Raw genomic sequence first — 220191 nt, 5'->3', positions numbered from 1 at the left:
GCCCCCACCACCACACCCACGTCCACCAGCACGACCTCACCGCGACCGTCACCGCGGCCGGGGTCACCTGGCACACCAGATGACCCCGCCCCGCACCCCGCCCCGACCCCGGCGGGGTCAGTGGCCTGCGTGCACGCGCCACGCCCAGTCGACCGAGCGGCTCTTCACACCGCGCAGGGCCACCGACCTGCTGGCAGGATCGTGAGCCATGACCTCGACGGTGTGGCTCGTCCCGCATACCCACTGGGACCGTGAGTGGTACGAGCCCTTCCAGCGCTTCCGCCTCCGGCTCGTCGACCTCATGGACGATGTCGTCGAACGCGCCGCGCGCGAGCCGGACTTCCGCTTCACCATGGACGGCCAGATGGCCGCCATCGACGACTACCTCGAGGTCCGACCCGAGCAGACCGACGCCGTACGCAAGCTCGTCGCCAGCGGCCAGCTCGCCATCGGGCCGTGGCGCGTCCTCATGGACGAGTTCCTCTGCTCCGGCGAGACGATGATCCGCAACCTCGAGATGGGTTGGGCCGACGCCGACCGTCTCGGGGCGGTCATGCCGATCGGCTACCTGCCCGACATGTTCGGCCACTGCGCCCAGATGCCCCAGATCCTGCGCCACGCCGGCATCGAGCAGGCCGTCGTCTACCGCGGCGTCCCCGCCGAGGTCGACCGCCACGAGTTCTGGTGGCGTTCTCCCGACGGCACCGGCATCCGCACCGAGTTCCTCGCCAACAGCTACGGCAACGTCGCCGACGTCTTCGGCGGCGGCGCTGCCCGCGAGCGCCTTGCCGCGCGCCTCGCCACCCAGACCGCGGCGTACGACGAGGACTTCCTCGCGATGTATGGCACCGACCACGCCGCCCCGCTGCCGACCCTCATGAGCGAGGTCGCCGGTCTCACCGCCGACCCGGACGGCCCGCGCATCAGGGTCGCGACCCTCACCGAGTACCTCGCCGACCCGCGTACGGCGGAAGGTGAGCTGCGCACGATCGACGGCGAGCTGCGCAGCCACGCGCGGTCCAACATCCTCCCCGGCGTGCTGTCGGTCCGCTGGCACCTCAAGGAGGCGATGGCCCGCACCGAGCGACTGCTCACGAGGTATGCCGAGCCGTTCGCCGCGCTATACCTGCCCACCCTGCCCGGCCACTACCTGTCGATGGCCTGGCGCCGCGTCATCGACTCCTCGTGTCACGACTCGGTGACCGGGTGCGGCGTCGACGAGACCGCGGTGCAGGTGCTCGCCCGACTGCAGGAGGGTGAGCACGCGGCGCAGGCCGTGCGCGACCGCGCCCTGGCCGTGGCCGCTTCGACGGCTCCGATCGGTTCGCTCGTCATCGCCAACCCGCTCGCATCGGCCCGTCACGACGTCGTCGAGCTCACGGTCCCGGTGGCCGCGTCGCTGGAGTGGGTGGGCTTCGAACTGCCGGACGGGAGTGTCGTTCCGGCGCAGGAGATCTCACGGCCCGTGGCCGAGCTCGCAACCGAGACGGTGCGGTCGGAGGACCTGCCGAAGCTGATGCACCGCGTGCACGACCGGGAGCTCTTCGGGCTCCAGGTGCGTGACATCGAGATCGACGAGGCGGCGCGGGCGCTGACGTTCCACCTTGCCGACCACGGCGACCCCGACTTCGACGCCATCGCGGCCGAGGCTCGTCTGCGCGCGGCGGCGGACGCGACGGGGCCCGGCGTCGAATGGCGGGTCGTCACGCAGGACGAGCCCCGGCGCCGCCTCGCGGCCTCGGTGCCCGTCCCGGCCCTGGGCTGGACCAGCGCCCGCGTCGTCGGGCTCGACGGTGGCGAAGGCCGCGACCAGGCGTCCGTCCGGGTCGACGACCGCGTGCTCGACAACGGGCTCGTGCGCGTCGAGGTCGACCAGCACGGGTCGCTCACGGTCAGCTCGGACGGCGTCACGCTGAGCGGTGTCGGACGGCTCGTCGACGGCGGCGACCCCGGTGACTCCTACAACTACGCCCCGCCCGCGGATGACGTGCTCGTCGACGCCCCGAGTTCCGTCCGGGTAGCAGCGATCGGCAGCGCGGGACCGGTCGTCGGCGCCCTGCGCGTCGACCGCTGGTACGACCTGCCGATGAGCAGCAACCTCGCGGGGCGCTCTGCCGACACGGAGTCGACGCCGGTGACGATGCACGTCGAGCTGCGCGCCGGCGAACCGTTCGTGCGGCTGCGACTCGACTGGCAGAACCGCACCCGTGACCACCGCCTCCGGCTGCACGTGCCGACCGCCGTCGCGGCCGACCACTCACACGCCCAGGGCCAGCTCGCCGTCGTCCGCCGCGGCCGCACCGCGGAGGCCGGGCCCGTGGGCGAGTACCCGCTCCCCACCTTCCCTGCCGAGACCTTCGTCGACGCCGGCGCCGCCGGCATCCTGCTCGGCCGCACCGTCGAGTACGAGGTCGTGGACGGGCAGGACTCGACGTCCACCGAGGTGGCGGTGACGCTGCTCCGGTCCATCGGCTACCTGAGCCGCAACGTCCACCCCTACCGCAGCGAGCCCGCCGGGCCGCAGCTGCCGACCCCCGAGGCGCAGGTGCTCGGCCCGTGCACGATGTCGCTCGCAGTGATGCCGCACCGCGGCTCCTGGTCCGACGTCGGTCTCGCTGAGGCAGCCGAGGCCTACCTGCAGCCCGTCGTCGTCAGCGCCGGCACCGCCCCGGCCGACACGGCACCAAGACAGATCGAGGGACTCACCGTCGGTGGCCCCGGCGTGCAGCTCGTCTCGCTGCGACGACGCGAGGACGACGACACCGCCGTCGAGGTGCGCCTGCTCAACTCGAGCGACGATGCCACCGAGGCCGCACTCGGGTCGTCGGCCGTCCCGGTCCGGTCGGCGTCGCAAGTCGACGGCGTGGGCCGGCCCGGCGACGAGCTCGACGTCGAGGACGGAATCCTGCGAATTCCCATGCGCCCGTGGGAGATCGCCACGCTGCGAGTCGACCTAGGAGTCCCCCTCCCAGGCTGACCCGACGTCACTGAACCGCCCCAAACTCGAGTGCTCAGTTTCCGACGACGATCCACGTCAGGAACTGAGCACTCGACGGCGGGATGAGGCACACCGGAAGGTCGAGTGCGCAGTTTCCGACGACGATCCACGTCAGGAAGTGAGCACTCGACTGAGGGATGGGGCACACCGGAAGGTCGAGTGCGCAGTTTCCGACGACGATCCACGTCGGGAAGTGAGCACTCGACTGGGGGTGGGGACGGAGTGTTCTTTCGATTGGCTTGGGGGGTGCGCGGGTCAGGCGGTGAGGGCGTGGACGTGTCTGTCGGCGTCCTCGAGCCAGCAGGGGCCGTCCCACCCGGTCGCGCGCACTCGGTCGTCGAGGAGGACCTGACGGCGCTGGCCGAAGCCGGTGAGGATCAGCCCCTCGGCACCGATCGCCACCACGCCGTCACCGTCCCGCAGCAGCAGCGGCCCGTCGACGCCGGCACTGACCGCCGTCCGGCCGGCGCTGACAGCCCCGAGCACGTCGTCACCCTCGGCCAGCACCCAGGTCGTCGGCGATCCGGGCAGGCCGTCGCTGCCGTGCAGGTGGAAGTCGCTGCCCCCGATCGGAGTCGTGCCGGGCGTCTGGAGCCACCACGCGAGCGGCGCTCCCCACGTCGGGACGAGGGCCCACGACGAGTGCCACACCTCCGCCACCTTCGGACGGTCCACGGGCAGCAGCCAGGCGCAGTCCGCGGCGAGGGGGTGGTTGATCGACAGCAGCCCGCCGCGGCTCTCGGCCTGCCCCGCCCACGTCTCGGGCGGTGACCGGAAGTCGACGAGACCGACGTCGCCGAAGACGTTGGCGTGCCCGACGTCGCGCGTGACCTCCTGCCCCGGCACGAGCGTGATCCCGTGCCGGCGGCCGACGGCAGGCAGCTCGGCGTGGTGGCTGGTCGTGTTGTGGTCGGTGACCGCGAGGAAGTCCAGACCGCGCGAGACCGCCAAAGCCGCAAGCCCGCCCACCGACAGCGACCCGTCGGAGTGCACCGTGTGGGAGTGGAAGTCGCCGGCCAGCCACTGCCTCCCGTCGACCGTCGGCAGGTCCCGCCGCCGAGCCGGGCGCTCACCACGAGCGGGCGGGTCCTCCGGCTCCGCCAGCCGGTGCTGCTCGACGACAGCCGCCCCCACCTCGCGCACCGTCAGCTCCATCTTCGCGCCCGCCGCCGGCACCCGGTGCAGCCCGATGAGCACGCACCACATCCCCGGCTCGACCGGCTGGGGCACGTAGCCCGGCGTCGCCCACCCCTGTGAGACGACGACACGGCTGCGTGCCCCACCCGACCACCCGACGTATCCCCCCGGCCCCTCGAGACCGAGGTCGAGCACGGCACCCGGCTCGGCGGCATACGTCATCTCGACCTCGATCGCGCCCGCCCCTGACCCGGGCACGTCGAAGGCGATGGAGCGGATCTGCGAGTCCGCCCGGTCCTCGGGCAGCCACGTGCGACTGACCCGCAGCAGCGTCGGGGACGTCATGGCACCGGACTGCTCGGCGACAGCAGCTCCCCCTCCGCGTCGTAGACGAGGACCCGCCCGGAGGCCGGGGCGACCCCCACGACCGCCCCGACCTCGGGCTCCTCCCCTTCCGGCACGACGACCTGCACCCGCTGGCCGTCGTCGGTGCGTGCCGTCACCAGCACGCTCGCCCCCAGGCTCTCGGTCGTCTCGACGGTCCCCTCGAAGACGAGCGGCCCCTTCCCGTCGACACGCGCGTACTCCGGCCGGAACGCCACCGTCACCTCGCCGTCAGGCGCCTCGCGGCCGGCCCACCCCGCCGCGACGGCGTCGACCCCCTCCAGGGCGCCGACCTGCAGCACGCCGCCGACGAGCTTGCCCGGCAGCATGTTCATCGGCGTCGAGCCGATGAAGTTCGCGACGAACGTGTTGGCCGGCCGACGGAAGATCTCCGACGGGGTGCCGAGCTGGCGGATGCGCCCCGCCTCCATGACGGCGATCTGGTCGGCCATCGCGAGCGCCTCACTCTGGTCGTGCGTGACGAAGACGGTGGTGACCCCGAGGTCCTTCTGCAGCCGCTTGAGGAAGGTGCGCGCCTCGAGCCGCAGGCGCGCGTCGAGGTTCGACAACGGCTCGTCGAGCAGGAACACGTCCGGCTGGCAGGCCATCGCCCGCGCGAGCGCCACGCGCTGCTGCTGCCCACCCGACAGCTCACCGGGCCGGCGCGCCATGAGCGCCGACAGCCCGAGACCCTCGCCCGTCTCGGCCGCCTTCGCCGCCCGCTCGCTGCGGCCGACCTTCTTGATGCGCAAGGGGTAGGCGATGTTGTCGGTCACCGTCATGTGCGGGAAGAGCGCGTAGTCCTGGAAGACCATCGCGACGTTGCGGTCACCGGGCGCCAGCCGCGTGACGTCGCGGTCGCCGATCGAGATGGAGCCGCCCGAGGCCTCCTCGAGCCCCGCGATGGTGCGCAGCAGCGTCGTCTTGCCGCAGCCCGAGGGGCCGAGCAGCGCGAAGAACGAGCCGTCCTCGACCGTCACGTCCAGACCGTCGATGGCGGTGACGTCACCCGGGTAGACCTTGGTGAGGCCGTCGATGCGAATGCTGGCCATCAGCTCTTGATGCCTCCGTGGAACCGGAACCCGTAGCGTCGGTTGACGAACAGGTAGAGCGCCACCACCGGCAGCGCGTAGACGAGCGAGAACGCCGAGATGAGAGGCAGATTCGCCTGCCCACCCTCGGAGTAGAACGTGTACATGACGACACCCGCCGGGATCTTCGCCGGGTCGCGCAGGAGGATGTAGGCCGTGAGGAAGTCGCTCCACACGTTGACCAGCGCCCAGACGGCGATCGTCGCGAGCCCCGGTCGCACGATCGGGAGCACGACGTGGCGCAGCACCTGGGTCGGGCTCGCACCGAAGACACGCGCACTCTCCTCGTAGGACTTCGGGGTCGCGTCCATGAAGTCCTTGAGGATGAAGATCGCTGCCGGCAGGAGGCCGCCCGTCAGCACGAGGATGACGCCGGAGCGGTCGTCGATGAGGTTGAGCTGGAACATCAGCTGGAAGATCGGCACCATCGCTGCCGTGCCCGTGACGATCGAGCTGAGCAGCAGCAGCCCGTAGAGGATGCCGTTGCGTCCGGGGATGCGCACCCGCGAGAGGGAGTATGCCGCCAGCGCCGCGAGCGCGGTCACGCCGAGCATCGTGCCGACCGCGAGGTAGACGGAGTTCTGGAGGGAGGAGAACGCGTACGGGTTCTCCGAGAGCTTCTGGAAGTTCGCGAGCGTCCAGTCGGGCCAGCTGACGTCGAGCCCCGGCTGCGAGTCGAAGGGCGCCGTGACGAGCCACAGCATCGGCAGCGCCCAGAACGCGAGCACCGCCGCGAGGAACGCGACGAGCGCGAGGCGACCGACGACCGACCGGGTTCTCATCGCGACCTCACCGCCGCTCCCGGAGCAGGCGCACGTAGAAGAGCGCGATGACGAGGTTGATGAGGAGCATGATGAACGAGATGGCCGAGCCGTAGCCGAGCTGGCCGCCGTAGAGGGCCTTGTTGTAGATGAAGACCGGCAGCGTCTCGCTCGCGTGGTTCGGGCCGCCGGCCGTCAGCAGGTAGGGCGAGAAGTCGTTGAACGTCCAGAGGCTGATGAGCAGCGTGTTGGTGAGCACGTGCCCGCGGATGTGCGGCAGCACGACGTCGCGCAGCTGGGCGAACGCGCCGGCACCGGCGAGCCGCGCCGACTCGAGCTGCGACGGCGGCACCGCCCCGAGCGCCGCCGAGAAGAGCAGCATCGAGAACGCGGTGCCGCGCCACGTGTTGAAGACGATGATCGAGGCCATCGGGTGCTCGAGCAGCCACTCGGTGCCACTGGTCTGGAGCATTGCGTTGAGCGTGCCGCCATCACCGGAGAGGTAGGCGACCCAGAGGAACGCGACGATCGAGCTCGGCAGGATCCACGCCAGCAGCACCAGCGTCTCGACCACCGACCGCACGAGCTTGGGCACCGTGCGCAGCGTCCACGCGAGCGCGAACCCGGCGACGGTCTGCCCGACGATCGCCGATCCGAGCACGAAGAGCAGCGTCAGCCACAGCGAGTTGCGGAAGTCGGGGTCGGCGAGCGCGGCCGTGAAGTTGTCGAGGCCGACGAACTCGGGGTTCGCCGCCTGGATGCCGGTGAGGCGGTAGTCGGTGACGCCGAGGTAGACCGTCCACGCGGCCGGCACCACGAGGAACGCGAGCACGAGGACGAGCGCCGGCGCGACGAGGCCCGCGGCGCGCGCCCGGCCGAGGCCGGCCGCGTCGATCGAGTCGACCGGGCCGCCGGCGCGGGCTCCCGCCTCGCGGTTGCTGCGGATCTTCCGGTCCGCGGTGGCGGTCATCGGGCACCCGCCTCCCCCTGAAGGGGCGGGTGCCCGATGACTGCCACAGGGACCATCAGGACGTCGCCACCTTGTCGGCACCCCCGACGGCCTTGACGACCGCTGCCGAGTACGCCTTCGCGGCCTCCTCGACGCTCTTGCCCGACACGATGTCGGCCGTCGCCTGCTGCAGCGCCTGCGAGACCTGCGGGTAGACGGCGAGACCGGGCCGGTAGTGCGTCAGCGGCAGCACCTTCTGCGAGACGAACGTCAGCATCGGGTCCTTGGCGAGCACCTTCTCGTTGACGTCCTGGCGCGCCGTGATGCGTGCCGAGCCGGCGAGCAGCGCGTTGATGGCGTCGGCCGACCCGAGGAACTGGAGCAGCTCCCAGGCCTGCTGAGGGTACTTCGTGTTCGGGTTGAGGAAGTAGCCGCCACCGCCCGACATCGACACGAAGTCCGTGCCGCCGACGCCCGCGCCGGGCTCACGTGCGGGGATGAAGGCCCAGCCCACGTCGGTGTCGCGGGACTTCATCGGGTTGGCGCCCTGGTCGGGGTTGACGACCGACCGCCAGAAGTAGTCGCCCTCGAGGAGGACGCCGACCTTGCCCGCGGCGAACGCGGCGAACGACTGGTCACGGCCCTTGGCGGCCTGCTGGAAGTTCTTGCTGGTCAGCCCCTGGTCGACGAGCTGCTTGTAGAAGGTCAGCACGTCGCGTACGGCCTTGGTGTCTCCCTGCCACTTGTTGTCGGCGTAGATCTCGGAGCCGGTGCCGACGAGCAGCGGCAGCACGCCCTGCATCGTCGTCGCCTCACCCATGGCGGTGCCGGCGTTGATCTGGATCGGCTCGACGCCCGAGATCGACTTGAGCTTCGTGCCGGCGTCGAGGATCTCCTGCCACGACTTCGGCTGCCAGTTCGCCGGCAGCCCGGCCTGCGCGAAGAGCTTCTTGTTGAAGTAGAGGACGCGCCCGTCGGTCCCCGCAGGTATGCCGTACGCCTTGTCCTCGAACGACGCGTTCGCCTGCACGGCCTTGGGGATCTGCGACCAGCCCTCCCACGACGTCACGCCCGACCCGGCGACGTCGGTGAGCGGCTTGAGGTAGCCGGCCTGCGCGAACTCGCCGACCCAGATGCCGTCGAGCGCCATGACGTCGGCGCCGGCCCGGCTCTTGAGGTCGAGCGCGACCTTCGTCTTGTACTGCTCGTCGTCGACACCCGACGGCTGGAAGGTGACCTTGACCGTGACGCCCTTGGCCTTCTGCTGCTCGGTGAACTTCGGGATGACGTACTTGGCGTACCAGTCGGCCTCCTCGGCGTTCTTGCCGCCCGCGATGGCGTTGGAGGTGATCGTCAGCGTGACGTCCTTGGCCCCGGCGTTCTGCGTCGGGTTGGCCCCGGTCGACGAGCCGCGGTCGCACGCGGCCCCGACGAGGGCGACTGACGCGGCGAGGCCGGCGATGACGGCGCGTCGGAGCGGGCGGGTGTGTGCCTGCCTCGGCGTGCCGTGGGTGGCGGAACGGACTTCCATGGTGTGGCTCCTTCTCCGATGGACGTGCTGGGGATGTCTGTGGCGAGCGGTGGTCGTCGCGGTCGCGAGGCCGGTGAGCCGGCCTGCCGGCACCGGCGGTCAAGGGGCGAGCAGGACCTCCGTCCCGGTGTCTCGGGCGCGGCCGAGGGTGCGCGGGTCTGCGAGCGAGGTCGTGATGAGCACCGACACGGACTCGAAGCCGAAGACGCGGATCGAGCCCTTGCCGGGGAACTTCGTGTGGTCGGCGAGCAGCACGACGCGCCCGCCGCTCTCGACGAGGCGCCGCTTGGTCGGCACCTCGACCGACGTCGTGTCGAGGATCCAGCCGTCGGAGTCGACGCCGCTCGTGCCGAGGAAGACGAGCGAGGCGCTCACGTGGCGCAGGGCGTCCTCGGTGAGCGGCCCGACGAGCGAGTGGTAGGCCCGTCGGAGGGCGCCGCCGAGGATGACGAGGTCGACGACGGGGTCGTGGCGCAGCTCGTCGAGGACGGCGAGGCTCGGCGTGATGACCGTGATGTTGCGGCCCCTCAGCTCACGGGCGAGGGCGCCGGTGGTCGTGCCGATGTCGAGCAGCACGGTGTCGCCGTCGCGCACGAGCTCGGCCGCACGGCGGGCGATGCGCTGCTTCTCCGAGGCTGCGTCGTCGGCGGCCTTCTCGTAGGGCTGGTCGATCTCGACCGGCAGTGCCGGCGCCGCACCGCCGTGGACGCGGCGCACGACGCCCGCGTCGGCGAGCTCGGCGAGGTCGCGGCGGATCGTGGCCGACGAGACGCCCAGTCGCAGAACGAGGTCCTGGACGGAGACCGCACCGTCTCGCACCTCGTCGGCGATGGCGCGTTGCCGCTGGTAGCGCACGATCGAACTGTTGCACAGAAATGAGCGAAAATGCGCGTTGGTGAGCGGTGGACTCGACAGCTCTGAGCATTCGCTCAGGAGGGTGCGCGATCTGACGCGTCGTCAGCCGCCGATCACGCCTGCCGTGCCGGTGTTGACGTACTCCTTGCCGCACCGGCTGCACGCCCGGTAGAGCTTGCCGTCGCTCGTGTGCCGCGTGACCCACACGTGGTGCAGGTTCATCCGACACATCACCGGATGGCGGGGCTGCGGCTCCGGCGCCGGGCCACCGTCCGTCAGCGCGGCGTGCATGGATGACGACGACATGGCGACACCGAGGGCATGGCGCCACGCGGCGACCCGGCCGAGCTCGTGCATCTCCGCCACGAGCTCGTCGTGGTAGCGGTTGCGCATCTCCGATGGGACCCCCTCGGTCGCGCGCTCCATCGCCGAGACCGCGAACCGGACCGATGCTCTCGTCTGCTTCTTCCTCACGACAGGCCCTCCTTCGGGACCGGTGCGAACGGGGTGCGCGGCCGGTGCGCAGCCGCACGGGCCCGGCCGGCTTCGGCCGCGCCGGACTCGGTGAGTCGGTAGTACCGACGCGCCGGTCGCCCCTCCCTGCTGGGATCGATGTCCTCCCACCGTGACTCCAACCAGCCGACGCGCTCGAGGCGGGCGAGGATCGGGTAGACCGTGCCGCCCGGCAGGCCCGCCGCGGTACCGATCTGGGAGCCGTACCACTCGGCACCCAGGTCGCTCATCAGGACCTCGAGGATCAACCGCGTTGCCATCGTCATCCGAGGAGGCATAGTCGTACTCTACCTAGGGTCGAGGACGGACGGAAGACCTCACAGCCAGTGGCCTGCAGGCGTCAGGAGGTGCGGCCGTCGCTGCTCATGGCGCCGGCGGGCGTCCCGGTGGCCGACGTCCCGATGGAGTCCGGCTCGATGGTCAACGCGTCCGGGCTCGACAGGGTGATCACCGCACGCGCGACGACCTGGTGCTCCTCGATGGCGTGCCCGAGCGCGGTCAGCCGGTCGGCGACCTTGGCCTCCGTCTCGTCACCGACGAGGTCGACGGCCGCGACGAGGAACACCTTGCCGGGGCCGACGAACTCGAGGTGCAGAAACGTCACCCGCTCGACCTCGGGGCTCTCGTTCAACTCGTCCAGCGCCCGGCGCCACACCTCGGCGCTCACCGCCTCGCCGACGAGGAAGTCGCGGTTGCGACGGATGAGGAAGATCGCGACGACACCGAGCAGCAGGCCGACGAGGATCGATCCAATGGCGTCCCACACGGCCTGGCCGGTCACCTGGTGCAGGAAGATGCCGAGCCCCGCGATGAGCAGGCCGACGAGCGCCGCGGCGTCCTCGGCGAAGACGGCCCGCAGGGTCGGGTTCGACGTGTTGGCGATGAACTTCAGCGGCCGGAGCCCGCGCCGCTTCGCCTCGGCCCGGGTCTGTCGCGTGGCCTGGACGAACGACACGCTCTCGAGCACGAAGGCGATGGCCAGCACGGCATACGCCCATGTGTACGACGTCTCCTCCTCCTCATGGCCGAGCACCGAGATGCCGTGCCACACCGACACGACCGCGCCGGCGCCGAAGAGACCGAAGGCCGCGAACATCGACCAGACGTACGCCTCGCGCCCGTAGCCGAACGGGTGCCGCGCGTCGCGTGGCTGGGCCGCCTTGCGCTCGGCGAGGATGAGGAAGACCTCGTTGCCGGCGTCGGCCCACGAGTGCGCCGCCTCGGCGACCATCGACGCCGACCCCGTGATGACCGCGACGACCGACTTCGCGAGCGCGATGAGCGCGTTCGCGACGAGCGCGATGATGACGGTCAGCAGGCTCTCGCCGCCACCGCCGCCGTGCTCGTCTGCCCGTCCGGCCTCGTGATCATCGCCGTGATCTTCATCGTGACTCGCCACGAGTGCCACCCTTCTCCTCATCGTTCTGAGCCCGCAAGCACCATCGCACGCTAGTGAGTCGTACCCGCGATCGCGGGGCGAGCGGACCAGTTCGCCTCAGGCCGTATGCCGTCAGGCCGAGTGGCGCACGACGTCGAAGCGCGTGCGGGCGTGGCCGGCATACCCAGGCCCCTCGGTGTCGTGCTCGACCCGCACGTCGCCGCCGGCCCGGCTGACGACGACCGTCGTCGTCAACCGCTGCGGCTCGCCGTCGACGACGGTGAGCCCGTCGTCCTCGACGAGCACCGACTCCCAGCTGCCGTTTGCCACCGGGTCGAAGACGTGCAGCTCGACGACCTCGGGGTGGTGGTCGTGCGTCGACGCGGGCGCCTCCGCCCACATCGGGATCGCCGCGCCCGCCCGGGCGAAGAGCGGGATGCGCTCGCGCGGGGTGTCGACGGTGATCCGCCGGCCGCCCTCGTGCAGCTCGCCGGTGTGCCAGTCGTACCAGCCGCCCTCGGGCAGGTAGACCGTGCGCGAGGTCATCCCCTGCTCCGTGACCGGGGCGACGAGCAGGTCGCGGCCGAAGAGGTACTGGTCGTCGAGGTCGACGACCTCGGGATCGTGCTGGTGGTCGAGCACGAGCGGTCGCTGCACCGGCTCGCCCGTCTCCGTCGACCGGACGAACGCCGAGTAGATGTAGGGGATCAGTCGGTAGCGCAGCCGCACGGCGTCGCGGGCCAGCCCGTGGATCTCCTCGCCGAACGACCACGGGTACTGGTCGACGTTGTTGGTCTCGGAGTGGTTGCGGCAGAAGGGAGTCAGGGCCCCCATCTGCATCCAGCGCAGGAACAGCTCGGGGTTGGTGTCGCCCTGGAAGCCGCCGATGTCGGCGCCGACGAACGGCTGGCCCGACAGGCCGAATCCGCACGCCATCGGCATGCTCACCCAGAGGTGGTCCCAGCGGGCCTGGTTGTCGCCCATCCAGTTCGCGGCGTACCGCTGGATGCCCGCGAAGCCGGCCCGCGACAGGATGAACGTGCGCGCGTCGGGCTGCGCAGCGCGAAGGCCGTCGATGGTGCCCATGGCCATGAGCAGCGCGTACTGGTTGTGGTAGCGCTCGTGCTTGGCCCGGCCCTTGTCGAAGAGCATCGCCTCCGCTGGGATCTCGCCCGTGGCCGGCTCGTTCATGTCGTTCCAGATGCCGGCGAGGCCCGACCCGACGTGACGGGCGTTGAGGTCGCCCCACCACGCGCGCGCCTCGGGCGTCACGAAGTCGGGGAAGACGGTGTTGCCCGGCCACACCTGCCCGACGTACGTGTCGCCGCCCTCGGTGCGGCAGAAGACGTCCTTCTCGAGGCCGTCGTCGTACACCTCGTAGCCGGGGTCGTGCTTGACACCCGGGTCGACGATCGTGATGGCCCGGTAGCCCTGGTTGGCCAGGCCCTTGAGCATGCCCGCCGGGTCGGGGTAGCGCTCCGAGTCCCAGGTGAAGACGCGGTAGCCGTCCATGTAGTCGATGTCGAGCCAGATTGCGTCGCAGGGGAACTCGTCGTCGCGGTAGCGCTTCGCGATGACCTCGATGTCCTGCTGCTTGTAGGCGTGCCAGCGGCAGTGGTGGTAGCCGAGCGACCAGATCGGCGGCAGCGACGCGCGGCCGGTCAGCCAGGTGTAGCGCTCGAGGATCGAGGCCATCGACGGTCCGGCGAAGACGTACTCGGTCCACTGGCCACCGTGGAATGTGATGCGGTACTCGTCGTCGCGGCTGAACTCGTACTCGCCGCGGTAGCCGTTGTCGACGAACGAGCCGACGGCCGTGCCCGACTCGGCCGAGCGCTGGTGGAAGAACGGCACGGTCACGTAGTACGGGTCGAACTCGGTGCTCGTCATGTCGGCCCGCGGGTCGTCCGCGTCGAGCCCGGCCCGGAACTCGGCCGTCGCGTGCTCGTTGAGCACGTCGGTGTTCCACATCGTGAAGTCACGGCCGCGGCGGTTGTGCCGGCCACCCTTCTCGCCGAGGCCGTAGATCGCGTCGTCGCGCCCGATCCGGCGCCGCGTCGTCCACGCGTCGTTGAGCGTCGCATAGGTCCAGTAGCGGCCCTCGGCGTCGGGCGCCGACTCGATGACGGCGGAGCCGTCCGTGCGGTGCACGTCGACCCGGAACGGGTCGAGCCACAGCGTCACCACGAGCTCGTCGGTCGTCAGCCGCCACGACCCGTCCGACTCCTCAGCGGTCCAGTCGACCGCCGCGCCACCGTCGGCGCCGAAGGGGTCGACGCACACGGCATACGTCGGCTTCTCGTCGAAGACGCCGCCGCGGCTCAGCTGGAGGCGCACGACGTCGGGGCGCACGGCCTCGACGCGCAGCTGCTCGCCGTGGAGGCGGGCGAGCAGGCCGCGCTCGGTCCGCTCGACGGAGTCGACGCGCTCGAATCGGATGAAGTGGTCGGTCCTCATGCGTCCACCCAACCAAAGACGCGCCGCCACGACGAGCCCCGTCCCCCTGGCGGCCCAGACGACGTATGCCGTCCTGCTCAGTCGGTGACCACGGGCCCGACGCGGGGGTGGAGCACCGGGGCACCCGTCACCACCGGTGACCGACCCGCCGCACGGAGGACCCTCGCGACCACGAAAGCGGGCGGGCGGGCCAGCTGGAGCACGTCGTTGAACGCGACCGCCACCGGGAGCGAGGCGTGCGCCGCAAGGACCACGCGCCGGATGTAGCCGTTCAGCTGGTCGGTGCCGAGGGGCTTGGGACCTCGAGTGGCCGGATGGCCGAAGTCGCCACCGACGGCGATCCGCCACGGCGCCTCGATGATGCGGGCAGCCCTGCGGTGGAATCGTCTCGGCAGGTCGGCGTCCCACACGCCCGTGCGCGCGACCAGCTGTCCGAGCGTTTCGGCCTGCAGGGCCGACGACGACATCCCCTGCCCGTAGATCGGGTCGAAGCTGCTCGACGCGTCACCGAGCACGACGAGGCCCGGGAGCAGATCGCGCACCTTCTCGTAGTGCCTGCGCTGGCTCGAGGGGAACCGGTAGGTGGTCACCTCCGAGACACGCTCGCACCGGTCGATGAGCTGGCCAACCGCCGGGGTCGGGAGGGTGGCCGCGAACTCGGCGATGCCGTCGTAGGACAGGGGCGGCACGTCGCCGTGGACGCCTCCCACCGTGACCTGCCAGCGCTCGCCCTCGATGGGGACCGCCGCTCCGAACCGGAAGGTGCCGGGGTTGTCGCTGCAGAAGACGAACTGCCCGTCGAGGTCACCGGCGGAGCGGCGCAGCGTGAAGGAGGTGTAGGCGATGTCGATGTCGACCCGAGTGACGGGCGGGTCGAGCAGGCCCCGGCTCGCGAGGTCGTGCGCGATGCGGGAGCTGCGTCCGGAGCAGTCGACGACGAGGTCGGCCGGTCGTTCCTGTCCGTCGACGAGGACCCCGGTGACCCGACGGCCGGACAGGGCGACACCCTCGACGGTGACGCCGTCCTCGATGGTCACGTTGGGCAGCGTCGCAACGCGGCCACGCACGACCGACTCGAGCAGTGGGCGCGACTGCGAGATCGCCGGCCTGCCCCAGTCGCCGCGCGCCCGGTAGGCGCCGCCCTGGAACACGAAACCGCCGGTGCCGTCGATGTGCACGGCGCCGCGGCCCAGGCACTCGTCCTCGATGCCGGGGAACCAGTCGCGGAGCCGGTCGAGTCCCGCCGAGAGCAGCAGGTGGATGTGGCGGCCCTGCGGCACTCTCCCGCGCGGCTCGACCGACTCGGGCAACCGCTCGCGCTCGAGGACCACGACCGACTCGGCGTGGTCCGACAGCGCCCGCGCAGCCAGCAGCCCGGCGATGCTCGCCCCGACGACGACCACCCGTCCCTGTCGCTGCCCCCGCACTGCCCGTCGCGCCTGACCGGCCACAGATCAAGGCTAGACGTGGTCAGGCGCCCCGGCCGGGAGTTTGATGGGGTCATGAGCGACTCCCACGACCCCGCCCAGCCGTGCAGCCGCGTCGGCGGCGACGCGCTCTCACCCGCCGACCCGACCCCGGGCATGACCCGGCACGTCGCGCTGCACACAGAGACGATGTGGTCGGGCACCGTCGACACCGAGGCGGGTGCCGTCTCCGGATGGCACCACCACGGTGACCACGACACGACGCTCTACATCGTGTCGGGCACCATGCGGCTCGAGTCCGGACCGAACGGCGAGCACGTCGTCGAGGCGGGTCCGGGTGACTTCCTGCGCGTACCCGCGGGAGCCGTCCACCGCGAGAGCAACCCGGGTGGCGCGACCTCGCGGGCCGTCGTCGTGCGCTGCGGCTCGGGCACGCCCACCGTCAACGTCGACGGCCCGGCCCGCGGCGACGCGGTCTGAGCGAGAGGAGATCCCGGCCGTGCGCGCCACCTTGAGCGAGACCGGCAAGGCCACGCCGGCCGACGCCTGGGCACGCTACGAGAACCTCGACCTGTGGGCGACGTGGTCACCCCAGGTGCAGGAGGTCATCGCCGCCACCCGGCGCCTCACGCCTGGGCTCACCGGGCTCGTCGTCGGGCCGCTCGGGGTGCGCCTGCCGTTCGAGGTGACCACCGTCGACGCCCCAGCGATGACGTGGAGCTGGCACGTGCGGTTCGGCCTGGTGCACGCGACGCTGGACCACTCGGTGCGCCCGGCTCCTGGCGGCGGCTGCACGAGCGACCTCGTCATCGATGCACCGGCGTATGCCGTCCTCGCCTACCGTCCCATCGCCGCCCTCGCCCTCCGCCGCCTCGTCGAGGCGTAGGAAGGTGAGCACTCGAGTGGGAGCTTGGCGTCGGGAACTGAGCACTCGACGAGAACCCCGGCTTCGCGTGCGCAGTTCCTGACGGGATCCGGGTCAGCCGGCGGGGTCGCGCAGCAGGGTGTCGAGCTTCTCGTCGGCCAGGGCCTCGGCGCACGCCCGGACCACCTCGACCACGTGCGAGTCGGGGTCGAGCGCGACGAGGTCGTGCGCCGACCCCTCGAACTGCATCTGGCAGACCGCCGAGCCGAGCAGCAGCGGCACCGGGTCGGCGAGCGACGGACGCAGCGTGACCGCCTCACGGCTGAGGCTCCCGACGTAGATCGGCTCGAGACCGTCGCCCTCGGCGGCGGGGCGCACGACGATGACGTGGACGTCGTCGGCAGCCACCGCGACGCTGATGGCTCGCCGCACGGTCGCGAGCGCGAAGGACGCGAGACCGCTGAGGTAGAGGGCGTTCCGCTCGGAACGCGTGCGGCGACGCATCATCCGCCGGCCGCTCGACGAGACGCCGGGCCCGCGCTCGCCGACGATGTCGAGGCCGGGGTAGCGGCCGACCACGGTCACGTAGCCGCGGGAGGTGGCGACGTCCCAGCCGGCGTCGACGCACGTGCACCCGCACTCCGCGGCCGCGAAGTGAGCGTCGAGCTCGGCGATGACCGTGGCCGGGTCGTGCTCCGAGAGCTCCCTCCACTGGTGCTCGACGGCGACGGTGCGGTGCTGGGCCACCACGGCGTGGGCGACGTCCAGGGCCGCGCCGAAGCCCTTCGCCTCGGCCTCGGCCGCCGCCTTGGCCTTGGTCCTCTCGGACCACTTGAACAGCGGCACCTGGGGCAGGGCGGCTCGGAACGCCTTGCGCTGCAGGGCAGCCCGGTCCTTGGCCGACAACGGCGCCGTGTCGGGCGGGTCGGGGCGGCGGCGCAGCGGGTGGTTGTCGAGGTGCAGCGAGCCCAGGGTCTCCTCGGCCGCGCCGAGGGCGACGACGTCCTCGACCGCGTGGGCGTCGTGGACGCGCTGCTCGAGCTGCGCCAGCGAAAGGTGCTCCCCGGCCGCGGTCGCCTCCGCCGGCACGCCCGTCCGCACGACCGGACCGGCGTCGAGCGACGCGCGCAGTCCGGACGCGGAGGAGCTGAGCCGCACCTCCGGCGCGACCCTGAGCAGCAGGTCCACGTCGGTCGACCTACCTGCCCGCAGAGGTCAGCAGGCCGTCGATCTCCCAGGAGGTGTCGACGACCGTCTTCGCGCCCGCGCGCGGAGCCGGCTTTGCGGCGGCCTCGGCCGCTGCGGCAGCAGCCGACGCGGTCGACTCGGCGGCTGCCCGCGCCCGCAGGCTCGCGAGCCAGCTGCCACGGTCGGTGCCGTACGTCGCAGCGGTGCTGCGCGGCGGCATACCGAAGCGGGGCGGACCCGCGACCACGGAAGCGTCAGCAGCCCGGGAGCCGGCGGCCTCGCGTGCCGCCAGGCCCGCACGAGCCTCGGCGCGCTGGTCGACGAGCGTCCAGAACTCCCAGTCCGCGGGCGGCGCGGGCCAGGACGGGTCGGGCATCCAGTCATCGGTCGGCGCCCACGACGCTGACGGAGCAGGCCATCCCGGAGGAGCGTTGAAGCGCACTGCCATGTCTACCCCCTTAGAACAACAACCCTCTGATGCGTTGACGGGCCGACCCTGACGACCCCCACATTCGGCACGGTACGACCTGTAGCAGGGCAAAGTCATTGAAATGGACAAAAACGCCATCCCGCGCGGATCGTCCATACCCCCCGGACCCGGCCCGGCTGCACTCAGGGACCGCTCCGGGGTCGCTCGGGGTCGACCCCGATGGGCGACGCCGCCCGTGGCGGTCACGCTGGACGCATGACGACGAGCACGCTGCCGGCACCGGTCACCAGCCCGACGGCTCCGGTCCGTCCGGCCGCGACGGGCCCGACGGGCACGACGGTCGAGGCCGCGAGCCGACCCGACCGGGTCGCCCTCCTGGCGCTCGTCGCGCCGCTGCTGCTCTTCGCCCACGGCATCGCCGACTGGGTCGACGGGCTCGGCGGTCCCGACGTCCTCGGCGGTCCCGACGTTCTCGACCCGGCCGGGACCCGTGGCCCGCTCGCCGTCGCCACCGGGGCACTGCTCGTGCTCGCCAGCGCGGGACTCGCGTGGCTCACGACGACCCTGGGTGCGCGGGCCGAGCACCTGCCGGTCGCGGTGCCCACGGCGCTGCTCGCCGCGTTCGGCGCGGGCGCGACCGGCGCCGTCTGGGTGGGCGGCCTCACCGGCTTCCTGCCCGCCACCGTGCCCACCGCGCTCGCCGCCGGAGGTCAGGTGCTCACGGCGCTCGCGCTGGCACTCGTGCTCGCCACGACGTGGCTCGAGGGGCGTATGCCGGCCGGCTCGCTCGCGCTCGCAGGAGTCGCTGCCGCCCTGCTCGCGCTTCCGTGGGGCCTCGAGCCGTTGGGTGCGCTCGTGCTGCTCATCGCCTTCGCGCCCCTCACCCGACCAGTGGGGAACAGCCCGCGGGTGGCCTGACGCCGCCCGATCTTCTCGACGAGCGGAGTCGCGGATTCGGTCGCAGGATGGGTCCCATGTGCCCGACATGGGCGCATCTGCACCATTCCCTCACCCAACGGGAGCCCAACACATGCGACACCCCAGCCTGACCAGACGTGGCGCGGTCGCCGTCGCGTCGCTCGCCCTCGCGTCGACGGCCGCCTTCGGCAGCATGGCCTCGGCGTCGACCACCGCCGAGCCCGCCTCGACCCCGGTCACCATCAACACCCCCGACGGCCGGCTCATGAGCTACGTCGTCAACGCGAAGGCCGCCAACCCCGGCCAGACCCGCCTCGTCGAGCGGGCCGTCGTCGCGGCCGGCGGCGTGGTGGTCCAGTCGTGGCCGCAGATCGGCGTCGTCATCGCGCACTCGAAGGTCTCGACGTTCCGGGCCGACGTCGTCGCCGTGGGCGGCAACGCCGTCGAGTCGGTCGGCGCCACGCGTACGGTCGCGGTGTCCGAGGGCACCCCCGAAGGTGCCGCCGCGGCCTGGGGCCGCGGCGCCTCGGGCTACAAGCAGGGCGCGAAGAAGGCGTGGAACGGCGACGTCGAGGCCGAGACCACCCCGGCCGGCGCGACCGACCCGCGAGAGGGCGAGCAGTGGGACCTCACGATGATCAAGGCCGACCAGGCCCACAGGATCACCGACGGCTCGCGCAACGTCCTCGTCGGCGTGCTCGACAGCGGCATCGACGCCGACCACCCCGACCTCGTGAAGAACCTCGACGTCGCCAACTCGGTCAGCTGCGTCGACGCCGGACGCCCGTCCACCACGGGCTGGGAGCCGACCACGAGCGACCACGGCACCCACGTGGCCGGCACCATCGCCGCCGCCCGCAACGGCGTCGGCATCGTCGGCGTCGCCCCGAACGTGCGGCTGGCCTCCGTCAAGGTCGTCAACGACGACGGCTTCATCTACCCGGAGTACGCCGTCTGCGGGTTCGTCGAGGCCGGCCTCAAGCACATGGACGTGACGAACAACAGCTACTACGTCGACCCGTTCGAGTTCTACTGCGAGGACCAGCCCGACCAGTACGCCGCAAAGGAAGCCGTGCGTCGCGCCGTCGCCTGGTCGACCGAGCAGGGTGTCGTCCACGCGGCCGCTGCCGGCAACTCGGCCCACGACCTTGCCGACAAGTCGTCGTTCAAGGACACGACGAGCCCCGACGACCAGCCTGCCGCGGGTCAGGTGAGCCGCACGCTCAACAGCGGCTGCAACGACATCCCCACGGAGCTCCCGGGTGTCGTCACGGTCTCCGCCGCCACGCGCACCGGCTCGCTGGCGTACTTCTCGAACCGCGGCCTCGGTGTCATCGACGTCGCGGCGCCCGGTCGCAGCATCCTCTCGACGGTCGTCGCCGGCAACGGTTACGGCCTGAAGAGCGGCACGTCGATGGCGTCCCCGCACGTCGCCGGTGTGCTCGCCCTCATGAAGTCGGTGCACCCGAGCTGGACCCCGGCCCAGATGGTCGAGAAGCTGCGCAGCCAGGCCGACGACCGTGCCTGCTCGGCGCAGGAGGTGCCGCCGCCCGGCCGCACCGGTGGCCCCGACTGCACCGGCCCGCTCGCGGACAACAGCTTCTACGGTGAGGGCATGGTCGACGCGCTCGACGCCGTGAGCTGACCAGTCCCACCCGTCTCACCTCACCGAACGCGGTGTTCGGTCTCGAACTCAGTGTTGGAACACGGTTTTCGAGACCGAACGCCGCGTTCGCGCGTTCAGGCGGGGGTGCGGAGGGAGCGGACGGTGCGGACGAGGAGCACCAGGGCGACGAGCTGGCTCGTCGCCACCACGACGACGAGAGCCGTCAGCGACCGGTCGTAGAGCCAGCCGGCCACGAGCCCCCCGACGATGGCGAACGCGCCCTGCACCCCCGCGAAGACGCCGTATGCCGTCGCCCTCCGCGGCGCCGCCACGACCTCCGCGACGAGCGCCTTCACCGTCGAGTCCTGCACCCCGTAGGCGAGCGCCCACACCGCGACGCCGAGCAGCGCCACCCACAGCCGCCCGGTGAGCGCCAAAGGCGGCACGAGCGCGACGAGCACCGGCACGAGGTAGAGCACCGCCCCTCCTCTGCGGTCGTAGACGAGCCCGACGCCCAGGGCGGCGAGCGCCTCGACGGCCATCGCGCCGGCATACACGAGGGGGACGGCGGCGACGGCGACGAGGCCCGCGACGGTGAGGTGGTAGCCGATGATCCCGAAGGTGACGAGCCCGCCCGTCGTGAGCCCGGCGGCGAGCGCGTAGCCGAAGAACTCGCGCGGCAGCCCCGTCCCGACGGCGTCGGCGAACCAGCCCCGAACTCCACGCAGGTCCGATGAGACCGGCTGCGCCACAGGGTCATCCGGGTCAGCAGACGTGACCGGCGCTGCGGTGTGGACCTCGTCGTAGACCGACGGGTCGGGCACCCGTGAGCGGATGACCGCGAGCAGCAGCATCGCTGCCACTCCCGGGACGGCGAGCACCGCCATGCCTGGCCAGATCGCCCCGGCCGCCCCGATGACGGCCGCGACGAGCAGCGGCCCCGCGAACGCCCCGACCTGGTCGAGAGCCTTGTGCACGCCGAAGCCCCGACCGCGGCCCACGGCCGACGCCACGTGCGCGAGGAGCGCCGACTTCGACGGGCTGCGCACGGCCTTGCCGGAGCGCTCGAGCAGGATGAGCACGGCCGCGAGCACCAGACCCGCTCCCCCGACGAACGGCGTCACGGCGAGCAGCGGCACGCAGACGGCGGTCAGGCCGTAGCCGAGGATCGTCAGACCCCAGTAGCGACCGGTGCGATCGGCGAGCGGGCCGAAGACGAGCCGCAGCACGAGGGCCATCGCCTCGCCGGCACCGGTCACGAGACCGACGACGACGGCGCTCGCCCCGAGCGAGGCGAGCAACGGCCCGTACATCGAGCGGGCGCCCTCGTAGACCATGTCGGCGGCGAGGCTGACGAAGCCGAACCACCACACGACCCGCCAAGCCGACCAGCGCCGGCCGACCCGTGCGCCCGTGGCGTCCGTGGCGTCCGTGGCGTCCGTGGCCTCCGTCATGCTGGGAAAGGTAGCAACGTCAGGCTTAGCCTGATCCGGTGAGCAACCCGGACCGCCACCCCGACGAGGTCGTCTGCGCCGCCCGCGAGGGTGGCCCGTCCAGCGCGGTCGTGCTCCCCTACCGCGAGGTGCCGCTGGGCGGTCCCCGCGCGATGCCCGTACGCCGCAGCCTCCCCCAGCGCGAGCGCTCGCTCATCGGGGCGTGGTGCTTCGTCGACCACTACGGCCCCGACGACGTGTCGCAGACCGGGGGGATGGCCGTGCCCGGCCACCCGCACACCGGGCTGCAGACCGTCTCGTGGCTCTTCACCGGCGAGGTCGAGCACCGCGACACCACCGGAGCCCACGCGTTCGTGCGTCCGGGCGAGCTCAACATCATGACCGCCGGCAAGGGCATTGCGCACTCCGAGTACTCCACGCCCGGCACGACCGTCCTCCACGGCGCGCAGCTGTGGGTGGCGCTGCCGGAGGCCGACCGTTTCGCCACCCCGGGTTTCGAGCACTACGCCCCGCCGGTCACCGAGGTGGACGGGGCGCGCGTCCTCGTCTTCCTCGGCACCCTCTTCGGCCAGACGTCGCCGGTGACGATGTTCTCCGACCTCGTCGGCGCAGAGGTGACGCTCGAGCCGGGGCGGTCGCTCACGATCACGGTCGATCCCGGCCACGAGCACGGGCTGCTCTGCGACACAGGGCTGCTCACCGTCGGCGACGCCACTGCCAAGCCCGGCGAGATCGTCTTCCAGGCGACCGGAGCCGAGCGGGTCACCGTCGAGTCCGGCCCCGACGAGGCGGCCCGCTTCCTCGTGCTCGGCGGCGCCCCGTTCGGCGAGCAGATCGTCATGTGGTGGAACTTCATCGGCCGCAGCCACGACGAGGTCGTCGGCTTCCGCGAGGAGTGGCAGCGCGCCCGCGAGGTGAGCGGCGACGAGAACGGCGACGAGAACGGCGGCGAGACGGCATACGGCGTCTTCCCGAAGGAGTGGGAGCACACCCTTCCCGCCCCCGGCCTGCCGAACCTGCGCCTGCGCTCGCGAGGCTGACACACGAAGCAGGCCGAGCACTCGACTCGCGGGCGCCGTCGGGTGCCCGTCTTCCGTTTGGAGGCCGGCGCCACGCAGGGGAAGGATGGCGACCATGCGCGCTACGACGATCCACGCTGCCGGCGACATCCGCCTCTCCGAGGTGCCCGACCCGACCATCGAGGCCCCGACCGACGCCATCGTGCGCGTCACGGCGGGCTGCATCTGCGGCTCCGACCTGTGGCCGTACCGCGGCGAGAACCCGATCCGTGAGGGCTCGACGATCGGCCACGAGGCCGTCGGCGTCGTCGAGGCGGTCGGCTCCGAGGTCAAGGACTTCCGCCCGGGCGACTTCGTCGTCATCCCGTTCTGCCACTGCGACAACACGTGCCCCGACTGCCTGGCGGGCGTGCAGTCCGCGTGCCCCAACGCCGACGGCACGTCGAGCGGGCAGGCCGAGCTGACTCGCGTCACCCAGGCCGACGGCAGCCTCGTCAAGACCGACGGCATGCCTGACGACGCGCTCGTGCCGTCGCTGCTCGCGCTCACCGACGTCATGGCCACCGGCTGGCACGCGGCCGTCGCGGCGGGCGTCCGCGAGGGCTCGACCGCGGTCGTCGTCGGCGACGGGGCAGTGGGTCTGTGCGGCGTCATCGCCGCCCAGCAGCTCGGCGCCGAGCGCATCGTCGCGATGTCGCGCCACGAGCCGCGCCAGGCTCTCGCTCGCGGCTTCGGTGCGACCCACGTCATCGCCGAACGCGGCGACGAGGCCGTCGCCGCCGTGATGGAGCTGACCGGCGGCATCGGCGCCGACGCGGTGCTCGAGTGCGTCGGCACGCACCAGTCGATGGACACCGCCTTCCACGTCGCCCGCGCCGGCTCGACCGTCGGCTTCGTCGGCGTGCCGCACGGCGTCGAGCTGCCCCTGCGCCGGATGTTCGTCCGCAACATCGGCCTCGCGGGCGGCATCGCGCCGGTGCGCCGCTACCTGCCCGACCTCATGGAGCGGGTCCTCGACGGCCGCATCGACCCGGGCCTCGTCTTCGACCTCGAGCTGCCGCTCGACGAGGTCGCCGAGGGCTACCGCGCCATGGACGAGCGCCTCGCCGTCAAGGTCCTCCTGCGCCCCTGACGCCAGCCGCCGACCGGGAGAGCAGTTCGTTGCGCTCTCCCGATCGGGTATGCCGTCCGAGTGACCCACGCCCGCCTCATCGACACCGCCGCGCCCAGCGCTCCCCGTGGTGTGGTGCTCGTGCTGCACGGTGGCGCCGCGCGCCGCAGGCCGATGCGGGTCAGCCCCACCCAGCTGTCGGTGCTGCGGATGGTGCCGATCGCGGCGCGCATCGCCCTCGCGGCCAAGGGCGAGCTGGCCGTGCTGCGGCTGCTCAACTCGACCCGCGGCTGGGACGCGCACCACACGCCGGTCGACGACGTGCGCTGGGCGCTGCGCGAGGTGGCCGAGCGCTTCGGCCGTGACCTGCCGGTCGGTCTCGTCGGCCACTCCCTCGGCGGCCGCGCGGCCCTGCTCGCCGCGGCCGAGCAGCCCGTCGTCAGCGCGGTCGCCCTCAACCCGTGGGTGTACCCGCACGAGGGGCACCTCGACCTCACCGGTCGGCAGGTGCTGCTCGTCCACGGCGACGACGACCGCGTGGCCCGCCCGACGAACTCGGCGGCGGTGGCCCGTGACCTGGCCCGCACCGCGCGGGTCGGCTACGTCACCGTCGAAGGCGGACGGCACGCGATGCTGCGCCGGCACCACGTCTTCGACGGCCTCGCAGCCGGCTTCACGACCGCGACCCTCCTCGGTCGCCGGCCCGAGGGGCCGGGCGCCGACGCCGTGGCCAAGGCGCTCGCGGGCGAGCAGTGGCTCGACGTCTGAGCCCGATTCATCACCATTCGTAGGTTGTTGACGAGTTCATGCCGTAACACGGTGCTTACTTTGCAGTCACCCCTTTCGCGCAATACAGTCGAGGCATCCCTCCGCGACCGGTCCGGAACTAGGTGAGGACCTGGATTGGCCCCGAGATTTGCGTCCGTCGATGACTACATCGCGTCCTATCCAGAGGAGACGCGCAGTCAGCTCGCCGGTGTGCGACGGACCATCCAGCAGGCGGCTCCCCACGCCGCGGAGAAGATCAGCTACGGCATGGCGACCTTCACCGTCGACGGCAAGCCGCTGATCTACTACGCCGGCTGGAAGAACCACGTCGGCCTCTACCCGGTGCCGACGGGCGACCCCGAGTTCGAGGACGCCATCGGTCCCTACCGGCGGGCCAAGGACACCGTCCGCTTCCCGATCAGCCGGCCGGTCCCCCTCGAGCTCGTCTCCGAGATCACCGAGCTCTGCCTCAAGCGCCGGGCCGCGATCGCCGAGGCCTCCGAGAGCTGACCTCACTCTGTCGCGTCAGCCGGGGCCGACCGGGTTGAAGCGCAGCGTCACGAGCTGGAACGGTCGCAGCTCGACCGTCACCTGCCGCTCGTCGGCCCGACCGGCGTCGCCCCGGCGCAGCGCCCGACGCCCGTCGAGCACCGCCGACTCCTCCTCGAGCAGGTCGACCTCGGTGACGGCAGACCACTCGAAGCCGGTGCGCACGCCGGAGCGCGCCCGGCCGCCGCGTGACTCGTAGAGCCGCACGACGACGTCGCCGCTGCCGTCCTCGGCGAGCTTGACCGCCTCGACGACGACGGCCGGGTCGTCCACCTCGACGACCGGGCCGACGGAACCACTTTGCCCCCCGGGCGAACCCAGCGCACCGACCAGCGGGAGGTGGACGGCATACCCGTGCTCGACGGCATCCGCGACGTCGGCCCCGGGCACGATGCCGAAGCGGATGACCTGCTCGCCGACCTCCTCCGAGCTGTCGGTCGTCGGGTCGGGGAAGGACGGCGAGCGCAGCAGTGTCAGCCGCATCGTCGTGACCGGCTCGCCGGCGTCGGTGACCGATCGGCGGACCGCGTGGCCGTAGGTCGCCTCGTTGACGAGGGCCACGCCCCAGCCCTCCTCGCCGACGTGCAGCCACCGGTGGGCGACCATCTCGTGGCGCGCGGACTCCCACGACGTGTTCTCGTGGGTGGGCCGCCGCAGGTGCCCGAACTGGATGTCGGCGCTGCTGTGCGGCGCGAGCACCGACACGGGGACGTATGCCGCCAGGGCGCGCTCACGCTCGCGCCAGTCGACCCGCACCTCGACGTCGACGCGCGGCGAGTCGGCGGTGACGGTCGTGCGCTGCACGAAGGTGGAGCGCCCCACCGTGCCGCGGGCCTCGACGACGGCGCGCAGCGGGCCGCTCTCAACGACCGAGACCTCGACGCCGATCGGCGACGTCCACGTGCGGCTGTGCGGCTTGTCGATGTCCCAGGCGTCCCACATCGCCGGCACGTCGGGGTGCAGCCGCAGCTCCGCGGCCCGGGCGCCCTCCGGCAGGACGGTGCGGTCGCCGTGGCGGTGGTCGACGAGCGACTCGATCGACCCGTCCGCCGAGATCGTCACGGAGACAAGGCCGTTCGTCAGGGTGCGCCCGTCCACCGCGACCGGGTGCGCGGGCTGCTCGACCACGACGCCACCGACCGACAGCGCGGGCACGTCGACGAGCACGGGACCGGGACCGGCGTCGACGACCTCACGCCGCGCGTACGGACCGGCGTTGAGCAGGCCGCTGCCCGGCGAGAGGAGCGTCAGCGCCTCGTCGACGAGAGCCCGCAGCTCGGCGGTGAGCCGCTCGAAGTCGTCGCGGGCCTCGCGGTGCACCCACGCGATGGCGCTTCCGGGGAGGATGTCGTGGAACTGCAGGAGCAACAGGCGCTCCCACACGAGACGCAGCCGCTCGGCCGGCCATTCCCCCAGCCCGCGCAGGGCGACGAGCGTCCACGCCAGCTCGGCCTGACGCAGCAGCGCCTCGCAGCCGCGGTTGCCGACCTTCATCGCGCGCTGGCTCGTCAGGGTGCCCCGGTGCAGCTCGAGGTAGAGCTCCCCCGTCCACGTGGGGGCTCGGTCGGCGTACTCCTCGCGCACGCCGTCGAAGAACGACTGGGCCGTGCCGACCTCGACCGCGGGCGAGCCCTCGAGCGAGCGGAGCCGCCGGGCCCGCTCGAGCATCTCGCGCTCGGGACCGCCGCCACCGTCGCCGAAGCCGAACGGGATGAGGGCCCGCCGCGAGCGTCCCTTGTCGAGGTGCTGCCGGGCGGACCGGTGCACGTCGGCGCCACCGAGCTTGCTCTCGTAGGTGTCGGCGGGAGGGAAGTGCGTGAGGATGCGGGTGCCGTCGATGCCCTCCCACCAGAACGTGTGGTGCGGGAAGGTGTTGGTGTCGTTCCAGCTGAGCTTCTGCGTCAGGAACCACTCGGCGCCGGCGAGCCGCGCGATCTGCGGGTAGGCCGCCGAGTAGCCGAACGAGTCGGGCAGCCAGACCCCGCGGCACCGGACGCCGAGCTCTCGCTCGAAGAAGCGCTGTCCGTGGAGCAGCTGGCGCACGAGCGACTCGCCGCTCGGCATGACGCCGTCGGCCTCGACCCACTGGCCCCCGACGGGCTCCCACACGCCCGCCGCGACGGCGTCCTTGATCCGCTGCCAGATCGCAGGCTGGTGCTCCTTCGTCCACGCGTACTGCTGGGCCGACGAGCAGGCGAAGACGAGCTCGGGGTAGTCGGCGGCGAGCGCCGTGACGTTGGCGAAGGTGCGCGCGCACTTGCGCACCGTCTCGCGCACGGGCCACAACCAGGCGGAGTCGATGTGCGCGTGGCCGACACCGGTGAGCCGCTGCGCGCTCGTGACCGCGGGCGCCGCGAGCACGTCGGCGAGGGCCGCTCGCGCCCCGGCGGCGGTCCCCCGCACGTCGTGGACGTCGAGGGCAGCCAGGGCGTCGTCGAGCGCGGCCGTCACCTCGAGCCGGCGGGCATCCCGCTCGGGCAGTTCGGTCGCGAGGTCGACGAGCACGTCGAGGTCCATCGCGAGCCCGAAGACCTCCGGCTCGAAGACGGCGACCTCGACGTCGCCGAGGACGTAGCGCGGCGCGGCACCGGCCGTCGCCACCTCGCCGAGCCTCGTGGGGCGGAACCCGTGCTCCATCACGGCCGGGTTGCCGGCGGCCTCGAGGAAGAGGTGGATCGGCTCGCCGCCGCGCGCCTCCGACGCGACGCGGTGCCACCGGTTCATCGGGTGGATGCCCTTGAGCGGTGTGCCCTCGGCGTCGTGGAGCAACCCCTCGGCCTGGAACCCCGGCCCCTCGCCATGGAAGCCGAGGTCGACGACGACCTCGACACACTCCCCGACGAACGCCTCGGGCACCGCCCCGGTGATCTCGAACCACCACGTCGACCACGGCTCACCCCATGGCGTGCCCGGCGCGACCGGCTCGAAACAGCCGCCCGCGGCTGAGGCCAGCGCGTCCGCGACGGGCACCGGCTCCCCCGGCACCGGCCACGCGGACGTCGCGAGCGGCACGCGGTCGCGGTGGACCGAAGGGGTCACGTGCTCGGCGAGCACGCGGCGGGTACGGCGCAGGACATGGGCGCTGTCGTCGAACACCCCCCGACCCTAGCCACGCGGCATACGGCCCCGGCGGCTCAGCGCCGGCGGGTCACGCCGGCGACGACTCGATGACGCTGAGGACGTTGCCGGCAGGATCGGTGAACCACGCGATGAGCGGGCCGCCCTTGCGGAAGACGCCCTTCTCGTCGGTCTCGGTGGGCGTCCCCTCGTACCGCTCGAACGTGACGCCCCGCGAGGTCAGCTCGTCGACAGCCGCCTCGACGTCGTCGACCGGGAAGTTGAGCACCGTGAACGTCGCGGGCTGGTGGTTCGGCTTCGGGTAGACGACGACCGGCCGGTCCCCGGCGAGATGCAGCGTGAGCATGCCGTTCTCCTCGGTCACCGAGAGGCCGAGCGTGTCGGCGTAGAACGCCTTCGCCGCAGGGATGTCGTCGACGGAGAACCCGCCGAACGCCTTGGAGCTCTCGAGCACGGCCCTTGTCCCTTCCTCCGCAGGGCACCGGTCGCGCCCCGTCCCTCCCAGTCAAGACCCAGAGAGGCGCATGCGTGGCCGGACCGGCGAAAAGGCCCGGCACCGATCCAATCCGGACGGCTCGCGACAGCGAACCCCACCCGGAGACGGTCGATGACGACCCCCCGTCTGAAGCAGAGCAGGTTGGACGGCTGTGTCTCCTCGTCAAGGAGGAAGAACAGATGCGCACCAGCACCACTCGCACCACCACTCGCACCACCACTCGGATCGCGGGCGCCGGCCTGGCCGCTGCTGCCGCGATGGCATTGTCCGTCGGCCCCGCCTTCGCGGCCGACGGCTGGGTCAGCGCGAAACTCGAGCCCGTGCCCGGCAGCGAGGTGTCCGGTTCCGGCACCGCCCAGGTGACGGTCACCGGCAACACGATCAAGGTCGAGATGGCCGCACGTGGCCTGCTGCCCGACCAGCCGCACGCCGCGCACATCCACTTCGCGGCGGCCGCGCGTCACGAGTGCCCGACCATCAAGGACGACACGAGCGGGGACGGCACCATCAACACGACCGAGGGCGGACCCGCCTACGGCGACATCGTCGTCTCGCTCACGAAGACCGGGGACACGAGCCCCAAGAGCGGCCTCGCGGTCGACCGCTTCAGCACCGCCCCTGGCGGCAACCTCAGCTACGAGCGCGGCAGCATCACCGTGTCCGACGGTGTGGCCGCCGCCATCGCCAAGGGCCAGTCCGTCGTCGTCGTGCACGGCGTGGACCACAACAAGGACGGCAAGTACTCGGGCGACACCAAGAGCGACCTCGACCCGAAGCTTCCGACCGAGGCGACCGACCCGGCCCTGTGCGGGGCGCTGCACGTTGCGCCCACCGGCGGCATGCACACGGGCGGCGGCCTGAGCGGCACGACCAACACGAACGGCATGCTCCTCGCCGTCGGAGGCGCCGCGCTCTTCGCTGCTGCCGGTTCCGGCGCCTTCGCCGCCCGCCGCTCCGCCCGGTCGCGCTCCTGACCGGCTGACCGACCGGAGACGAGCATCACGTGACAGAGCCGAAGGAGGCCACGTCGGGCCGCCGCGTCACCGCCGGTGTCGCGGCGGCTGCCACGGCGTCGGCGCTCCTGCTCGTCGTGGCCGTCGTCGCGCTCGTCCTCGGCCTGCGTGGCAGTCCGTCATCGCCCGGTGCGGCGGGCACCCCGCCCGCTGCACAGCCGGCAGGCAGCGCGCTGGCGACCGTCGGCGCGACAGCCTCCGACTCCCCCGCACCGTCGGTGTCCCCCGGTCAGGGTGGGACGCGGGCTGCGGGGAGACCGGGCACCTCGGGGGCCGCGCCTGCGGGCACTCTGCAGGGCGGCCCCTTGGCGGCCTCGGAGCCCACCCTGCTGGAGATCCCCTCCATCGGCGTCCGCTCGCGCACCTTCGTGCCGCTCGGGGTCCAGCCTGACGGCACGATCTCAGTGCCCGGCACCGCTCAGGAGGTCGGGCTCTACGACGGAGGCCCGACCCCCGGACAGCTCGGCCCCTCCGTGATCGCCGCCCACGTCGACACACCGTCCGGCGTTCCCGGAGTCTTCTACCGCCTCGGCGCGGTCAAGGCGGGCGACGTCGTCGAGGTCACGCGCCGCGACGGCTCGCACCTCGTCTTCACCGTCGACAAGGTCGCCGCCTACGAGAAGTCGCGCTTCCCGACCGACCTCGTCTACCGGAGCGATTTCCGACGTTCCGAGATCCGCCTCGTGACGTGCGGTGGGCCGACCGACAGCCGCAACGAGTACCGCGACAACGTCATCGTCTTCGGCCACCTCACGAGCGCTTCCTGAGCACGCCCGACCACCCGTGGCGACTCGCAGCCGAGGGGGTCGGCCGTCTCGAGCCGGTCAAGCGCGAGTCATGTGACTCGCGTCACAAGGCACGAAGGTATGTCGCAGGTAAAGATGCCCAAAACGGACCTTCAACGATCTTTCCGGCGAGTCCCCGTTACCTCAACGTGACTTTTGCCGGCAACGTCGTCTACTCTTCCGAGGGTCCGGCCACCTGGTCGGGCGCTCGCGAGGTGGACCGCCTAGTCCTGTCACCGCCTGACGAGCGAGAGCAAACCTTGTGACAGGAGCGGAGGAACCACACGTTTCTCCGGGCGTCCGGCGCCACGACTCCGGACGTCCTTGGGGTGAAGTACTCGCCCGGATCGCGACTCGTCGCGGGCCGGGGGAGCGCCGGGCACCTTTCCGCCCGAACCCGACAGCTAACTTCGTAGGCGCGGAGAGGTACACGTGTGAACAACGAGATCATCCGCGGCCGCCACCGTGCGCCCGGCCGACACAACCCCCTCAACGAGCTCAAGGTCCTCGCGCGCGAGACGGCTCAGCCGGCCATGAAGGGCGCGGCTTTCGTCGCGGCCACCGGTGGCCTTGTCGCCTCCTTCGCGAACCCGGCGAGCGCCGAGCCGCTGTCCGGCACGACCGCCGGTGCTGCCGCCGTCGGCCCGGCCACCGGCGCCGTCCCCGCCGCCTCGACCGCCCTGGCGAAGATCGGCTACGCGCCGGCTGCGCAGAAGGCCGTCACCCAGCGCGCCACGGCTCCCAAGCCGCGCGTCATCGAGGACATCCAGGTCAAGACGGAGCGCGCCGCCGCCAAGGCTGCCGCTGCCAAGGCCGCCGCGGAGCGCAAGGCTGCTGCCGCGCGCGCCTCGCGTGACCTCACCCGTCGCACGCTGACGTCGACGACGTCGACGACGAAGTCGGTCAGCAACGGCTCGGTCCCGAGCGCGTCCTCCGGCATGCGTTCCGCCTACAACTGGGCCACCAAGGGCCAGTGCACCTGGGGCGCGCTCGCCAAGTGGCACGCGTCCGAGGGCTACTACCCCGGTGGCTGGACCGGCAACGCCATGGAGTGGGCCTCCGGCGCCGCGAGCGCGGGCTACACGGTGACCGGCACGCCGCGCACCCGCTCGATCCTCGTGATGCAGCCCGGCGTGCACGGCTCCTCGAGCGTCGGCCACGTCGCCTGGGTCACCGCCGTCAACGGCAACGAGGTCACCATCATCGAGATGAACGCCCTCGCCGGCCCGTACAACTACAACACCCGCACCCTGACCGACGGTCCGGGCATGAAGTACATCTACGCGCCGTGACCCACACGCAGACCCACGCGGTCTGAGCGCTGGTCGCGAAGGGGAGGATGCCGACGGCATCCTCCCCTTCGTCGTGTCTGACGGGTCACACCCGCCGCACGCCGGGTCGGACTCGCTCCGCCCACCGGGAATGTGCGTCGCCCTGTCCGACTTGTCGCCTAGGTAGTTGAAGGCTCCACCGCATTGCGGCAGCGAGCCGCCGACCATCCCCGACAACGTGAGGAGCAGGCCTGTGTCCACGGCCTTCGAGACCATCCGCATCGGCCGCTGGGACCTCCCCCAGCGCTTCGTCATGGCGCCGCTGACGCGCAACCGTGCCGGCGCCGGGCAGGCACCGACCGAGCTGAACGCCGAGTACTACGGCCAGCGCGCGAGCGCGGGCCTCATCATCACCGAGGGCACCCAGCCGAGCGCCGTCGGCCAGGGCTACCTCGACACCCCCGGCATCCACTCCGACGAGCAGGTCGCCGGCTGGCGCCTCGTCGCCGACGCCGTGCACCAGGGCGGCGGCCACGTCGTCGTCCAGCTCATGCACGCCGGACGCGTCGCCCACCCCGACAACAAGGGCGGGCTCGAGAGCGTCGCCCCGAGCGCGATCGCGGCGCCGGGCTCCATCGTGACGCCTTCGGGCGAGCAGCCGTATGCCGTCCCGCGGGCCCTCGAGACCGACGAGATCCCCGCGCTCGTGGCCGAGTACGTGCACGCGGCCCGCCAGGCGATCGCGGCCGGACTCGACGGCGTCGAGGTGCACGCCGCCAACGGCTACCTCCCCCACCAGTTCCTCGCCCCGTCGAGCAACCAGCGCTCCGACGCGTACGGTGGCTCGCCGGAGAACCGGGCGCGCCTCGCGATCGAGATCACGACCGCGGTGGCCGAGGCCATCGGCGCCGACCGCGTCGGCATCCGCATCTCGCCCGCGCACAACATCCAGAGCGTGCTCGAGGAGGACGAGCTCGAGACGGCCGCGACCTACGAGACGCTCGTCGAGGGCATCGCGCCGCTCGGCCTCGCCTACCTCAGCATCCTCGGCGACCCGGAGTCCGACCTCGTGCGCAACCTGCGCAAGCGGTTCGGCGGCCCCGTCATCCTCAACACGGGCTTCGCCTCGGTGACGGGCCTCGCGGAGGTCGAGGACATCCTCGAGCGCGACCTCGGCGACGCCGTCGCCGTCGGGCGCGAGTTCCTCGCGAACCCGGACCTCGCCCGTCGCTGGCGCGAGGGTGCCCCGCTCAACGAGCCGAACCCGGCCACCTTCTACGGCGGCGGCGCCGAGGGCTACACGGACTACCCGGCCCTCCCCTGACACCCAAGGAAAGTGGGCACTCGACGCTGCTTCGTCGAGTGCCCGTTTCCTCGTGTCGGGAAGTGAGCACTCGACCGTCCTTCGTCGAGTTCTCACTTCCTGACGCTCAGGTCGGCTCAGGCGGCGTGGCTCCCGGCGGAAGTGGGTCGCCGAGCCGCCGCTGGACCCACGTGACGTCGTGCCAGACGCCGAACTTGTGGCCGATGTCGCGGTAGGTCCCGACCGACTCGAAACCCATCGCCGCGTGCAGCCGGGCGCTCGGCTCGTTCGGCTGGGTCATGCCGGCGGCAGCCATGCGGTAGCCGCGAGCGGCCAGGCGCCGCAGCAGCTCCTCGTAGAGCCGGCGGCCCCCGCCGCTGCCCCGCCGGTCCATCGCGAGGTAGACCGACACCTCGCACGACCAGCGGTAGGCCGCACGCTCCTTGAACGGCCCGCCGTACGCGTACCCGACGACCTCGCCGGCGTCCTCCAGCACGAGGAACGCGTGCGAGCGCTGTGCCGCGGCGATGCGCCGGCCCATCTCGTCGGCGCTCGGTGGGTCCGTCTCGAACGTGATCGACGTGCCCGTGACGTACGGCGCGTAGACGGCGGCGACCGCCGCGGCGTCATCGGCCGTCGCGTCTCGCACGATGGGGTGCTGCATGCGCCGATGCTAGGTCGCGTCTAGCGTGGAGCCGATGAGCACTGCCCCGACCCCGCCGAGCCGGCGCCCCAACATCGTCTTCGTGCTGAGCGACGACCACGCCGCCCACGCGATCGGCGCCTACGGCTCGGTCGTCAACCGCACACCGCACATCGACGCGGTCGCCACGTCGGGCGCGCGGCTCGACAACCTCTTCGCGACGAACTCGCTCTGTGCGCCCAGCCGGGCGACGATCCTCACCGGCACCTACAGCCACGTGAACGGCGTGACGACCCTCGACACCCCGATCGACGCATCGCAGCCGACGTTCGTCACGGCACTGCGCGAGGCCGGCTACCGCACGGCCTTCGTCGGCAAGTGGCACATGGGCGACGGGTCGACCGGTGGTGTGAGCCACGACCCGCAGGGCTTCGACCACTGGGAGGCCCTCATCGACCAGGGCGAGTACCACGACCCACGCTTCCTCACGGCCGACGGGCTGCGCGTCGAGCAGGGCTACGCCACCGACCTCATCACCGACCTCGCCCTGCGCTGGGTCGAGAGTCTGGAGGGCGACGAGCCGTGGTGCGTGCTCGTGTGGCACAAGGCACCGCACCGGTCGTGGGAGCCGGACGCCGAGCACGAGGGCATGTATGCCGTGGGCGCGCCCGGCGTGGACGGGCTGATCCCCGTGCCGGCGACGTTCACCGACGACCTGTCGGGCCGCTCCGACACGGCCCGCCGTGCCGCGATGCGGATCGCCGAGCACCTGACGGCCGAGGACCTCAAACAGCCTGTGCCGGAAGGCCTCTCCCACGACGAGGAAGCGTTGTGGAAGTACCAGCGATACATGGAGGACTACCTCGCGTGCGTCGCCTCCGTCGACGACAACGTCGGTCGGGTCACCGACTGGCTGCGTGAGCGCGGCGACCTCGACGACACGATCGTCATCTACTCCTCCGACCAGGGCTTCTTCCTCGGCGACCACGGCTGGTTCGACAAGCGGTTCATGTACGAGGAGTCGATCCGCATGCCGTTCGTCCTCTCCTACCCGGCGGCGATCCCGGCCGGCCGTCCGTTCGACCGCATCGTCACGAACGCCGACATCGCGCCCACGCTGCTTGACGCCGCGGGCGTGACCGTCCCGGCGCGCATGCAGGGCCGGTCGTTCTGGGGCGAGCTGACGGGATCATCTGAGCCCCAGCAGGATCCGGACGCCGAGGGCTTCTACTACCGCTACTGGATGCACGACGACAGCAGCCACCAGGTCGGCGCCCACTACGGCTACCGCACCCGCGAGCACACGCTCATCCACTTCTACAACGACGGACTCGGCCTGCCCGGCTGCTCCGACCGGCGCTTCCCCGCCGAGTGGGAGCTCTACGACAACGTGCGAGACCCGGAGCAGCTGCACAACGTCGCCGACGACCCGGCGCACGCCACGGTCCGCGAGCAGCTCGAGGCACGGATGTGGTTCGCGCAGAAGGCGGTCGGTGACGAGCCGCACCCGGAGCAGCCGGTCCCGCGACTCGTCGCCGAGGGAGTGGTCAGCGGCTAGGGTGCTCGCCCGGCCGGAGGGACCACGATGGTCCCGCAGGAGCCGCAGCGAAGGGCTCGGGCACTGTGGTTGAAGACCCCTCGGGTGACGGGCACCCCGGTGAGGTCGCCCAGCAGGCCGCCCCCCTGCTCCTTGAACTTCACACCCGGCGAACGACCGACGATCTCGCCGGGCGTCATCGCCGGTGCGGAGCAGATCGGGCAGGTGAGGTCCACGTCCATGCCGGTGGGACTCACGTGACGACCTCGGCGTTCCGGCAGACTCGATCCGGCGGCCCCGACGGCCCCTGGGCGGCGTCAGCCACGGTGCTTCGCCAGCTTCTCGAGCGCGTCGAGCGCATCCAGCGACCGTGACCTGAGGTCGCGCAGGACCCGCTGCTCGTCGGCGTCGAGGTGACCGAGGAGGAAGGCCGCGGCCTCGCCGCTGTCGACGTCGAGCGCAAGGTGCCGCAGCGTCGCGCGCGTCACGGTCGCGTCGTGGTGCAGGCCGATGACGTCCTGGGTGGCCTCGGCCACCTCCTCGATCTCGCGGATGCGCGACCCTGCGACGGGAGCGGCTGCCTCGGCCGCGTAGCGCAACCGCTTGGCGGCCTTGCGCACGTCGTGCAGCCGGGTCGCCTGCTCGTCCGCGTCGCCGGCGGCCCGCACGAGGGCGATCCGCTCGACGACACGGTCGAGGTCGTGCTCGACCCGCTTGCGGGCGAAACCCTTGCCGCCGCGATCCGAGGCAGCCGTGACCGGAGGGTCGCCTACGACTGCGTCGAGCAGACCGAGCACCGCGGCATACCTCGTCGAGGCCAGCGTCTCGTCGACGACGTCGCCGGCGGCCGTGAGGTCGAGGCGCAGGCGCGCGCGCAACCCGCTGACGGCGTCGTCGAGGCCCACCGGCTCGGCGTCGGCGAGCAGCGCCTCCGTGTGCTCGATGACGACCTCGACGTCGCGGGCGCGCCCCAGCAGCACCGACACCCACCGCAGCTCGTCGCGCAGCGGGTCGGTGGCCGAGCGCTCGAGCACCGGCCGGAAGGTCGCGAGCGCCGAACGGATGCGGCGGATGGCCACGCGGACGTCGTGCAGCCCCTCGGGCTCGCCGGCGCGCAGGGCCTCCTCGGCCACGGCCAGCGCCTCCCGCTGCCCCGCGAGGCGCTGACGCACCAGGGACGCGGCGGACGGCATACGCCATTCCTACCCGTGGCAGGGACCGCGAGCCACCCCTTCGGCGGAACCTGTGAACCTTCAACGGACCCCTGCCGCTCACGGCGATCGAAACGTACAGTCGAAAAGGTGGCACGGGTCACCGCTCCCCCTGCAGTCGACACCGCCGCCCCTGGCGCCGGGACACCCCTGCGCGCCCGCCTTCTCGCGCCACCCGGGGCAGGGCTCGAGGCTGCCGAGCCGCCACCACCAGACGGGCCGTGGCAGCGCACCCGCCGCCGGCTGGCGGCGGTCCCGCGCTGGGTGTGGGGGTGCGTGGCCGTCCTCGTCCTCGTCGCGGCGGCAGTGACCGCGTATGCCGTCACCCGCCCGCCGAGCCCCGCCCCCATCACGCAGCGCGACGTCGACCTGACCGTGCAGAAGGGGCTGGAACGCCAGGCGGAGGCCGACGCCGCGGCACCCGCCGACGCGAGCGTCGCGCACGCCGCGATCGCTCCCTCACTCGTCGTCATCAGCACCCGAGGCACGTCGGCCGGGCGGCAGTCGCAGGGCAGGGGCGCCGGTGTCGTCGTCAACGCCGACGGCACGGTGCTCACGGCGTTGCACGTCGTCGAGGGCGCCACCGCGATCACCGTCGCCTTCTCCGACGGCACCAGCACGCCGGCGACGATCGTGTCGCGCAAGCCCGAGAGCGACATCGCGACCCTCACCCCGGCGAAGCTGCCCGAGACGGTCGTGCCGGCGGTGCTCGGCGGCGGGGTGGCGGTCGGCGCACCCGTCTTCGCCGTCGGCCACCCGCTCGGGCTCACCGACTCGCTGTCGGCCGGCGTCGTCTCCGCGCTCGACCGGACCGTGCGGGTCGAGAGCAACCGCAGGCTCGAGCACCTCATCCAGTTCGACGCAGCCGTCAACCCCGGAAACTCCGGCGGCCCGCTGCTCAACCGGGCCGGGCAGGTCGTCGGCATCGTCACCGGCCTCGCCAACCCCACCGACCAGTCGCTCTTCGTCGGGATCGGCTTCGCGGTGCCCATCGCGACCGCGGGCGGCGGGGGCGGCGGCATCGCGCGCTAGGAACCAGGCCGCACACGTCACGGGCCGCACACGTCATCAGCACGACCCACCAGCAGCAGGGCAGCACGACCAGGCAGCAGCGACAGGAGGACGGCATGCAGGGCGAGGCAGGCAAGGGGCAGACGGGCTGGCAGGGTGGCGGGCAGGGTCGGCACGAGCTGGAGCAGGCGCTCTACGAGGTCAAGCGGACCATCGTCGGCCAGGACCTGCTGCTCGAACGCATGATGGTCGCCCTGCTCGCGCGCGGGCACCTGCTCGTCGAGGGCGTGCCGGGGCTGGCCAAGACGATGGCGATCAAGACCCTCGCGCACGCGATCGGCGGCGAGTTCCAGCGCATCCAGTTCACGCCCGACCTCGTGCCGGCCGACCTCATCGGAACCCGCATCTACAACCAGCGCGACGGCGAGTTCCAGGTCTCGCTCGGGCCCGTCTTCGCCAACCTCGTGCTCGCCGACGAGATCAACCGGGCACCGGCGAAGGTGCAGAGCGCCCTGCTCGAGGTCATGCAGGAGCGCCAGGTGACGATCGGGCGCGAGACCTTCCCGGCGCCCGACCCGTTCCTCGTCATGGCCACGCAGAACCCCATCGAGTCGGAGGGCACGTATGCCCTGCCCGAGGCCCAGGTCGACCGCTTCATGCTCAAGGTCCTCATCGGCTACCCCTCCGCCGCCGAGGAGTTCGTCGTCGTCGAGCGGCAGATCTCGGCCGCCGTCACCACGATCAGGGTGCTCGACCCGGAGATGCTGCGCGTCTTCCAGCGCGAGACCGACGCCGTCTACGTCGACCCTGCGGTCATCGAGTATGCCGTCCGGCTGGCCGCGGCGACTCGCGAGCCGGCGCTCGTGGGCCGGGACGACCTCTCTCGTCTGCTGACCTACGGAGCGAGCCCGCGCGCCTCCATCAACCTCGTGCTGGCCGCCCGGGCGCTGGCGTTCCTCCGCGGGCGCGACTACGTGCTGCCGGGCGACGTGGGCGACCTCGCGCGAGACGTGCTGCGGCACCGCATCGTGCCCTCCTACGAGGCGCTGGCCGAGGACCTCACGCCGGACGACCTGTTGACGCCGATCATCCACGCCGTCCCGGTGCCGACCGCCCCGCTGCGCGAGCAGCAGGTCCGCGAGCAGCAGGCGCGTGGCTCGGTGGCCGGGGCGTTCGGGGCGGAGTCCGGTGGGATCCCCGCAGGTGGCACCGCCGGCACTGCGGGCACGGTCGGTGACGCGACATGGGCGCGACCGACACGCTGACCGCCGAGCGGCTGCTCCGGCACCTCGAGTGGAGGGTGGTGCGGCGGCTCGACGGGCGGCTCCAAGGCGACTACCGCAGCCTCTTCCGAGGGTCGGGGCTCGACTTCACCGACCTGCGCGAGTACGAGCCCGGCGACGACCTGCGCCACATCGAGTGGAACGTCACGGCACGGCTCGACACGCCCTACGTCCGCGAGTTCGTCGAGGACCGGGAGCTGACGGCGTGGCTGCTGCTCGACCACTCGGCGTCGATGGGTTTCGGGCCCGTCGACCGGCAGAAGCACCTCGTGCTGGCGGAGGTCGCGACGACGTTGGCGCACGTGCTGACCCGCGGCGGCAGCCGGGTCGGGGCGATCGTCATGGACACCGGGGTCGACGCGATCGTCCCGCCGGCGTCGGGGCGCATCCAGGTGCTGCGTATCGCCAAGCTGCTGCTGGACCGGCGCGAGTCCCGCGCCGCCGAGGAGCCCTCCGCTGCCCCGTCCGGGTGGCGCGACCGGCTGCGGCCGAGGACGGGGCGGGCGGGCGGAGCCAGGCGGCCGGCATACGGCGGCGGCGCGCCCGACCGAGCCACCGAGGAGCGGACGGTCACCGACCTGGCGCTCCTGCTGACGGCGGCAGCGGGCATCGCCCGCAGACGTGGGCTCGTGCTGGTCGTGTCGGACTTCATCAGCGCCGAGGGGTGGGAGCGGCCGCTGGCCCGGCTCGCCCGGCGGCACGAGGTGGTCGCGATCCAGGTCGTCGACCCGCGCGAGAGCGAGCTGCCCGACGCAGGCGGCGTCTACGTCGAGGACGCCGAGACCGGCGAGCAGATCTTCGTCGACACGAGCGACACGGTGTTCCGGCAACGGCTGGCGGCGGCGGCCGACGCGCGGCAGGCCGACCTCGAGGCGCGCGCCCGCAAGGCGGGGGTGGACCTCTACACCGTGCGCACCGACGACGACCTCGTGCGGTCGCTCATGCGCATCTCCGAGCTGCGACGACGGAGACGGCGATGAGGAGACGGCGATGAGGAGACGGCGATGACGCTGACGTGGCCGTGGGCGCTCGCGGGACTGCTCGTCGTCCCGGTGCTCGTCGTCGGCTACCGGCGCGTGCTGCGGGTGCAGGAGCAGCGGCGCGCCGCCCTCGCCGAGCAGGGCCTCGTCATGCCGGCACCGCGCCGCGGCTGGCGGCGCCACGCCGGACCTGCCCTGCTCATCGGGGCGCTCACCGTGCTCGTGCTGTCGCTGACCCGGCCGGTGGCGTCGTTCGCCGAGCCGCACCGCGACGGGACGGTCGTGCTGGCCTTCGACGTGTCGAACAGCATGGCGGCCAAGGACGTCAAGCCCTCGCGGCTCGAGGCGGCCAAGGCCGCGGCCCGCGGGTTCGTCGAGAAGCAGCCGCCGTCGGTGCGCATCGCGGTCGTGGCCTTCGGCGGCACGGCGCTCGTGACGCAGCGGCCGACGGAGGACCGGGCCGCCGTGCTGGCAGCCGTCGCCCGCCTCAAGCCGTCGGGCGACACGTCCCTCGCGGACGGTGTCCTCACCGGGCTGAGCGCGATCGTCGGCAAGCCCGTCAAGGCGCCCGGCGACGCGGAGGCGGGAACGCAGGACGAGACGCCGATCGGCTTCCACGGCGGCACCGCGATCGTGCTGCTGAGCGACGGCGAGAACACGGCCTCGGCCGACCCGGTCAAAGCCGCCGAGCTGGCGTCCGCGGCCGGGGTGCGCGTCGAGCCGATCGGGCTCGGAACCCCGGGGGGCACCGTCATCGAGGTCGACGGGTTCAGCATCGCGACGGCGCTCGACGAGGCGTCGCTGCAGCAGATCGCCGAGACGACGGGCGGCACCTACCGCCGGGCCACGGACGCTGCGTCCCTCGCCGCGGTCTACGACTCGATCGAGCTCCAGTGGACGACACGCACCGTGCCGCACGAGGTGACGTCGTGGCTCGCTGCCGCGGCAGCCCTGCTGCTGCTCGGCGGCGCGACCATCTCAGTGCTGCGCCAGGGGCGGGTGATCTGAGTGTCCTTCGGGCTGCCCGTGCTGCTGCTGTCGCTCCTCTCCGTGCCGCTGCTGACCGGCGCCTACGTGTGGCAGCTGCGGCGCCGCCGGCGCCAGGCCGTGCGCTTCTCCAACGTGGCACTGCTGAGGTCGGTGGGCGCCGGGTCGCGCTCGTGGCGCCGGCACGTGCCGATCGCCCTGGTGCTCGCCGCGCTCGGACTGCTCGGCCTGGCCTCGGCGCGTCCGACCGTCAGGGCGCAGGTGCCCGTGTCGAGCTCGACGATCATCCTGGCGCTCGACGTCTCCGGGTCGATGTGCGCGACCGACGTCGACCCGAACCGGCTGGCCGCGGCCCAGGCTGCGGTGCGGTCGTTCATCGAGAACCAGGACGGCGAGACGAAGATCGGCTTCGTCGTCTTCTCCGGCTTCGCGCAGCTGGCGGTGGCCCCGACCCTCGACCGCGACGAGCTGCTCGCGGCGCTCGACGCGGTGACGACCGGGCGCGGCACGACGATCGGCGCGGCCATCCTGCGCTCCATCGACGCGATCGCCGAGCTCGACCCGAACGTCGCGCCGTCGGACGCCGTCGACGAGCCGACGACCGACGGGTCGGGCTCGGCCGACCCGACGCCCGCGCCGACACCGACGCCCGGCGCCGGGACCGGCCCGGGCACGGGCGACAAGCCGGCCGTCGCACCGGAGATCATCGTGCTGCTCACCGACGGGGCCAACACCCGCGGCGTCACGCCGGCCCAGGCGGCGGAGCAGGCCGCGGCCCGTGGTGTGCGGGTCTACCCGATCGGGTTCGGCACGACGAACCCCACCCAGATGGCGTGCACGCGAGAGCAGTACGGCGGGTTCTCGCAGCCCCGCACCCGTGACTTCGGGGGTGGTCCCGGCGGTGTCGGCGGCGCGGGCCGCAACTTCCTCGTCGTCGACGAGGCCGCGCTCAAGGGAGTCGCCCAGACGACCGGCGGCGAGTACTTCGCGGCGACCGACGCCGACGCCCTGACGAAGGTCCTCGCCGAACTGCCCAAGCACGTCACGGTGACCGAGCAGGACGTCGACCTGAGCGCGGCGTTCGCCGTCGTCGCCGCGACCGTCCTCCTCGCGGGCCTCGCCCTGTCGATCGGCCGCCCCCGGAGAGCCTGACCGCACGACCGACCGCACGACCGACACCCGAAGTCCGGTCGCGTGTCCGATTCGGACAGCTTTGTCCTCCCGCACGGCCTACCGGCCGGTCACTCCCTGCCCTGTGCCAGCCTCCATGGCGTCGCTCACCAGCCCGTTCCGGCTGCCGAGCGCGCTTCTCACCGACGAGACCACGGAGGCGTCCGCATGCCAACCCCGTCCCTCTTCCGCCGCACCGCCGTTCTGGCCACCGCGCTCATCGCGGCCGGTGCGATGGCGGCGGTCACAGCGCCGGCGTCCGGTGCCGGCGCGGCGCCGTCCGCCACGCCCACCGCGCGGTTCGCCGCCGACCCGACGACCCTCGTCAACACCTCGATCGGCAACAACGGCGACGGCACGACCTTCCCGGGCGCCGCGATGCCGTTCGGCATGGTGCAGAACAGCCCTGACACCCGACTCAAGCAGTACGCGTCCTACAACTACGCCGACACGACCACCGTCGGCTTCAGCCAGATCCACCTGTCCGGCGTGGGCTGCCAGACGACCGGTCTCGTACGCCTGATGCCGACGACCGGGGCGGTGACGAGCTCGGACCCGACGGCATACCGCTCGGCCTTCTCGCACGAGCGCGAGAGCGCGGCGCCCGGTGACTACCGGGTGAAGCTCGACCGCTACGGGATCGACGCCGAGCTGAGCGCGACCGACCGCACCGGGCAGCACCGCTACACCTATCCCGCGGGCCAGTCCCAGAACGTCGTCGTCGAGGTCGGCGAGGGCAACGGCTACACCTTCGGCGCCGACGTCAAGGTGGTCGGGACCGACACCATCGAGGGCCACGTCAGGGGCGGCGACTTCTGCTGGGAGACGGCGAAGGAGCGCTACGACGTCTTCTTCTCACTGAAGTTCGACCGACCGTTCACGGCGTACGGGGCCTGGGGCTCGACCGGCGCCCCGGTCGAGGGAGCACGCGAGCGCAGCACCACGGCGAACAACGGCCGCACCGGCGCCTACGCGACCTTCGACAGCGCCGCCGGCCACCAGGTGCGGGCCAGCGTCGGCATCTCCTACACCTCCGTCGACGGGGCGCGCGCCAACCGCGTCGCCGAGACCGAGACCGAGGCCGCCGGCGCCACGACCTCCTTCGACGCGCTGCGCACCCGGGCGCACGACGCCTGGAAGGGCGAGCTCGAGCGGATGCGCGTCGCCGGTGGGACCACGACCGACCAGCGCACGTACTACAGCGCGCTCTACCGGTCACTGCTGCACCCGTCGGTCGGATCCGACGTGGACGGGAAGTACCGCGGCCTGGACAACACGGTGCACACGTCGAGCACGCCGTACTACCAGATGTTCTCGCTGTGGGACACGTACCGTTCGCAGAACCAGCTCGTCGCGCTGCTGCACCCGCGGCGGGCGGCCGACATGGCGAAGTCGATCCTCCACGTCTACGAGGACGCCGGGTGGTTGCCCCGCTGGGCCCTGGCCGGCAGCGAGACGAACGTCATGAGCGGTGACCCCGTGACGCCGTTCATCGTCACCCTGTGGCAGCGCGGGATCCTCGACGACACGACGTCGCGCAAGCTCTTCGCGGCCCTGTGGCGCAATGCGAACGAGGTCCCGGCCGACCAGTCGACCTTCCGGGGCCGCGACGGCAACCCGACGTACACGAAGAACGGCTGGGTCGGCTACCAGGACCGCGGCGGCTACCAGTGGGGCGACTCACGCCAGGCCGGCTCGGCGACGCTCGAGTACGCGTACGGCGACTGCATGCTCTCGACGATGGCCACCGCGCTCGGCGAGGACGCCAAGGCGAAGGAGCTCGCCGGCCGGTGCACCAACATCGAGGAGCTCTGGGACGCCGGCGGCGAGTCGAAGGGCTTCACCGGCTTCCCCCGGCCGCGAGCCGCCGACGGCGCGTGGGTCGGCTCGTCCGACCCCACGACGAGCAACGCGTTCCACGAGGGCACGGCGTGGCAGTACCAGTGGCTCGCCCAGCAGGACCCGACCTCGCTCTTCCGCCTCATGGGCGGCGCGACAAAGGCCGAGCAGCGCCTCGACACGTTCTTCGACATGCCGAAGGTGCTGAGCAGCCCGCAGACCGTCGCCCGTGACTCGTGGGTCGTCGGCGCGTACGACTACCACAACAACTTCGCGTTCAACCCGAACAACGAGCCCGACCTGCACGTGCCGTGGATGTACGCGTGGACCGGGGCCCCGTGGAAGACGTCCGCCATCACCCGCGCTGCCCGTCCGCTGTTCACCGACACGGCATACGGGATGCCCGGCAACGACGACCTCGGCACCATCTCGTCGTGGCTCGTCTTCTCGATGGTCGGCATCTTCGAGGCCCAGCCGGGCAGCGGCAGCTTCGTCCTCAGCGCGCCGATGTTCGAGCGCACCGAGATCACGCCCGAGGGTGGCGAGCGCATCCGCATCAACGCCCCCGGCGCCAGCGCGAGCCGGCTGCAGTACATTGCCTCCGCCGCGAGGGGCAACCCCGCCCACCGCGCGCCGTGGACGAAGAGCTGGATGAGCAACCGCGACCTGCTCTCGGCGCACACGATCGACCTGACTCTCACCGAGGACCCGCACAGCACGACGTGGGGCACCCGCGAGCAGGACCGGCCGCCGACGTTCGGGCCCGGCCTGAGCAAGGACGTCTTCGTCAGTGCGTCGCCCAGCGAGGGCATCGCGACCCACGACGACCCGGCGACGGTGACCGTGAGCGCGTCGACGCTGAGGGACTCCACCCAGCACCTCGCGTATGCCGTCGAGGCACCTGACGGGTTCGTCGCCCAGCCCGCGACGGCGAGCCTCGACGTGCCCGCGAACGGCCGCGCGGCGACGTCGTTCACCGTCACCCCTCCCGTCGACGCTGCCTCCGGGTGGCACGACGTGCAGGTCACCGTCACTGACCGGGACAGCGGGCAGACGGTCGCCACGCAGGTGGCCCGGATCCGAACGCCCAACCGTCCCCACTCGGGGTCGTGGGCGTACTCGGCGCCGCAGGAGAACGGCATGACGGCGACGCTGACCCGCAGTGTCGACCTCACCGCGGTCAGTGGCCCGGTCACGTGGTCGACCTGGCTCAACCACGACACGGAGCGTGGCTTCGACTACGTCTACCTGCAGTCCTCGACCGACGGGGGCACGACGTGGACGACCCTCGGCGACCGGCTCGACGGCAACAGCGGCGGCTGGCGCCAGGTGACACGTGACCTGACGGCATACGCCGGGTCGACGGTGAAGGTGCGCGTCGCGTACGTGACGGACGGCGGTGTGCTCGGGGCGGGCGTCGTCGTCGACGACGTGTCGGTCACCGCCGGCGGCACGACCGTCTTCTCGGACGACGTCGAGACGGCCGACCCCGCCTGGACGGTGGCGAAGTTCGTCCGCACCCAGGACATCCCGCTCCCTTGACGGGCTGACGCGGGCTGACGACGGGCTAGGCGCGGTAGCCGGTCGGGCGGATGAGCCTGGCCGGCACGCCCGCGACAACGGCGTCGGCCGGTACGTCCTTCGTGACGACCGCGCCGGCGCCGACGATCGCCCCGTCGCCGATGGTCACCCCCGGCACGACGGTGACGCCCGCGCCGAGCCAGACCTTCCTGCCGATCACCACCGGGGCGGGCACCATGTCGGCGCGCCGGTCCGGGTCGACGGCGTGGTTGAGGGTCGTCAGGGTGCTCCCGTGCCCGATGAGCGTGCCCTCGCCGATGCGAATGCCGCCCGTGTCCTGGAAGCGGCAGCCCATGTTGACGAAGACGCCCTCACCCAGCTCGAGGTTCTTGCCGAACTCGCTGTAGAACGGCGGGAACACCGTGACCGACGCGGCCACGGCCCTCCCGGTGAGCTCCGCCAGCAGCGCCCGCACCTCGTCGGGCGTGCGGTAGGCGCCGTTCAGCTGCGCCACGACGCGCAGCGCGTCCTGCGCGGCGTCGTGCATGAACTCGTGCGCCGCCGAGCCGCCCTCGATGACGCGTCCGGCGTCGACGTGGTCGAGGAAGTCCTGAAGCTGCATCGCTGCTCCTCTGTCTTGTTGCGTGAGGTGACCCAGTTGGGGGGCCCGGGTCAGACGGTCAGCAGCACCTTGGTCGCGGTGCGCTCGTCCATGGCCTTGTAGCCCTGGGCTGCCTCCTCGAGCGGGAGGGTGAGGTCGAAGACCTTGCCCGGTGCGATCTTCCGGTCCCAGATGAGCTGGATGAGGTGTGGCAGGTACTCCCGCACCGGTGCCGGACCGCCGTGGAAGTGCACGCCGGCCATGAACAGCTCGTCGCCGGGGATCGCGACGTCGTGCGAGACGCCGACGAAGCCGACGTGGCCACCGGGTCGGGCCGAGCGGATGGCCTGCATCATCGCCTCCTGCGTGCCGACGGCCTCGATGACCGAGTGCGCGCCGAGGCCGCCGGTCAGCTCCTTGACGCGCGCGACACCCGCCTCGCCGCGTTCCTCCACGATGTCGGTCGCGCCGAACTCGCGGGCGAGCGCCTGCCGGTCGGCGTGCCGGCTGAAGGCGATGATCCGCTCCGCGCCGAGCTCACGGGCGGCGAGGATGCCGAGCAGACCCACGGCGCCGTCACCGACGACGGCCACGGTCTTGCCCGGCCCCGCCTCGGCTGCCACCGCGGCGAACCACCCGGTGCCGAGCACGTCGGAGGCCGCCATGAGCGACGGGATGAGGTCGGCGTCCGGCTGCCCCGGCGTCGCGACGAGGGTGCCGTCGGCGAGGGGGACGCGCGCCAGCTCGGACTGGGTGCCGATGGTGCCCATGAGGACGCGGTGCGTGCAGTACGCCTGGTAGCCGGCCTTGCAGATCTCGCACGTGTTGTCCGAGGCCCAGAACGACCCGACGACGAAGTCGCCGACCTTCACGGTGCGCACCTCGGAGCCGATCTCCTCGACGACGCCGACGTACTCGTGCCCCATGACCTGGTGGTCGACCGGCTCGGCGCCGCGGTAGGGCCACAGGTCGCTGCCGCAGATGCACGTCGCCCTGAGCCGGATGACCGCGTCGGTCGGCTCGATGATCTGAGGGTCCTCGCGGTCCTCCACCCGCACGTCGCCGGGTCCGTACATGACAACTCCACGCATCGCGTGAACTCCTTCGACTCGCTTCTCGCGGGCCGCTGCCCGCCGGGGCCGAACAGCCCCACCCACGAGTGAAGTCGCCGGCGCGATGTCGCGGGAGTCCCTGTCGAGGGACGTACTGACAGGGCACCTCTCGCGGCTCGGCGCACCGTTCCACGCGGCATACGCTCGAAGGCGTGGACAACCGCCAGGAGGTGCGCGAGTTCCTGATGACCCGCCGCGCCCGGATCACCCCAGAGCAGGTCGGTATGCCGGCCGGCCGAGGTCGTCGCGTTCCCGGCCTGCGTCGCAGCGAGGTCGCGACGCTCGCCGGCCTCAGCGTCGAGTACTACGCCCGCCTCGAGCGGGGGCAGATCGCCGGGGCGTCCGCGGGCGTCCTCGACGCACTCTCCCGGGCGCTGCAGCTCGACGACACCGAGCGCGCCCACCTGCTCGACCTCGCCCGCGCCGCCGACGGCGTTCCCACGTCGGGACGGCCACGGCGACGCGCAGCCGGCAAGCCGGCCTCGCGGCCTAGCCTGCAGTGGGCGCTCGAGTCGATCCGCGACGGCGTCGCGTTCGTGCGCGACCCGCACCAGAACCTGCTCGCCACCAACACGCTCGGCCGCGCCTTCTACTCGCCCGTCATCGGCGAGGGCGGGCGGATGCCCAACCTCGCCCGGTTCCAGTTCCTCGACCCCGCGTCGCGCGACTTCTACCCGGACTGGGAGCTCTTCGCCGAGATGTGCGTCGGCATCATGCGCGCGGAGGCCGGCCGCGACCCGCACGACCGCGGCCTGCAGGACCTCGTCGGCGAGCTGTCCACCCGGAGCGAGCTGTTCCGGCGCCTGTGGAGCGCGCACGACGTGCGCACCCACGGCACCGGCACCAAGCGGTTCAACCACCCCGCCGTCGGCGAGCTGACCCTCGCCTACGAGGAGCTCGCCATCACCGCCGAGCCCGGCCTCGTGCTCATGGTCTACACGGCCGAGCCCGGCTCACCCTCGGCCGAGCGGCTCCAGCTGCTCGCCTCCTGGGCTGCCTCGACACCAGCACCGACGGCCACCACGGACACCCCGATCACCAACGGCTAGAAGGAAACCCATGCAGATCACCCGCAGCTCCGTCGACACCGTCAAGGGTCCGAGCGACTGGTTCACCGGCGACGTCTACATCGACGCGGTCGCCGCGGCACCGTCGCCCTCGCGCGTCAGCGCCAACCTCGTCCACTTCATGCCCGGCGCCCGCACCCACTGGCACCGGCACCCGCTCAGCCAGACCGTCTTCGTCACCGAAGGCGTCGGCCTCTGCCAGCGACGGGGCGGCCCGATCGAGGTCATCCGCCCCGGAGACCGCGTCCTCTTCGAGGCCGACGAGGAGCACTGGCACGGCGCCGCGCCCAACCGGCTCATGGTGCACCTCGCCATCAACGAGGGCGACGCCCACCACGACGTCGTGCACTGGCTGACGCCCGTCACCGACGAGGAGTACGCCGCCGCCCCCTCGGCGACCGACTGACCTCTGCCAGAACGTCAGTAGCTGCGCGTGACAGGCGCGCCGCCGCGGATCGCCCGCGGGATCTCGGCGACCTCGTCGACGACGGACTGCAGGTGTGCGACCTCCTCGGTGGCGGCAGGCGAGTCGACCGTGACGGCGTACGTGATGCCGGTCGAGCGCCACTCGTCGTCGAAGGCACCGTCGGCCTCCACCGCGGCGCCGTCAACCTGTATGCCGAGACGTCGGGCCTCGCGGTAGGTGTCGTTGAGCACGCACAGCGCGACCGACAGGTGCAGCACCTGGGCACCATTCGTGACCGGGGCTGCGACGACACCCTCGTCGGTCCAGCTGTGCTGCAGGGCAACGCCCTCCGCGTCGCGGAGGTTTCCGGCAGAGGCGCGGACGCCGAAGGCAGAGAGATCCATCCACCGATTCTGCTCCCCAATCGCCTGCCGGCGGTGTGGGCACGAGAGGAAACTGGGGACATGGCGCGACCTCAACCTCTCTGCCTGCTGCTCGGCCACAAGTGGTCCCGGCAACGGCTGCCGAACCGGACGGTCCGGCTCACCTGCCAGCGCTGCGGCAAGGTCGACGTGGTCGACCGCGACTTCGACGTCCATCCCGGTGGGGGCGGGGGCTTCTGACGCTTGGCTGGACCTGAACCGTCCTGCCCGATCGAAAGAACACTCCGTCACCTGCTGACGGCTCTTTCGAGCGTGGGTGTCGGCAGCGCTGGTTAGGGTCTGGCCATGGCGGTGCACCGGCTGAGCCTCGACGACGCGCGGCGCATCGCCGTGCACGCTCAGCTGCTCGACGAGCCGCGACCCGCCGACCTCGTCGAGACGGTCGAACGACTGACCATGCTGCAGATCGACCCGACGGCGGCCATCGCCCCCAGTGCCGACCTCGTGCTGTGGAGCCGGCTCGGCGCCGGCTACCGGCCCGAGCAGCTCACCGCGGCCGTCGAGCACCACCGCACCCTCCACGAGACCGTCGCCTACATCCGGCCCGCCCGCGACGTGCCGACGGTCATCGCGGAGTGGGTCGGTCGGGAGTTCCACCCGGCGATCGTCGACTGGCTCGAGGCGAACGAGCAGTTCCGGCGCGACATCCTCGCCCGGCTCGCGGCCGAGGGGCCGCTGCTGTCCCGCGACATCCCCGACACCAGTGCCGTCCCGTGGCCCTCGAGCGGATGGACCAACAACCGCAACGTCACCAAGATGCTCGAGTCGATGGCGCGGCGCGGGCAGATCGCCGTCTCCGGCCGCAAGGGGCGCCAGCGCTACTGGGACCTCCCAGAGCGGGTCTACGGCGAGGGGTTCGAGCTGCCCTCCCACGAGGAGGCAACGCGGCTGCGCAACGAGCGCCGGCTCGAGTCCCTCGGCATCGCCAGGGCGAGCGGTCCGGAGCTGCCCGGCGAGCAGGCCTACGTCGGCGAGGCCGGCGAGCCCGCCGAGGTGGAGGGGGTGCCGGGCACCTGGCGTGTCCACCCGGCATACCTCGATGTCCCGAACACCTTCGAGGGCCGCGCCGCGCTCCTGTCGCCGTTCGACCAGCTCATCCACAACCGGGTCCGCGCCGAGCAGCTCTGGGGCTACGAGTACATCCTCGAGATGTACAAGCCCAAGGAGAAGCGCCGGTGGGGCTACTTCGCGCTGCCGATCCTCCACCACGACCGGCTCGTCGGGAAGCTCGACGCCCAGGCCGACCGCAAGGCCGGGCGACTCGTCGTCAACGCGGTCCACGAGGACGTCCGGTTCACCCAACGCGTACGCCGTGACGTCGATCGTGAGATCGCCTCTCTCGCAGAGTGGCTCGGCCTGGAGCTCGTCACCCCCTGACCCAGCCCGCTGAGCAAGGAGCACCATGCGCAAGGTCGTCCTCTACACGATCACCTCGCTCGACGGCGCCGTCGACGACCCCACCCGCGCCTTCCCGCCCGACGTCGACCCCGACAAGCCGCAGCCGCCCACCTTCGACGACGGCCTCATCGCCCGCGAGGCCGAACTGCTGGCCACGCAGGATGCCGTCCTGCTCGGGCGCCACATGTACGACGAGTGGGCCCGCTACTGGCCGACGTCCGACGAGCAGCCGTTCGCCGACTTCATCAACGGCGTGAAGAAGTACGTCGTCACCTCCTCGCCCCTCGGCGTCCAGTGGGGCGACGCCGAGGCCGTGACCGGACCGCTCGCCGACATCGTCCGCGACCTCAAGGGCACCGAAGGCGGCGACATCGGGGTGCACGGCAGCATCGAGCTCGCCCAGTCGCTGCTCGCCGAGGGGCTCGTCGACGAGCTCCACCTCGCCGTCGCGCCGGTCCTCGACCCCGAGGGCCGGCGGCTCTTCGAGACGGGCACCGACCTGCAGCGGCTCGCCCTCGTCAGCGCGACGCCGACCGTCAGCGGCGCCCTGTGGCTCGTCTACCGCCCGGCGTCCCGTTGACCCGGTAGCCGCGCGCGGCCCTGCGCCACTGCGCCGACGGGCACGCGTCCTTCGACCCGAGCGACCACGTGGCCTCGAGACGCTTCGGCAGCTCAGCCATGACCCCGGCCTAGGCACGCGTACCCAATCCCACCACGTATGCGGCCCGAAGCGTTCCCCGACGTATCACCCCACCCGCTCGCTCCTCCTCTCGTGCAACGGCGCCCGCCCACCCCGGGTGCGCAGCCCTCGACGCAGGTCCGTCGAACCACACGCCGCACGACGCACGGGGAGCACCGATGACCAGCCAAACCGACAGTCGCACCCACAGTCCCAGCACGTTCGCCTTCACGGTCCACCCGCGCGCCCGCCTCGGCGAGGACCTCGCCCGGGTGTGGGCGCCTCTCGGCCGCGTGCCCGACCCCGTCTACGACACCGCGCTCCGGCGTCTCCCGCTGCGCCCGGTCACCATGGCCGGCGTCCACATCGGCGGGCAGCGCGTCGGCCACGTCGTGCTCGTGCCCTACGGCGCGCGCCACCTGCTCACCTCACCCGGCGAGGGCCGGGCCCGCGTTCACCGTGCGGTCGACAAGGCCCGCGCCCTCGGCTGCGACGTCGTGGGGCTCGGCGCGCTGACCGCCACGGTGACCGCGGGCGGGGTGTCGCTGCGCAGCCGCACCGACATCGGCGTGACGAACGGCAACGCGTTCACCGCCGCCATCGTCGACGACCAGGCCCGCCGGCTGCTGCGCGACGCCGTCGACCACGCGTCCGACCCGCACGTCGCGGTCGTCGGCGCGACCGGCAGCGTCGGAGCCGCCGTGACGCGGTTGCTGGCCCGCGACCGGGCCGCGGCACGCCTCACCCTCGTGGCCCGCTCAGCCGGCCGGCTCGACGCGCTCGCCGCCGAGGTCGGCCGCCAGGTGCCGACGTCCACGGCGACCTCGATGGAGGCCGTCGCCGACGCCGACCTCGTCATCCTGCTCACCGCCAGCGCCGACGCGCTGCTCGGGCCGGAGCACCTGGGGCTCGGTGCCGTCGTGCTCGACGCCACCCAGCCACGCAACACCTCCCCGACGCTCGTCGCCGAGCGCCCCGACGTGCTCGTCGTCGACGGTGGCGTCGTGGACATCCCCAGCCTGCGACTCGTCGGCGGCAACATCGGGCTGCCCGACGGGCGCGCGTACGCGTGCTTCGCCGAGACCGCCTTGCTCGCCCTCTCCGGCCACCGGGGCCACTTCTCGATCGGGGTCCCGACGCTCGAGCTCGTCGACCGCACCCGCGAGCTCGCGACGGGCCTGTCGCACCTGGGCTTCCGGGCGGCGGAGCCGACGAGCTTCGGCCGGCCCGTCGCCGTCGGCCGGGCCTCGATGGGGATGGCGTCGTGACCACGCACCTGCGCTCCGGCCACCGCGCCCGGCACCGCGTCGTGCTGCTCGGCGGCGGCTACGTCACGCTCCACGCGTACGCCGGGCTCATGCGTCATGCGGGGCGCGCCGTCCGTGACGGCGCGGTGCAGGTCGTCGTCATCAGCGCCGACGCCGCCCACAGCTTCCACGGGTTCACCGGCGAGGTGCTCGCCGGCCTGCTCCCCTACGACCGCACCCGCACGCCGCTCGCCGAGGCGATGCCGCACGCCCACGTCGTCATCGGCCGCGCGGTCGACATCGACGCGGAGCGTCGGGTCGTGCGCTACGAGCAGGACGGCGAGACCGGTATCCGCGTCCTCGACTACGACGACCTCGTCGTCGGCACCGGCGGACGCGAACCGGCGACGGCCGTGCCGGGCCTGGCTGAGCACGGCTTCACGCTCAGGGCGCCCGGCGACATCGAAGTGCTCGCCGACCGGGTCCGGGAGGCCGCCGCCTCTCGCGGACCACGCCGCCACACCGTCGTCGTGGCCGGCGGCGGGCTGGCGGGGGTCGAGATGGCCGCCGCCGTCGCCGACCTCGGGGGTGCCCGCCTCCGGGTGGAGCTCGTGCACTCCGGGGCGCACCTGCTGCCCGAGCTGCGGGAGGCGCAGCCGGGGCTGGCGGCCCGGGCGGCCCGCGAGCTGAAGCGGCTCGGCGTCCGCGTGCGGCTCGGCGTCCGCCTCACCTCGGTGACCTCCGGCCACGCGTACCTCTCCGACGGCACCAGCCTGACGGCGACCACGGTGATCGCCACGATCGGCCAGCGACCCGTGCAGGTCCCTGGCCTGGACGGGCACCGCGACCCTCGCGGTCGTCTCGTCACCCGGCCCGACCTGTCGGTCGTCGACCACGTGTGGGCGGCCGGCGACGCCGCCTGCGTCGTGCACCCGAGGGGCGGCGAACCCGTCCCCGCGAACGCCCTCTGGGCGATCAAGGGCGGCGAGCACGTCGGACGCAACCTTGCTCGGACGGTGCGCGGTCGAGAGACCCGGCCGTTCGCGTACCGGGGGCTGGGCCAGGCCGCATCGTTCGGCCTCGGGCGCTCGATCTCCGAGCTCTACGGCATCCCGTTCACGGGCTGGGTCGCGTGGGTGCTGCGACTGACCTTCTTCCTGCGGTTCATGCCGTCGCGGCGCAAGGCGGTCCAGGTCGTCGGTGACCTCGCCCGGGTCGCCCGCCGGGGTCGGATGCCGGGTGCTGCGGTCGGGTCGGCGTCCCTCGCCGTTCCCGACGCCGCGGAGTCCCGGCCCGCCTGACGGCCGTTGCGCTCAGCGGGGGCTCTCCTCGACGTCGAGATCGACGACGTAGCCGTTGAACGACAGCCCTTCGACCTCGTCCGACCCGTCGGCGGAGGTCACGATCCTCGACTCGCCGGGCGCCCAGTCCCGCTCACGGACGAACCTTCCGTGGATCGCCCGGATCTCGCGGACGAGCCCATGGACGACCGGCGCGTCCTCGGGGACCGCGCCGTGGTGCTCCTCGGCGTGGGTGATGCGCTGTGCGATCTCGGCGCCTGCCACATCGTCGAAGAAGCGCCCGCGCGGGATGTCCCGCAAGGTCCACCCGACCCGTGACCCCACCGCGAACGGCTCGCCGCAGCACTGCTGCTGCCAGGCATCGACCCACACGACGTAGCGCATGTCCATACTCTGCCAAGCGGCGCGACGCCCCGCCCATCGGGCGGTGCGCGCCTCCCTCGCTTCCTGCGCACGCGCCGTACGGTGGACCCCCGAGGCGCAGCGGACGCGTACGCGGCGGACTCGTGTCCGGGCTGCGAACTCCGCCCGGGAGGCCGCGTCGACGAGCGTGTCGAGAACCGACCGGCTCGTTCGACGTCTGGGCATGACCACGACTGCAGGAGCACCGATGACCACACCGACCGCTGTCTCCAAGGGCCCGGCCTCCTACTTTCCGTCGATCGAGAAGACCTACGGTCAGCCGATCGACCACTGGATCGAGCAGGTCCGCAGGCAGCACGCCGCGGGCACGACCAGGCACGGTGAGCTGGTCTCGTGGCTCAAGGGCGAGCACGGTCTCGGGCACGGCCACGCCAACGCCGTCGTCGCCCACACCCTCGGGCTGGTCAAGGCCGAGGGGTGACGCCCCGCTCAGACGAGCCGGCATACGTCACCGAGACGCGGACGGCCTACGACACGGTGGCGGTCGACTACGCGAGCCTCCTCGAGGACGAGCTCGCCGGCAGCCCGCTCGACCGGGCGCTGCTCGCGCACTTCGCAGAGCTCGTGCTCGCCGAGGGCGGCGGTCCCGTGGTCGACGTCGGCTGTGGACCCGGGCGCATCACCGGCCACCTCGCGACGCTGGGTCTCGAGGTCGGCGGGGTGGACCTCTCGGCCGGCATGGTCGCCGAGGCGCGGCGGCGCCACCCCGACCTCGAGTTCCGGACCGGCGCGCTCGCGGCGCTCGAGGTCGCCGACGAGTCGCTCGCGGGCGTCGTGGCGTGGTACTCGGTCATCCACACCCCGCCCGACGACCTGCCCGCGGTCTTCGCCGAGCTGCACCGCGTCATCCGGCCGAACGGGCTCCTGCTGCTCGCGTTCCAGACCGGCGGCTTCAGCGTCCGCCGCGATCAGGCCTACGGGCACGCGGTCACCTTCGAGGCGCACCGGCACGACCCCGACCGCGTCACCGCCCAGCTCGCCGACGCCGGGCTGCGCGTGACGGTTCGCACCGAGCGCGCCCCACAGGACTACGAGACGACGCCGCAGGCCTTCCTGCTCGCCCGGCGGGGGTGACCGCCGACCCTCCCCGGTGCTGCCCGGTCGAGTCATTTATTTCCTGCGAATGCCCTTGCAGGAATGACCGATTCGCAGGACAGGGACGATTCGGGCGCCTACGGTGAACGGGTTGTCACAGGGGAGCAGGAGCACATGCGCAGCCGCAGGACCAAGGCACTGACCGTCGTCGCGGGCCTCGCCGCCATCGTCGCGATCGGCGGCAACGCGGCCCAGGGCTCCGACGACCCCAGCCTTGCGGGCCTCGAGCCCGCGGTCACGGTGACGACCACCCCGTATGCCGCTACGCCCACGACCCTGGGCACCACGGCGGCGTCGCGACCTGCCGCCCGCGCGTCTGTCCCCACGCCCTCCCCACCCGAGCCGGCGGCGCCCAAGACCTCACCCAGGGCCACGAGCCCGGCACCGGCCGCCTCCGCGACGTGGGTCGTGACGAAGGTCGTCGACGGTGACACCATCTGGGCATCGCGGGCAGGCGTCACCCACAAGGTCCGCGTCATCGGCATCGACACCCCCGAGATCGGCCAGTGCGGCTACTCCGAGGCGAGCCGCAACCTCCGCGGCATCATCGGCGGCCAGCAGGTCACGTTGACGGCCGGCGCCCGTGACGACGTCGACCGCTACGGCCGGCTGCTGCGCTACGTCGACGTCAACGGCGTCGACGCCGGCCTGCGCCAGATCAAGCAGGGCTTCGCCGTCGCCCGCTACGACTCGCGCGACGGCTACGGCCGGCACTCGCGCGAGGCCGCCTACGTGCGGGCCGACCGGTCGAGCCCGAAGGCCCCGTGCGCCATGCCCTCGACCGGCACGGGCATCAGCTCCACCGGATCGTGGCCGCTGCCCGGTGACAAGCACCCGTGCCCGCAGTCGCGCCCGGTCAAGGGCAACGAGGACTCGATGATCGCCCACGAGCCGGGCGACCGGTACTACGGCGTGACGAACCCCGAGCAGTGCTTCCCCACCATGAGCGCGGCCGAGGCAGCCGGCTTCCGCCCCGCCCGGGCCTGAAAGCCCAGGCTCGCCTCCCGCGTCAGTCGTCGAGCTCGAGGACGCAGGCGGTGCCGACGTCGACGAAACCGATCCGCCGGTAGATGTCCGCGGCGGCGTCCGACCCGGCCGAGAGGAAGACGAGGTCGACCCCCTGCTCGCGGCAGGCTGCGACGAGTGAGCGGGTGATCGCGGTGCCGTGGCCGCGGTGCCGATGTCCCGGAGGCACGGCGATGCCCATCAGCTCCGCGACGTCGCCGCGTGGTGCCGCCGACCCGGCGCCGCAGAGTCGGTGGCCCTCGAAGGAGGCCACGACGACGAGGTCGCCGCGCTCCATCAGCTCGGGCCGCCGCCCGGGGTCCTTCGGCTCCACGTCGTCGCGCCCGGCGAACCCGGCCGACACCGATCCCAGCGCGACCGACAGGTGCGGCTCGGCCGGTCTGAGCGGCCGGGCTCGCGGGTCCGCCTCCACGAGCACGTCACTCGGCATGACGAGCAGCGGGTAGCGGTGCGGCTCGTGCCCGGCACCGCGCACCGAGGGCAGGAGGGTCGGGGTCACCTCGTCGACCCACTCGATGGCGCGCGGCACGTCGAGCCGACCCTGGCGGTCGAGCACACGGCATACGTCGGTGGTCGTGAAGACTCCTCGACCGCCGAGGCGGGGTCTCGCGTAGAACTGCCAGCCCGTTCCCGGACCGGCGACGAAGAGCGTGAACGGGCCGACCTCCTCGGCCGACGCGACGGCGCGCGGCACGCAGTCGTAATAGCTCTCGATGCGGCCGAGCCGCTCGTCGCACCCGCGCGTCATGCGGTCACCATGACAGGCACGCACGACCCCGAGCGAGCGGATTTCCGGTCAGCCCGTCCGCACGGGGTAGACGAGGTGGGTGACGCGCTCGCCCTCGACGACGGTCGTCGGGTCGGCGAGCACGACCTGCCCGGCGACCTCAGTGAAGTAGGGGCGGCCGACGCCCAGGAAGCACGGCACGAGGTCGACCGCGACCTCGTCGAGCAGTCCCTCGGCGATGCACTGGCTCGCGATCTCCCCGGCGGCGACTCCCACGTCGGCTTCGCCGGCGATCTGTCTGGCCCGGGCCACGGCGTCGTGGATGCCCGTGGTGACGAACTCGACGGTGCCACCGGGGTATCCCCAGCCGTCCGGCGGGCTGTGCGTCAGCACGACGACGGGCACCCCCAGCGGGTGGGTGCCCTTCCAGCCGTCGGTGATGTCGAAGAGCCGGCGGCCGACGACGAGCGCCCCCAGCCGCGCCACCCAGCGGGTCCAGTAGTCGTGGTCGACCGCGCTCAGGTGGAACGTCATGTCGCCACCTGCCGCGGTCCACGGTCGATCGCCGGCCTCGTACCAGTCGAAGAGGGGGCCCACCTCGTCGTCGGGCCCGGCGACGAAACCGTCGAGAGACGTCGACGCCGACGAGATCACCCTGCCCATGCAGCCGTCCTCCTGTCGTGTGGTGGTGCCGGTCAGCGGCCTCCGCGGCGCGCTCGCAGGTAGTCGGCGACGACGTACTCCCCCAGCCGCGACACGTCGGGCGTGAAGACGCGGCCGCCGGCGCGGCGTGCGACCGCGTCGACGAAGCGGGCGAGGCCGGGGTCGTCCCCGAGCATGAAGACGTTGAGGGTGGCGCCGGAGCGCCGCAGCTCGTCGACCTGACGGATCGTGGCGCGTATCGTCTCCTGCGTTGCGGGCCAGTGGAACTCGGGCATCCCGTCGTCGGCGATGTGCGCGGTGGGCTCGCCGTCGGTGACCACGAGCACGACCGGCTCGGCCTCCGGGTGTCGCCGCAGGTGTCGAGAGGCGAGCATCAGCGCGTGCTGGAGGTTCGTGCCCTGCACCCACTCGGGCTCGGCCTCGGTGAGCTCGACGGGCGTGAGCCGTCGAGCGGCGAGGTTGAAGCCGATGATCTGCAGGGCGTCGTGGCGGAAACGCGTGGCCACGAGGTGCGACAGCGCGAGCGCCGTCTGCTTCATCGGCCCCCACCGTCCCTCGTGCAGCATCGAAAACGACATGTCGACGCACAGCGCGACCGCCGCCTGCGCCCGCCGCTCGGTCTCGATCACCTCGAAGTCCTCGACGAGAAGGTCGACTCCGCCGCCGTCGCCCGATGACGTATGCCGCCGGGTCGGGTTGCGCCGCAACGCGTTCGAGACCGTGCGCACCGTGTCGAGCGGCAGCTCGTCGCCGAAGCGCCACTCGCGGCTGAGCCCGGTGGGCTCGTCGGCCTGACCGGCGGAGTGGTCGTCGTGGTCTCCGCGACCGGCGGCGTCGACGTGCTCGAAGACGCGGCGCAGGGCGGTCTCACCGAGCCGTCGGACGGCACGAGGTGTCAGGCGCAGACCGTCGTCGCCGCGCGAGACGAAGCCCTGGCGCTCGAGCTCGCGCTCCAGCTGGCGCAGCGCCTGGAAGTCGCGGGTCGCGTCGGCGCCGAGGTACTGCTCGAGCCGCTCCACGTCGACGTCGTCGAGCGTCGCGCCGAAGTAGGCCTGGCCCAGCTGCTCGTCGAGCTGCTCGAGGTCGGCCACCTCGGCGACGGCCTCGACGGCCTGACCCCACGGCATCGGCTCGCCGCCGGGCTGGCCACCGCGCACCGGGGACGACCGGTCGAGCCCGGGCCGGAGCGCCCGGAGGTTGTCGGAGAGCTGCGCCATCTGCGAGGCCAGGTCGGGATCGCCGAGCGCGTCCGCCATCAGCTGGGCGAGCTGCTCGCGCTGCTCGCGGCTCAGTGACGAGAGCAGCCGCTCGGCCGCGGCCTGCCGCCTGGCGAGGGCGTCGATGAGCTCGTCGACGTTCTGTGGGTTCTCCGGGAACAGGTCGCCGTGCTTGTCCATGAAGTCGCGGAAGAGGTCCTCGGTGTCCTCTCCCCGAGCGTGCGCGGCGAGCAGCTGGTTGAGGTCGGCGAGCATGTCCTTGACCCGCTGCATCGCCTCGGGGTCGTTGCCCGAGAGAGCCTGCTTGAGGCCCTCGAACTGCGCGCCGACCACCTCGCGCTGCAGCATCTGGGCGATCTGCTCATAGGTCTGGCGTGCCTCGTCGGAGTGCCACTGGTAGTCGCTGAGCGCCCGCACGGCGCCGGCCACGTCGTCGGGCACGGTCGCGAGGTCCATCTCGGCGAGGCGGGCGTCGTCACCGTCCTCGGACGCGAGCTGGTCGCGCTCCTGCGCGAGGGCCTGGTCGAGAAGGCCGCGCACCTGGTCGAGCGTGCCGCCGAGGTCCCCGCGCCGCCGCGCTGCCTCCCGGAGCCGACGTACGCGGTCGGCGAGGTCGTCGAGGCCGCGCCGGCCGTCGGTGCCGCGCCGCAGCAGCTCGCGCAGCGACTCGCGCAGGCTTCCACCGGCGAGGACGTCCTGGCCGACCTCGTCGAGGGCGGCCCGCACGTCGAAGGGTGGCGCCAGCGGGTCGGGCTGTCCACCCGTCCACGGCGCGTAGCGGAACCGGCCGTGGGCGTTCGGGCCGTCGGCGCCGGAGTACGGGTCGCGGGGCTGGTCGGGACTCACCACCCCACGCTACGTCCGGCCCCTGCCGATCCGTCCAGACCTGCGGACGAGATCGCTGCGGCTACGCCTTCTTCGCCGCGATCTCGTCGAGCCGGCTCGCGATGGCGGCAAGCGCCTCGTCGAGTCCCTGCTGCATGCCGTCGAAGTCGTGCGGCGTCGTGAGGCTCAGCTCGATGCGGGTGCCGGAGCCGCCGTCGTCGTGGAGGCGCAGCGTGCCGTGGTAGTCGCTCTCGCCGGGCGATCCCCAGCTGATCGAGTGGTCGGCGTCGTCGGCCTTGAACCAGGCGTCCGACACGACCTTCTCGTCGGAGCCGTCCTGGTCGGCGTCGACGATCGCCGTGGTGCGCACCGTGCCGGACTCGACCTGGTGGGCCTCGGTCATGCGCGGGAAGTACTCGGGCAGGTGCTCGGGGTCGGAGATGTAGTCGAAGGCGTCGGTGACGTCGTGCGACACGGTCGTGGTTGCGGTGTAGTCACCCATGGGAGGCACCTACCCGACAACACCCCCCTGCAACCGGGCGTGCAACCGGGCGTGCAACCGGGCGTGCAACCGGGCGCCCAACCGGTCCGGGTGCCGCTCACGCCCCGTAGACGGTGCGTCCCGCGACGCTGTCCTTGTCGATGCGGCGGGTCAGGTGCAGGCCCTCGAGCACGAACTCGACCGCGGCAGCGACCTGCCCGGGCGTCGCGTCGTCGCCGTGGCCCAGCCGGTCGAGCACCTTGGACAGGCCCGAGACCGGACCGACTTGGGCCAGCAGCTCCGAACCCGGCACGAGCTCGCCGGTCTCGACGACGGCACCGTCGACGAAGAGGTTGGTGAAGCCGGTGAGGTCGAGACCCGCGAGCCGTGATCGGTAGGTCTCGGCGATCGCGAGCCGCAGCAGGTGGGTCAGCACGTCGCGCTCGCGCCCCTCCTCGCCCATCTCGAACTCGACCTTGCCGAGGAGGGTGGGCACGACGGTGGGCACGTCGCAGACGCGCGCGACGGCATACGGCTCCCCGACCCGGGCGGCCCGGCGGAGCGCCGAACCGGCCACGCCCTCGGCGCCCGCGATGGCGAAGCGCGCCGAGACGCCCGACCGCTGGTCGACGGCCGACGACTCGCGGAGCCCGCGGGTGAAGCGCGCCACCACCTCGAGCAGGTGCTCGGGCACGTCGGCGACGAGCGCCGACTCCTGGGCGATGAGGGCGACCTCGTCACTGACCTCGCTCGGGTAGTGGGTGCGGATCTCGGCCCCGAAGCGGTCCTTGAGCGGGGTGATGATGCGGCCGCGGTTCGTGTAGTCCTCGGGGTTGGCGGTCGCCACGAGGAGCAGGTCGAGCGGCAGCCGCAGCGAGTAGCCGCGGATCTGGATGTCGCGTTCCTCGAGCACGTTGAAGAGGGCGACCTGGATGCGCTCGGCGAGGTCGGGCAGCTCGTTGAGGCCGAAGATGCCGCGGTTGCTGCGCGGCACGAGGCCGTAGTGCACCGTCTCGGGGTCTCCGAGCGTGCGGCCCTGCGCGACCTTGACGGGGTCGACGTCGCCGACGAGGTCGCCGACGCTCGTGTCCGGCGTCGCGAGCTTCTCGGTGTAGCGCTCGCTGCGGTGCCGCCAGGTGACCGGCAGGTCGTCACCGAGCTCGGCGGCGAGCCGACGGCACCGCACGCACGACGGCTGGTGCGGGTCGTCACCGATCTCGCAGCCCTCGACGACGGGACTCCACTCGTCGAGCAGCCCGGCGAGGGTGCGCATGAGTCGGGTCTTGCCCTGGCCGCGCTCGCCGAGCAGCACGAGGTCGTGACCGGCCAGGAGCGCCGTCTCGAGCTCGGGCAGCACCGTGTCCTCGAAGCCGACCATGCCGGGGAAGGCGTCTTCGCCGGCGCGCAGCCGGGCGAGCAGGTTCTCGCGGATCTCGCTCTTGACGCTGCGGTGGACGTTGCCGGTGACCCGCAGCTCGCCGAGGGTGGCCGGGCGACCCGGCTCGGTGAGGCTCATTGCCTCACGCTACGTCCGAGTTGCGACGGTGTCGAAGGACCGTCCACCCCGCATGGATGGCAGGCGCCGCCTGCCGAGGCCGGCCGGCCGCGTGAACGGCTCACGGGACACTAGGGTGACCGGCATGACGCCGCGACGCCGACCGGTTGCCGGTCTGCCGTCCACCGGGCGCGTCGCGCTCGGCCTCCTCGGGGCCCTGCTCATCGGGTACGCCTACGGCTGGGCCACGTCGGCGATCCCCTCGCCGAGCGACCCCGAGGTCTTCTGGGTCGCAAACCTCGCCGCCCCCTTCGTCGTCCTGCCCTTCGCGGTGGCGTCGTGGGTCGAACGTCGTTGGGGGGCGGGGCCCGCCACCGCGGTGTCGTCGGGTGCCATCGTCGGCGCCGGCATGGTGGCCGGGTTCTACGGGCTGCACCGCGTCGGGAGGGATCCGTCGGCCGATCCCGGTCACGCGGAGACCGTGGCGGGCGCCTACGCGAGATGGCTCTCCACGTTCGTACTGGGCCGGCCGGGCGGCATACCGTGGCTGACGATCGGCATCACGGTTGGATGCGTCGCGGGGCTCCTCGCCTGGCTGTGGTCCCGGCGGGCTGCCCGGTGGGCCGGCCTTCTCGCCGTGTCACCCCTTCTCATCGAGCCGTTGGCACGAATCACCCTCGGGGCCCGCGGCATTCCGCTCGCGGGTGGCTATCCTCGCCTGCCCGGCAACGTGGCGATCTGGGCCCTCGAGGCGGCGGTCGGCGGGGTGGCGGTGTGGCTCACTGTGCGGGCCCACGCCGACGCACGCGCGAGCAGCAGGAGCCGGGGCGATCGCGAGGAGGCGGTCGGGGCCGCCTGAGCGGATCGGGGCCCGTCCTGGCGCGGTGGCTACGTCACCGTGGCACGGGGTGCAACAGTGCCGTGGCCAGCTCGCCGCGGCGGTGGCACCCTCAGGCTCGCCGGTTTGGTTGGGTGGGGGCATGGACATCGAGGCGTGGCGGCAGCGACTGCACGACTTCGCCGGGGAGCTGGCACGCGAGTCACGGACGGCAGCCGCGCGCGACACCGCGGTGCGGGAGGCGTACGCCGACGCCGGCCGGGCGCTGGCCCGCCTCGACGCCGCGCTGGCCGAGTCGCACACCACGACGACGGTCCCGCCGCCCCTCGAGGTCGCGGCACCGGTCCTCGGGGTGGACGGCTGCAAGGCCGGCTGGGTCGGCGCGGTGCTCGAGCCCGGCGCCCCGCGGCCGCGGGTCGTCGTCACGCCGACGATCAGCGAGCTCGTCGCGATGGTGCGCGAGTCGCTGGGCATCCGCGTCGTCGGCATCGACATCCCGATCGGCCTGCCCGACAGCTCGATCCGCCGCGCCGACCAGCTCGCGCGCAACGCCCTGCCCGGCAAGTCGTCGTCGATCTTCTCGACGCTGACGAGGGCGGCCTACCTCGCGGGCACACGGCTCGAGGCCGACGCCGTCAACCGTGGCCTCGTCGGTCAGGGCGTCGGCGCGCAGGCCTTCGCGCTGCGCGACAAGATCGTCGAGGTCGACGCCTGGGTGCGCACGCGCCCCACCGTCACCGTGCTCGAGGTGCATCCCGAGCTGTCGTTCGCGACGATGACCGGCGCCCCGATCAAGGCGAGCAAGAAGACCGACGAGGGTCGTGCCCAGCGCCTCGGCGCCCTCGCCGACGCGGGCCTCGCCCGCCCGTCCGTGCTCGAGGGCCAGGGGTATGCCGCCGACGACGTGCTCGACGCCTGCGCGGTCGCGTGGACCGCGGCGCGTCACGCGGCAGGTCTCGCGCGCCCGCTGCCCGATCCACCGGAGACCTTCTCGGACGGCATACCGGCCGCGATCTGGGCCTGAGCGCGGCACCCGCGACCGGTCGCCGCGCTCAGGACGTCGGCGGGCTCAGCCGGTGACGGCCGTCCGCAGCGCCCCGGCGGTGGCGTCCCAGCCGGGCTGGGTGGGGTGGACGAACTCGGCGACGTCGCGTCCCGGCGTACCGACGGGGACGAGCCACGCGTTCGAGTTGTCGGCGACGACGTGCGGGTCGAGCCCGTGCACGTGGCCACCCCACGTCTGCTTGACCGTGCCGACGAAGTGGTAGCGGTCGGCGCCCGGTTCGGCGTTGAGCTCGGCGATGCCGCGGGCCTGGAGCTCGTCGCCGTAGCGCTGCAGCTCGTTGAGCGCCGCGCCCGCGTCGTAGGTCGGCGCGGCCTCGGGGATGCCGTAGCTCTCGGTGTTCACCAGGTACGGGTAGCTGAGCAGGTAGATCTCGGCGCGTCCACCGGAGCGGGCCTCGACCGCGCGCAGGGCGTCCTTGGCACGGTCCATCATCGACGGCGCCTTGGCGCGCGCCGACTCGAGGGTGTCGCGGCAGCTCGAGGGGTCGCGCACGATGAGGCAGTTCGTGACGATCGTGGAGAACCCGAGGTCGTTGCCACCCATGGTGAGGAAGACGAGGTCGGTCGACGACGTGACCGCGTCGATCTGGGGCCGCACGACGAGCTGGCACGAGACGGTGCCCGTGTAGAGGCTGCCGACGCCGGCCCCCGCGACGAACGTGTAGCGGTAGGAGAAGTCGGGCTGCGCCGGAACCCCGCAGAGCCGCTCGGTCTGGGCGCGACGGAACCACTCGGCCTGCTGGTCGGGGTAGGTGGCCGGGTCGACGGAGTAGGTCGCGGACTTCGTGAACGCGTCACCGAGGTCGCGCGGGTTCAGGATGTCGGCGACCACGCCGCCGCTGCAGGCCCGGTCGACGTAGGCGGCCCCGATCGAGGCCGCGACCTGGCTGCCGTAGTTGCGGGGGGAGCGGTAGCAGCTGCGCTCCTCGTAGGAGCCGGTGCCGTTGCCCGCCGAGTACGAGTCGCCGAGCTGGACGACCTGCTTCTGCGTGGCGGCGCCGACCCCGGAAGGGCCGGCGAAGGCCGCTCCGGCCGGAGCGGCTGACGCCAGGGAAGCGGCCGTGGCGAGCGCCGCGACGAGGGCGGCGGCAAGGCGGGTCGAGCGTGGCACGTGGGACTCCTTCGTCCGGGACGGTGTCGTGGGGAAACGACACCGCCCCCGCGAAGGTCACGGAACCGTGCAGATCAGAGGCCGTCTGCCTTGCGGCGCAGGTGCTGTCGCTCGGGGGTGCTCGTCGTCAGCCGGGCCGCGAGCAGGTAGCTCTCCCGCGCGGCGTCGGTGTCGCCGAGCTGCTCGAGCAGGTGGGCGCGGACGGCGTGCAACCGGTGGTGCTTCGCCAGGCGCTTGTCGCCCTCGAGGTCGGCGAGCTGGGCGAGGGCCGCGGCCGGGCCCTGCACCATCGCGAGCGCCACCGCGCGGTTGAGGGAGACGACGGGTCCGGGTGCGAGCTGCTCGAGCACGTCGTAGAGCGCCAGCACCTGCTCCCAGTCCGTGTCGGCCGCGGTGGTCGCCTCGTCGTGGACAGCAGCGATGGCCGCCTGCACCTGGTAGGGCCCCAGTCGCGTCCGGCTGAGGGCATCGGTGACGAGGTCGATGCCTTCCCGCACGTACGCCGCGTCCCACCGGGAGCGGTCCTGCTCGGCGAGCGGCACCAGCTCTCCCGACGCCGTCGTGCGCGCGGGACGTCGCGCCTCGGTGAGGAGCATGAGGGCGAGCAGCCCCGTCACCTCGCCCTCGTCGGGCAGCAGGGCATGCACCTGTCTCGTGAGCCGGATCGCCTCGGCCGTCAGGTCGACCCGGGCCACCGCGTCGCCGCTGCTGGCCGTGTGCCCCTCGGTGAACACGAGGTAGAGCACGTGCAGCACCTCACCGACCCGGCCGGGCAGCTCGGCGGCGGGCGGCATCCGGAACTGCGAGCCGGCGTCACGGATGCTCGCCTTGGCGCGGCTGATCCGCTGCGCCATCGTCGCCTCGGGCACCAGGAAGGCGTGGGCGATCTGCGCGGTGGTGAGGCCGCCGACGGCTCGGAGGGTGAGGGCGATGCGCGCTGCCGGGGTCAGCGCCGGGTGGCAGCAGAGCAGCAGCAGCGTCAGGGTGTCGTCGTCGGCCGGGACCGCCCGGCTCGCGTCCGGTGGCGGGCTGACGTGCTCGTCGTCGGGGGTCCGGCTCGCGTCTGCGACCTCACGGCGCACCCGTGCCTCGTCACTGCGCAACCGGTCGACGAGCCGGCGTGACCCGACCCGGATGAGCCAGGCTCGCGGGTCGTCCGGCACGCCCTCCTCCGGCCACTGGGCGGCGGCCGCGAGCAGCGCCTCCTGCGCGGCCTCCTCGGCACGGTCGAAGTCGCGGTAGCGCCGCACGAGCGCCCCGATGACCTGGGGCGTCACGGTGCGCCACAGGTCTTCGGTCACCATCCCGTCCGTCGTCGGCACGCTCCGACCCTTGCACAGTCCCATCGGGGGCGAGGACACGCGGTAGCGTCCGGAGCGTGTCCGCCACGAGTGCCTCGCCCGGGTCAGGAGGCCCGCTCGACGAGCGGGCGGCCGAGGCGGAGCGGTCGGTCGAGGCGCTCTTCGGCGGCCGCCTCGGCCCGGTGCCCTGGACCCACCTCGCTCGGGTCTCCCACCCTGCCGCAGGCAACCGGTGGTTCGGCGACCTGCGGGGCGCCTGGCACTACTGGTGGCAGGCGCACTACCTCGATGCGATCGTCGACGCCGGCCTGCGCGGTCTCCGCACGGGGGACACGGCCGGTGCGCACCGCCACGCGCGGCAGGGCGACCGGCTGCTCGCGACGATCCGGCTGCGCAACCGGGCGCGGTGGGTCAACGACTTCTACGACGACATGGCCTGGCTCGCGCTCGCCTCTGGGCGGCTCGAGGCGCTGCACGCGGAGGTGGGCCGACGGTCGCGACAGCGACGCCTGCGCTCCGCCGGGCGGCAGCTGACCGACCAGCTCCGGTCGGCGCACACGGAGGACCTCGGCGGCGGCCTCTTCTGGAGCCGCGACCGGGACTTCAAGAACAGCCCGGCCAGCGGACCTGCCGCCCTGCACCTCGCGCGTCTGGGCGAGACGACCGAGGCCCGGCGGCTCGTCGACTGGCTGTACGCGCGCCTGTGGTCGGCCGACAGCGGACTCGTGCAGGACGGCATACGGCTCCGGTCGGGAGAGGAGGTGCTCGTCCCGGACGTGTGGTCGTACAACCAGGGCACCGTGCTGGGTGCGCTCGTGACGCTCGGTGACGCGCAGAGCCTCGAACGGGCGGCGGCGCTCGTCACCGCCGTCGACACGCATCTCACCATCCCGGGGGGCGGGAGCCGGGTGCTCCGGACCCACGGCGGCGGGGACGGGGGCCTGTTCACGGGCATCCTCGTGCGCTACCTCGCCGTGGCTGCTGCGCCTCGCTCGGGCCTGCCCGACGAGACCCGTGCGGTGGCCCGGCGACTCGTCCTCGACACCGCTGACGCGCTCTGGCGCGGTCGGGGCAGTCTGGCTGTCGCAGGCCGGCGCGACCCCACGGTGTTCCCCCTGGAGCCAGGCGGCCGCGCTCCGGCTCCCCCGCTCGAGCTGTCGCCGCAGCTGCAGGCCTGGACCGTCCTCGAGGCCGGGGCCACCGTGGGGTGATCCCCCTCAAGGTCTCGGATCGGGCACGAAGGCTGGGAGTGGGCTGGGAATCCGCGGCCGGCGGGGTGAGACTCGGAAGGTGCGCCCCGTGCGATCCACCACCAGGCTCCGGGCCGGGCTGACTGCCGGTCTCACCGTCGGCGTGCTGCTCGGGGCCTGCAGCACCGGGGCCGCACCGACCGACGGGACCGTCGGCAGCTCGGCACCGGCGCCTGCGGCGTCCAGCTCTTCGGCACTCGGCACCTCCACCGCCCCCGTCTCGCCACCGAGCAGCGAAGCGACCCGGGCCGTCCCAGAGGCGAGCGGCCCCACGCCCAGCCGCGTCCCCAGCGCCCCCAGCGTCCCAGCCGCCCCGGACCCGGCCTCGCTCGCGGCGCTCATCGCCACGACGTTCGAGGGCGGCGGTCTCGAGCTCGGCGCCGAGCGCGGCAGCACCAGCGCGTACCGGCAGTACTTCGCGACCTACCGCAGCAACGGGCTGACCATCTCAGGGCGCATCAACGTGCCCCGCGGCAAGGGCCCGTTCCCCGCGGTCGTGCTCGCGCACGGCTACGTCGACCCGGCCGTCTACACCAACGGCGAGACGATGCTCCGCGAGCGCGACCACCTCGCCCGGCAGGGCTACGTGACGCTGCACATCGACTACCGCAACCACGCCCAGTCGAGCAAGGACCCGAGCAACGACTCACGGCTCCGAGCCGGCTACACCATCGACGCCGTCAACGCCGGCCTGGCGCTCAAGCAGTCGTCGCTCGTCGACCCTTCGCGGGTCGCGCTCATCGGTCGGTCGATGGGGGGCGGGGTCGTCTACAACACCCTCGTCGCGCGCCCCGGCCTCTTCCGCGCGGCCGTGGCCTACGCGCCCGTCAGCTCCGACACCGTCGACAACTTCAACAAGTGGGTGCGGCGCGACGCGTCGAGGGCTGGTGCCGCACGATCGGTGATCGCCCGGCTCGGCACGCCCGAGGCCCAGCCGGCGATGTGGGCGGCGACGAGCCCGCGCACGTACTTCAGCCGCATCACCGAGCCGCTGCTCATCCACCACGGGACCGCCGACGAGGACTGCCCGATCGCGTGGTCGCGCGAGTCGGTGGCGGCGCTGAAGGCGAAGGGCAAGAACGTCCAGCTCTACGTCTACCCGGGCGGGCGCCACACGCTGACCTCGCCGCAGTGGGACACCTCCATCCGCCGCACCGAGGCCTTCCTGCGCCAGCACCTGACCTGATCCGGCGCCCGAGCGCGCTTGTGGCTGTGGCAGGTTGGGACTCCGACCTCCACGACAGGAGCACCGTTGCGCACCCTCACCTACCTCGTCGCCACGACCATCGACGGCTTCATCGCCGGACCGGACGGCAGTGACCCGACCGGCCCCGGGGGCTTCTGGCCGGTGTCGCCGGAGTACGTCGCACACCTCGTCGCCGAGTACCCCGAGACCCTGCCGGCGATGGCGCACGAACCGCTGGGTGTCACGGGGCCCTGGCGACACTTCGACACCGTGCTCGAGGGGCGTGGCTCCTACCAGGTCGGCCTCGACGCCGGCATCACCAACGCGTACCCGCACCTGCGGCACATCGTCTTTTCCAGGACGCTCGACCCGGACGGCGACCCCACCGTGGAGGTCACGGCCGAGGACCCGGTCGCCGTGGTCCGTCGCCTCAAGACCGAGGACGGCCGTGGCATCTGGCTCGTCGGCGGTGGCGCCCTCGCCGGGGCCCTGGCCGGCGAGATCGACCGCCTCGTCGTCAAGGTCGGCCCGGTGACGGTCGGTGACGGCATCCCCGTGCAGGGTCGCGACGCGGGGTTCTCCCCGCAGGCGTGGCGCCTCACCGACCACCACGTGGTGGGTGACGCCGTCCTGCTCACCTACGACCGCGCCACCGAACCGGTCGCGACGGCCTAGACAAGCGCGCCGGCGACGTCACGCGCCAGGCAGACCCAGGAGGCGGGCGCCGTTGTGCCACAGCACCGCCCGCATCCAGTCGTCGCCCAGCCCGAGCCGCGCCAACGCGTCGAGCTGGTGCGCGTACGGGTAGGGGATGCTCGGGAAGTCCGACCCGAGGACGACCCGGTCGCGCAGGGTCGCGAGCCGTTCGACGTAGCCGTCGGGGAACGGCGCGAAGCGGTTCGTGAAGTCGGTGCCGCTCATGGTGGTGTCGAGGTGCACACCGCCGAACTCGTCTGCCAGATCTGCGAACTCGTGGTACTCCGGCATACCGAGGTGGGCGATGACCAGCACGAGGTCGGGGTGGCGGCGCAGCACCTCGCGGACGGCCCCCGGTCCGGTGTGCGTGCCCCGGATCGGCGCCGACCCCGCGTGGATCACGACCGGCACGCGGGCGGCCTCGAGCCGGGCCCAGGCGGGGTCGAGGCGCTCGTCGTCCGGTGTGAAGTCGCCGACCTGCACGTGCATCTTGAACAGCCGTGCGCCGCGGTCGAGCGCCGTCGCCACGAGGTCGCGGACCCCCGGCTCGGGGTAGAAGGTCGCACTGTGCACGGCGTCGGGCACGCGGCCGGCGAAGTCGGCGCACCACTCGTTGAGCCACCCCGCCATGCCCGGCTTGTGCGGGTAGACGAGTGACGGGATCGCCTTCAGCCCGAGGTCGCGCAACGTCGCGAGGCGCTGCTCCTCGTCGGCCCGGTAGGTGATCGGCCACGGCGTGCCGTAGTGGGTCTCGGCCTCGTCGAAGTAGGCCCACACCTTGCGCTGCATCGGGTCGGGCAGGAAGTGGACGTGCACGTCGGCCAGCCCGGGGAGGCCGAGCGCGCCGACGTATGCCGGCACGTCGGCGTCCGTGGACGGGCCCGGTGTCGTGGGGCTCACGAGTGCGGTCAGCCGGCGAGGGCGCCCATCGGGTCCCACGCGGGCAGCACGATCGGGTCCTGCGTCAGGGCCTGCTGGAGCTCGGACGGGAGGGCGTCGCGGCGGACGGCCACCTCGAAGACGTATTCGGCGAACCAGCCGTCATTCATCGTCATGAAGCCCTTGTCGCCCTTCTCGGTGCCCCAGCTGTTCTCGACGCGCCAGCGTCGCGGGGTGTCGTCGACGAGGTCGACGCCCGTGAAGAGCATCGCGTGGGTCATGAGCGACTCGTGGTGGAGCAGGCGGTCGGCCTTGGCCAGGCTCGGCTCAGTGCCGTAGAGGGCGGCGCGGTCGAAGAGGCCGGCGTCCCAGAGGCCGAGGTCGGCGTTCGACATCTGGCCCGTGTCGCAGCCGAACCACACCGGCTCGCCGCCGACGATCGCCTGTGCCGCAAGCGACTTCATGAGGTCGGGCTCGACGTTGAGGTAGGTGACGGGCGGCGCCCCGACGACGTTGCCGAGGTGCTCGACGGTGAAGGTGCGGCCGTAGGGGCTGGTCGCCCGCGGGTCGTTGACGAGGCACACGTAGTCCTCGAGCGGCACCGTCACGTACTTCTCGGCGAACTCCAGTGGCGTCATCTCGCCGTCGCGGTGGAAGCCGCCGTCGGTGTCCTTCCACTGCCACAGGAACGACTGCGGCGGCGTGCCGAGGTGGATGCAGAGCAGCCGGTGGATCGTGCCGAGCACCTGCTCCTTGGTCTCGCGCAGGTCGTCCTCGGAGGCACCGTCGGCAGCCTGCGCCCGCAGGTCGCGCGCGGCCTGGCGCAGGATCGTGGAGATGTCGCGGTTCATCAGGCGCGTGTTGCTCGAGCTCTTCGTCTCGGGCATCGCGACCTTCGGCACGAGGCCGTGCTTGACGACGAGCGCGACGAACATGTTCCACTGGCCGCCGTCCTCGGCCGGGGTCGCGAGCAGGTGCGCGACCGTGCGGTCGTCGACGTCACGGTCGGCGGTGGCGATGACCGACTCGAGCCAGTGGTTGGCCTTCTCGAACTTGTCCCAGAAGAGGAGGTGATTTTGCGAGAACTCGAAATCCTTGACGTTCAACGTCTTCCGCGCACCGGCACGCAGCAGGTTGGTGCCGGCGAAGAGCCAGCAGCGCCCACTCTTCTCCTGCGACGTCGCCGTCCAGTCGTCGAGCAGGTGCGACACGGAGTGGTCCATGCTCGTCACGACCCGGCGGTCGAGGGCGATGTCGTCGACGGAGGTCGTCGTCACGGCATTCTGGAGCATCCGTGCGGTGGGGTCGGCCTCGAACGCCTTCGTGAGGCGCTCGACGAGGTCCGGGGCGAGGTCGCGGGGCATGTGCCACTCCTTCGAGTTCTCGGGATCTTGGCATCGTATGCCGCGCCCCTCACGCCCTGCGCAAGTCGCTCCCAAGAGCGGCACTAGATGCCTCGCCGACTCTGGTCGCAGGCCGCAACCGCGGCACGACGACGACAGGGAGAGCACGATGACGACCACCACCCCTCCGACCCACGAGCAGGTCTCGTTCCCCGGACAGGCGCACGTCGCGCACGGCCCGCACGACCAGACCGGCATGTACCTCATGCACCACGCGCTGCGGCGCGACCTCGCCCGTTTCGAGTCCGCGGTGCGGGCCACCCCGATCGGCGCTGCCGACACGTGGACGGCGCTGGCGCAGCGCTGGGCCCGCTTCGGCGACATCCTCCACCACCACCACGGCGTCGAGGACGACAACCTGTGGCCCGTGCTCACGGAGCACGCCGAGCGGCTCGGTGACGAGAGCGCTCTGACGATGCTCGACGACATGGAGGCCGAGCACGGCGTCATCGACCCGACGCTCGCGGCCGTCTCGGCGGGTTTCGCGGCGATGCGCGAGCACCCGTGCGTCGACCACCGGAACGCGCTCGACGTGCACGTCACGGCGGCGCGGGCCGCCCTGCTCGACCACCTCGCCCACGAGGAGACCGAGGCCCTGCCGTTCCTCCAGCGCGTCGTCACGCCCGAGGAGAACGCGCGCTTCGACGCGGCTGCGCAGAAGGCGTACGGCCCCCGCCTCATGGGCTTCCTCGTGCCGTGGGTCGCCGACGGGGTGCCGGACGAGCTCGTCAGGAAGATCCTCGACGAGGCGGGCAAGCCCTTCGTCGTGCTGCTGTGGCTGACGCGTGGCCGCTACGAGCGCGCCACGCGCAAGGCGTTCGGGTTCGCCTGACCCGACCTCGCCGTCGGGGTCGCCTCAGCCCGGGGCGGCCCTGACATCCACGCCCAGACGCTCGAGGTTGCCCGTCAACCAGCGGGCGTATGCCGTGAAGCCCCACCGGTGCGCGTCCGCCAGGGCGCGCCGCGCGCTGGCGACTGCGCCCGCCCGGTCGCCGGCGGTCACCTGCGCGAGAGCGAGGTAGCCGTCGACCGGACCGATGACGATGGAGATGCCGGCGAGCGTCATCCGACCGGAGTACGGGGTCAGCCGCGCCACCGCGCGGCGGGCGAGCCCCACGTCGGCGACGTAGCTCGCCGCCTCGGCCTCCAGCGTCTCGGTGACGAGGGTCTGCCAGCTCTCCTGGACCGGGAGGACGGGGTGGTCGCGCAGCTCCTCGGCCACGAGGTCGGGGCGGCCGGCGCGGCCGAGCAGGGCGTGGGCCGTGGCCCGCCCCAACGGGTGGAGCGCCATCAGGCGGAAGAACGTGACGTCGTCGCCGAGCCCGAGCCGCCAGATGTCCCGGACGAGGGCGATGACCGGCTTCGCGAGGTCCTCGGCCGTCAGCGACACCTGGGCGGCCCAGTCGAGGGTCACGGCCGCGAGCCGTTCGGCCTCGACATCGTCACCGCGCAGCGACGCGAGGCAGAGCTCGACCCAGTTGAACGTGTAGAGCAGGTAGGGCAGGCGCTCCCGGCGGGCGATGCGGTCGGCCTGGCCGGCGTGGCGCGTCCACGCGTCCACGTCTCCGAGCTCGAGGTGGTCGATCGCGAGGCTGATGAGCGAGACCGCCTCGGCCACGGTGTCGCCTGCGGCGCGGGCCGCCTCGACCGCTTCCGGGCCGGAGGCCAGTCTCGCCTCGGTCCGCGACGGGATCCACGAGGCGAGCCAGGCGGCGCGAAGTGCCCAGGCGAGCAGCTCGGCGTCCCCGACCCTCCGGGCCACCCCGAGCCCGGCGTCGACGAGCGCGGCGCGCTCCGCCGTCGCGTGCTGGTCGTAGTAGAGCTCGACCGCGAGCGAGAGCAGCAGCCGGGCGCGGTCGGGCGAGTCGGTCTCGGGCAGCACCCGGAGCGCCCAGCGCAGGTCGTCGACGGCGTCCTCGCGCACCTCCTGCCACGACAGAGGCTCCCAGACGCAGTAGTGCGAGAGGGCAGCGGCCGCGCGGGCGACCCGGTGGGGCGAACCGAGCGAGCGGCCCAGGGCGACGGCCTCGGTCGCCGCCTCGACGACGGCCGGCCAGTGGGCCGCGAAGGCGGCGTCGCGCGCGAGCTCGAGGAGCAGGTCCCACCGCTCCTCCTGGCTGGCGCCCGGCACCCGGCGGTGGGCCTCGACGGCCCGGGCCCGCAGGTCCATCGCGTCGCGGTACGCGGCCGCGCGGCGTGCCTGGGTCGCTGCGGCGTCGGCCGCACGCCACGCCTGCTCCGCATGGGTCGGTCCGCTCGCCGGCCAGTGTCGGGCCAGCTCGGCCGTCAGCTCGTCGTCGGTCATGGTGGTGCGCAGGCCCGGGTCGGTGGCCAGCGCGTGGGCGATCTGCGCGTGGACGCGGGCCCGCCGACGTGGTGGCGCCGAGTGGTAGACGGCGTCGCGGGCCAGCGCGTGGGCGAAGGCGTAGCCGTCGAGACCGTGGTCGACGAGCAGGCCTGCCGCACGCGCGGGCTCGAGGTGGTCGTCCACGAGGTCCGGGTCGGCACGGTCGGCGGCCGCGACGGTCTCGACGCGGAAGGACCTCCCGACGACGGCCGCCGTGCCGAGGGCGCTGACGGTGGCTGCCGGCAGGGCGGCGACCCGGCGCATGACGACCTCGCGCACGGTGGCGGGAACGGGCTCGTCGCCGGCGGTGGGCGCGCGGTCGCTCCTCTCGCCCGGCGCGGCCGGCGCGGCCGAGGCAGACGGGACGGCCGCACCGGAGCCGGTCGGCCCGAGCCGGGCCAGCTCGAGCAGGAAGAAGGGGTTTCCGGCCGTGCGCGCGTGCCAGGCGGCGGCGACGTCGTCGGGCACCGCTCCCGCGACGGAGTGCACGAGCGCCGCCGCGTCGGCCCCGCCCAGACCGGTGAGGTCCAGTCGCGCCCCGCCCCGGCGGGCGAACGCCTCGCCCACCTCGGCCAGTGCGCCGACGGGCTCGGGGTGCGACCTCCTCGACCCGACGACCACGAGCCGCGCCTCCGCCGGCGACACGTCGAGCAGGTGGCGCAGGGTGCGCAGCGTCGCGTCGTCGGCCCAGTGCAGGTCGTCGAGCACGACGAGGACCGGCTGCGCCTCGCTCGCGGAGAGCACGGCCGACGCGATCCGCTCCCACGTGCGGAAGGCCGACCGACCGGGGCCCAGCGCCTCCGCGTCGGCGACGACGTCGGCGAGCCGCGCCGGCGACGGCTCGGGCGACACGTCCTGCGGGTTGTCCCGGCCCGTCCGATGCATCTGCCCGTCGAGGGCGTTCAGCACCGAGAGCCAGGGCCACAGCGGCGGAGCCCCGTCGTCCTGCGAGCAGACCCCGGCGGCGACGACGAAACCTGCGCCTCGGGCTCTCGCGGCCAGGTCGCGCAGCAGCCGCGACTTGCCGATGCCCGGCTCGCCGACGACCAGCGCCGACCCAGCGCTACCCGCAACCGCATGGTCCAGCAGCGCGGACAGGACCGCACGCTCGGCGCCTCGACCGACGACTGCGTCGGTGGCCGGCGTCTCCCGAGTCGTCTCGGAGCGAACCCCGTCGCGAGGACCGCGCCCCGGCACCGGGTCACGCTTCCCCGCCGTCGGTTCCGGTGCCACAGCCATGGAGGCGCGTCTTCCCGGCAGCACCCCGGGCTCGCTGTCGCGCAGCCACTCGAGCAGGCCTGCGTCCTGGCGCAGCACCGCCCGCTCGAGGTCGCGCAGCTCGGGCCCGGGGTCGAGCCCGAGCTCGTCCGCCAGCCGTTCACGGGCCCGGCGCAGGTGGTCGAGCGCCTCCACCTGCCGCCCCGCCCTCACGAGGGCGAGGGCGTGCAGCGCGTGCAGGCGCTCGCGCGTCGGGTGCAGGTCGGTCAGCGGCTCGGTCGTCGCCAGCACGTTGACGTGCTCGCCCAGCGCGAGCAGACCGAGCAGCCGGGTCTCCTCGGCAGCGGTGCGGAGGCGCTCCAGGGAGGCACGCTCGGCCAGCACGTCCGGGTGGTCGGGCAGGTCGGCATACGGCTCCCCCGCCCAGAGCCCGAGCGCCTCGTCGAGCCGGTCGACGGTCTCCGCGACGAGGTCGCGCGAGGGCCACTTCGACGTGAGGCTGCTGCCGTCCGTCGGCGCGAGCTGCGAGCCCAGCGGGGCGAGCGAGCGCTCCGACTGGCGAGTGACCTCGGCGAAGCGGTGGGCGTCGACGGCGTCGGGTGGCACCGACAGCACGTAGCCGTGGTCGGTGCGACCCAGCACCGACGGCTCCGTGCGGCTGCGCCGACCGGGCTCGATCGCCTTGCGCAGGCCCGAGATGTACGCGTGCAGCGCACCGTGAGCGGCCGGCGGCGGCTCCCCCGCCCAGACGAGGTCGGCGAGCAGGTCGACGGGCACCGGTCGGCCCGGGCGCATCGCGAGCGCCGCGACGATCGACCGCGGCTTGCGCGCACCCAGGTCGATCGGCTCGGCCTCGACGCCGTCGGAGGCGCTCGAGCCGTGCGGGGTCGCACGTTCGGCGCGGCTCCCACCGAGGACGAAGACGTGCATGTCGCCAAGGTAGCCAGCAGGCCCGCGTCCCGTGGCCGTTCGCCCGAGAGGCCCGAACCGGCGCGCGCCGCCGCAAGCCGCTCGCAAGCGAAACCCAAGACGCAGGCGGAACCCTCGATGGAGACGACCCGCACCGACCATCCCGAGTCAGGAGCCCTCGATGAGCACCGCCGCCCAGCCGCTCACACCTGCATCGGCCGCACCGGCCGCACCGACGACAGCGCGCGTCGCGACGCTCCTCGTCGTGGCCCAGCTCGCGCTCGTCGGCGTCGATGCCCTCGGTGGCGTCCTCGCCGTCGCCGCCGGGGTCAACACGTGGGCGGAGGCCTGGGGACCCGCGGCCCTGCTCGCTGCGCCCCTGCCGATGGTGGCGGGGCAGGTGGCCCTGACCGCGCTGTCGGTGTCGACCCGGCGCCGGTGGGGAGCCGTGCCGGCGACGCTGCTCACGCTCGCCTGCTTCGCCAGCATCGCGTCGGGGTTCTTCGACGGCGGCCTCGGCAACGCACGCCTCACCCCGTGGCTGTCCGCCTTCCAGGTGCTCCTGCTCGTCGTGACCGGCATCGTCGGCCTGCTCGCCGCCGCACGGGCCCGCGAGCTCGCCCGCAGCCGCGCCGAGCACTGAGCACCGAGCACCGAGCACCGAGCACCGAGCACCGAGCATCAGCGCGACAGGACCGCCATGATCGCTCCGGACGCCGCGACCTGACCGGCGGCCGCCGCCATGGTCACCGACGCCATCGGCATCGGGTAGGCGGGCAGGTGAGCGAGGTCCCCACCGGCGAAGACGCCGGGGCGGCTGGTGCGGCCGAACTCGTCGACGCGCACGCAGCCCGACGGGTTGAGCTCGAGCACGAGCTGCTCTGCGAACGGCGCGGACTGGGTCATCGCCGGCTTCACGAAGAGGCCCGCGACCTGCTCGGAGGACTGCGCACCGTCCACGCCCTCGAGAGTCACGCGGACGCCGCCGTCGCGGCGCTCGACCGAGAGGACCCGTCCGGTCCGCACCCGGGGACGGTCGTCCCAGCCGTCGGGCAGCGCCTCCCCGTCGGTGAACACCACGAGATCGGAGGCGACCCGGTCGAGCATGGCGCTCAGGTGCGGCGCGATCGCGGCGCCGAGGATGCCGACACGCTCACCCGAGAGCTCGTGGCCGTGGCAGAAGGGACAGTGCGCGACGAGGTCGCCCCACAGGTCCTCCAGACCGGGCACCGGCGGCAGGGTGTCGCGCACGCCCGTGGCGAGCACGACGGCATACGCAGTGACGGTCGAACCGTCGGCGACGCGGAGGCGGAAGGTGCCGTCGGCCTCCTCGACGGACTCGACCCGCTCCTCCCGCACGCTGACGGTGTCGTATGCCGTCAGCTGCTTGCGCGCGAGGGCGCGGAACTCCTCGGGCGGGGTGCCGTCGTTGCCGACGACGTTGTGCATGTGGCTGACGGCGGCGTTGCGGTAGTTGCCGTCGTCGAAGAGGACGGCGTCGCGGTGGAGGCGGCCGATCGAGAGGGCGGCCTGGAGGCCGGCGGGGCCGCCTCCGATGATGGCGATGTCGGTGTGCACGGTGTCTCCCTGCTGTCGTTGCGGCTCTTGAGGATCGAGCGTGTACCTTCATGTGGGGATGAAGGCAAGCGAGCGCGAGCAGACCTGGACCGTAGGTGAGCTGGCGGCTCGTTTCGACCTGCCGACGAACGTGCTTCGGCACTGGGAGACGCTCGGGCTGCTGACCCCGGAGCGTGACGCGTCCGGCTACCGGCGCTACCGGCACGGGGACCTCGTGCGGGTCGCCGTCATCGTGCGCAACAAGGCCGCCGGCATGACCCTCGAGCAGATCGGGGTGCTGCTCGACGGCGAGGCGGCCGGCCGGCACGAGGTGCTCGAGGCGCACCTGCGCGACCTCGACGAGCGGGCGCGGTCCATCGAACGGTCGCGCGAGATGACCGAGCACGCCCTGCGGTGCCGCGCCCACGACATCGTCGCCTGTCCCCGCTTCGCCCAGCACGTCGCCGACCTCACCGACGGCCGCGCCGACCGTCCCCGCACCACCGACTGGGAGTAGCCCCGACCCTCCACGTCCCTATCGAGAGAACGCTCCGTCACGTGCCCGAGCGTTCTCTCGATGGGTTACGTCGAGAGCGAAGGGTGCTTGGCGGGCCCGGGGCCGGCGGGCAAGGATCTGCGCATGAGACTTCTCGTGCTCGGAGGCACCCACCACGTCGGCCGCGCGTTCGTCGAGGCCGGGCTCGCCCGCGGCGACGAGGTGACCACCCTGACGCGCGGCCTCACCGGCCACGCCGTCGAGGGCGCCGACGCCCGGCACGCCGACCGACTCGACCCCGACGCGATGCGGGCCGCGCTCGGCGACGACGAGTGGGACGCGGTCGTCGACACCTGGTCGGCCGCCCCCGTCGCGGTGCAGACCTCAGCTCGGCTCCTGAGCGGCCGCGTGCCGCACTACACCTACATCTCGTCGCGCTCGGTCTACGCCTGGCCTCCCGAGCCAGGCGCCGACGAGAATGCACCCGTCGTCGAGGGCGACGCCTCCTCGACCGACGACGCCGACTACGCCGCGGCGAAGCGAGGTGGTGAGCTCGCCGTCCAGGCCGAGTTCGAGGGCGACATCGCGATCGCACGCGCGGGGCTGATCCTCGGGCCCTACGAGATCGTCGGCCGGATGCCGTTCTGGCTCAACCGGATCGCGGCGGGTGGGCGAGTGCCGGCCCCCGGTCCCCATGACCGGCCGCTGCAGTACGTCGACTGCCGCGACATCGCCGACTGGGCCCTCGGGGCCCGCCCCGTCGGCATCTTCAACACCGTCAGCAAGCCGGGGCACACGACGATGGGCCTGCTCCTCGACGAGGTGAAGTCGGTGACGGGCAGCGACGCAGAGCTCGTGTGGGTCGACCCCTCGACGGTCGAGGCGGCCGAGGTGTCGCCCTGGACCCAGCTGCCGATCTGGGTGCCGCCCACCGGTGAGTACGTCGGCCTGCACGACTGCGACGTGTCTGCCGCGTATGCCGCCGGGCTGAGCCCGCGACCGATGCCCGAGACCGTGGCCGACACGTGGGCGTGGCTGCAGCGCGAGGGGGTGCCCGAGCGGCCCACGAACCGCGGCGACGGCCCGATGGACGCCGAGGCCGAGGCCCGCCTCCTCGCCGCCCACGATGCAACCACCTGACGGCCTGACGACCTGACGGCGTCGTGGGTCAGCGGGTGCGGGCGCGGTGGGCGGCGGCCTTGACGCGGCTCTGGCACTGCGGGGAGCAGAAGCGCCGCGTGCCGTTCCTCGACGCGTCGACGTAGACGCGGTCGCACGCCGGGGCCGCGCACACCCCGAGACGCCCTCCGAGGTCGCTGCCGAGCGCGACGGCGAGGCCCGACGCGAGCCCTGCCTGCCATCCGCGCACGTAGCCGTCGTCGGGACCGTGGAAGTGCAGCTGGTGCCGGCCCGTCCCGTCGGCGTCGAGCCGCGGCCGGGCCCCCGTGCTCTCGAGCAGCTCGTTGACGGTCGCCGCCGCCGCGTCGAGGTCGTGGCGCTCGGCCGACTCGAAGACGGCACGGACCGCGGGCACCACCTCGACGAGCGACAACGCCTGCGCCTGCGTCGGTCGCGAGCGCCGGTCGGGCCCTGACGTCGCATCGGCGACGCCGACGACGAGCGCCTCCCCGGTCGGCGGCTCGTAGACGACCCCTCGGGCGTCGCCGGGCGTGACGAGGTTGACGAGGTCGACCGCGACGGCCAGCAGCCGTTCGATGTGACTGTCGAACTGCACTTGACCAGTCACCTCCTCACATCTAGCGTCGTGACTACCAAAGTCTACTTCGACAGTCAGGACGACCATGGGTCTACCCGGGCAGCTGCGGGTGCTCATCCTCGCGCGGTGCGTCAACCGCCTCGGCGGCTTCTCGATGGCCTTCCTCGGCGTCCTGCTGCTGCGCGACCTCGACGCCGGTCCCGCAGGCACGGCCTTGGTGCTCACGTGCTTCGGGCTGGCCACGATCCCGTCGCGTCTGCTCGGTGGCCACCTCGCCGACGCGTGGGGACGCCGCCCGACCATGCTGCTCGGCCTCTCGGGCTGCACTGTGGCCCAGCTCGTCATCGCCGCTGCACCGACGTACGCGTGGGCTCTCGCCGGCGCGGTCCTCCTCGGCCTCGCCTACGAGATCGTCGAGCCCCCGACCCAGGCGCTCGTCAGCGACCTCGTGCCGGCGGACGACCGCTCGTTCGCCTACTTCGCCCTCAACGCGTCGCTCGCTGTCGCCGGCGTCCTCGCCGGCCTCGTCGCGGCAGCCGTCTCGGGCTTCGGCCTGCGCTGGCTCTTCGTGGTCGACGCGGCGACCTGCCTGGCCTGCGCAGTCCTCGTCGCGGGGGCCGTCCCGGCGTCGCGGCGACCTCCGGCGCAGGGCCCACTCGACCAGGAGGAGGCGGCGGATCCCGTCGGGAACTGCACACTCGACGAGAAGGATGATCGAGTGCCCGGTTCCCGACGCGGCTCCGACTCGCCGGGGCAGCGGTGGGTCGGGGCACTGACGGACCGCCGGCTCGTGCGTGTCGTCGCCCTGGGCACGGTCGCCGCGACCGTGACGATGGTCGTCGTCTTCGGGGTGCCGCTCCTCGTCGAGCAGCGCGGCATGGCCCCGTCGGTCACGGGCTGGGTGCTCGCGGCCGGCGCCGCTGCCAGCGTCCCCGGCGCGCGGCTCGTCGTGGTGCTCCGGCGCCGCGTGGGCGACCGCGGCGTCCTGCTCACGGGCGAGGCCACCGCAGCGCTGGGCCTCACAGCCCTCGCCCTCGCCGACGGGCCGCTCGCCCTCGCGGCCGGGCTCGTCGTCTTCGACGTGGGCGGCCTCCTCGTCATCTCGACGATGATGGCCGGCGCCGGCACCCTCGCCCCGGAGGGCAGCCGGGGCACCTACCTCGCCGTGCTGGGACTGACGTGGGGACTCGCCACGACGGCGGCGCCGGGCATCCTCACGACGCTCGGGACGGCGTACGGCCCCGGGGCGCCCTTCGCGGCATCGGCGGCCGCGCTGCTGGTGGCGGCCGTCGTGCGCGCCGTGACCGAGCCGGGTCAGCGACGTCAGCGGCCCCGGTTGCGGCGACGCACGTCCTTGGGCGGCTTGCCCCCGGCATACGACCGGTCGGGGTCGACGACGTAGCCCTGGCGCAGCGCCTCACGGCCGACGAGCATGCGGAAGCCCATCCGGTCGCGCTTGCTCAGCGTCACCTCGGCCGGGACCGTCCGCCCACCGAGACGCAGGTCCACGCGGATGACGAGCCGACGCTGCACGTGGCCGCTGGACGAGCGCACCTTGCGGCGGTCGTGGACGGGGCACTCGACGACCGTGGGGTCGTCCTGCGAGTCCTGCCACGGGTGCACGGTGAAGCGCACCCAGGGGCGGCCGTCGTGCTCGAACTCCTCGACGTCCTCGGCGTGCAGCGACGACGTGCGGGCGCCGGTGTCGATCTTCGCCTTGACCCACGGCAGCCCCACCCCGGGCATACCGACCCACTCCCTCCACCCCACATGGGTGCTTGAATAGGCCGGCCCGGACACCCGCCCATCTTGGCAGGACCTCTGCATGAAACTCGCGATCCTCTCGCGCGCGCCGCGCGCCTACTCGACCCAGCGCCTGCGCACCGCGGCGCTCGACCGGGGGCACGAGGTGAGAGTCCTCAACACGCTCCGCTTCGCCATCGACCTGACGGGGCCCGAGCCCGACCTGCAGTTCCGCGGGCGGCCGCTCTCCGACTACGACGCGATCCTCCCGCGCATCGGCAACTCGATCACCTACTTCGGCACCGCCGTCGTGCGCCAGTTCGAGCAGATGGACATCTACACGCCGAACACCGCGAACGGCATCGCCAACGCACGTGACAAGCTCCGCGCCACGCAGATCCTCTCGCGCCACAACATCGGTATGCCGGCGACGACCTTCGTGCGCAACCGCGCCGACGTCATCCCCGCCATCGAGCGCGTCGGGGGCGCGCCGGTCGTCATCAAGCTGCTCGAGGGCACGCAGGGCATCGGCGTCATCCTCGCGCCGGAGATCAAGATCGCCGAGGCGATCATCGAGACGCTGCACAGCACGAAGCAGAACGTGCTCATCCAGAGCTTCGTCACGGAGAGCAAGGGACGCGACATCCGTGCCCTCGTCGTCGGTGACCGGGTCGTGGCCGCAATGCGGCGCCGGGCGAACGGCGACGAGTTCCGCTCGAACGTGCACCGCGGCGGCACCGTCGAGCCGGTCGAGCTGACGCCGGAGTACGAGCAGGCTGCAGTGCGCTCGGCCCAGATCATGGGCCTGCGCGTGGCCGGCGTCGACATGCTCGAGGGGAACGACGGGCCGCTCGTCATGGAGGTCAACTCCTCCCCCGGGCTCGAGGGCATCGAGGCCGCGACGAACCTCGACGTCGCCGGCGCGATCGTCGACTACATCGCCGGCCAGGTCGCCTTCCCCGAGATCGACGTGCGCCAACGCCTCACCGTCTCGACGGGATACGGCGTCGCCGAGCTCGTCGTCCACGCCGGCGCCGACATCATCGGCAAGACGATCGGCGAGTCGGGCCTCGAGGAGCACGACCTGCAGGTGCTCACGCTGCACCGCGGCGCGAGCGTCATCCCCAACCCGCGCCGCCGCGTCGTGCTCGAGGCGGAGGACCGCCTCCTGTGCTTCGGCCGGCTCGAGGAGATGCGGTCGATGATCCCGCAGCGGCGCCGCCGCCGGGCCAAGGTGCGCAAGCTGCCGACGGAGCCGATCCACACCGTCGCGTGACGATCGCCTGAGGCGCGTCCGGCAGCGTCAGAGCGGCGTTCGAGGCGCTCGACCCTCCGGCGTACGCGTGGCGGCCGGGCCGGGCGTGTCCGCCGCGTGCGTCTCGGGTGCCTCGCCGGCGCGGAGCTGGTCCACCTCGGACTTGAAGATGCGCACCGACCGGCCGAGGCTCCTGGCCATGTCGGGCATGCGCTTCCAGCCGAAGAGCAGAGCGACGGCGATGATGATGACGATGATCTCCGGTCCTCCGAGATCAGCCATGGCAACCTCCTGACGGTCGGCGCCCACCCGTCGCCGGGCGCGTGGCGATGCGGCACCGTAGGCCGGCCGGGTGGGAGGGCACCGTGCCCGGGCTGGGAACCAGCCGTGAGTCCAGCGTCCGGGCCCACCCCGCATCGGCCTGGTGCGGCGGGGCGTGCCGTCACGGGTTGGTTTGTGTGCCAAGGTTTCTCACCGTGCCAAGACTCCCTCAGCGTGCCACTGCGCAGCACCCGCGCACCCTCGCTGCCGCCCTGGTTGCCGCTCTGACGGTGCTCGTGGGCGGATGCGGGCTCCCGGTCCTGACGGGGGCGGCACCGGGTGGCCGGGACCACGCGCCGACCGAGGTCGACGGGTCGCGCCCGGGCACCACGAGGAGCCTGCCCGCCCCGATCACCCCGACGATCTCGGCAGCCCAGGCGCGCGCGGCGCTCTCGCAGCTCGACCGGCTGCCGGTCAAGGGACGAGCCCCGAAGACCGGCTACTCCCGGGAGCAGTTCGGTCCGGCGTGGACCGACGACGCCGACGTGGCCGGCGGTCACAACGGGTGCGACACCCGCAACGACGTGCTCCGCCGCGACCTCACCGCAGAGCGCCTCAAGCCCGGCACCCACGGCTGCGTCGTGACGTCGGGGCGGCTCGCCGACCCCTACACGGGACGCGTCATCACCTTCGAGCGCGGCCCCTTCTCGTCGAAGGTCCAGATCGACCACGTCGTCGCCCTCGGTGACGCGTGGGTCAAGGGTGGGCAGGCGCTGACGCGCGAGCAGCGCATCTCGCTGGCCAACGACCCGCTCAACCTCCTCGCCGTCGACGGCCCGACCAACGGTGCCAAGCGCGACTCCGACGCTGCCTCCTGGCTGCCGCCGAACCGCGCGTTCCGCTGCACCTACGTCGCACGACAGGTGGCGGTCAAGACCCGCTACCACCTGTGGGTGACCGCGGCCGAGAAGGCCGCGGTCACGCGGGTCCTCACCACCTGCCGCTGACCACGCCGAGGCGGGTCGAGGTCAGGGCGCCACGGTGCTGACGGCAGGCTCGTTCGCGTCCACGTCTCGCTGCCGCGCCCGAACTGCGAGTCGCAGCAGCAGGGCGAACCCGCCGCACAGCACGAGGGGGACCGCGAGCGCCGTCCCCACGCGCACGTCGAGCACCGGAGTCATGACCGCTCCCGCCGCGATCATGAGTACGGCGGTGACGAGCAGCTGGAGGCCTGCCACGCGCCCACGGGCCCGCCCCTCGGCCAGGCGCATCAAGGCAGACATCGTCAGGCTGGCCGACGTCCCCGCCGCTGCGCCGAGCACCGCGAGCGCCACCGCCGCCGCTGCTGCCACCGAACCCGCAAGGGCGAGGACGACCAGAGCCAGCACCTCCACCGACACCAGTACGGGCAGGGACCGGCGCGGCTCGAGCACCGATGCGGGCACCCGACGCACCACCACGACCGCCGCCGCCGAACCGGCGACCAACGCACCTTGCAGCACCGGCAGCATCCTCGGTTCTGCGGCGAACGTCGACTCGCTCGTGGCGAGGACGTAGAGCGACATGAGGTAGATGAGCACGCCGTCGTGGCTGGCGAGCACGGCCTGTCGCAGCAGCGGCCGGTCGCGACAGAGGCGGACGGTGTCGGCCCACCCGCCGCCGGAGACCTTGGCATCACCGTTGGCGCCGGAGCCCCGTCGCGCCAGCACGGCCATCACCGACGCCATCGCGACGTAGCTGCCCGCGTTGAACCACACCACGGTGGAGGCCTCGAGGCGTCCCGCCAGCGCCCCGAAGAGCAGAACTCCCAGCAGGAAGCCGCCTTGGCGGACCGCGATGAACCCGGCGTTGTAGGTCTCGTAGGCCCGCTCGGGCACGAGGTCCACGACGAGACGGAACGTGGCGGAGATGTAGAACGGCTTGACGAGGTTGATGGCGAGGGTGGCCACCACGACCGCAGGCAGCCACGACCCGTGCAGCAGCAGCACTGCGGCGACCGCCATCGCGAACGCGCGCACAGTGTCGAAGGCCGCGCAGAGCCGCGCGGCCGGCAGCCGGTCGGGACCGGTGACGCCCTGCGCGAGCAGCTTGAAGCCGAACTCGCTGAAGACGACGAGGGCGTAGCCGAGGATGGAACCGGTTGCCGCGTGGATGAGCTGGCCGACGGCCAGGGTGTAGGCGCCGTTGCCGACGTTGGTGAGGAAGAAGCCGGCGAGTAGGGCCGACGGCCCCGCCCCGAGCGCCGGGTTCTGCCGTGACGCGTCACGCCGGTGCATAGACGACCGGCTCCCATTCGTGACGGAGCACGTCGAAATCGCGCGCCAGCACGTCGAAGTCATGGTTCGTGGCGAACACCCTGACGGCGCGGTCGCGCGTGCCGCTCCCACCGTCGGACACCAGCCCCGGCCGGGCGGCGGCCGTCAGCTCGTGCGTGCTCTCGATCGGTGGGCTGGTCACCTCGACGACACGGCCGCGTCGCCACGGGTACCAGCACCACGCGACCCACGGACCCGGGGCGGGGTCGAGCGACACGGGGAGACCGAGCTGGATGCGGAAGAACACCGACTGGTAGCTCACCCCGCTCTGCACGGCATACGCCCGTGGGCAGTCGCCGCCCGGGCTGCGTGCCGCGACCTCGAGGAAGACGAGCTCACGGCCGGTGTCGAAGAACTCGAGGTGGGTGGTGCCGTCGATGAGAGGGCCGAGCGCGGCGAGGCACGAGTCGTTGAAGGCGAGCATCCGTTGCCCGAGATCGCTGTGGGGCGGCAGCGTCAGCGTGCCCAGGGGCCGTTCGCTGACCGTCTCGGCGTTGGGGAATGAGTCGAGCGACGTCTGGGCGTGCACGACCTTGCCGTCCTGCACCACACAGTCGACGTGGAGCAGCTCTCCGGTGACGAACTCGTCGACCTCGAACTCGTCGTGGTCGATGTCGTCGCGTTCGAGCCAGTCGACGAGCTCGGCCATCGAGTCGATGCGGACGGCGCCCTCACTGCACGTGCCGGCCACCTGCTTGGCGAAGGCCGGCAGTCCGGTGACGGCTACGACGGCAGCAGCGGTACGTGCGACGGCACCCGCCGTCTCGCCCTTCGGTCGCACGTCGGCGACCCGCACCCAACGCGGCACCCTGACACCCGCTGCCGCGACCAGCTCCTTCATGAGGGGCTTGTCGGTGAAGCGGAGCACTTGTTCCACCCGGGCCCCGGGCAGGCCCAGACTCTCGCGCAACCGGGCGGCGAAGAGCATGGAGTACTCGTCGTGCGTCACGAGCAGCACTCCGTCGGCTCCCGTGTCGCTCTGGGCCACGATGCCCGAGACGACAGAGCCCAACGCGTCGAAGGTCCACGCGCCGACGGAGTGCACCGCGTGCACGTGCGCTCGCTGGTCGTCGGTGAGCGCGACACCGCCTCTCGTGAGCGTCACGACGTGCAGGCGCTGGTCGCGTCGTGCGATGTCGGCGAAGTCGAACTTGAATCGGCTCGTCTTGTGGAGGATGACGACGTCTCTCATGGCTGCTCCCCGGTCAGGACGAGGCCCCGGTAGCCGGAGCGGAGGAACTCGAAGTCGGCGCGGGCGTCGGCCGCGTTGTCACTGGTGACCAGCATTCCGGCCACCCGCTCCTGCACGTGCCGGGCGTCGCGCAGGTCATCGCCGGGAGCGCATCGCCAGTACGACTCCACCGTGCCGCGAGTGGACGGGTCGTCCGTCCGCAGCACGCGCCCTGCGCGCGAGGGGACCCAGAGCCAGGTGCCGAACGCCTTGGGCCACGGCTTGGTGGCACCGAACCAGTCCGGCAGCCGACCGTCGTCGTGCGCTGCCGCGTCGATCGTCGCGGCGTGGAGGTTGAGGCCGAGGACCCGGTCGTACAGCTCGGTGATCATGCCGCCACCCGGGCGGGCCGCGACCTCGAGGAACACGGGAACACCACCGTCCTCCGGCACGAACGCCTCGAGGTGGTAGACGCCGTGCCCGGCGCCCAGTGCGTTCAGGGCCTTGGCATTGAGCTGGCGCAAGGGCTCGGTCCGCGGGTCGTCGTCGGCAAGGGGGATGCTGCCGACGGCCTTGCCGTCGAGGAACTCTGCGTTGGGCCAGGTGTACTCGGCGACGACCACCTGGGGCGGTGCGCCCGGGCGGCTCACCGTGTCGACGTGACAGAGCACGCCCGTCACGAGGGCGTCGGCCTCGTAGACGCGACCCGGCGCACGCGCAGCCTGCACCTCGTCCCAGGCCTCCCCCGACGCCACCCTGGCCACGCCGATGCTGCCCGCGCCGTCGACGGGCTTGACGACGAAGGGAGAACCGAGCCGCGCCGTCAGCTGCTCGTGCGTGGGCCACTCTCCCGCCGCGGGCAGCAGCTGCCAGTCCGGCAGTCGCACGATGCCGGCGAGGCGCTGCTTCATCACGGACTTGTCGGCAAAGCGGCGCACGACCTCCGGTCCCATGCCAGGCACACCCGCGGCCTGCCGCACGGCGGCGAGCGGAACGACGAGGTCCTCGTCGAACGTCGCCACCCGTCCGCGATCGTCACCCGAAGCCGCGGCGACGACGAGCGCCGCGACGTCATCGTCCGGCACGACGACGACCTCGACAGCACGCTCTCGGTCGACGGGGCGCACCTTGCCGACGAAGGACTCCGGCACGACGATCCGCACGGGGTGGCGCACCTGGGTCCAGTCGATCTTGAGGCGGGTGCTGTGAGCGACCAGGGTCACGGTCATGCGCTGCGCTCCTCGGGATCGGCCTCGCCGACGACGTCCTCATCCACGCGCCCACCCACGCGCTCACCCACGCGCTCGCCCACGCGCTCGCCCACGCGCTCACCCACGTGGGCGCCGCTGGTCGTGGCCACGGCCGCCGCCAGGAGAAGCCGCGGGACGTCGGCGATGCCGACCGCCACTGCGTCGATACCGATCTCGGCCGCCAGCGCCACGGCGGTGTCGTGCCCGGCCTGCTCGCCGCACACGGTGAATGTGATGGCGGGGTTGGCTGCTCGCGCCCGGTCGACGCAGACCCGCACGAGCTCGGCCACGGCGGGGTCCAGCTGCACGAAGGGGTCGTGCGGGTACCAGCCGGCCTCGAGGTAGGGCTGCAGCACTCGTGCCACGGTGTCGCCGCGGGAGAGCCCGAACACCTGGGCGGTGAGGTCGTTGGTGCCGAACGAGAGGTAGTCGACGTGCGGGGCGATGTAGCCGGCCAGCAGGGCGGCTCGCGGGGTCTCCACCATGGCACCGATGCGTACGCCGGTCTCGTGCCCGGCGAACACCTCGCGGACTGCCGCGGCCAGGGCGACGACCTCCTCGGGGCTCGACACCATCGGCAGCGTGACGTGGGCGGTTGCGCCGGTCGACGCGGCAGCCTTGCGGAAGGCACGCAGCTGGGCGCGGCAGAGCTCGGGATCACGCAACAGCAGACGCGCACCACGCAGCCCGAGCATCGGGTTGGTCTCGGCTGCGGCCGCGCAGCGGGCGCGCACCGTATCGACGGGCTCGCCGAGGTGGGCGGCCAGCTCGGCCCATCCCGACTCGTCGTCGGCCGCGGGCGCGAACTCATGTGACGGTGGGTCGAGCAGGCGCACGTAGACAGGCAACCCGTGAGCCGCATTGAAGGCCTGCACCACCGACTCGTCGACGAGCGACTCCAGTCGGTCGAGGTGGTGGACGCGGTCCGGGCCGGCACCGAAGAGCGCAGCGCGCACCGTGAGGAGGGCGTCGCCCGCGACGAGCATGTGCTCGAGGCGCGGCTCGAACCCGGTCGCGTGGCGGTCCCGCGCCCGACCGATCTCGCGTCCGGTGTCGGCGTTGGCGAACACGTGCAGCCCGGTGTGTCGACGGGCCACGTCGAGCAGCTCGTCACACTCGGGAGGATGCCCGGCGCCCCCGACCCCGGGGCGGTCACCGTCGCGCAGCACGTGGAGCGCGCCGTGTAGGGCGTCCACGGCGACCTGACGGCCCAGCGACTCCCGGCGCAGCCCAGCGGCCAGGCCGGGCGCGACCTGGACGAGCGGCAGGCCCGCGGACCGGGCCAGGATGACGGCGTGCGCGGTGGCGTCCTCCGTCACCGTGACGACCGCGGCGAACCGGTGTGCGTGCCGCAGCAACCCGACGTCGAGCCGATCGCACAGCAGGACGACGAGCTCAGACGACTCTTTGGTCGGAGCGCCCGAGACGCCCCCCGCGCTCGCGATGTCCTGGTCGGTGTCGGACGAGGCGCGCCACGAGGCGGCGTCGACGAGCCTGCCGGATCCTGACCCGCGGGAGAGCACCGTGGCCGGCAGGCCTTCGTCGGGGGCGAGGGCCAGGGGTGGGTCGACCAGGAGCGCGAGATCGTCCGGGGTCACGACCCGCAGCAGCGTCGCCGTGTCGATTCGACCCACGCGATGGGCCGCGAGTCCGTGACGCAGCCGCTCGAGCGCCGCTGGCCCCGTCATCGTCCCGACTCGGCCAGCAGCCGGCCGCCGGTGATCGTCTCGGCGAAGGAGAACCGGTAGCCGCCGAGGACCTCGACCGGACGCAGTGCGCTCAGCTCCTCCCAAGGGCTGTCGAAGAGCTCGAGCGTGGCCGAGCCCCTCCACACGTCGGCGACGGCCTGGTCGCGGCTCCCGCCCGTCACGAGCTCGTCGACGGACCCGCCGTGCTCGGCCCAAGCGGGGAAGATGCGCGAGTGGGCCAGCGGCGCCGTCATGAGGTCTGGCACCGTGTCGGCCGGCTCCTCGAGGAACACCTCGAGGCGGGCCAGGCGCTCGTCGTGCGCAGCAAGGGTGCCCCCGAGCCTCGTGCCGGGAGCCGGGGCGCACCCTGCGCGGCCCACGGGGAAGCTGCGGGTCATCCCGATCGAGCCCAGCTTCTTCGGGTATCCCTGCACGAGCCCGCGCACGAGAGAAAAGTCCTTGTCCACCCAGCAGAACGGGGCGCGCACCACGAAGTCGCCGGTGTCGGCCCGCCGCGCGGACAGCGCGATGTAGAACTCGTGGTAGCGCGAGCGGACCGGTTCGACGAGCTCGGACCCGTCGTCGGTGCACGACTGCCAGTCGCCGACGATGGCAGCGGCACGTGGTCGGTCACCGTCAGGGACGAGCCCGGCCGGCAGGAAGGCGGCGAGGACGTCCGGGTCGACGGTGTACTCCACCAGCAGGACGTCTCCGGAGAAGTGCCACGGGGGCGGCGGTACCAGGTTCGCGGTGCCGCGGGGGCTGAGCGGTGCGGTGTACCCCGCCAGCCGCTGGTTGGTCGTGGTGGTCACGCGATCACCCTTCCGTCGCTCGTGGACCGATAGGCCCGTGACTGGCGCAGGTCGCGGGTCAGGTTCATCCGCTTGAACCAGCGGTCGGTTCCATCGAACCGGGGCGTGAATGCCTCGCGGCCGTGCACGGCGCGATGGTTGTCCAGCACGACGATGTCGCCGGGTCCGAGCACCACCGGTTGCAGCGTGCGGCTGATCTGCTCCTGCGCGAGGCGAAGTGCGTCCGCAGCCAGCGCGTCGCCGGGCACCGGCTCCGCGAAGTGCTGGTCGACGGCGACGTAGGGCGCCTCGGGCGCCCCGTAGAAGACAGGACGGGCGGGGGGCTCGTCGCGGAGCGACTCGATCCGCGCACGTCCCCGCGCGAGCACGTCGTCACCGAGCAGGTCGCGTACGCGTTGGCCGACCCCCTGGAAGTGCGACCCGTCGGGCAGGAGCCGGAAACGGGGTTCGGTGAGCACGGCGGCGACGTCGTCCGGCAGGTCGTCCGGCGCAGGCACGGCCACCGTGGTGCCGGCAGCGTCGTGGTTGCGCAGGCACATCAACGCCAGGTAGTCGGCGCGAAGCGGGTGGAAGCCGTCCTCGGTGTGCCACGTCAACGCGGTGCGTGAGCCGCTGCCGAGCTGCTCGTCCTCGTGGCCGCGCACGGGCACGATGTCGTGCACGACGCGGCCGTCCTGCTTCGTCGCCCACGCGACGGCGTCACCGACGAGCGCGGTCACGAGGCCGAGCCACGCGAGCTCGCGGCGCGTGCGGGCCCCCTCGTCGCTGTGTTGCCACGAGTCGGGTGTGCGGCCGATGCGCTCGTCGTCCACCGGGCAGCCGCGCACCACGAGAACGGCGGCATCCTCACGCACGCGGAACGACAGCAGCCGGCGTCGCAGCCCCTCGGGCAGACCCTGCGCCACGGCCAGGCACTCGAAGAGCCAGTCGGGGTCATCGGTCGGCAGGCTCGTGAGGGCGGGGTTCGCCTCCACGAGCGCGTCCACGGTCTCGATCTCGTCGGCGCACAGCTCGTACTCGGCGACCCACGGACGCGTGTGCGTCGCGGTCACGGGCGCACGTCCTCCCACACGTCGGCGATGACGTCGCAGGCGGAGTCGATGACCTCGGGGTCGCGGGCGAGGGCGATCCGCAGCTGCGCCGAGCCCTCCGACGGCGCGTCCCAGTGGAACGGACCGCACGGGAGCACGTGAACCCCGCGCTCACGCAGACGCCCGTTCATGTCGTCGGCGACCGAGGACGACGGCAGCTCGAGCCGGGCGACCGACACCGCTGCGGGTGCGTCGAGGAGCGTGACGCCGGGGAGGTCGGCGACGAGGCGTGCCACGCGTCCGCGGTTGGTGGCGACGAGGGCGTGCAGCTGCTCGAGTCCGCCGTTCGCGCCGTCGAGCGCGAGCTGTTCGACGAGTGCCAGGACGAAGGGCGAGACGCTCAGGAGGATGTCGCTCAGGGCGTGCTCGACCGGCCGCCGCCAGTGGTGGCTCACGGCCACGAATCCCAGCTTCAGCTCGGAGACGGGCCAGAGCTTGCCGGTGTCCTCGATGACGACGTAACGGACGCCGGAGTCCTCGAGCAACGCGTAGTGGTCGAACTGCGTCTGCGGCTCGAAGCCACGGAAGGACGTGTCGAGGCACACGGTCAGGTCGTAGGTGACACACTCCTCGACCAGTCGGCGAAGGGTCGGCTCGTCGAGGAACTGACCGGTCGGGTTGTTCGGGGTCGTGAGGAAGATCGCGGTCGCACCGTCGGCAAAGGCTGCCGCGACGCCGGTGGCGGGGTCGAACGGCTCGGGCAGCGGCACGATGCCGAGCTGGCGCGACAGCAGGTCGTGGATGTTGTCGAAGGTGGGGTGGAGCAGTGCGACGCGTTCGTCGGACTCGGCCATGGCGTAGCCGACGGCCGTCGTGGCGACGCTGCTCGAGTAGACGCTGAAGACGCGTCCCTCGGCGATCGGTGCGCGGTGCTGGCCGAGCATGCCGAAGAAGGCTCGCTGGGCTCGCGGCTCGAGGTCGCGCAGGGGTGTGCGCGTGGCTTCGTCGAACAGGTCGGGCATGGCGTCGACGATGGCGCGCTGCGCCGGGGTGAGGCTCTGCCGCGGGTGGCCGTCCGAGAGGTTGACCTCCGAGTCGATCGCGACCTGCTCGAGCTCGGTCAGGTTGGTGGTGGCCGTGGTCACCGTTGTCATCGTGCTTCCCCTGTGTGCGTGGTGGGCGCGACCCTGTCGCCGCGACCCATCGGGCGTCGCCCGGTCCGGGCGCATCGGCGCCGAACGTTACGTGGCGCGGCGACCGCGATCGGCCACCTCCGAGGACCGGGAACCCTGTGTGTTCGCCGCCCACACCCTCCCTGACCTGCGCTGATGTGGCCACGGAGGTCGATTTAGCCTGCTGGCTTCTTGACGAAGTTTTTACGGAGCGCAGAGTTCGTCTTTACGCCAGAGACGGAGAAGCACATGACCCCTCAACCGAGCAGGGCGGCCACCCCGTCGAGGACGAGTTCGAGGCCAGGCTCGAACTCGCGGGCGAACGTGTATCCGTCTGCGAGCACGACGTGCTGGGCGAACCAGGGCCATGCTGGGGTACGCGGCGAGGAGCTCGGCGAGCGGACCGGTGCTGACGAAGTCGGCCGCCTCGGCGCCCGAGTCGAACGGCAGCGTCGTCTCCTGCAGGACAAAGCCGTAGACGAAGGCGTCGACGACGGCATACGCGTGCGCGACGTGTCGGGGACTGAAACCGCCCGCGCGGAGGCACGCGATGTTGGCGTCGTGGTAGGCCAGGGTCGCCGGCCCGGGCGTGCGGCGCGACTCCATGAGGGGCAACGCCCACGGGTGCCGGCCGAGGACCTCGCGCACCGACAGCGACCTGCGACGCAGCTCGACGCGCCAGTCGCCTGAAGCGTCGGGGAGGACGACCTCGGCGTAGACACGGTCGACCATGCCGTCGAGCAGCGCGTCCTTGTTGGCGACGTGGTGGTAGAGCGACATCGCCTCGACCCCGAGCTCGCCGGCCAGCCGGCGCATCGTCAGTCGGCTGAGGCCTTCCGCGTCGGCCATGACGACCGCGGCGTCGAGGACGCTCTCGCGGGTGAGCTTGCGCGGGGGCACCGGACCTCCAGAGGGGGTTGTCAACCTTACGGCGTAATGCTAGCGTCGGCTCGTACCTTACAACGTAAGAGAGTGAGTCCTGACATGGAGTCTCTCGGACACCAGCCCTCCGACCTGACCACCTCACAGGCGTCCTCGACGGGGACCTCGCCCCTCCCGGACCACGGGCGGGCCGTCACCCGGCGCCGCTACGGCGGCGTCACCGAGCTGCAGGTCGAACGCATCCCACGACCCGAGCCCGGCCGTGCCGAGGTGCTCGTGAAGGTGGCAGCCGCAGGCCTCGACCGCGGCGCCCTGCACCTGCTCACCGGCACCCCGTATGCCGCCCGCGCCGCCTTCGGGCTCCGCCGGCCGCGTCAGCCGGTGCTGGGCTTCGAGGTCGCCGGCGAGGTGGTCGCCCTCGGTCCGGAGGTGGCGGGTCTCGCGGTCGGTGACCGCGTCTTCGGCACCGCCGCCGGCTCCCTCTCCGAGCTCGCCGTCGCCCGAGCCGCCCAGCTGGCGACCACGCCGGCCGAGGTCAGCGACGAGCAGGCCGCGACCCTGAGCATCTCGGGCGGTACCGCTCTCGAGGCCGTGCAGCGCCACGCTCAGGTGGAGGCCGGCCAGCGGGTCCTCGTGCTCGGCGCCTCGGGCGGCGTCGGCAGCTTCGCCGTGCAGATCGCCGCCCACCTGGGCGCCGAGGTCACCGCGGTGTGCAGCGCCGGCAAGGCGGACTTCGTCCGCGCCCTGGGGGCGCAGCACGTCGCCGACTACCGCACCACGACCGTCGGCGAGCTCGCCGGCCCCTTCGACGCCGTCATCGACGTCGCCGGCAACCGACCGATCAGCGAGCTGCGCCGGGTCCTGACCCCGACCGGCACGCTCGTCATCGTCGGCGGTGAGGGCGGTGGCCGATGGCTGGGCGGCCTGCACCGCAACCTCGCCGCAGCAGCCCTCGACCCGTTCTCGCGCCAGCACCTGACCTGGTTCGTCACCCGCCAGTCCCGAGAGCTGCACGCCAGGCTCGGCGACCTCGTCGCGACCGGTGCGCTGCGGCCGGCCATCGATCGCACGGTCGGCCTGGACGGCGTCGCCGACGCCCTGACAGCCATGGAGCAGGGCACGCTGCTCGGCAAGGTCGTCGTCCGCCCCTGAGCGTCCCGGACCCCGCCGCCAGAGCGCCGGCGCACGGGACTTGACTTTGACGCTGCGTCAGGGTTGCACGCTCGTCCCATGACAACGACACACGCCATCGAGATCGTCGGACTGACGAAGTCCTACGGCGAGACCGCGGTGCTGCAGGGCGTCGACCTCCGCGTCCCGGCGGGATCCGTCTTCGCGCTGCTCGGCAGCAACGGGGCCGGCAAGACCACCACCGTCAGGATCCTCGCCACGCTGCTCGCCGCCGACAGCGGGTCCGCCCGCGTCAACGGCCATGACGTGGCCACCGAGGCCGCCCGGGTCCGCGAGTCGATCAGTCTCACAGGACAGTTCGCCGCCGTCGACGAGATCCTGACCGGCCGCGAGAACCTCGTCCTCGTCGCGCAGCTGCGACGGGTCGCCGAGCCCGGACGCGTCGCCGACGACCTGCTCGACCGGTTCGGTCTCACCGACGCGGGCGGTCGACGGGCCGGCACCTACTCGGGCGGCATGAAGAGGCGGCTCGACATCGCGATGAGCCTCATCGGCGACCCTGCCGTGCTCTTCCTCGACGAGCCGACGACGGGCCTCGACCCACAGTCACGGCTCGAGGTGTGGAGGACCGTCCAGGACCTCGCCGGCCGGGGCACCACCGTGCTGCTCACGACCCAGTACCTCGACGAGGCCGAGCACCTCGCCGACCGCATCGCCATCCTGCACGAGGGCCGGATCATCGCCGACGGCACGCTCGCCGAGCTCAAGGCGCTCCTGCCGCCCACCGAGATCGAGTACGTCGAGAAGCAACCGACGCTCGAGGAGATCTTCCTGTCCATCGTCGGCCACTCGACCCCCGCGAACTGAGGACCACCCATGACCACCCACGCCCTCGGCGACACCACCGTCCTGACCAAGCGGTCGCTGCGCCACATCCTGCGCAGCCCCGACACGATCATCACCACGGCCGTCACGCCGATCGCCATGCTCCTGCTCTTCGTCTACGTCTTCGGAGGCGCCATCGACGCGGGCAGCCAGTCGTACGTCGACTACCTGCTGCCCGGCATCCTGCTCATCACCGTCGCGTCGGGCATCGCCTACACGGCCTTCCGGCTCTTCACCGACGTCTCCGGCGGCATCTTCGAGCGGTTCCAGTCCATGCCGATCAGCCGATCCTCGGTGCTCTGGAGCCACGTCCTGACCTCGGTCGTCGCGAACCTCATCTCCCTCGTCCTCGTCGTCCTCGTCGCTCTGCTCATGGGATTCCGTTCCGGCGCAGGGCTGCTCGCGTGGCTTGCGGTCGTCGGCATCATGGTCCTGTTCACCCTGGCCCTCACGTGGCTAGCGGTCATCCCCGGCCTCACGGCGAAGTCGGTCGACGGGGTGAGCGGCTTCTCCTACCCGCTCATCTTCCTGCCGTTCGTCAGCTCGGCCTTCGTGCCGACGGAGGGCATGCCCGGGCCGGTCCGCTGGTTCGCGGAGCACCAGCCGGTCACCTCGATCGTCGACACGATCCGGGCGCTCCTCGCGGAGCAGCCGGTCGGCACCGACGTCTGGGTCGCGCTCGCATGGTGCGTCGGGCTGCTCGTCGTGGCGTACGTCCTCGCGCTGCGCACCTACCGCGCCAAGGTCACCTGACGACGTGCCGGGCCACACGGCATACGCCATCTCGCCCCCGCGTCAGGAGAATGGGGCCATGCTCACGATCAGCCAGCTCGCCGCGTACGCGGGCGTGACGGTCCGCGCGGTGCGGCACTACCACGCGAAGGGGCTGCTGCCGGAGCCCGAGCGCGACCGCTCCGGCTACCGTCGCTACGACGCGGCGGCCGTGGTGCAGCTCGTGCGCATCCGCACGCTCGCCGACGCCGGCGTGCCGCTGGCGCGGGTGAGCGAGCTGCTCGACGCGGGCGACGAGGAGTTCGCGGCGGCGGTCGAGCAGATCGACCGCCGACTGCGGGCCGAGATCCGTGAGCGTCAGCGGCACCGTGACCGCATCGCGAAGCTTGCCGCCGGCGACAGCCTCAGCCTGCCGCCCGCGGCCGTCGCCTACGTCGAGCGGATGCGCGAGCTCGGCTTCCCGCAGCGGATCATCGAGATCGAGCGGGACAGCTGGATCCTCATCGCCGCGCAGATGCCCGACGCCGTTGCAGACCTCATGGAGATCAAGCAGCTCCAGCTCGAGCACGAGGGGCTGCGGCGTCTCTACCTCGACTTCGCCGACCTCGTCGACTGCGGGCCCGACGACCCGCGCCTGCCCGCGCTCGCCGACCGCGTCGCGGCGTTCATCGAGGCGGCCGCAGCCGAGGCCTCCGACTTCGAGGACGTGCACCCCGTCAGCAGGGAGCTCGTCGAGCTGCTCGACGCCGCGTTCCTCGAGTCGTTCCCCTGCGCGGCGCGCCTGCTCGAGCTGCTCGAGGAGCGCGGCTGGACCGGGTGGACCGACATCCGGCGCCTCGAACCAGCCTGAGGCGCAGGCGAGGACCCGCACGGTCGCTCGGAGGCAGGCGGCGCCCAGCGGGGTCCGGCAGACGGGCGGCCCACCGCCCACCAGAATGTGTGCCATGAGTGGACCGGAACGAATCGCCGAGGCGCGGCAGCTGCTGCTCGACCACGTCGACCGCGCCACCACGGGACCGCTCGACGACCCGGCCGTCGTCGCTGCGGTCGTGGGGGTCGAGCGACTCGTCGTGGCCACCCGGTCCACCGAGGCGTCGGTGCTGCGCCAGGCCCTCAAGGGGCGACTGAGCGCGCGTGATGCCCCCCGCGCCGACCTGAAGCGGGTCGTCGAGCTGGTGGCCGAGGCCGTGAACCACGTCGTCGCCGGGCTGGTCCGACGAGAGGAGGGACTGCCCGCCGATGCCGCGGTCGTCAACGCCGACGCGGGGGGCTACGAGATCACCACCGAGGCCACGCTGCTGCGGGCCGCGGTGCGAGCCGCGCAGCGGTCGATCGACGCGATGCCCTACTACGGCGCGCGCTACGGAGCCCGCGGGTCGCGCTTCGCCACGACCGACTCGGCCTGGCTCGTGTCCCTGGCCTCCCTCGACGAGGCCGCCGCCGTCCGTCAGGTGGAGTGGCTGGCTCGCGTCCTCGCCGGGCGAGGCATGCCGTCGTGGCTCCTCGAGATCCACCTCGACGAGCTGGTGCGTGAGGTGCAGTCGGCAGCCGGGTCGGGTGCCGTCGGCGCCCTGCCGGCAGCAGCGGCGGCGCTCGCCGCTTCCCGGCGCAGGCACGTCGACGACGAGCTCATCGACGACGCCGACACGTGGGCCGTCGAGGCCCTCGGTGGGGCCCTGCCCGTGGCCCGCGCGGGTGCCCTCATGGCCGCCGCCGTCGCCGATGCCCGGCTGGGCGTCACCCGCGACGACACCGCCCTGCTCGACTGGCTCACGGACGGCGAGCGCGTCACGGAGGGCGTGGCGTCGAGGCTGCACGAGGTGCATCGGCGGATCGTCGACCGGGCGCGTTGACCGGTCGCGTAATTCGCGCTCGCGCGGCGCCAGGTCTCACCGAGGGGGTACGCCGACCGCGGGCTGCGGGTCCCGGCGCCCCTCCGCTCGTGCCGCGATGACGGCGAGGTCACGCTCGGCGTACTGACGGTGCAGCCACTCCTCGCTGAGGACGATGCGCAGGACGCTGCGGACGGCATACGGCTCCGGTTCGGGGTAGCCGGGCTCGGTGACCGGCTCCGTCGTGCCGTCGAGTGCCTCGTCGGTCAGGCCGTCGACGACGCGACGCACTGTGCCCATCCGGCGGGCGCGCACGTCGAGCACCTCGTCGAGCGTCGGTCGGGCGTCGCGGTCACGCGGCACCGGTGGGCTGTCGGGCATCTCGTCGTGCGGCAGGTCGAGGGCGTCCCACGGTTCGGGGTCGCCGAGCAGGGCCCGGCACACCCATGCGTCCGTGGCGAAGACGAGGTGGCGCAGCGTCTCGATGAACGACCACTCGCCGTCGACGCCCTCGTGCAGCTGGTCGGCGGTGAAGGTGCGTGCGTGCTCGACGGTCTCGCCCCAGAGGCGTTCGAGGATGTCCCACGCGTCGCGGAAGCCCTGGGCGTCGGTGGGCCGCATCTTCGGCCGGTCGGGCTGGAGGCGGTCGAGCTCGGCTTCGACGAAGGGCGCCACGTCGACGCCGTTGATGCGGAGATTGCCGATGTCGCCGGTGATGTCGACGTCCTCGAGCCAGACGTCGCGGGCCCGCAGCCCGCGCAGATCGACCTGCCGCAGGGTGGCGCCCGTCAGCACGACGTCGTGGAAGCGGGCACCGTCGAGGTGGACGTCCTCGAAGCTCGCCCCGGTGAGTCGCACCCTCTCGAACTTCGTGCCCGTGCGGTCCTCGTACGTATCGTCGCTCATGTCGAGCAGCGTAGGTCGGGTCCCGGACGAACGGCGTCCGCTGTGACATGGACTCGGACGACATGGCTGCCGGCCTGGCCGTTCGCCGCCTCTTCCCGGAACGCGCGTCTTGCGGGACCGTGGTTCTGGAGCCTGAGAGGCGGTGGACCGGTGGCCGGTGAGCAGGGTTGGCGCAGCGGGACGTTCGCCTGCGGGATGGACTTCGCCTCGTGGGGTTCCGGGCCCCGGAGCCTGCTCTTCCTCCCGGGCGGTCCGGGCAGCTCCGTGCCGCGGGGGCTCTGGGCACGGATGGCGTTTCGCTGGTTCGAGCCGTTCGTCGACGCCGGCTACACCATCTGGTACGTGACCCGGCCCCGGCACCTGCCCGCGGGGCACACGGTCGCCGACATGGCAGACGACCTCGCAGCGGTCATCGTCGACGAGCTGGGCGGGCGGGTCGACCTGGTCGTGGGCGAGTCGTACGGGGGCATGATCGCGCTGCTGCTCGCAGCCCGGGGCGGCCACCACGTCGGCAGGGTCGCCGTCGTCGTCGCTGCCGCGGAGGTCAGCGAGTGGGGCAGGCAGGTCGACGCGCGGCTCGCCGGCGCGGTCACACGCGGTGACACGGCGGGCGTCGGGACGACCTTCGCGGAGTACGCGATGCCCGGCGACGGGCGACGCTGGCTGCGCAAGGTCGTCGGCCCGTTCCTCGGGCGCAGCCTCATGTCGGGCAAGAGCTACCCGCCCTCGGACCTGCTCGTCGAGGCGCAGGCCGAGATCGGCTTCCGGGCATGGGAGGCGCTGCCTGAGATCACGGTCCCCGTGGTGCTGGTCAGTGCCGAGCTCGACCGCTTCTTCCCTCCGGACGTCGTCGACGAGACCGTGCGTCTCATCCCCGACTGCACACCGGTGAGGTATGCCGGTCGCGGCCACATGCAGGTCGCGAGCGACCGGCGTGTGGCGCACGACATCCTCACCTTCGTGGACGGTGACTGAGACCGGGTCGGTCTTTCAGCGCTCCACCGAGACCGATGCGTGGGTCGGGGCGGCGGGCTGGTCCTGCTGGGCGAGGCCGTCGGCGACCGACACGACGAGACCGCCGAGCATGAACGACGCGATGGCGGCAGCGAGGGCAGCGGGCGGCAGCACGGGGATGAACCGCCGGGCACCGGTGACCGGCGCACTCGACCCGTGGTGGTCGTGGGTCAGGGCGTGCCCCTTGCCCCGGCGCAACAGGTAGCGGTTGACGGGGTAGGCGGCGACGAAGGCGGCGGCCAGCGAGATCGCCATGCTCACCCAGAAGACGGCGTTGACGAGACCGGCGTCCATCGCGCCGGGGATGACGGCCATGACGAGGTTGTCGACGACCTCCATCGTGAGGATCGAGACGGTGTCGGCCGCGAGGACGAGGCGCAGGGCCGCGCCGAACGTCAGCCCGGAGCGCAGCAGCGGGAAGCTGGAGAGGGTGTAGCCGAAGAGGAAGGCGAGCGCCACCGACAAGGCGATCGTGGCCCCGGTGGCCAGACCGATCGCGGTGCCGATCATGAGGCCCAGGATCTCGCCGATGGCACACCCGGTGAGGCAGTGCAGGGTCGCGCTCGCCGCCATGGACGACAGGCCACCACCGTCGTGACCGTGGCTGCCGTGACCGCGGCTGCCGTGACCGTGGCTGCCGTGGTCGTGCCCGCCGGCGTGGGCCGGGTCGGTGTGGTGGCCGGCGTGTTCTGCCTGGCCTGCCTGGTCTGCGTGGTCTACGTGCGAGGTGTCGCTCATGGTCGGTTCCTCCGTCGTGTGCCCCTCCGAACATACCCCCCATGGGTATGTTGCCTGCTGACGACAACGGGGTCAAGGCGCCTGCCATTCCCTCCTGGCCGCAGTTTCTTCGGCCGAGTGACCGTCGCGATCGGCCGTGAAGTACGACTACTCACGCCCACGCGGCCCGATCGGTGCTTCGCTGGAGCATGGACAGCAGCCCCTCCCCTCGAGGCGACGTCGACGTTGCCCTCGGCGTCGGACACCTCCTCGTCGGGCTCGCGACCGTGGTCCTCGGCGTCGTCCTCGTCGTCACCAGCAGGTCACCGCGAGCCGAGCTCGAGACCGCGCTCTTCGCCCCCGGCCTGGTCCTCGTCGTCGTCGGTCTCGTTTTCGCGTACGCCGCGGTGCGCAGTGCCCGTGCGGCCCGCCCCAGTGCCCTGCGCGTGGCCCTCGGCATCGTCGAGATCATCACGGGCGCAGCCATGTTCGCTGCGATGGCTGTGGCCGTCAGCGGCTACGGCGCGTTCGCGCCCTGGCGCTCGCCCCTGCTCGTGCCCTCGCTGCTGCTGATCACGTTGGGCGTGTGGGCCACGCTCCGCGCCCTCGACGCACGCCGCGCCTAGACCGTCGACGCGCCCTGTCACATTCCTTCGGCGAGGATCGTCATCAGACCACAAGGACCACCCCGACGAAGGAGCTGACATGAAGACGATGACCTGCCGATCCCTCGGAGGGCCCTGCGACCTCGAGCACCACGGCGAGAACGCCGACGAGGTCATCAAGGCCCAGGACCGCCACCTCAGGGAGGCCGAGAGGGCTGGCGACACCTCGCACCAGCAGGCACGCGACGCCATGAAGGGCCGGTGGCGGCACCCGAAGAAGTCGATGGACTGGTACCGCGACACGAAGGCGGCCTTCGCGGCTCTCCCCGAGGCCTGAGACCGCACCAGACAGGGGCGCGCCACACGGCGCGCCCCGACTCTTGCCCGACCCGACCGCAGGCCCGGTGTCGGTGGGCTCGTGTCAGAAGTTGTTGGCCATGTTGGTGAAGCGGCTGAAGTGGCCCTGGAACGCGACGACGATCGTGTCGGTGGGGCCGTTTCGGTGCTTGGCCACGATGAGGTCGGCCTCACCCTCACGAGGGGAGTCCTTCTCGTAGGCGGCCTCTCGGTGGAGCAGGATCACCATGTCGGCATCCTGCTCGATCGATCCCGACTCTCTCAGGTCGCTCATGGCCGGCTTCTTGTCGGTGCGCTGCTCGGGACCACGGTTCAGCTGCGAGATCGCGATGACCGGGACCTCGAGCTCCTTGGCGAGCAGCTTGAGCGCACGGGAGAACTCGGAGACCTCCTGCTGACGCGACTCGACGCGCTTGCCCGAGCTCATCAGCTGGAGGTAGTCGATGACGACGAGCTTGAGGTTCTCGCGCTGCTTGAGCCGACGGCACTTGGCACGGATCTCCATGAGCGACATGTTCGGTGAGTCGTCAATGAAGAGCGGAGCGTCGGACACGCGGCCCATCGTGGATGCCAGTCGGGTCCAGTCCTCCTCACGCATGGTGCCCTTGCGCATGTGCTGCAGCTGGATGCCGGCCTCGGCCGAGAGCAGACGCATGGTGATCTCGGTGCGGCTCATCTCGAGCGAGAAGACGACGGCGGCCATCTTGTGCTTGATCGCCGCCGACCGCACGATATCCAGGCCGATCGTCGATTTTCCCATGGCCGGCCTGGCGGCGATGACGATCATCTGTCCCGGGTGCAGGCCGTTGGTGAGAGCGTCGAAGTCGGTGAATCCGGTTGGGACACCGGTCATCTCACCGGATCGACCGGAGGCGACCTCGATCTCGTCGACCGTGGCCTCGATGATGTCGCCGATGGCCGCATAGTCCTCGCCGCCGCGCTTGTCGGCGACGGCGTACACCTCTGCCTGGGCGGCGTTGACGATGTCCTCGACGTCACCGCCGCCCTGCGCGTAGCCGAGCTGCACGATGCGGGTGCCGGCCTCGACGAGGCGGCGCAGCACGGCGCGCTCGGCGACGATCTGGGCGTAGTAGCCGGCGTTGGCGGCCGTGGGCACGGAGGCGATGAGCTGGTGGAGGTAGGCCTGCCCACCCACGCGGCTGAGGTCGCCGCGCTTGGTCAGCTCGTCGCTGACGGTGATCGCGTCGGCGGGCTCGCCGCGACCGTAGAGGTCGAGGATCGCGTCGTAGATGAGCTCGTGCGCGGGGCGGTAGAAGTCGGTGCCCTTGAGCTGCTCGACGCAGTCGGCGATGGCGTCCTTGGACAGGAGCATGCCACCGAGGACCGACTGCTCGGCGCCGACGTCCTGTGGCGGGAGACGGTCGTCGGGTGGGCCCCCGTCACGGGTCGACGACGACGCGAAAGCGCTCGTGCTCAGCTCGTCGAGCGACACGTGCTCCCCTTCCCCTGAGAGTTCCCCTGAGTCGTGCGGGTGTGGTGCGTGAGTGAGATGACAGCGGTGCAACCTCGGTCCGCACCTAGTAGACAACGCGGCGCCGACAGGGTCGGTGACCGGGCCCTACCAACCCGTCGAACCGCCCTCCCCGAGGAGCACCGTGCAAACCTAGGGCCGGGCCCGCCGGCACACAAGACGACCTGTGGACAACCTGGGGACCGATGCGCGCGACACGCCGTCAACAGGTGTGGACAACGTGTGTGCACAACTGTGCACGTGTGGCCCAGGTCACAGGCTGCTACACGTGATGAACTGGGCAAACGCCCGTCCACCGCCTGTGGAGAACAACCGGCACAGGCCTGTGGGGTTGTCCACAGCAAACCTGTGGCCGACGCCTCACCAGAGCAGGATGAGCCCTTTACCACGCCTTTGTCGAGGGCGTATGCGGTTTGGCCAGACCCGAGGCCGCGGCGTCGTAGTAGTCGCGGTTGCGCAGCAGCCCCGCCGCGGCCTCGTCGAGCACGACGAAGGCGTCCGAGTGCCACTGGAGCACCGACGCGGGACAGGAGGCCGACAGCGGCCCCTCCAGGGCGGTTGAGACGGCCTCGGCCTTGGCGCCGCCCGACGCCACGAGCACGAGCTTGCGGGCTTCCAGCACCGTGCCGAGGCCCTGCGTGACGCAGTGCGTCGGCACGTCGTCGGGGCCCTCGAAGAACCGCGCGTTGTCCGCCCGGGTGCGGTCCGAGAGCCGCTTGACCCTCGTGCGCGACGACAGCGCCGATCCGGGCTCGTTGAAGCCCAGGTGGCCGTTCGCGCCGATGCCCAGGATCTGCACGTCCACCCCCCCGGCCCTCTCCAGCAGCTGCTCGTAGGCCGCCGCTGCCGCCACGAGGGTCGCCTCGTCGGCACCGGACCCGTCCGGCACGTGGAGTCGGTCCGGCCGTAGGCGCAGTGGTGTGCACACCTCGCGAAGGAGCACCTCCCGGTACGACTGCGGGTGTCCAGGCGGCAGTCCGACGTACTCGTCGAGCGCGAAACCCCTTGCGGCCGTGAGGTCCAGGCGTCCCGCGGCAACCGCGGCCGCCAGCTCGGCGTAGAGCCCGAGGGGTGACGACCCGGTGGCGAGGCCGAGCACCGGTTCGGGTCTGCCGGCGTCGACGAGACCTGCGAGGACCAGCTCGGCAGCCCGACGGGCGCCGTCTGCGGGCGTGGGCAGGACGAGGACCTCCATCACCCCACCATGCCCATCGGGTCAGCACCGACTCCAGCAGGCCGAGCCTCGTGTCGCCGCAATCCGCCCAGCCGGGCGGCACCGAGAGTGGCCACCGGCACGTCCGCCGGGAGCATCTCCACTCGGGCCGGGAGGTCCAGGGCGCCCATGAATCCGGCACGACCCTCGTCCACACATCCTCCGAACTCCGCGCGGTCGGTGCGGCGACATACAGTCGAGCCATGTGCCGCAACATCCGCCAGCTCCACAACTTCGAGCCCGCCGCGACGTCCGAGGAGGTGCGCGCCGCCGCGCTGCAGTACGTCCGCAAGGTGAGCGGCAGCACCAGGCCGAGCCAGGCCAACCAGCACGCCTTCGACGAGGCCGTCGAGGCGGTCGCCCACGCGACGCAGCACCTGCTCGACCACCTGACCACCAGCGCACCGCCGAAGGACCGTGAGGTCGAGCGGCAGAAGGCCCGGGAGCGCAACGCCGTCCGCTTCGGCACCCCCGCCTGACCGCCGGCCGAGCCTCCGTTGTCGATCTTCGTCGCCATCGTCGCGGCGCTCCTCGCGCTGCTCACCCTCCTGCTCCACCGTCGCCTCGCCGTCGCGCCCGACTGGCCCGTCCCGGTTCGACGCCTCGTGCTCCTCCTGCTCGTCGTCGGCTGGATCGCGGTCTTCGCCGCCTTCGCCGTCCAGGACGGTGTCATCGACCCGCGCCGTGCCCGCTGGGTGGCATGGTTCGGCATGACCTGGCTGGCCTTCGCCTGGTACCTACTGCTCGGAGTCCTCCTCCTCGGGATCGTCTCGCTCGCAACCAGGCTCGCCGGCTCGCGGGCTCGTCGTCGCACGCTCAGGGTCGGTACGCCCGTCGTCGTGCTCGCGGCACTCGGCGCGACGGCATACGGCCTGGGTGAGGCGGCGCAGCCGTCGGTCACTGCGGTGACGGTCAGCGACGCCGACCTCCCCACCGAGTTCGACGGGCTCCGGGTCGCGCTCGTCACCGACCTTCACGTCGGACCTGTCCGCGACGCCGGCTTCACCCGCAGGGTGGTCGACCAGGTCAACGCCCAGCGACCCGACGTCGTCGTGCTCGCCGGCGACCTCATCGACGGCAAGGTGGCGCAGGTGTCCGAGGCCCTGGCTCCGCTCGCGGGACTCGAGGCGCCGCTCGGCGTCTTCGCCGTCAGCGGCAACCACGAGTTCATCTCGCAGGAGGCCGACGCCTGGATGGACCACTGGGAGACCCTCGGCATCGACGTGCTGCGCAACGAGAACGCAACCCTGACAAGGGGATCCGCAACCATCTCGATGGCCGGCATCCACGACGAGACCGGTCGCGGGCCCGACGCGCCCAACATCGACGCCGCCCTGCGTGGCGTCGCCGCCGACACCTTCACGGTGCTCGCGGCACACCAGCCGAAGGCCGCCGAGTCGGCGCGTGGCAAGGGCGTCGACCTCCAGCTGTCGGGGCACACCCACGGCGGCCAGCTGTGGCCGTTCCGCTACGCCGTGCTGCTGCAGCAGCCGGTCATCGACGGGCTCGGCACAGTCGGCGACGTGCCCGTCCTCACCAGCCGCGGCGCGGGCGCGTGGGGTCCCCCCGTACGCGTGCTGGCCCCTCCGGAGATCCCCGTCATCACGCTCCGGGTGGGCTGACCCCGCCTAGGCTGCGGGCATGGGCTTCTGGGCGAGACAGGTCACGCCGCGGCTGGTCGCCGGCGCGGAGAACGAGGCGCTCGTGGCGCTGCGGTCACGCGCCTGCGAGGGACTCCGGGGCGAGGTCGTCGAGCTCGGCTTCGGCAGCGGCGGCAACGTGGGTCTCTACCCGGTCGAGGTCACCCGGGTCGTCGCCGTCGAGCCCTCCGACGTCGGGTGGGACCTCGGAGCCACACGCCGGGCCGGCAGCCCGATCCCGATCGTCCGCGGCGGCCTCGACGGGCAGCGTCTCGAGCTCGACGACGAGAGCGTCGACGCGGCGCTGTCGACCTTCACGCTGTGCACCATCCCCGACGTCGCCGCCGCCCTGTCCGAGGTGCGGCGCGTGCTGCGTCCGCGCGGGTCCCTGCACTTCCTCGAGCACGGCGTCTCACCCGACGACCGCGTGCGCCGCTGGCAACACCGTCTCGAGCCGATGCAGAAGCGCGTCTTCGACGGCTGCCACCTCACTCGGCCCATCGACGAGCTCGTCGAGCAGTCAGGGCTCGTCGTCGAGCAGGTGGAGCGGGCGTACGCCCCGATGCCCTCGCTCATGAAGCCGTGGACCTTCGGCTACCTCGGCCGCGCGACGAAGTCCTGACCGACCGGTCGTCGCACACCGCCGACGTCCCAGGCTCGGGGGCCGGGCGGGGCCGCCGAGGCCCGTGGGCAGTCCGGAGCGCGACACCTGTCTCCGACTACCGTGGGCGCATGACGACCGGCCCCCACCTCGACCTCGTGTCGGCGGTGCGGGCATCGCTCGAGCAGCAGGCCGACCCGGTGCGCGCCGCCGGCCAGCAGCGCTACATGAAGTCGACGATGCCGTACTTCGGTCTCACCGCGCCGCAGCTCAAGGCCGCCCTCGGCCCCCTCCTCCGCGATCCCGCCTTCGCCATGGAGTCGCGTGGCCAGTGGGTGGCCACCATCGGCGCCCTCTGGGAGGAGGCGACGCACCGGGAGCAGTGGTATGCCGCCATCGCCCTCGCGCGCCACCGCGCCTATCGCGCGTGGGTCGACAGCGAGGCGATGCCTCTGTGGGAGAGGCTGATCCGGGCGGGCGCCTGGTGGGATGTCGTCGACGACATCGCGACCCACCTGGTGCGCGACACCGTGCTCGCCGCCCCTGCGGTCGAGGGACTGCGGCTGCGCGAGTGGGCGGCTGCCGACTCGTCGTGGGTGCGCCGCGCGGCGATCATCTGCCAGGTCGGGGCAGGAGCACGGCTCGACCAGGAACTGCTCACGGACGTCATCGAGCCGAACATCGACGACCCGGACTTCTTCAGCCGCAAGGCGATCGGCTGGGCCCTGCGCGACCACGCACGGCACGACCCCGACTGGGTGCTCGCCTTCGTCGCGGCGCACCCCCACCTCTCCGGTCTGTCGCGACGCGAGGCGCTCAAGCACCTCGGGGCGCCGGCGTGAGCGACCCGACCGCAGACGCCGGGCACCCCGGCCATCGCCGCGAGATCGTGCGGCTCGCGGTGCCCGCGTTCCTCGCCCTCATCGCCGAGCCCCTCTTCCTGCTCGCCGACTCCGCCATCATCGGCCACCTCGGCACCGCCGAGCTGGCCGGGCTGGGCGTCGCGAGCGCCGCGCTCGTCACGGCCGCCGGCATCTTCGTCTTCCTCGCCTACGGCACGACGAGCGTCGTCGCGCGCCACCTCGGCGCCGGTGACGAGAGCTCGGCGATCAGCGCCGGCATCGACGGGCTCTGGCTGGCGCTGGGACTCGGTGTCGTCACAGCCACGGTGGTCGCTGCCGGGGCCCGCCCGATCAGTGCCGCGTTCGGGGCCTCACCGGCCGCGCTCGAGCAGGCGACGACCTACCTGCGCATCTCCGCCTTCGGCATCCCGGCGATGCTCGTGATCCTCGCCGTGACCGGCGTGCTCCGGGGCCTGCAGGACACGACGACGCCCCTCGTCGCCTCGGTCGTGGGCTTCGGCGCCAACATCGCGCTCAACCTCTTCTTCGTCTACGGACTGCACTGGGGCATCGCCGGATCAGCGTGGGGCACGGTCATCGCACAGACCGGTATGGGGCTCGCCCTCGTGGGCGTCCTGCTCGCGCGGTCCCGGGCACGCAAGGCCCGGCTGCGCCCCCACCCGGGCCGCATCCTCGCTGCCGCGCGCACCGGCATACCGCTGCTCGTGCGCACCCTCGCCCTGCGCGCCACCCTGCTCGTCACGACGTGGGTCGCCGCCTCGCTGGGCGACGTGCCGCTCGCCGCCCACCAGGTCGCGATGACGGTGTGGTCGTTCCTCGCCTTCGCGCTCGACGCCCTCGCGATCGCCGGCCAGGCCATCACCGGTCGGGCGCTCGGCGCGGGCGACCGCGAGGGGGTGCGGCTCGCGATGGGCACCATGGTGCGTTGGGGCGTGTGGGGCGGCCTGGGGCTGGGACTGCTCCTCGCCGCAGTCCACTCCGTGATCCCCCCGCTCTTCACGACCGACCCGGCCGTGCGCAGTGCCCTCGGCGCCGCCCTCGTCGTCGTCGGGCTCGGCCAGGCGGTCGCCGGGTATGTCTTCGTGCTCGACGGCGTGCTCATCGGCGCCGGCGACGGCAGCTGGCTCGCGTGGGGCATGGTCGTCACCTTCGTCGCGTACCTGCCGTTCGTGCTCGCCGTCCGGGCCATCGGGCCGAGCGGGTCGCCGAGCCGTGACGTCGTCGGGCTGTGGGCCGCGTTCACGGCCTTCATGGTCATCCGCGCCGTCGTGCTCGGCTGGCGCGCCCGCGGCGACGCGTGGATGGTCGTCGGCGCGCGCTGACCCGCCGCCGTATGCCGTCTGTCCCGAGCCCAGCGCCCGCCCGCTTACCCTCCCCCGAGTCGAGTGCTCAGTTCCCGACGTCTCGAAACTGAGCACTCGACGGTGGGGGCGTGTCGGGAACTGAGCACTCGACGGTGGGGATCAGTCGGGCGTGGACGCTCGGCGGGTGCGCCAGGCCTTCTTGGCAGCAGCACTGCGGCGGCGACGCCGCGCCTCCTGCTCGCGCTCGGCCCGCCGCGCCGCAGCGGCCTCGCGGCGGCGCTCCCGCTCGAGCACCGCCTCCGAGCGCACCGGCCACACGTACGGCAGGTCCGGCGGCACGTCCGGGAACACGGCGGCGTAGTGGGCGGGGTCCTTGCGCACGAGCGCCGAGCGGTGGCTGCGGACCACCTCCTCGTCGGCCAGCCACGGGGGCAGCGCCCCGTCCGACGCGAGGCTGTCGTAGTCGCGCAGGCGGGTCACGCCGGCTGTGGCGAGGTCGGCCCGGATCGTGGCGGCGCACGTGTCGCCGAAGCCGCGACCGAGCCACTCGTCGCACATCGCGAGGCCGTACGAGCCGAGCGCCTCCTCGAAGCCCTTCCACATCAGCACCGCAGGGTGCGACGCCCACGCGTAGCCGGCCACCGTGAGCGCCCGAACGATCTGGATGACCTCGACGCGCTGCTTGCCGAGCCGTTTCGTGTCGAGCACCCCCGCCGTCCGGGCGAAGTCCGCGTAGGGCACGAACGTCTGCACGAGCTCCTCCTCGGGTGCGGTGTGGCCGCCGGACCACGCGACACGGGCTGCATACCCGAGGCGCCCGGTTCGACCCCCGCACTCCTCATACGCAATGACGCGGCCCACCGGACCGCGGAGTCTGAGACAACTACTACGGCATTCCCAGCGTTCTTTAAGGATGGGCGTTCATAGTCGTTCTCGTGAGTTGCTCCTGTGCGACTCGGTGATCTCCTCCCCCTGTCGGATCACCGGGTCAAAGGGCACCCGCCCCTGCTGGCCGAGTTCGGCGACAAGACCAGCAGGGGCGGGTTTTCTTTTGCCCTCAGAAGGCCCCGTCGGCGACCTCGACGTCCGAGAGCAGCTCCTGCACCTCGGCCGTGGTCGGCATCGCGGTCGAGCACTCGAACCGACCGGCCACGAGGGCCCCTGCGACGTTGGCGAAGTGCAGCGTGCGCTCGAGGTCCCAGCCCTCGAGCAGGCCGTGCACGAGCGCACCACCGAAGGCGTCGCCGGCGCCGAGGCCGTTGACGACGCGCACGGGGAACGGCCCCACCGACACCCTCTCGGTGGGCGTCACGGCGAGGACGCCACGCGGCCCGAGCTTGACGACGGCGAGCTCGACCCCGGCCTCGAGCAGCCGGTCGGCGGCCCGCTCGGGGTCGGACTCCCCGGTGGCCACCTCGCACTCCTCGGCGTTGCCGACGGCAACGGTGACCTTGCCCAGAGCATCGCTCACCCGCCGGTGGGCCTCGTCGGCGTCGGTCCAGAAGACGGCGCGGTAGTCGAGGTCGAGGACGGTCAGCGGCGCCCGGCCCCGCCCCTCCCACGCCGCATGGTGCGCGCTTCGGCTCGGCTCCTGGCTGAGCCCGGTGGCGGTCGACCAGTGCACCCGAGCCTGTCGAATCGCTTGCATCGGAAGTGATTCCGCGGTGATGAGCAGGTCCGGCGCGACGGGGTAGCGGTAGAACCAGATGGGGAAGCTGTCGGGCGGGAAGATCTCGCAGAAGGTGACCGGGGTCGGCGGCCCACCGCGGACGGTCTGCACATGGGCGTCGTCGACGCCGAGCTGCAGCAGCTCGCGGTGCACGAACCGACCGAAGGCGTCGTCGGCCACGGCGCTGACGAGGGCCGCGCGCCGGCCGTGGCGGACCGCGGCGACGGTGACGTTGGCGGCGCTGCCTCCGAGGAACTTCTCGAAGGTGCGCACCTCGTCGAGCGGCACCCCGTGCTGGAGCGGATAGAGGTCGACGCCCACCCGCCCGATCGCGACGAGGTCGTAGGTGGTCGTGCTCGTCATGGGAGCCTCCCGCTCGGCGTCTGCTCGTCGGTGCCTGAGCGCCCCACGCTAGCCTCCGGAGCGCCCGGGCGCGGTGTCACGGAATGGTCACGGGTCTTGACGGCGAGCACCACACCCCTCCATTCTCTCCCGTGAGAGCGCTCTCACACATCGTGTCCACGCACGGAGAGCGCTCCCACACCCACCCAGGGGATGAGACCGAAGGAGCTCTCCATGACATCCCGTTCCATGCGGACCGGCACGCCCACCGTGCGCTCGCGCCACGTCGCCCTCGCCACCCTCACGGTCGGCCTGCTCGCCCTGTCGGCCTGCAGCTCGGGCTCGGCCGGCGACGGGGCAGCAGCCCCGGCCGGCGCCGCCACCCCGGCCGGTGGCGGTCAGGTCACCCTGACCCTCGCCACCTTCAACCAGTTCGGCTACGAGGAGCTCATCCCCGAGTTCGAGAAGTCGCACCCGAACATCAAGGTCACCCACAAGAAGGCGGCCACCTCCAACGAGGCCCGTGACAACTTCTTCACCCGCCTCTCCGCCGGCAGCGGCATGGCCGACGTCGAGGCCGTCGAGGTCGACTGGCTGCCGGAGATGCTCCAGTTCTCCGACAAGTTCACCGACCTCAAGAGCAGTGACACCGACGGACGCTGGCTCGACTGGAAGGCCAAGGCCGCCACCGACGCCGAGGGCCACCTCATCGGCTACGGCACCGACTCGGGCCCCGAGGCGATCTGCTACCGCAGCGACCTCTTCAAGGCCGCGGGCCTGCCGAGCGACCGCGAGTCGGTCGCCAAGCTGTTCGGCAACACCTGGGAGAGCTACTTCGCGGCCGGCAAGCAGTTCAAGGCCAAGTCCAAGGTCCCCTTCTTCGACAGCATCGGCGCCACCTACCAGGGCATGGTCAACCAGCTCGAGGCCGCCTACGAGAACCCGAGCGACGACGCCATCACGGCGACCGACAACGCCGCCGTCAAGAAGATCTACGACCAGGTCGTGACCGCCGGCATCACCGACGGCCTCTCGGCCAAGCTCCAGCAGTGGGGCGACGACTGGACGGCGAGCTTCCAGAAGGACGGCTTCGCCACGATGCTCTGCCCCGGCTGGATGGTCGGTGTCATCGAGGGCAACGCCAAGGGCGTCAAGGGCTGGGACGTCGCCAACACCTTCCCCGGTGGCGGCGGCAACTGGGGCGGCAGCTACCTCACCGTGCCCAAGCAGAGCGCCCACCCGAAGGAGGCCCGGGAGCTCGCCGCGTGGCTGACCGCCCCTGAGCAGCAGGTCAAGGCCTTCAAGAAGGTCGGCGCGTTCCCGAGCCAGAAGGCAGCCCTCGAGAGCAAGGACCTGCTCGGCTTCAAGGTCGCCTCGTTCAACAACGCGCCCACCGGCCAGATCTTCGCCGACCGCGCGAAGGCCGTCACGCTCTCGCCCTACAAGGGCACCCACTACTTCGCGATCAACGACGCGATGCAGCAGGCGCTGACGCGTGTCGAGCAGGGCACCTCCCCGCAGGAGTCCTGGGACAAGTGGGTCAGCGACGTCAAGGCCCTCGGCTGACCCCACGCTGACGTGGGGGTCCGGTGCCACCGCCGGCACCGGACCCCCACCCGACGAGCGGACGCACCATGAGCATCCAGTCCCCCACCCGCGCGACGCCCTCCTCGACCGAGGCACCCCCTCCCGTCCACCGCTCCCCCATCGCCCCGCGGGCGGGGTGGCGGCGACGCCTGACGAAGCTCGACGAGAAGGCCTCGCCGTACGCGTACGTCAGCCCCTTCTTCATCCTCTTCGGCGTCGTCGGGCTCTTCCCGCTGCTCTACACGGCGTGGGTGTCGCTCCACAAGTGGAGCCTCATCGGGGGCCAGGGCGACTTCGTCGGACTCAAGAACTACACCGACGTGCTCGCCCAGCCGTTCTTCTGGAACGCCCTGAAGAACACGATCAGCATCTTCCTGCTCTCGAGCGTGCCGCAGGTCATCGCGGCCCTGCTCATCGCGGCCGCGCTCGACAGCGGGCTGCGGGCCCGCACCTTCTGGCGGATGGGAGTGCTGCTGCCCTACGTCGTGGCGCCCGTTGCCGTGGCGCTCGTCTTCAGCGACCTCTTCGGCGACAAGTTCGGCCTCGTCAACCACCTGCTCGGCCTCGTCGGCATCGACCCCGTGCAGTGGCACAAGGAGGTGCTGCCCAGCCACCTCGCCATCGCGACCATGGTCAACTTCCGGTGGACCGGCTACAACGCGCTCATCTTCCTCGCCGCGATGCAGGCCATCCCCCGCGACTACTACGAGGCCGCCCTCATCGACGGCGCCGGCCGGGTGCGCACCTTCTTCTCCATCACCGTCCCGCAGCTGCGGGCGACGATCATCTTCGTCGTCATCACCTCGACCATCGGCGGCCTGCAGATCTTCGACGAGCCCCGCATGTACGACCAGTACGGCCTCGGTGGGGCCGACCGGCAGTGGCAGACGCTGACGCTCTACCTCTACCAGCTCGGCTGGACCCAGAAGAACTTCGGTCGCGCCGCGGCGGTGGCCTGGATGCTCTTCCTCATCGTCGTCGTCTTCGCCCTCGTCAACTTCCTCGTCACCCGCCGGATCGCCTCGAAGGGACAGCGATGACCACCTCGACCGTGACCCCACCGCGCCCGACGGGCCGCGCGCGCCGCACGCGGGTCGTGCGACGCGCCCAGGCCGGCCGGACGGCATACGTCGTCCTCACCATCGTGCTGCTCGCATCGGCGTTCCCCCTCTGGTGGTCGTTCGTCATCGGCAGCAAGGACTCCGCCGCCATCGTGCGCGACCCCTACTCGCTCGTGCCGGGCGGCCACTTCCTGCAGAACGCGGCCACCGTCGTGACGACCGTGCCGTTCTGGAAGGCCCTCGGCAACAGCGTGCTCGTCAGCGGCACCGTGTCGCTGCTCGTCGTGCTCTTCTCGGCCCTCGCCGGGTTCGCGTTCGCCAAGCTGCGCTTCCGCGGCCGCTCCGGCCTGCTCGTCTTCGTCATCGCGACGATGGCCGTGCCGACCCAGCTCGGGATCGTGCCGCTCTTCATCGTCATGAGCCGCCTCGGGTGGATCGGCAGCGTGTGGGCCGTCATCCTGCCCAGTGCGGTGAGCGCGTTCGGCGTGTTCTGGATGACGCAGTACCTCCAGGAGGCGCTGCCCGACGAGCTCATCGAGGCCTCCCGCGTCGACGGCGCCTCCACCCTGCGCACCTTCTGGTCGGTCGCGCTGCCGGCAGCCCGACCGGGCGCCGCGATGCTCGGCCTCTTCACCTTCATCGCGACCTGGACCAACTTCTTCTGGCCCTTCATCGTGCTCGACCCGGGCAACCCGACACTGCCCGTCGCGCTGCAGCAGCTGCAGGCCGCCTACTTCGTCGACTACTCGCTCGTGCTCAACGGGGTCGTGCTCATGGCCCTGCCCCTCATCGTCCTGTTCGTCCTCGCCGGGAAGCAGCTCGTCTCCGGCATCATGCAAGGAGCAGTCAAGGGATGACCGCCAACCCCGCCACCTCGCTGCGCACGTCTGCGAGAACCCTTGTCACCCAGGCCCGCCCGGTCCCGAGGGACTTCGACCTCGGTGCCGCGACCGCGGCGTACCAGATCGAGGGGGCCCGGCACGTCGACGGCCGCACCGACTCGATCTGGGACACCTTCGCGCACACGCCGGGTGCCGTCGTCGACGGAGACACCGGCGACGTCGCGTGCGAGCACCACACGAGGTATGCCGCCGACGTCGAGCTGATGCGGTCGCTCGGCCTCCAGTCCTACCGTTTCTCGACGTCGTGGGGCCGGGTCTGCCCCGACGGCGGGCCCGTGAACGCCAAGGGCCTCGACTTCTACGAGCGGCTCGTCGACTCGCTCCTCGAGGCCGGCATCGCGCCCTGGCTGACCCTCTACCACTGGGACCTGCCCCAGGTGCTCGAGGACCGCGGCGGCTGGACGTCGCGCGAGACGGTCGACCGGTTCGTCGACTACTCGCTCGCCGTCCACGACCGGCTCGGCGACCGGGTGCGCACGTGGACCACGCTCAACGAGCCGTTCTGCTCGGCGTTCCTCGGCTACACCGGCGGCATGCACGCCCCTGGGCGCACGTCGCCCGCCGACGGGCTCGCTGCCGCGCACCACCTGCTGCTCGGTCACGGCCGGGTGGTCCGGGAGCTGCGCGCCCGCGACGCGTCGCTTGAGCTCGGTCTGACGCTGAACTTCACGGTGGCCGACCCGCTCGACCCGTCCGACCCGCGCGACGTCGACGCCGCCCGCCGCGTCGACGGCCAGATGAACCGGATCTTCCTCGACCCGGTCTTCCGTGGCCACTACCCGGCGGACGTGCTCGATGACGTCCGCCACCTGGGACTCGAAGACCACATCATGGACGGCGACCTCGAGGTCATCTCGACGCCGATCGACGTCCTCGGCGTCAACTACTACAACGGTGAGGCGATCGGCCACGAGCCGCCCGCCTCCGCCCTCGACGACTCCGTCAACGGCGGTCGCGAGACCCGTTCGCCCTTCCCGGCCGCCGACTCCTCCTTCCGCCACCCGCGCGGCCTGCCCGTCACCGCGATGGACTGGGAGATCCAGCCGGAGGGGCTGACCCGCCTGCTCGTGCGCCTCCACGAGGAGTACGCGGGCCCCGCCGGCACCGTCCTGCACGTGACGGAGAACGGCGCCGCCTTCGACGACGTCGCCGACGAGGACGGCTTCGTCGACGACCGGGGGCGCACGGCATACGTGCGGGCCCACCTCGGCGCGGTCCTCGACGCGGTCGACGCCGGCGTGCCCGTACGGGGCTACTTCTACTGGTCGCTGCTCGACAACTTCGAGTGGGCGTGGGGCTACGCGAAGCGCTTCGGTATCGTCCGAGTCGACTACGACACCCAGGTGCGCACGCCCAAGGCGAGCGCGCTCGACTACGCCCGCATCATCGCGACCCGCCAGCTGCTCCCCGCAGCCGACGCCACCGACGACGTGGACACCGGACCCGCAGGAGACACCGAGGCATGAGCGACGGGACGCTGGCATCGCCCGTCGGGCGACCCACCCTCGAGGAGGTCGCCCGGGTGGCCGGCGTGTCCCGCGCCACGGTCTCACGGGTCATCAACGGCTCGCCCAAGGTCAGCCCCGACGTGCTCGCCGTCGTCGAGAAGGCCATCGCCGAGCTCAACTACGTGCCGAACCGGGCGGCCCGCTCCCTCGTCGCACGGGCGACGATGTCGATCGCGCTCGTCGTGCCCGAGGACGCGCACCGCTTCTTCGGCGACCCGTACTTCGCCGACGTGGTCCAGGGCATCAGCGACCGGCTCGACGACAGCGACTACGTGCTCAACCTCCAGCTGACGCACCCGAGCTCGCCGTCCGAGAAGACCCGCCGCTACCTGCTGGGCGGCAACGTCGACGGAGCGCTCGTCGTCTCGCACCACTCCGGCGACCACTTCCTCGCCTCGCTCGGCCGCTCGCTACCCGTCGTCTTCGGTGGCCGCCCGATCGGCGAGATCGCCCACCCCGGCGACTACTACATCGACGTCGACAACCGGACCGGTGCGCGGCACGCCGTCGAGCACCTGGTCGGGCGGGGGCACCACAACATCGCCACGATCACGGGCCCGGCCGACATGCCCGCCTCCGTCGACCGCGAGCTCGGGTGGCGCGACGCCCTCGCGGCTGCCGGGCTGTCGGACCACCGCATCGCGCACGGCGACTTCACCGAGGCCGGCGGCATCCGGGCCGCGCTCACCCTCGTCGACGAGCACCCCGACGTCGACGCGATCTTCGTCGCGAGCGACCTCATGGCGAGCGGCGCCCTCCTCGCCCTCGAGGAGCGGGGCCTCTCGGTGCCCGGCGACGTCGCCATCGTGGGCTTCGACAACAGCCCCTACGCCACGCGGGGCAAGGTCGGCCTCACGACCGTGGCACAGCCGGCACAGGAGATGGGTGTCGTCATGGCAGACACCCTGCTGCGGCTGCTCGCCGGCGAGACTCCCCCGCGCGTCACGACCCTCGCCACGCACCTCGTCGAGCGCGACTCCGCCTGACCCAGAGCACATGGTCGAGTCCGCCACGGGCCCCGCCCAAGCACTCGAGTGCTCACTTTCCGACACGCGAACCGGGCACCCGGCTCGGCGGAGGCGTCGGGAACCGAGCACTCGACTCATGAGTGGGTCGAAAAGTGAGCACTCGACTCGTGGGGGGCCCGCCCAGTCTCCGTCGAGTGCCCACTTCCCGACGCAGAAGACTGAGCACTCGACTGGTGGGGGCACCAAAGAAATCTCGGCGGGGCTGACAACCGATCCGGCGCACCGAGGGTTCTAGGTGGCAGTGGCTCGACGAACGAGCCCAGCAGACAAGGGGATCCACGAATGTCCATCACGCGCACCTTCACCGCCCTCGCCCTCGCCGGCTCCGCCGCCCTCACGGCGACCACTCTCACGGTCGCGCCGGCGCACGCCGGTGGCGCGCCGGGCTTCAGCACCGTTACCGTCGACCGCCAGGCCGTCCTCGCCGACGGGCGGATCACGGTGGGCGGCACCTACTCCTGCATCGTTCCCGACCCCGAGGCGACGTCGGGGCCCGGGACGATCGGTGTCGAGCTCGTCACCCGTGCGGGCGTGTCCACCACGGGGTCGGTCGCCGTCACGTGCGACGGGACCACGAGAGACTGGACGGTCACGGCACCGGCGGGCGGGTTGCGCGCCGGGCGGGTCCAGGTCCACGGCCACGTCGAGGTGACCGACAGCGATGGCAACACCCCGTGGAACCTCTTCGATGCGGCGGTCAACCTGCGCCGCGCCTGACGACACCGGCACACCACGGCATGACGAAGGGCCGGGACCCGCGATGCGGATCCCGGCCCTTCGACGGTGCTGCTGAGGTGCTGGTGAGCCTGGGCTCAGGCGGGGACGACCTCGAACTTGAGGGTCGCCGCGACCTCGGGGTGCAGACGGACGGTCGCCTCGTAGGAGCCGAGCGTCTTGATGGCCTGCTTGACCTCGATCTTGCGCTTGTCGAGCTCGGGGCCACCGGCAGCCTTGACGGCAGCGGCGATGTCACCGTTGCTGACGGCGCCGAAGAGGCGACCCGACTGGCCGGACTTGGCCGGCACCTTGACCGAGGAGGCCTCGAGCTGACCCTTGATGCCCTTGGCCTGGTCGAGGTCCTTGATCGAGCGGACCTCGCGGCCCTTGGTCAGGGCGTCGACCTGCTTCTGGCCACCCTTGGTCCACGGGGTCGCGAGACCGCGCGGGAGCAGGAAGTTGCGGCCGTAGCCGTCCTTGACCTCGACGATGTCGCCGGCCTCACCGAGACCCGAGACCTCGTGCGTGAGAATGAGCTTCATGATGTTCTCCTGTTCTCGAGCGGGGCTCAGCGAGCCGAGCTCGAGTAGGGCAGCAGGGCCATCTCACGGGCGTTCTTGACGGCCGTGGCGATGAGACGCTGCTCCTGGACGGACACACCGGTCACGCGACGCGCGCGGATCTTGCCGCGGTCGGAGATGAACTTGCGCAGGAGCGCGGTGTCCTTGTAGTCGATGTTCTCGACCTTCGCCGCCTTCAGCGGGTTGGCCTTCTTCTTGGGCTTGCGCACAACGGGCTTTGCCATCGTGGTGCTCTCCTTCTTGATGAGAGCCCGGGGTTCGTGCCCCGGGATGGTTCTGAACTACTGGGGTGTGTCGTGCGGCGCGGTCACCGCACGACGGTGCTGACCTGCTCGATCAGAAGGGGGGCTCGTCGTAGCTGGGGGCCGAGCCCCAGCCACCGCCCTGCTGGCCACCGGAGGGCTGAGCTGCGGGCTGGCCACCGGCCGGCTGTCCCCAGCCCCCCTGGCTGCCGCCGCCCTGAGCACCCTGGCCACCGGCGTTGCCACCGGTCGCCCACGGGTCCTCGGCCGCGCCGCCGCCGGAGCCACCGCTCCAGCCGCCGCCCTGGGCGCCCTGGCCGCCGCCGAAGCCGCCACCGCCGCCACCGCGCTGGGTCTTGTTGACCTTCGCGGTCGCGCTGCGCAGGGACGGGCCGATCTCGTCGACGTCCATCTCCACGACGGTGCGCTTCTCGCCTTCCTTCGTCTCGTAGGAACGAGACTTCAGGCGGCCGGACACGATCACGCGCATGCCCCGCTGGAGCGACTCGGCGACGTTCTCCGCCGCGTCGCGCCACACCGAGCAGCGCATGAACAGCGTCTCGCCGTCCTTCCACTCATTGCTCTGGCGGTCGAACTGCCGCGGCGTCGAGGCCACGGTGAAGTTCGCGACCGCGGCACCGGACGGCGTGAAACGCAGCTCGGGGTCGGCGGTCAGGTTGCCGATGATCGTGATGACGGTGTCGCCTGCCATGGACCAGTCCTTCTTTGGGTGATCTTTGGTTGATCGAGCGGTTCAGTGAACGAGCTGAATCAGGCGCCGGGGCGCAGCAGCTTCGTGCGCATGACCGACTCGCTGAGGTTCAGCTGGCGGTCGAGCTCCTGGGCCGTGGCCGGCTCAGCAGACATCGTGACGACGACGTAGATGCCCTCGGACTTCTTCTTGATGTCGTAGGCGAGGCGGCGACGGCCCCAGATGTCGACGTTGTCGACGGTGCCGCCGTCGTTCTTCACGACGGTGAGGAACTTGTCCATCGTCTTGTCGACGGTGCGCTCTTCGGTCTCCGGGTCGAGGATGACCATGAGTTCGTACTGACGCATGCTTCTAACCCACCTCCTCTGGTCTCGGCGGTCACGAGTCTCTCTCGTGACAGGAGGGTTGCATTCGTCCCGCCGTGGGCCTGGCCCCGCCTGGTCTTCCAGCCGGGTCCCAGCCTCGCAGACCTCACCGACACCGGTCGGCTCGAATCCACAGGCTGCAGGGCACACGACGAACTGGGCAAGACTACCGGGCGACCCGGCATACGCAGAAATCGAACCGCCGACACCGCCCACGGCCCCACGGCTCCACGCCCTCGCTCAGGAGAAGCGGACGATCAGGCGGTCCTCGGCGCCGGCCATCGGTCCGGCGAGGTCGTCGGCCTCGGGGCCCGGCGTCTCGTCCGAGCCGCCCCAGCGCTCGCGGGCGCGCAGCCACACGACGGCGACCAGCCACAGCACCGCGACGACGCGCAGCATCGAGAAGAACGCGTACCACTGGGGCGGCATGCCGCGGTCGGGCACCGAGGTGGCCGCGATCGTCAGCCACACGGCGACGAAGTTCAGCGCCTCGGCGCCCGCCCAGACGAGGTGGTCACGCCACTTGAGCGCGCACCACGCGACGAGGGGCAGCAGCCAGAGCGAGCTCTGCACCGTGAACGACTTGCCGGTGACGAGCACGATGCCGACCATGACGAGCGACACCTCGGCGAGGGCGGGCCGCCTCGCCGACGAAAGTGCCAGCACGGCACCGACCAGCACCGCGACGAGCCAGCCGAGGACCGCGAGGGCCGTCACGGCGCCCTCGGGCAGCGGGTGGCCCGCGAGCTGGGGCAGCAGCCACGGGGAGCCGTAGCCCGCCGGGGCCGACACCCACTCCTGGTAGGGGGAGGCCGCGGCGCCACGGTTGAGCAGCCAGGTCGCCGACAGCAGGGCCCCGAAGGTCAGCAGCGCGTAGCCCGCCGTGCGACCCGCCTCGCGCAGCCGCCCGGAACGGACGCCGAGCAGCACGATGGCGATGACGATGACCACCGGGTAGCTGCGGGCGCCGATGGCGAGGCCGAGCAGGACGCCCGCCAGCGTCGAGTTGCGGCGGGACCACGCCCACATGCCGGCGGTGGCGAGGGCGACCCCGAGCAGGTCGGCCGACACGAACGCGGCGAGCGCGACCACGGGCGAGACCGCCACGTGCGCGGCCGAGAAGGGACGGGCGGCGGAGGACGCGACGAGCCACACGACCGCGAGCAGCAGCAGGGTCAGCAGCACCGACCACAGCGCGAAGTACCAGGCGGCCCGCGTGCGCAGCGACCCGCCGTCGGGGCCGAGGCTCGCGAGCGCCGTCAGCACGAGGCCCGTGACGGGCGGCTGCCCGGTGACCGGCGCCCCGTCGCCACCCTGCAGGTATGCCGCGAGGCCGGCCTTGACGTCCTGGTCGCGGTACGCGGTCGGCAGGTCGGCGTAGCAGGCGCTCCAGAACTGCGTGTCACCGGTGAACCCGGTGCGCAGGCACGGCGCGCGCAGCAGGATGCCGAGCCCCGCCGTGACCGCGGTCAGGGCGGACAGCACGGCTGCCGTGAGCAGCCACGGGAGCTCGCGCGCGGCGGCATACCGTCCGCGGGGCCCTCCGATGATCTCGGAGGCCGCCCGCACGACGGGGTCGTCGACGCTCTCGGCAGTGCGGCGGCTCACCGGTGTCTCACCGGTGGCTCACCGGCCGGTCACCACGCCCTCGGCCGGGGTCACCCGCCGCCACCCCCTCCGCCCCCGCCGCCGGGCTTGGTGCTCGTCTGGCCGGGCAGGGGGATGGTGATCGTCGGCTGCGACGTGGTGGTCGGCGGCAACGTCGGCTTGCCGGTGCCGTTCGTCTTCGTCGGCTTCGTCGTCGGCGGCGCCGTGGTGGTCGTCGTCGGCGCCTCCGTGGTCGTCGGCGCCTGGGTCGTGGTGACCGGGGGCGGCGTGAACGTCGGCGTGGGGGTGGGCACCTTGTCGTCGCCGACACCGGCGCGCTGCGGGAACTCCTGGACCTCCATGTTGTCGGTGACGACCTTCATGAAGTCGAGCCAGATGTTGGCCGGGATGGTCGAGCCGTCGTAGAGCGACGACTCCTCCGGGGTCAGCTTCTGGCTGCTCTTGCCGTCGGCGGTGGGCTTGTACATGCCCACCGACACCGCCATCTGCGGGATGAAGCCGGAGAACCACTTCGACCGGTTCTCCTCCGACGTTCCGGTCTTGCCCGCGACCGGCCGGTCGAGCGTGCGCCCGATCTTCGTGGCGGTGCCGCCCGGCTTGACCGTGTAGGTCATGGCGTCGGTGACGTCGGCCGTGACGTCCTGGTCGAAGGCACGCTTGGCCTGCGGCTTCGCCTCGTAGGTGAAGTCGCCGCTCGACGAGGTGACCTTCTTGACGAGGTAGGGCTTGGCGCGCACGCCCTGCGACGCGATGGTCGAGTACGCCGAGGCCATGTCGATGACGTGGGGGCTGGCGGTGCCCAGGATGTTGGTGAGGTCGGTGCCGAGGCCGGGGGTGTTCGCCGGGATGCCGGCGTCGATGGCCGCCTGCTTCGTCGCGCTCGGACCGATCTGCTCGTTGAGCGCCACGAAGGCGGTGTTGATCGAGCGACCGATCATGCGGCGCATGTCGACCTTGCCGTAGGACGTGTCCTCGAAGTTGTTGATCTTGACGTCCTTGAAGGTCTGCGGGGTCTTCCCGTCGAACTTCGTCTTCGTCGAGATGCCCTCGCGCACCGCGGCGAGCACGCCGAACGGCTTGAAGTTCGAGCCGCCCTGCATGATCGCCTGGGTCGCGGTGTTGTACTGGTCCTTCGCGTAGTCGGCGCCGCCGTACATGGCCACGACCGCGCCGTCGCCGGGCTTGATGGCGACGAGGCCGCCCTTGACCTGCTTCGGCAGGTTGTCCTTCATCGCGGCGATCGCGGCCGTCTGGGCCTTCTTGTCGATGGTCGTGACGATGCGCAGGCCGCCGTTGTCGATCTCGCGGTCGGTGAGGCCGGTCGTGAGCAGGTCACGCTTGACCTGCGCCGTGATGTACCCGTTGGGGCCCGACGTCGACTTGACCCCCGTGTACGGGAGGATCTTGGGCAGCTCGGTGCGCTGCGCCCGGTCGGCGGCGCTCAGCCAGCCCTCCTCGACCATGCCGTTGAGCACGTACGCGTAGCGCTTCTCGAGGTTGGCCTTGGCCCGTTCGCCGTTGGCGGGGTCGAAGAGCGACGGCGCGTTGATGACCGACGCGAGCACGGCACCCTCGGAGACGGTGAGCTTGCCGACGTCCTTGCCGAAGTACGCCTTGGCCGCGCTCTGGATGCCGTAGGCGCCGCGGCCGTAGTAGATGGTGTTGAGGTACTTCTCGAGGATCTCGCCCTTGGAGAGCTGGCCGTCGATCTTGACGGCGATGAGGATCTCGCGAGCCTTTCGGCTCAGCGTGCGGTCCTGGGTGAGGAAGTAGTTCTTGACGTACTGCTGCGTGATGGTGGAGCCACCGACCTGGGCCTCGCCCGTGACGCTGGTCTTGACGGCACGCAGGATGCCGCCGACCGAGATGCCGTTGTTCTGGTAGAACGTGCGGTCCTCTGCGGCGATGTGGGCGTCCTGGACGTACTTCGGCACGCGGTTCAGCTTCACCGACTCGCGGTTGCCGTCCTGGACGGCGATGCGGTCGAGCTCGGTCTTGCCGTCGGAGTAGTAGACGATCGAGACCTGCTTGTTGGCGAGGTCGTTCGGCTGAGGGATCGCGGTCTGGTTGTAGGCGATGACGACACCGATGGTGCCGAGCACGAGCAGCACGCCGGCCGCGATCGAGCCCCACTTCAGGGTGCCGATCGCCCACTTCTTCCAACCGGTGCGGCCCTCGCCGTCGCCGCCGTCGGAAAAGCCGGCGCCGCCGTTGCGGTCTCCGCCGGACCTACGACCCCCGCGGCCGCCGCTGTTGGCCAGCTGGGCAGCGCGGACCTCGCGCCTGCTCTGCGTCACAACCTGCTCCGTTCACTGATGAGGCCCGAGAGATCCTCCCGAGCCGCCTCCCAGTATGACCCGACGGATGCCCTCGCGCCCAAAACGCAGGGTGTGGCTCACACGACCCTCACACGGTGCTCACAGGCAGGCTCCGGCGCCCCCGGCCCGGCGAACAGGACATACCCGGCAGGGCGTGCAACCTTTCTCCCGTCCCGGACGGTCGAACAGCATGTGACGACGACGCACGCCGGCGCGCAGCCGATGACAGGGCGCAAGACAGGGCGCACGACAGGGAGGCACGGTGGACCACGCCTCCTTCGACGACTTCGTGGCCAGCCGCTCGACGCGGCTGCTGCGCACGGCCTACCTGCTCACCCACGACCGCGCGCTCGCCGAGGACCTCGTCCAGACGGCCCTGTCGAAGGCGTGGTTCGCGTGGGGCCGCATCGAGGGCCGGCCGGAGGCGTACGTCCGCCGGATCATGGTCAACACGTACGCGAGCTGGTGGCGGCGCCGTTGGAACGGCGAGGAGGCCACGGCCGACCTGCCGGAGCGTCGTCCCGAGGGTCACCGCGCCGACGACGTACGCGTCGACGAGCGCACCGACCTGTGGCGCGCACTCGAGCGCCTGCCGAAGCGGCAGCGCGCGGTCGTCGTGCTCCGTTTCTACGAGGACCTCTCCGAGGCCGAGACCGCCGAGATCATGCAGTGCTCGGTCGGCACCGTGAAGAGCCAGGCGAGCCGGGCGCTCGCCAAGCTCCGCATCGACCCCAACCTGCGCCCGGCCTGCGACGACGAACGCGACGGTGAACGCGACGACGAACGCCACGGCGAACGCCACGGCGAACACGACGGCGAACACGACGGCGAACACGACGGCGAACACGACGAGGAGCGTGCCCGATGAACCTCACCGACCTCCGCGATGAGCTGACCACCCACGCCGACGACCTCGGCTCGGCCCCCGACTTCCGTGCCGGCGTCGCCGACAGGGTCAGGCGCACGAAGCGGCGCCGGGCCGCGGCAGCAGGAGCCGGCGCGGCGCTGGCCGTCGCGGCTCTCGCCGTCGGTGCCCTCACGAGCCTCGGGCGCCCGGCACCGTCCGTGCCCGCGGGATCGCCGTCGAGCGCGGTGCCGATGCTCGGCGCCGACGGCATGCCGTACCGCACGGTCCCCGACGCGCCCGGCGACATCACCAAGGACGGCCTGCGGTTGCGGGCCCGGGTCGCGGACGACCTGCTCGAGGGAGGGGCGATCGGAGACCGGGGGCAGTCCCGGATCGCCGTCGACTGGGTTCCCAGCTCGACGTCGGTGAGCCTCGTCGGCGCGTGCTACCTCGACGGCGCCGGCGTCGGGCGCGCCAGTGAGGTCGAGCTGCGGGTGCGCATCGAGGGCATGCAGGGGTACTTCGGCTCGACGTGCCTCGGCCGGCCCACCGAGCGCGACCTGCCGACGCGCGTCTTCACGCCCGGCGAGCCGGGTCGGGGCTGGGCCGAGCTCACGGTCCGCAGGCCGGCCACCCTGATCGTGGAGGTCGTCGACCGCACGACGGGAAAGCCTCTCGACGGGTCCGACGTCCAGGTCGCCGGCGCCGTGTACACCGACCTCGGCCACCACACGCCCATCCGGGACGCGTCCGGCAAGGTCGTCGCTGTCATCCCGAACACCATCGAGCACCAGGGGTACACCTACACGCAGGTGCGGATGAGCTCGGCCCCGCTGCCGCGATGGCAGGACCTGACGGTCGGCGTGGACCCGGGTGCGGCGATGGTCCTGTGGGGCTCGGCCGGTGAGGGGCTCACCGGCACCGACGCGCCCGACGAATCAGGGATGCGTCTGGCCCGCTACCCGGGCGGGAGCGTGACCCGCGGCTACGGGTGGTGGGGCACCGATGTCCTGCCGGCCGACTCGACGGTGCGGGTGACTGCCTCCACCCAGGGCGCACGTGCCGCGCACGGCTCCGGCTTCATCGCCGTCTACGCCCCCAGCCCCTGACCCTGGATCCCAGGATCCCTCGTGGATGTGTCACCTTGATGTATCGCTGCGATATATCTGCGTGTACTGTTGACGGGTGCCCAAGCAGGACCGTCCACAGAGCCGCCGCGCCGCGCTCCTCGAGTTCGCGGTGCTCGGTCTGCTCCACGACGGCCCCCTGCACGGCTACGAGCTGCGCAAGCGGCTGACCACCGCGCTCGGCATCTTCCGGGCACTCAGCTACGGCTCGCTCTACCCGGCGCTCAAGCACCTCGTCGACGCCGGCTGGATCCACGAGACCGAGGAGCCGCAGGCCACGCGCACCGGCCCCTCGAAGCGTCCCCGCATCACCTACGAGCTCACGCCCGACGGCAAGGAGCACTTCCAGGCCCTCGTCGCCGCCAGCGGACCCGACGCCTGGGACGACGACGACTTCGACGTCCGCTTCGCCTTCTTCTCACGCACCGAGGCCCAGGTGCGCCTGCGCATCCTCGAGGGCCGGCGCTCCCGCCTCGAGGAGCGCCTGGCCAACGTGCGTGAGGTCAGCGCCCGCAACCGCGAGCGCATGGACAGCTACACCCTCGCCCTGCAGCAGTACGGCGAGGAGCGGGCCGAGCGCGAGGTGCGCTGGCTCGAGGAGCTCATCGTCGCCGAACGCCGGGCGGCCCTCGACCCCGGCCCGGCGGCATACGACGACACCACCGACATCACCACCCAGCGCAAGACCACCAACAACAAGGAGTGATCCATGGGATCCGTACGCGTCGCCATCGTCGGCGTCGGCAACTGCGCGAGCTCGCTCGTGCAGGGTGTCGAGTACTACAAGGACGCTGACGCCACCACCGGCGTCCCCGGCCTCATGCACGTGAAGTTCGGCGACTACCACGTCGGCGACGTCGAGTTCGTCGCCGCGTTCGACGTCGACGACAAGAAGGTCGGCAAGGACCTGTCCGAGGCCATCAACGCCTCCGAGAACAACACGATCAAGATCGCCGACGTGCCCACCACGGGCGTCACGGTCCAGCGCGGACACACGCTCGACGGCCTCGGCAAGTACTACAAGCTGACGATCGACGAGTCGGCGGCCGAGCCGGTCGACGTCGTGCAGACCCTCAAGGACGCGAAGGTCGACGTCCTCGTCTCCTACCTGCCGGTGGGCTCCGAGCAGGCCGACAAGTTCTACGCCCAGTGCGCGATCGACGCGGGCGTCGCCTTCGTCAACGCGCTGCCGGTCTTCATCGCCTCCGACCCCGAGTGGGCCGCGAAGTTCGAGGCCGCCGGCGTGCCGATCATCGGTGACGACATCAAGAGCCAGGTCGGCGCCACCATCACGCACCGCGTCATGGCCAAGCTGTTCGAGGACCGCGGCGTCGTGCTGGACCGCACGTACCAGCTCAACGTCGGCGGCAACATGGACTTCAAGAACATGCTCGAGCGCGAGCGCCTCGAGTCCAAGAAGGTCTCCAAGACGCAGGCCGTCACGAGCAACCTCACCGGTCCGCTCGCCGGCCTCGTCGACAGCAAGAACGTCCACATCGGCCCGTCCGACTACGTCGCGTGGCTCGACGACCGCAAGTGGGCCTACGTCCGCCTCGAGGGTCGCGCGTTCGGCGACGTGCCGCTGAACCTCGAGTACAAGCTCGAGGTGTGGGACTCGCCGAACTCGGCCGGCATCATCATCGACGCCATCCGCGCGGCGAAGATCGCCAAGGACCGCGGCGTCGGTGGCGCCCTGCTGTCCGCCTCGTCCTACCTGATGAAGTCCCCGCCGGAGCAGCGTCCGGACGACCTCGGTCGCGCCAAGCTCGAGGCCTTCATCGCGGGCACCGAGGAGCGCTGACCTCAGGTCACACCGAGCTGGAGCCGGGGGTGGGTGGCGATCGCGAGCCTGCGAGCGTCCCCACCACCACTCCGGTATGCCGCGAGGCCCCCTTCCAGCCGGAAGGGGGCCTCGCGCGTCACCTCAGGGCAGAGCCGGTCGTGGTGCCCTTCGGAGCGTCGACGGTGCAGATGATCTCGCGGCTGCCGCGCCACGAGAAGGCGTCCTGCGGATAGATGAACGACGGCCGGAGGTCGTCGAAGGCCTGGCGGGTGAGGAGCGGGTCGGCCCTCTCCGAGCAGCCGTCCTCGGCGGCCGCCACGACCTTGTCCTCGCCGGGCCACGGCCCCGAGGGCATCGCGAAGATCGTCACGACCTGGCTCTCGTGCGGCGAGGTGCAGGGGACGATCGTGACGCTGTCGACCTCCGTGCGACCTGCTCCCGAGAAGCAGTCGCCGGCCTTCAGGTCCTCGACGGAGGCGTCGGACGACTGCGTGACCGCACCTGAGGCATTGCGGGCGGGTGCGTCCGTCGCCACGGCCACGATGAACGCGACCCAGCCCAGCACCCAGAGGACACCGAGCGCCAGGCCGGCGATCGCCATCCCCTTGCCCCTCTGGATCCGGTCGCGCAGCTGGTTCAGGGCGACGATGCCCAGCACGATCGCGACGGCCGCGGCGAGCGGCACGAAGCCGAAGATGCCGCAGCAGAGCGCGGCGATCGCGAGACCGTTGCTGCCCGGCACCGGGATGCGTGGCCGCGCGGTGAAGGGGTCCCCGGTCTCCGGGGGGGCTGCCGCCGGGATCCCATACGGCGGATCGGTCTGGCCGGGTGCGACGTGGGCACCCGGCGTGCCCGACCGGCCGGTGCGCCCGTCAGGGGGAGGCATGAGGGGTGGCGGGACCGGTATCGGAGCCGTCACGGGGTGCGAGGAGTCAGCGGCCCGGACGGGCGAGTCGACGTCCGGGTTCGGCTGAGGAGGGCCGCTCGGGGGCGGCAGTTCGTCGGTCACGCCGTGGAGCATCGCACGGGCGCCGGCCGATCAGGCGCCCACCCGGTCAGCTCACCCGGATCGTGACGTGCGCGCGGCGACGGGCCGCGGCAGTCAGGCGGGAGTCAGCCGTTCGACGGCATACGGGAGGTGGCGCTGGCGGAGCCCGCCGGCCCGTGCGACTCGCCCTGGCCCCGGTGACGGCGCACCTGCCGGACGACGAGCGCGACGACGAGGACCAGCACGACCACGACCGCCGCCCCGCGTCCGAGCCAGGTCTCGACCTTGGAGTAGGACTGTCCGGCGAGGTATCCGGCCGTGACCACGACGCTGCCCCAGGCGATCCCGCCGGCCGCGTTCCACGCCAGGAAGGTCGGGTAATGCATCTTCGACATGCCGGCGAGCGCCGGCATGACGGCGCGGAGGAAGGCGGTCCACCGACCGAGGAAGACGGCGGCCCCGCCTCGTCGGCCGAGGAAGTCCTGGGCCCGGTCGATGCGGTCACGGTGCCGGTCGAAGGCCCTCAGCCGCACGACGCGGCCGCCGAGGTGGCGACCGACCTCGAAGCCGACGCTGTCACCGACGATCGCTGCCACGACGACGACCACGAGGACTGCCGCCAGTGGTACGTGGCCGAGGGAGGCTGCCACGCCACCGAGGATGGCGACGGTCTCACCGGGGACGACGAAGCCGACGAAGATCGCGTCCTCGACGAAGACGACGGCGCCGACGACGAGGAGCACGAGCCAGACGGGCGCGTGGAGCACCTCGGAGGTGATGGTGTCGAGCAGGGCGCTCACGCAGGACTCCTCTGGGGACGGGGTTCGGGGCGGCGGGCGGCGCGGCGCCGCCGTGTCAGCGCAGTCTCTGCGCCGCGGCTGGGCGTCCGCTGAACCCGCGTCACAACATTTGGACACCCATAACGCGATGCATGGTTCTCTGGTCAGAATGGCTCGCAGACCGGAGCGCGACGTGCGCCCGACCCGCGAGAGGACGAGCCATGGCTACACCGCGACTGGGCGAGACCGCCCCCGACTTCGACGCCACGACGACCGAGGGCCCGATCAGCTTCCACGACTGGAAGGCCGACAGCTGGGCCGTGCTCTTCAGCCACCCGGCCGACTTCACCCCCGTCTGCACGACCGAGCTCGGCCGCGTCGCCGCACTCAAGGACGAGTGGGACGCCCGCGGCGTCAAGGTGCTCGCCGTGTCGGTCGACCCCGTCGAGCAGCACGACGCGTGGAAGAGCGACATCGAGGAGGTCGGCGGCGCCCCGGTCGGCTACCCGATCATCGCCGACGACTCGCGCCAGGTCTCCGAGCTCTACGACATGATCCACCCCGGCGAGGGCGACACCTCGGGCGTGCGGTCGGTTTTCGTCATCGACCCGAAGAACACCGTGCGCCTCAGCCTGACCTACCCCAAGAGCGTCGGCCGCAACTTCGACGAGATCCTGCGCGCCGTCGACGCGCTGCAGGTCACCGACAGCGGCCCGTTCTCGACGCCCGCCGACTGGAAGGACGGCCAGCGCGTCATCGTGGCCCCGACCCTGTCGACCGCCGACGCCCGCGAGCGCTTCGGCCACGACGCGGTCGAGGAGGTCAAGCCCTACCTGCGCTTCACCACCGTCCCCGCCTGAGCTGACCGCGCTGAGGGGGCGCCCGGTCGCAGCCACCCCCTCAGTCGCGGCGCTCCGCGAATCAGCCAGTTGCGGCGCTCGCGTTGCGTAACCGCGGCCGGCCCTGGGGATCAGGGTCTCTCGACGCGAAGGCCAGAACCTCGTTGCAGCTCTGGCGCGCGTTGTGCCGGGGACTCTTCGACATCCTGGCCGCGATCAGACCCGCGACCATGGGGGTGGCGAACGACGTGCCGCTCCAGCTCGCCATCCCCGTCGGGAAGCTGGCTGCTGGCAGGCCGAGATCCGGGGGCTCCATGTAGGTGTACGGCTGGTCGTCGGGGTAGGCGTTCAGGATGTCAGTGCCCAGCGCGTACACGTTCACCCAGCTACCGCGGTTCGAATAGTTGGCCACGGACGCGCGGTCGTCATCGAGGGCCCCCACCCCGACGGCCCAGTCGAAGGCCGCGGGCCAGAACTTGCCCTCGTCACCGTCGTTGCCGGCGGCGCACACCATCACGGTCTCGTCGCCGAGCGCCCGCAGGTGCTCTTCGTAGAACATCTCGAACGACTTCAGCGGCCGATCGCCACGCGTCCGCGTGCCGCCCGAGAAGCTGATGACCTGCGGGTGGTCGCGTTCGAGCGCCTCGATCAGCTGGTCGACCATGTCGCTCTCGAAGACCGTGCCTCCCATCGTTGTCACCGACTCGACGCGGACCTGCGACTCCGGGGCATACGCGCGGACGACCCCGGCGATGAACGTGCCGTGGCCCGCGTAGTGCCCGATGTCGTCCGGCTCCTCGTCACCATCGACCAGCGTCGGGAGTCTCAGCCAGTCGTGCGCCTGGACGACGTCCTCGAGCCTGCCGGTGTCTACGACGGCCACCCGCACGTCCGAACCCGTGGCCTCCGGACTGCGGTTCCGGTCGGCGGGCTCGGTCGCGGTGGTCGGGTAGGGCTCGGTCGCCCCGCACCACGTGGTGCAGACGTGCAGCAGGTAGTCCGGTGTTACGGCGCCGGGGCGCACGGCCTTATCGAGGTCGTCGAGCAGCTCGTCCAGGCTCTGACCGTGCGGCAGGTCGACGTCGAAGCGGTGCAGCTTCTCCAGCTTGGTGTTCTTGCGCTCCCTCCGCGGTGGGGGGGTGCGGCCGAGGTGTTCGTAGACGACCGGGACGTCGTCGATGTCGGTGAGCAGGCGCCGCCGTCGGATGTAGTCGACAGTGCCCGCTGCGCCACGGTGAACCTCCACCTGGTGCCCCCGGACGGCTTCGAGGATCAGGGCGACCTGCGCATCGGACCTCTCCTTCATGACGTCCGCCTTCCACGGGCGCCACCAAGGAGCGCGACCTTGCTGGCCCTGAACCCCCTTCCCGCCGTTGCCGTTGCTGCGATCATCGCGGGTATTCACCAGAAACCTCCCAGGGACGCGGACACAGGGGTGTGCCATGAAAGCCGATCAGGCTGCAGACGACGCGGGCGTCGCCGGTGATACACCGGCCCCCCGTCGCCGCGCCGAGGAGCTGCTTCCCCTCGCAATATCGCAGCCGGACGTGGCCGCCGCGTCCGCTTTGGAGATCCTCGCCGGGCGACCGAGCCACCGGGACCGCTCCCTCGCGCACCACGCGATCGCCATCGTCGAGCGTGACCGCGGGCGCACCGACGTCGCGCTCCGCCATGCCCGTTCGGCCGTGCGCGCCGCCCACCGGGCCGGACCCGACCGCGAGGCCGAGGTGAGGGCGACCTTCGGCACGACGCTCGTCTTCGCCGGACGCACCTCGCAGGGCCTCGGCCAGCTCGAGCGCGCCCTGGGTCTGAGCACCGGGCCCGCCCGGCACCGGGTGCTGCACCTGCGCGGTTGCACCTTCGGCCTGCTCGGACGCTACGACGACGCGGTGCGCGACCTCACCGAAGCCGCCGAGCTCAGCCATCGCGCCGGCGACAGGCTCTGGGAGGGAAGGGCGCTCGGCTCGCGCGGTGACGTGCGACGAGCCATGGGTGACTCGACCGGCTCGAGCGTCGACTATGCGGCTGCCGAGGCCGTCCACCTCGAGATCGGTGAGGTCCTCGAGGCGACGATGTCGGCCCGCAACCGGGCCCTCGTGGCGTTGCAGCGGGGTGACGTCGTGCACGCCCTGACCCTGATGGAGCAGGCCGAGGAACGCTACCGCGCCGCTGGGGTCGACCCCGTCGAGCAGCTCGTCGACCACGCCGAGGCGCTGCTCACGGCCCGGCTCGCGAGCGAGGCCGAGCACATGCTCGACGCCGCCCTGGCGCGCGACGACCTCGCGGCGGTGTGGCGGGGCGACCTGCTGCTCGCGTCGTCGCGCGCCGCCATGCTCCAGGAGGAGTGGGACGTCGCGGTGCAGCGGGCTCGTGCCGCCGAGGCGACCTTCCGCTCGCACCGGCGCCACCGCTGGGCGGCCCGCTCGAACCTGCTCGCCCTCGAGGCCTCGTATGCCGCCGAGCAGCACGCGCGCGAGTCGGCCGAGGGTGTGAGCGCCCTCCCGCGCCCGTCCCTCCCGGACCTGCTCGAGCGCACCCGTGCCCTCCTGCGGACCCTGCGTCGCCTCGACGACCCGGCGGTGCCGGAGGCCCTCCTGCTCTTGGCGCAGGTCGCGGGTGACACGGGCCACCTGCGGATGCGGTCACGGGCGCTGCACGAGGCGGCGGACCGCCGGCACGACGGGGCCCCGCTCCCGAGGGCCGCCGCGTGGCTCGCCCGGGCGCTGCTCGCCGAGCAGGTCGGCGACCGGCGGGCCCTGCGGCACGCCTGCCGTCGCGGGCTCGACGCCGTCGACGAGCACCGCTCGCTCATCGGCGACCTCGAGCTGCGCTCCCTCGCGACGGGCTACGGGCTCGAGCTCGTGTCGATCGCGATCGACGACGCGGTGCGTGCCGGTGACGCCCGGGCGGTGCTGTGGTGGGCGGACCGCTGGCGTGCGACCTCGCTGACCGGGCCGTCGGCGACCCCACCCGACGACGAGGTCCTCGCCACCCAGGTGTCGGCGCTGCGCGACGTCACGCGACGGCTCACCCTGCAGGGCGAGGAGGCACACCTCGTGCGCGAGAGGTCACGGCTCGAGGCGAGCGTGCGCAACCGCTACCGGCAGCTGCGAGCCGAGAGCTCGGACAGCCCCGGACCCGATCTGCACCGGCTGGGCGAGCTGCTCGGCGAGACCGTGCTCGTCTACATCCTCGTGGTGCGGGGTGTGTTGCACACCGTCACCGTGGCCGACGGTCGCGCCCGCTTGCGCCGGCTCGGAGACCTGACGGCGGCCGAGCGCGAGGCCTCCTACGCACGCTTCGCCCTGCGCCGTGCGGCCTACGGCCGGGTCGTCGACGTGGACCGCGCCGGTCGGCAGCTGCAGGACGCCCTGCTCGGCGACCCCGACCCCGCGTGGAGCCGGCAGTCGGTGCTCATCTCACCGGCCGCCAACCTGCTCACCGTGCCCTTCGGTCTGATGCCGGTGTTCCGCGACACGGCCTTCGTCGTGTCGCCGTCCACCGCGCTGTGGGCACGGGCGCAGGAGCAGGACGAACCCGGCCAGACGCAGGGCGGGACGGCCCACGTCGCCCTCGTCACCGGTCCGGGGCTCAGCACGGAGCAGCGCGAGGTCACCGAGCTGCGCCGCCTGCACGCGGACGCCACGGTGCTCGGCGGCGACGAGGCGACCGTGGAGCGCACCCTCGAGGCTCTCGAGGGGGCGCACCTGGCGCATCTCGCGGCCCACGGCGACTTCCGGGGCGACGCGCCGCTCTTCTCCTCGCTCATGCTGGCCGACGGACCGCTCATGGTCCACGACCTCGACCGGCTGCGGCGGCCCCCACGGGCGGTGGTGCTCTCGGCGTGCGACTCGGGCGGCGTGCACCCGATCGGGGCGGACGAGGCGCTGGGCCTCGTGTCGAGCCTGCTCGCCATCGGCACGCGCTCGGTGGTGGCCAGCGTCAACCCGGTCAACGACGTCGCCACTGCCCGCGTCATGACCCACGTGCACGCGGCCGTAGCCGCCGGCTGCTCGCTCGCGGAGGGGCTGCACGCAGCCCGGCTCGCTGCCGCCGGTGACCCCCTGCTCGCGGCGACCGCGGCGTCGTTCACCGCCTGGGGCTCGTAGGAGGAGCGGCCGGCGCTCTCGCCGTCAGCGGGCGTCGAACCAGGCTGTCCGCATCGGCTGCTCACCGTCACGGTCGAGCACGAGGCGGGCCAGGCCCACCGGGACCCGCTCGAACGCGAAGCGGCCCGCGTCGAGCACCTGCGTCGTGGTCGACGCCGACGTCTCGAGGGAGACCCGGCACTCACCGGCATACGCCTCGTCACCGGCCATCACGACCCCGATGACGCGGGCGAACTCGCCCTTGCGGGCCACCTCGATCTCGACCGAGATCGCGCCGAGCTCGAAGACCAGCAGGTGCGACGCCGTGGCGGATCCGTTGTCGCGCACCGCTGCCGCGGCGTCGGCGCCGAAGGAGACGAGCGACATGAGCAGGGTGTCGGCCCGGTGCAGCTCGAAGGCCGCGCGCCCGAGCTCGACGACATCCGGGGGCACCGGGTCGACGACGGCCGCGATGCGGCCGAGCCGCTCGAGCAGCTCGAGGTCGTCGGGGTGCAGACCGTCGCGCGTTTCATGCGTGCTCATGACGACTGCCCTCCTCGGTCGAACGTGTAGTCGCCGCTGCCGACGAGGTCTCTGAGCTTGTCGAGGCAGCGCATCCGCGTCGGCCCGATCGAGCCGATCGACATGCCGAGCGCCTCCGCGATGGCCTTGTAGTTCGGACGGTCGCTCGCCATGAGCGCCCGCAGCAGGACCTGGCAACGCTCCGAGAGACGCCCGAGGCACGCCCACAGGTGCGCGTCGCGCTCGTCGTCGAGCAGGGACGCGTCGAGCGAGCGCACCTGCTCGTCGACGACGTTCGTCGCGAGGTCGTCGTCGCGCACCAGGTGCTCGCGGCCCCTCTTGCGCAGGAGCGCGAGGCACTCGTAGCGGGCCGTCGTCGCGAGCCAGCCCGCCAGGGCCTCGGGCTGCGCGATGTCGTCGAGGTGGTCGAGGAGCTTGAGCCACGAGTTCTGCACGACGTCGGCGGCGTCCTCCTGGCTGAGCCGGTGGCCGCGTGCCACGGCCCAGAGCAGCGACGCGAAGCGGTCGACGATGGCGTTCCACGCCGTGGCGTCGCCGCGGGAGGCGCGGGCGAGCAGCTCGGTGAGCTCACCGGGTCCGCCCATGCCTCGCCCCCTCTCTGGGTGCTCAGTCTAGGTGTCACCCCCTGAAGACGTGAGGGACATCCCGTTTGATACATCAAGCCACCGCCTGCCGACGTTTCCCGTGAAACGTCACCGGACGGCATACGGCCCGGCCGGCCAGTCAGGGGAACGACGAAGGGTGGCCGCTCCCCCCGCGGGAACGGCCACCCTTCGTCCGGTGCTGCGGAGCGGGGCTCACGCAGCAGCCCGGCTCACTTCGACGAGGTCTGCTTCTGCGTCTCGGCGTTGGTCTTGCACTTCTTGCCCATGGCGTCGAGCTTGTCGCCGGCGGCCGAGACGACCTGGCGCTGGCCGTGCCAGTCGCTCTGGAACTGCTCGGCGTCGGTGCCGCCCCAGTTGCCCTTGATCGTGGAGACGGCGCTGTTGACGGCCTCGACGATGCCGTCGAGCTCGCCCTTGTAGCCGGTGAGCTTGTCGCCGGACGCGGACACCGCGTCGGCGTTCATGCCCTTCTTGTAAACAGCCATGTCAGTTCCCCTTCAGAAGTCTGCGTGTGGTTGGTCTGGTGTGAGGTCGATCAGTACTGCGACGAGGTGGAGCGCTGCTGCTGGACCTCGCGGTCGATCGTCGACTTCATCTCGGTGAGCAGCTTCTGGGCCTTCTGGAGCTCGGGACGGTGCGTGCCGGTCCACTCCTGCTCGAACTGCTTGGAGTCGTCACCCTGCCAGTTCTGCTTCAGCGACTCGACCTCCTGGTCGACCTTCGTGATGAGCTTCTGGATGGCCTCCGCCTGCTGCTGCAGGACGTTGCCCTGGGCGTTGACCTCATCGTCGTTCATTCCGAGCCAAGCCATGACCTTCTCCTTTGCCTGTGTTCCCCCGACTGATTCGGGAAGTTCTCTTCCGGACCAACCGTTCAGGCCCGCGCCTTGCCAAACTCCTCGACGTCTGCACCCTTTTCGCCTGATGGGCGGCTTTCGTCGACATGCATGAACCTATGTGACCGTTCGTGGGGTGTCGATGGGGAGCACTCCCCATGACCTCCCCGGGTTGGCCCACACCCGGGCGTATGCCGTGTGGCACCACGAATCCCCATGTGGCGCAGGCTTTTCGATGACCTCTCGAGCATCACGGCTTGGCCACCTGGAGCAGCTCGAACTTGCCCTTCTCGACGACGAAACCGCGGCCCGGGGGGAGCTCTGCGCGGTTGAGGGCGGGCAGGTTGGCCTTGAACACCGACAGGCCCTCGTTGCCGTCCGGGTGGAGCGCCAGGCCGGAACGCGACGTCTTGAGCAGCGCCTGCAAGCCGAAGTTGCTGCTGAAGAACGCCGCCTCGCCCTCGGCGACGACGAGCTGGTCGTTGTCGACGCAGGCCTTGGCGAGGGTGGTCAGGGCGTTCTCGGCGCCGGACGGCGCGAGGTCGTCGATGCGCTCGACGAAGACGGCCACGGGCCGGGTGATGCGGCCCTCGTCGATCTCCTCGGCCAGGCGCGTCGCGAGTGCCGAGGTCGGGCCGGCGCCGACGGCGGTCTCGGCCCAGATGCCGAGGTCGAGCAGCTCGGAGCTGCGGCGCGGCGTCATGAGGTAGAGCGCCGACGCCGAGCTGAACCGGAAGAGTCCGGCCGCGGTGGCGGCGACGGCCGTGGTGCGACCGGAGCCGGACGGGCCGGTGATGATGAAGGTGCCCTTCGGGTCGAAGCCGTGCGGCGCGAGGGAGCTGGAGGCGACACCCAGGACGGGCCGGCCCCCGAACTCCGCCGGCAGGTCACCGAGCGGGATCTCCTCGGCGAGGCTCTCGATGGGCGGCGCCTGGCTGACGCCGGCCTTGCGGGTCGCGTCGGCGAACGCCTCGATCGCGGCGGCCTGCACCGTGACGTCGGACGAGCCACCGAGCACTGCGACCTGCACCTCGGAGCCGGCCATGAGGCCGCGACCGGGAGGGGACGCCATCGTGAGCACGTCGCCCGGCACCCCGAACACCGAGTAGTCGTCGAGGTTGCTCATGCGCAGGATGATCCGGCCCTGCACCGCGGCGGCGAGGTTGGTCGGCAGGCCGGTGCGCTGGTCGCTGGCGATGATGAAGTGCACGCCGACCGGACGGCCGTCGGCAGCGAGCCCGGCGAGCATGTCGAGCCACTGGAACCGGCCACCCACCTCGTAGGCCTGCCGGAAGGCGGTCATGCCGTCGATGAGGACGATGACGCGCGGCTCGTCGCCGTGTCCCGACAGGCGGCGGTAGTCGGTGATCGTCGCCGCGCTCACGGCCGAGTAGCGCGTGGCCCGCTCGTCGATCGTCGCGCGCAGCATGCGCAGCAGGCGGGTCACGCGCTCGTGGTCGCCGCCGGGGACGATCGAGCCGACGTGCGGCAGCGTCTCGAGCATCGCGAGACCCCGGTTGCCGAAGTCGAGCCCGTAGACGTGGCAGGGGCCGCCGCGCACCGTGTAGCCGGCCGCGACCGCCATCGAGCGGAGGAAGACCGACTTGCCCGAGCCCGACGTGCCGTAGATCGCGATGTTGCCCTCCTTGTCGGGGCGGAACGCGACCTCGGGCTGGGCCTGGTTGTCGGGGTCGTCTGCGACACCGAAGACGAGCTCGTCGTCGCGGCGCTGGGTCGGCAGCGTCGCGAGGTCGTAGACGGGGCGCATGTCGGGCAGCCACGGCTTGCGCGGCTTGGGCAGCTGGGCCATCCGGGCCGCCCGGCCCAGGCTGCCGACGAGACGCTGGATGTCGGTGGGGCCGAGGTCGACGGCGTCGTCGCTGCCCTCTCCGCGCGGCGGCTCCCACTCGATGCCGGCGCCGAAGGTGAGGGTCTCGACCTTCATGTCCGGCGGGGGCGGCACGTCGGAGGTCCACCCGCCGGCATACCCCGTCTGGAAGGGGACGAGCCGGCCCGGGCCCGTCTTGGACACGGCGCGGCCGGGCAGCGACGGGTCGAAGAACGCGGCCTCCTTGCTGCCGAGCACGTCGTCGGAGTCGTTCTCGTCGGCCATCCGCAGCGCCATGCGCAGGTTGGTGTTGGCGCGCAGGTTGTCCTTGATGACGCCGGCCGGGCGCTGCGTCGCGAGGATGAGGTGCAGGCCGAGCGACCGGCCGCGCTGGGCGACGTTGACGACGCCGTCGACGAACTCGGGCACTTCCTGCACGAGGGCGGCGAACTCGTCGACGACGATGATGAGCGAGGGCGGGGCGTCGACCTCGCCGCGGCGCTCGAGCTCGACGAGGTCCTTGGCCTTGTGCCGGGCGAGCAGGTGCTCGCGGTAGTGCAGCTCGGCGGCGAGCGAGGCGAGCGCCCGGCGCACGAGGTGCGGCGAGAGGTCGGTGACGAGGCCGACGGTGTGTGGCAGCTTCACGCAGTCGCGGAAGGCCGATCCGCCCTTGTAGTCCACGAGCAGGAAGGTGACGCGCTGCGGGGAGTGGGCGGCCGCCATGCCGAGGATCCAGGCTTGGAGCAGCTCGGACTTGCCGGCGCCGGTGGTGCCGCCGACGAGGGCGTGCGGGCCGTCGCTGCGGATGTCGACGGAGAAGGTGCCCTGGCTCGACTGGCCGACGATCGCCCGCAGGTTGCCGGGCTTGCGCGGCAGCACGGCAGGCGCGTAGGGCCCGGTGAGGATCGAGCGCGACTCGCCCCACTTCTCGATGACGGCCTGCTCACTGCTGGCCAGGTCGGTGCCGGCGAGGGTGAGCAGCGAGACGGCCCGGGGCAGGTCGCTCGCGTCGTCGACCGGCACGCCGGCATCGACGACGGGCGCGAGCATGCGGGCACACGCCATCGCCTCGTCGTAGCCGATCCGGTCGACCGCGACGGGCTGCACCTGCTCACCCGCCTGGACGTAGCCGGCGAGCGAGCTCTCGTCGTCGCTGACGACGAGGAAGGTGTGGCACGCAGCGGGGAGCAGCTGCTGGGACTCGGCGACCCACACGATGACCACACCGTGCCGGTGGCCACGTTCGGCGATCGCGACGAGCCGGCTGCGGTCGATCGGGGCGTCGCCCTCGACGAGCACGAGCACGGTGGGGCGGGTGGCGGTGGCCTCCTGCTGCTCGCTCGGCGACCCCTTGGCGTCGACGATGTCCTCGAGGGCGTCGGCGAGCGCCGAGCAGGCCGGGGCGCTGGCCGCGAGGTGGCCGGTGCCGACGGGACTGTGCGGCGACGTGGTGTGCGGCAGCCACTTGAGGAAGTCCCAGTCGCGCGCCGAGCTGCCCGACGCGAACGCGCAGACCGCGAGCTCGGCCGGCGAGTGCAGGGCGGCGGCCTGGAGCACCACCGACCGCGCGGCGCCGAGCGCGTTGCCGCGCTGGCCCGCGACGCCGATCGCGCCGTCCGAGAGGGGGGTCGCGACGACGGGGACGTCGTGCACCACCTCGAGGCCGCGCAGCTGCTCGGACACCTCGAGCCAGGCCTCGGCCTTCGATCGTCCGACGGCCGGCATCTTGATCGCCGACCGCGACGCCAGCGTGCCCAGCCCGAGTCGCAGCTCGGCGTACCCGGGCACGTCGCGGCGGCGGGTCCAGAGGAGCGCGCTGCGGTCACGCACCGCGGCCAGGCACTCCGCCCCACTGGGGTGCTCCCCGCGGCGGGTGTGGCCCTCGGCGTCGAGCGAGCCGCGGATGCGCTGCGACAGCAGGCCGAGGTCCTCCTTGAAGTCGACCATCGCCTGCGCGAAGTCCTTCTTCTGCTGGCGGCGTGCCTCGTAGTAGGTGCCGGCCATCATCAGCGGCATCATCAGCATGAAGACGATGCTGAAGGCGTTTTTCGTGATCGCGAACAGCACGGCGCCCATCAGCAGCGGCACGACCATCGCGACCATGGGCATCGGCTGGATCTTGCCGCGCTCGGGCAGGTCGGGGACCTGGAACTCCTGGCCCTTGAAGAGCGGGGCGACGCGCGGCGAGCGCGAGAACGCCACGGTGCCGGCGTCGCCGGAGAGGACGCCGCTGCCGGGCCGGCTCACGACACCGTCACCCTGGACGTGCACCTCGAGCTCGGTGTCGCCGAGCCGCACGACGTCGCCGCTCTTGAGGTGGGCGCGCGTCACCTGCTGGCCGCCGGCGGTGATGCCGTTGGCCGAGCCGAGGTCGACGACCTCGACGACCTCCTGGATGACGAGCTTGGCGTGCTTGCGCGACACGGACTCGTCGGCGAGCTGCACCTCGCAGCCGCGCCCGCGGCCGACGTATGCCGTGCCGCGGGCGAGCGCGAACTCCTTGCCCGCGTCGGGGCCGGAGCGGATGTACGCCACCGCCGCCGGCCGGCCGCGGTCGACGAACCCCTCGCCGGCCCGCGTGACCGACACGCGCATGCCCGACTGGAGCCCGCTCTCGGCGACGGTGGCCCGGGGGTCGAGACCGCGCAGGTCCTGGTCGACGAGCGCGAGCGTCATCGACGCGTCGACGCCGAGCACGCTCGGGCGGTTCGGGTCGGCCGCGGCCAGGTAGGCGGCGAGGTCTCCGACGGTCGTCGCCGAGTCGGTGGTCGCGACGAGATCGGTCTCCCGGTCGCCCGACCGGAGGACGAACTTCAGCTTCACGCGTCACCCTTCTTGCCGGCACCCGTGCCGGCCTTCGCCCTGCCCTTGCGTCCGTTTCCTCGACGGCTCGCCCTCGTGTCGCCGGGGGCGACCGTGCCGACGCCGGCCTTCGTGCTGCGGCCGCGTCGCCGGCTCGGAGTCGCCTTGCCCTGCCCACGCGTGGTGCGGCGGGCGGCCGGACCGAGGCCCGAGCCCGTCGGCAGGTGGTCACGGAACGTGCGCAGTGAGACGTCGGCGCGCAGACGCTGCCAGAGCGACTGGCCCGACCGGAGGCGACGACGCGCGGTGTCGACGTCCTCCCAGAAGGCCGCGACCTCCTCCGGCGACGGCTCCTCCACGTCGAAGACGTGCCCGTTGGCGGCGGCTGCGACCGGCACGAGCGCCAGTGGTCGAGTGCTGACCTTCCCCCCGTCAGGGGACGGCGTGACCGTCGCCGGGTTGGGCGGAAAGTGGGCACTCGACATGGGCGCACCCATGAGAGCCCCGTCGACGACGACGCTGGGCCTCGGCGGCGGGGGCCCGTCGACGTGCAGCTCCAGCGCGCGCGCCTGCTCCAGGCGGGTTCCCTTGGCGGGCAGCGGCATCCGCAGATCGCGCGCGGCGTCGATGATCTCGCGCCAGCCACCGGTGACCCGTGCAGCCGTGCTCCCGGTCGTGCGCCGGCGTCGACGACGCAGCCACTTGGCACCCCGGATCGCTCCGTAGAGCACGAGCAGGACGGCGAGCGGGAGGAGCACGTAGAAGACCAGCCAGCGCAGCCAGTCCGGCCAGTTGTCGGGGTTGAGGGGGTTGTCGTCCTTCGGGGGGTTGCGCAGCTGCGTCGCGTTCTGCGCCTGGTCGGGGCCCTGGAGCACGCTCGGCGGGTTGTTGGCCGCGGGCGGCGGCACCTGCGCGCCGGTCTTCTTCTCCTCCGACTTGCGGATCAGCTGCTGCGGCTTCTTGTTCCGCTCGGGGACGAACTGTGTGGCGAGGATCGGCAACCACGAGTCGTCGGCGAGCTTGACCTCGACCCACGCCCGCACGTCCTTGCCCTTGACGACCCCGCCCGCCTCGGGGATCGCGCCCAGCACGACACGCGCCGGGACGCCGAGGCGGTTGGCGACCAACGCGTACGCCGCGGCGTACTGCTCGTCGTTGCCGGCCAGCTGGGTCGACTTCATGAACTGGCTCATCCGCAGCAGGCTGTGCCCGGGCAGGAAGACGTTCTGGTAGTCGCCGGGCGCCCCACCGTCCGTGTAGGCACCGTCCTGGAGGGCCTTGGCGACGGCCGCGACCTTCTCCCACTGGCCGTCGACCCGGTCGGTCCACGGCGTCACCTTGTCGTCGAGGAACGTCAGCGCCGACACGTCGACGGTCGAGCCGTCCGCGACGTCGACCGTCTTCGGCAGGTCCTTCGGCGGGGTCTGGACGTAGGCGGTGACGGTGTACTGGTCACCGGCCGCGAGCCTGACCGGAAGCACACCGGTGTTGGTGTCGATGTTGAAGCGCAGGTCGTCCTCGAGCTGGTCGCCGCGGCCGCCGCCGAAGTCGAGGCCGGTGACGGTGCCGAAGGTCGGGAGCCACACGTCGCTGTAGCCACCCGCGGGCACGGACACGGTTGCCGTGACCTCCTGCCCCGGGCCCTCGGCGCCGATGTGCGAGCCGACCTTGCGGAAGCTCGTGCCCTCGGGGACGGGACCGTCGCCGAGGTTGGCGAAGTTGCCCGCGCCCCAGACGTACCCGTCGTACGAGTCGAGAGCTGCGAAGCGCAGCGGCACGTTCGCCGGCAGGCCCTTGACCGTGAGCAGCGTCTTGTCGAACTGCTTCGCCCCGTTGGGCTCGGTGTACTGCCGGAAACCGGCGAGCGGTGAGGCGTACTGGCTCACGTCGAACGGCGGCGTGAGCGAGGAACGGAAGACCGTGCGGCCCTGGTCGGCGCCGGGGAGCATCGGCCCGACGAAGAAGCCACCGACGGTGGCGACGGCGAGCAGGGCGGCCGTCGTCAGGGCGCGCGTCGTGCGACCGGCGCCGTTCTGGAGCGCCGGGCGGTTGCGGTTGCTGCGCAGGGCCGCCCAGCCGATGGCCACCAGCGCGAACACGGCGCCCTGGATTAGCACCGCGGCCGGAGTGGACGTGCCGAGCACGATCGAGGCGACGAGCAGCGCGATGGGCGCGACGAGCGCCAGGACGGCGCCGGGCCACCGGCGGGCGACGCCGTAGGTGAGGGCGGCGCCGACGAGCCCGAAGAGGAAGGGCAGCGCCATGTACGGGCCTTCGGAGTCCACCGGCGGCAGGGCCGTCAGCAGCTCCTTCCAGCCCGGCACCGCCATGTGCACGAGGGTCGCGAACGTCGACCCCGAAGGGAGGAACCCGGCGACGAGGTCCTCGCGCACGGCGATCGGTCCCGCCAGGAGCAGGTAGGCCACGGCGACGCCGAGCAGCGTCACGACACCGAAGGCCCGGAACGCCGCCCCCACGTGGCTCACGACGAGGCCGAGCAGCAGGCCGGCGAGACCGACCCACAGCCAGCCGAGCCCGAAGAAGGTCGTGCGGAAGCCCACGAGGGCGATGCCGACGAGGGCCGCCGTGAATCCGGCGTCGACGAGCATCGGGGCCGACGGCCGCAGCCTCGCCAGCTGGGCCCCCACGCGCTCGCGCACGGTCGGTGGCTGCACGAGCGCACTCGGCGGCGGTGCGGGAATGGCGGTCTGGGTCATCGGGCGACTCCGGTGAACAGGAGGGGACGGAGGTCCTCGAGCGTGCTCAGCGTGAGGATCGTGAGACCCCCACCACGGCGCAGGCCGTGCTCGGCCAGCGGGTCGACCACGACGATGACGCGCGTCACCTCGGGCGGGAACTGCCCGGCCGCGCGCTGCAGCTCGATGAACGGCCGGTGCGGGCCGGTGACGATGAAGACGGTGGAGGTGTCCGGCGCGAGATCGGTGGCATCGAGGCTCACCGCGAACAGGTCGATGGGGCCGGGTTCGACCCGCGACATGGCGTCGAGTCCGACCTGCGGCACCGACTTCGTGACCTTCTGCGCGCCGCAGACCATCGTGCAGTCCTGCTCGTCGAGCATGACGCGGACCATGATCGACGACCCCACCGAGATCGCCGTCTCGACGTCGGCCTGGATGGCCGTCGGCGCGTTGGCCGCCATGACGTCGCGCTCGACGTCGCGGTCGGTGCGGCCCGTCTTGCCGTGGCCGGAGCGGTACTGCTCCGGGTCCGGGTCGACGATGATCGTCACGTGCGAGCGCCTCGTGTCGAGGAACTGGCGCACGAGCAGGCGACCCGCCTTGGCCGAGCTGCGCCAGTGGATGTAGCGGCGGTCGTCACCCGGCTGGTACTCGCGCAGGGCGTGGAAGGCGAGGTCGCTCATCGAGACGTCCTCGGTGGTGCTGCCCTCGAGGTCGCGCAGCAGGCCCGCCCCGAGCGACTCGAGCGCGACGGTGCGCGGGTGCACGAACAGCTCGGTGCGCTCGGTCCACGTCAGGGTGCGGCGCATGAGACCGAGCGGGTCTCCCTGCACCGTCGTCGCCGGGCCGACCTGGATGACGCCGCGGCGCGACGTCGGGACGACGAAGAGCTCCTCGTGGGCGTTGCCCGGCGTCAGTGCCGGCAGCACGAAGCGCGCGGCCGACAGCCCCACGGGCAGCTCGACGAGGATCGGCAGCATCGGGGTGCGGGCCTCGTTGGTGACGAGGATCCGCCCCGTCGCCGGCTCACCGACGACGACCCGGCGCGGATCGACCTCGGCCAGGATGCGGACCTTCGTGCGACCCAGCGCGAGCGCGAAGCAGACGAGGAAGAGCACGAGGGCGGCCGCGGCCACCATGAGCAGCTCGGTCCAGCCCCAGCGCGCACCGACGAGCCAGCAGGCCACACCGAGCCCGAGGATCGTCCACCCGAGCGGCGAGACCCAGCGCAGCACGCCGGCGACGGGCCGCCAGACACCCTGGGTCTGGTCGGCCACCTGCTCGATGGAGCGGGTGATCGGCTGGGTGATCTGGCGGATGCCGCGGCTCGTCGTCCCGGTGACGGCCCTCGCGCGGCTCCCGGCCGCGGGGGCCGACGCTGCCGCCGCCGCCACGCGCGCGCCGGCCACGGGCGCGCCGGCCACGGGCGCGGCGGCGCCGGCCGACGCTCCCCGGCGTGACGGCATACGGAAGCGGCCGCCGCGACGCGACGACGTGGCCCCCTGGTCCTGCTGGGTCATGCGGTCCCCTTGTGTGCTTCTGCCTGTGTTTCGCGGGCCGGACTCGGTCAGGCCGAGGCGCGCTCGGCCGGCGGCGCGATGTCGCCGAGGATCTGGTCCACGCACTGCTCGACCGTCGTCCCCGCGAACTGTGCCTCCGCGTTGAGGAGCAGACGGTGGCTGAGCACCGGCTCGGCCAGCACCTTGATGTCGTCGGGGACGACGTAGGTGCGGCCCTGGCTGGCCGCCCACGTCTTCGCGCAGCGCACGTACGCGAGACAGCCGCGCACCGAGAGGCCGAGCTTGAGGCTCGGGTGGCGACGCGACTCCTCGGCGATGCGGCTGACGTAGCCGAGGATCGCCGGGTCGACGTGGATCTCGTCGGCGAGCTTGCTCATCTCGACGATGACGTTGCTCGCGATGAGGGGGCTCAGCGTCTTGGCGCGGTCGCGCGTCTTGGCGTCGGCGAGGACGGCGATCGTCGCCTCGTGGTCGGGGTAGCCGACGCTCGCCTTCATGAGGAAGCGGTCGAGCTGCGCCTCGGGCAGGCGGTAGGTGCCGGCCTGCTCGATGGGGTTCTGCGTGGCGATGACCATGAACGGCTCACCGACCGAGTGCGGCTTGCCGTCGATCGTGACGCGGCCCTCCTCCATGACCTCCAGCAGCGCCGACTGCGTCTTGGGCGAGGCGCGGTTGATCTCGTCGGCGAGGACGATGGTCGCGAAGATCGGGCCGGGGTGGAACTCGAAGCTCTGCTTCGTCGGCTCGTAGATCGTGACGCCGGTGACGTCGCTCGGGAGCAGGTCGGGCGTGAACTGGATGCGGCTGTGCGTGCCCTGCACCGTCGCCGACAGCGCGCGGGCGAGCTGCGTCTTGCCGGTGCCCGGGAAGTCCTCGAGGAGCATGTGGCCCTCGGACAGCAGGCAGGTCAGGGCGAGGCGCGTCACGTGCTGCTTGCCCAGCACGGCCTTCTCGATGTTGCCGACGAGCTGGTCGAAGGTGTGCGCGAACCAGGTGACCTGCTCCTGGGTGATCTGGCTGGTGACGCGACCGGTGCTGGGAGTGGCCGTCATGGGTGTCGTTCTCCTGTCAGGTGTTTCATCGATCTGGGGTATGCCGTGCGGCTGGTTCGGGGCGCCGCGGAGGGGTCCGGGGCGTCACCCCCAAGGACTCTTGCTCGCCGAATCTCGTCCGTTGGCGCCGGTGCACGTCACCGTGATCGAGCCATTGGGGTAGCCGTAGAACTTCGTCGAGTTGTTGCGGCCGTTCCGAGGCTCGATGCGACCGCCGGTGCCGTCGTCGGGGTTCGACCACCCGCTGACGGAGCAGCTGATCTGACCTTGGTAGTCCTGTAGCTCGTAGCCGATGTGGTAGCAGTTCGTGCCGCACTCCTTGCCCTGCACCGGGTCGAAGCAGCCGGTCGTCCCGCACTGGCTGCCGTGGTAGACGCTGACGACCTTCGGGTTCGGCCGCGGGTCCGTCGTGCCGGTCACGAAGGCGGTCCACGGGCCGGGACCCGAGTCCTGGGCGATGGCCCGCACGCGGATCTTGCGCGACGTGGAGTAGCCGAGCCCGCTGAACGTCGTCGAGTGCGTGCCCGCACCGACGGTCGTGTTGCGGTCACCGTCGATCTGGTAGCCGGTGATCGGGCGGCCGTTGTTGGCGGCCGTGCCCCACGAGAACGTGATGCTGTTGGTGTCGTGCGTCTCGCGCAGGTTGGGCACGTCCTGCGTCGGGCCGTACGGATGCACCCGGATGGCGTTGGACATCGGCGAGCAGTAGCCCGCGGAGTTGCACGCCCGGATCGCGATGGTCCTCGACGTCGTCTCGAGCGGGCGCGTCGTGCCTGCCGACGGGCAGGCACCTCCGGTGCACGGGAACGAGCCCGTGACGCCGTCGGTCGTCCAGTGGATCCGGTCGTACGAGGCCGCGTGGGCCGACCCGATGCGGAACGTCACGTCGATCGTCTTGTCGGCACGAGGCGTCGTCGCGGTGAGCAGGGTCGGGGTGTCCGGGTAGCCGTTCGCCACGTAGGAGGCGTAGTTCGCCTTGTCGGAGGTCGCGGGACCGCCGTTGGTGGCCGTGACGACGTACTGCACCGTCTGGCCCTCGTACGGGATCGTGTCGCTCGCCGTGCGCGACTCGCCGCCCGAGCGGGTCGCGATGAGGTTCCAGGCGCCGCCGCCGGTGCGCCGGAACACGTCGTACTGGGTGATCGGCGGACCGTTCGGGTCGGTCGCCGGCCACGAGATCGCCACCTGGGCGTTCGTCTCACCGGGCACCGGCGTGCGCGGCGACAGCGCCGGGGCCGGCACGTTGGCCGGCTTGCCGAACGACTGCGCCTTGACGGTGGGGCCGAACGGACCCCAGCCCGCGCCGTTCTTGGCCTGCACGCGGATGTTGTAGGCGTCGTTGTTGATCAGGCCCGTGAGCACCTTGGTCAGGGCCGGAGCCTTGACCGGGACGATGCCCCCGGACCCCGCGCTGGTGCCGATGTCGGTGTACTGGACGCGGTAGTCGGTGACGTCGCTGCCCTCGTTGGGCGGCGCCGTCCAGTTCACGGTGAGCTTGCGGTCACCGGGGACGACGTTGCTGATGACCGTCGCCTTGGGCTTGGTGTCGGGGCGGACCGTGTTGCTCCTCGGGCTCTCGTCGGACCAGCCGACGGCGTTCTGCGAGCGGACGGTGAACGAGTAGTCCTTGCCGTTGGTGAGGCCGGTGATCGTGCACGGCGAGCTCGTACAGACCTGGCGCACCTCACCCCCGTTGCCGATGACCTCGTACTGCGCGATGGGCAGGCCGCCGTCGTAGGCCGGCGGGCGCCAGTCGACGCGGGCCGTGCTGCCGAGGATGCGGTCGGCGACGGCCACGGGCGCGTCGGTGGGGTCCGGCTTGCTCCGGACCGTCACCGTCACCTGACCGAGCGCCGCCGGACGGCCGGGAGCGTCGAGCACCCGCAGCGAGATCTTGGTGTCGTTGCGGGCCTTCTCCGACGCCGAGACCGTCAGCTGGCAGCCGCTCGTCGACGCGGTGACGCCGACTCCCGAGACGACCTGGCTGGACTGCACCGAGCACTGCGGTGCGGTGAGCGGGCTGTCGAGGTACTGGGCGAGGTTCACCGTGCGGCTCGTGCCGGCGATGAGGCCCTCGACCGTGACGGGGCGCATCGTGGCGATCGGGGGCGCGCTCGTGACGCGCACCTTGATCTTGAAGGTCTCGGCCCCACCCTTGGCCTTGACGGCGACGGCACCGGTGGTGCCGGCCTGGGCTGCGGCCTGCGCCTTGAGGACGACCTGGCGGCCACCCTGCCCGACCTGCGACAGGTCGACGCGGTCGACGGCCGGGTCCCAGGTCGCCTCGTACGCCGCGGTGCCGGAGTCGAGCCCGTCGGGCAGCCAGGCGTGGCAGAGGCGCGGGATGTCGAAGGTGCGTGCGGGGCCGTCGGCCGCGAGGAGCACCTCGTGGTCGGGGCAGCGCAGCACGGGCACGTCGGGTCCGATCTGGACGGGGACCGTGACGTACGTCTTCTGGGCCGACTTGTCGCCCGGGCCCGTCGCGTTGGTGACCTCGAGCATGAGGGCGGCCGGACCGACGTAGCCGTTCGTCGACGTCAGCGTGAGCTCGGTCGCCGACGTGACCGCGGACTGGAGGTTCTCGTCGGGCGACGTCGACACGGTGTCGGGCGAGGTGACCGAGACCTTGCCGCCACGCGGGTCGATGACGTAGTCGCCGAGCGGCACCTTCACGGTCGAGTCGGCGCCCATCTTGACGGTCTTGCCGGCCACGACGTAGGGCTGGCCGTTGTTGCCGGCCGGGACGTAGATGAGGGCCATCGCCTGCGCGCCGTCGGCGTCCTCGATGACGTACGGGACGACGCGGGCCTGGGGGCGCAGCTGGATGCGCAGCTTGCGGCCCTCACGGGTGACCCCGTCGCCGTAGAACTTCACGATCTTCAGCTGCGACTGGTCGCCGTCGAGGTCGCGGTCGTTGGCGAGCGCGTCGACGAGGATCGAGGTCTCGCCGGGCTTGACGGAACCGGTGTCGTCGACGGCCGTCGGCGGGTTGTTGAAGTCCTTCTGCCCACGGACGGTCAGGGTCGACTTGGAGGGGTCGAACAGGCCGTTCGTGATGCCGTAGGTCAGCACCTTGGCGGGGCCGACCTCGGGCACGACGACCTTGAAGGAGTCGTCCTTCTGCCGCTGGAACTGCTTGAGGACGTCCGCGTCGTTGAGGGTGGCCAGGTCGACGAACGAGACGGAGTCGCCGGCCGCGATGAGGTCGTTGGCGAGCACGTCGGCGCGGACCGTGCGACCGGGCGCGGCGACGACGTCGTCCTCGACGGCCACCGGCGGCTGCGGGTCTCCGGGCTGCACGACGCCGACGCGCACGAAGCCGTCGCTTGTCGCGCCGAACCGGTCACGCAGCTGGTAGCGGATGACCTCGGTGCCCGCGCTGCGCGGGTAGGCCTCGTAACGGATCGTCGCCGCGCCGAAGCCGACGACGCGGCCGAAGCGCAGGTCCACGGGGCCGCTGTCGTCGCCGACGATGCCGCTGACGAAGGTCAGGTCGCCGTCGGGGTCGACGCCGCTCGTCGGCACCGTGATCGACAGGGTGTCGCCGGCCGTGACGCTGGCGCTGAAGCTGCGGGCCTGCGGCGGCTGGTTGGGATACCTCACGGCGTCGGGCAGCGGGTTGATCGTCACGGTGATGCGACCGCTGCCGCCACGCCCGCGCTGGCCCTCCGGGTAGGTCGTGTACTCGAGGATGGCGGTCTTCGGGCCGGTCATCGTGGTGACCTCGGGGACGTAGCGCACGACGGTGCCCGACGCGAAGGCCTGGCCGCCGCCGGACAGCACCCGCACCTCGGGCGCGAGCTTGAGCGGGATGCCCTCGCTCATGGAGTCGTTGTCGAGGGCCGGGATCGTCACGGCGTCGCCGACCCGAACCGTGGCGACGTCGTCGACGACCGTCGGACGGATCCTCTCCTTGGGTTCGGGCTTCTGGACGACCGAGAGCTCGCCGACGGCGGTCTTCGTGCCGTCGGAGATCGTGTAGCGCACCGAGCCCTGGCGGGTCTCGGCTCCGGTCACCGGAGCCGTGGCCTGCACCCGGACCCACCGGCCCTGCACGATCGAGGCGCGCAGCCAGGCCTGGGACGACTCGACACGCTGGACGACGAGGACGTCGCTGCGCGGGCTGTAGTCGTTGGACAGGACGTCGGCGATGACCGGCGTCTGCCCACGGAGCACCGCGGCGTCGGGGGTGGCGACGGGCGGCGCGTCGTTGTCCTTGTCGGGCAGGATGTCGACGCGGATGCGCCCCGTCGCCACCCCGGCACCGACCTGCGCCGTGTAGGTCACGACCGAGGTGCCGGGCGTCTGACCCGTCACGGTCACGACGCCGGTGTCGAGGTTGGAGTCGAGCCTCAGCTGCCCCGGGCCGCGGACCGCCTGCGCGAGACGCATGCGCGCCTCGGGGTCGGTGGGGTCGGCGCCGGCGATGTCGTTGCCGAGCGGCTGCAGCTGCACGGGCTTGCCGACGACCGCGCGCACGACGTCGGGCTGCGTGCGGGGGCGGACGGGCTTCGTGTCGTCCTCGCTCAGCACGTCGAGGCTGACCGAGGACTGAGCGGTGCCGCCGCGGCCGTCGTCGACGACGTACTTGGCAACCTGGTCGCCCTTCTCGCCCTTCGCCTTGATCGTCAGGGCGCCGGATCCGTCCACGCCGGTGGTCTCGACGTCGACGGGCGTCACCTGGATCGGGTCGTTCTCGGCGTCGCGCCAGTCGGCGATCACACCGACGCGCACGGAGCCGTTCGCGACGACCGGGTAGGAGGTCTGCGCCAGACGGGCCTGGCCCGCGCGCAGCCTGGGGGCCGAGTTCACGTCGTCGGTGATGATGCGGACGGTGACCTTCGCGGTGGCCCGTCCGTTCTTGGCCGTCGTGCCGTTGTTGACGGTGTAGCTGAAGGAGAACCCCTCGGTGCGGGCCTCCTCGGGGACCGTCACCTGGACCGTCTGCCCGTCGGCGGACGGGGTGGCCTGGATGCCGGCCGCATCGGGCTGCGTGACGTCACCCGGCGAGATGGCGAGGATCGAGCCCTGGCTGTCGGAGTCGTTGTCGAGGACGTGGAGCGTGGACGTGCGACCGGGCCGCACCTGCATGACGTCCGGCTGCGCCTTGGGAGGCGTGCGGTTCTGCTGGTCGTCGAGGAGGTTCTCGTCCTTCTTCTTGTTCTTGTCGTCGGTCTGGGGCGGCGGGATGACCGAGTTCCAGTTGTCGATCTTGACCTTGTCGCGGTCGATGTCCCACACGTCGCCGGAGTCGAGGTCGTTGAGCACGATGAGACCGCGGTTGACGCGCAGCTTCACGCCGTCGGTGCGCACGCCCTTCTTCATCGCCCCGAGGTCGACCGTGTCGGCGTCGGTCGGAGAGCCACAGTTGCGGCCGTAGTACACGTTCGACGGGCCGGCCCAGGCGGCGTGGATGCAGCTGGCGAGACGCACGGGGGCCGAGAGGAAGAGCTGCTGTCCCGGCGCGCCCTGACTGAGCTTGACGCCGCCCGTCGACGGGCTGTCACCGGTCAGCGACACCTGCGACAGCTGCGACTCGTCCTGGATCAGGACCGAGGCCGCGTCGGGTCCCGGCTGCTGCAGGGCGGCGAAGGCGGGGTTGCCGGGCTCGGCGTTGCCGACCGACAGCTGCTGCGGCTCGGGCAGCGCGTCGGAGTAGAGCTTGCCCGTGCCCGAGTCCCACACGACCCAGTGGGAGCCGACGGCGGTCACCTGCGCCGACTTCGAGGAGAACTTCAGCTCGTTCATGACCGGCTTGTCGAAGGTGCTGGGTCCGGTGGGGCGCAGGACGGTGATCGTGCCCTTCGCCGCCGAGAGCGCGTAGACGGTGCCGTCGACACCGACCGCGACTGCCGCGTTGGCGCCCACCTTGGCGAGCGGCTTGGCCTGGGTCTGCAGCCCGTCGAGACCCGTGAGGCCCGCCCGCTGGTCGAAACGCTGGGCGCGCAGCTCACCCGTGGCCGGGTCGATCATCGCGACGGAGCCGCCACGGACGTCGACGGGCGGGGTGGTGAAGACGCGGTTGCCGGTCGCCGTGCTCGCCTTGGGCAGCAGGACCGCCTGCTCGGTGCGGAGCGTCCCCTCCGAGGGGTTGATCGGCACGACCTGGTTGCTCGCCCGGGTGTAGCCCAGGACGGTCGCGCCGTCCTGGAACAGGTCGAGACCCGAGCTGGCGCTCACGTCGGCGTAGACGCCGGCATCGAGCTGGCCCGCGGCCTTGTTGATGCGCCCGAAACGCGACTGCTCGGAGTTGGTCACCCAGATGCCGCCGTCGTTGAGGTCGGCCTTGCGGACCACCTCGCCCTCGCTGCGCGTCGCGAGCCAGACGAGCAGGCTCGCGACGAGTGCGACGACGACGGTGGAGATGATCCCGATCCGTCGCTTGGTGGCGGCGGTGCTCATGCGGTCCCCTGTTCGGTCGCGACCAGCCGGCCGGACCCGTTCTCTTCGGTGCGTGGTGTCTGGTTCGGTTCGGTGTGGCCGGGCGCCGTGGACGACCCGGTGGACCCGGCGGACCCGGTGGAGCCGGTGGAGTCGGTGGCGTCACCCGAGGCGGCCGGGTCGTCGAGGAGGGCGAGGTCGTCCTCGGTGACGAGCTTGGTCGAGAGGGCGTGCTCGACGAGGCGGGACTTGCGGTTGGTGGCGAGCTTGCCCACTCCACCGTGGAGGCCCCGCGTGCCCGCGTCGGCCAGCTTCTGGCAGACGTTGTCGAGCTTGCGGTTGAAGCGGGTGATGGTCCAGCCGAGGCGTTGCGCCGCAGCAGCCGAGGAGGGTATCTGGCTCGTACCCGCTTCACGCCTCCGGAGGAACGGCTCGCAGAGCGCCACGATGAGCAGCTTCTGGTCGGGCGTCAGGGAGACGCGGCCGACCGTGGCGGCACCGACCTCCTCGCCGTCGCTCGCGTCGGCGGCGGGCTCGGCAGTCACGGACTTGAAGGCCGGGCTCGCGACGTGGATCTCGAAGTCGTAGGTCGTGGGGCCGGCGGTGAACCAGACGATGAGCTTCTTCATCGCGAGCGGGATCTTGGCGCCGGGGTTGAGCCACGCCTGGAAGAGGCCCTGCTCGTCGGCGACCGTGGCCGTGAGGGTCGAGCCGGTGTTGCCCAGCCACCAGAAGCCGTTCTCGAACGAGACCACGAGGAAGGTGCGGTGCAGGTAGGGGTTGTCGTCCACCTCAACGTCGCCGGTGCGCCCGATGGTGAGACCGGTCTCGGGTGACACGGAGTACTCCTCGCCGCAGAACACGACGGTCACCTTGCTGTGGATCACGATCAGGTCCCCTAATCCCTGTCGGCACGGTCTCGGACTGGCACTCGCGGTCAACGATGTCCGGACGTGCGGTGTTACGGAAGCTTGTGGTGGTTTGGTGTTGTCCGGGTCGAGGCTGCCGTCCCGACCGCGCGCTGTCCACCCGCCGGCATACTCAGCCGCCGGCGCGAGCCGGACCTCACTGGGCGGTCTCGCACTGGACGTCCGAGCCCGGAGAGACCTGGCCAGAGCGGGACACGCGAACCGTGGCGCACACCTTCGTGCCCTTGGCCGCCTTGACCGAGTAGCTGCGGGTCGTCACCGAGACGCGCTTCGCGACGTCCGGGTTCCCTGCGTCTGAGGGTGTGGGTCCGTAGGACACTCGGAAGCTGTCCTTGGTGTCGGGCTGCGGGTAGGTCCACGAGAAGCTGACGCTGCCGGCACCGGACCGCGCGGTGACACGGGGCTTGTCGAAGACGCCGTCGCCGATGGCACTGTCGTCGCCGGGCATCCAGACCGTCGCACTCGGGGTCGGGATGGCGACCGGGTCGTCGGCCTTCGGGCGCATCACGAGGAAGGCGACGATCCCGAGCAGCACCACCACGCCGGCCACGAGCCCCCACAGCACCCCGGGCTTCGCCAGAGGCGAGGCAACCGCTGGTGCTGGAGTCGGATGTGTTTGCGTGCCAACGGTGCTCGCGGCTCGGCGCACCGTCGCCTCGTCGGAGGTGTCGGCACCCAGCCGGGCGGTCGGGCTCGAGATGGCGTCGGTCACCGCGGCGGCGCGCACGGGTGCAGCCGTCGACGTACGCGTGGGGCTGGGCATGGGTGCCGGTGACCACCGCTGCCCGCCGGCGTCGGAGCGGCGTCGCGTCTCGTCGTCGAGCACCGACGGGCTCGCGGAGGGCATGGGCGGCGCGACCGGCTGGGCCACGACGGTCTGGGGCGCCTTGATCCGGGTGCGGTCGTCCTCGTCGCCACCACGGCCGGTCGGCGAGCCCTGGGTCTGGCTGACGAGGGTCGTGTGCCCCTGCTCGTCGAGCACGACGATCGGCGTGCGGGCGAGGCGCTGCTGCTGCTCCACCGCCTGCAGGGCCCTCGCGAACTCGAGCGCCGACGCGGGACGGTGCGACGGGTCCTTGGCCATCGCTTGCGCCAGCAGGCGCTCGAGACCGGCCGGCACGTCCTGGCGGCCGGTGCGCGGGGGCGCGGTGCTGCGGATGCGCGGCATCAGCGCGTACGCGGAGTTGTCACCACCCGGCACCTCGAAGGGCGAGCGTCCGACGAGCAGCTGCCACAGCGTCGCGGCGAGCGAGTAGACGTCGGAGCGCTCGTCGCCGTTGCTCTGGCCATAGAGCACCTCGGGCGGGGCCCACGGCACGGAGACCCCGACGTCGTCGGTGGTCTCGGCCTCGACGTCACCGTCACGAGCACCGCGACCGGCGATGCCGAAGTCGGTGAGGCCCGGGGCGCCGTAGGCGCTGATGAGCACGTTGGCCGGCTTGATGTCGCGGTGGGTGATGTGGGCCCGGTGCGCCGTCTCGACCGCGCTGGCCAGCTGGATGCCGGTGCGCAGCACGTCCTCGACCGAGAACCGCTCGGCACGGGCCCGCATCGCGAGGTTGGGCGGCGGGTAGTACTTCATGACCAGGTAGGGGCGGCCGTCGTCGGACGTGCCGGAACGGAAGACCTGGACGATGTAGGGGTGGTCGCCGAGGGCGGCCATGGTGTCGGCCTCCTCGACGAACTGCTGCCGCAGCGCGTCGGTCAGGCCCTCGGACTTGAGCACCTTGACGGCCACCGGCATGCGGGGACTCTGCTGCTCGTAGAGGAAGACGTCGGCGTAGCCGCCCGAACCCAGCGGCTGCACGAAGACGAGGCCCGGGATCTTCGGGGGTGCGCCCTTCCTGCTCACGGCGCCGCCTCGAAGGTGAAGGAGACCTCGTCGGCCATCGACACGAGCGAACCCGGCTCGAGGACCTGCTGGTCGTTGGCCCGCAGTCGGACCGGTGTGTCGCCGGGCAGGGTCACCGTGGTGCCGTTCGTGGTGCCGAGGTCGCGGATGAGCACGTGCCAGCCCTCGAGGATCACCTCGACGTGGTTGCGCGAGACGTCTCGCTCGGGGCTCGGCACCTTGACGACGTGGGGCCGGTCGTGGGCCGCGAGGCCCTCGCCGAGCTTCGGGGCCCGGCCGAGGAGCACGCTGCGGTCGAGCGTCACCACGTCGCCGGTCGACAGGCGCAGCACGCCGAGCGGCGGCCGCGGCATGGTGAACGGCTCCTGGGGCGGGATGCCCGTGCCGCACACGCGGCACCGGTCGCCGTGCGGCGGCGTCGGGTGGCCGGACGAGCAGAGCACCGCGAGCACGCTGGGGCCGGAGAAGGTCTGGTTCAGGGCGGCGTTGCGTGCCTCGAGCAGGGCGCTGCGGTCGACGGTCATCTCGGTCTCGTCGTCGTCCGGTGGTGCGTCCGACGCGTCGCCCCACGCGGGCTGCGGGGCGCCGCCCGCGGTGCCTGTCGGCCCGGGAGCCGTTGCCGCAGAGGCGTTTGCGCCGGAAGCAGGACCAGCGATCGGCACGTCGAACGAGGGCTCGGCGCCGGCGCCCGGCTGGGGCGCAGACGCCGGTGCCGACGCACGTCCCGCTGCAGGTGCCGAGGGTGGCGTCGTCGCGATCGGGACCGTCGGCGGCGTGCGGAGCACCGGGGTGGCGTGCGGCACCGCCCATCCATCCTGCTGGCGCGCATCCGGCTGGGGCGCACCCGGCTGGTGCACGACCAGCGGTTCGTCGCGCACCGCAGGCGGAGGCCCGGTCGAGATGAGCGGCGTCGCCTCCGGAGCGCGGGCGCCGGGAGGTGGGGTGTTCACGGGCGGGAGCAGGCTCGGGGCCGGCGGCGGTGTGTGCCTGCCGGAGAACGTCGGCACCTCGGCCTCGGGCTTGGGTGCCGGTGCCGACGAGGGGGTGGCCCACGGCACGGACGAGATGAGGCCGCCCTCGGGCACCTCGGGCGCCGACGGGATCGGGCGTTCGGGCACCTCGGGGGCGGGGGCTGCGTTCGTCACCGCGGCGTCCGAGGTGTCGGCGACGGCCGGCACGGACAGCACCTCGTCGTCCTCGTGGGTGGGGTCGTCGTCGGCGGGCTGGGTCAGCTGCGCGAGGACCTTCCGGTGCTCGTCGGCGGCGGTCGTGTGGCCGAAGAGGTAGTCGTAGGACGGCGCGGCCGCCTGTGCCTCGCCGCCGTCCGCGTCGGGAGCACCGTCCCGGGCGACGTCTTCAGCGACGTGCGGGGCCTGAGTGGGCGGAGTCGAGTCGCTCTCCGGGACGGGACGGGCCGCCCACGTCGAGTCGACGTCGCGCGGTGGTGCCGGGGGGAGGTCGGTCGCCACGGGCGCCGCGGGAGGCCGGGCGGTTTCCGTTGCGGCTGAACGCTCTACGTCATGGGAGGTGATGGAAGGGCTTGCAGTGGAGCGGGTTTCGGCAAGGGCGGGGGCCCTCGGCGGCTCGGGCGCGGCCGGAGGGGCGACGCGGACGGGCACGGCGGGGGTGACCGAGCCCCAGGAGCGCAGGGTGGGTGCGACCGGCGACGGTTCCGGTGCCGGGTCACCGGCGACCGGCTCGGGTTCACGTGCAGAGAGCGGTGATGGGTCTGACGGGTTCGGCTGCGCCTCAGTGGGTTCAACCACTTCAGGAGCGGAATCACGTGCTGCAGAAGAGGACTCGGGCGTGGTGACGGGCCCAGCCGAAACGGCTGGCGTCTCGTCGTGGCTGGCCCAGCTGCGGCCCCAGGGCGACGTTCCCGAGCCGGCTGCCGCACCAGCGCCCTCGGCGGCAGACGGGGCGCCGAAGGTCGGAATCGCCGGGGCCGGGGACGGGGACGGGTTCGGGGGCGTCGACGGCGTCGATGGCGCCTTGCCGGCCGGCGGCCCCTCGGCCGGTGTCACGGTGGCAGGGTCCTCGACGACCGGGGCGACATCGGCAGAGCCTGCGCCACTCGCACCCCCAGGTGCCGCGGGCTGCGCACCAGGCGAGTCGGTCACCTGGCCCGCGGACTCCGGGGCAGCCCCGGCACCCGGGCCGGCCGGGACTCCTGCGACGAGGTGCTGGGGCGGCACCGGCAGCGAGCGCTCGGTCTCGTCGAGCACCCGAAGCACGACCCGCTCGGGGTGCTCGGGCAGCTCGAGGTCGGTCCACACCTTCGCGCTGGGGGCGCGAACGTCGTGCTCGGTGCCGTCGGTGAGGGTCACGAGGGCCGAGACCGGTCCGAAGGCCACGATGCGCGTGCGGGGCTGCCAGTGGACGCCCACGAAGTGGTGCGCCTTGCGCACGCCACCGGTGGTCAGCACCTCGACGACGTCGTCGATGTCGCCGCCGTCGGCGGCATCGCTCGCGGCGAGGGTGCGGTCGTCGTCCTCGTCGAGGCCGATGAGCAGGTGCATGCCAGGGCCCCCGATGTGCGTCCACCCGTCGGGGGCCCGGTCAACCACAACGGACGGGCCACTCACGTCTACGACCTGCTCTCCCCTGATGAGCCGTTCACGTTCTCGCGCGGGGTGGTGTCCTCGTCGACGTCGGAGTCGGCGTCCTGCCCCTGCACCGCGACGACGATAGCAGTGACGTTGTCGTGTCCCCCGGCCTCGACTGCCCGGCGCACGAGCTCGGTGGCGGCCTCGTCGGCGTCGTGGTGCTCGGCCAGCACGGCCAGCATCTGCTCGCGCGTCAGCTCGTTGGACAGCCCGTCGGAGCAGATGACGAAGACCTCGCCGGGGTAGGGCGGGAACACCCACGTGTCGACGACGCCCATCGGGTCGCGCCCCAGCGATCGCGTGACGACATTGCGGCCGGGATGGCGTTGCGCCTGCTCGGGCGTGATGAGGCCGCGCTCGACGAGCTCCCACACCTCCGAGTGGTCGACGGTGACCTGCGACAGCTCGCCGTCGAGACAGCGGTAGACACGGGAGTCGCCGATGTTGAACACGGCCCAGTGTCGCGACCCGCCCACCGAGACGAGGGCCAGCCCGGCGACGGTGGTGCCCATCCCGGTCTGCTCCGGGTGGCGGGCGGCGGAGCCGAGGATGCGGCGGTTGGCCTCGCCGACCTGCTCGACGATGTCGCGAACGCTCACTGCCGGGCGGTCGGCGAGCTCGACGACGGTCTCGGCGGCGATGCGGCTGGCCACCTCGCCGGCAGCGTGCCCGCCCATCCCGTCGGCGACCACGTAGACGGTGCCGTTCGTGCGTGCGGAGTCCTCGTTGTGCCGACGCACCCGCCCGACGTCGGTGGCGACACCGACGGTGATCGCGGGCAGGGTCGGCGTCATGCGCGGTCGCCCGTCGCGGCCCAGGCGGTGACGCGGACGGTGGTCAGCACCTGGCGGATCAGCTCGTAGTCCGCCTCGGCCGACGCGCCGCCGACCGCACCGGTCAGCTGGACGAGGTGTGCACCCGAGCCGGAGTCGGCCCCGGCCACGTGGAAGAGGTTGGCCTGCAGCACCGTCTCGACGTCGGGGTCGGGCCAGGTGGCGTCGCACCCGACGAACTGCGCGTCACCCAGCTCGGCGGCATACGGCTCCGACACGGCTCCGCCGCGCGAGGTCGCCATGGCCCGCAGCTGGTCGAGGGAGTCCTCGACGCGGAAGGCGGGCTCGCAGGCCTCGATGTTGACCACGACATTGGGCGCGAAGGCGCCCTCGCGGGGCAGGCGAGCGGCCATGGTGGTGCCCGGTGCGTGCACCGGCTCCCACCCCTCGGGAACCTCGAGGGCCACCGACGGCTGGCCCGGGAAGTCGTCGCTCGGGTAGGCGAGGGTGCTCATGGCTCGTTCCTTTCGGTCGTTCCCGCAGGGGTCGGGGACGGCGGCGTCAGTCAATCAAACACCTCGGGCGGTGTCAGGTCGGCCAGCGCGCCGTCACCGGCAGGGGCCGGGAACGAGGGTGCGCCCGAGCGTACGCACGCATCGGCGACGTCGCGATGGGGAGCACTCCCCTGCCGTATGCCGTCACGCCGGGCACTCGGTCAGGCGGAGCTCTCGCGCGCGGCCCACCACGTGAGCAGCTTCTCGCGGGCGGCCTCCTTGCCGATGGGCCCGTCGTCGAGGCGCACCGAGAGGAGGTAGCCGTAGGCCTCACCGAGCACCGGCCCCGGGCGGATGCCGAGCGCCTCGGCGATCTCGTTGCCGTTGAGCTCGGGGCGGACGGCGGCCAGCTCCTCCTCGGCGGCGAGCCGCTCGATGCGGACCTCCAGGTCGTCGTAGGCGCGCGAGAGCCGTTGGGCCTTGCGCACGTTGCGGGTGGTGCAGTCGGAGCGGGTGAGGCGGTGCAGGCGGCTCAGCAGCGGGCCCGCGTCGGTGACGTAGCGGCGGACCGCGGAGTCGGTCCACTGGCCGTCGCCGTAGCCGTGGAAGCGCAGGTGCAGCTCGACGAGGCGCGCGACCTGCTTGGTCGTGTCCTTGTCGAAGCGCATCGCCTTCATCCGCTTGCTCGCGAGCTTGGCGCCGACGAGCTCGTGGTGGTGGAACGAGACCCCGCCGCCGTCCTCGAAGCGGCGGGTGGCCGGCTTGCCGATGTCGTGGAGCAGGGCCGCGAGGCGCAGCACGAGGTCGGGGCCGGGCACCGACTCGGCCGGCCCGTCGGCGGGGCCCTCGAGGTCGATCGCCTGCTCGAGGACGATGAGCGAGTGCTCGTAGACGTCCTTGTGACGATGGTGCTCGTCGAGCTCGAGGCGCAGCGCGGGCAGCTCGGGCAGGAACACGTCGGCCAGGCCGGTGTCGACGAGCAGCGTGAGCCCCAGCCGCGGCGTCGGCGACAGGAGCAGCTTGGTGAACTCGTCGCGTACGCGTTCGGCCGAGATGATCGAGAGCGTGCCCGCACGCTCGGTCATGGCCGCCGACACCTCGGGGGCCACCTCGAAACCCAGCTGCGAGGCGAAACGGGCGGCCCGCATCATCCGCAGCGGGTCGTCGGCGAAGGACTCCTCCGGCGCGGCGGGGGTCATGAGGCGGCGGGCCACGAGGTCGGAGAGCCCACCCTGCACGTCGACGAACTCGAGGCTCGGCAGCCGGATGGCCATCGCGTTGACGGTGAAGTCGCGCCGCACGAGGTCACCCTCGAGGCTGTCGCCGAACATCACCTCCGGCTTGCGCGAGGTGCGGTCGTAGGTGTCGGCGCGGTAGGTGGTGATCTCGATGACGTGGGCGCCCTTGCGCAGCCCGATGGTGCCGAACTCGCGGCCGATGTCCCAGTGGGCGTCGGCCCAGCCGAGGACGACCGACAGGATCTCGTCGGGCTTCGCGTCACTGGTGAGGTCGAGGTCGGGCGAGACCCGGCCGAGGAACGCGTCGCGCACCGGGCCACCGACGAGCGCCAGCTCGTGACCTGCCGCGGCGAACCGCTCGCCGAGCTCGCCGAGCATCGGCAGCACGGGGGCGAGGCGGGCCACGGCGGCCCGCAGCAGCGGGAGGCCGGCGTCGGTGGGCGTGTCGGGTCGGTCAGGCACGCGCCCAGCCTAGTGAGCGGTCGGTGGGGCGCCGTCGGCGCCGATGACGGCCCCGTGTCGCCAACTCGACGACAGGGGCCCATGGCCCCGCCCGTTATGGTGGCGATGTGAGCGCCCAGCCCCTCCCCAGCCCCGTGCCGGGGAGGCGCCTGCCCGCCGTCGAGGAACGCTCTGCCGGCGGCATCGTCGTGGACGTGCGCGAGGGTCTCGCCCTCATCGCGATCATCGCCCGTCGCAACCGGGCCGGGCGCATCGAGTGGTGCCTGCCCAAGGGCCATGTCGAGCCCGGGGAGACGCTCGTCGAGACGGCCGCGCGCGAGGTGGCAGAGGAGACCGGCATCGTGGGCCGCGTCCTGGTCGAGCTCGGCACCATCGACTACTGGTTCGCCACCTCCAACAAGCGGGTGCACAAGTTCGTGCACCACTACCTCCTCGAGGCCACGGGCGGCGAGCTCTCGATCGAGAACGACCCCGACCACGAGGCCATCGACGTCGCCTGGATGCGGCTCGACGAGGTGCACCGCAGGCTCACCTTCCCCAACGAGCGCCGCATCGCCCAGGCGGCGTGGAACCGGCTGGCGGGGACGGCGTGACCCACCTGGGGTCGCGGCGTCCGGGATCGAGCGGGCGTCGCGTGACCCGCCTCGCTCGCCGGCTGGCTGCCACTGCGACCGTGCTCGCCGCGGTGGCGACGACGTCGGGCGGCGTCCTCGCGAGCGCCGCGCTGCCCTCCCGCCCCTGGGGGTCCCCTGCTGGTCCGGCCGCCGCGTCGGGCTCGGCCTCCGTGTCGTCGGCCACTCCACGCCCCCGAGCCGTCACCCCTGCCCGTGACGTCGCGGTCGTCGTGCTCGACTCGATGCGGCCCGCCGTCGTCGCCCCCGGCACCGACCTCACGATCACCGGGTCGGTCACCGCTCCGCTCACCGGGCCGCTCACCGGGCCCACCGTGCGGGTCGTGAGGGGTGACGTCGTCGTCAACCAGCGCGCCGCCCTCGACGGCTGGGCGTCCGGTCGTACGGCGAGGTCCGGCCCCACGATCGACAGCACCGCCCTGCCCGGCGTCGCCGCGGGACAGACCCGTACCTTCACCGCCACGGTGCCCTGGCGTCAGCTTCGCTCCGACGACGCCTTCGCCGCCGTGCCGATCTCGGTCGAGGTGGTCCAGCAGGGAGCGAGCCAGCCCACCGGCAGCACGCGCACGTTCGTCGCCTGGAACGGGCGCAAGGAGTACGTGCCGCTCAAGGTGGCCACCGTGCTGCCCGTGACGCTGGACCCCGACGTCGACCTGTTCTCGCGCGACGACGCCACCCGTGAGACCGCCTGGGAGCGCGCCATCGGCGCCGGTTCGCGCGTGGAGCGCATCGTCACCGGCACCCGCGGCACGTCGGTCACCCTCGCCGTCGACCCCGCGGTGCTCGGCACGGCCCCGGCCGGCGGGCAGGCCCCCACGGGACCCACGTCGACGGGCAGCCCGACGCCCAGTGGCACGGGGACGTCCGCCACGCCCGGCCCGACCGGCACCCCGGCACCGAACGGCACCACTCCCGGGACGACCTCTGGCACGACCCCGACCACGCCCTCCCCGACGGGCACCGCACCGACGCCCACCCCGACGCCCACCTCGTCGGCCACTCCGACGGGGCAACCCACCCAGTCGGCGGCGGCCCAGGCCATCGCCCGCCTCGGCGACACGCTGCGCTCCCAGCTGAGCGGACGCACCCTCTGGGCCCTCCCGTACGCCGACGCCGACATCGCGGCCACCGTGGGCACCGCGCCCGCCAACTCCCTCGTGCGCGACCTCGTCAGCCGCGCAGCCGGGCTGGCCCAGCGAGTCGGCCAGCCCGTCCGCTCCGACATCGTCTGGCCCGTCGACGGCCTGCTCCCCGGCGGACGCGAGCAGGGCATCCGCACGCTGCTGTCGGCGACCCCGGTCAAGAAGCCCGCCGGCATCGTCGTCAACGCCACGGCGGTGACGAAGCCGTCGGCATACACGCCCAGCGCGCGACGGGTGGCGGCGGGCGGCACCCGGCTGCTCGCGTACGACCCTCGCCTGTCGGCCCTGCTGCCCAAGCGCACCGACCCGAGCCCGGTGCTCTCGACCCAGCGCTACCTGGCCGAGTCTCTCGTGCTGCTCGGCGAGCGCGCCGGCACGCAGCGCTCGGTGCTCGTCGCCGCACCCCGCTCCTACGACCCCGACGAGGCGGGTCTGGCCTCCTTCCTCTCCGCGACGGCGAGCGCGCCGTGGCTCGAGCCGGTCGACGCCGCCTCGCTGCTCACCGACAGCGGCGGCGACAAGGCCGAGGTACAGTCGAGGCCCACGACTGCCGTCGCGTCGGCCGCGGCCAGACCGGTGCTCGACGCCGGCCGGCTCAGGCAGATGGCCGACCAGCGCGACACGCTGCTCAGCGTCTCCTCCGTCCTGCGCGACGGCGAGCAGTTCGAGCGCACCTACCGCGAGGTGCTCGACGAGCTCGCCAGTGCCCGCTGGCGCGACCGACCGACGTCGTGGGGGACCCTCGCGAGCTCCGTCGCGACCGACGTGCGCGCCGCGACGAGCGCGATCCGGGTCGTGCCCCGCACGAGCACCATCAACCTGCTCGCCGAGAACGGCACGCTGCGCATCACCCTCGAGAACGGCCTCGACTACACCGTCGACGGCATCCGGCTGCGGCTCGTGCCCGACAACCCGCGCATCCGCGTCGTCACGCAGCCCGACCCCATCTCGATCGGTCCCGGGTCGCGCACCAACGTCCCCGTCGAGGTGGCCGCCGTCGCCGCCGGACGGGCCCAGATCCGGGCCTTCCTCACCACGGCCGACGGCACCGTCATCGGTTCCTCGGCGACGATCCCCGTCGCTGCCAACCCCCTCGACGGGGCCATCTACTGGGTCGGCGGGGTGCTCGCCGGGCTCGTGCTCCTCGCGGGCGTCCTGCGCGCCGTGTTCAAGGGCACGTCGCGTGTCGACGAGATCGCCGACATCGAGGCGGTCACCGCGGCACACCAGACGCTCGGCGATGCGGACGACAGGGATCGGCACTGACTCGTCCTAGGATGGGTGCCGAGCCACGCATCCACGCACACCAGGACGAGGAGGGTGACGCACGTGCAGGGAGTCGGACCTGGATCCGTCCTCGGCGGCCGCTACGCGGTGACGCTGCGCACCTCCGAGGGCACTCACCACGAGCGCTGGCGCGCCAACGACCACACCCTTGAGCGCGAGGTCGTGCTCGTCTGCTTCCCGGCCGCCTCGTCGGTGGCCGCCCCCGCGCTCGACGCCGCCCGCCGTGCCGCGGGCATCGAGGACCCCCGCCTCGTACGCGTTCTCGACGTGGGCACCGACCGCGGCGTCGGGTTCATCGTCGAGGAGCCCCTGACGGGTGCCACCGCCCTGTCCCACCTGCTGCAGGGCGGCGGCCTCTCGGCCGACGAGGTGCGTCGCCTCACCGGCGAGGCCGCGACGGCGCTCGAGAAGGCCGGGCACCGCGGGCTGCACCACCTGGCGCTCACCCCGAGCTCGCTGCTGCGCATGCCCGACGGCGCCGTCAAGGTGCGCGGGCTCGCCACCGAGGCCGCCCTCACCGACACCGACCGCCTGTCCGACGAGCGGGCCTCGCGCGCCGACGCCGTCGGGCTCGTCAAGATCGCGTATGCCGGCCTCACCGGTCGCTGGCCGATGGTGTCGGTCGACGACGGGCTGATTCCCGCCGGTGGCCCGGTCGGCCTCGAGCCGGCCCCGACCATCGTCGGCGGAGTCGCGGCTCCGTCCGAGATCGCCGTCGGCGTCCCCAACGACCTCGACCTCATCTGCCGCATGACGCTCGCGAGCGGCAACCGCGGCCCGGTCTCCCCCGGTGACCTGGCGCTGCAGATCGCGCCTTGGGCGACCGAGCAGGCGACCTCCGACGGCGCCACCGGCATCCGCCTGCGCAACCGCGAGGAGTTCGAGCCCACGCGTGTCCTGCCCGCCGTCGGCGCGGGCGCAGCAGCGGTCGGGGCCGGCGCAGGTGCTGCGTCTGCCGCCGGTGTCGCGGGTGCGAGCCCGGCCGGTGACGCCAGCGCTACCGAGACGATGTTCTTCGACAGCCTCCCCGACGAGCAGCACGCCTCCTCGGTGGAAACCCCAGAGCGGCCCGTGGCCGCAGCGGCCGAGCGTGCCTCCGCGGGCATCGCCGCCGGGGCGGCTGCGGCCGGCGCGGCCGCAGCCGGCGTCGCCAGCGTCATCGGTGACCGCGTCGGCTCGTTCGCACGCGCAGCCGCCGACAAGGCCGCTGCCCGGGCCGCCGAGCGCCGATCGGCCCACGACGACTTCGACGGCGAGGAGATCGGCCTCGACGACGCCCTCGACGAGGCGCCCACCACCCGGCTCGAGCCGCCACTGCCGGTCTTCGGTCACGACGTGCCCGAGTCGCCGAGCGGGGCCCAGTCACGCATCGCCCTGGCCATCGTCGGCGTGCTCGTGCTCGTCGCGCTCGTCATCGGCATCCAGAACGTCGCCAAGATCGGCCAGCACGATGGCCCGGTCGGCGCCGTGACCGTGACCAAGACGCGCGCCCCGAGCGCCTCGCAGGCCCCGAAGCCCACCACGACCAAGCCGCCGGCCGCCACGACCACCGCTCCGCCCGCCGCCGGTCCCGTGTCGATCGTCGGGGGCCGCGGCTTCGACCCCCAGGACGGCAACGAGGCCGACCAGAACGTCAAGCGCGTCTTCGACGGCAACCCCGGCGAGGGCTGGCGGTCCCGCTGGTACGGCACCCCCACGTTCAACGGCGACAAGGACGGCGTCGGCGTCGTGCTCGACCTCAGCAGCCCCACGGTGGTCAAGGAGGTCGACCTCGTCCTCGGCGCCGCCCAGGACGTCACCGTCTACGCCACCGACTCCGACTCCACGAAGTCGCTCGACGGAGCCCAGGAGGTCGGCTCGGCCACCGGCGCCAACGGCACCGTCACGATCAAGGCCGGAGGCGGGCTCAAGCCCGCGAGCAAGATCGTCGTGCTCATCACCAAGGCCGGGCCCGCCGAGTCCGACCGCCGCTACCGCGCCCAGATCAACGAAGTGACGGTGCGCTGACCGATGACCCCGGGGGTTGCCGCCCCGATCGCCGAGCTGAGCGACCGGGAGCTGCTCACGCTGCACGTCGCCGGTGACGACCACGCGTTCGCCGAGCTCTTCCGGCGCCACAAGGACCGCATGTGGGCGGTCGCGCTGCGCACGGTGCGCGACCCCGAGCTCGCCGCCGACTGCGTGCAGGACGCCTTCATCGCCGCCTTCCGGCGCGCCGAGTCCTTCCGCGGTGAGGCCGCGGTGACCACCTGGCTGCACCGCATCGTCGTCAACGCCTGCCTCGACCGGCTCCGCCGTCGCAAGCCGACGACCGAGCTGCCCGAGTACGACCTCGCCGACCGCCACGACCACTACGCCTCCACCGAGGTGCGCCTCGACATCCAGGAGGCCCTCGCCACGCTGCCCGAGGGCCAGCGCGCCGCCCTCGTGCTCGTCGACATGCACGCCGTCCCGGTCGCCGAGGCCGCCGTCATCCTCGGCGTCGCCGAAGGCACGATCAAGTCGCGGTGCGCCCGGGGGCGTGCTGCGCTGGCGCAGCACCTGGGCCTCACCCCGGGCCGGCGCCCGGTCGAGCGGGACTGACAGGGGCGACCCGGCGCCAGTCGTCGGAGCCCGACCCGCCTCACCGACCGGATGGCCGACCGGATCCGTCGAAGGTGGTTGAATCCGGTGGAACCTCGATGGGTACAGGGACCGTCGAAGCCTCGGCGTGCGGCATACCTGCGCGCGCCGGCACGACCCCCGCACGCACTGCCCGAAGGACCCTCCGTGGACGAGTCCGCGCACCACCCCGACGACGACCACACCAGCGACCACATCGGCGACCACATCAGCGACCACATCGACGACCTCGACGACGGGCCCGCGCCCCGGCTCGACCCGGCCGTCGAGGCGCACGTGACCGCCCTGCTCGCCTCCGCTCCCGACCCCGGCCCGATGCCCGCCCACGTCGAGGCCCGCATCTCCGCGGCCCTGCAGGATGCCGCCCGGCTGCGGGTCGACCCCGGGCCGATGGCTGCCGGTGAGACGGCCGGCCCGGGCCGCGGACCCGCGGCAGACGGCACGGGCGCGAGCCACACCGGTGCCGACGTGCTCGCCCTGCCCCCACGAGCCACCAGGCCCAAGCCGATCTACCTCGCCGCCGCCGTCGCCGCGGCCGCCGCCGTCGTCGCGGTGGGCGCCTCGGCGCTGCACGTGACCAAGCGACCCAACGGTGCGGCCATCGTCGGCGACACGAGGAGCTCGACGGGCACCGCACCCACCTCCGGGGCCACGACGAACGGCGGCCTGCACATCCAGCTCAGCGAGACGGCATACGACGGCGCCAACCTCGCCACCAAGGCGCGCGCGCTGCTCGACCACCCGGGCCAGCCGCTGCGCGACCTCGCCGCCGAGTCGCCCGGCATCGGACCCATCGGCACCCCGATCGGGCTCGAGGCCTGCCTCGAGGAGATCGGAGCCCTCGATGCCGCCAACCCGAGCCCGGATGCCGTGTCGGCCGACCTCGCGACCTTCGACGGCCGGCCCGCGGTGGTCGTGGTCGTGACGCGGGGCGGCACCAGCACCGCCTGGGCCGTCCAGCGCAGCTGCAGCACCGGCACTCCCGGTGTGCTGAAGGGCGCAACTCCCGTCCCGTGACCCCCACGAGCGGGCTCGGGCCACGCGCGTGCGCAGGCACGGCCACCGCACCAGCGTGCCGACGAGCGAGGGAACAACGAACGCCTAGGATCGGTTGAGGCCTATGCGTCTCGCGGAGTCCGCGCTCCGACACGGACCGGGAGCACGACGGCGAGCCGCAGGAGCGGCAGCATCGTCCCAGAGCCGCACGACACGAGAGCTTTACGAGGAGCACCCCACATGTCCGACGTCCGCAACGTCATCATCATCGGCTCCGGCCCCGCGGGCTACACCGCCGCCGTCTACGCCGCCCGCGCGAACCTCGCGCCCCTCGTCTTCGAGGGCGCGGTCACGGCCGGTGGCGCGCTGATGAACACGACCGATGTCGAGAACTTCCCCGGCTTCCAGGACGGCATCATGGGCCCGGACCTCATGGACAACATGCGCGCGCAGGCCGAGCGCTTCGGCGCCGAGCTCGTCACCGACGACGTCACTGCCGTCGACCTCACCGGCGACATCAAGACCGTCACCGACGGCGAGGGCAACGTGCACCGCGCCAAGGCGGTCATCCTCTCGATGGGCTCGGCCTACCGCGAGCTCGGCCTCCCCCGCGAGAAGGAGCTCTCGGGCCACGGTGTCTCCTGGTGCGCGACGTGCGACGGGTTCTTCTTCCGCGACCAGGACATCGCCGTCGTCGGGGGCGGCGACTCGGCCATCGAGGAGGCGACCTTCCTGACGAAGTTCGCCCGCACCGTCACGATCATTCACCGTCGCGACACCCTCCGCGCCAGCAAGATCATGGCCGACCGCGCCCACGCCAACGACAAGATCCGCTTCGCCTGGAACTCCGAGGTCGCCGAGATCCACGGCGAGGGCAAGCTCACCGGCGTCACGCTGCGCGACACCGTCACCGGCGAGACCCGCGAGCTCGCCGTCACCGGCCTGTTCGTCGCCATCGGCCACGACCCCCGCAACGAGCTGCTGCGCAACGGCGACGTCGACCAGGTGGAGCTGGATGACGCCGGCTACGTGCTCGTCCAGGGCCGCTCCACCCGCACCAACCTGCCCGGCGTCTTCGCCTCCGGCGACCTCGTCGACCACACCTACCGCCAGGCCATCACCGCCGCCGGCTCCGGCTGCGCCGCCGCCCTCGACGCCGAGCACTACCTCGCCGCGCTCGAGGACACCACCTCACCCGCCGAAGCCGCCGCCGAGGCCGCGGCCATCGACGAGACCGACTCCGGCGAGATCCCCGCACCGCGCGCCACCGTCGGCGCCGACGCCTAACCTCGAAGCAGACCCGGCACCCCGGCTCCGGCCGCTGCCGCCAGCGCCACACCCACCCCGCCCCCCGCGCCAACCAGAGAAGGAATCTCCATGGCACTGAAGAACACGACCGACGCCACCTTCGCCGACGACGTCCTCATGAGCGAGAAGCCCGTGCTCGTCGACTTCTGGGCGACGTGGTGCGGCCCGTGCCGCAAGGTCGCCCCGATCCTGGAGGAGATCAACGAGCAGTACGGCGACAAGATCGAGGTCGTCAAGCTCGACACCGACGCCAACGTCGACACGGCCGCCCGCTACGGCGTCGTGTCGATCCCGACGCTCAACGTCTACGTCAAGGGCGAGGTCGTCAAGACCATCGTCGGCGCGCACCCGAAGCCGAAGCTGCTGCGCGAGCTGGAGGAGTTCATCGCCTGACCGGGCGACGACGAAGGGGTGGCAACCGGCACGGTGCCACCCCTTCCGCGTACTACAGTGCTGACGGCGCCCGTCTCTCCCGATGTCGCACAGCAAGCCGCGACTCACCTGCGACCACCGGGAGCCCTCCCAGAAGGAGCCGAGATGACCCCTCCCCAGACCGTCGTGCTCCGGCGCGGCGACGCCGGGCCCGCGGTAGCGGCCGTCTGCGAGCGGCTCGTCCTGTCCGGTGACCTTCCCGGCGGACCGGGAGCCACCGACGCGGCCGGCAACGCCGTCTTCGACGAGCGCGTCGAGCAGGCCGTGAAGTCGTTCCAGCAGCGGCGCGGGCTCATCGTCGACGGCATCGTCGGACGCTCGACGTATGCCGTGCTCGACGGGGCCCGCTGGGCCCTCGGTGACCGGGTGCTGCGCTACGTGCCGGGCCACTTCGTCGAGGGTGACGACGTCGTCGCCCTCCAGGGACGCCTGGCCGAGCTCGGCTTCACGCCCGGCAAGGTCGACGGCCTCCACGGGCCGGCCACCGACGCCGCACTCCGAGCCTTCCAGGCCGCAGTGGGCCTCGTCCCCGACGGCACCGCAGGCCCCGAGACGATGCGCGCCTTCGCCGGCCTGCGCCGCTCGGTCAGCGGCGGTTCAGCCAATGCGCTGCGCGAGCGCGAGCACCTGCGGCGCAGCGGCTACAGCCTCAGCGGACGCACCATCGTCCTCGACCCCGGCCACGGCGGCGCCGACACCGGTGCCGAGGGCGGCAGCGGCCTCGTCGAGGCGAGGCTCGCCCTCGACCTGGCCCGACGCATCGAGGGGCGGCTGTCCGCGCACGGCGTCAGCGTCGTCTTCACCCGCACCGAGACCACCGAGGGCGGCAGCGACGAGGAGCGCGCCGCCTTCGCCAACTCCTGCGACGCCGACCTCGTGCTCTCCCTCCACACCGACCACACCGAGTCCGGCTCGGCCCACGGGGTCGCGACGTACTTCTACGGCCACCCCGACAACGCCAAGCACAGCGACTGGTCCGTCATCGGCGAGAGCTTCGCCGACCTGCTGCTGCGCGAGGTCGTGGCCCGCACCGGCCTCACCGACTGCCGCTCCCACGCCCGCACCTGGCCGCTGCTGCGCCGCACCCGCATGCCGGCCGTCCGCCTCGACCTCGGCTACCTCAGCCACGCGGGCGACGCCGAAGCGCTGGCGCAGCCGCACACGCTCGACCTCGTGGCCGAGGCCGTCGTCGTCGCGCTCCAGCGGGTCTACCTCGGCGAGGCCGACACCGCGCGCACCGGCGTGCTGCGCCTCGACGACCTGCGCCGCCACCTCGAGTCGATGCGCGCCGCCCAGGTCGGCAGCGCGACGGGCGACCGCACCGTCGGCTGAAGGCACTCGGGCCCACTCAGGACCGGTCAGGCCCGATCGGAACCGGTCAGGCCCGGTCAGGCCCGGTCGGGCCCGATCGGAACCGGTCAGGCCCGGTCGGTCACGTTGGCGTGGCTCGACCCGTTCGGGTGGGTCTCCGGCACGGGGCGCAGCCCCGGCACCCTGGCCAGCGCGCGCGCCACCGCGGCAGCCGCCTCGTCGCGCAGCGTGACGACGCGTCGCAGGTCCATCCGCAGGCGCGGGTAGGTCGGGTGGTCGCGCTCGACGCGGTAGCCGACCTTCTCCAGCACGTCGACATCGAGCACGCAGGGGTGCTTCGACACCGCCAGCGGACGTGCGGCGACGACCTCGAGCGAGCGCACCTGGTGCTTGAGGGCGTCCTTCGCCGCGGACTGCAGCAGCACCTTGCGAAGGCCCCGGCCGGCATACGGCTGGGCGGTGACCGCGGTGAGGAGCATGAGCGTCGCCGGGTCCGAGGGCGAGGTCGGGAACGCGGCGAGGCGCGGCACGTGCCGCGCCGGCGCGAGCATGACGTAGCCCGCCGGCTCACCGTCCACGTAAGCGACGCGGCCGGGCGGGCCCCAGTCGCTCGTGACCGTGCCGACCCAGTCGGCGAGCACCTCGCGCGGTGGGTGTTCGTCGCCATGGCCGTTGCGCGGCACGGTCTGCCAGAAGGTGCACGGGGCGCACGTGCCGATGCCGACGAGGTCGTCGACGAGGTCGGGCGTCAGCGCACGCAGGTCACGCATCGCGCCACCGGATTTCCCGCATACCGCCATTCTGGCCCGCGCACCGTCAGTCGGCACCACCGGCGGTCCCGGTGGCGGGTCGGAGGCTGCCAGGCCTGCCCCGCGACGACGCGGTGGCGGGGTCCTCGTCGCTACCATCGACGGGTCAGGTTCGCGGAAGGCCGACGCATGGGCACGTTCGAGCAGCTCCAGCAGAGCCTCGGTGCCGCCTGGGACGCCCGCCGCGCGGGCGGCGGCAACGGGACGCCTCACGTGCTCGTCGTCATGCCCTCGTTCAGCGTCCAGGGCCAGCTCCTCGAGCACTACGGCGCGCGCCTCGGGTCGATGGAGCACCGCTACCTCCTGCTCGCCCTGGCCGCACGCGACCCACGCTGCGAGGTCGTCTACGTCAGCTCGCTCGCCCCCGGACCCGGCGTGCTCGACTACTACGCCTCCCTGCTGGCCCCCTCCGAACGCGCCGGCTTCCTGCAGCGCCTGCACGTCGTCACGGTCGACGACCCGTCCTGGCGCCCGACGGCCGCCAAGCTGCTCGACGACCCGGCCGCCGTCGCCCGGGTTCGCGCCGTCGTGGACGGGCGGCCGGCACTCCTCCAGGTCTGGAACGTGACCACGACGGAGGAGGAGGCCGCGCTCGCCCTCGGTGTCCCCATCGACGGCACGCCCGCGCGCCTGCGCCCGCTCGGCTTCAAGAGCGCCGGCCGGCGCCTCTTCCACGCCGTCGGCGTCGACACCCCGGTGGGGTGCGAGGACGTGCGCGACCTCGACGACGTCGCCCGGGCCGTCGAGGAGGTCCGCCGGCGCCGGCCCGGCACGGAACGGGTCGTGGTCAAGCTCGACGACAGCGCAGCCGGCGACGGGAACGTCACCGTGCGCGTACGCGACCCCCTGGGAGGTGACCTCACGGGCAACCGTCTGCTGCAGGCCCTGGCGCAGGCGGTGCCGCCGTCGTACCTGGCCGAGCTCGCTGCCGGCGGCGTCGTGGAGGAGCTCGTCCTCGGCGACGACGTCACGAGTCCCAGCGGGCAGGCCGACATCGCGCCCGACGGCACCGTGACCGTGGTCTCGACGCACGAGCAGGTGCTCGGCGGCCCGGACGGGCAGGTCTACGCCGGGTGCGTGCTCCCCGCACAGCCTGCGTATGCCGTCGCCGTCGCCCGCGCGACTGCCGCGGTCGCCGAGCGGCTGAGCGCCCTCGGGGCCCGCGGTCGGGTGGGGGTCGACTTCGTCGCCAGGCGCGACGCAGACCGCTGGGAGGTGCTGGCGATCGAGGTGAACCTGCGCAACGGCGGCACGACCCACCCGCTGGCAGGACTCGCGGCGCTGGTGAGGGGCCGTTACGACCCGACGAGGGGGTGCTGGGTCACGCCGGACGGTTCGCAGCGTTGCTACTCCTCGACCGACAACGTCGTCGACCCGCACTGGCTCGGCGTCGACCCGCTCCAGGTCGTGGCGGCCGTGCAGGCAGCAGGCATCGGCTTCGACCCCGCGACCGGCACCGGGCTCGTGCTGCAGATGCTCTCGGGCCTCGCCATCGACGGGCGGGTCGGGCTGACCGCGATCGGGCGCACCACCGCAGCAGCGCAGCAGCTCGCCGAGCACGGCAGCCTCGTCATCGGTGGTTGCGCCGGGAGGGGTGGGAGGGGCTGGTGGCGCCAGACCGCGAACTAGGGTTGGGCGCATGAGCGAACCGGGGACGTACGTCGAGAAGAGCTTCAAGCGCGACACGAACTACATCACCACCCGCATCACCGCGGACGGGCGCGACGGCTTTCCCGTCGAGTCCGGACGCTACCGCCTCGTCGTGGCGCGGGCGTGCCCGTGGGCCAACCGCGCCATCATCGTGCGCCGGCTCCTCGGCCTGGAGGACGCCCTGTCGATGGGCATCTGCGGCCCCACGCACGACAGCCGGAGCTGGACCTTCGACCTGGACCCGGGCGGTCTCGACCCGGTGCTCGGCATCCCCCGCATCCAGGACGCCTACTTCCGACGCGACCCCGAATACCCGCGTGGGATAACGGTTCCCGCGATCGTCGACATCCCCACCGGTGCCGTCGTCACCAACGACTTCAAGCAGATCACCATCGACCTCGAGACGCAGTGGCGCGACCTCCACCGCGACGGCGCGCCAGACCTCTACCCCGCCGACCTGGCTGACGAGATCGAGGCCGTGAGCGAGCCGATCTACCGTTTCGTGAACAACGGCGTCTACCGCTGCGGCTTCGCCGGCACCCAGGACGCGTACGACAAGGCCTACCGTCGGCTGTGGGAGCACCTCGACCTCCTCGAGGACCGGCTCTCCACCCGGCGCTACCTCGTCGGCGACCACGTCACCGAGGCCGACGTGCGGCTCTTCACGACGCTCGTGCGGTTCGACCCCGTCTACCACGGGCACTTCAAGTGCAACCGCAACAAGCTGATCGAGATGCCGGCGCTGTGGGCGTACGCGCGGGACCTCTTCCAGACGCCCGGATTCGGCGACACCGTCGACTTCGCCCACATCAAGCGTCACTACTACGTGGTGCACAGCGACGTGAACCCCACGGGCATCGTGCCGCTCGGGCCCGCCCTGGAGAACTGGGCCACCCCGCACGGTCGCGAGGCTCTCGGTGGTTCACCCTTCGGTGAGGGAGCCACTCCCCCAGGCCCGCCGCGCGAAGTCGTTTCGCCAGAGCACAATCCGGCCCTGGCTCTGCTGGCCGATTGACCACGTCACTCAGCGTTCGCCGGTGGGTCCCGTTGTCGTGCAAGGGAACTCACCGGTCAGCTGACGTCGCTATCCTGCCGACGTCGCGTCAGGAGCGGAAGAAGTCCGCGAGTGCCGGGGCCAGCACGCCAGCAGGCACCTGGTGGAACTCGCCAGGCAGCTCGACCGCCGTGGCGTTCGGAAGTGCCTCTGCCACAACGCCGGCCGCGTCGTGGAGCCAGGGCAGCTGGGTGCCGCTGCTGCAGACCGAAAGGAACGGAACCGTCACCCGCGCAAAGGTTTCCACCGGGATGTCCTGCTCGTCACCGCCGAGGCACAGGCCGTCGTACTTGACGGTGTAGGCCATCGACAGCAGAGCGTCCCACACCGGGGTGCCGACCATGCCGTCGACCATCTCTGGCGGCATCCCGACGACCTCGTTGTTGAAGTACCGCACGATCCCGGCACGGTCACCCTTCGCCTCGAAGGCCTCGAGGGTCCCGATGTAGTCAGCCGGGGGCGGCGGCCAGGCCGCGGTGCGGTACGGCACCTCGATGGCCGAGCCCTTGGCGATCGGCGCGCCTGCCGCGATGGCCTCGATGACAAGCGCACCGCCCGATGAGACACCGAAAACGTAGGCGGGAGAGTCGTTTTCACCGGCTGCCTGGATCACGGAAGTGAGGTCGTCAACCTCGCGGGAGACCGCATAGGGCTCGGTGTCACCGCTGTCCCCCCGTCCGCGACGGTCGTAGGTGACCCCGGTGAAGCCGAGTCGGCCGAGCTCGACCGCGACGTCCCGGAACGCGCCCCGGTCGCAGAACGCACCTCCGACGATCACGGCGACGGGCCCGTCGCCGTAGGCCTCGTAGGCGATCGTGGTGCCGTCCGACGACGTGGCCTTGTGGACCTGGCTCATGACTGCATCTCCTTGACTGTGCGACCCGCCTGTCGGGTCCTCACTTCAGCGTCGAACAGCGCGGACGCGGTTCGACGTTTTGATTCTCGAAGTTTTGCGTCAGGTTCGCTTGCGCGAGAAGACTTCGCGCCGCTCGGCCTCCGGAACCGTGTCCATGAACTCCATGACGGCCTCCGAGAGGGCCGGCCAGGTCTTGTGCTGCTCGATGGGCACCACGGTGCCGACGACCTGGTCGGCATGCACCTCCACGAGGTTCCACGACTGCGGGCCGTCGACGCCCATGAGCAGTTCGCGGGGTGCGCCCACGTCGTCGACATAGCTGACGCCGCCGGCGACGAAGACCGGCACCCGGCCGAGGGTCCCGAAGCTCGTGACGTGCAGGTGACCGCTGAGCACCGCACGCACGTCGGTCGGCTCGATCACCTCGCGCAGACGATCGACGTCGTCGAAGTCGAGGAGCTGCATGACGGGTGACCGGTAGGTGACGGGGGCGTGGTGGACGACGAGGAGAGTCCCGTGCTCAGCCGGGGTCGCCAGCTCGCCGGCGAGCCACTCGTACTGCGCGTCCGAGAAGCCGCCGTGGTGGTAGCCGGGCACGGCGGAGTCCACCGCGATGATACGCAGGCCGCCAACGACGGTGACTGAGTCCTGCGGCTCGTCCGTGTCTCGGCCGTAGAGGCGCTCGGCCATCGGGCGCCTCTCGTCGTGGTTGCCCCCGGTGAGCACGAGGGCGGCGCCCAGCCGCTCGACGACCGGGCCGACGATCTCGAGGAGCAGGTCGTACGCGGCCGGGTCCCCGCTGTCGGCCAGGTCTCCGCTGATGACGAGCGCATCGATGTGCTCACCCGAGGCCTCGACCCGCGCCAGGGCCTTGCGCAGCTGTTCCCGGGTGTCGATGTGGCCGGCGAGCAGCCCACCGCCCGCGATCAGGTGCGGGTCGGACAGGTGGGCGATGACGTGGGTCGGCGCAGGCCGGGATCCGGTGAGGGCCATGGCGTCAGCCTAGGGCCGCGAGTACGTCCGGGCACGTGCTGACGGGCGCGCGTGGTCCGGTCGGGCCCCGTCAGCGTCGGATCTGGCAGGCGGGGCACCAGTAGAGCCGGCGGCCGGCGATCTCTCTTCGCTGCACCGTGTTTCGGCATCGTGGACACGGCTCACCGGTCCGCTTGTAGACGAGGAACCGCCGCTCGAAGGTGTCGCCCAGACGCTCGCCGGTGAGCTCCTTGGCTATGGCGCGGGCACGGCCGGAGCGCTTCGCCCGCTGTGCCGCCTCCACCTGGTCGGGCATGGTGATGATCTGCGAGAACGCCCGCCCCAGCGGCATGAGCAGCACGAGATCGTCCCAGATCTCGTTCCACACCGACTCCGAGAGGTCTCGTCCGGGAGTGAAGGGGTCTACCGCCAGGCGGTGAAGCACCTCACAGCGGTAGACGTTGCCCACCCCGGCCACGACGGACTGGTCCATGAGCAGCTCCGCGATCGGGCGCCGGCTGCGATGCAACCGCTCCCATCCAGGCTGCGGCTGACTCCGTCGTCGCAGCGGATCAGGTCCGAGGGTGGAGACGATCTCACGGCGGCGCGCACGGTCCACGAGCGTGCAGATCATCGGACCGCGCAGGTCGGCAAAATGATCCGGCCCCACCAGGCGCAGCCGCACCGCGCCCACCGGTGCCGGCGGGGTGCCAGCGCGCAGCGGCCGCACCGGGAACTGGCCGATGAGGCCGAGATGCACGTGCAACGCGAGGTCGCCCACGTCGACGAACAGGTGCTTGCCCCACGCCTCGGCGCGCTCGAGCACCTTGCCGTCCAGCCGCTCGGCATCCGCGGCGAACCGCCCCTGCGGGCTGCTCGCCTCGACCCGGTGGCCGCGGAACGCCCGCTCCAGACGGTCGGCGAGTGCATGGATCGTGTGGCCCTCGGGCACGATCACCCTCCGTCTCGGTGTCGGTGCTCCAGCTCTCGGGCGGCGCCGGCTGGGGCCAGGTCTGTGGCTGTGACTGTGGGGTCAGTCGCGGTTAGGCGACCCCATGCCCATGAGACCGAGGATGCGGCGCAGGTCCTCCATCGAGGCGAACTCCACGGTGATCTTGCCCTTGCGCTGACCCAGGGCGATCGCGACTCGGGTCTCGAGGTGGTCGGACAGGTTCGACGTGAAGTCGTCGAGCTGAGGGTGACGGCTACCGGCGCGAGGACGACGCGGCTTGGGAGCGTCGTTGCCCTCCCCCAGGGCCACGAGCTCCTCGACGTTGCGCACGGACAGTCCCTCGGCGACGATGCGCTGCGCCATGCGCTCCATCGCCCCGCCGTCAGCCATGCCGAGCAGCGCACGCGCATGGCCGGCACTCAGGACCCCCGCTGCCACACGGCGCTGCACCAGCGGAGGCAGCTTCAGCAGGCGGAGCGTGTTCGAGATCTGCGGGCGTGACCGCCCGATACGGCTCGCGAGCTCCTCGTGCGAGCAACCGAAGTCGTCGAGCAGCTGCTGGTATGCCGCCGCCTCCTCGAGCGAGTTGAGCTGACTCCGATGGAGGTTCTCCAGGAGCGCGTCGCGCAGGAGGTCGTCGTCGCTCGTGTCCTTGATGATGGCTGGGATGACGCCGAGGTCGGCCGCCAGGGAGGCGCGCCATCGGCGCTCACCCATGATGAGCTCGAAGGTCTTGCCGTCGGCCTCGGCCAGCTGGTCCGCAGGGATACGGCGGACGACCACCGGCTGGAGCACGCCGATCTCGCGGATCGAGTGGACCAGCTCGGCCATGTGGTCCTCGTCGAAGACCGTGCGCGGCTGCTTGGGGTTCGGGCGGATCGACTCGATGTCGAGCTCGGCGAACTCGGCACCCGGCACCACGGCGAGCCCGGTCGCGGCATCCTCGAGCTTCTCTCCGACAGCAGGCCCCTTCGTCGATTCTGCGTTCGTCGGTTCTGCGTCCGCCGGGGTGGCGGCCTCGTCGGCGCCCTCTGTCGGCTGACCGCTCTCCGGACCGCTGTGCCCGTTCTGGGAGGCCGGGCCCTGACCGTTCTGGGCCGTCTCCGAGCCGGCGCCGGGAGTGCCGTCCGAGCCGGCCGGCCTTTCTTCGGGCGTCGCAGTCGGCGGGGTCGGCTGCTTCTGCTCCGTGAAGAAGACATCGACGGGTCGGCCGGCGCCCCCGCTCGGTGCGCTCGGGATGAGAGCCCCCAGGCCCCGACCCAGTGCTCGACGCTTCTCCGCCATTCGCCAACCCCTTGTCGTCCTCGACGCGGCCATCGCGTCCGGCGCCAGTCTAGGTGGTGGGTGACCCCGGTTTGCGCACCCGCTCCGAGGACTCGCGCGCTGGTTGCGACTATCGCGGGCCGTCTGTTTCACGTGAAACGCCCGTGACGTCTGAGGATCGGACGGGGGTTTCACGTGAAACACGGCGTGACCTCTCTGCCTGCCCCCCTTGTCTGTCAGGGAGAGTGCGTTCTCACAAACCCCCGCCGACAAGGGGGGTGTTTCACGTGAAACGGGACCGCCAAGCGTGTGGCGGTCCCGTTCATCGCGTGAGCGCGGCAGGCAGTCAGGCGCCGCCGGCCGCCCCGCGGTCGGCCAGCTCGCCCGCCGCCTCGAGGTAGGCGAGGGCACCACTGCTGGCTGGGTCGTAGGTCATCACCGTTTCCCCGAAGCTCGGCGCCTCCGAGACGCGGACCGACCTCGGCACCGTCGTCCGCAGCACCTGCTCGGGGAAGTGTTCGCGCACCTCGTCCGCGACCTGGGCCGAGAGGCGGGTGCGGCCGTCGTACATCGTGAGCAGGATGGTCGACACGTGCAGCGCCGGGTTCAGGTGACGCTTGACCAAATCGATGTTCTTGAGCAGCTGCGACAGCCCTTCGAGGGCGTAGTACTCGCACTGGATCGGGATGAACACCTCGCTGGCCGCCACCATCGCGTTGACCGTGAGTAGTCCCAGGCTGGGTGGGCAGTCGATGAGGATGTAGTCGTACGAATGACCCTGCTCCACCGCCGCGGCGATCGCCTTCTGCAGCCGCGACTCGCGAGCCACGAGCGACACGAGCTCGATCTCAGCGCCGGCCAGGTCGATGGTGGCAGGCGCACAGTGCAGGTTCTCGACCGTCGAGCACGGCTGCACGACCTCGAGCATCGGGGTGCCGTCCACGAGCACGTCATAGATCGACGGGACCTCGGCGTGGTGGTCGATGCCGAGCGCGGTGCTGGCGTTGCCCTGCGGGTCGAGGTCGATGACGAGCACCGACAGCCCGGCCTGCGCCAGGGCTGCCGCGATGTTCACCGTGGTGGTCGTCTTGCCGACCCCACCCTTCTGGTTGGCCACGGTCAGTACCCGGGGCGCCACCGGCTTCGGGAACGGGCGGCCCGTCAGCTGGATGCGACGGCGGGCGTTCTCGGCCAGCTCCCTCGCCAGGGGGGTGTCACTTCCGGGCGTCGGCAGGGCCGCGACGAGGGCCACTCGGTCGGCGTGGTCAGCGAGCTGGCGCAGCGTGTCGGCCGATTCGTCCACAACGTTGTCCCCAGCCCGATATGGGCGATTTCCTCGCTCAGCGGTGCCGCCGCGGACCGCTTCATCCACCGCGTTGTCCACAGGGCTGCCGTAGGCCTGCTCGTCGGTCGGGAGACTCCCGGAGACCGCGACGGGTGAGGTCTGCGCGGGCCCCTCACTCGGCGCGAGTGCAGTCTCTCCCGATGCGTCGGCGGTCCGGTCGTCGACGTCGTGCTGGGTGCCGTGGCCCGCTGTCACGTCCTGCTCGGTGTCACTCCCGTCCGCGTCCCGGCCCTCGACCGGGCCCAACTGATCCTGTTCCGAGGTCGCGTCACCCAGCTCGGCGGGGGAACCTTGGTCACCGGAGCGGCGATCGTCGTCGACGCCGTGCTCGATGTCGCCGCGCTCCTCCCGGTCCACGTCTTCGCTTCGCTGGTGCACCGCTAGGGCCTGGTCGAGATCGGACGTCGGGGCCGCAGGGGCAGAACGGTTCTCCGAGGTCGACGAGGCCGGGACGATGACGGAATCCTCGACGACCGGACCCGGATCGACAGGGGTGTCGTCGGTGCGGGATGCGGAGACGATCTCTTCTTCTTCTTTCGGTTGCGGCTGTGGTTCTGAGGCTGTGGCGGACTCCACCGTGACGACCTGGGCCTCGGTGTACGCGTTCGTGGGAGTGTCCGTTTCACGTGAAACACCGAGCATGCGAGCCAACCACCCCAGACGTCGGTGCTCGGGCTCCGGGTCGGGTTCACTCGGCCAGCCGAGGTTGGTCGACATCGTCACAGGGAGCGCACCTCCGGTTTGAGGGCCGGCTCGTCCCCACCCGCGGGCGGGGCCGACCATCGAATGGGTCTGGACACGATCATGGCTGATGGCGCCGACGACCGCCCGCTGCCGTGCCGGAGCGTCGCGATCCGCGCGGTCGATCCGCGCGTCGTCGTGCCGAGCCGGCACTCGAGGGCTGCCGCGACCGGAACCGTCGGCGGTCGACGGCCTCACCGATCGTCGCCCGGAGCACCAGAGTCGGTTCCTCCAGCAGGTCCGCCCCGTACGCCTCGACCTCGGCATCGACGACGCCGAGGCGCGTCAGCGCGGCGCGGCCCTCGTCGAGCTCCACCTGGGCGCGTGAGCCCTTGAGGGCGAGGAGCGCCCCGTGGGGACGGAGCAGCGGCAGGGTCCACTCGGCCAGCTGCACGATCTTGGAGACGGCCCGGGCGGTCACCCACGGCGCATCGAGCTCGTCCCAGAGCGTCTCGGCCCGGGCCGTGTGGACGGTGACGTTCGACAGGCCCAGCTGCTCGACCGTGTCAGTGAGCCAGGCCGTGCGTCGGGCGAGCGGCTCGACCAGGTGCAGCTCGAGATCGGCTCGCGCGATCGCCAGGGCCAGACCCGGGAGACCGGCACCGGAGCCCACGTCGATGACGCGCTGCATCTCCCCCGTCACCGGGATCGCCTCGTGCACGACGGCGCAGTTCAGGACGTGACGGTCCCAGAGCCGGGGCGCCTCACGGGGACCGATGAGCCCGTGAGCGATCCCGGTGTCGGCGAGGATCGCGACGAACCGCTCCGCGAGCGCCAGGCGGGCACCGAAGACGCTGGTCGCGGCCGCCGGGGTGGGCGCTACGCCTGGCGCCTCAGGCTCGGCCGTCGGGCCGGGCAAGACCGTTCGTCCGGCCACCCCGGTCGGATCGCCAGGCCCGACCGGGTCGGGAGCTTCGTGGCTCACGCGCTCCCACTCCTCAGGTAGTTGGTCCTGCCACGCCTCTCACGAGCCGTGTTTCACGTGAAACGCGATGGGTCAGGCGGGAAGGATGACGATGTGGCGGTGCGGGTCCACGCCCTCAGACTCGGACACGAGCCCGGCAGCGGCCACCTCGTCGTGCACGACCTTGCGCTCGAAGGCGCTCATCGGCTCGAGCGAACGCTTCGTGCCGGACTCCTTGACCTCGGCGATGGCCACCTTGGCCAGCTCGACGAGTGCCGACCGGCGCTGCGCACGGTGACCGGCGATGTCGAGCATGAGCCGGCTCCGCTCGCCCGTCTCGGCCTGGACGGCCAGTCGGGTCAGCTCCTGGAGGGCCTCGAGCACCTTGCCGTCGGCGCCGACGAGACGACGGGGCACCCGGCCCTCGTCGGAGTCGACGATGGCGATGGCGGCGCGGTCACCGTCCACGTCCACGTCGATGTCGCCGTCGAGATCGGCGATGTCGAGAAGCGTCTCGAGGAAGTCGGCCGCGACCTCGCCCTCGCGCTCGAGCTGGCGCACGCGCGACTTCTTGTCGCCCTTGTCGGCCTTGGCCGTCTCTGCGTCGCCGCCGTCACCGTCACCGTCACCGTCACCGGCGTCATCGTCGGCGTCGTCGTCAGACTCCGACTCGGCAGCCTCCACCGACAGATCCGCGTCACCGGAGACCGGACGCTCGGTGGTGGGCGTGGTCGTGGCTGACGTGGGCTCGTCTCCGGCGGTGAGGTCGGTCGGGTTCTCGGCCTCGGTGGCCTGCGTCTCGCTCATGGTTGACTCCTTCGTTCACCCGGGCTCTGTGGAAAACTCGCGTCTTCGCAGTTCAGAGGCCCAAGAGCAGTGTGGACAAGATTGTGGAAGAACCCTCAGCGACGGTTCTTGGGGGCCTGCGTGCGGGCGCGCTTCTTGCTCTTGGGCTGCTGGCGCTGACCGGCCTTGGGGGCGTCGTCGGGCACGTCGTCACCGGAGTCGAGTCCGGGAACCGTGAGCTCCTCGACGGTCTTGCCCTTGCGCTCCAGGCGCTTGCGGCGGTTGGCCTCGGCCTCGGATCCCGGGGCCGGCATGTTGCGGATGACGTAGAACTGCTGGCCCATGGTCCAGAGGTTCGTCGTGAGCCAGTAGAGGAGCACACCGACCGGGAAGTTGACGCCGGAGATCGCGAAGAAGATCGGCATCAGGTAGAGGAGCACCTTCTGCTGCTTCGCGAACGGGTTGTCCAGCGCCGACGCCGGCATGTTCTTGCGCATCAGCTGGTACTGCGTCGTGAACGTCGTCGCAGACATGAGCACGATGAGCACCGCGGTGAGGATCTTGGTGCTGAGCGGCGAGGTGCCCCCCTGCATGATGAAGGCGTCGGAGAGCCTGGATCCGAAGATGGTCGAGCCCTCGATGGCGCGCGCGACCTCGTTGGTGATCGGCCCGATGCCCGCCTGCTTGCCTTCCGCCTGAGCCCGCAGGTTGTTGAGCAGCTGGAAGAGCGCGAAGAAGAACGGGGACTGGATGAGGATCGGCAGGCAGCTGCTGAACGGGTTGGTGCCCGTGCGGCGGTAGAGATCCATGATCTCCGCCTGCTGCGCCTTCTGGCTCTCGGGGTCGCGCTTGCCCTTGTATTTCTTCTGGATCTTCTGCATCTCGGGCTGGATGAGCTGCATCCGGCGCGAGGAGTGGATCTGGCGGACGAAGAGCGGGATGAGCAGCACCCGGACGACGACGGTGAGGCCGGCGATCGACAGCGCCCACGCCCATCCCGCCCAGGCCCCGCTCAGGCCGAGCGTCTCGAAGAGCCAGTGCCAGGCGTACATGACCCATGCTTCACCGAGCTTGATCGGATAGAGCAGGGTGTTGAAGAAGTCGATCAACGTCTTTCCTCTGTCATCGGGTGACCGGCAGGGTGGGGCTCACCCGGTGGCCGGAAGTCTGCGGGGTCCCAGTCGTTGCGCTCGGCCCACGTCATCGGAACGGGGTCGACGCCGCCTGGGTTCCACGGGTGGCACCGGCCGATGCGCCGGGCTGCGAGCCAGCCACCGCGCAGGGGGCCGAACCGCGTGAGTGCCGTGACGGCATACGCGGAGCAGCTCGGGTAGAAGCGGCAGGTCGGCGGCCGCATCGGGGAGATGAGGCGCTGGTAGAGCCGGACGACGAGCACGAACGGGGCCGCGAGCACGCGGTTGAGCGTGGCGCTCACGGGTGGCACACCTTCTCGAGCTGGCGCCCGAGGGCGGTGTCGAGCTCGGCCCAGGTGGCCTGGGCCGCGGCCGGGTTGGCGCGCACGACGAGGTCGAGACCAGCAGGTATGCCGTCCAGCCGGGTCGCGACGCCGGCGCGCAGGCGACGCTTGGTGCGGTTGCGCACCACCGCGTTGCCGACGGCCTTGGACACAACAAAACCGACGCGCGGCGGAAGTTCCGCACGCGCATCGGTCCGGTTGGCATGCACGACGATGAGTCGCCCGCCTGCTCTGCTGGCGCCGGGCCCGCGTACTGCCGTGGTGAAGTCCGCCCGCTCACGCAGTCGGTGACGTGCCGGCAGCACGCCGCGGCCTCCGGCGACTCAGGCAGAGAGCTCGGCGCGGCCCTTGCGGCGACGGGCAGCGAGGATGGCGCGACCGGCGCGGGTGCGCATGCGAAGGCGGAAGCCGTGCGTCTTGGCGCGGCGACGGTTGTTCGGCTGGAAGGTGCGCTTGCTCACGAGGTTCTCCGTAGGTTGCGGGTGCACGCCCGGCGCAGCTGCGACGGGAGGCGCCCGGGGTGGGGCTGGCGGTGGCCGATGCGACCGCAATCGGCAAGCCCAGGGAGGACCGGGAACCGGACGAACCGGGCCCGGGGCCATGGGCATGCGAAAGAGGTCGCAGACACGCTCGGTCAACGATACGGGCGCCCGGAAGAAGGGTCAAACCGGTGGGAGGAGTCGCGCCGATGAGGGCAGAACCGACGATCTTGGAACGTCGGTGGACGATTGCAAGGCGACACGCCGACGACGAGAAAGTTCTCTTCCGGACGTGATTGTCACGGCGGCTCAGCCGGGGTAGGTTTTCGACTTCACGATCCTCGCCCGACCCATGCACAGGCTGTGGACAAACGTGTGGACAACAGGGCATCGTTCACCAAGGCACCGGACGTCCCCAGTCGTCCGACCCGGCACGGTCGAGCTCCCGCTCCGGCCCGCTCGAGTGCGCTCAGCGCCGGGATCGCAACAAGTGCAACGGAATTGAAGTCAGGGGCAGGTGGGTTTGGTGGCCGAGACAGGCGTCGACTACGCGCGGATCTGGCAGCAGACGCTCGGCACACTCGACTCGGGACTGTCGAACCAGGAGCGCGCCTTCGTCCGGCTCTGCCGCCTCGTCGGGGTGCTCGACCAGATCGCGCTGGTGCGCGCTCCCAACACCTTCACCAAGGACTTCCTCGAGACGCGCGTGCGCGAGCAGGTCCACACCGCTCTCGCCGACCAGCTCGGGCACCCCGTCCAGGTCGCGGTATCGGTCGACGAGAGTCTCGAGACCGACCTCGGCATGATCAGCGACGAGCCCACCGGCCAGGTGAACGACGGCCGCCGCCAGACCGGCTCCGACAGCAACGGCTCGGCGGGGCATCACAACGGCCTCGCCCAGGGTGGCGCGGCCACCGGATCCGCAGGCTTCGGCAGCCCCGCCCAACCCGGCATCCACCCACAGGCGCACCACGCCCAGCACAACCCGCTGCGCGACCTCGCCGAGAGCGCGCCCGCCCTCAACGGCGCCGACCTCGACGAACCCGCCCGGCCGGCATACCCCGACGTGCAGACGCAGATGGAGCTCGGCCCCGACCCGCTGAGCGGCGGCGAGAGCGGCCCCCTGCGTCTCCAGCAGCGTCCCGAGCCCAGCTCGCCCGGCGACACGCGACTCAACCCGAAGTACACGTTCGACACCTTCGTCATCGGCGCGAGCAACCGCTTCGCCCACGCGGCGGCGGTCGCGGTCGCCGAGGCGCCGGCGAAGGCGTACAACCCGCTCTTCGTCTACGGCGAGTCCGGTCTGGGCAAGACGCACCTGCTCCACGCGATCGGCCACTACGCGCGCACCATGTTCCCGAACGTGCGGGTGCGCTACGTGAACTCCGAGGAGTTCACCAACGACTTCATCAACAGCATCCGCGACGACAAGGCGAGCGCGTTCCAGAACCGCTACCGCAGCGTCGACGTGCTGCTCATCGACGACATCCAGTTCCTCCAGGGCAAGCTGCAGACCCAGGAGGAGTTCTTCCACACCTTCAACACGCTGCACAACGCGAACAAGCAGATCGTCATCACCAGTGACCTGCCGCCGCGTGAGCTGTCCGGCTTCGAGGACCGGATGCGCACCCGCTTCGAGTCGGGCCTGCTCACCGACGTGCAGCCGCCCGACCTCGAGACCCGCATCGCGATCCTGCGCAAGAAGGCGATCCAGGACCGCATGTCGGTGCCCGACGACGTGCTCGAGTACATCGCGACGAACTTCAGCACCAACATTCGCGAGCTCGAGGGGGCACTGATCCGCGTTACGGCGTTCAGCAACCTCAACCGCCAGCCGGTCGACCTGCCGCTCGCCGAGATCGTGCTCAAGGACGTGCTGCCGAACGAGACGCCCAACCAGGTGACCGCGGCGACGATCATGGCGGTCACGGCCGCCTACTACGCGGTGACGATCGAGGACCTCTGCGGCTCGAGCCGCTCGCGCCAGCTCGTGACGGCCCGCCAGATCGCGATGTACCTGTGCCGCGAGATGACCGACCTCAGCCTGCCGAAGATCGGTCAGCACTTCGGCGGCCGCGACCACACGACCGTCATGCACGCCGACCGCAAGATCCGCGAGCTCATGGGTGAGCGCCGCGCGATCTACAACCAGGTCACGGAGCTGACCAACCGCATCCGCCAGCAGTCCCACTGACGGCAGGGGCCGGTCGGCCCCGATGGCGTATGCCGTCAGCGCCGTCGCGCGGCGATGGTGGCGGTGAGCGCGTCGTCCCACGGGGTCGGGGCGATCCCGAAGGTCTGTTCGGTCAGGGCGGAGTCGAGCACGAACGGCCGCTCGAACTGGTGGCGCGTCTCGCGGACCTCGCGCATGAAGGGGACGACGAGTCCGGCTGCGGTTCCGAGCGGGCGGGGCAGCACGCGTACCTTGCGGGGCTTGACGCCGGCGAGCCGCGCGATGTCGCGGGCCGTCTCGTCGAAGGTGCGCGGCGCCGAGGTCGGCACGTGCCAGGCCCGGCCCCAGGCGTCATCGCTCGTGTCGCTGGTCGCGACGCGGGCGGCGAGGGCGCCGACGTCGGGGACGTAGGTCCACGAGTGCGCCGCGTCGGCGCGGCCGACCGGCACGAAGGGCGGCCGGCCCGCGAGGAGCGCGTCGAGGATGACGTCGCCCAGATAGCTCGTGCGCGGCGTCGTGCCCGGGCCGAAGTAGTCGCTGGAGCGCAGCTCGGTGACGCGCAGGCGTCCGGCCTCGTGGCGGGCCAGCGCCTCGGCCCACATGTCGGCGCGAATCGCTCCCTTGTGCCCCGCGGGACGCAGCGGGGTGTCCTCACGCATGGGGGAGTCCACCCGGCCGTAGCCGTAGAGGTTGCCGATGATGACGAGCCCGGCGCCCGTGGCCTCGGCCGCGGCGAGCGTGGCGGCCGCGACGGGCGGCCAGTCGGTGTCCCAGGTGAGGTAGCTGGGCGGGTTGACGGCGTTGACGATGCTCGTCGCGCCGGTCGCAAGGCTCGTCAGGCGCCCGGCGTCGCCCGCGTCGGCGGCGACGACCTCGACGGCATCCGGGTTCGACGCCTCCCAGGGACGCTCGACCACCCGACCCGATCGGGACGCGAGCGTGACGGTGTGGCCCTGGGCGACGAGGGCGGCGGTCGTCGTGCGGCCGACGCCGCCGGCGCCGAGGACGAGGTGGTGGGTCATGGCGTCTCCTAGACAGTAAGTGTGAGCACCGCTCACATTCAAAGGGTGACGCACCAGCTCACAAAAATCAAGAGCAGTGCTCACATTTACGCAGCACTTCGTGGCAGGCTGGGCGCATGGACACCGCCGCCCGAGCCGCCCACGCCGCCCACGCCGCCCCCGCCGCGAAGCTCGGCAAGCGCGCCCGCAACCGGCGAGCCGTCGAGGCAGACATCCTCCGCGTCGCGCGCGGGCACCTGGCCACCTCCGGCGCGGCCGGGCTCAGCCTCCGAGCGGTGGCCCGCGACCTCGGCATGGTGTCATCCGGCGTCTACCGCTACGTCGAGAGCCGCGACGAGCTGCTGACGAGGTTGATCGTGGACAGCTATCTCTCCCTGGCCGACGCGGTCCGGGCCGCGCACGACGCCGTCGACCCCGACGACCTGGGCGGTCGCTGGGACGCCCTCGGTCGCGCGCTGCGGACCTGGGCCCTCGAGCACCCGCACGACTTCGCCCTCATCTACGGCTCGCCCGTGCCCGACTACGACGCGCCCGCAGAACGCACGACCGAGGCCGGGACCGCCGTGATGGCCCTGCTCGTCACCCTGCTCGAGGACGCCCGGTCGGCACGACGTGTGCCCGAGGCGTCCGGACTCGGGATCCCCGAGGCTCCCGCGACGGCAGCTCTGGGGGACCTGCTCGCGGATCCGATGTTCGCCGGCACGGGCATCGACCCCGCGATGCTGGCGCAGGGCGTCGCGGCGTGGACCCTGCTCCTCGGGGCGGTCACGAGCGAGGTCTTCTCGCAGCTGGGGCCGCTCCCCGACGCCCCCGCGCTCTTCGAGACGCTGCTCGGCGCGTCGCGCCACCTCGTGGTCACCGACGCTTCCGCGAACTAGTCCCTGCCCGTCGTCGGCACGGCTCTTGCCGCCTGCGTCCTCGGGACGTCCACATCTGTCCACAGGCTTTTCCACACCTGTGTGCACAGCGTGATCTCGCCGTGACCCGTCACTCCAGACGTCGCCGGCATATCCTCCCGAACGTTGTCCACCGGTTGTGGAAAACTCTGTGGAAGCGGAGCCGCTCTCCATGCACAGCTGACTAGTCACCGAGCGTGGCAAAGCGGACATATGCCGTCCGCTCCTCCACACCGGCCTGTGGACGGGTGTGGACGACGCCGACCCGCCTGCGGACAAGCTCCCTCCTGGTTGTGGGGACGCTGTGCACCGCCGAAATCCGTCCACAGCCCGCGCCTGGCGCGGCTGTCGGGCGCCCACACCTCGTGCACATCCCTGTAGAGCCCCTGACCTGCGCGGACTCGCGTTGTCCACACAATCCACACCACCTATGACTATGACGAGACTCAAGTCGAGGAGATGAGCCCCGACAACGAGGGTCGGGACGAATGACCACGGGCGGCCGCCCAAACGGGTGATTTCGACCTGTCTGGTCATTCGGGGAGTGTCTGTGGTGTCAGTCACCGGCAGGCACTAGTGTCTGAGCCCCAATGACCTTCCCCGTCGAAGTGAGTGCACCGTGAAGTTTCGGGTTGAGCGAGACGTCCTGGCCGAGGCCGTGACCTGGGTGGCCCGTGGCCTGCCGGCCCGCCCGCCGGTCCCCGTGCTCGCGGGCGTGCTCGTCGACGCGAACGAGGACGGCACGCTCACCCTCTCCGCGTTCGACTACGAGGTGTCCGCGCGCATCACGGTGCCGGCCGACGTCGCCGAGTCCGGTCAGGTCCTCGTGCTCGGCCGTCTGCTCGCCGACATCTCGCGCAACCTGCCCAACAAGCCGATCGACGTCAGCACCGACGGCACGAAGGTCAACGTCGCCTGCGGCTCGTCCCGTTTCGCACTGCGCGAGATGCCCGTGGCCGACTACCCCACCCTTCCCGCGGCCCCCGAGACGAGCGGCACCATCGCGGGCGACGTCTTCACCCAAGCCGTCGCGCAGGTCTCCATCGCCGCCGACAAGGGCGACACCCTGCCGATCCTCACCGGCGTGCGCATGGAGATCGACGGCGACAAGGTCACCCTGCTCGCCACCGACCGCTACCGGCTCGCGATGCGCGAGCTCACGTGGAGCCCGTCCGCCACCGACGCCAACCACGTCGCGCTCATCCCGGCCCGCCAGCTCTCCGACACCGCCCGCGCGCTCGGCGCCTCCGGCTCGGTCGAGCTCGCGCTCGGCCACGGCGGCGACGGCCTCATCGGCTTCGAGGCCGGCCAGCGTCGAGCGACCACCCGACTGCTCGACGGCGAGTACCCGAAGGTCACCTCGATCTTCCCCACGTCGGTCGACACCGAGGCGGTCGTCGAGACGGCGGCCCTCGAGGAGGCGGTCAAGCGCGTGGCGCTCGTCGCCGAGCGCAACACCCCCGTGCTGCTCAAGTTCACCGACGGCCAGGTCGCGATCGAGGCCGGCACCGGCGACGACGCGCAGGCCTCCGAGGCCGTCGAGGCGACCCTCAACGGTCCCGACATCCAGATCGCGTTCAACCCGCAGTTCCTGCTCGACGGCCTGCACGCGGTCGGCACCGCCTGGAGCCGGCTCAGCTTCACCCAGCCCAGCCGGCCCGCCGTGCTGACCGGGCAGGCCGAGGCCGACTCCGAGCCCGACAGCAGCTACCGCTACGTGCTCATGCCGGTGCGCTTCGCGAGCTGAGCCGCCGTCGCCGACGCTGCCCATGGCGTACGCCATCGGTTGCGGGCGGAGGGCCACCCTCCACCCCGTGGGCGCCCTGCCGTCCGCACGGCGGCAGGCGTAGCCTCGAACCGCGCCACCAGATCGACCCCCGTCCTCCCGTCAGAAAGGCTCGCGACATGCAGCTCGGTCTCATCGGTCTCGGCAAGATGGGCGGCAACATGCGCGAGCGGTTGCGCCGCGCCGGTCACGAGGTCGTCGGGTTCGACTTCAACCCCGACGTGCGTGACGTCGGATCGCTCCCCGAGCTCGTCCAGGCCCTCGAGGCACCCCGCGTCGTGTGGGTGATGGTCCCGGCGGGCGACCCGACCCGCCAGACGGTCGCCGAGCTCGGTGGCCTGCTCGAGCCGGGTGACCTCGTCATCGACGGCGGCAACTCGCGCTTCACCGACGACTTCGAGAACGCGAAGCTGCTCGGCGAGAAGCAGATCGGCTACGTCGACTGCGGCGTGAGCGGCGGCATCTGGGGCCTCGACAACGGCTACGGCCTGATGTGCGGCGGCGACGAGAAGTGGGTCGAGAAGGCGATGCCGATCTTCGACTCCCTGCGTCCCGAGGGCCCGCGCGAGGAGGGCTTCGTCCACGCGGGCGAGGTCGGCGCCGGGCACTACACGAAGATGGTCCACAACGGCATCGAGTACGGCCTCATGCACGCGTACGCCGAGGGCTACGAGCTGCTCGAGAAGAAGGACATCGTCAAGGACGTCCCCGGGGCGTTCAAGGCGTGGAGCCGCGGCACCGTCGTGCGGTCGTGGTTGCTCGACCTCATGGTCAAGGCCCTCGAGGACAACCCCCACCTCGACGACGTGTCCGACTACACCAACGACTCGGGCGAGGGTCGCTGGACCGTCGAGGAGGCCATCGCGCTCGGCGTTCCGATGCCGGTCATCTCGGCCTCGCTCTTCGCCCGTTTCGCCTCGCGCCAGCCGAGCTCGCCGACCATGCAGGCGGTCGCCGCACTGCGCGGCCAGTTCGGCGGCCACCAGGTGATGACCATCGCCGAGGGCGAGCAGCTGCGTCGCAAGACCGGCGACGAGGGCTCGACCCACCCGGCGCCCGCCCCCGAGCAGCCCGGCTCGGCGGCGCACGACGCCGCGAACGCCGGGCCCTCCTCGGGCACCGGCTCCACCTCCTGACCTCCCGTGGCGCGTCCGGCGACGGCACCCGCGTCGACGCCGCACGCGCCCGCCCTCGAGAACCAGCCGACCTGACGTGCACGTCCGCCACCTGACCCTCAAGGACTTCCGCAGCTACCCGAGCGCCGAGCTCGCGCTGACGCCCGGGGTCACGACGCTCGTCGGCCTCAACGGACAGGGCAAGACCAACCTCGTCGAGGCGGTCGGCTACCTCGCCACGCTCGGCTCGCACCGGGTCGCGACCGACCAGCCGCTCGTGCGGTTCGGCGCGGCCCAGGCGATCGTGCGGGGCGCGATCGTGCGTGACGAGCGCGAGACCATGGTCGAGCTCGAGATCACGCCGGGCCGCGCGAACCGGGCCCGGCTGGGTCGCTCCCCCGTGTCGCGGCCGCGCGACGTGCTCGGCACGGTTCGCACGGTGCTCTTCGCCCCCGAGGACCTCGCCCTGGTCAAGGGCGACCCGTCCGAGCGGCGCCGGTTCCTCGACGAGCTGCTCGTCCAGCGCCAGCCGCGCTGGTCAGGGGTGCGCTCCGACTACGACAAGATCCTCAAGCAGCGCAACGCCCTGCTGAAGTCGGCGGCCCCGGTGCTGCGCAAGGGCGCCCGGCGCCAGCCCCGCCCCGGCGACCCGCCGCTCGACGAGGCCCGGGAGTCGGCGCTGCACACCCTCGTCGTCTGGAACGACCACCTCTCGACCGTCGGCGCGCAGCTGGTCTATGCGCGGTTGCGCCTGCTGCGCGACCTCGTGCCCGACCTGTCCGAGTGCTACGACGCCGTCAGCGCCGTCGCGTCGAACGCCCGCGCCACCTACCGCAGCTCGCTGCACGAGGACCTCGCCAAGCGTCTCGCCGAGGGGGAGGTCCCCGAGATCGACGAGCTGCGCGCCGGCATGCTCGAGACCCTCGAGCAGGTGCGCCCCAACGAGATCGAGCGCGGCATCACCCTCGTCGGACCCCACCGCGACGACCTGGTGCTCTCGCTCGGCGAGCTGCCGGCCAAGGGCTACGCCAGCCACGGCGAGTCCTGGAGCTTCGCGCTGGGACTCAAGCTCGCGGCCTACCGGCTGCTGCGCCGCGACCTCGGCGACGACCCCGTGCTCGTGCTCGACGACGTCTTCGCCGAGCTCGACTCCGGCCGGCGTGAGCGGCTGGCCGCGCTCGTCGCCGACTGCGAGCAGGTGCTCATCACCGCGGCCGTGGGCGCCGACGTGCCCGACGTGCTCCGCGAGAGCGGCACCACGTATGCCGTCGTGCTCGGTCAGGTCGGGCCGGTCGGTGGCGCTGCGGTGCCTGAGGCGGGGCACGATCCCGTGGCTGCCATCCACCCCGTCGACGCCGTCGACCCGGTCGTCTCTGCTGAACCCGGGACCGTCGTGACCTCCGAGGCGGACGACGATGCCTGACGACGAGCCGCAGCCGGAGGCGGCGACGCCGTCGGGAGAGGACGCCTCGCCCGAGGAGGCGCCCGCGCCGACCGACGAGCAGACCCGCATCGCCGACGCGGCGGCGTCGGCTCTGGCCCGGGCGCGCGCCGCGGCTGCCGACAAGGGGCTGCGGCCGGGCATGAAGCCCCGCAAACGTCGCCGCCCGATCGGCCACGCGCCGGTGCTCTCCGGCTCCGCGCGTGACGGGCGCGACCCCTCGCTGCTCGGCGACCAGCTCGACCGGCTGCTCCTCGACCGCGGCTGGAAGGTCGACGTCGCCGTCGGCTCCGTCATGGGTCGTTGGCCCGAGATCGTCGGTCCCGACATCGCCGGCCACGTCACGCCTCAGACCTTCGTCGACGGTGTGCTGACCGTGCAGGCCGACTCGACCGCCTGGGCCACCCAGATGCGCCTGCTCGCGTCGTCGCTGCTGGCCCGCATCGACGAGGAGATCGGCGCGGGCGCGGTGAGCGAGCTGCGGGTCGTCGGGCCGAGCGCGCCGTCGTGGAGCCGTGGCGGTCGGCGCTCCCCCGACTCCCGGGGTCCTCGCGACACCTACGGCTGACGGCCCACGTCGAGTGCTCACTTCCCGACGGTCTGCGCGTCGGAAACTGAGCACTCGACCGGGAAAGGGGGCCGGGTCCTGTGGGTCGAGTGCTCACTTCCCGACGCCAAGTTCCGGTCGAGTGCTCACTTCCGGACGGCGGCGCTGCGCCGACGGGCGGCTGTCGGTGATCCGTCGCAGACTGTCGTCATGACCCAGACGCCGCGCTGCACGATCGTCCCGCCATACATCCTCGAGGCGTTGGCGGCGAGCGACGAGCCCGCCGTGGCAGAGCATGCCCGCGAGGCGCTGCAGCACGACGAGCACCTGCGCGCGACGCGCCGCACGCCGACGGCACGCCCCACCGGCAAGCGACCCCCGCGGCGCCAGCACGGCGCCGGCCCCCACCGCACGATCTCCGACGCCAAGGGCACCCAGACGACGCCCGGCACCGAGGTGCGCGCCGAGGGCGCGCCGGCCTCCGACGACGACGCGGTCAACGAGGCCTACGACGGGCTCGGCGCCACGTGGGAGCTGTGGTCGGAGGCGTACTCCCGCGACTCGCTCGACGGCAAGGGGATGCCGCTGCTCGCGACCGTCCACTACGGCCGCAACTACGACAACGCCTTCTGGGACGGCTCGCAGATGGTGTTCGGCGACGGCGACGGGGTCATCTTCGAGCGGTTCACCAAAAGCGTCGACGTCATCGGGCACGAGCTCGCCCACGGGGTCACGGAGCACACGGCCGGCCTGCTCTACCAGGGTCAGTCGGGTGCGCTGAACGAGTCGATCTCCGACGTCTTCGGCGTGCTCGTCAAGCAGCACCAGCTCGGCCAGAGCGCCGAGGCGGCCGACTGGCTCGTCGGCGCCGACCTGCTGGCCCCATCGGTCAAGGGCCGGGCGCTGCGCGACATGCGTGAGCCCGGCACCGCCTACGACGACCCACGGCTCGGCAAGGACCCGCAGCCGGCGCACATGGACGACTTCGTCGACACCGACGACGACAACGGCGGCGTCCACATCAACTCCGGCATCCCCAACCGCGCGTTCGTGCTCGCCGCGCTCGCGATCGGCGGCAACGCCTGGGAGGCAGCGGGTTCGATCTGGTATGCCGTCGTGTCGGGTGACGGCATCAAGGCCGACTGCGACTTCGCCACCTTCGCCGGCCTCACCGTGGCCGCGGCGGGCACGGCCCACGGCGACGGCTCCTCCGAGCAGCAGGCGGTGCGTTCGGCGTGGGAGCAGGTCGGCGTGCTGGCCGCGGACGCCGGGGACACTGCCGGGAGCGCCGGGAGCGCCGGCCGGCCGGACCGGTCGGCTCCCGATCCGGGCCAGGGCGACGGTCAGGGCACTCCGCCCGGCCCCGACGCCCACGTGCTGCTGCGCCGCACCGGGGGCTTCGCAGGCCAGGTGCGCGAGCGGCAGATCGCCCTCGGTGAGCTGTCCGAGCGAGACGCCAAGGACTGGCAGCACCTCCTGGCCGCCCCGACGCTCCAGCGCATCGCAGCCTCGACCGAGCGCACCCACCCCGACGCGTACATCTACTCCGTCGTGTGCGACGAGGCCGGGTGCGACGTGACGATCCAGGAGCCGCACCTGCCCGAGGCGATCCACTCCCTCTTCGAGCGCACCCTCTCCGAGGGCTGAGCAGTCCTCAGTTGTCCGCCACGACGTAGGGCCCGGGCTCATCGGGGACGTCGGGGTTCGGCAGGGGACGCGACGCGCCGACCACCTCGCAGGTGCCGTCCAGACCGCACCGCTGGAGGTTGCGCCGCGTGCCGTTCCAGACCTGGACGGTGAGCTGCTGGTCGGCGCCCAGGCGCGCGTCGACGATCTCGTCAGCGCCCATCTCGGGGCCACCGGCCTGCAGCACGACCACGCCGTCGGCGGCTCGGACGACCACCAGGCTGCCGAACGTCCAGTCGCGGAAGCCGTCGACGTGGCCGTTCGCCAACAGGTACTGGCCGTCGTCCGAGAACCCGAGCATCTGCAGCGGCCCGCAGAGACGCCAGATCTCGCGGCCCGTGGCGAGGTCGACCAGCATCTGGCAGCTCTTCGAACCGTCACCGCCCGCGTCGCCGCCCACGAACGACAGGCCGAGCCCCGAGGGCGCGTTGACGAACGACAGCTCACCCTCGAGCGAACGCACGGCCCCGGTCTCGACGTCCCAGGCGATGGAGCGGCCCGTGCCGGGTCGAGCCGCGTAGGCCGTCGTGCCGACGAGACCGGCCGGGGAGTACCCGGCGTCGGACGTCGATCGCGGCTTCAGGCTGGCGATCGGCTTCCCGGAGCTGTCGGCGTAGACGAGGTTGCCGTCGGCATCGCCGGCCAGCACGTGCGCCCCGTCGTCACCGACCCGGGGTCGCTGCTGCGAGGAGGCGATCACCGCGCGCTTGCGCCCGTCGGCGCCGACGACCGTGTGGCCGTCCGGTCCGCTGACGAGGACGCCGTCCCCGAGGCGGGCGACGTAGTCGGTCGTGCGGAGCTCCTCCGGCAGCCGGATCGTCGTGGTCCCCTGGTGGTAGGTGCCGTCCACGAGATAACCCACTGCCGTGGTGCCCGTCACCGGGCCGCTCGCCGGTCGGAGGGACGCGGCTCCGGGGGCGCCCGTCGCCCTGATGGTCGGGATGCTCGTCGGTGTGGGTGCGGTCGAGGCGGTCCGGCTCGGCGGCGCCTCGGTGGTCCGGCCCGTCGTGGACTGGGACTGGGTGGGCCCGGCAGGGATCGTGGTCGCCGGGTCGCGGTTCAGCGAGCCGACGGCGACGGGCACCGCGACGGCGAGCACGAGCCCCGCCCCGAGCACGGCGGCGCCCAGCTCGCGGCGTCGGTTGGAACGGTCGCGGGCGATGGCGCGCTCCGCGAGGTCGGTGACGACGCGTACGCCCTCGCTCTGCCGGTCGAGCGCGGACTTCAGCTCCGGGTCGAAATGGCTCATGCGGTGGCCTCGCTCATCCTGCTCCGCAGCGCGGAGATCGCGCGGCTCGTGTGGCTCTTGACGGTGCCGACGGAGCACCCCAGCACGTCGGCGGTCTGGGCCTCGGACAGGTCCTCGTAGTAGCGCAGCACGATGGCCGCGCGCTGCTGGGTCGGCAGTCCCTGGACGTGGCGCCACAGGTCGAGCGACTCGGAGGCGTCGAGCCCGGCAGGGGTGGGCGGGTCGAGCACCTCGATCACGTGGCTGCCGGGCGACTCGCGCCGCCGCAGCATCCGGCGCCAGCGGGAGTTGTTCTCGTTGACCATGATCCGGCGCACGTAGGCGTCGGGCAGCTCGACCGCGCGCACGCGGTCCCAGTTGCGGTAGACCTTCGCCAGCGCGTTCTGGAGCAGGTCGTCCGCGTGGTCGCGGTCGCCGGTCAGCAGGTACGCGAGCCGGGCGAGTGCCTGCTCGCGGGCGCGCACGTAGGCCGTGAAGTCGGCCCGGCGCTCGGCGTCGTCCATCCGTGGTCTCCCCTGTCCCGTCCCACCCGGCGGTTGCCGGCACACATCAGAACACCCGGGAGGCTCGCCGGGTTGTCGCGGACGGCCCCCGATTTCCGGGGTCCCTCCCCGCTTGCCGAAATCGGGCGAACTCTTTACGAATCCTTGCCGGTCGCGGCGCCCGCGCGGTGGTTGCCTGTGTCGTCGCCACCACCTCGCCCGAGGTTCCCTCGAGCTCCTTCCCTGAAAGGTCGACATGCGTCGCTCACCCTTCGTCGCCCGTGTCACCGTCCCTGTCGCGGTCGTCGCCGCGGCAGGCGCCCTGCTCTGCACCGCCGGCACCGGATCGGTCGCGGCTGCCCTGCCGACGGTCGCCACCGCGGTCTCAGCGGCCTCGGCCGCCCTGCCCGCCGATCTCACCCTCGTCCAGGTGCGCCAGAGCCTGCTCGGGTCGCACACCTGGTACGCCCAGACCTACCGCGGCGTGCCGGTGCTCGGCGGTTTCTACGCCGTGCACTCGACGGGTGCGACGTCCTCGGTTGACGACGGCCGCAAGACGGTGCGCGGCCTCGCCTCCGTGACTCCCGGCCTGGCCCGGGCCGCCGCGGCCACCGCGGCCAAGGCCCACGGCAACGCCCGTTCGACCCGGCTCGTCGTCGTGCCCGGTGCCTCCGGCGCTCCGGCGACGCTGGCCTACGAGGTGACCACCGACCAGGACAAGCAGGTCCTCGTCGACGCACGCAGCGGCAAGGTCGCGAAGGTCACCGACGAGCGCCGGCTCGCGACCGGCTCCGGCAAGGTCTTCGACCCCAACCCGGTCGTGGCCCTGCAGAACGAGTCGCTCAAGGACTCCGCCAACGCCGACTCAGCCGTCCCGGCGACTGCCTACAAGACGGTGACGCTCGCGAACCTCGACGGGTCCGGCTACCTGCGCGGCGCGTACGCGACGGTCGTGAACGGCGCCAAGGGCAAGAACCCGGCCGCCTTCTCGTCGACGAACACCTTCAACTTCACGCGCAGCGACAGCCGGTTCGAGCAGGTCAACAGCTACTACGCGGTCGACCGGGTGCAGACCTACATCCAGTCGCTCGGCTTCACGAACGTCAACAACGAGGCTCAGGACCTCAGCGTCAACACGACGACGCAGGACAACTCCTGGTACACCCCGAGCCAGGACACCATCACCATCGGCACCGGTGGCGTCGACGACGGTGAGGACCAGGAGGTCGTGTGGCACGAGTACGGCCACGCCGTCCAGGACGACCAGGTGCCGGGCTTCGGTGCGAGCAACGACGGCGGCGCCATCGGTGAGGGCTTCGGCGACTACCTCGCCGCCACGATGTCGCAGGCGAACTCGACGGACACGGCGACGACCCCGTGGGCGTGCGTCATGGACTGGGACTCGACGAGCTACACGTCGAGCACGCCCCACTGCATCCGCCGCCTCGACACGGCCAAGACCGTCGCGCACCGCACGGGCGAGGTGCACGACGACGGCGAGATCTGGAGCCACGCCCTCTGGGACATGAACAAGGGCCTCGGCCGCGACAAGGCGACCCGGATCATCCTCGAGGCGCAGTTCGGCTACTCCCCCACCACGACGTGGGCCGCCGCCGCGCAGAAGACGGTCGACACGGCCTCCGCGCTCTACGGCGCGACCGACGCCGCCACCGTGCGCGCCGCCTTCCAGGCCCGCGGGATCCTCTGACGGGTCCCGTCGGCGGGGTGCCGCACCACCTCTTGCGTATGCCGGGAGGCCGGGTTCCGCTGGGACCCGGCCTCCCGGCATACCTCGTGGGAAGAGCGGTGTCGAGGGCGCGAAGGGACCTGTGGACGGTGCGTGACGGGGGCGTCCGGGACCGGGAGAATGGCCCGTGTGCCCAGCGCGACGGCTGCGAACGGTGCGGCCCGTGAGAAGGCGTCACAGGCGCGCTGGGGGGCCGGGTCGTGACTCCCCCCTCGGATGACGGGGTGTACGGGCCGGAAAATGGCCGTTCCGCGCGTCTGAGGGCACGGTTCCCCCTCACGGACCGTTAGAATGATGAGGTTGCGGCTCGACGTCACGTCGAGCCGCACGCATGAGGTCTGACCGCACGGTCAGACAGGGTCACAGAGGAGAGACGTGTCCGACGCCGACGAGCCGACCACCACCAGCACCACCCCGAGCCCCGCGGGCTCCACAGACTCGGTTCCCGACTCGACCAACGGCTCGGCACCCGCACACGCACCGGCGCCGACTCCCGCCGCCCCTGCGGACACCCGACCCAACGGTGTCGACTACGACGCCAGCGCGATCACCGTCCTCGAGGGTCTCGAGGCCGTGCGCAAGCGTCCGGGCATGTACATCGGCTCGACGGGCCCGCGCGGCCTGCACCACCTCGTCTACGAGATCGTCGACAACTCCGTCGACGAGGCGCTCGCCGGCTACGCCACGCACATCGACGTGACCCTGCTCGCCGACGGCGGCGTGCGGGTCAAGGACAACGGGCGCGGCATCCCCACCGACATCCACCCGGTCGAGAAGATCAGCGCGGTCGAGCTCGTGCTCACGCAGCTGCACGCCGGCGGCAAGTTCGGTGGCGGCGGCTACAAGGTGTCGGGAGGCCTGCACGGCGTCGGCTCCTCCGTGGTCAACGCGCTCTCGACGACCCTCAAGGCCGCGGTGCGCCAGAAGGGCCACGTGCACCGGATGAGCTTCACCATGGGTGTGCCCGACGGGCCGCTCAAGCCGGAGGAGGCCACCGACGAGACCGGCACGACGATCACGTTCTGGGCCAACCCCGACATCTTCGAGTCCGTCGACTACGACTTCGAGACGCTGCGGGCCCGCTTCCAGCAGACCGCCTTCCTCAACAAGGGCCTGACGATCACCCTCGTCGACGAGCGCATCGAGCAGGCCGAGGACGACGCCGTCGACCTCGACGGCGTCCACAACGAGGTCACCGAGGTCGAGGAGTCGGGCGACAACGGCCACGCCCCCACCGGGGGCGAGCCCAAGAAGGTCAAGGCGAAGAAGGTCACCTACCGCTACGACGGAGGCCTGGTCGACTACGTCAACCACATCAACAGCAGCAAGCGCAGCGAGCCCGTGCACCCCGACGTCATCTCCCTCGAGGTCGAGGACGGCGACCGCATGCTCTCGCTCGAGCTGGCGATGCAGTGGACCACCGCCTACTCCGAGTCGGTGCACACCTACGCCAACAACATCAACACCCACGAGGGCGGCACCCACGAGGAGGGCTTCCGCGCGGCGCTGACCAAGCTCGTCAACGAGTTCGCCCGCAAGCAGAACCTCCTCAAGGAGAAGGACGAGAACCTCACCGGCGACGACGTCCGCGAGGGCCTCACCGCGGTCATCTCGGTCAAGCTCGGTGAGCCGCAGTTCGAGGGCCAGACGAAGACCAAGCTCGGCAACTCCGAGGTCAAGGGCTTCGTGCAGCGCGCCATGACCGACGAGTTCGGCCACTGGCTCGAGGCGCACCCCAACGAGGGCAAGGACATCGTCCGCAAGTCGGTGCAGGCCGCGGCCGCCCGCATGGCGGCCCGCAAGGCGCGTGAGGCGACTCGCCGCAAGGGCCTGCTCGAGTCGGGCGGCCTGCCGGGCAAGCTCAAGGACTGCCAGAGCAAGGACCCCAGCATCTCCGAGGTCTTCATCGTCGAGGGCGACAGCGCCGGCGGCTCGGCTACGCAGGCGCGCAACCCGCACACCCAGGCGATCCTCCCGATCCGCGGCAAGATCCTCAACGTCGAGAAGGCGCGCATCGACAAGATCCTCGCCAACAACGAGGTCCAGGCGCTCATCTCGGCGTTCGGCACCGGCATCGGCGAGGACTTCGACATCGAGAAGGCGCGCTACCACAAGATCGTGCTGATGGCCGACGCCGACGTCGACGGCATGCACATCCGCACGCTGCTGCTGACCCTGCTGTTCCGCTTCATGCGCCCGCTCATCGAGGCCGGCTACGTCTACCTGGCGCAGCCGCCGCTCTTCCGCCTGCGCTGGAGCAACGCCGACCACCAGTTCGCCTACTCCGACAAGGAGCGCGACGGTCTCAAGAAGCTCGGCGAGGAGAAGGGCTGGCGCCTGCCGAAGGACAACCCGATCCAGCGCTACAAGGGCCTCGGCGAGATGAACTACCAGGAGCTCGGCGAGACGACGATGGACCAGAACTCCCGGACGCTGCTGCAGGTGACCCTCGACGACGCCGCCAAGGCCGACGAGGTCTTCGCGGTGCTCATGGGTGAGGACGTCGAGTCCCGTCGCACGTTCATCCAGAAGAACGCGCACGACGTGAAGTTCCTCGACATCTGACCGCCGCCGTATGCCGGCCGCCACGTTCCACGTGAAACGTCGCCACCCGGCATACGTCCTCTACTGCACGAATCTGACTGAGAGACAAAGGGATCTGACGTGAGCGACGACCTGCCTCCCACCAACGGGGACGACGTCACCGAGCCTTCCGAGGAGAACGTCGACGCACGCGCGGTCATCGCGCGTGAGCCCGGCGAGCACGACCGGGTCGAGCCGATCGACCTCAACACCGAGATGCAGCGCAGCTACATCGAGTACGCGATGTCGGTCATCGTGTCGCGCGCGCTGCCCGACGTGCGCGACGGCCTCAAGCCGGTGCACCGCCGCATCGTCTACGCGATGTACGACGGCGGCTACCGCCCCGACCGCGGCTTCAACAAGTGCGCGCGCGTCGTCGGCGACGTCATGGGTCACTACCACCCGCACGGCGACTCGGCGATCTACGACGCCCTCGTGCGCCTCGTGCAGGACTGGTCGCTGCGCTACCCGCTCGTGCAGGGCCAGGGCAACTTCGGCTCGCGCGGCAACGACGGCGCGGCCGCCCCGCGCTACACCGAGTGCCGGATGGCCCCGATCGCCATGGAGATGGTGCGGGACATCGAGCAGGACACCGTCGACTTCGTCCCGAACTACGACGGCAAGACGATGCAGCCGGCCGTGCTGCCGAGCCGCTTCCCGAACCTGCTCGTCAACGGCTCGGCCGGCATCGCCGTCGGTATGGCGACGCAGATCCCGTCGCACAACCTGCGCGAGGTCGCGGCCGGCGCGCAGTACTACCTCGACCACCCGGACATCGCCCGCGAGGAGCTGCTCGAGGCCCTGCTCGGGATCATCAAGGGCCCCGACTTCCCGACCGGCTCGCTCATCATGGGCCACCGCGGCATCGAGGACGCCTACCGCACCGGCCGTGGCTCGATCATCATGCGGGCGGTCGTCAACGTCGAGGAGATCCAGAACCGCCAGTGCCTGGTCGTGACGGAGCTGCCCTACCAGGTCAACCCCGACATGCTGGCGCTCAAGATCGCCGACCTCGTCAAGGACGGCAAGATCGCCGGCATCTCCGACATCCGTGACGAGACGTCAGGTCGCACGGGTCTGCGCATCGTCATCGTGCTCAAGCGCGATGCCGTGGCCAAGGTCGTGCTCAACAACCTCTACAAGCACACGCAGCTGCAGACGACGTTCGGCGCGAACATGCTCGCCCTCGTCGACGACGTGCCGCGCACGCTGCCGCTCGACGGCTTCATCCGGCACTGGGTCGACCACCAGATCGAGGTCATCGTCCGGCGCACGCAGTTCCGCCTCAACAAGGCCGAGCAGGAGATCCACATCCTGCGCGGCCTGCTCAAGGCGCTCGACATGCTCGACGAGGTCATCGCCCTCATCCGCGGGTCGCGCACCGTCGAGATCGCTCGCGAGGGTCTCATCGAGCTGCTCGCCATCGACGAGACGCAGGCCAACGCGATCCTCAACATGCAGCTGCGCCGCCTCGCCGCCCTCGAGCGCGAGAAGCTGCAGCAGGACCACGACGCCCTGCAGGCCCTCATCGACGAGTACACCGCGATCCTCGCCTCGCCGTTGCGCCAGCGCGAGATCGTGTCGGAGGAGCTGCAGGCGATCGTCGACAAGTACGGCGACGAGCGACGCACCGAGATCATCCCGTTCGACGGCGACATGTCGATGGAGGACCTGATCCCCGAGGAGGACGTCGTCGTCACGATCACCCGCGGCGGCTACGCCAAGCGCACCCGGGTCGACCAGTACCGCTCGCAGAAGCGCGGCGGCAAGGGCGTGCGCGGCGCGACGCTGCGCGGCGAGGACGTCGTCGAGCACTTCTTCACCACGACGACGCATCACTGGCTGCTCTTCTTCACCAACCTCGGCCGCGTCTACCGGGCCAAGGCGTACGAGCTGCCCGAGGGCTCGCGCGACAGCAAGGGCCAGCACGTGGCCAACCTGCTCGCGTTCCAGCCCGGCGAGCAGATCGCCCAGGTGCTCGCGATCCGGGACTACGAGGCGGGCGACTACCTCGTGCTCGCGACGAAGGCCGGCCTCGTCAAGAAGACTCGCCTCGCCGATTACGACTCGAACCGCTCGGGCGGCCTCATCGCCGTCAACCTCCGCGAGGGTGACGAGCTCGTCGGCGCGGGCCTCGCCTCGAACCGCGACGACCTGCTGCTCGTCTCGCGCAAGGGCCAGTCGGTGCGCTTCACGGCCACCGACGAGGCGCTGCGCCCGATGGGCCGGTCGACCTCCGGCGTCACCGGCATGAAGTTCCGCGACGGCGACGACCTGCTCGCCATGTCCGTCGTCGAGGAGGGCGAGAGCCCCGACGTCTTCGTCGTCTTCGAGAACGGCCTCGCCAAGCGCACGCCCGTGTCGGAGTACCGCCTCCAGGGCCGCGGCGGCCTCGGCATCAAGGTCGCGAAGCTGTCGGAGAAGGGCGGCGACCTCGTCGGCGCCCTCACCGTCGTCGAGACCGACGAGGTCATGGTCGTCATGGAGAAGGGCAAGATCGTCCGCTCGCGTGTCGACGAGGTACGCCACACCGGCCGTTCGTCGCAGGGCGTGAAGTTCGCGACGCCCGACAAGGGCGACTCGATCGTGGCCGTCGCTCGCAACGCCGAGTCGGCCACCGCCGTCGAGGAGATCGAGGCCGGGGAGCCCGTCGACCAGCCGTCCGGCACGGGAGCGCCCGCTACGGTTCCCGCCGATGATGGCGTACCGTCGGACGAAACCTCGACTGACGAGGGCGGTTCGTCCGAGGACGACAACGGAGGTGACGCATGAGCACGACCAGTTCCGAGGGGTCGTTCGGCAAGGCCGGCTTCGGCGCCGGCTCGTCGCGCGGCTCAGGCAGCGGCAAGAGCGCCACCTCGAGCGGCAGCTCGGCCAGTCCGAGCACGGGCTCGGGCAGCGGATCCGGGTCCGACTCCGGCGCGTCGGGCGGCTCGACGAACGGCTACTACGGGTCGGGCGGGGCGGCATACGCCTCCGGATCAGGCTCGTCGGGCTCGACCGGAAGCACGTCGGGTGCGTCCGTCGGCGACACGACGACGTCGCTCTCGCGCGGGGCCGTGACCACGCGTACGGCCCCGACCCAGAAGGTCGGTGCTGCACCGGGCCGTCCCGCCGGCGCCGCAGGCACGGTGCCCCGCAAGCACAAGGGTCCCCGTCGGGTCCGCCTCGCTGTGGCGCGCGTCGACCCCTGGTCGGTCATGAAGATGAGCTTCCTGCTCTCGGTGGCGCTCGGCATCGCCGGTGTCATCCTCACGGCCGTGCTGTGGATGATCCTGTCGACGATGAACGTCTTCACCGACATCGAGGGCGTGCTGCAGTCGCTGCAGACGACGACGAGCGACCCGTTCTCGATCAAGGACTACGTCGGCTTCGGCCGGGTCGTGTCCCTGTCGATCGTCATCGGCGTCATCGACGTCATCCTGATGACCGCCATCGCGACCGTCATGGCGTTCCTCTACAACATCTGCTCGGCCCTCGTCGGCGGCGTGCAGCTCACCCTGACGGACGACTGACGTCGCCCGACGCGGCTTGATGTGCCCGCGGATCGCAGCCGTTTTGTAGGTTCGCGGGGCCATCGGGTAACGTTTCCCCTCGCGTCCGGTCGTCACCTCTGACGGGGTCGATCTGGCGCGCGAAGGTGACGATGGGCCTATAGCTCAGACGGTTAGAGCGCTTCCCTGATAAGGAAGAGGTCGGAGGTTCAAGTCCTCCTAGGCCCACCATCACCGCCACTTCGGAGAGGATCTCGAATGCTCAAGCGTCTCGCCCTCATCGGTGGCGCGGTCGCCGGCCTCGTGCTCCTGCGCAAGAAGGCCAAGCAGCAGCAGGCCGAGCAGGACCTGTGGACGCAGGCCACCGACGACGTGCAGGCCCCGGTCGTCCCGGCCCCCGCCTCGCCCTCGGCGAACGGCCAGGCCACCAGCGCGAGCTGACCTCCTCCCATCCAGGGGCCATGGCGCAATTGGTAGCGCACCTGCTTTGCAAGCAGGGGGTTAGGGGTTCGAGTCCCCTTGGCTCCACCACCTGAAGCCCTTTCCCTTGCGGGAGAGGGCTTCTTAGATGTCCCGCCCCTGATCGGGCGCGAGATCGCATGAGGAGTGCGCGCTCGCAACAGAAGATGCGCGATCAAGCGCATGTTCAAAGAATCAAGTCTGCGCCGCCCTCGTCAAGTAAGCGCATCGCGCGAACTACGGGGCGATCTCCCAGTCCGCACGGGCGCTACGTCCCGGGCTCGGCTTGAGCCGGCCCGCGTCGCGCAGCTTCTGTGCTGCCCAGCGCACGTCGTACTGCCACGTGTAGAACAGGTCACCCGCACTCACGATCTCATCTTCGTGCCGCTCCCAGATCTTCTTCGAGACGGCGAGCACCGAACCGCTGCCTCCCAGGCTCGCGAGCGCCTCCAGCACCCAGTCCTTGAGGACTTCCTTGTCAGCCATGGGCGTGAGCTTCATCAATACGGACCACCGGGTCAAGCACGGCACGCACGCGCACCTCATATGATTCCGCGTCGAGCCGGCTGGGTGCCGCCGCATGACCTGGCCGGTGGATGGGCGGGTGGTGGGGTGATCACCACAGCGAGCGCAGGACGATGTGCTGGGCCTTGCTCTGGATACGAAACACGCCGTTTTGGGAGTAGGTAGGCGACTGGGCGGGAACGGTTACGAATCGTGGAAGTCGTGTGGACTTCGTGGGGAAAAGGCGTGGTGTCTGGCTCCGTAGGTTTCTGGTCAGAGGGATCGAGCGATCCCAAACCAGAACTTCCGGGCCGTGCCCGGCCCGATCACAGGAGCACACACCATGAGCGTTCTCACCAGCAAGAAGGTCCTCGTCCCCCTCGCCACCGCGGCCATCGCCGGCGCCCTCGCCGTCGGTTCCGGTGCCGACTTCTCCTCGACGTCCGGCAACACGGCGAGCACCGTCACCGCCGGCACGCTGACGCAGTCCAACAGCAAGGCGAACGCGTCGATCCTCAACCTCAGCAACATGAAGCCCGGCGACTCCGTCTACGGCCAGGTCACCATCACGAACACCGGTTCGCTCGGCTCGATCTTCTCCGTCACCGAGTCCGCGACGTCCGGCTTCACGGCCGGCACCCTCACCGAGAAGATCGAGGACGTCACGAACTCGACCTCCCCCGTCACCGTCTACAGCGGCAACTTCGGCGGCGCGGGCACGAAGGCGCTCGGCAGCTGGGCCGCCGGCGAGGCGCGCACCTACCGCGTCACCGTCACGCTCCTGTCGAGCGCGACGAACACCGAGCAGGGCAAGACGGCGTCGACGGCCTTCGCCTGGAACGGCACCCAGACCTCGCCCACCGTCACGAACTTCGACACGAGCGCCGTCACACCGGCCCCCTGATCCGTGACCCCGGTGCCGACGCTCGAGGGGCGTCGGCACCGGGGCCATCTCAGGACCTGCCTGACCAAGAGACCCACCACCCAGAGCCCATCCGAGAGGACCCAGCCATGGCCGCGAAGACCAGCCCCCGCCGGCGCAGCGCCCGCATCGCCGGCGCCCTCGGCAACCTGGCCGTCCTGGGCCTCATGCTGCTCGCGGTGGCGTACGTGCTGCCGTCGCTGCTGGGCTTCCAGCGCTACGTCATCACCGGCGGGTCCATGCAGGGGACCTACGACAAGGGGTCGGTCGTCTTCGAGAAGGTCGTCCCGACCTCGCAGCTGCGGGTGGGCGACGTCATCACGTACATCCCGCCGGCGAGCAGCGGCGTCACCAACCTCGTGACGCACCGCATCGTCTCGGCGGAGGCGGGCACGAAGGGGATCGTCTACCGCACGAAGGGTGACGCCAACCCGAGCATCGACCCGTGGACGTTCACGCTCGACCGCGCCGAGCAGGTCGTCGTCGAGTTCGACGTCCCTCACGTCGGCTGGGCACTGCTCTACCTCGCCGACCCGAGCCACCGGAAGCTGGTCGTCGGGGTCCCGGCGGGGCTCATCGCCCTGGCCAGCATCCTCGAGGCGTTCCGCAACGCCCGGCGCGAGAAGCGCGCCGGCGACCAGGGCGGGCGGGACGAGACCGTCCCGGCTGTCGCCGAGAATCCCGCGCCGGATGCCGCCGTCGCGCCCTCGGCCCCTCGTCTTCCGGCCGTCGTCTAGGCCGGTCAACGTCCCACTGGCTTCCCTGCGCCGGTGGGCCGCATCACCAGCAGGCCCGTCCCTCAGGGGCGGGCCTGCTGGCATTCTCCGTCCCAGACCCGACGAACAGAGTTCCAAACTGTGGAAGTCCCGCGTCCCGGGCGTGTGCTCCGGCGAGGCGCCCGTGGCGCCCTCCTCCGTAGCGTTTGGAGCATGCCGAGAGCTCGAGTTCTGCTGCTGGCGGTCGCCGCGTTGGCGACCGTCCTCGGCATGACCTCGTCGTTCTCCTCGGCGTCGTTCACGTCGCAGTCGACGAACCAGCCGGCCGTCTTCACCGCCGCCGCCGACTGGACCCCGCCCACCATCACGATGAACAGCCCCGGCACGGCGGTCAGCGGGACCGTCGCGCTCACGTCCACCGCCTCCGACGCGCACAGCGGCCTGGCATCGGTGCTCTACGAGTACTACACGTCCAGCGGCACGTGGACGACGATCTGCACGTCGACGGTGAGCCCCTGGTCATGCAGCTGGGACACGACGACCCGCACCGACGGCTCCTACGCCTTGCGCGCGACGGCCACCGACAAGGCGGGCAACGTCACCGTCTCCGACCCCGTGTCGACGATGGTCGCCAACAACGCCACGGTCGTCCTCAGCGACCCGGGCAGCTACGTCCGCGGCAGCGTCTCGCTCTCGGCCACGATCTACGGCGGCGGGTCGCTCGTCTACACGACGACCTTCGAGTACGCCGTCAGCGGCGGCACCACGTGGAAGACCCTTCCGCTGTGCTCCCCCGTCGCGGTCGGACAGACCTTCACCTGCACCTGGAACACGACGGGCCTGACGAGCGGCTCCTACGACCTGCGGGCCGTCGCGACCGCCGGCAGCACCAAGGTCACCTCGGCCGCGGTCGCCGACGTCATGGTCGACAACACGGCGCCGGCCGTGACGATGACCGACCCGGGCGCGACCCTGAGCGGCACCGTCACCTTGGGCGCCACGACGACCGACGCCGACTCGGGCGTGGGCCAGGTCGTCATCCAGTACGCGCCGAACGGCACCACCACGTGGACGACGGCCTGCACGATCGGCTCCTCGCCCTTCACCTGCCGCTTCGACACGACCAAGCTCGCCAACGGCAAGTACGACTTCCGTGCGGTCTCCACCGACAACGCCGGCAACTCGGCGACGTCGGCCTCGGTCACCGGCCGCACCGTCGACAACACGGTCTCGTCCGTCGCCATGGAGGACCCTGGGGCCTACCTCACCGGCACCGTCACCCTCACCGCGACGGCCACGGCCCGCACCGGCGTGGCGTCGGTCGCGATCCAGCGCTCCCCCAACGGCGCCGGCTCCTGGACGACGGTGTGCACCCTCACCGGCTCGTCGCCGTTCTCCTGCTCGTGGGCCTCGACGAGCACCCCGGACGGCCTCTACGACTTCCGGGCCGTGCTCACCGAGACCGGCGGCGCCGTCACCACCTCGGCGGTCGTCAGCTCGCGCCGCGTCGACAACACGGCCCTGCGCGGCGTCGACGCCCAGGCGGCGAACGGCGGTGCGACGCTCGGCAGGATCGAGGCCAACGACTCGCTGACGCTCACCTACACCGACACCGTCAAGCCGTCGTCGGTCACCCCGACCTTCACCGGCTCGGCCCTGGCCGTCCAGGTCCGCATCCGCGACGGTGCCCTCCTCGGCCTCACCAGCAAGGACGACACCCTCGACGTGCTCGTCGGTGGCTCGGTCATCAACCTCGGCTCGGTGAACCTCAGGGAGGACTTCGTCAAGTCGAGCAAGACGACCGTCTACAACGCCACGATGACGGCGAGCACGGTGGTCGTCGGGTCGGCCAACCGCACGGTCATCACCCTGAAGCTCGGCTCGCTCTCGAGCGGCGGCGCGGTGCGCACGGTCTCCACGGCGCAGAACATGGTCTGGACCCCGTCGACGAACGCGACCGACATGTTCGGAACCGCCTCCTCGGGCGCGCCCGTCACCGAGACCGGCACTCTCGACAAGGACTTCTGATGCCGCCCGAGCCCGTCGTCCTGCAATCCACCCCGGCCGTATGCCGTTCGCCCTGGTCGCGCGTGGCTGCCCTGGGTGCGTGGGGCCTCGCCGTCCTCCAGACGGCAGCCCTCGCCGCCCGACCCGACGCGGCGGCATACGTGCGGGTGCTCCTGGTCGCGGGGGCGCTCGCTGCCGCGGCGGCGGGCGTCGGCATCGGCCTGCGCAACTGCGTGGTGTCGCGGATGGTGGCGGTCGTGGTCTCCGTCATGACCCTGGCCGGTGTCGGCCTACTCCTGACCGTCGGCGAGCCGGGAGGCGACCCCGTGCCGGCAGGCGGCACGGCCTGGGCGGCGCTCGCCCTCAGCGCCGCCGTCCTCTCCGGACTGTCCGGCGATGCGACGCGTCGACGTCGATGGACGAACCCCGCCTCGAGGAGGGCGAATCCGGATAATTTGGGCACATGGCGAACCAGGTTCTGCTCGTGGAGGACGACGACGACATCGCTGGTGCGCTGGTCATGGCGTTGGCCCGAGACGACCACGAGGTCACGCGTGTCTCCAACGGCACCGCTGCGATCGACCACATCACCTCCCGGCCCACCCAGGTCGTCCTGCTCGATCTCGGCCTCCCCGACATCGACGGGCTCGAGGTCTGCCGCCGCATCCGCGCCCATGGCTACCAGGGCGTCGTGATCATCCTGACCGCCCGCGGTGGCGAGCTCGACCGGGTCGTCGGGCTCGACGTGGGAGCCGACGACTACCTGCCCAAGCCGTTCTCGCTGTCCGAGCTGCTCGCGCGCATCCGGGCGAACCTGCGCCGCGGGTGGGCAGGCACGACGCAGCCCGAGTCGTCTGCTGCGCACCCGCCCCAGCACGCCCTCGGCCGCGCGGAGCGGGATCCGGCAGGCGTCTGGACGCACGGCTCCGGTGCGGCGCCGGCGAGCCCGGCAGCCGGACTCGCCGCGTCAACGCCCTCGTCGGTCACGTCGTCCACGGGCCTCAGCGTCGACACCCGTTCGCGGCGCGCCTTCGTCCGCGGGGCCGAGCTGGCCCTGACGGCCAAGGAGTTCGACGTGCTGGCCCTCCTCGACACCGAGCGCGGCGCCGCCATCACCCGCGAGCAGCTCATGAGCGACGTCTGGGACGAGAACTGGTTCGGCTCCACCAAGACGCTCGACGCGACCGTCGGCCGGCTGCGCCAGAAGCTCGAGAGCGCAGCGAGCCCCGCGCGCATCGCCACGGTCCGCGGCGTCGGGTTCCGGTTAGAGGACGAGCCGCCCGATGCGTGAGCGGCTCGTCGCCGCACTCGTCGGGACCGTCGTCGTCGTGGTCGTCGTCATGACGGTCGTGCGCGCCTACGCCCTGGCCGGAGAGGTCGAGCGGACCGCGCACGCCACGGTCGAGCGGTCCCTCACGATGGCCTCGGTCGCCGTCGACGAGAGGCTGGCCGCGGGACGCCCGGTCACGCCCGAGTTCCTGTCCGCGCTGTCGAGCGGTGTCGTCAACCTCCGGTTCCAGCCCGCGGCGGGGGCAGCCGTCGCGGGTGGGCCTGCCGTGTCGGCGACCGACCGTGAGTTCGCGCTGGACTCGACCCGACCCGACGGGTCGCAGCTCACGGTCGTGCGCCCGGCCGATGACATCGGCCGCCGCATCTCCGACGTGCTGCTTCCCTTGGTCCTGCTCGCCCTGACTCTGGTGCTCGCTGCAGCAGCCGTCGGCTGGGTGCTCGCTCGCCGCCTGTCGCGACCGTTCCAGCAGCTCGCCGTCGCTGCCCGGGCCCTGGCCCGCGGCAGGACGGGGGTCGACGTGCCGCACTACGGCGTGCCCGAAGCCGAGTCCATCGGCGCCGCCCTTCGTGAGGGCCTGGCGCGCATCGACCGGCTGCACGACCGCGAGCAGCAGTTCGCCGTGACCGCCTCGCACGAGCTGCGCAGCCCGATCACCGCGTTGAAGCTGCGCGTCGAAGGTCTCGGCCTGCACCATGGGCTCCCCGACGACGCCCGCGCCGAGGTCGAGGAGCTGCACCGCGGTCTCGACCGCCTGTCCGTGGCGGTCGTCGACGTTCTCGGGTCGGCTCGCGACGAGCGTGGCGCGGGCGCCAGGGCCGTCGACGCCACCCCGCTCCTCACCGAGGCCGTCGAGCGGCTCGGGTCACGCAGGGTGCGACGCCGGGTGGAGGTGACGGCGCCGGGAGCCGTGCTCGTCGACGTGCCGGCCGACCCTCTCACCGAGGTCGTCGCGGCCCTGCTCGACGACTGCGTCGGCACCGGCACGGGGACGGTCCGGGCCGAGGTCACCGACCGTGGCACCCACGTCGAGGTCGTCGTGTCGGACGAGGGGCCGCCCCGCGCGGCACCCGACCTCGTCCACCCCGAGAGCGCTCCCCGGCACCTCGCCGGCGCCGCCCTCACCGCGGAGTCGTTCGGCGGGCGGCTCATGGTCGCCGACGCTCCCACGCACCGCTACCGCCTGCTCCTCCCGCGCTGCGAGGTGTGACGCCCGCAACGCCCGCTCACCCGGCGGCGAGGTACCAGACCGTCGAGGTCAGCACGGCGAGGACGAGCGTCGCGAAGAGGATCCCACCCGCCACGGGCAGGAACCACCCCGCCGCGCGTCGCGAGCGAACCGCCACGAGCTTGACCACCACGGCTCCGACGACAGCGCAGCCGATCACGCCGTGGACGACGGTCCGGGTGGGGACGGGCTCCCCGTCAGCGAGGGTGCCCGACTCGAGGCCGAGCGCCCACACGCAGTGGTAGGCGACGAAGACGGTCAGCACGAGGGCGACGGCTCCCGACGCGCGGTGGGCCGGACCGACCCAGGCCGGCGCCGGACGGCCGAACCTGCCGTACATCCACAGGGCGCCGAGAAGCTGCAGCACCGTGAGCACGGCGATCACCACCGACAGCACGACCTTCATGGAGATCACGGTGCGGAAGCCCAGCGTCGTCGTGCCGGCGAGCGTCGGGTCGTGCACCTTGCCGAACACGCCGACGAGCAGGGCGACCACGGCTCCCGCGGCGAACGCCGCCAGGGGGACGACCATGCTTCGCGGCTGCACGCCCCCTGTCAGGCCCTCTGTCATGCCGTCAGGATGCTCCCGACCGCCCATGCACGTCGAGCGCGCGTCCGACGCAGGATGCCCGGCCGCGCACTCACGCGACCGGGCATCCGACGAACGGGACCGCTTCGGGTCAGCCCGCCGACGCCGGCAGGTGGATGGTGAGCAACCGGGCCTCACCCTCCTGCAAGGTCACGACCGTGGAGCCTTCCTCCGTGGACGACCCGTCGTACCAAGCCTTCTCGCCGGTGTAGACGTTCTCCAGGCGGATCCTGAACTGGCCGGCGGGCAGCGTGACCGGACTGAACGTGTTGCCGCCGAACACGTCGAAGTCGCCCATGTGGTGGCCGGACGTGCTCTCGACGAAGCCGATCCAGCCCTCACCGGCCGGCGACCCGTCGGACTCGACGAGCTCACCGGCGATGCTGCTGGCCGGCGCGAGCGCCGCCGAGAACGTGCCCGCCCTGCCCGGCTTCAGGGTGACCGCGGTGGCGCCCGAGTAGGTGGTGGAGCGCCTGACCACTCGGGAGCCCACGGGCCCGCGCCGTAGCCCACGTAGACCACCGGGCGGTAGGTGCCGCCCGCCAGCGGACCGACCGTGTAGCGGGCCGTCGGCGTCCGTGATCGCCAGTCGAAGCACTCGCTTCAGCAGGTCGTCTCGAGGACCCGGACGGAGGCGGCGCCCGCACAGGGAATCCGTGGGCGCTACCTCTGGCGAATCGCTCCGAGGAGTGCCATGCTCGATGCAGCACCATCGATCGCTGCGACTGATGATGCAAACTTCATCGAGAAGTCTTTCGCAACTGGCCTTGTTCCGTTTACACTCGTCAGTAGCGAAGGGTTGGGCCCGCACGAACCGCGCCCAGCCCTTCTGCATGTGCTGGCTCGCGCTGTCCCCCTGTCGGTGCGAGCCAGCTCAAGCAGAGAAGGACCCGGATGCCTCTGGCACCCGGGTCCTTCTCTTTGTCCGCTCTGTGTCCGCCGTCGCGTCCGGAGACGCCGCCGGCGGGGGTCAGCTCCCCGGCTTGTCGCCCCGCTGCGCACGGGTGCGGGCCGAGCCTCGCGACGAGGCGGTCGTCGACGCACCGTTGATGGTGCCGCCCTCGACCGCGTCGGACGTGATGGCGTCGGAGTCGGGCGCCGGGTCGACCGAGGTCACCTGGCCCGACGGGCCGGTCGCAGACGCGTCGGACTCGCCGGAGCGGTCCTTGGCGTCGGCGATGGCCGACTGGCCCTTCGCCGCGAGGTCGCCGGCCTTGTCCTTGGCCGCATCGGCGAGCTCGGAGCCCTTCTCCTTGGCCTTGGTCGCGGCGTCGGCGACGGCCTCCTTGGCGTGGGTCACCTGCTCGGCGGCCTTGTCCTTGAGAGTGGCGGTGTCGGACGTGCCGGACGTGCCCGCCGTGCGGGAGTCGAGGGGGGTGGCCCACGGGTCATCGGCCTGTTGCTGCTTGCGGAACGCCGCGACGGCGGCCACGGCTGCAGCCGTCAGGCCGATCGCGATGAGCCACTTGCCCTTGCCGCCACGCTTCTTGGCCACGGCGTCGCCCTTCAGCACGGCGTACGCGTCCTGCGCACGATGCCCGCTGACGGCTGCGGTCTCCCTGGCCTGTGCCGCGGCCTGCTCGAGGTGGGGCTGGGCCGCCTCTCGGGCCTGCTCGGCGCCCGCGGCGAGGGCGGCGGCAGCCGTGGCGATGGCCGCGCCGACCTTGGGCAGCACCGTGTCGACGAGGGTCGACTGGGCAGCCTCCACCCGTGGCTTGGCGCGGTCGGCGGCCTCGTGCAGGGCCTCTCCGGCGACGTCCCTGGCGGTGGCCGCGGCGTCCTGGAAGCGCTCGCGGGCGGTGTCGGCGGCGTCGTGGAGCGCGGGTGAGGCTGCCTCCCTCGCTGCGGCGAGGCGGTCGCGGGCTGCCTCTGCGGCGTCGTGGAACACCGGTGCGGCGGCCTCGCGAGCCGAGTGCGCCCGCACGAGTGCGGCCTCCCTCGCTGCTGCGGAAGCCTCGCTCGCCGAAGCGGCGGCGTTGTGCTTCAGCGCGTCCAGGCGATCACTCGCGGCCGAGCCGAGGTCGGCTGCCGTGGCGCGCGCCTGGTCGACGGCAGCCTCCGTGCGGGACTGCTTGGTTCGGAACATTCGTCCTCCTAGGTCCACTCGTCCTTACCCATCCTGCCAACTTCAGGGACGCTCCGCACGACCGTCCGTCGTGGGCGTCGCCTGCTCGGGGCCGGGTGCGTCGTGTCCCTTGAGGGGATCCTGCCCGTGGTGCCCGGGAACGGTCGGCGGGTGGTCGAGACCCAGCACGGTGTCCTCGAGCGTCGTGTCCTCGAGCGACTCGCGGGTGGGTGCCGGCACGTCGCCCGCGGCCGCCCCGAACCCGCTGTCCACAGGAGTGTCCAGGCCCGGATCGCCCTGACCGGCAGCCGGGTCCGCGGTCGGGGACTCCGGGTCGACCGGGTAGGGGTCACCGCCGGTCACGTCCGTCGCGCCGGCAGCCGCCGCGGCGCCCGTGGCGGTGGTCGGCCCGGACGTGTGGCCCTCGGCGACCTTGTCGACACCGTGGCCGACCTGCTCCTTGACCTTGGCGACCTTGTCGGCGTACTTGCCCTCGGTCTTCTCGTCGATCTTCGACGCGGCCGTCTCCACGTAGCCGTCGATCTTCTCGCGGTTCTGGGCGGCGTAGTCACCCGCCTTCTCGCGCGCCTGCTTCGCGGCCGCGGCGGCCTGCTCCTGCAGGTGCTTGGCCTTGGTCTCGAGGTCGAGCTCCTCGGCCTTCTTCTTCAGCTTGTCCAGAAACGACATCGGCACTCCGTCCTGCGCCGGTGTTCACCGGCGGCTATCGGGTCGCGTCCCCGGTGGGGATGGGAACGATCCTTCTCCTTGGGCAACGGCGGGTCCAGCCGTGCCGTTCCGCATTTCGCAGATGCCCGTACCCGGGAGCGGGCGGCCGGCGGCACGGCATACGTGCGCGGTCATGCGAGGATTGGGCCCATGAAGGCAACCCTGCACACGAACCACGGCGACATCGTCGTCGACCTCTTCGAGCACCAGGCCCCGAAGACGGTGGAGAACTTCGTCGGCCTCGCCAAGGGCGAGAAGGAGTACAAGGACGAGGCGGGTCGCACCAACCCGACGCCGTTCTACGACGGCCTGATCTTCCACCGCATCATCCCGAACTTCATGATCCAGGGCGGCTGCCCGATCGGTCAGGGCTTCGGCGGCCCGGGCTTCACGTTCGACGACGAGATCAGCCCCGACAAGGACTTCACCAAGCCCTACATCCTCGCCATGGCCAACGCCGGCAAGCGCATGGGCAAGGGCACCAACGGTTCCCAGTTCTTCATCACGACCGCTCCGACCACCTGGCTCCAGGGCAAGCACACCATCTTCGGCGAGGTGGCCGACCAGTCCTCGCGCGACGTCGTCGACAAGATCGGCACCGTCCCGACCGGCGCCAACGACAAGCCGCTCGAGGACGTCGTCATCAACTCGGTCACCATCAGCGACTGACGCAGCCGACGCGAACCGACACGGACGAGACCGGCAGGGAGATCGAGTTGTCCGACGACCCGAGCAGTGTCCCGCCGGCCCAGCCGTCGGGCGAGCCGAGCCAGTACGGCCCGCCCGGCCCGGCCGGCCAGCCACCGGTGCGCCCCGGCGTGCCGCAGCCGGCCGCCGGTCCGTCCGTGTGCCCGCGCCACCCCGACCGCGAGGCCTACGTCCGCTGCCAGCGCTGCGGGCGGCCCGCGTGCCCCGAGTGCCAGCGGCCCGCCGCCGTCGGCATCCAGTGCGTCGACTGCGTACGCGACGCCGCCCGTTCCACGCCCGACGCGCGCACGGTCTTCGGTGGCCGAGCGACCGACGGCACCCCCGTCGTCACCTACGCCATCATCGGGATCTGCGCCGTCGCCTACCTCGCGCAGCGCGCCAGTGACTCCGTCACCCTGGACTTCGCCTTCGCGCCCTTCCTCGGGTGGAGCGAGCCGTGGCGGTTCGTCACCGCCGCGTTCCTGCACTCGCCGCAGACGATCTTCCACATCCTGCTCAACATGTTCGCGCTGTGGTCGCTGGGGCAGTACCTCGAGCCGATGCTCGGCCGCGCCCGGTTCGCAGCGCTATACCTCATCAGCGGCATCGGCGGTCAGGTCGCCGTGACCCTGCTCGCGGGCACGCCCACCGTCGCCGACATCGCGGCCGGCGGACGGGGCGCGTGGTTCGGCGCCGTCGTCGGGGCGTCCGGCGCGATCTTCGGCCTGTTCGGCGCGCTGCTGGTGCTGAACCGCCACCTGGGCCGCTCGTCCACCGCGATGTACGCGACCATCGCGATCAACGCGGCGTTCGGCTTCCTCTATCCCGGCATCTCCTGGCAGGCCCACCTCGGCGGCCTCGTCACCGGCCTCGCCTGCGCCGGCGTCATCGTCGCGTTCCGCAAGCAAGGCGTGCGCCGCCTCGTGTGGGTGGCCCTGCTCGCCGTGCTCGCCGTCGTGGTCGGCCTCGCCGTCGCGAAGTACCTCACCGTCCCGGTCGACATCCGCGAGCTGACGTCCGGATGACTCCGTCTCGTCCCGTGAAGCGCCCCCGAGCCGACGCTCGGGGGCGCTTTCTGCATCCGCCCACAGCGAGTTGTCCACCGGCTGTGGAAAAGCCTGTGGATGTAGTTACACGCGTGTCATTCATCCCCAGCTGGGGAAAACTCTGTGGACAGCCGGCGGGCCGTGCGCGCGGACTTGTGCACGGGGGTTGTCCACAGCTGTGGAGGAAAAAGAACGACGCCGGCCGTCCACAGGTGTGGACAGCCGGCGCCGGGAAGGCTGTGGGCAGGTGTGGATGCCGATCGAGCCCTCACCGCCACCGCATCGTCATGATGAAACCCGCCATGAGCAGCACGAAGCCCACGCCGAGGTTCCACACGCCGATGGACCCGATCGGGAACTTGTACTCCGTCACGTAGTACACGACGATCCACAGCAGCCCGAGGACGAGCAGCGTGATGAAGACGGGGGCCCACCAGGTGGGGTTGGGCTCGGCGGCCTTGCTGGTGCGGGGCGGGACGTATGCCGCCGCCTTGTGGTCGCGGCCTTTGGACTCGGGCACAGCACTTCTCCTTGGTCTGAGTTGAGCCAAGGGTAACCAATGAGGTGCCCCGCGTCCCCGCGCACGGAACCTCCGCTCGACCGGCCCGTCGCAGGAGGCACAATGGTGGCGGCGCGGACCGTCCGCGCGAGCGAGGACCCGACATGAACGACGCCGACCGTCCCGAGGCACCCGAGCCTCCCGATGGTGCGCCGATCGTCGAGCCCGCTGCGCCCGCCGAGCCCGCTGCGCCCGCCGAGCCCGCGCCGGCACCGAAGGTCCGCCGGCGCCTCACGTGGGGCGTGCTCGTGCCGGTCGTCACCGCGGCCGCCGGCCTGATGTTCGCGATGAGCTTCCAGGCCGCGCAGGGCCGTGACCTGCGCGCCGACCGCGACCTGCCGCAGCTCATCAAGGAGGGCACGGTCCGGGTCCAGGAGAAGTCGACCCTCCTCGACGAGCTGCAGCGTGAGGTCAACGCGCTCGCCAAGACCAACGCGCCCGCCGACGACCACATCTCCACCCTCAACCGGGCCGCCGACGAGCTGGCCGGCACTGCTGCGACGACCAAGGTCAGGGGCGCCGCTATCGAGGTCACCCTCGACGACGCCCACCGCACGGCCGACTCCCTGCCCGACGGCTTCACGGCCGACGACATCGTCGTGCACCAGCAGGACGTCCAGGCCGTCGTCAACGCGCTCTGGTCGTCGGGCGCCGAGGCGATGATGATCCAGGACCAGCGGGTCATCTCGACGAGCGCCGTGCGCTGCGTCGGCAACACGCTCATCCTCCAGGGCCGCGTCTATGCCCCGCCCTATCGCATCACCGCCATCGGTGACGTCGACCGGCTGCAGCGCGGACTCGACGCCGACCCGTCGGTCACCATCTACAAGCAGTACGTCGACGCGGTCGGTCTCGGCTACGGGGTGCACACGCACAGCTCGATCGAGTTCCCGGCATACTCGGGCTCGGTGGACTTCCAGTACGCCTCGCCGATCCGCTGACCCGCCCCCGAGCCCTGTCTGAGAGACACCGCATGACCAGCCCAGCCCGCATCCTCGTCGTCGACAACTACGACAGCTTCGTCTACACGATCGTCGGCTACCTCGAGCAGCTCGGCGCCGAGTGCACGGTCGTGCGCAACGACGCCGTCGAGGCGAGCGAGGCGGCGGCATACGACGGGGTGCTCGTCTCGCCCGGCCCCGGCACGCCCGAGGGGGCGGGGGTCTCGATGGAGATCATCCGCGAGTGCGCGCGCATCGCGAAGCCGATGTTCGGGGTGTGCCTCGGACACCAGGCGCTCGGCGTCGTCGCGGGGGCGACGGTCGGGCGCGCGCCCGAGCTGCTCCACGGCAAGACGTCGCTCGTGCACCACGACGGCACCGGCGTCCTCGAGGGTCTGCCCGACCCGTTCACCGCGACGCGCTACCACTCGCTGACGATCGACCCGGCCACGCTGCCGGCCGAGCTCGTCGCGACGGGGCACACCGACTCCGGCCTCGTCATGGCCGTACGCCACCGCGACCTGCCGCTGCACGGCGTTCAGTTCCATCCCGAGAGCGTGCTCACCGAGGGTGGCCACCGCATGCTGGCCAACTTCCTGGCGATGTGCGGCGACCCCGGCGCGGTCGAGCGTTCGGCCGGGCTGAGCCCCCTCGTCACCGCCGCCGTCTGACGGGCCCCGCCACCGTCGGCGACCCCCTCACGTCGAGTGCCCACTCTCCGACGGCGGAGAGTGGGCACCCGACAGAGAGGTCAGGGCAGGGTGAGGGTCGTCGGCGGGGGCGTCGTCGGCGGGTTGGTGGTCGTCGTGGGCGGCGGGGTCGGTGTGATGGTCACCGTCGCGTTCGGTGTCTTGGCCACCTTGACGACGATCGTCGTGCCGCGCTTGACCACGTCACCGGCCTTGTCGACCGCCAGCACCTCGTCGGGGTTCTTCTCCGAGTCGACCGACTGCTTGCGCGGGTCGAGGCCGGCGTTCTGCAGCGCGACGGCCGCCAGCGCCCAGTCCTTGCCGACGAGGTCGTCGGGCACCTTGACGTTGCCGGTCGCGTAGAAGATCCGGATCTTCGTGTCCTTCGAGACGACGGCCCGCGCAGCGGGCTCGGTCTTGGTGACCTTGTCCTTGTCCTGGTCGGGCGTGTTCTCCTGGGTGAAGCCCGCGACGGCGAAGCCCGCCTTCTCGAGCTCTGACCGCGCCTCGTCCTTGTCCATCCCCGTGACGTCGGGCACCGTCAGGGTGTCGGGACCGGAGGACACGACGTACTTGACCGTGGTCTGGGTCTGCACCCTCGTGCCGGCGCTGGGGTCCTGGCTGACGACCTCGCCCTCGGGCACGGTCGTGCTCGGGGCCGAGCTCTTCTGGCCGCGCAGGTTGTTGGTCGCCAGCGTGCGGGCGGCGGCGTCCTCCTTCATGCCCTCGAGCGTGGGCACGGCCACGGTCGGCACCGTCGTGGGCGCCTGGTTGCCGAACCACGTGACCGCACCCCAGCCCACGAGGGCGAGCAGGGCGATGACGAGCAGGGTGATGAACGCGGCCTTGCCGCGACCGCTCTTGCGTTCCGCGCCGTCGATCTCGTCGTGACCGACCGCGGGCAGGCCGGCGGTGTTCTGGTAGCGGTCGCGGCGCGCGCCGACCGGGGGCTGCACGGCCGTCGGCGCGCCCGCGGCGGCATACGCCTGCGGGAGCGTCTGGGTCGCGGCAGCGCCGACGGCGGCCGCGGTGCCGAGGGCGGCGGCGCTGATCTGGCGACCGAGCCGGACGTTCTCGAGGTCGTCACGGAACGCCGTCGCGTCCTGGTAGCGGGCCTCGCGGTCCTTGGCGAGGGCGTGCAGGGTGACGGCGTCGAGGTCGCCGCCGACCGCGTCGTTCCACACGCTCGGCGGCTGCGGCAGCTCGCCGACGTGCTGGTAGGCGATCGCGACCGGCGAGTCGCCGACGAAGGGCGGACGACCGGCGAGCAGCTCGAAGAGGAGGCAGCCGGTCGAGTAGAGGTCGGAGCGCTCGTCGACGGTCTGGCCCTGGGCCTGCTCGGGCGAGAGGTACTGCGCCGTGCCGACGACCGACTGGGTCTGCGTCATCGTGGCGGCGGTGTCGGCGATGGCCCGGGCGATGCCGAAGTCCATCACCTTCACGTGACCGGTGCTCGTGATCATGACGTTGGCGGGCTTGATGTCGCGGTGGACGATGCCCATCCGGTGGCTGTAGGCCAGCGCGTCGAGGATGCCCTCGGTGACGCGGATCGCCTCGGCCGGGTCGAGCTGCTGGTGGTCGGTCAGCCGCTGGCGCAGGGTGTGCCCGTCGACGTACTCCATGACGATGTACGGGAGGGTCGTACGCGTGCCGTGCGGCCCGTCGGCCACGCCCTCGTCCTCGCCGGAGTCGAAGATCGCGACGATGGCCGGGTGGTTGAGTCCCGCGGCCGACTGCGCCTCGCGGCGGAAGCGCATGAGGAAGTTGGCGTCGCGCGCGAGGTCGGAGCGCAGCATCTTGATGGCGACCTGGCGGCCGAGCCGCGTGTCGTGGCCGAGGTGCACGTCGGCCATGCCGCCTCGTCCGATGAGCTCGCCGACCTCGTAGCGTCCCCCGAGGACGCGGGCTGCGGTGGTCACGTCGTTCGCCTCTGCTCGTTCGTGAAGTGCTCGTCCGGGTGCTGGGTCATCGTGGTCCGCTCGTCGGGCGCCCGCAGGTGGCTGCTCGCGCTGGTCGGGTCGGTCGGTCATCGGTTCAGCACCGCCTCCATGACGTCGCGGGCGATGGGGGCGGCCACACGGCCGCCGCCGACCTCGCTGCCCTTGACGCCGCCGTCCTCGACGACCACCGCGACGGCGATCTTCGGGTCGGTGGCGGGGGCGAAGGAGATGAACCAGGCGTGCGGGGGCTTGTCGAGGTCGTGCTGGGCGGTGCCGGTCTTGCCGGCCACCTCGACGCCGTCGATCTT

Annotated in this window: 195 protein-coding genes, 2 tRNA genes, 1 pseudogene and 1 riboswitch (1 of these 199 running past the window's edge); of the genes and pseudogenes, 100 read left to right on the top strand and 98 right to left on the bottom strand. The window is 71.9% G+C overall.

Going from position 1 to position 220191, the window contains the following annotated elements; genetic code table 11:
- The first annotated feature begins 208 nt into the window (after positions 1-208).
- Entirely contained in the window at positions 209-2977 is a 2769-nt protein-coding gene (locus ACXR8F_RS06040) for a glycoside hydrolase family 38 N-terminal domain-containing protein (protein WP_458799172.1), read from the top strand.
- Between the two features lie 276 nt (positions 2978-3253).
- Here ACXR8F_RS06040 and ACXR8F_RS06035 read toward each other — a convergent pair whose 3' ends face one another.
- The 11 genes from ACXR8F_RS06035 to ACXR8F_RS05985 form a co-directional block, all read right to left on the bottom strand.
- On the bottom strand, positions 3254-4480 hold the full coding sequence (locus tag ACXR8F_RS06035; protein ID WP_458799170.1) for a CehA/McbA family metallohydrolase: 1227 nt from the start codon (positions 4478-4480) through the stop codon (positions 3254-3256).
- On the bottom strand, positions 4477-5571 hold the full coding sequence (locus ACXR8F_RS06030; protein ID WP_458799169.1) for an ABC transporter ATP-binding protein: 1095 nt from the start codon (positions 5569-5571) through the stop codon (positions 4477-4479). The genes ACXR8F_RS06035 and ACXR8F_RS06030 overlap by 4 nt, the downstream gene beginning before the upstream one ends.
- A complete protein-coding gene (locus ACXR8F_RS06025) occupies positions 5571-6392 on the bottom strand; it encodes a carbohydrate ABC transporter permease (RefSeq protein WP_045189284.1) in 822 nt (273 codons plus the stop codon). The genes ACXR8F_RS06030 and ACXR8F_RS06025 overlap by 1 nt, the downstream gene beginning before the upstream one ends.
- Before the next feature lie 7 nt (positions 6393-6399).
- Positions 6400-7341 carry a carbohydrate ABC transporter permease gene (locus tag ACXR8F_RS06020; protein ID WP_458799168.1) on the bottom strand — a complete coding sequence of 314 codons (942 nt, stop codon included), beginning with the start codon at positions 7339-7341 and terminating at the stop codon, positions 6400-6402.
- Positions 7342-7396: 55 nt separating this feature from the next.
- Positions 7397-8851, bottom strand: a complete 1455-nt coding sequence (locus ACXR8F_RS06015; RefSeq protein ID WP_458799167.1) for an extracellular solute-binding protein — start codon at positions 8849-8851, stop codon at positions 7397-7399.
- A 99-nt stretch (positions 8852-8950) separates the two neighbouring features.
- Entirely contained in the window at positions 8951-9706 is a 756-nt protein-coding gene (locus ACXR8F_RS06010) for a DeoR/GlpR family DNA-binding transcription regulator (RefSeq protein WP_458799166.1), read from the bottom strand.
- Between the two features lie 102 nt (positions 9707-9808).
- On the bottom strand, positions 9809-10180 hold the full coding sequence (locus ACXR8F_RS06005; RefSeq protein ID WP_458799165.1) for a hypothetical protein: 372 nt from the start codon (positions 10178-10180) through the stop codon (positions 9809-9811).
- Positions 10177-10479: a PadR family transcriptional regulator gene (locus tag ACXR8F_RS06000; protein ID WP_458799164.1), complete on the bottom strand. Its 303-nt coding sequence runs from the start codon at positions 10477-10479 to the stop codon at positions 10177-10179. The genes ACXR8F_RS06005 and ACXR8F_RS06000 overlap by 4 nt, the downstream gene beginning before the upstream one ends.
- Positions 10480-10559: 80 nt before the next feature.
- Positions 10560-11618: a cation diffusion facilitator family transporter gene (locus ACXR8F_RS05995; protein WP_458799163.1), complete on the bottom strand. Its 1059-nt coding sequence runs from the start codon at positions 11616-11618 to the stop codon at positions 10560-10562.
- 111 nt (positions 11619-11729) lie between these two features.
- Entirely contained in the window at positions 11730-14054 is a 2325-nt protein-coding gene (locus ACXR8F_RS05990; protein WP_458799162.1) for a glycoside hydrolase family 31 protein, read from the bottom strand.
- Between the two features lie 77 nt (positions 14055-14131).
- Positions 14132-15505 carry an FAD-dependent oxidoreductase gene (locus ACXR8F_RS05985; protein WP_458799161.1) on the bottom strand — a complete coding sequence of 458 codons (1374 nt, stop codon included), beginning with the start codon at positions 15503-15505 and terminating at the stop codon, positions 14132-14134.
- 51 nt (positions 15506-15556) lie between these two features.
- Between ACXR8F_RS05985 and ACXR8F_RS05980 the strand changes: the two genes are divergently transcribed.
- Both ACXR8F_RS05980 and ACXR8F_RS05975 read left to right on the top strand, forming a co-directional pair.
- Positions 15557-15961 carry a cupin domain-containing protein gene (locus ACXR8F_RS05980; RefSeq protein ID WP_045189268.1) on the top strand — a complete coding sequence of 135 codons (405 nt, stop codon included), beginning with the start codon at positions 15557-15559 and terminating at the stop codon, positions 15959-15961.
- 19 nt (positions 15962-15980) lie between these two features.
- Positions 15981-16367 carry an SRPBCC family protein gene (locus tag ACXR8F_RS05975; RefSeq protein ID WP_458799160.1) on the top strand — a complete coding sequence of 129 codons (387 nt, stop codon included), beginning with the start codon at positions 15981-15983 and terminating at the stop codon, positions 16365-16367.
- Between the two features lie 93 nt (positions 16368-16460).
- Here ACXR8F_RS05975 and ACXR8F_RS05970 read toward each other — a convergent pair whose 3' ends face one another.
- Both ACXR8F_RS05970 and ACXR8F_RS05965 read right to left on the bottom strand, forming a co-directional pair.
- Complete coding sequence (locus tag ACXR8F_RS05970; protein WP_458799159.1) at positions 16461-17534, bottom strand: hypothetical protein; 1074 nt, start codon at positions 17532-17534, stop codon at positions 16461-16463.
- A gap of 10 nt (positions 17535-17544) precedes the next feature.
- On the bottom strand, positions 17545-17910 hold the full coding sequence (locus tag ACXR8F_RS05965) for a hypothetical protein (RefSeq protein WP_458799158.1): 366 nt from the start codon (positions 17908-17910) through the stop codon (positions 17545-17547).
- Between the two features lie 309 nt (positions 17911-18219).
- On the opposite strand from ACXR8F_RS05965, the gene ACXR8F_RS05960 reads away from it, so the two are divergent.
- The gene (locus tag ACXR8F_RS05960) at positions 18220-18882 is read left to right on the top strand and encodes a hypothetical protein (RefSeq protein ID WP_458799157.1); all 663 of its coding nucleotides are present in this window, start codon (positions 18220-18222) and stop codon (positions 18880-18882) included.
- A gap of 112 nt (positions 18883-18994) precedes the next feature.
- Positions 18995-20527 carry a S8 family peptidase gene (locus ACXR8F_RS05955; RefSeq protein WP_458799156.1) on the top strand — a complete coding sequence of 511 codons (1533 nt, stop codon included), beginning with the start codon at positions 18995-18997 and terminating at the stop codon, positions 20525-20527.
- A gap of 95 nt (positions 20528-20622) precedes the next feature.
- Here ACXR8F_RS05955 and ACXR8F_RS05950 read toward each other — a convergent pair whose 3' ends face one another.
- Positions 20623-21942, bottom strand: a complete 1320-nt coding sequence (locus ACXR8F_RS05950) for an MFS transporter (RefSeq protein ID WP_458799155.1) — start codon at positions 21940-21942, stop codon at positions 20623-20625.
- Positions 21943-21980: 38 nt separating this feature from the next.
- Here ACXR8F_RS05950 and ACXR8F_RS05945 point away from each other — a divergent pair, with 38 nt between their 5' ends.
- The 4 genes from ACXR8F_RS05945 to ACXR8F_RS05930 all read left to right on the top strand — a co-directional run bounded on the left by ACXR8F_RS05945 (position 21981) and on the right by ACXR8F_RS05930 (position 25350).
- Positions 21981-22982 (top strand): pirin family protein, encoded by a 1002-nt coding sequence (locus ACXR8F_RS05945; RefSeq protein ID WP_458799154.1) that lies wholly within the window; start codon positions 21981-21983, stop codon positions 22980-22982.
- 94 nt (positions 22983-23076) lie between these two features.
- Complete coding sequence (locus ACXR8F_RS05940) at positions 23077-24093, top strand: zinc-dependent alcohol dehydrogenase family protein (RefSeq protein WP_458799153.1); 1017 nt, start codon at positions 23077-23079, stop codon at positions 24091-24093.
- Between the two features lie 60 nt (positions 24094-24153).
- A complete protein-coding gene (locus ACXR8F_RS05935) occupies positions 24154-24840 on the top strand; it encodes an alpha/beta hydrolase (RefSeq protein ID WP_045189251.1) in 687 nt (228 codons plus the stop codon).
- Positions 24841-24975: 135 nt separating this feature from the next.
- Positions 24976-25350: an iron chaperone gene (locus ACXR8F_RS05930; protein WP_045189248.1), complete on the top strand. Its 375-nt coding sequence runs from the start codon at positions 24976-24978 to the stop codon at positions 25348-25350.
- Between the two features lie 15 nt (positions 25351-25365).
- Here the strand turns inward: ACXR8F_RS05930 and ACXR8F_RS05925 are convergent, their stop codons facing one another.
- Both ACXR8F_RS05925 and ACXR8F_RS05920 read right to left on the bottom strand, forming a co-directional pair.
- Positions 25366-28485, bottom strand: a complete 3120-nt coding sequence (locus ACXR8F_RS05925) for an alpha-mannosidase (protein ID WP_458799152.1) — start codon at positions 28483-28485, stop codon at positions 25366-25368.
- 52 nt (positions 28486-28537) lie between these two features.
- A complete protein-coding gene (locus ACXR8F_RS05920) occupies positions 28538-28921 on the bottom strand; it encodes a VOC family protein (protein WP_458799151.1) in 384 nt (127 codons plus the stop codon).
- A 221-nt stretch (positions 28922-29142) separates the two neighbouring features.
- On the opposite strand from ACXR8F_RS05920, the gene ACXR8F_RS05915 reads away from it, so the two are divergent.
- The 4 genes from ACXR8F_RS05915 (at position 29143) to ACXR8F_RS05900 (ending at position 33356) form a co-directional block, all read left to right on the top strand.
- Positions 29143-29937, top strand: coding sequence for a hypothetical protein (locus ACXR8F_RS05915; RefSeq protein ID WP_458799150.1), 795 nt, complete (start codon positions 29143-29145; stop codon positions 29935-29937).
- 29 nt (positions 29938-29966) lie between these two features.
- Complete coding sequence (locus ACXR8F_RS05910) at positions 29967-30743, top strand: class F sortase (protein ID WP_458799149.1); 777 nt, start codon at positions 29967-29969, stop codon at positions 30741-30743.
- 262 nt (positions 30744-31005) lie between these two features.
- Positions 31006-31192: riboswitch (cyclic di-AMP (ydaO/yuaA leader) on the top strand.
- A gap of 3 nt (positions 31193-31195) precedes the next feature.
- Positions 31196-32053, top strand: coding sequence for a CHAP domain-containing protein (locus ACXR8F_RS05905; RefSeq protein WP_458799148.1), 858 nt, complete (start codon positions 31196-31198; stop codon positions 32051-32053).
- A gap of 232 nt (positions 32054-32285) precedes the next feature.
- A complete protein-coding gene (locus ACXR8F_RS05900; RefSeq protein WP_458799147.1) occupies positions 32286-33356 on the top strand; it encodes an alkene reductase in 1071 nt (356 codons plus the stop codon).
- A 106-nt stretch (positions 33357-33462) separates the two neighbouring features.
- Here the strand turns inward: ACXR8F_RS05900 and ACXR8F_RS05895 are convergent, their stop codons facing one another.
- On the bottom strand, positions 33463-33999 hold the full coding sequence (locus tag ACXR8F_RS05895; protein WP_458799146.1) for an N-acetyltransferase family protein: 537 nt from the start codon (positions 33997-33999) through the stop codon (positions 33463-33465).
- A 34-nt stretch (positions 34000-34033) separates the two neighbouring features.
- Here ACXR8F_RS05895 and ACXR8F_RS05890 point away from each other — a divergent pair, with 34 nt between their 5' ends.
- Positions 34034-35536: a sulfatase family protein gene (locus tag ACXR8F_RS05890; protein WP_458799144.1), complete on the top strand. Its 1503-nt coding sequence runs from the start codon at positions 34034-34036 to the stop codon at positions 35534-35536.
- Here the strand turns inward: ACXR8F_RS05890 and ACXR8F_RS05885 are convergent.
- Positions 35533-35772, bottom strand: coding sequence for a hypothetical protein (locus tag ACXR8F_RS05885; protein WP_458799143.1), 240 nt, complete (start codon positions 35770-35772; stop codon positions 35533-35535). The genes ACXR8F_RS05890 and ACXR8F_RS05885 overlap by 4 nt on opposite strands.
- 60 nt (positions 35773-35832) lie before the next feature.
- The gene (locus ACXR8F_RS05880; protein ID WP_458799142.1) at positions 35833-36708 is read right to left on the bottom strand and encodes a CHAD domain-containing protein; all 876 of its coding nucleotides are present in this window, start codon (positions 36706-36708) and stop codon (positions 35833-35835) included.
- A gap of 108 nt (positions 36709-36816) precedes the next feature.
- Here ACXR8F_RS05880 and ACXR8F_RS05875 point away from each other — a divergent pair, with 108 nt between their 5' ends.
- The 6 genes from ACXR8F_RS05875 to ACXR8F_RS05850 all read left to right on the top strand — a co-directional run bounded on the left by ACXR8F_RS05875 (position 36817) and on the right by ACXR8F_RS05850 (position 45538).
- Entirely contained in the window at positions 36817-37758 is a 942-nt protein-coding gene (locus ACXR8F_RS05875) for a S1C family serine protease (protein ID WP_458799141.1), read from the top strand.
- A gap of 95 nt (positions 37759-37853) precedes the next feature.
- On the top strand, positions 37854-39002 hold the full coding sequence (locus tag ACXR8F_RS05870; RefSeq protein WP_458799140.1) for an AAA family ATPase: 1149 nt from the start codon (positions 37854-37856) through the stop codon (positions 39000-39002).
- Complete coding sequence (locus ACXR8F_RS05865; RefSeq protein WP_458799139.1) at positions 38981-40000, top strand: DUF58 domain-containing protein; 1020 nt, start codon at positions 38981-38983, stop codon at positions 39998-40000. The genes ACXR8F_RS05870 and ACXR8F_RS05865 overlap by 22 nt, the downstream gene beginning before the upstream one ends.
- 24 nt (positions 40001-40024) lie before the next feature.
- Positions 40025-41008, top strand: coding sequence for a VWA domain-containing protein (locus ACXR8F_RS05860; RefSeq protein WP_458799138.1), 984 nt, complete (start codon positions 40025-40027; stop codon positions 41006-41008).
- On the top strand, positions 41009-42139 hold the full coding sequence (locus ACXR8F_RS05855; protein WP_458799137.1) for a VWA domain-containing protein: 1131 nt from the start codon (positions 41009-41011) through the stop codon (positions 42137-42139). It abuts the gene before it with no gap.
- A 186-nt stretch (positions 42140-42325) separates the two neighbouring features.
- Positions 42326-45538 (top strand): GH92 family glycosyl hydrolase, encoded by a 3213-nt coding sequence (locus tag ACXR8F_RS05850; RefSeq protein ID WP_458799136.1) that lies wholly within the window; start codon positions 42326-42328, stop codon positions 45536-45538.
- Between the two features lie 25 nt (positions 45539-45563).
- Here ACXR8F_RS05850 and ACXR8F_RS05845 read toward each other — a convergent pair whose 3' ends face one another.
- Positions 45564-46139 (bottom strand): DapH/DapD/GlmU-related protein, encoded by a 576-nt coding sequence (locus ACXR8F_RS05845; protein ID WP_458799135.1) that lies wholly within the window; start codon positions 46137-46139, stop codon positions 45564-45566.
- 50 nt (positions 46140-46189) lie between these two features.
- Positions 46190-47209 (bottom strand): zinc-dependent alcohol dehydrogenase family protein, encoded by a 1020-nt coding sequence (locus tag ACXR8F_RS05840; protein ID WP_458799134.1) that lies wholly within the window; start codon positions 47207-47209, stop codon positions 46190-46192.
- A gap of 173 nt (positions 47210-47382) precedes the next feature.
- Between ACXR8F_RS05840 and ACXR8F_RS05835 the strand changes: the two genes are divergently transcribed.
- Entirely contained in the window at positions 47383-48279 is an 897-nt protein-coding gene (locus tag ACXR8F_RS05835; protein WP_458799133.1) for a helix-turn-helix transcriptional regulator, read from the top strand.
- Between the two features lie 10 nt (positions 48280-48289).
- Complete coding sequence (locus ACXR8F_RS05830) at positions 48290-48703, top strand: (R)-mandelonitrile lyase (RefSeq protein WP_458799132.1); 414 nt, start codon at positions 48290-48292, stop codon at positions 48701-48703.
- 14 nt (positions 48704-48717) lie between these two features.
- Here ACXR8F_RS05830 and ACXR8F_RS05825 read toward each other — a convergent pair whose 3' ends face one another.
- A complete protein-coding gene (locus ACXR8F_RS05825) occupies positions 48718-49107 on the bottom strand; it encodes an OsmC family protein (RefSeq protein ID WP_458799131.1) in 390 nt (129 codons plus the stop codon).
- Positions 49108-49167: 60 nt separating this feature from the next.
- Between ACXR8F_RS05825 and ACXR8F_RS05820 the strand changes: the two genes are divergently transcribed.
- The 5 genes from ACXR8F_RS05820 (at position 49168) to ACXR8F_RS05800 (ending at position 53771) form a co-directional block, all read left to right on the top strand.
- Positions 49168-49326 (top strand): DUF1660 family phage protein, encoded by a 159-nt coding sequence (locus ACXR8F_RS05820; protein WP_458799130.1) that lies wholly within the window; start codon positions 49168-49170, stop codon positions 49324-49326.
- A gap of 105 nt (positions 49327-49431) precedes the next feature.
- Positions 49432-50523 (top strand): DNA glycosylase AlkZ-like family protein, encoded by a 1092-nt coding sequence (locus tag ACXR8F_RS05815; protein WP_458799129.1) that lies wholly within the window; start codon positions 49432-49434, stop codon positions 50521-50523.
- Between the two features lie 25 nt (positions 50524-50548).
- Positions 50549-51124 (top strand): dihydrofolate reductase family protein, encoded by a 576-nt coding sequence (locus ACXR8F_RS05810; RefSeq protein ID WP_458799128.1) that lies wholly within the window; start codon positions 50549-50551, stop codon positions 51122-51124.
- A gap of 278 nt (positions 51125-51402) precedes the next feature.
- Positions 51403-52491 carry a semialdehyde dehydrogenase gene (locus tag ACXR8F_RS05805; RefSeq protein ID WP_458799127.1) on the top strand — a complete coding sequence of 363 codons (1089 nt, stop codon included), beginning with the start codon at positions 51403-51405 and terminating at the stop codon, positions 52489-52491.
- On the top strand, positions 52488-53771 hold the full coding sequence (locus ACXR8F_RS05800) for an NAD(P)/FAD-dependent oxidoreductase (protein WP_458799126.1): 1284 nt from the start codon (positions 52488-52490) through the stop codon (positions 53769-53771). The genes ACXR8F_RS05805 and ACXR8F_RS05800 overlap by 4 nt, the downstream gene beginning before the upstream one ends.
- Before the next feature lie 12 nt (positions 53772-53783).
- Here ACXR8F_RS05800 and ACXR8F_RS05795 read toward each other — a convergent pair whose 3' ends face one another.
- Positions 53784-54155 carry a DUF6578 domain-containing protein gene (locus ACXR8F_RS05795; RefSeq protein ID WP_045189220.1) on the bottom strand — a complete coding sequence of 124 codons (372 nt, stop codon included), beginning with the start codon at positions 54153-54155 and terminating at the stop codon, positions 53784-53786.
- A 226-nt stretch (positions 54156-54381) separates the two neighbouring features.
- Here ACXR8F_RS05795 and ACXR8F_RS05790 point away from each other — a divergent pair, with 226 nt between their 5' ends.
- From ACXR8F_RS05790 to ACXR8F_RS05780, 3 genes are all read left to right on the top strand, one after another.
- Positions 54382-54615, top strand: a complete 234-nt coding sequence (locus ACXR8F_RS05790; RefSeq protein ID WP_458799125.1) for a DUF4287 domain-containing protein — start codon at positions 54382-54384, stop codon at positions 54613-54615.
- On the top strand, positions 54612-55268 hold the full coding sequence (locus ACXR8F_RS05785) for a class I SAM-dependent DNA methyltransferase (RefSeq protein WP_458799123.1): 657 nt from the start codon (positions 54612-54614) through the stop codon (positions 55266-55268). Before ACXR8F_RS05790 ends, ACXR8F_RS05785 begins: the two co-directional genes overlap by 4 nt.
- A 135-nt stretch (positions 55269-55403) precedes the next feature.
- Positions 55404-56276 (top strand): thermonuclease family protein, encoded by an 873-nt coding sequence (locus tag ACXR8F_RS05780; protein WP_458799122.1) that lies wholly within the window; start codon positions 55404-55406, stop codon positions 56274-56276.
- Positions 56277-56298: 22 nt separating this feature from the next.
- Here ACXR8F_RS05780 and ACXR8F_RS05775 read toward each other — a convergent pair whose 3' ends face one another.
- From ACXR8F_RS05775 to ACXR8F_RS05755, 5 genes are all read right to left on the bottom strand, one after another.
- Entirely contained in the window at positions 56299-57063 is a 765-nt protein-coding gene (locus ACXR8F_RS05775; protein WP_458799121.1) for a GNAT family N-acetyltransferase, read from the bottom strand.
- A 48-nt stretch (positions 57064-57111) separates the two neighbouring features.
- Positions 57112-57705: a dihydrofolate reductase family protein gene (locus ACXR8F_RS05770; protein WP_458799120.1), complete on the bottom strand. Its 594-nt coding sequence runs from the start codon at positions 57703-57705 to the stop codon at positions 57112-57114.
- Between the two features lie 32 nt (positions 57706-57737).
- Complete coding sequence (locus ACXR8F_RS05765; RefSeq protein ID WP_458799119.1) at positions 57738-59768, bottom strand: vWA domain-containing protein; 2031 nt, start codon at positions 59766-59768, stop codon at positions 57738-57740.
- 61 nt (positions 59769-59829) lie between these two features.
- A complete protein-coding gene (locus tag ACXR8F_RS05760; protein WP_045189210.1) occupies positions 59830-60249 on the bottom strand; it encodes an SRPBCC family protein in 420 nt (139 codons plus the stop codon).
- Between the two features lie 97 nt (positions 60250-60346).
- A complete protein-coding gene (locus ACXR8F_RS05755; RefSeq protein WP_458799118.1) occupies positions 60347-61744 on the bottom strand; it encodes a sigma 54-interacting transcriptional regulator in 1398 nt (465 codons plus the stop codon).
- A gap of 124 nt (positions 61745-61868) precedes the next feature.
- On the opposite strand from ACXR8F_RS05755, the gene ACXR8F_RS05750 reads away from it, so the two are divergent.
- Both ACXR8F_RS05750 and ACXR8F_RS05745 read left to right on the top strand, forming a co-directional pair.
- Positions 61869-62582 carry a hypothetical protein gene (locus ACXR8F_RS05750; protein WP_458799117.1) on the top strand — a complete coding sequence of 238 codons (714 nt, stop codon included), beginning with the start codon at positions 61869-61871 and terminating at the stop codon, positions 62580-62582.
- Positions 62583-62703: 121 nt separating this feature from the next.
- Complete coding sequence (locus ACXR8F_RS05745) at positions 62704-63585, top strand: DUF429 domain-containing protein (protein WP_458799116.1); 882 nt, start codon at positions 62704-62706, stop codon at positions 63583-63585.
- 45 nt (positions 63586-63630) lie between these two features.
- Here the strand turns inward: ACXR8F_RS05745 and ACXR8F_RS05740 are convergent, their stop codons facing one another.
- Positions 63631-64737: an SGNH/GDSL hydrolase family protein gene (locus tag ACXR8F_RS05740; RefSeq protein ID WP_458799115.1), complete on the bottom strand. Its 1107-nt coding sequence runs from the start codon at positions 64735-64737 to the stop codon at positions 63631-63633.
- Between the two features lie 74 nt (positions 64738-64811).
- The gene (locus ACXR8F_RS05735; protein ID WP_458799114.1) at positions 64812-66059 is read right to left on the bottom strand and encodes an RNA polymerase sigma factor; all 1248 of its coding nucleotides are present in this window, start codon (positions 66057-66059) and stop codon (positions 64812-64814) included.
- Between the two features lie 56 nt (positions 66060-66115).
- Between ACXR8F_RS05735 and ACXR8F_RS05730 the strand changes: the two genes are divergently transcribed.
- The 3 genes from ACXR8F_RS05730 (at position 66116) to ACXR8F_RS05720 (ending at position 69149) form a co-directional block, all read left to right on the top strand.
- Positions 66116-67249, top strand: coding sequence for a glycoside hydrolase family 76 protein (locus ACXR8F_RS05730; RefSeq protein ID WP_458799113.1), 1134 nt, complete (start codon positions 66116-66118; stop codon positions 67247-67249).
- An 88-nt stretch (positions 67250-67337) separates the two neighbouring features.
- On the top strand, positions 67338-68474 hold the full coding sequence (locus tag ACXR8F_RS05725; RefSeq protein WP_458799112.1) for an alpha/beta hydrolase family protein: 1137 nt from the start codon (positions 67338-67340) through the stop codon (positions 68472-68474).
- 66 nt (positions 68475-68540) lie between these two features.
- Entirely contained in the window at positions 68541-69149 is a 609-nt protein-coding gene (locus ACXR8F_RS05720) for a dihydrofolate reductase family protein (protein WP_458799111.1), read from the top strand.
- An 18-nt stretch (positions 69150-69167) separates the two neighbouring features.
- Here the strand turns inward: ACXR8F_RS05720 and ACXR8F_RS05715 are convergent, their stop codons facing one another.
- Both ACXR8F_RS05715 and ACXR8F_RS05710 read right to left on the bottom strand, forming a co-directional pair.
- Positions 69168-70070: an amidohydrolase family protein gene (locus ACXR8F_RS05715; protein ID WP_458799110.1), complete on the bottom strand. Its 903-nt coding sequence runs from the start codon at positions 70068-70070 to the stop codon at positions 69168-69170.
- 8 nt (positions 70071-70078) lie between these two features.
- Positions 70079-71413, bottom strand: coding sequence for a C1 family peptidase (locus ACXR8F_RS05710; RefSeq protein ID WP_458799109.1), 1335 nt, complete (start codon positions 71411-71413; stop codon positions 70079-70081).
- Between the two features lie 148 nt (positions 71414-71561).
- On the opposite strand from ACXR8F_RS05710, the gene ACXR8F_RS05705 reads away from it, so the two are divergent.
- Complete coding sequence (locus ACXR8F_RS05705; RefSeq protein ID WP_458799108.1) at positions 71562-72284, top strand: hemerythrin domain-containing protein; 723 nt, start codon at positions 71562-71564, stop codon at positions 72282-72284.
- 24 nt (positions 72285-72308) lie between these two features.
- Here the strand turns inward: ACXR8F_RS05705 and ACXR8F_RS05700 are convergent, their stop codons facing one another.
- Complete coding sequence (locus ACXR8F_RS05700; protein ID WP_458799107.1) at positions 72309-75947, bottom strand: BTAD domain-containing putative transcriptional regulator; 3639 nt, start codon at positions 75945-75947, stop codon at positions 72309-72311.
- A 160-nt stretch (positions 75948-76107) separates the two neighbouring features.
- On the opposite strand from ACXR8F_RS05700, the gene ACXR8F_RS05695 reads away from it, so the two are divergent.
- A complete protein-coding gene (locus ACXR8F_RS05695; RefSeq protein WP_458799106.1) occupies positions 76108-76569 on the top strand; it encodes a hypothetical protein in 462 nt (153 codons plus the stop codon).
- Between the two features lie 38 nt (positions 76570-76607).
- Here the strand turns inward: ACXR8F_RS05695 and ACXR8F_RS05690 are convergent, their stop codons facing one another.
- A complete protein-coding gene (locus tag ACXR8F_RS05690; RefSeq protein WP_458799105.1) occupies positions 76608-77504 on the bottom strand; it encodes an NAD(P)/FAD-dependent oxidoreductase in 897 nt (298 codons plus the stop codon).
- Between the two features lie 58 nt (positions 77505-77562).
- On the opposite strand from ACXR8F_RS05690, the gene ACXR8F_RS05685 reads away from it, so the two are divergent.
- Both ACXR8F_RS05685 and ACXR8F_RS05680 read left to right on the top strand, forming a co-directional pair.
- Positions 77563-78000 (top strand): MerR family transcriptional regulator, encoded by a 438-nt coding sequence (locus ACXR8F_RS05685; RefSeq protein WP_458799104.1) that lies wholly within the window; start codon positions 77563-77565, stop codon positions 77998-78000.
- Positions 78001-78123: 123 nt separating this feature from the next.
- Entirely contained in the window at positions 78124-79119 is a 996-nt protein-coding gene (locus ACXR8F_RS05680; protein WP_458799103.1) for an NAD-dependent epimerase/dehydratase family protein, read from the top strand.
- Positions 79120-79147: 28 nt separating this feature from the next.
- On the opposite strand, the gene ACXR8F_RS05675 is transcribed toward ACXR8F_RS05680, so the two are convergent.
- Entirely contained in the window at positions 79148-79714 is a 567-nt protein-coding gene (locus ACXR8F_RS05675) for a CGNR zinc finger domain-containing protein (RefSeq protein ID WP_458799102.1), read from the bottom strand.
- A gap of 67 nt (positions 79715-79781) precedes the next feature.
- On the opposite strand from ACXR8F_RS05675, the gene ACXR8F_RS05670 reads away from it, so the two are divergent.
- Positions 79782-81098: an MFS transporter gene (locus ACXR8F_RS05670; protein WP_458799101.1), complete on the top strand. Its 1317-nt coding sequence runs from the start codon at positions 79782-79784 to the stop codon at positions 81096-81098.
- Here ACXR8F_RS05670 and ACXR8F_RS05665 read toward each other — a convergent pair.
- Entirely contained in the window at positions 81020-81442 is a 423-nt protein-coding gene (locus ACXR8F_RS05665) for an ATP-dependent zinc protease family protein (RefSeq protein WP_458799100.1), read from the bottom strand. The genes ACXR8F_RS05670 and ACXR8F_RS05665 overlap by 79 nt on opposite strands.
- A 79-nt stretch (positions 81443-81521) precedes the next feature.
- On the opposite strand from ACXR8F_RS05665, the gene ACXR8F_RS05660 reads away from it, so the two are divergent.
- On the top strand, positions 81522-82715 hold the full coding sequence (locus ACXR8F_RS05660) for a RimK family alpha-L-glutamate ligase (RefSeq protein ID WP_045189177.1): 1194 nt from the start codon (positions 81522-81524) through the stop codon (positions 82713-82715).
- 27 nt (positions 82716-82742) lie between these two features.
- Here ACXR8F_RS05660 and tatA read toward each other — a convergent pair whose 3' ends face one another.
- Positions 82743-82976, bottom strand: coding sequence for a Sec-independent protein translocase subunit TatA (gene tatA / locus ACXR8F_RS05655; protein WP_458799099.1), 234 nt, complete (start codon positions 82974-82976; stop codon positions 82743-82745).
- Between the two features lie 194 nt (positions 82977-83170).
- Between tatA and ACXR8F_RS05650 the strand changes: the two genes are divergently transcribed.
- Positions 83171-83962 carry an HNH endonuclease family protein gene (locus tag ACXR8F_RS05650; protein ID WP_458799098.1) on the top strand — a complete coding sequence of 264 codons (792 nt, stop codon included), beginning with the start codon at positions 83171-83173 and terminating at the stop codon, positions 83960-83962.
- A gap of 21 nt (positions 83963-83983) precedes the next feature.
- Here ACXR8F_RS05650 and ACXR8F_RS05645 read toward each other — a convergent pair whose 3' ends face one another.
- The 8 genes from ACXR8F_RS05645 to ACXR8F_RS05610 form a co-directional block, all read right to left on the bottom strand.
- Entirely contained in the window at positions 83984-85231 is a 1248-nt protein-coding gene (locus ACXR8F_RS05645) for an MFS transporter (RefSeq protein WP_458799097.1), read from the bottom strand.
- Entirely contained in the window at positions 85218-86462 is a 1245-nt protein-coding gene (locus ACXR8F_RS05640; RefSeq protein ID WP_458799096.1) for an ATP-grasp domain-containing protein, read from the bottom strand. The genes ACXR8F_RS05645 and ACXR8F_RS05640 overlap by 14 nt, the downstream gene beginning before the upstream one ends.
- On the bottom strand, positions 86459-87670 hold the full coding sequence (locus tag ACXR8F_RS05635; protein WP_458799095.1) for an ATP-grasp domain-containing protein: 1212 nt from the start codon (positions 87668-87670) through the stop codon (positions 86459-86461). Before ACXR8F_RS05635 ends, ACXR8F_RS05640 begins: the two co-directional genes overlap by 4 nt.
- Positions 87667-89379: a putative PEP-binding protein gene (locus ACXR8F_RS05630; protein WP_458799094.1), complete on the bottom strand. Its 1713-nt coding sequence runs from the start codon at positions 89377-89379 to the stop codon at positions 87667-87669. The genes ACXR8F_RS05635 and ACXR8F_RS05630 overlap by 4 nt, the downstream gene beginning before the upstream one ends.
- Complete coding sequence (locus ACXR8F_RS05625; protein WP_458799093.1) at positions 89376-90191, bottom strand: acetoacetate decarboxylase family protein; 816 nt, start codon at positions 90189-90191, stop codon at positions 89376-89378. Before ACXR8F_RS05625 ends, ACXR8F_RS05630 begins: the two co-directional genes overlap by 4 nt.
- Entirely contained in the window at positions 90188-91243 is a 1056-nt protein-coding gene (gene gntD, locus ACXR8F_RS05620) for a guanitoxin biosynthesis L-enduracididine beta-hydroxylase GntD (protein WP_458799092.1), read from the bottom strand. Before gntD ends, ACXR8F_RS05625 begins: the two co-directional genes overlap by 4 nt.
- Positions 91240-92376 (bottom strand): aminotransferase class I/II-fold pyridoxal phosphate-dependent enzyme, encoded by a 1137-nt coding sequence (locus ACXR8F_RS05615; protein ID WP_458799091.1) that lies wholly within the window; start codon positions 92374-92376, stop codon positions 91240-91242. Before ACXR8F_RS05615 ends, gntD begins: the two co-directional genes overlap by 4 nt.
- 222 nt (positions 92377-92598) lie before the next feature.
- On the bottom strand, positions 92599-93294 hold the full coding sequence (locus ACXR8F_RS05610; RefSeq protein WP_458799090.1) for a TetR/AcrR family transcriptional regulator C-terminal domain-containing protein: 696 nt from the start codon (positions 93292-93294) through the stop codon (positions 92599-92601).
- An 84-nt stretch (positions 93295-93378) separates the two neighbouring features.
- Here ACXR8F_RS05610 and ACXR8F_RS05605 point away from each other — a divergent pair, with 84 nt between their 5' ends.
- The 5 genes from ACXR8F_RS05605 to ACXR8F_RS05585 all read left to right on the top strand — a co-directional run bounded on the left by ACXR8F_RS05605 (position 93379) and on the right by ACXR8F_RS05585 (position 97877).
- On the top strand, positions 93379-94428 hold the full coding sequence (locus ACXR8F_RS05605; RefSeq protein ID WP_458799089.1) for an NAD(P)-dependent alcohol dehydrogenase: 1050 nt from the start codon (positions 93379-93381) through the stop codon (positions 94426-94428).
- A gap of 78 nt (positions 94429-94506) precedes the next feature.
- Positions 94507-95274: an ABC transporter ATP-binding protein gene (locus ACXR8F_RS05600; RefSeq protein WP_458799088.1), complete on the top strand. Its 768-nt coding sequence runs from the start codon at positions 94507-94509 to the stop codon at positions 95272-95274.
- Positions 95275-95283: 9 nt separating this feature from the next.
- Positions 95284-96045: an ABC transporter permease gene (locus ACXR8F_RS05595; protein ID WP_458799087.1), complete on the top strand. Its 762-nt coding sequence runs from the start codon at positions 95284-95286 to the stop codon at positions 96043-96045.
- A 58-nt stretch (positions 96046-96103) separates the two neighbouring features.
- Positions 96104-96874, top strand: a complete 771-nt coding sequence (locus ACXR8F_RS05590) for a MerR family transcriptional regulator (RefSeq protein ID WP_045189166.1) — start codon at positions 96104-96106, stop codon at positions 96872-96874.
- Positions 96875-96968: 94 nt separating this feature from the next.
- Positions 96969-97877, top strand: a complete 909-nt coding sequence (locus ACXR8F_RS05585) for a hypothetical protein (protein WP_458799086.1) — start codon at positions 96969-96971, stop codon at positions 97875-97877.
- 36 nt (positions 97878-97913) lie between these two features.
- On the opposite strand, the gene ACXR8F_RS05580 is transcribed toward ACXR8F_RS05585, so the two are convergent.
- The gene (locus ACXR8F_RS05580) at positions 97914-98762 is read right to left on the bottom strand and encodes a DinB family protein (protein ID WP_458799085.1); all 849 of its coding nucleotides are present in this window, start codon (positions 98760-98762) and stop codon (positions 97914-97916) included.
- Positions 98763-98912: 150 nt separating this feature from the next.
- On the opposite strand from ACXR8F_RS05580, the gene ACXR8F_RS05575 reads away from it, so the two are divergent.
- Positions 98913-99737: an alpha/beta fold hydrolase gene (locus ACXR8F_RS05575; protein ID WP_458799084.1), complete on the top strand. Its 825-nt coding sequence runs from the start codon at positions 98913-98915 to the stop codon at positions 99735-99737.
- Positions 99738-99752: 15 nt separating this feature from the next.
- Here the strand turns inward: ACXR8F_RS05575 and ACXR8F_RS05570 are convergent, their stop codons facing one another.
- A complete protein-coding gene (locus ACXR8F_RS05570; protein WP_458799083.1) occupies positions 99753-100514 on the bottom strand; it encodes a DUF4396 domain-containing protein in 762 nt (253 codons plus the stop codon).
- A gap of 188 nt (positions 100515-100702) precedes the next feature.
- Here ACXR8F_RS05570 and ACXR8F_RS05565 point away from each other — a divergent pair, with 188 nt between their 5' ends.
- Both ACXR8F_RS05565 and ACXR8F_RS05560 read left to right on the top strand, forming a co-directional pair.
- A complete protein-coding gene (locus ACXR8F_RS05565) occupies positions 100703-101119 on the top strand; it encodes a hypothetical protein (RefSeq protein ID WP_458799082.1) in 417 nt (138 codons plus the stop codon).
- 79 nt (positions 101120-101198) lie between these two features.
- Entirely contained in the window at positions 101199-101435 is a 237-nt protein-coding gene (locus ACXR8F_RS05560; RefSeq protein ID WP_458799081.1) for a DUF1059 domain-containing protein, read from the top strand.
- Positions 101436-101519: 84 nt separating this feature from the next.
- On the opposite strand, the gene dnaB is transcribed toward ACXR8F_RS05560, so the two are convergent.
- On the bottom strand, positions 101520-102908 hold the full coding sequence (gene dnaB, locus ACXR8F_RS05555) for a replicative DNA helicase (protein ID WP_458799080.1): 1389 nt from the start codon (positions 102906-102908) through the stop codon (positions 101520-101522).
- A 421-nt stretch (positions 102909-103329) separates the two neighbouring features.
- Positions 103330-104142 (bottom strand): glucosamine-6-phosphate deaminase, encoded by an 813-nt coding sequence (locus ACXR8F_RS05550; protein ID WP_458799079.1) that lies wholly within the window; start codon positions 104140-104142, stop codon positions 103330-103332.
- Between the two features lie 221 nt (positions 104143-104363).
- On the opposite strand from ACXR8F_RS05550, the gene ACXR8F_RS05545 reads away from it, so the two are divergent.
- From ACXR8F_RS05545 to ACXR8F_RS05525, 5 genes are all read left to right on the top strand, one after another.
- Positions 104364-104639: a DUF2277 domain-containing protein gene (locus ACXR8F_RS05545; protein WP_045189134.1), complete on the top strand. Its 276-nt coding sequence runs from the start codon at positions 104364-104366 to the stop codon at positions 104637-104639.
- 18 nt (positions 104640-104657) lie between these two features.
- Positions 104658-105782 carry a metallophosphoesterase gene (locus ACXR8F_RS05540; protein ID WP_458799078.1) on the top strand — a complete coding sequence of 375 codons (1125 nt, stop codon included), beginning with the start codon at positions 104658-104660 and terminating at the stop codon, positions 105780-105782.
- A 19-nt stretch (positions 105783-105801) separates the two neighbouring features.
- On the top strand, positions 105802-106422 hold the full coding sequence (locus ACXR8F_RS05535; protein WP_458799077.1) for a class I SAM-dependent methyltransferase: 621 nt from the start codon (positions 105802-105804) through the stop codon (positions 106420-106422).
- A gap of 110 nt (positions 106423-106532) precedes the next feature.
- Entirely contained in the window at positions 106533-107243 is a 711-nt protein-coding gene (locus ACXR8F_RS05530; protein ID WP_458799076.1) for a DNA alkylation repair protein, read from the top strand.
- Entirely contained in the window at positions 107240-108586 is a 1347-nt protein-coding gene (locus ACXR8F_RS05525; protein ID WP_458799075.1) for an MATE family efflux transporter, read from the top strand. The genes ACXR8F_RS05530 and ACXR8F_RS05525 overlap by 4 nt, the downstream gene beginning before the upstream one ends.
- A 141-nt stretch (positions 108587-108727) precedes the next feature.
- Here the strand turns inward: ACXR8F_RS05525 and ACXR8F_RS05520 are convergent, their stop codons facing one another.
- Complete coding sequence (locus tag ACXR8F_RS05520; RefSeq protein ID WP_458799074.1) at positions 108728-109321, bottom strand: MSMEG_6728 family protein; 594 nt, start codon at positions 109319-109321, stop codon at positions 108728-108730.
- Between the two features lie 304 nt (positions 109322-109625).
- Positions 109626-110600, bottom strand: coding sequence for a 5-dehydro-2-deoxygluconokinase (iolC, locus tag ACXR8F_RS05515; protein ID WP_458799073.1), 975 nt, complete (start codon positions 110598-110600; stop codon positions 109626-109628).
- Positions 110601-110813: 213 nt separating this feature from the next.
- On the opposite strand from iolC, the gene ACXR8F_RS05510 reads away from it, so the two are divergent.
- The 6 genes from ACXR8F_RS05510 to ACXR8F_RS05485 all read left to right on the top strand — a co-directional run bounded on the left by ACXR8F_RS05510 (position 110814) and on the right by ACXR8F_RS05485 (position 117382).
- Entirely contained in the window at positions 110814-112145 is a 1332-nt protein-coding gene (locus tag ACXR8F_RS05510) for an ABC transporter substrate-binding protein (RefSeq protein WP_458799072.1), read from the top strand.
- A 68-nt stretch (positions 112146-112213) separates the two neighbouring features.
- Positions 112214-113206 carry a carbohydrate ABC transporter permease gene (locus ACXR8F_RS05505; RefSeq protein WP_045189119.1) on the top strand — a complete coding sequence of 331 codons (993 nt, stop codon included), beginning with the start codon at positions 112214-112216 and terminating at the stop codon, positions 113204-113206.
- Positions 113203-114084 carry a carbohydrate ABC transporter permease gene (locus ACXR8F_RS05500; RefSeq protein WP_458799071.1) on the top strand — a complete coding sequence of 294 codons (882 nt, stop codon included), beginning with the start codon at positions 113203-113205 and terminating at the stop codon, positions 114082-114084. Before ACXR8F_RS05505 ends, ACXR8F_RS05500 begins: the two co-directional genes overlap by 4 nt.
- Positions 114081-115595, top strand: a complete 1515-nt coding sequence (locus ACXR8F_RS05495; protein ID WP_458799070.1) for a GH1 family beta-glucosidase — start codon at positions 114081-114083, stop codon at positions 115593-115595. Before ACXR8F_RS05500 ends, ACXR8F_RS05495 begins: the two co-directional genes overlap by 4 nt.
- Positions 115592-116623 carry a LacI family DNA-binding transcriptional regulator gene (locus ACXR8F_RS05490; RefSeq protein WP_458799069.1) on the top strand — a complete coding sequence of 344 codons (1032 nt, stop codon included), beginning with the start codon at positions 115592-115594 and terminating at the stop codon, positions 116621-116623. Before ACXR8F_RS05495 ends, ACXR8F_RS05490 begins: the two co-directional genes overlap by 4 nt.
- A 324-nt stretch (positions 116624-116947) precedes the next feature.
- Positions 116948-117382 (top strand): DUF6299 family protein, encoded by a 435-nt coding sequence (locus tag ACXR8F_RS05485; RefSeq protein WP_458799068.1) that lies wholly within the window; start codon positions 116948-116950, stop codon positions 117380-117382.
- 95 nt (positions 117383-117477) lie between these two features.
- Here ACXR8F_RS05485 and rplI read toward each other — a convergent pair whose 3' ends face one another.
- From rplI to ACXR8F_RS05455, 6 genes are all read right to left on the bottom strand, one after another.
- Complete coding sequence (rplI, locus tag ACXR8F_RS05480) at positions 117478-117924, bottom strand: 50S ribosomal protein L9 (protein ID WP_045189111.1); 447 nt, start codon at positions 117922-117924, stop codon at positions 117478-117480.
- 26 nt (positions 117925-117950) lie between these two features.
- Entirely contained in the window at positions 117951-118187 is a 237-nt protein-coding gene (gene rpsR, locus ACXR8F_RS05475) for a 30S ribosomal protein S18 (RefSeq protein ID WP_013494395.1), read from the bottom strand.
- Between the two features lie 112 nt (positions 118188-118299).
- Positions 118300-118917 carry a single-stranded DNA-binding protein gene (locus ACXR8F_RS05470; protein ID WP_045189107.1) on the bottom strand — a complete coding sequence of 206 codons (618 nt, stop codon included), beginning with the start codon at positions 118915-118917 and terminating at the stop codon, positions 118300-118302.
- Between the two features lie 59 nt (positions 118918-118976).
- Positions 118977-119264, bottom strand: a complete 288-nt coding sequence (gene rpsF, locus ACXR8F_RS05465; protein WP_045189105.1) for a 30S ribosomal protein S6 — start codon at positions 119262-119264, stop codon at positions 118977-118979.
- Positions 119265-119522: 258 nt separating this feature from the next.
- Complete coding sequence (locus tag ACXR8F_RS05460; RefSeq protein WP_458799067.1) at positions 119523-120890, bottom strand: glycosyltransferase 87 family protein; 1368 nt, start codon at positions 120888-120890, stop codon at positions 119523-119525.
- 50 nt (positions 120891-120940) lie between these two features.
- Positions 120941-123187: a transglycosylase domain-containing protein gene (locus tag ACXR8F_RS05455; RefSeq protein WP_458799066.1), complete on the bottom strand. Its 2247-nt coding sequence runs from the start codon at positions 123185-123187 to the stop codon at positions 120941-120943.
- Between the two features lie 283 nt (positions 123188-123470).
- Here ACXR8F_RS05455 and ACXR8F_RS05450 point away from each other — a divergent pair, with 283 nt between their 5' ends.
- From ACXR8F_RS05450 to ACXR8F_RS05435, 4 genes are all read left to right on the top strand, one after another.
- On the top strand, positions 123471-124076 hold the full coding sequence (locus ACXR8F_RS05450) for a SigE family RNA polymerase sigma factor (RefSeq protein ID WP_458799065.1): 606 nt from the start codon (positions 123471-123473) through the stop codon (positions 124074-124076).
- On the top strand, positions 124073-125164 hold the full coding sequence (locus tag ACXR8F_RS05445; protein WP_458799064.1) for a hypothetical protein: 1092 nt from the start codon (positions 124073-124075) through the stop codon (positions 125162-125164). The genes ACXR8F_RS05450 and ACXR8F_RS05445 overlap by 4 nt, the downstream gene beginning before the upstream one ends.
- Before the next feature lie 76 nt (positions 125165-125240).
- Positions 125241-125888 carry a PadR family transcriptional regulator gene (locus ACXR8F_RS05440; RefSeq protein WP_045189095.1) on the top strand — a complete coding sequence of 216 codons (648 nt, stop codon included), beginning with the start codon at positions 125241-125243 and terminating at the stop codon, positions 125886-125888.
- 3 nt (positions 125889-125891) lie between these two features.
- Positions 125892-126983, top strand: a complete 1092-nt coding sequence (locus ACXR8F_RS05435) for an inositol-3-phosphate synthase (RefSeq protein ID WP_045189093.1) — start codon at positions 125892-125894, stop codon at positions 126981-126983.
- A 118-nt stretch (positions 126984-127101) separates the two neighbouring features.
- On the opposite strand, the gene ACXR8F_RS05430 is transcribed toward ACXR8F_RS05435, so the two are convergent.
- Positions 127102-127851 (bottom strand): DUF4190 domain-containing protein, encoded by a 750-nt coding sequence (locus tag ACXR8F_RS05430; RefSeq protein WP_458799062.1) that lies wholly within the window; start codon positions 127849-127851, stop codon positions 127102-127104.
- A gap of 227 nt (positions 127852-128078) precedes the next feature.
- Positions 128079-128753: a DedA family protein gene (locus ACXR8F_RS05425; RefSeq protein ID WP_458799061.1), complete on the bottom strand. Its 675-nt coding sequence runs from the start codon at positions 128751-128753 to the stop codon at positions 128079-128081.
- Between the two features lie 200 nt (positions 128754-128953).
- On the opposite strand from ACXR8F_RS05425, the gene ACXR8F_RS05420 reads away from it, so the two are divergent.
- A complete protein-coding gene (locus tag ACXR8F_RS05420) occupies positions 128954-129592 on the top strand; it encodes a peroxiredoxin (protein ID WP_458799060.1) in 639 nt (212 codons plus the stop codon).
- Positions 129593-129653: 61 nt separating this feature from the next.
- Here the strand turns inward: ACXR8F_RS05420 and ACXR8F_RS05415 are convergent, their stop codons facing one another.
- Positions 129654-130877, bottom strand: a complete 1224-nt coding sequence (locus tag ACXR8F_RS05415; RefSeq protein WP_458799059.1) for a S8 family peptidase — start codon at positions 130875-130877, stop codon at positions 129654-129656.
- 241 nt (positions 130878-131118) lie between these two features.
- Between ACXR8F_RS05415 and ACXR8F_RS05410 the strand changes: the two genes are divergently transcribed.
- Positions 131119-133680 carry a CHAT domain-containing protein gene (locus tag ACXR8F_RS05410; protein ID WP_458799058.1) on the top strand — a complete coding sequence of 854 codons (2562 nt, stop codon included), beginning with the start codon at positions 131119-131121 and terminating at the stop codon, positions 133678-133680.
- Positions 133681-133704: 24 nt separating this feature from the next.
- On the opposite strand, the gene ACXR8F_RS05405 is transcribed toward ACXR8F_RS05410, so the two are convergent.
- From ACXR8F_RS05405 to ACXR8F_RS05335, 15 genes and pseudogenes are all read right to left on the bottom strand, one after another.
- On the bottom strand, positions 133705-134202 hold the full coding sequence (locus tag ACXR8F_RS05405; protein ID WP_458799057.1) for a carboxypeptidase regulatory-like domain-containing protein: 498 nt from the start codon (positions 134200-134202) through the stop codon (positions 133705-133707).
- Positions 134199-134786, bottom strand: a complete 588-nt coding sequence (locus tag ACXR8F_RS05400; RefSeq protein ID WP_458799056.1) for an RNA polymerase sigma factor — start codon at positions 134784-134786, stop codon at positions 134199-134201. Before ACXR8F_RS05400 ends, ACXR8F_RS05405 begins: the two co-directional genes overlap by 4 nt.
- A gap of 230 nt (positions 134787-135016) precedes the next feature.
- Positions 135017-135292, bottom strand: a complete 276-nt coding sequence (locus ACXR8F_RS05395) for a WXG100 family type VII secretion target (protein ID WP_458799055.1) — start codon at positions 135290-135292, stop codon at positions 135017-135019.
- A gap of 50 nt (positions 135293-135342) precedes the next feature.
- Positions 135343-135618 carry a WXG100 family type VII secretion target gene (locus ACXR8F_RS05390; protein WP_082080755.1) on the bottom strand — a complete coding sequence of 92 codons (276 nt, stop codon included), beginning with the start codon at positions 135616-135618 and terminating at the stop codon, positions 135343-135345.
- Positions 135619-135892: 274 nt separating this feature from the next.
- A complete protein-coding gene (locus ACXR8F_RS05385; protein WP_458799054.1) occupies positions 135893-140293 on the bottom strand; it encodes an FtsK/SpoIIIE domain-containing protein in 4401 nt (1466 codons plus the stop codon).
- Positions 140290-142989 carry a DUF3488 and transglutaminase-like domain-containing protein gene (locus ACXR8F_RS05380; protein WP_458799053.1) on the bottom strand — a complete coding sequence of 900 codons (2700 nt, stop codon included), beginning with the start codon at positions 142987-142989 and terminating at the stop codon, positions 140290-140292. The genes ACXR8F_RS05385 and ACXR8F_RS05380 overlap by 4 nt, the downstream gene beginning before the upstream one ends.
- Complete coding sequence (locus ACXR8F_RS05375) at positions 142986-144491, bottom strand: DUF58 domain-containing protein (protein ID WP_458799052.1); 1506 nt, start codon at positions 144489-144491, stop codon at positions 142986-142988. Before ACXR8F_RS05375 ends, ACXR8F_RS05380 begins: the two co-directional genes overlap by 4 nt.
- A gap of 47 nt (positions 144492-144538) precedes the next feature.
- Positions 144539-145543, bottom strand: coding sequence for an AAA family ATPase (locus ACXR8F_RS05370; RefSeq protein WP_045189067.1), 1005 nt, complete (start codon positions 145541-145543; stop codon positions 144539-144541).
- Positions 145544-145627: 84 nt separating this feature from the next.
- Entirely contained in the window at positions 145628-151945 is a 6318-nt protein-coding gene (locus tag ACXR8F_RS05365; protein WP_458799051.1) for an Ig-like domain-containing protein, read from the bottom strand.
- A 161-nt stretch (positions 151946-152106) separates the two neighbouring features.
- A pseudogene (locus ACXR8F_RS05360) lies at positions 152107-152811 on the bottom strand (hypothetical protein); the annotation flags it as partial.
- 178 nt (positions 152812-152989) lie between these two features.
- On the bottom strand, positions 152990-154705 hold the full coding sequence (locus ACXR8F_RS05355) for a serine/threonine-protein kinase (RefSeq protein WP_458799050.1): 1716 nt from the start codon (positions 154703-154705) through the stop codon (positions 152990-152992).
- Positions 154702-157224: an FHA domain-containing protein gene (locus ACXR8F_RS05350; protein ID WP_458799049.1), complete on the bottom strand. Its 2523-nt coding sequence runs from the start codon at positions 157222-157224 to the stop codon at positions 154702-154704. The genes ACXR8F_RS05355 and ACXR8F_RS05350 overlap by 4 nt, the downstream gene beginning before the upstream one ends.
- A gap of 68 nt (positions 157225-157292) precedes the next feature.
- On the bottom strand, positions 157293-158105 hold the full coding sequence (locus ACXR8F_RS05345; protein WP_458799048.1) for a PP2C family protein-serine/threonine phosphatase: 813 nt from the start codon (positions 158103-158105) through the stop codon (positions 157293-157295).
- The gene (locus tag ACXR8F_RS05340) at positions 158102-158599 is read right to left on the bottom strand and encodes a hypothetical protein (protein ID WP_052677135.1); all 498 of its coding nucleotides are present in this window, start codon (positions 158597-158599) and stop codon (positions 158102-158104) included. Before ACXR8F_RS05340 ends, ACXR8F_RS05345 begins: the two co-directional genes overlap by 4 nt.
- 200 nt (positions 158600-158799) lie before the next feature.
- On the bottom strand, positions 158800-160278 hold the full coding sequence (locus ACXR8F_RS05335; protein ID WP_458799047.1) for a CCA tRNA nucleotidyltransferase: 1479 nt from the start codon (positions 160276-160278) through the stop codon (positions 158800-158802).
- Between the two features lie 107 nt (positions 160279-160385).
- Here ACXR8F_RS05335 and ACXR8F_RS05330 point away from each other — a divergent pair, with 107 nt between their 5' ends.
- From ACXR8F_RS05330 to ACXR8F_RS05295, 8 genes are all read left to right on the top strand, one after another.
- The gene (locus ACXR8F_RS05330; protein WP_045189055.1) at positions 160386-160871 is read left to right on the top strand and encodes an NUDIX hydrolase; all 486 of its coding nucleotides are present in this window, start codon (positions 160386-160388) and stop codon (positions 160869-160871) included.
- A 41-nt stretch (positions 160872-160912) separates the two neighbouring features.
- Entirely contained in the window at positions 160913-163318 is a 2406-nt protein-coding gene (locus ACXR8F_RS05325) for a DUF6049 family protein (protein WP_458799046.1), read from the top strand.
- A 54-nt stretch (positions 163319-163372) separates the two neighbouring features.
- Positions 163373-165346, top strand: coding sequence for a protein kinase family protein (locus ACXR8F_RS05320; protein WP_458799045.1), 1974 nt, complete (start codon positions 163373-163375; stop codon positions 165344-165346).
- 3 nt (positions 165347-165349) lie between these two features.
- Positions 165350-165922, top strand: a complete 573-nt coding sequence (sigM, locus tag ACXR8F_RS05315) for an RNA polymerase sigma factor SigM (protein WP_045189050.1) — start codon at positions 165350-165352, stop codon at positions 165920-165922.
- A 186-nt stretch (positions 165923-166108) separates the two neighbouring features.
- Positions 166109-166978: a hypothetical protein gene (locus ACXR8F_RS05310; RefSeq protein ID WP_458799044.1), complete on the top strand. Its 870-nt coding sequence runs from the start codon at positions 166109-166111 to the stop codon at positions 166976-166978.
- A gap of 219 nt (positions 166979-167197) precedes the next feature.
- On the top strand, positions 167198-168244 hold the full coding sequence (gene trxB / locus ACXR8F_RS05305) for a thioredoxin-disulfide reductase (RefSeq protein WP_045189046.1): 1047 nt from the start codon (positions 167198-167200) through the stop codon (positions 168242-168244).
- A gap of 90 nt (positions 168245-168334) precedes the next feature.
- The gene (trxA, locus tag ACXR8F_RS05300) at positions 168335-168658 is read left to right on the top strand and encodes a thioredoxin (RefSeq protein ID WP_223128242.1); all 324 of its coding nucleotides are present in this window, start codon (positions 168335-168337) and stop codon (positions 168656-168658) included.
- A 144-nt stretch (positions 168659-168802) separates the two neighbouring features.
- Positions 168803-170029 (top strand): N-acetylmuramoyl-L-alanine amidase, encoded by a 1227-nt coding sequence (locus ACXR8F_RS05295; RefSeq protein ID WP_458799043.1) that lies wholly within the window; start codon positions 168803-168805, stop codon positions 170027-170029.
- Between the two features lie 86 nt (positions 170030-170115).
- Here the strand turns inward: ACXR8F_RS05295 and ACXR8F_RS05290 are convergent, their stop codons facing one another.
- Positions 170116-170778: a GNAT family N-acetyltransferase gene (locus ACXR8F_RS05290; protein WP_458799042.1), complete on the bottom strand. Its 663-nt coding sequence runs from the start codon at positions 170776-170778 to the stop codon at positions 170116-170118.
- 168 nt (positions 170779-170946) lie between these two features.
- Between ACXR8F_RS05290 and ACXR8F_RS05285 the strand changes: the two genes are divergently transcribed.
- Both ACXR8F_RS05285 and ACXR8F_RS05280 read left to right on the top strand, forming a co-directional pair.
- Positions 170947-172446, top strand: coding sequence for a peptide ligase PGM1-related protein (locus ACXR8F_RS05285; protein WP_458799041.1), 1500 nt, complete (start codon positions 170947-170949; stop codon positions 172444-172446).
- A gap of 10 nt (positions 172447-172456) precedes the next feature.
- Positions 172457-173482 carry a glutathione S-transferase family protein gene (locus ACXR8F_RS05280; RefSeq protein WP_458799040.1) on the top strand — a complete coding sequence of 342 codons (1026 nt, stop codon included), beginning with the start codon at positions 172457-172459 and terminating at the stop codon, positions 173480-173482.
- Positions 173483-173570: 88 nt separating this feature from the next.
- Here ACXR8F_RS05280 and ACXR8F_RS05275 read toward each other — a convergent pair whose 3' ends face one another.
- The 11 genes from ACXR8F_RS05275 to rpmH all read right to left on the bottom strand — a co-directional run bounded on the left by ACXR8F_RS05275 (position 173571) and on the right by rpmH (position 183278).
- Positions 173571-174377: an alpha/beta fold hydrolase gene (locus ACXR8F_RS05275; protein WP_458799039.1), complete on the bottom strand. Its 807-nt coding sequence runs from the start codon at positions 174375-174377 to the stop codon at positions 173571-173573.
- Between the two features lie 99 nt (positions 174378-174476).
- Complete coding sequence (locus ACXR8F_RS05270) at positions 174477-175370, bottom strand: metallophosphoesterase (RefSeq protein ID WP_458799038.1); 894 nt, start codon at positions 175368-175370, stop codon at positions 174477-174479.
- A gap of 70 nt (positions 175371-175440) precedes the next feature.
- A complete protein-coding gene (locus ACXR8F_RS05265) occupies positions 175441-176301 on the bottom strand; it encodes an Fpg/Nei family DNA glycosylase (RefSeq protein ID WP_458799037.1) in 861 nt (286 codons plus the stop codon).
- 81 nt (positions 176302-176382) lie between these two features.
- On the bottom strand, positions 176383-177585 hold the full coding sequence (locus ACXR8F_RS05260) for a ParB/RepB/Spo0J family partition protein (RefSeq protein ID WP_458799036.1): 1203 nt from the start codon (positions 177583-177585) through the stop codon (positions 176383-176385).
- 325 nt (positions 177586-177910) lie between these two features.
- On the bottom strand, positions 177911-179626 hold the full coding sequence (locus ACXR8F_RS05255) for a ParA family protein (RefSeq protein WP_458799035.1): 1716 nt from the start codon (positions 179624-179626) through the stop codon (positions 177911-177913).
- Positions 179627-179711: 85 nt separating this feature from the next.
- Positions 179712-180509, bottom strand: a complete 798-nt coding sequence (gene rsmG, locus ACXR8F_RS05250; protein WP_045189402.1) for a 16S rRNA (guanine(527)-N(7))-methyltransferase RsmG — start codon at positions 180507-180509, stop codon at positions 179712-179714.
- A 138-nt stretch (positions 180510-180647) separates the two neighbouring features.
- Positions 180648-181361, bottom strand: coding sequence for a Jag family protein (locus ACXR8F_RS05245; RefSeq protein WP_045189028.1), 714 nt, complete (start codon positions 181359-181361; stop codon positions 180648-180650).
- Positions 181362-181456: 95 nt separating this feature from the next.
- On the bottom strand, positions 181457-182449 hold the full coding sequence (yidC, locus tag ACXR8F_RS05240) for a membrane protein insertase YidC (RefSeq protein ID WP_458799034.1): 993 nt from the start codon (positions 182447-182449) through the stop codon (positions 181457-181459).
- Entirely contained in the window at positions 182446-182775 is a 330-nt protein-coding gene (gene yidD / locus ACXR8F_RS05235) for a membrane protein insertion efficiency factor YidD (RefSeq protein WP_458799033.1), read from the bottom strand. Before yidD ends, yidC begins: the two co-directional genes overlap by 4 nt.
- A complete protein-coding gene (rnpA, locus tag ACXR8F_RS05230; RefSeq protein WP_045189024.1) occupies positions 182772-183122 on the bottom strand; it encodes a ribonuclease P protein component in 351 nt (116 codons plus the stop codon). Before rnpA ends, yidD begins: the two co-directional genes overlap by 4 nt.
- An 18-nt stretch (positions 183123-183140) precedes the next feature.
- Positions 183141-183278 carry a 50S ribosomal protein L34 gene (gene rpmH, locus ACXR8F_RS05225; RefSeq protein WP_010849920.1) on the bottom strand — a complete coding sequence of 46 codons (138 nt, stop codon included), beginning with the start codon at positions 183276-183278 and terminating at the stop codon, positions 183141-183143.
- A gap of 544 nt (positions 183279-183822) precedes the next feature.
- Between rpmH and dnaA the strand changes: the two genes are divergently transcribed.
- Complete coding sequence (gene dnaA, locus ACXR8F_RS05220; RefSeq protein ID WP_458799031.1) at positions 183823-185490, top strand: chromosomal replication initiator protein DnaA; 1668 nt, start codon at positions 183823-183825, stop codon at positions 185488-185490.
- A gap of 35 nt (positions 185491-185525) precedes the next feature.
- Here dnaA and ACXR8F_RS05215 read toward each other — a convergent pair whose 3' ends face one another.
- Positions 185526-186491: an NAD-dependent epimerase/dehydratase family protein gene (locus ACXR8F_RS05215; protein ID WP_458799030.1), complete on the bottom strand. Its 966-nt coding sequence runs from the start codon at positions 186489-186491 to the stop codon at positions 185526-185528.
- Positions 186492-186607: 116 nt separating this feature from the next.
- Between ACXR8F_RS05215 and ACXR8F_RS05210 the strand changes: the two genes are divergently transcribed.
- The 6 genes from ACXR8F_RS05210 to ACXR8F_RS05185 all read left to right on the top strand — a co-directional run bounded on the left by ACXR8F_RS05210 (position 186608) and on the right by ACXR8F_RS05185 (position 193923).
- Positions 186608-187369, top strand: a complete 762-nt coding sequence (locus ACXR8F_RS05210) for a TetR/AcrR family transcriptional regulator (protein ID WP_458799029.1) — start codon at positions 186608-186610, stop codon at positions 187367-187369.
- A 637-nt stretch (positions 187370-188006) separates the two neighbouring features.
- A complete protein-coding gene (gene dnaN / locus ACXR8F_RS05205) occupies positions 188007-189134 on the top strand; it encodes a DNA polymerase III subunit beta (protein ID WP_045189017.1) in 1128 nt (375 codons plus the stop codon).
- A gap of 158 nt (positions 189135-189292) precedes the next feature.
- Entirely contained in the window at positions 189293-190309 is a 1017-nt protein-coding gene (gene gnd / locus ACXR8F_RS05200) for a phosphogluconate dehydrogenase (NAD(+)-dependent, decarboxylating) (protein WP_458799028.1), read from the top strand.
- A 76-nt stretch (positions 190310-190385) separates the two neighbouring features.
- Positions 190386-191711, top strand: a complete 1326-nt coding sequence (recF, locus tag ACXR8F_RS05195; RefSeq protein ID WP_458799027.1) for a DNA replication/repair protein RecF — start codon at positions 190386-190388, stop codon at positions 191709-191711.
- Entirely contained in the window at positions 191704-192297 is a 594-nt protein-coding gene (locus ACXR8F_RS05190; protein WP_458799026.1) for a DUF721 domain-containing protein, read from the top strand. The genes recF and ACXR8F_RS05190 overlap by 8 nt, the downstream gene beginning before the upstream one ends.
- A gap of 189 nt (positions 192298-192486) precedes the next feature.
- Complete coding sequence (locus ACXR8F_RS05185; RefSeq protein WP_458799025.1) at positions 192487-193923, top strand: protealysin inhibitor emfourin; 1437 nt, start codon at positions 192487-192489, stop codon at positions 193921-193923.
- Positions 193924-193930: 7 nt separating this feature from the next.
- Here ACXR8F_RS05185 and ACXR8F_RS05180 read toward each other — a convergent pair whose 3' ends face one another.
- Together ACXR8F_RS05180 and ACXR8F_RS05175 are read right to left on the bottom strand one after the other, a co-directional pair.
- Positions 193931-195211: a WD40 repeat domain-containing protein gene (locus tag ACXR8F_RS05180; protein ID WP_458799024.1), complete on the bottom strand. Its 1281-nt coding sequence runs from the start codon at positions 195209-195211 to the stop codon at positions 193931-193933.
- The gene (locus ACXR8F_RS05175) at positions 195208-195714 is read right to left on the bottom strand and encodes a SigE family RNA polymerase sigma factor (RefSeq protein WP_045189006.1); all 507 of its coding nucleotides are present in this window, start codon (positions 195712-195714) and stop codon (positions 195208-195210) included. Before ACXR8F_RS05175 ends, ACXR8F_RS05180 begins: the two co-directional genes overlap by 4 nt.
- Positions 195715-195949: 235 nt before the next feature.
- Between ACXR8F_RS05175 and ACXR8F_RS05170 the strand changes: the two genes are divergently transcribed.
- The 7 genes from ACXR8F_RS05170 (at position 195950) to ACXR8F_RS05140 (ending at position 204048) form a co-directional block, all read left to right on the top strand.
- Positions 195950-197401 (top strand): M4 family metallopeptidase, encoded by a 1452-nt coding sequence (locus ACXR8F_RS05170; RefSeq protein WP_458799023.1) that lies wholly within the window; start codon positions 195950-195952, stop codon positions 197399-197401.
- A 414-nt stretch (positions 197402-197815) separates the two neighbouring features.
- Positions 197816-200005 carry a DNA topoisomerase (ATP-hydrolyzing) subunit B gene (gyrB, locus tag ACXR8F_RS05165; protein WP_458799022.1) on the top strand — a complete coding sequence of 730 codons (2190 nt, stop codon included), beginning with the start codon at positions 197816-197818 and terminating at the stop codon, positions 200003-200005.
- Between the two features lie 99 nt (positions 200006-200104).
- Positions 200105-202795, top strand: coding sequence for a DNA gyrase subunit A (gene gyrA / locus ACXR8F_RS05160; RefSeq protein WP_458799021.1), 2691 nt, complete (start codon positions 200105-200107; stop codon positions 202793-202795).
- A complete protein-coding gene (locus tag ACXR8F_RS05155) occupies positions 202792-203538 on the top strand; it encodes a DUF3566 domain-containing protein (protein WP_082080753.1) in 747 nt (248 codons plus the stop codon). The genes gyrA and ACXR8F_RS05155 overlap by 4 nt, the downstream gene beginning before the upstream one ends.
- Before the next feature lie 133 nt (positions 203539-203671).
- A tRNA-Ile gene (locus ACXR8F_RS05150) sits at positions 203672-203748 on the top strand.
- Positions 203749-203775: 27 nt separating this feature from the next.
- On the top strand, positions 203776-203958 hold the full coding sequence (locus ACXR8F_RS05145) for a DLW-39 family protein (RefSeq protein ID WP_045188998.1): 183 nt from the start codon (positions 203776-203778) through the stop codon (positions 203956-203958).
- A gap of 14 nt (positions 203959-203972) precedes the next feature.
- A tRNA-Ala gene (locus ACXR8F_RS05140) sits at positions 203973-204048 on the top strand.
- A gap of 165 nt (positions 204049-204213) precedes the next feature.
- Here the strand turns inward: ACXR8F_RS05140 and ACXR8F_RS05135 are convergent.
- Positions 204214-204462, bottom strand: coding sequence for a hypothetical protein (locus tag ACXR8F_RS05135; RefSeq protein ID WP_458799020.1), 249 nt, complete (start codon positions 204460-204462; stop codon positions 204214-204216).
- A gap of 361 nt (positions 204463-204823) precedes the next feature.
- Between ACXR8F_RS05135 and ACXR8F_RS05130 the strand changes: the two genes are divergently transcribed.
- From ACXR8F_RS05130 to ACXR8F_RS05110, 5 genes are all read left to right on the top strand, one after another.
- On the top strand, positions 204824-205384 hold the full coding sequence (locus ACXR8F_RS05130) for a TasA family protein (protein WP_045188972.1): 561 nt from the start codon (positions 204824-204826) through the stop codon (positions 205382-205384).
- A gap of 107 nt (positions 205385-205491) precedes the next feature.
- A complete protein-coding gene (locus ACXR8F_RS05125) occupies positions 205492-206139 on the top strand; it encodes a signal peptidase I (RefSeq protein ID WP_458799019.1) in 648 nt (215 codons plus the stop codon).
- A gap of 192 nt (positions 206140-206331) precedes the next feature.
- On the top strand, positions 206332-208146 hold the full coding sequence (locus tag ACXR8F_RS05120) for an Ig-like domain-containing protein (protein WP_458799018.1): 1815 nt from the start codon (positions 206332-206334) through the stop codon (positions 208144-208146).
- Between the two features lie 442 nt (positions 208147-208588).
- Positions 208589-209416 carry a response regulator transcription factor gene (locus ACXR8F_RS05115; RefSeq protein ID WP_458799017.1) on the top strand — a complete coding sequence of 276 codons (828 nt, stop codon included), beginning with the start codon at positions 208589-208591 and terminating at the stop codon, positions 209414-209416.
- A complete protein-coding gene (locus ACXR8F_RS05110; protein ID WP_458799016.1) occupies positions 209409-210623 on the top strand; it encodes a sensor histidine kinase in 1215 nt (404 codons plus the stop codon). Before ACXR8F_RS05115 ends, ACXR8F_RS05110 begins: the two co-directional genes overlap by 8 nt.
- 16 nt (positions 210624-210639) lie before the next feature.
- On the opposite strand, the gene ACXR8F_RS05105 is transcribed toward ACXR8F_RS05110, so the two are convergent.
- From ACXR8F_RS05105 to ACXR8F_RS05090, 4 genes are all read right to left on the bottom strand, one after another.
- Positions 210640-211212: a DUF6529 family protein gene (locus tag ACXR8F_RS05105; protein ID WP_045188961.1), complete on the bottom strand. Its 573-nt coding sequence runs from the start codon at positions 211210-211212 to the stop codon at positions 210640-210642.
- A gap of 109 nt (positions 211213-211321) precedes the next feature.
- On the bottom strand, positions 211322-211711 hold the full coding sequence (locus ACXR8F_RS05100; RefSeq protein ID WP_458799015.1) for a hypothetical protein: 390 nt from the start codon (positions 211709-211711) through the stop codon (positions 211322-211324).
- A gap of 489 nt (positions 211712-212200) precedes the next feature.
- A complete protein-coding gene (locus ACXR8F_RS05095) occupies positions 212201-213316 on the bottom strand; it encodes a hypothetical protein (RefSeq protein WP_045188958.1) in 1116 nt (371 codons plus the stop codon).
- 42 nt (positions 213317-213358) lie between these two features.
- On the bottom strand, positions 213359-213982 hold the full coding sequence (locus ACXR8F_RS05090) for an antitoxin (protein ID WP_052677128.1): 624 nt from the start codon (positions 213980-213982) through the stop codon (positions 213359-213361).
- Between the two features lie 189 nt (positions 213983-214171).
- Between ACXR8F_RS05090 and ACXR8F_RS05085 the strand changes: the two genes are divergently transcribed.
- Together ACXR8F_RS05085 and ACXR8F_RS05080 are read left to right on the top strand one after the other, a co-directional pair.
- The gene (locus ACXR8F_RS05085; protein ID WP_045188955.1) at positions 214172-214690 is read left to right on the top strand and encodes a peptidylprolyl isomerase; all 519 of its coding nucleotides are present in this window, start codon (positions 214172-214174) and stop codon (positions 214688-214690) included.
- 137 nt (positions 214691-214827) lie between these two features.
- Positions 214828-215733 carry a rhomboid family intramembrane serine protease gene (locus ACXR8F_RS05080; protein WP_045189382.1) on the top strand — a complete coding sequence of 302 codons (906 nt, stop codon included), beginning with the start codon at positions 214828-214830 and terminating at the stop codon, positions 215731-215733.
- A gap of 289 nt (positions 215734-216022) precedes the next feature.
- Here ACXR8F_RS05080 and ACXR8F_RS05075 read toward each other — a convergent pair whose 3' ends face one another.
- The gene (locus ACXR8F_RS05075) at positions 216023-216274 is read right to left on the bottom strand and encodes a cell division protein CrgA (protein ID WP_045188953.1); all 252 of its coding nucleotides are present in this window, start codon (positions 216272-216274) and stop codon (positions 216023-216025) included.
- A gap of 143 nt (positions 216275-216417) precedes the next feature.
- Here ACXR8F_RS05075 and ACXR8F_RS05070 point away from each other — a divergent pair, with 143 nt between their 5' ends.
- Positions 216418-217254, top strand: coding sequence for a DUF881 domain-containing protein (locus ACXR8F_RS05070; protein ID WP_458799014.1), 837 nt, complete (start codon positions 216418-216420; stop codon positions 217252-217254).
- A gap of 32 nt (positions 217255-217286) precedes the next feature.
- Complete coding sequence (locus ACXR8F_RS05065) at positions 217287-217925, top strand: aminodeoxychorismate/anthranilate synthase component II (RefSeq protein ID WP_045188949.1); 639 nt, start codon at positions 217287-217289, stop codon at positions 217923-217925.
- 80 nt (positions 217926-218005) lie between these two features.
- Here the strand turns inward: ACXR8F_RS05065 and pknB are convergent, their stop codons facing one another.
- Both pknB and ACXR8F_RS05055 read right to left on the bottom strand, forming a co-directional pair.
- On the bottom strand, positions 218006-219862 hold the full coding sequence (gene pknB, locus ACXR8F_RS05060) for a Stk1 family PASTA domain-containing Ser/Thr kinase (protein WP_045188947.1): 1857 nt from the start codon (positions 219860-219862) through the stop codon (positions 218006-218008).
- Positions 219863-219969: 107 nt separating this feature from the next.
- Positions 219970-220191: the 3' portion of a peptidoglycan D,D-transpeptidase FtsI family protein gene (locus ACXR8F_RS05055; protein WP_045188945.1), read on the bottom strand. 1239 nt of this gene lie beyond the right edge of the window; only the last 222 of its 1461 coding nucleotides appear in the window; its start codon lies off the right edge, out of view — the gene reads right to left on this strand; it ends in the stop codon at positions 219970-219972.

The organism is Terrabacter sp. AAH1 (assembly GCF_054456855.1).
The sequence above is the reverse complement of the archived record's forward strand: the minus strand, read 5'-3'. Positions and strand labels throughout refer to the sequence as shown.

Coding starts and splice junctions, on each gene's coding strand:
- iolC (WP_458799073.1), bottom strand. CDS start 110,600: ATGACGAGCACGACCACCTACGACCTCGTCGCGATCGGGCGGGTGGGC.
- ACXR8F_RS05635 (WP_458799095.1), bottom strand. CDS start 87,670: ATGACCGTGACCCTGGTCGCTCACAGCACCCGCCTCAAGATCGACTGG.
- ACXR8F_RS05980 (WP_045189268.1), top strand. CDS start 15,557: ATGAGCGACTCCCACGACCCCGCCCAGCCGTGCAGCCGCGTCGGCGGC.
- ACXR8F_RS05535 (WP_458799077.1), top strand. CDS start 105,802: ATGGGCTTCTGGGCGAGACAGGTCACGCCGCGGCTGGTCGCCGGCGCG.
- ACXR8F_RS05445 (WP_458799064.1), top strand. CDS start 124,073: ATGAACCTCACCGACCTCCGCGATGAGCTGACCACCCACGCCGACGAC.
- ACXR8F_RS05145 (WP_045188998.1), top strand. CDS start 203,776: ATGCTCAAGCGTCTCGCCCTCATCGGTGGCGCGGTCGCCGGCCTCGTG.
- ACXR8F_RS05365 (WP_458799051.1), bottom strand. CDS start 151,945: ATGAGCACCGCCGCCACCAAGCGACGGATCGGGATCATCTCCACCGTC.
- ACXR8F_RS05135 (WP_458799020.1), bottom strand. CDS start 204,462: ATGGCTGACAAGGAAGTCCTCAAGGACTGGGTGCTGGAGGCGCTCGCG.
- ACXR8F_RS06025 (WP_045189284.1), bottom strand. CDS start 6,392: ATGAGAACCCGGTCGGTCGTCGGTCGCCTCGCGCTCGTCGCGTTCCTC.
- ACXR8F_RS05795 (WP_045189220.1), bottom strand. CDS start 54,155: ATGCGCTACGTCGTGTGGGTCGATGCCTGGCAGCAGCAGTGCTGCGGC.
- ACXR8F_RS05130 (WP_045188972.1), top strand. CDS start 204,824: ATGAGCGTTCTCACCAGCAAGAAGGTCCTCGTCCCCCTCGCCACCGCG.
- ACXR8F_RS05380 (WP_458799053.1), bottom strand. CDS start 142,989: ATGACCCAGACCGCCATTCCCGCACCGCCGCCGAGTGCGCTCGTGCAG.
- ACXR8F_RS05115 (WP_458799017.1), top strand. CDS start 208,589: ATGGCGAACCAGGTTCTGCTCGTGGAGGACGACGACGACATCGCTGGT.
- ACXR8F_RS05490 (WP_458799069.1), top strand. CDS start 115,592: ATGAGCGACGGGACGCTGGCATCGCCCGTCGGGCGACCCACCCTCGAG.
- ACXR8F_RS05370 (WP_045189067.1), bottom strand. CDS start 145,543: ATGACGGCCACTCCCAGCACCGGTCGCGTCACCAGCCAGATCACCCAG.
- ACXR8F_RS05375 (WP_458799052.1), bottom strand. CDS start 144,491: ATGACCCAGCAGGACCAGGGGGCCACGTCGTCGCGTCGCGGCGGCCGC.
- ACXR8F_RS05570 (WP_458799083.1), bottom strand. CDS start 100,514: ATGAGCGACACCTCGCACGTAGACCACGCAGACCAGGCAGGCCAGGCA.
- ACXR8F_RS05295 (WP_458799043.1), top strand. CDS start 168,803: ATGACCCCTCCCCAGACCGTCGTGCTCCGGCGCGGCGACGCCGGGCCC.
- ACXR8F_RS05405 (WP_458799057.1), bottom strand. CDS start 134,202: ATGAGCACGCATGAAACGCGCGACGGTCTGCACCCCGACGACCTCGAG.
- sigM (WP_045189050.1), top strand. CDS start 165,350: ATGACCCCGGGGGTTGCCGCCCCGATCGCCGAGCTGAGCGACCGGGAG.
- ACXR8F_RS05830 (WP_458799132.1), top strand. CDS start 48,290: ATGCAGATCACCCGCAGCTCCGTCGACACCGTCAAGGGTCCGAGCGAC.
- ACXR8F_RS05845 (WP_458799135.1), bottom strand. CDS start 46,139: ATGCAGCTTCAGGACTTCCTCGACCACGTCGACGCCGGACGCGTCATC.
- ACXR8F_RS05705 (WP_458799108.1), top strand. CDS start 71,562: ATGACGACCACCACCCCTCCGACCCACGAGCAGGTCTCGTTCCCCGGA.
- ACXR8F_RS05120 (WP_458799018.1), top strand. CDS start 206,332: ATGCCGAGAGCTCGAGTTCTGCTGCTGGCGGTCGCCGCGTTGGCGACC.
- ACXR8F_RS05485 (WP_458799068.1), top strand. CDS start 116,948: ATGTCCATCACGCGCACCTTCACCGCCCTCGCCCTCGCCGGCTCCGCC.
- ACXR8F_RS05215 (WP_458799030.1), bottom strand. CDS start 186,491: ATGACCCACCACCTCGTCCTCGGCGCCGGCGGCGTCGGCCGCACGACG.
- ACXR8F_RS05750 (WP_458799117.1), top strand. CDS start 61,869: ATGACGCCGCGACGCCGACCGGTTGCCGGTCTGCCGTCCACCGGGCGC.
- ACXR8F_RS05670 (WP_458799101.1), top strand. CDS start 79,782: ATGGGTCTACCCGGGCAGCTGCGGGTGCTCATCCTCGCGCGGTGCGTC.
- ACXR8F_RS05710 (WP_458799109.1), bottom strand. CDS start 71,413: ATGCCCCGCGACCTCGCCCCGGACCTCGTCGAGCGCCTCACGAAGGCG.
- ACXR8F_RS05755 (WP_458799118.1), bottom strand. CDS start 61,744: ATGAGCCTCACCGAGCCGGGTCGCCCGGCCACCCTCGGCGAGCTGCGG.
- ACXR8F_RS05790 (WP_458799125.1), top strand. CDS start 54,382: ATGACCACACCGACCGCTGTCTCCAAGGGCCCGGCCTCCTACTTTCCG.
- ACXR8F_RS05685 (WP_458799104.1), top strand. CDS start 77,563: ATGAAGGCAAGCGAGCGCGAGCAGACCTGGACCGTAGGTGAGCTGGCG.
- ACXR8F_RS05955 (WP_458799156.1), top strand. CDS start 18,995: ATGCGACACCCCAGCCTGACCAGACGTGGCGCGGTCGCCGTCGCGTCG.
- ACXR8F_RS05645 (WP_458799097.1), bottom strand. CDS start 85,231: ATGCACCGGCGTGACGCGTCACGGCAGAACCCGGCGCTCGGGGCGGGG.
- ACXR8F_RS05210 (WP_458799029.1), top strand. CDS start 186,608: ATGGACACCGCCGCCCGAGCCGCCCACGCCGCCCACGCCGCCCCCGCC.
- ACXR8F_RS05940 (WP_458799153.1), top strand. CDS start 23,077: ATGCGCGCTACGACGATCCACGCTGCCGGCGACATCCGCCTCTCCGAG.
- ACXR8F_RS05665 (WP_458799100.1), bottom strand. CDS start 81,442: ATGCCCGGGGTGGGGCTGCCGTGGGTCAAGGCGAAGATCGACACCGGC.
- ACXR8F_RS05495 (WP_458799070.1), top strand. CDS start 114,081: ATGACCGCCAACCCCGCCACCTCGCTGCGCACGTCTGCGAGAACCCTT.
- ACXR8F_RS05965 (WP_458799158.1), bottom strand. CDS start 17,910: ATGCCCGACCCGTCCTGGCCCGCGCCGCCCGCGGACTGGGAGTTCTGG.
- ACXR8F_RS05105 (WP_045188961.1), bottom strand. CDS start 211,212: ATGACAGAGGGCCTGACAGGGGGCGTGCAGCCGCGAAGCATGGTCGTC.
- rplI (WP_045189111.1), bottom strand. CDS start 117,924: ATGAAGCTCATTCTCACGCACGAGGTCTCGGGTCTCGGTGAGGCCGGC.
- ACXR8F_RS05640 (WP_458799096.1), bottom strand. CDS start 86,462: ATGAGAGACGTCGTCATCCTCCACAAGACGAGCCGATTCAAGTTCGAC.
- ACXR8F_RS05870 (WP_458799140.1), top strand. CDS start 37,854: ATGCAGGGCGAGGCAGGCAAGGGGCAGACGGGCTGGCAGGGTGGCGGG.
- trxB (WP_045189046.1), top strand. CDS start 167,198: ATGTCCGACGTCCGCAACGTCATCATCATCGGCTCCGGCCCCGCGGGC.
- ACXR8F_RS05600 (WP_458799088.1), top strand. CDS start 94,507: ATGACAACGACACACGCCATCGAGATCGTCGGACTGACGAAGTCCTAC.
- ACXR8F_RS05350 (WP_458799049.1), bottom strand. CDS start 157,224: ATGCACCTGCTCATCGGCCTCGACGAGGACGACGACCGCACCCTCGCC.
- ACXR8F_RS05770 (WP_458799120.1), bottom strand. CDS start 57,705: ATGGGCAGGGTGATCTCGTCGGCGTCGACGTCTCTCGACGGTTTCGTC.
- ACXR8F_RS05500 (WP_458799071.1), top strand. CDS start 113,203: ATGACCACCTCGACCGTGACCCCACCGCGCCCGACGGGCCGCGCGCGC.
- ACXR8F_RS05615 (WP_458799091.1), bottom strand. CDS start 92,376: ATGACAACGGTGACCACGGCCACCACCAACCTGACCGAGCTCGAGCAG.
- rpsR (WP_013494395.1), bottom strand. CDS start 118,187: ATGGCAAAGCCCGTTGTGCGCAAGCCCAAGAAGAAGGCCAACCCGCTG.
- ACXR8F_RS05400 (WP_458799056.1), bottom strand. CDS start 134,786: ATGGGCGGACCCGGTGAGCTCACCGAGCTGCTCGCCCGCGCCTCCCGC.
- tatA (WP_458799099.1), bottom strand. CDS start 82,976: ATGGCTGATCTCGGAGGACCGGAGATCATCGTCATCATCATCGCCGTC.
- ACXR8F_RS05880 (WP_458799142.1), bottom strand. CDS start 36,708: ATGCCGTCCGCCGCGTCCCTGGTGCGTCAGCGCCTCGCGGGGCAGCGG.
- ACXR8F_RS05125 (WP_458799019.1), top strand. CDS start 205,492: ATGGCCGCGAAGACCAGCCCCCGCCGGCGCAGCGCCCGCATCGCCGGC.
- ACXR8F_RS05095 (WP_045188958.1), bottom strand. CDS start 213,316: ATGTTCCGAACCAAGCAGTCCCGCACGGAGGCTGCCGTCGACCAGGCG.
- ACXR8F_RS06035 (WP_458799170.1), bottom strand. CDS start 4,480: ATGACGTCCCCGACGCTGCTGCGGGTCAGTCGCACGTGGCTGCCCGAG.
- ACXR8F_RS05895 (WP_458799146.1), bottom strand. CDS start 33,999: ATGCAGCACCCCATCGTGCGAGACGCGACGGCCGATGACGCCGCGGCG.
- ACXR8F_RS06000 (WP_458799164.1), bottom strand. CDS start 10,479: ATGGCAACGCGGTTGATCCTCGAGGTCCTGATGAGCGACCTGGGTGCC.
- ACXR8F_RS05550 (WP_458799079.1), bottom strand. CDS start 104,142: ATGGAGGTCCTCGTCCTGCCCACGCCCGCAGACGGCGCCCGTCGGGCT.
- ACXR8F_RS05470 (WP_045189107.1), bottom strand. CDS start 118,917: ATGGCAGGCGACACCGTCATCACGATCATCGGCAACCTGACCGCCGAC.
- ACXR8F_RS05820 (WP_458799130.1), top strand. CDS start 49,168: ATGGCGCGACCTCAACCTCTCTGCCTGCTGCTCGGCCACAAGTGGTCC.
- ACXR8F_RS05340 (WP_052677135.1), bottom strand. CDS start 158,599: ATGAGCACCCTCGCCTACCCGAGCGACGACTTCCCGGGCCAGCCGTCG.
- ACXR8F_RS05185 (WP_458799025.1), top strand. CDS start 192,487: ATGACCCAGACGCCGCGCTGCACGATCGTCCCGCCATACATCCTCGAG.
- ACXR8F_RS05285 (WP_458799041.1), top strand. CDS start 170,947: ATGGGCACGTTCGAGCAGCTCCAGCAGAGCCTCGGTGCCGCCTGGGAC.
- ACXR8F_RS05960 (WP_458799157.1), top strand. CDS start 18,220: ATGACGACGAGCACGCTGCCGGCACCGGTCACCAGCCCGACGGCTCCG.
- ACXR8F_RS05560 (WP_458799081.1), top strand. CDS start 101,199: ATGAAGACGATGACCTGCCGATCCCTCGGAGGGCCCTGCGACCTCGAG.
- ACXR8F_RS05860 (WP_458799138.1), top strand. CDS start 40,025: ATGACGCTGACGTGGCCGTGGGCGCTCGCGGGACTGCTCGTCGTCCCG.
- ACXR8F_RS05415 (WP_458799059.1), bottom strand. CDS start 130,877: ATGAAGGAGAGGTCCGATGCGCAGGTCGCCCTGATCCTCGAAGCCGTC.
- ACXR8F_RS05290 (WP_458799042.1), bottom strand. CDS start 170,778: ATGCGTGACCTGCGTGCGCTGACGCCCGACCTCGTCGACGACCTCGTC.
- ACXR8F_RS05255 (WP_458799035.1), bottom strand. CDS start 179,626: ATGTCGACCAACCTCGGCTGGCCGAGTGAACCCGACCCGGAGCCCGAG.
- ACXR8F_RS05990 (WP_458799162.1), bottom strand. CDS start 14,054: ATGAGGACCGACCACTTCATCCGATTCGAGCGCGTCGACTCCGTCGAG.
- ACXR8F_RS05760 (WP_045189210.1), bottom strand. CDS start 60,249: ATGGGTGACTACACCGCAACCACGACCGTGTCGCACGACGTCACCGAC.
- ACXR8F_RS05585 (WP_458799086.1), top strand. CDS start 96,969: ATGAGTGGACCGGAACGAATCGCCGAGGCGCGGCAGCTGCTGCTCGAC.
- ACXR8F_RS05595 (WP_458799087.1), top strand. CDS start 95,284: ATGACCACCCACGCCCTCGGCGACACCACCGTCCTGACCAAGCGGTCG.
- ACXR8F_RS05950 (WP_458799155.1), bottom strand. CDS start 21,942: ATGACGGAGGCCACGGACGCCACGGACGCCACGGACGCCACGGGCGCA.
- ACXR8F_RS05775 (WP_458799121.1), bottom strand. CDS start 57,063: ATGACGCGCGGGTGCGACGAGCGGCTCGGCCGCATCGAGAGCTATTAC.
- ACXR8F_RS05810 (WP_458799128.1), top strand. CDS start 50,549: ATGCGCAAGGTCGTCCTCTACACGATCACCTCGCTCGACGGCGCCGTC.
- ACXR8F_RS05390 (WP_082080755.1), bottom strand. CDS start 135,618: ATGGCTTGGCTCGGAATGAACGACGATGAGGTCAACGCCCAGGGCAAC.
- ACXR8F_RS05395 (WP_458799055.1), bottom strand. CDS start 135,292: ATGGCTGTTTACAAGAAGGGCATGAACGCCGACGCGGTGTCCGCGTCC.
- ACXR8F_RS05850 (WP_458799136.1), top strand. CDS start 42,326: ATGCCAACCCCGTCCCTCTTCCGCCGCACCGCCGTTCTGGCCACCGCG.
- ACXR8F_RS05090 (WP_052677128.1), bottom strand. CDS start 213,982: ATGTCGTTTCTGGACAAGCTGAAGAAGAAGGCCGAGGAGCTCGACCTC.
- ACXR8F_RS05260 (WP_458799036.1), bottom strand. CDS start 177,585: ATGGCGGAGAAGCGTCGAGCACTGGGTCGGGGCCTGGGGGCTCTCATC.
- ACXR8F_RS05420 (WP_458799060.1), top strand. CDS start 128,954: ATGGCTACACCGCGACTGGGCGAGACCGCCCCCGACTTCGACGCCACG.
- ACXR8F_RS05580 (WP_458799085.1), bottom strand. CDS start 98,762: ATGAGCGACGATACGTACGAGGACCGCACGGGCACGAAGTTCGAGAGG.
- ACXR8F_RS06020 (WP_458799168.1), bottom strand. CDS start 7,341: ATGACCGCCACCGCGGACCGGAAGATCCGCAGCAACCGCGAGGCGGGA.
- ACXR8F_RS05915 (WP_458799150.1), top strand. CDS start 29,143: ATGCGCACCAGCACCACTCGCACCACCACTCGCACCACCACTCGGATC.
- ACXR8F_RS05065 (WP_045188949.1), top strand. CDS start 217,287: ATGACCAGCCCAGCCCGCATCCTCGTCGTCGACAACTACGACAGCTTC.
- ACXR8F_RS05660 (WP_045189177.1), top strand. CDS start 81,522: ATGAAACTCGCGATCCTCTCGCGCGCGCCGCGCGCCTACTCGACCCAG.
- ACXR8F_RS05280 (WP_458799040.1), top strand. CDS start 172,457: ATGAGCGAACCGGGGACGTACGTCGAGAAGAGCTTCAAGCGCGACACG.
- ACXR8F_RS05345 (WP_458799048.1), bottom strand. CDS start 158,105: ATGACGCCGACCCTGCCCGCGATCACCGTCGGTGTCGCCACCGACGTC.
- ACXR8F_RS05825 (WP_458799131.1), bottom strand. CDS start 49,107: ATGGATCTCTCTGCCTTCGGCGTCCGCGCCTCTGCCGGAAACCTCCGC.
- ACXR8F_RS05175 (WP_045189006.1), bottom strand. CDS start 195,714: ATGGACGACGCCGAGCGCCGGGCCGACTTCACGGCCTACGTGCGCGCC.
- ACXR8F_RS05780 (WP_458799122.1), top strand. CDS start 55,404: ATGCGCAGCCGCAGGACCAAGGCACTGACCGTCGTCGCGGGCCTCGCC.
- ACXR8F_RS06030 (WP_458799169.1), bottom strand. CDS start 5,571: ATGGCCAGCATTCGCATCGACGGCCTCACCAAGGTCTACCCGGGTGAC.
- ACXR8F_RS05530 (WP_458799076.1), top strand. CDS start 106,533: ATGACGACCGGCCCCCACCTCGACCTCGTGTCGGCGGTGCGGGCATCG.
- ACXR8F_RS05695 (WP_458799106.1), top strand. CDS start 76,108: ATGAGCACCGCCGCCCAGCCGCTCACACCTGCATCGGCCGCACCGGCC.
- ACXR8F_RS05700 (WP_458799107.1), bottom strand. CDS start 75,947: ATGCACGTCTTCGTCCTCGGTGGGAGCCGCGCCGAACGTGCGACCCCG.
- ACXR8F_RS05270 (WP_458799038.1), bottom strand. CDS start 175,370: ATGGCCCTCACCGGATCCCGGCCTGCGCCGACCCACGTCATCGCCCAC.
- ACXR8F_RS05180 (WP_458799024.1), bottom strand. CDS start 195,211: ATGAGCCATTTCGACCCGGAGCTGAAGTCCGCGCTCGACCGGCAGAGC.
- ACXR8F_RS05435 (WP_045189093.1), top strand. CDS start 125,892: ATGGGATCCGTACGCGTCGCCATCGTCGGCGTCGGCAACTGCGCGAGC.
- ACXR8F_RS05815 (WP_458799129.1), top strand. CDS start 49,432: ATGGCGGTGCACCGGCTGAGCCTCGACGACGCGCGGCGCATCGCCGTG.
- ACXR8F_RS05245 (WP_045189028.1), bottom strand. CDS start 181,361: ATGAGCGAGACGCAGGCCACCGAGGCCGAGAACCCGACCGACCTCACC.
- ACXR8F_RS05110 (WP_458799016.1), top strand. CDS start 209,409: ATGCGTGAGCGGCTCGTCGCCGCACTCGTCGGGACCGTCGTCGTCGTG.
- gnd (WP_458799028.1), top strand. CDS start 189,293: ATGCAGCTCGGTCTCATCGGTCTCGGCAAGATGGGCGGCAACATGCGC.
- ACXR8F_RS05085 (WP_045188955.1), top strand. CDS start 214,172: ATGAAGGCAACCCTGCACACGAACCACGGCGACATCGTCGTCGACCTC.
- ACXR8F_RS05510 (WP_458799072.1), top strand. CDS start 110,814: ATGACATCCCGTTCCATGCGGACCGGCACGCCCACCGTGCGCTCGCGC.
- ACXR8F_RS05590 (WP_045189166.1), top strand. CDS start 96,104: ATGCTCACGATCAGCCAGCTCGCCGCGTACGCGGGCGTGACGGTCCGC.
- ACXR8F_RS05605 (WP_458799089.1), top strand. CDS start 93,379: ATGGAGTCTCTCGGACACCAGCCCTCCGACCTGACCACCTCACAGGCG.
- ACXR8F_RS05155 (WP_082080753.1), top strand. CDS start 202,792: ATGAGCACGACCAGTTCCGAGGGGTCGTTCGGCAAGGCCGGCTTCGGC.
- ACXR8F_RS06015 (WP_458799167.1), bottom strand. CDS start 8,851: ATGGAAGTCCGTTCCGCCACCCACGGCACGCCGAGGCAGGCACACACC.
- ACXR8F_RS05190 (WP_458799026.1), top strand. CDS start 191,704: ATGCCTGACGACGAGCCGCAGCCGGAGGCGGCGACGCCGTCGGGAGAG.
- ACXR8F_RS05745 (WP_458799116.1), top strand. CDS start 62,704: ATGGACATCGAGGCGTGGCGGCAGCGACTGCACGACTTCGCCGGGGAG.
- ACXR8F_RS05545 (WP_045189134.1), top strand. CDS start 104,364: ATGTGCCGCAACATCCGCCAGCTCCACAACTTCGAGCCCGCCGCGACG.
- ACXR8F_RS05865 (WP_458799139.1), top strand. CDS start 38,981: ATGGGCGCGACCGACACGCTGACCGCCGAGCGGCTGCTCCGGCACCTC.
- ACXR8F_RS06040 (WP_458799172.1), top strand. CDS start 209: ATGACCTCGACGGTGTGGCTCGTCCCGCATACCCACTGGGACCGTGAG.
- ACXR8F_RS05170 (WP_458799023.1), top strand. CDS start 195,950: ATGCGTCGCTCACCCTTCGTCGCCCGTGTCACCGTCCCTGTCGCGGTC.
- trxA (WP_223128242.1), top strand. CDS start 168,335: ATGGCACTGAAGAACACGACCGACGCCACCTTCGCCGACGACGTCCTC.
- ACXR8F_RS05565 (WP_458799082.1), top strand. CDS start 100,703: ATGGACAGCAGCCCCTCCCCTCGAGGCGACGTCGACGTTGCCCTCGGC.
- ACXR8F_RS05890 (WP_458799144.1), top strand. CDS start 34,034: ATGAGCACTGCCCCGACCCCGCCGAGCCGGCGCCCCAACATCGTCTTC.
- ACXR8F_RS05840 (WP_458799134.1), bottom strand. CDS start 47,209: ATGCGTGGAGTTGTCATGTACGGACCCGGCGACGTGCGGGTGGAGGAC.
- ACXR8F_RS05630 (WP_458799094.1), bottom strand. CDS start 89,379: ATGACGGGGCCAGCGGCGCTCGAGCGGCTGCGTCACGGACTCGCGGCC.
- rpsF (WP_045189105.1), bottom strand. CDS start 119,264: ATGCGTCAGTACGAACTCATGGTCATCCTCGACCCGGAGACCGAAGAG.
- ACXR8F_RS05070 (WP_458799014.1), top strand. CDS start 216,418: ATGAACGACGCCGACCGTCCCGAGGCACCCGAGCCTCCCGATGGTGCG.
- ACXR8F_RS05680 (WP_458799103.1), top strand. CDS start 78,124: ATGAGACTTCTCGTGCTCGGAGGCACCCACCACGTCGGCCGCGCGTTC.
- ACXR8F_RS05805 (WP_458799127.1), top strand. CDS start 51,403: ATGACCAGCCAAACCGACAGTCGCACCCACAGTCCCAGCACGTTCGCC.
- ACXR8F_RS05275 (WP_458799039.1), bottom strand. CDS start 174,377: ATGAGCCAGGTCCACAAGGCCACGTCGTCGGACGGCACCACGATCGCC.
- ACXR8F_RS05430 (WP_458799062.1), bottom strand. CDS start 127,851: ATGCCTCCCCCTGACGGGCGCACCGGCCGGTCGGGCACGCCGGGTGCC.
- ACXR8F_RS05505 (WP_045189119.1), top strand. CDS start 112,214: ATGAGCATCCAGTCCCCCACCCGCGCGACGCCCTCCTCGACCGAGGCA.